A 230,686-nucleotide genomic window follows, 5' to 3' on the forward strand; every position below is an offset into this window, starting at 1 on the left:
GCCGGCCGCTTCGCGGCCGTCCCGGCGGGGAGCTCCGCTTCGCTGCGCACCCCGCTGCTGACGTTCCCGCACCGCTACTGCCTGGGGGTGGTACTGGCCGGTGGCGTCGGCCCTCCGCTTCGCTCCGGGCCGTGGGCTGGCTGGGAGGGGGTGACCCGCTGCGTGCCGGGGGCGCCTGGAGTGGTGACGGGCTGTCAGGTTGTCTTGTGCGATCCTGCCTCACTCGGGACCCGTCAGGCCGCAGTGCCGGTGTATCATTTTAAGGCGTCACCAAATCCCGCCTCACCGCTCCCCTGCCCCCGGGCTTCATGCCCTATCTTCGACAGATGCCCGCCTCTTCTCCCGTCGACTCCTGACGGCTTCTTCGGTGCCGAAGGATTAGCCGGTTTCACCCGCCTGCCCGGTGTATCAGAAATGCCTGCCGACGAAACCCGGGAAACGTGCTGTGCGGTCCCGGATGGACGAGGGGAAAAGCTGGTGACCATCATGCTCGACGGCCTCGGTGATCCTGCGCCGTACCACCGGGTGCGGCTGCGCGGCCACCAGGAGGAGGCGGTGGCCGCGATCGTGCGGGCGCTGACCCCGGCCCCGGGCACGGGGGTGCCGGCAGGCGGGCTGCGAGCCACCGTCCAGATGGCCACGGGGTCCGGGAAGAGCTTTGTGGGGGCGGTGGCCGCAGCCCGGCTGGCGCCGCGGGGGCCGGTGCTGGTGGTGGTGCCCACCCTGGACCTGCTGACCCAGATGATCGGGGCGTGGCGGGCGGCCGGGCGCCAGGGTGAGGCGTATGCGGTGTGCTCGCTGGGGCGGGGCGAGGTGCCGGCCGGGGTGGGGGTGAGTACGGCGCCGCTGATGGTGGCGTACTGGCTGCGGGCCCGCAGGCGGTCGGTGCCGGTCACCCTGTACGCCACCTACGCGAGCGTGGGGGCGGTGGCGGACGCCTACGCGGCGGCCGCGGGGCGCGGGGAGGCGCTGGCGCCGTTGGAGCTGATGGTGTGTGACGAGGCCCACCGCACCTCGGGGTCGCTGGCGAAGCGGTGGGCGGTGGTGCACGACCAGACCGCGATCCCCGCGGTGCGCCGGCTGTACATGACGGCCACCCCCCGGGTGTGGGAGCCGCCCCGCTTCCGGGGCCGGGAGGGCGCAGCCCAGCCGCTGGGCGAGGGGATGGTGTGCTCCATGGACGATGCGGCCCTTTACGGCCGCACCGTCTACTGCCTGGGCTTGGCGGAGGCGATCGACCGGAGGTTGCTGGCGCCGTTCGAGGTGGTGGTGCTGGAGTTGCGGGCGCCCGAGCAGCACGCGGACCTGGCGGCGCGGCAGCCGGTGCCGTGGGGTCCGGGGGTGGGTGAGGACGAGGGCGGTGAGGAGGACGAGGTGCGGCCGGCGCGGGTGGCGGCCATCCAGGCCGGCCTGCTGCGGGCCGCCGCCGAGCGTGGGCTGCGGAAGACGATCACTTTTCACAATCGCACGATCGAGGCCCGGTACTTCTCGGAGACGCTGAACCAGACCGCGGAGCGACTGTGGCTGGAAGACCCCGGCACATACCATGAGGAAGTGTGGGCGCAGTGGCTCGCCGGCGAGCACGACCCCGATTTCCGGGCGGCCATTATCCGCGAATTCGCGCATGCCGGCGAAGGTGACGGAATCCCGTACGCCGTGATGTCGAATTGCCGGGTCCTGGGGGAAGGGGTCGACATCCCGGCGGCGGACAGTGTCCTCCTCCAGGGGCGCGGGTCGATGGTGGACATCGTGCAGGCCATCGGCCGGGCCCTGCGGATGCAGCCCGGGGAGGGCAAAACGGCGTCGTTGATCGTGCCGGTGTTCCTGGCCGACGGCGAGGAGCCCGGTGACCTTCTCGGCTCCCGCAGCTACGAGCCGCTGGTGAGGATCCTGACGGCGATCCGGGCGCACGACGCGAAGGTCGTGGAGATGCTCGCCGTGCCCCAGCGGTCCGGGAGGCGCACCACCGGGCGCAGCGCCGAGTCGGCTGTGGCTCCTGGTCAGGGTGCTCAGGGGGAGGTTGGGGGTGTGGTGTCGTTCACGCTGCCGGTGCGGTTCCAGACCCCGCCGGACCCGGATGTCCTGGCGCTGTTCGTGAACCTGCGGGTGCTGACCGGGGAGAGTCAGTACTGGCGTGAGGGGATCGCCGCCGCCCGCGCCTGGCACGCCGAGCACGGGGGTCTGGACGTGCCCTACTCCGGTGTGGTCGGGGAGTTTCCGCTGGGCCGGTGGCTGTCGGAGAAGCGGGCGGAGCATGCTGTGGGGACCCTCGCCGGGCATCGCGTGCTCATGCTCGAGCAGCTGGGGATGATGTGGGATGTGGGCGATGTGCGGTGGGCGGCCGGGCTGGACTGGGCGCGGGAGTGGGCCGCCGCCCATCACGGCAGCCTCGCGGCTCCCGCGCGGGCCTGGTTGGGCGGGTATGCGGTCGGGGCGTGGCTGGCCGCCGCCCGGGCCGCCGCCGCCCGGCCGGTAGGGGCGCCTGGGACGCTGCCGGCCGGGCGGCGCCGGCAGCTGGAGGCGATCGACCCGTGGTGGTGCCCCGTCTGGGGCGTTGCGTGGCAGCGCGCCTACACCGCGGCGCGGGCGTGGTGGCTCGCCTGCCGGGGCCGGGTCGACTGGGCCGCCCTGCCGGCCGAGGCGGCCGTCGACGGGGAAGCGATCGGGCGGTGGGTGGCGGCGCAGCGCGCCGCCTGGTCCGACCTGGACCCTGGGCAGCGGGAGCTGCTGGCCGCCCTCGGCATCGAGGAGGACCCGCAGGCGGCGCGGGAGCGGGCACGGCGGGTGGCGAAGGCCGCCGCCCGGCCGGGCCTGAGCCGCGAGCAGCGCTTCGCCCAGGGCTTGGAGGCTGCCCGCGCGTTCCACGCGCGCGAAGGGCACCTGCGGGTCCCCCGCGCCCACCAGGAGCCCGTGACGGGCCCGGACGGCGGCGTGACGACGGTGGCGCTGGGGGTGTGGGTCAACAACACCCGCGCCCGCCGCGACAAGCTCAGCCCCGAGCAGACGGCCGCCCTGGACGCCCTCGGCATCCGCTGGTAGACGCGGGTCAGGAGTGAGGCGGGAGCGGGCGCCGGCAGGGCGGCCCGCCCCTTGTCCGTCGTCACGCCGCCGGACGGGAGCCGAGCGGGTTGGGACCACCCCCCGCAGGCGCGGAGAGCGGTGCACACGGCCCGCCCCCGGGCCCGTGTGGGTGAGACCATCCCCGCGGGCGCGGAGATCCGCCGCATCGTCTGCACCACGAACGCGATCGAGTCCGTCAACGCGCGGATCCGCAAGGCGGTGCGGGCCCGGGGGCACTTCCCCAACGAGCAGGCGGTGCTCACGTGCGTCTACCTGGCCGTGATGAGCCCGGACCCGACCGGCCAGGGACGCAAACGCTGGACGATGCGCTGGAAGCCCGCCCTGCAGGCCTTCGACATCGCCTTCGACGGCCGACTCTCCATCGGCCGCCGGCAACTCGCACAACCCGAGTTACACCGCTGGCTGCAGACCCCCTTCGCGGCGCAGTTCGTCGATTTCGTCGCCGAGGAGACCGGCGGAGGTCCGCGGACCCAACCGGACGACTCCGCCGCCTTCGTGGACGCGGCCCTGCACGTGACGGACGGGAATCCGCTGCTGCTCGACGCTCTCCTGCGACTTGGGTCGGGTGCTCCCGGGGTCCTCGGTTCGTGGGCGGGCAGGGACGGGTCGGTAGCCGCGGCGCCGGATGCGGGACTACGTGCGTGGGCTGCTGGGCCAGGTGGGCCGCAGGAACAGCCGGCAACCGGCCGAGCGTGCCGGCCATTGGTCGCCGCACAGGTGGCAGCATCTGCTGTGCTGGGCCGGTGGGACGCCGACGGTGTCCGCGATGACCTGCAGGAGTATGTTGCCGGGCGACTCGGCGAGCCGGACGGCGTTTTGATCATCGACGATACCGGCTTCATCAAGAGGGGCACCATCTCCGCCGGCGTGCAGCGTCAGTGCTCCGGAACCGCAGGACGCACGGAGAACTGCCGGATCGGCGTCTTCGCGGCCTGCGCCAGTCGCAAGGGCCATGCGGCGCCGCCGTCCGTCGCCGTCTTGCGCTCCAACTCAGCGGCGGGTTCGGCACCGGACAGGCAGGAGAAGGCGACGCGGGTCCCGTCGGCGAGGAGGCGTTCGACCATCGACCGGCCGATTCCGCGGGGCCCACCGGTGACGATGGCGCCCATGCCGTGCAGCTTGGGCACGACGTCCGCGCTCCGGCGGTGAGTGCTGGTGTTCATGGTTCCTCTCTGAGCAAGGTCGTCATCGACGTGTTCCCCCGGCGGCGATGTCAGGAGGGTGTGTCCAGGGCCTCGGGCGACGATGTGCTGCTCGCGTTGCCGACGGGCCGGGCCGGGCCGAGGACCGCGGAGGGACGGGAGCCCGGCGGTTTGCACGCCCTGCTGCGGGCGGCACCTACGACGGTGAACCCGGTGCCCGTGAACGGTCGTTCCAGCTGTGGCGCGGGACCTTCGACGCGGGGTGCCATCCGGCGCATTCCCCTCCCCAGGACGGCGGGGAAGGCCGGAAGGGACCCGGGCAGCCGCCTCGGCCGCCGGCGGCAGGCGAAGCCGCAAGGAGCGGGGGCGGCGTCCGGAGCGCCGCGGCCGGAGCCGGGCCGTCGAGCATCGGTGGCCCGTCGCGACGATCAGCGGGCGAGGGAGGCCGCGTCACCCATGACGGCCACGGGGTGATCCGCGGGATCAAGCGTGCGCAGCAACTCCCGCATGTGGGCCTTCGAGAGGCTGATGCAGGCGTGTGTGGGGCCGCCGTGGTCGACGTGGATCCATATGCCCCCGCCGCGGCTCGCCCCCATGGGCTTCGTGCCGTCCATCGGTGAAGTTCCCGGCTGCCGGTTGTAGTTGAGGGCGATGACGTAGTCGAGGGCCCCGGCCAGCGGCTCGCCTTCGAAGCCGGTGCCGCTGGCCGAGAAGGCACCGGACTGGTGGTAGGGCAGCTTGGCGCCCGGATCGGCCAGTCGTCCGCCGGCGTCGGTGAGGCCGAACACCCCTATGGGACTGTGCAGATCGCCTTCGTAGTGTTTGTCCATCCAGCCCTTGTAGCCGTTGTGGGCCGCCCACACCTCTCCGCGGCGCCAGCCGCCGTCGGCACGCTGCCAGAGCACCACCCGCGAGGACGACGAGTTCTTGCCGGTTCCCGTGACGACGACGACCTGCCGGGTGTTGGCCGGGATGCGTGCCAGCGTCTTCGGGCCGAGCCCCGGCAACTGGGCGGGCAGTTGGGGCCGTGACTGAGCCGTCGCCGGCGGAGCGGCGGACGCGGGCGCCGACTCTCCGGTCGCCGCTCCGTGGGCCCGGACGGCGTTCGTGCCCTGGAAGTGGGTCCCAGAGGCGTCGCTGTCGGCCAGCTGGTGGTACGTGGTGAGCCCCAGCGCGGAGACGACGAGTGCTGCCGTCGCTGAGAGATGGACGATGTTCGGGCGCACGAGTATCGGCTTTCTCGGGAGGTGCGGGGAGGTTCGAGGAGGTGTGGGGAGGTTCGAGGAGGTGTGGGGAGGCACAGGGAGGTGCGAAGAGCCCCGGGCGGGGGCGTGCGGTGCCGGACGGCCGGTTGCGGCCGCTTGTTGCGCGGCAGGGGAGCAGGCTCCGGCCGTGCCTCCGGAGCCGCGCCCCTGGCGGGGGGCGCGGCCCGGCGGTGTGGTTCTCGTGACTGCCCGACGGTGCGCGGGCGCCCGGATCAGCCGTGGGCGTTCTTCGGCACGATGATCTGGTGTTCGCTCCAGCCCATCCGGCTGGTCGCCTGGTAGGTGACCACGGTGCCCGCCGTGAGGCCCGTCGCCTCGGCCTTGGCCGAGGGGTCGACGAGCAGGAGTTCGTCGCTGAGCATGTCACCGGTGGCGGCGTCGATGACCAGCTGCTGCTGCGTGGTCCCGAGCGCCGTGCGGTAGGTGCCGGGGAACTCCACTCCCACGCCCTCGCGTCCCAGCGGGTCGGTGACGTGACCGATCACCCGGACTCCGGGCAGACCGGCCATCACCCGGTACGCCGCCGCCCGGACGGCGGGCTTCACGGGCATCGTGACGAGGTTGCCCGCCTGGCGCAGTATCCAGGCGCTGCGCCCCCGCGCGCCGGCGTCTGCACCGTTGTCCTGGGCGTACAACTCCTCCAGGTGGCGGCGCAGTCCAGCGCTGGTGGAGGGCAGCGCCTGCAGGTCCTTGTAGGAGACGTTGTCCGGGCCGACGGCGTAGATCTTGCCGCCGGTGTTCGTCCGCAGGACCGTCGGCCGTCCGGTCCCCATCTTGAAGACGATCGAATGGGAACCGGTCGGCTTCCAGACCTTGAGCTGCACCGTGCGGGGCGAACCCGCCGCCTGCCACGCCGCCTTGTCCGCCGGCGTCCGCGGCTCGGTCTCGGAGTCCAGCCCGGAGACGATCAGACTCTTCGTCCCGGGGCGCACACCCACCGACCAGTTCTCGGTGGACGAGGTGCGCACGGCGAAGAGCCGTCCGTTCGCCTCGGCGACGTCCACGTACTGCGCGTGCGTGGTGGTCTGCCAGTACGTCCCCTTTGCGGGCGAGGCTTCGGCCTTCATGGCCGCGCTGAGCAGTTCGACACGGCCGTCGACCCGCATGTCCGTGGCCCCGCCCGGTGCCTGGGCCTCGGCGGAGGTCCGGGGCCGCGCCGCGGACCCGTCGGCCGGTGCCTGCCGGTCGAAGGTGGCCACGGACACCACCACGGAGGCCGCCACCGCTGCGAGGGCGGCCGTTCTCACCGGACGGAAACGCAGGGATCGGCGCGGCACACGCCCGTCCACGGGCCAGGCGACGATGCGTGCGAGGTCCCGCTGTTGCCGCGCAGCGTTGGTCAGCCGTGCCGGGTCCAGCTCATCGGGCCGTGCGTCCGCGAGCACTTGCATGATGTCGGGTCGCTTCGACCGGTGCTGTGCGTTCTTCATGCGGCTGCTCCTTCGCAATGCGGTCGGGGGGTGCCGACGGCGTGTGCCGACGCTGCCTCGGACGGCTCGGACGCCTGCGCCGCCTCCAGGGCCTTCTCCAGGCGCCGGCGCGCACGGTAGAGGCGCACGGCCAGTGCTGCGCTGGTGCATGTGAGGACCTGGGCGGCTTCCTTCGTGCTCAGGCCGTGCCAGGCGATCAGGGTCAGCAACTCCCGGTCGCTCTCCGGTAGACCCGCCAGGGCCTGCAGCGCGATTTGCCGATCGGCGACCACCGTCGCCACGTCACCGGCCTGGTCCTCGGCGCTGCCGGCGATGCGCCGTGCTTCCTCAGCAGCGAGGAGGTACCGCAGGGTGTCACGGCGGCGCATCTCCCGCACCAGGTTGCGGGTCACCCCCAGCAGCCACGGCAGGGTCGGGAGGGGGACGTCGCCGTGGATCCGCCGCCAGGCGATGGTGAACGTCTCGCTGGTGATGTCCTCGCCCACCTGGCGTCCCACCAGGCTCGTGGCATAGGCGAGGACACGCGGGTAGCACTCCTCGTAGATCTCGTGGAAGCGCTCGGCAGGTGTCACGAGCACCCCCTCATCTCGGCTTTCATACCTGGAAATGCGAGCAGCGGCCCTCTTCTTACGGGCAGGGCACGAAAGTCTCGTGTGATCAACGTCGCATTCCGGCGGGTGTCGCACGTACGCACACGTCCGGTTGGACCCCGGGGTGACCCGTCTCGTTGGGGTCGATGCAGACGCGTCCCCGTGGAGCCATCGGGCTTGATGGGGCGGTGCTCCGGGCGCCGCCCCGGCTGATGCGTCCTCGTCGGAGACCCGCAGCCGTGGTCAGGATGCGCCGGCTCGGGTGGCGGACGCGGTGGCGAGCGCCTTCAGCGCGGGCCAGTCCACCTGCGGCCGGTCCAGGTTGCGCTTGCGGAGGCAGCTGTTCGCCCCCCGACGGCTCGATGGCGCGGTGGGGCACCGGCAGCCAGCCGTCGTCGCCGGACCGCCGCAACTGGCCCCGCACCAGTGCGTTGTGCAGGCCGGCGAGCCGGTCGTCGTGGTGGTGCACGAGCAAGGAGGCCGGACCGGCCGCCACGTCGACATCGTCGGCGGTTTCCGCCGGGAATCCCTCGGGCGGGGCCGGGCGCCGGCGGCCCCGGGCGCGGCGAGCCGTCCTGGTCCTGGGGTGGTGGTGCGGCCCGCACTCCACGGGGCGTCCGCAGGCCCGGTATGCGGGCGCGAGCTGCGGTGTGGCGCCGTTGCGACATGTCGCAGCTGTGCCACCGGAGGCCGGTGACATGCCCGGCGCGGCGGCGGATTCTGTCGGACGGCACGTGAACACCCGTTGTACGAGAGGTGCTTGGACGATGGCATGGATCCGCCTGACGGCGGCGATATCGACAGGGCTGCTGCTGGCCGCGGGAGGCGTGCCGTCCGCGTTCGCCTCCGCGTCCCCGGCCGGTGCGGCGGCGCCGGTGGGCGGTGGCGGGGAGCCGGCCGCGAGCGTGCGGCTGGTGACCGGTGACCGGGTGACGGTGACGTCCGGGCCCGACGGGCGGCGTACCGCGTCGGTGGAGCCGGGGCCGGGGCGGCGGGGGATCGTCTTCCGCACCTTCGAGCAGGACGGCGGCGCCCTGACCGTGCTGCCGTCGGACGCCGCCGGCCTGGTCGCCGCCGGGACGCTGGACCGCCGTCTGTTCGACGTCACCGGTCTGATCGCGCAAGGGTACGACGAGGCCGGCGCCTCCGCGCTGCCGCTCATCGTCTCGGCCGCGCCGGTCCGCGACGTGGCCAGGACGACCGCGCAGAGCAGGAGGGCCGCGGCGGCCGTCGCGGACCGGGTCGCCGCGTTCAACGAGCCCTCGGCTCCCGAGCGGCGTCTGGACAGCATCGGGGCGCGCTCGCTGCGCGTCGCCGACGACGACCTCGGCGCCTTCTGGAAGACGCTGCGGCCGGGTGGTGCCGAGGGCGCCGCCCGTGTCGCGGCGACCCCGCGCATCTGGCTGGACGGCCGGGTGGCGCCGGTCCTGGACCGCAGCACGGCGCAGATCGGCGCGCCGACGGCGTGGAAGGCCGGGTACGAGGGCCAGGGCGTGAAGGTGGCCGTCCTGGACACCGGTGTGGACACCGGCCACCCGGACCTGGTCGGCCGGATCGCCGGGTCCAAGGATTTCTCCGGCAGTACCGGCATCGAAGACCACTTCGGTCACGGCACGCATGTCGCCTCGATCGTGGGTGGCAGCGGTGCGGCGTCCTCCGGTGCGCGGCGTGGCGTCGCCCCCCGGTGCGAGCTGTTGATCGGCAAGGTGCTGGGCGACGACGGCTACGGCTCGGAGTCGCAGGTCATCGACGGTATGGAGTGGGCGGCCGCCGAGCACGCCGAGGTCGTCAACATGAGCCTGGGCTCGGACGCCTCGACGGACGGCACCGATCCGATGAGCCAGGCCGTCAACACGCTCTCCGCGTCGGGTCAGACCCTGTTCGTCGTCGCCGCCGGCAACAACGGTGAGCAGGGCGACTCCACGATCGGCTCCCCCGGTGCGGCCGACGCCGCGCTGACCGTCGGCGCCGTCGACCGCGACGACTCCCTCGCCGGCTTCTCCAGCCGCGGCCCCCGCCTCGGCGACAAGGCCGTCAAGCCCGACGTGACCGCGCCCGGTGTCGACATCGTCGCCGCGCGCGCCTCCGGCACGACGATGGGCGAGCCGGTCGATGCCGACTACACCGCCGCCTCGGGCACATCGATGGCGACCCCGCACGTGGCGGGCGCCGCCGCGCTCCTGGCCCAGCAGCACCCGGAGTGGAACGGGCGGCAGCTCAAGGACGCCCTCATCAGCACCGCGCGCACGGTGCCCGGCACCAAGGTGAACGGGCAGGGCGGCGGCCGCATCGACATCCCCGCGGCCATGGGCCCCCTCACGGCCACCGGCACCGTCACCCTGCCCGCCCTGCACACCGACGGCGCCGGCGGACAGGCACAGGCGGCGACCCTGCACTACACCAACACCGGTGACCACGCACTGGACCTGAAACTCTCCGTCACCCTGGCCGACGCCGACGGCGACGCCCTGGCGGCCGACGCGGTCACACCCGCCGCCGACACCGTGCACCTGGCCCCCGGCGCCGTCGCGGACGTGCCGCTGCGCACGGACCCCGCCCACGCGGCCCGCGGCTACTACTACGGCTACGCCACCGCGACCGGCGCCGACGGCGCCGTGCTGGCCCACACCACCCTCTTCCTCGCGGTGCACGCGCCCGAGCACCGGATCACCGTGGTGGCCCGCGACCGCGACGGCAAGGTGATCCCCTACGCCGCGCCGACGATCTGGGGCGCCGACGGCTTCGCGCCCTACACCAGCGTCGAACCGGCCGTCGCCGTCGTGGAGGAGGGCACCTACCAGCTCAGCTTCGGCACGCTGGACGACGCCGCCGACGGCCAGGAACTGCGCGAGGTGGTCGATCCGCAGGTCGAGGTCACCAAGGACATGACGGTGACGCTGGACGCCTCCAAGGTCACCGAGGTGAAGATCCGCACCCCCCGCCCCGCCGAGCAGCGCGGCATCCTCAGCTACCAGACCTACCGCCGCATCTCGGGCAAGGGCCTGATCCAGGGCGTGATGTTCTTCGACGTCGGCAAGCGGCTCTACGTCAGCCCGACCGCCCAGGTCACCGACGGCACCTTCGAGTACGCCTCCCGCTGGCAGCTGACGGCCCCTCAGCTCAGGGCGGAGGTCTCCGGCAGCTCCCGGTTCACCCCGTACTACCTGGCCGCCTCCCCGGTCTTCGACGACAAGGGCGTACGGCTGACCGCGGTGGACGCAGGCGCCGGCACCGCCGCCGACCTCGAGGCCGCCAAGGTGCGCGGCAAGCTCGCCGTCATCCGCTACGACTTCGGGGACGACACCGCCCTCGCCCAGGCCGCCGCCCACGCCGGCGCCAAGGCGCTGATGCTCGTCATGCCCGAGGGCTTCTACCCGTGGACGCGGTGGGCCCCGGACGGGGACCGGCTGGCCCTGCCGGTCATGCGCGCCGGCACGGTGGAGGGCACCGCCCTGCTCGAGCAGGCCGCACAGCGCACCACGCGGGTGCACTTCACCGGCACGGTGCGCAGCCCCTACCTCTACGACGTGATGCAGGTGTCCAGGGGACGCATACCCCAGCACCTGGTGCACACCGTCTCCGCCCGCGAGAGCGCCGTCGTCACCAGCACCTACACCCGCACCGGTGCGTCGGCCTGGGGCAGCGAGCAGCGTTTCGGGTGGCGGCCGTACCAGGCCATCGCGTGGAACCAGTACACCCGCGACGTGCCCGTCGGCTTCAAGCGCGTGGAGTACGTGAGCGCCGGGGACACGCTGTGGAGCCACACCGTGCACCACGACACCGTCACCAGCCGCGACTTCCCCCTTCTGGCCGGCATGCGTGACGCCGCGCACACCTACCGGCCCGAGCAGGCGGCCGCCGAGCGCTGGTTCGCGGCGGCGGTGCGCCCCGCCCTCCCGCAGGGCGTGGCCGGCTGGCCGTCCTCGGCACGCCACGGCGACACCCTCTCCTTCCACGTCCCGGACTTCACCGACGGCGACGGCCACTGGTCGTTCGCCGAGAGCTCCGACTTCGGCGGCATCGGCTTCAGGGAGCCCGACGCGGGGGACACGGCCGTGGCCGAGCTCTACCGCAACGGCGAGAAGGTGGCGCGGTCCACCGCCGGCGCCTGGGGCGACTTCGAAGTGGCGGCGGGCATGGCCGACTACCGGCTGGACCTGCGGACCGCTCGCACCTCCGGCAACTGGCGCTTCGCCACGAACACCACGACGTCCTGGGCGTTCCGTTCGGACACCGCGGCCGACGTGGCCCTGCTCCCGCTGCTCGACGTCGACTACGCCGTGCCGGTGGACGCGAACAACGCGGTCGGCCCGCAGCGGGCGCACACCTTCGGGCTCGACGTCCGGCTGCCCGACGGACTGCCCGCCCCGCGCGGGGTGAAGCTCACGCTCGAGGCCTCCTACGACGACGGACGGACCTGGGCAACGGCCGCCACCGCCGGGCAGGGCGGCGGCGGGCACTTCACCGCCACGGTCGAACGGCCCTCCCGGTCCCACGGCGATGCCTTCGTGACGCTGCGGGTGACCGCGACCGACGCCGCCGGCGACAGCGTCCGGCAGACGATCGACCGCGCCTACCTGCACCGCGGCAGCGACTCGAGGCGGTGACGGCGGGCACACCACGCTGCTGAGACCGGCGGGCGTCGGGGTGAAGGAGCCCCGGCGCCCGTCGGCGTTTGTGCACACACCCATGCCTGATACAAACTTCAACGACCCTGGTCCGAACGTCGAGGACCGGACGACGGCGAGAGGAGTTCCGGGGATGCTCGAGGCGGCAGGCCTGACGGCGATCGAGGAAACCGTCTACCGCCTCCTCGTCGGCACCGCCACCGCCTCGGCCCACGAGATCGCCGACCAGACGGGCCTGCCCTACGAGAGCGTCGAGTTCGCCCTGACGTCCCTGCGCGGCAAACAACTCGCCAGTCCCACCGACCACGACCCCCTCCACTACGCCGCCGTGCCGCCCGACGTGGCGCTGCTGCCCCGCCTGCAGCAGCACGCAGACGCGCTCGACAAGGCCCGCACCGCCGTCACCGACCTGCTGGACAGCTACCGCAGCGCACGCCGCCGCGAGGACGCCGACCAGCTCATCGAGGTGATCACGGGCTCCGAGGCGCTGCGGCAGCACCTGCGGCAGATGCAGGACAACGCCCGCCACGAGATGCTCTGGTTCTGCAAGGCCCAGTACGTGGCCATGCCCTCGGGCACCAACCGGGCCGAGTACGACGCGCTCGCCCGCGGCGTGCGCTACCGCGTCCTGTACGAGCGGGCGTTCTTCGACGACGAGGGCGCCATCGACAACGTCGTCGCAGGCGTCCGCGCCGGCGAGAGCGCCCGCAGCGTGCCCCATCTCCCGCTGCGCCTGGCCGTCGCCGACCGCGCCATCGCCATCTGCCCGCTCGTCCCCGGCGGGCCCCAGGGCGCCCCGAGCCAGCCGACTGCGGCCCTCGTCCGCGGCAGCAGCCTCCTGGAGGCACTCACGTCCCTGTTCGAACGCTACTGGGAAACCGCCGTCCCGCTCGCCGTCAGCAGCTCCGGCGACGTCCACGGCATCAACGACTCCACGGACGGCGGTCTCCTCTCCGAGAGCGACCGTCGACTCCTGTCACTCCTCGTCGCGGGCATCGCCGACAAGGCCATCGCCAGTCAGACAGGTATGAGCAGACGCACCGTGCAACGCCGCATCCACCACATGATGACCCTCGCCGGAGCCGCCACCCGCATGCAACTGGCCTGGCAGGCCGCCCGCCGCGGCTGGCTGTGACGACAAGAGCCCGTGGCCTGACATCCGACACCTGTCAACCGCTGGTGCGGGGACACCACCGCCGGTCACACGCCGGAGGGCCGGCGCCCCGTCAAGCGTCCCGGGCCTCGCGTGGAGGAACCCGCGACCACCTGGCCCCAGAGCTCGCCGGAACTCGCCGTCCCACGCGGGCCTGCCGGCCCACAGGTGGCCACCCCGACGGGTCACCCGGTGAGCGGGCCATCGTGAACCGGCCTTCGGCTGCCGCCGGAAGGCGGTGGCAGCCCGGCGCTCACCGCGCCGTGACGTCGTGGGCCGTGCCGTTCGTGACAGCCTGCAGTTTGTCGGGGTTCGCGACGTTGTGGATGGCGGTGATACGGCCGTCGGCGGCGAAGTCGAAGGTGACGGTGGCGATCACCCGGCCTGGGGCGCTGAACACCATGCCCGGACCGCCGTTGATCTCGACGAGCTCGGCGCTCATGCCGGCGGGCTGGACGCCCTCGTAGGTGAGCGTGCCGATGGCGGCGAACCACGAGGCCACCGTCTGCGCCCCCACGACCGGCTTGAGCGCCTGACGCACCTTGCCGCCGCCGTCGGTCCACAGAGTGACGTCCGGGGACAACAGCTCCATCAGGGCATTGATGTCACCGCCGGTCGCCGCGGCGAAGAACCGCTCGGTGACCTCACGCCGCCGGCCGCGGTCGGCGGCGAACCGGGGCCGCCGGGCCCGTACGTGCCCATGCGCACGGTGTGCGGCCTGCCGGACCGCCACCTCGGAACGTTCCACCGCCTGCGCGATCTCGGCGTGGCTGAAGCCGAACACCTCCTTCAGCACGAAGACCGCGCGCTCCAGCGGGCTCAGCGTCTCGAGCACCACCAGCATCGCCATCGACACCGACTCGGCGTCCGTGACGGCGTCGGCGGTGTCACCGCTGGTGAGGATGGGCTCGGGAAGCCATGGGCCGACGTAGTCCTCGCGCTTGTGCCGGGTGGAACGCAGGCGCTCCAGGGCCAGGTTGGACACGATCCGCGTCAAGTACGCCTTGGGATCGGCGACGTGGGAACGGTCGGCGAATGACCACTTGATCCAGGTGTCCTGCACCGCGTCCTCGGCGTCAGCGGCGGAGCCGAGGAGGCGGTAGGCCACGGAGAACAGCAACCTGCGGTACTCATGGAAGACCTGCTCGTCGGCGCTCACTCGGCACCTGCTGCGCGGCGGGTGAAGCGACCGCCGTGCGGCCAGAACGCGCCCGAGGCGGGCATCTTCTTCATACGGCCGAAGGTCGGCCAGGGCGAGGCGCTCACCGTCTCCTTGTACCGGGCGGCCGGCCGACCGGTCAGATGAACGCGTCGCGGACTGTCGTCGGGGCGGGTGAACTGCACCACGGCGTCATGGCGGCCCAGGCTCACCGGTGTGTGGTAGTAGCCGAAGCGGAACCGCTTGGGCCGCTTGCCCCCGAGCATGCGGACGATGGACACCGCGGCGTGCACCCCGGTCGGCATGCCGCTCTGGCAGGTGCCGTGCATGACGCCGTACCCCTGACGGATCGCCGCGGCGTCACCGACGGCGAACACATCGGGGTGCGACACCGAACGCAGCGCGTGGTCCGTGACGACGCGGCCGCGTTCGTCGACGGCCAGTCCGGCGGCGGCAGCCAGGGGCGACATCCGCGTACCGCTCGTCCACAGGACGACATCGGCGGCAATGCTCTCGGCCCCCGCCAGTTCGACCGACCCGGGCAGCACCTTCACCACCTCGACTCCGTGGCGCACCGTGACGCCGAGGCAGCCGAGCGCCGACTGCAGATACGTCCTGGCCCTCGCGTTCATGGCCGCACCGGGTTCGTCCCGGCCCAGCAGGACGACGTTCAGCTCGGGGTGCCGCTCGGCGATCTCGGCGGCCGACTCGACGCCGGTCAGACCGCTGCCGGCGACCACCACGGTGCCGCCGCCGAGCCGCTCCAGCCGGTCCGCCAGCGCCTGGGCGTCCTGGACACTGCTGAGGGTGTACGCGTGCTCATCGACGCCCGGCACCGAGGCGGTGTCGGCCACGCTGCCCAACGCGTACACGAGCGTGTCGTACCGAAGGATTCGGTCGTCGTCGATCCGCACCGTCCGCGCGTCCGCGTCCACCGCCGTCACCCAGCCGCACACGAACCGCGCACCCGTCCCCTCCAGCAGGCGCGGAACGCTCAACTCGGCGAGCTGCTGACCGGTCGCCGTCATGTGCAGCCGCAGCCGCTCGACGAACCGCTCCTGCGCGTTCACCAGGTCACCTGCACGTCCTCGTGCCGCTTGACCCGGGACGGGAGCTGTACGGCCGCGGACATGCCCGCATACCCCGCGCCCACAATCACCACGCGGTGCGCGGTGGCCGCCGCGCCCATTCCGTGCCGTGCTCTCATCATTTCGTTCTCCTCCACCGGGCTCTTGGCTCTTGGTCTGGCTCTTGGCTCTTGGCTCTTGGCTCTTGATGGCCAGTGGATGGAGGCTGCGGATCAGTCCGTGACATCCCATCGATGTGGCGTGCGCCACAGCGGTCCTGATGGCTTGAGCACCCCGTGCCGAGCCCGCCGGCACGCGAAAAGCGTCGGCCCCAGCTCCTCCCCGCGACTACGGTGCTGCTGGTGGAGGGTCGCCGGCGAGGCCCTGCTCTGGGGCATCGACACACACAACCGGACGGCTCACATCGGGGTCGCCCTGCGCCCCGCGTTCCGCGGCCACGGGCTCGGCGTCGATGTGCTGCACACACTGTGCGAGTACGGATTCGCCGTACGCGGACTGCAGCGCCTGCAGATCGACACCCTCACGGACAACACCCCGATGCTCGCGGCGGCAACCAGGGTCGGGTTCACGCGGGAGGGAACGCTGCGACGTTCCTCCTGGGTGTACGGCACATACGTGGACGAAGCCATCTTCGGCCTCCTCGCCGACGAATGGACGCCCCGGAGATGAGCAGCTCGAGCCCGACCCCGCGGTAGAGATGTGGACAGGTAAGGGTGAGAGACGACTTCGGCGAAGCCCAGCCGTCCCGGAGCGTCGGCGACCGCACCTGCCGGCCACTGCAGCGTGCGGGCCTTGGGCGGCGGACAGGAAGTAGATCTGCTCGTCCGACTGGCGCGTCGAGGCCGGCGAGGACGGCTTGTCCCGGGTCGACGCCTGAGTCCCGGGCCGGACAAACCGCGCGCAGGGGGGCGAGGGGCGGAGAGGGGTAGCGCTTCCCGCCCCTCCCCCAAGCCCCCGACCTCCCGCGGACGCCGGCCGGCGGTTGTCGCTGTGGGCTGCGTCCGAGGAGGGTCAGACGGTGATGGTCTTGTACTCGGTGTAGGTGCCGAGGCCGACCGCGCCGTACTCGCGGCCGATGCCGCTGGCCTTGAAGCCTCCGAAGGGGCCGTCGAAGGCGATCGATGCGCCGTTGACGGTGACGGTGCCGGTGCGTACGCGGCGGGCGACCGCGAGGGCGTGCGCCTCGTCGGAGGACCAGACGCCGCCGGACAGGCCGTACTCGGAGTCGTTGGCGATGCGGACGGCGTCGTCCTCGTCGTCGTAGGCGATGACGACCAGCACCGGGCCGAAGATCTCCTCCTGGGCGATCCGCATGGAGTTGTCGACGTCGGCGAAGACGGTGGGGGTGACGTAGTTGCCCTTCTCCAGGCCCTCGGGGATCTGCGGGCCGCCGGTGACCAGGCGGGCGCCTTCCTCGATGCCGAGCCGGATGTAATCGCGCACGCGCTCCTGCTGGTCAGGGCGGATCATCGGACCGATGAACGTGTCGGGCTCGTTCGGGTCACCGACCTTCAGCGACTCCACCAGCTCCTTCAGCGCCGTCACCACCTCCTCGTACTTCTCCCGCGGGGCGAGGATCCGGGTCTGCGCGATGCAGGACTCGCCGTTGTTGAGCAGGGAACCGAACTTCAGGCCCGCGACGGCCTTCTCGATGTCGGCGTCCGGCAGGATGATGGCGGCGGACTTGCCGCCCAGCTCGAGGCTGAACCGCTTGAGCTGCTCGCCGGCAATCGAGGCGATGCGGCGGCCCGCACGCGTCGAACCCGTGAAGGCGATCTTGTCGACGTCCTTGTGCGAGATCAGGTACTCGCTGGTCTCCCGGTCGGCGGGCAGGACGCTGACGACCCCCTCGGGCAGGCCGACCTGCGCCAGCAGCTCGGCCAGGAAGCCCATGCTGAGCGAGTTCTCCGGAGACACCTTGAGAACCACGGAGTTCCCTGTCACCAGGGCAGGGATGATCTTCGACGTGGCCGAGGAGAACGGCGAGTTCCAGGGAATCACCGCGGCCACCACGCCGACCGCTTCGCGGCGTACCACGCTGCGGGTCGGGGAGGACGGGTCGGAGGGAACAAGGGTCTCCTCCCAGTCGAACTCCTCGGCGGCCTTGAGGTAGGCGTTCGCCTGCCGGGTCAGGCCGGCCTGGCCGGCGCGGGTGAACCAACCGGCGGAGCCGTTCTCCAGCGAGATCAGGTGGGCGATCTTCTCCGCGTTCTCCTCCCGCAGGGCGTTGAACCGGCGAAGAGCCGCGATCCGCTCGGCGGGCGGGGTCAGCCGCCACTCACCGGAATCGAAGGACGCCCGGGCCGCAGCGACCGCGCGGTCGATGTCGGCCGGCTGCGCCTGGGCCGCGCGGGCGACCACGGACCGGTCGTGGGGTGAGGTGATGTCGAGCAGCTCGCCACTGCTCGGCTCGACCCAGGAACCTCCGATGAAAACCCGGTCGTAGGTGATCATGTGCTGCCTCTCTCTTCCGCTTGCTCCGTACAGTTCGACGACTGCAATCAAATGCTACTTCACTGTAGCACTTATTAGCAGTATGAGCACATTGATGTGGTACTCAAGCGACGTAATATTCGCATCCGCGACACTCTGGGTCATGAGGGCCGAGGCAACCCGCAGACTCGAAGCCGTCCCGCCCACCGGGGCACGCATGCCGGCCGCCGACCCCGGCGCGAGCATCGCGGCGGAGGCGGGCGTGGACCGGCGTACCGTCCACCGGCGCTTCGCCGGCCGCGAGGACCTGCTCGCGGCCATCCACGAGTCCCGCGTCTTTGCCGTCGAAGAGGCCGACGGGCCCGGCCCGGCCGGGCGAGGCGCCCGTCGCCGTCGCCCTGCACCGCTACGTCGAGGGCGTCATCGCCGTGAACCGGACCTGGCCCGTCGGCCTTGCCCGCTTGCTCGCCGACGGCACCATCCGCCGACGCCGTGACGCCTGCATCGCCGAGGTGGCCGCCTTTGCGGAGCAGGCCACGAGCGAGGGCCTCCTCAGCCGGGACCAGCGGGAGCGACGGGCGGGACCACTGCTCCCCGAACCGGTGCACCTGGCGGCACACCAGCAGACCCACCCCACCCCCGGCCCGAACGCCCGACGTGGTGGTCGACACGTTTCCACGCGGGATCGGCACGCCCCGCCGGCGGATCCAGGAACAGGCGCAGCAGGCACGACTTCCCGGCGGCCGGGGCAGCGCAGTCGCGCAAGGCGCATGCAAGGGCCGAACCCCTTGCGGGGGGCCGGCGGCAAACCTGAACGCACTCCGGAACTGTGGCCCCTGGGCCCGCCACGGCGCGATCCGCACCCGGCACCTGGTCGCGGCGCACGGGTGAGCCCGGCAGCACGCCGAGCACGAGCGCGGGCGCCCGGCCATGCGCCGCCGGCCGGCGCCCGGTGAGTGCGGCGGCCGGTCGAGGACTGGTGAGCGAGGCCGGAGGGGTCAGGCGGCCGAGACGGGATCCTTGGCGGGCGCGGGGTCGGAGGCGGGTGTCGGTTCGGCGGTCCTCCGGGCCGGCTTGAGGAAGAGGGCCAGGCCGATGCCGACGGCGAGGGCCGGGGCGATCCGCAGGTATCCCATGGCGGTGGCGTGGGCGAAGGCGTCCAGCGCGGTGTCGCGCACGGCGGCGGGCAGCAGGCCGATGGTGTCGGGGCGGGTGGCGTCGAAGCCGCCGGTGGTCGGCAGGTCGTGCGTGCGATCGGCGAAGCCGGTGTTCAGCAAGGTACCGAAGACGGCGACTCCGAAGGCCGCGCCGATGGAGCGGGCGAAGGTGACGACGGCGCTGGCGGCGCCGAGGTCGGCGGTCGGGACGCTGTTCTGAACGGTGGTCAGCACGACCATGGGGATCATGCCGATGCCGACACCGGTGATCAGGAAATAGACGCTCAGCAGCAGGGTGCCGGTGGCGGCGCCGATGGTGCCCAGCAGGAGCAGTCCGGCGAGGTTGGCGACCAGCCCGGCCAGCAGGATCGTCCGGAGCCGGTCGACGTGCGCCGCCCAGCGCCCGGCCAGGGACTGGCTGATGACCAGGCCGGCGACCAGAGGCAGCATGTGGATGCCGGAGAGGGTGGCCGAGACTCCGTGAACGATCTGGAGGTAGGTCGGCAGGTAGACCAGGGCGGCGAACATCGCGGCGTTGGCGAGAAAGCCGATCAGCGAGGAGAAGACCACGGTCCGGGAGCCGAGCACGGCCGGCGGCAGGACAGGGGCGGTGGCCCGGCGCTCGACAGGGACCAGTGCGGCGGCCAGCGCGACGGTGGCGACGATCAGGGCGATGCCGGCCGGCGATCCCCAGCCCCAGCGCTCGCCGAACGACGTGAGCAGAACCAGGCCGGTCGCGATGGCGGCGAGGACGGTCGCGCCGAAGTAGTCGATGCGAGCCTTGACGCCACGCCGGGCCGTGGGCAGCGCGCGGGAGGCGACGGCCAGGGCGACGATGCCGACGGGCAGGTTGATCAGGAAGGCCCACCGCCAGGACAGCTGGTCGGTGAAGACCCCGCCCAGCAGGGGGCCGACGATGCTGGCCACGCCGTAGACGGAACCGAACATGGCCTGGTACCGGCCGCGCTCGGCCGGGGCGGCGATGTCACCGACCAGGGCGAAGGTCAGCACGATCATGCCGCCGCCGCCCACGCCCTGCAGGACCCGCGCGCCGATCAGTTCGGGCAGGTCTTGTGCCAGGCCGCAGGCGATCGAGGCGATCAGGAAGACGGAGGTCGACGCGAGGTAGAGCCGCTTGCGGCCGAACATGTCGCCGAGCTTGCCCCACAGCGGCGTCACGGCGGTGGAGGCGAGCAGATACGCGGCGCTGACCCACGCGATGTCGTCGAACCCGTTCAGGTCCTGCGCCATCCGGGGCAGTGCGGTCGAGACGATCGTCTGGTCCAGGGCCGCCAGGAGGACCGCGAGGATCAACGCGCTCATGGCGGCGGCCACACCACCTGCCTCGGGTACTGCCGACTCGTGTGCCTTCGGCATCGCAACGCGCCTTTCGGAGAGCAATCTTTAAATGACACTTTAATGTAGCACTTAAGTTCGCAAACTGCACACAGAGGTGGCAATAGTTGTGTCAGGGTGCACAGTCGCCCACTAGACTCGGCGTCGTGAGAGCCGACGCAGCACGCAACCTCGAAGCCGTCCTGACCACCGGAGCGCGCATGCTCGCCGCCGACCCCGGCGCGAGCATCGCGAGCATCGCGGCGGAAGCGGGAGTGGACCGGCGCACGGTCTACCGACGCTTCGACTCCCGCGAGGCCCTCCTCGCCGCCATCTACGAAGCCCGCCTCACCGCCATCGAGGACGCCATCGAGGACGCCCGGCTGCGCGAGGCACCCGTCGCAGTGGCTCTGCACCGCTACGTCGAGAACGTCATCGCCCTGAACCGCACCTGGCCCGTCGACCTCGCCGACATGCTCGCCGACGACAGCGTCCGCGTCCGCCGTGACGCCGCCGTCCGCGAGGTCGACGCGTTCCTGGCCCGGGCCACCGACGAGGGCCTGCTGCGTGCCGGCCTCCCCGAAGGCTGGGCGAGCGCGCTGCTTCCCCAGGTGGTGCACCTCATCTCACGGCAGCAGCCCGAGCTGAGCCCCGGGCAGGCAGCGGACGTCGTCGTCGACACTCTCCTGCACGGCCTGGGGACACGCTGACGCACGGGTGCCCGGGACCACCTGTCCAGGTGGTCCCGGGCACCCGTGCGTCAGCGTGTCAGGGCGTCAGGGTGTCACCTTGAGAAGTGACCCCATACGGGTCGCCGTCCGTCAGCGGAATGCCGAGCAGGTCTTCCAGCACCGCCACCGTCCGGGCCGGCTCCTTGGCATGGACGGTGGCGCATCCCAGTCCCGCCGCGGGCAGCAGGTACTGCTCGGTGTCGTCCACGAACACGCACTCCTCGGCCCGCAGGCCGAGACCGTCCAGCACGATCTGGAAGATCTCCGGTTCGGGCTTGCGCGTACCGTGCTCCTCCGACAGCACCAGGGCGTCGAAGCGCTCCTCCAGTCAGAATGAGGCCAAGGCGGTCACTCGTCGTCGAGGCGTTGGAGGATCTGGTGGAAGTCGCCGTCGTCGAGCAGGCCGGTGATCACTTGGGTCATGTTGTCGATGCCGGGGTCGCGGACGGTCAAGCCGTCCGAGCACCAGAAGCAGCGGCCGCCCAGGGCCTCGCCGCTCCGGGACCACTTCTCCATCAGGCGCTGGACCTCGGCAACGGTGAAGACCGTCGCGCTCCAGCGCGATCCGTCGACCAAGCGGACTTCGACATCGACGTTGCATACCGCGTGCAGGTCCTCTCCGGCGCCGGGCAGGAAAGAGGCCTCGAAGCGGTCCGTACGGATCCGGTACCAGGGCCCGTCCCACCGCTGTTCGACGCTCCTGGGAGGCACACCGTTGGTCATCGCGTGAGTATCCCGAGCCGGTCCCTGGGATCTCAACCGGCTTCTCGTGACAAGCTCCTGCGCCGTGAACACCGACCTCGTCTCCGATCTGCTGTGGGAGCGCACAGCTCCGCTGCCACCGGAGCCGCCTCCTCGCCGCCGTCGCCACCCAGGGCGGCTGCCGGTGCCGGACCGGATCGCACCGGCAGGCATCGAGGCTTTCCCCACCTCACGCCGAGGTGGCGAGCTCCAGGGCGAGGACGGCCTTGACCAGGTCGGTGATGCGGGTGGTGCTGCAGCGGAGCCCGCGCAGCAGCCGCCAGCTCTTGAGGGTGGCCATGGCCTGCCCGCCGACGGCGCGGATCTTCGCATGAGCGCGGTTGACGGCCTTCTGGCCTGCGGAGAGCTTCTCCCGGCGGCCGCGGCAGGGCACCCGGACGGCCGGGCCGGCATCGCCGCCGCAGCCGGCCGCTGCCGGTCGCGCCCCCGGCGCGGCACCGCTCTCCTCGAGGTCAGCTGAGCTCTCCTCGAGGTCGCCTGCTGAGAACGCATCGTCCCTGCACGTGGCTGTCCTTGCCTGCGTGGAGCGGCCTCGTGCCGCACCTGGTCGATTCGGGGTGCGCCGCCGGTGCGGCCGTGTCCTTCCGCCGTCCGAGGACGCCGCCCCCTTCGGCCGGTCTCAGAAGTCGTCCGCGCCGTTGCGGAGTTCAGGCGTCCAGTAGCCGGTGAGGGTCTTCGCCGGATCGACGGCGACGCCGTCGCTGCCGGGCGCGGTGACGGCGATGACCGTGGAGTCGCCGTCCAGCATGACGGAGAACGCCGACACGGGTTCGTTGTCCTCGTCGACCCCGCCGTCCGACAGCTTCACCAGGGCGTAGGCCGGGGCGCCCGCGGTGAGGACGACCGGCGCGGCGGGCCTGCTCTCGGCGACGGCCGGGACGTCCTGCTTGTGGCTCTCCAGGAACTGGATGTGGGGGAAGCCCGTCAGCCGGCAGGCGTGGCCGGTGGTGTTCTTCGCCGTGAGGACGAGGTGGGTGTAGGGCGGGCCGTCCTGCCTGGCGGCGGTGACCCGGAGGTCGTGCGCGGTGCAGGCCGGGGTGGAGGCGCTGCCCTGCTGGCCGGTCGTACCGGCCGGGCCCGCGGAGGCGCCGCTGGGGCCGGAGCCCGTCGGCTCCGCCGGACCGGCCGGGGCTGTCGCGTCGGATGTCCCGGTGCCCGTGCCGGCCGTCGGCGCGGCGGCCGCCGGGGACGATGCCGCCGGGGCCGAGGCGGTCGGCGCGGACGACGTCGTGCCGTCCCCGCCGCTCTGGCAGGCGGTGAGCGCCAGGGCGAGGACCGTGCCCGCGGCGGCGAGCAGCGTGGAGCGGTGACGCGCAGTGTTCATGGAGGCTTCCCGGTGAGTGGTGCGGGCCGCGGCGCGGTGCCGTCGGCCGATGTGTGCGTGTGCGGGTCGAGGTGGTCGGTCGGTGCCGCCGGTCCGGTGGCCGGACGGCGGGGCGTGCGCGACCGCACGCGGCGTGCGCACCCTGCGGCGGTGCCGGCGGGTGCGTTCGGTGTCTGACCTCAGTCGACCATGTCCGGTCTGCGCCGCCCAGGCGGTTCTTCCGGCAGAAGTACCGTCGGCGATACTTCTGCCGGGGGCTCTCGATCGGGCGGGCCGGACGGATCGGGGACATCGACGGTGCGGGACGGCACGCCTTTCACGGGGGGCTTCGGACAGCGGTTGCGGCAGCTGCGGGTCGGTTCCGGGCTGAGCCGGGAGGCGCTGGCGCATGCGTCCGGAGTGAGCGTCAGGGCGCTGGCCGACATGGAACGCGGACGCACCCGCGGACCGCAGCGCCGTACGGTGCAGGCGCTGGCCGAGGCTCTGGGACTGGCCGGTGACGAGGCGGCGGGCCTGGAGGAGTCCGCCGCCGGGGGCCGTCCGCGCCCCCGGACGGCCCCCGGGCCGGCCGGCTCCGGCCCCTTGGCGCTGCCGCGCGACATCCTGGACTTCACCGCCCGCGGCCCGGCGCTCGCCCGGTTGCTGGAGCTGGCGCAGGCGGCCGGCCGGGGGCTGCCGGTGGTCGCCGTGGTCAGCGGGCAGCCGGGGCTCGGCAAGACCGCGTTCGCGGTGCACGCCGCGCACCGCCTCGCGCCGTACTTCCCGGATGGGCAGTTCGCCCTGGACCTGCACGGCATGGATGCCGAGCCGACGACCCCCGGGGACTCGCTGGCCCGGCTGCTCGGTGCGGTGGGGGTCGCGGATGCGGCCATCCCGGCCGGTACCGAGGACCGTGCCGGGCTGTGGCGGTCCCTGGCCGGTGAGCGGCGCCTGCTGCTGCTCCTGGACAACGCCGCCGCCGAGTCCCAGGTCGCCCCCTTGCTGCCCGGGTCGGGCCCGTCCGTGACGCTGGTGACCAGTCGCCACGCCTTGGCGGGTCTGGAGTCCGTGCACCGTGTCGACCTGGCGCTGCTGCGGCGCGAGGAGGCGGTTGAACTGCTGGCCCGCATCATCGGCCCGGAACGGGTGGCGGCGGAGGCGCAGGCCGCACGCGATCTCGCCGACCTGTGCGGGCACCTGCCGCTGGCCGTCCGGATCGCCGGCCAGCGTTTGATGAGCCGGCCGCACGAACGCCTCGGCAAGCTGGTCGCCCGTCTGGCTGCCGAGGGCCGGCGGCTGGACGGACTGCAGGCCGGAAGCCTACGGGTGCGGGCCGCCTTCGCGCTCTCCTACCGGCAGCTGCCGCCGCGCTCCCGGACGGTGCTGCGGCGCGCGGCGCTGTCGGCGGGGGCGGACTTCAGCCCCGAGACCGCCGCGGTCCTGGCCGGCCTGTCCTACGACGACGCCGTCGCCTGCGCCGAGGAGCTGACCGATGCCGGGTTGCTGCACAGCGATGCGGCCGTCGAGCGGTACCGCTTCCACGACCTGCTCAGGCTCTACGCGGCCGAGCAGGTGGACACCGAGGACGGTCCCGAGGTCCGCGGCGCCGCGCTCGACCGGGCCGCCTCCTGGATGCTGCGCCGCGCCACCGCCGCCGCGCTGCACTTCGACGCCGATCACCAACGGGCCGTGCCGCAGGGCGACCCGGATCCGGAGACGGCGCCCGCCGGCCGGGACGAGGCGCGGGCCTGGCTCGAGGCCGAGCGGGCCCAGTGGCTCGCCGCGCTGCGCCGGGCCCATGGCACCGGCCGTCACCGGCAGGTCGTGGACGCGGCGGAGGCGATGCACTGGTTCTCCGATCTCAACCAGCACTGGGAGCAGTGGGTGGAGGTGTTCCGGCTCTCCGCCGCCTCCGCCCGCCTGCTGGGCAGCAGGCGGGACGAGGCGGTTCACCTCAACTATCTCTCCTGGGCGCACAACTGCTGCACGCACGACGCAGGGGCCGCCCTGAGGAGCGCCGACGCCGCCCTCGCGGCGGCCCGCGAGTGCCGGGACGGGCTCCAGGAGGGCTGGGCACTGGGGTACGGTGCGGGCGCGCTCCAGCGGCAGGGCCGCATTCGGGAGGCCGAGGAGCGGCTGCGCGAGGGGGCACGCTGCCTCTCCAGCGAGAGCTCGCCGCAGGGCCGGCTGGCCGAGCTGACGCTCCTCAACACCCTGGGCACCCTGCTGCGCGAGACCGGCCGGGCGGCCGAGGCACTGGAGCTGCACCACCGCAGCGAACGCATCTGCCGCGCGGGCGTCCCCGGCCGGACGGACGGCGTGATCGGGCTGTACCTCGCCGTCACGCGGCTGCACATCGGCAACGACCTCGCAGCCCTGGGACGCTGGCACGAGGCCGAGGTGACGCTGCGGCAGGCCCTCAGCGCCCTGGAGGCCGCCCAGGTGTCGTCGTGGGCCGAACGGACGCGCCTGCACCTGGGCCGGACCCTCGCCGCCCTGGGGCACCCGCAGGCCCGCGCGACCCTGCGCAGCGCCCGCGACGCGCTGGCCGCCCTGGGCAGCCCGCTGCACGCCGAGGCCGCCGAGGCGCTCGCCTCCCTCGAGGACGCCGGTCCGGCCACCACCTGAGGGTCTGCACGGCCGGCGGCGCAACTCAGGTGGGGGGACGTGCCCGCGGGCCCGGACGCACCTCGCGGATCCGCGCGTGCACGGGCGCGATGGCGTCCGTGGTGCAGTCGATGCGGCGGATCTCCGCGCCGAGCCGCAGGAGGGGCACGAACTCGGCCCGGGCGTTCTCCCGGAGCCGCACGACCGCCGGGTACGTGGCGCCCCAGGCCTCGGAGAACTCCAGGAACCGCTCCTCGGCGGCGTCCTGGGTCGGGGGCGGGTGGGCGGTGCGGGCCGGGCGGCTCGGCAGGGGGCGGGCCGGCATCGTCCGGGTTGTGCCGTCCTCGGACGTTGGCGCCTGCCGGTGCTCGGATGGTGCGTTGCCTCGTGCTGGTCTGCGGGCGGCTGGATACGGTGGCGTGGTGTTCACCGTGGAGGGACGGGACGGCGTCCGCACGCGTCTTTTGGGAAGCCGCGGAAGCCGACTCCTTGATCACGGGGGCGGCCGTCGTCGGGTCTGTGCGGTGGGAGGCGGTGACCGGTGGTCGGACATCGACCTCGCCTTCGCGGTCGGCGGTGACCTCGGTACGGCTCTGGAGTGCTGGATGCAGCGTCTGTATCGCGACTTCGCGGCGCTGCATCATGGGGGCCGCCGTCGGGGGCGGCGGTCTGGCGGGTGTTCCTGCTGCCGGGCCGGCTCGCGGTCGACCTGGCGTTCACGCCGGCCGGGCGGTTCGGCCCGCTCGGCCCGGCCTGGCGCACCGTCTTCGGCGCGGTCGTGGACCTGCGGCCGCCGGAGCGGCCGGCCGGGGGACCCTGGTGGGTCTGGCCTGGCACCATGCCCTGCACGCCCGGGTGTCGATCGGGAGAGGGCGGTGGTGGGAGGCGGGGCACTGGATCAGCGCCGTTCGCGGTCAGGTCCTGGCGCCGGCCTGCCGCCGCCTGGGGTACCGCGCCGCCTGTGCCAAGGGGGCGCACCTGCTGCCGCCGGAGGCGGCCGCGCGCCTTAAAGGAGGCGCTGGTGGGAAGCGGTTGTCCTTCCGAAGGTGATCACTGGGTTTCCGCTGGTCAGGCATAGTCCGGGTTGCCCTGCGGCAGAGACGGTGTGCGGTCGGTTCCGGGTCCCGTCCCTCCACCGTGCGGAGGCGGTCGCGCAGCCGGTCGTGCAGTTCACCGATCAGGCCCATGTCGCGCCACCGCCGTCAGAAGGCGTAGACGCGGTCCCAGGAGGGGAGGTCGGCGGGCGTCGCCCGCCAGGTGATGCCGCCGGCGACGAGGGAGCGGCCCGCGTCGACGGTCTGCCGGTGGCAGTAGCCCTCCGGCCGGCCCGGCCCTCCGGCCGCCCCGGCACCGGCAGCAGCCGGCGCACCTCGGCCCACTCCGCGTCCGTCATGTCGGACGGATGCCTCGGTCGCCTGTGCGGCCGGTCCCCGGCGTTACCGAACCGGTGAGCGAGGCCATCACGCTCACGAGCGGCCGAGGTGGAGCGGGCGGACGCGAAGACGTACAACTACGGCAACAGGTGCTCCTGGCGCGTTTGTGGTCTTCGACAACCCCGAGCTGCACCAGAGGCGCTGCCTTCATGCACGGCAGGCCGCGAGATCACCTCACTGAGCCGCCGCAGTCGAACCCACGCTCACCATGGTCGATAGAACAACGGCTCCTCACGGCAGGCACCCTGGCCTGCCGCCTGCCGGACGGGACCCGCTGCTTTGCGGCTGGTGTCCGCATCAGGGCTCCGGGGCCGTCGCTGCCGGGAGACGACGAGTCAGGGCCGCCGGGGCGGCCCGTTCCTTGGCGGGGGGACGGGTGGGCCGCGGGTGCTGTCTATGCTCAGGCCCATGGCACTGGAATGGGAGCAGGTCATCGTCGACTCCGCCGACCCCGTCGCCCTGGGGCGCTGGTGGGCCGAGGCCCTCGGCTGGGTGGTGGTCGACGAATCCGAGGAGATCATCGAGATCCGGCCCGAGCCGGACCGGATGCCGGGGCTGCTCTTCGTGCCTGTCCCCGAGGGCAAGGCGTCGAAGAACCGGCTCCACCCCGACTTCCGCCCCGACGACCAGGAGGCCGAGGTCGCCCGGCTGCTCGCCCTCGGTGCGCGGCGCGCCGACACCGTGCAGGACGAGCAGCACTGGGTGACCCTCCTCGACCCGGAGGGCAACGAGTTCTGCGTCCTGGGTGAGCGGAGGAGCTGAGCGCAAGCGCCGGCGGAGGTGCGGCCCGGCAGGGCTTGCCGGCGGCGCGCGGCTCCGGGGCGTGGAAGGGGCCGGTCTGTCGGGCGATGGGTTCCGGCCTGCTTGACCGTGATCCCCTGCCGCCTGCGCGGTGCGGTGCGGCCCCGACCGGGAGGGGACGGTCGGTGCAGCACCCGTTCAGGGGTGATGGGCCGTCGGATGGGGGGCTGTCGTTGGGAAGCCTTGCCGTCTCGGTCCTCCTCCTGGGCAACGGCATGTCGGACCACCGCAACGGATCATCGCGTGGCCGGCCGCCGGCCGGAGGGGTTCTCGTCCTGCCTGCGGTCCGTGGGATCTGCCGGCAGGTCACCCGCCGCCGTCGACGGGTTCGGGCCGTTGCCGGGCCGTCCGGGGCGGATCAACGCTGACCTGCAGCGGTCAGGTCGACGGATGCCACCGCACACCTCCCACCGCCGGAACGGCGCACCCGGCCGGTCTTCCCGCTCAGCGCCCTCATGAGGGGTGCCGCGGGGGGGGGTCCGGCCCTCCGCGGGGGGTAGGGCCGGTTGACCGGGCGGGCCCGGCGGCGGTGGACTCCTGCCCATCCCCTCCCCCGCTGCTGCGTACGGGGGCGGGGGCGGGACCCGTGGGCGAGAAGGGAGCAGCCGGTGGCGGCAGCACAGGCGGGCGCGCGGCCCTGCGGTGGCGCTGTGGGAGCTGCTCGGCGGCTGGCGTGCCCGTACCCGCCCCGAGGATGTGGGGCTGGTGCGGGGGCCTGGGCAGCGGCCGGGTGCGGGGGTGACGCAGGAGCAGATGGCCCGCGCGCCGGGGATCAGCCTGCGGCACTACGGCGCGCTGGAGGCCGGTGCCGGGCAGCCGTCGTTCGCCCTCCTGGCCGGCCTGGTGCGCCTGCTGCGGCTGGACGACGCCGAGCGACTGGCCCTCCTCGACGCCCTGCTGGACGCCCAGGGGCCGGGCGGGCGGTGGGAGCTGCCCCACGCCTGCTGACCGCCCGGCACCGTCCTGGGGTGTTGGAGGCGGCTCGTGGCGGGGGCGGGTCGGGCCAGGGCGAGGACGGTGGCGTGCGTCCGGTGCGGCGGGCGGCCGTCCATGCCTGCTCGAAGGCGGCGGCGGTCATCGGGCGGGCGGTGAAGTCCTCCAGGGCGTCGATGGTTTCCAGCGGTGGGAAGGGCACCTCGCCCAGGCCGGTGGCGGCAGCCTCGTGGGAGGCGTCGGCCCACGCCAGGCGGCCGTCACGGAAGACCTCCACCTTGCGCACCTCCCGGTCCTCCTCGTCGAGTTCGCTGAGGATCTCCACCGGCTCGTCCGCGAAGTCGTGGGTCCAGGTGACCCTCACGTGCCGCACGGCACGCTCCTCCTCCGCCGGCCGGGCCTGCTCCCGGGGACGTGCGGGTCGGCCGTCGCGGCGCAGCACGGTGGGCAGCAGGCGGTTCAGGGCGCCGGCGGCCCGCTGCAGCAGAGGGGTGCCGAACAGGCACAGGGAGGGTTCCCCGGGGTGGCCGAAGGTGCCGTAGCCGAGGTCCTCGGCGAGGAAGAGGTAGTAGTCGTGGTCGGGGTAGGGGCTCAGGGGCCGGCCCGGACGGGCGCGGCCGTCCAGGACGCGGGGCAGGAAGATGTCGGTGGAGGGCAGGTCCGTGCGTAGCGTCCAGCAGGTGTGCTGCCAGTTGAGGAGCAGCAGGGAGGCGCCGGGCGGGGTGCAGGCCGTCAGGGCGTCCTGGACGGTGTCGATGAGCCGGTTGCGGCGGTGTCCGCGCGGGTCGTCCTCGCGCGGCTCCCGCAGGCTCCAGGTGACCGAGGGGGCGGGTTCGCGGATGCCGGGGAAGTGGGTCAGGCTCGGGCGGAAGCCCAGCGACGCGTCCACCCGGTCCCACACCTGGTCGTCCTCCGCACGGCTCAGGCGGCGCAGGGCGGCATCGGTCACCCCCCGACCCTGGACCCACGCACCGCACCGTGGTCGGCGCCGGACAGCCGGGACCCGGCAGGCGGACACGACGCGGCCCGGCCCGGCCCGGCCCGGGGCGGATGGTCTATCGGCCCCGCCCCGGGACCTCCCCCGCCCCGGGCGCGGACCGACCCGATACGGCGGGGGTGGCCTGGTGTCACAGGGTGCCGGGATCGCCGGTGCGGGTGAAGCGCAGGACGGTGTGGCGTACCAGGTCGAGGAAGGCGGGGAAGGTGTCGGCGACCTGGTCGAGGTCTGCGGTGTCGGTGGAGGCGGTGCGGGTGCGGTGGACCGCGCCCCGGTGGTCGACGATGTACTGCTGTCCGCCGCCGTTGGAGGCGATGACCAGGCCGGGGAGCTCACCGGTGGGTGAGAGGTGGACGGGGCCGTCCTCGGAGAGCCGGTGCAGGACGTCGCCCGCGCGGTGGAGGAAGAAGCCGTTTGCGACGTCGGGCAGGCAGACCTCGCCGACCGTGTCGTAGAAGACGGCCAGGTCCTCAAAGCCCAGCAGGCCGCCGGAGAACTGCTGCGCCGCCCGCCGTCCCGCCTCGTCCGGCGGCCGCACCTCGTTGACGCCCGGCGGGTAGCCGTGCGTGCTCTCGAAGCCTGCCGGCAGGGTCTGCACCGCACCGCTGAGATCCGCACGCCACCGCGCCAACCACGCGGCCGAGAAGGAGGACCGGTCCACAGCCCAGGATCCTGCCACCCCCGGCCGGACAGGACCGCGCCACCCGGGGTTGCCTCCTCAAGCGCTGCCCTGCCACGGTCCGCAGGGCCGCAGGGGGGCGAACCGGGAGCGGCTACCGGCCCCGCCCCGGGACCTCCCCCGGCCCCGGCCCCGGGCGCGGGCCGTCCGGGCGCGACCGGGCGGCGGTGCGGGCGCGGCGTTCGGTGGTCTCGCGGTCGGCGGCGGTGCGGGCGGTCTGCTGCAGGCGGGCGCGGTCGGTGGCGGCGCGGGCGCGGATGCGCTCCAGCCGGTCGGTGATCCGCGCCTGCCGGTAGAGGTCCGGCGCGTGGGCGAGGTGCTCCCGTTCGGCGCGGGCGGCGCCGGTGCCGGACGCGGGGCCGAGGGGGTCGGTGCCGGTGAGGTGGCGGCGGGAGCGCCCGTGGGCGAGCGCGGCCACCAGGTGGGTGCAGAGGTCCTGCTCGCCCTTGTCGCACGGGTCCGGGGCCGGGATCTGCCCCGGCCACTCCTGCGGCGGGCCCTGCTCGCTCAGCGCCCGGCGGAGGGCGCTGCGGGCGAGGGCCTCGGCCTCCAGGAGGTGACCGGGAGGCGGCGGTGCCGCTGCGCCTGCGTACCCGCGGCTGGTTCCGGGTCCGGGCGCAGGACCGGGGCCGGGGCGGTGGTGCCGGTGCGGGTGCCGGCTCGGCGGCAGCTCATACGCCGGTGGTGGAGCCGGGCCGGATGATCATGAGGATGAGGACGGCGGTCCACAGCAGGGAGAACAGGCCGGTGGCTGCGGACAGGCTGCGCAGGGCCGTGGTGGTGGCGGGGTGCGGCGGGGTGCGGTCCAGGGCGGCGACGGCGTCGTGCTGGGCGGGCAGGATCCGCGCGATCAGGACGGCCGCGGCCACGGCGGTCAGGACGAGGGAGGCGGTCACCCAGGCGTCGCCGATGGCGCCCATGGACTGGGCGGTGGCGATGCCGAGCACGGGGACGGCCGCGCCCACGAGGGCGTAGACGCGGGTGATGCGGTGCAGCAGCCGCACCGCGGGCGCCTGGTCCGGGGCGCCGTCCAGGGCGGCGCGGGCGCGGGCGGGGAAGAGGCTGGCGGCGACGGTGACCGGGCCGACGGCGAGGACGGCGGCCAGGACGTGGAGGCTGAGCAGGAACGCGGACATGCGGGGGCCCTTCGGGGACGGCCATGTATTAGGCAGGCTAAAACTACACCCGGCCCGGCACCCGGTACGGCACCCGGTACGGTCGGGTACCGAGGAGGCACCCGTTGAGCGACGACCCCGTGCAGGGCGCAGCCCCCGGCGACGGCCGCACGCCCGACCCGGCGTCCGCGCCGGTCGCGATGCTGCTGGCCGGCCTGGGGCGGCTGGCGCGCTCCGCCCTGGACGGGGCGCTGGCCCGAGACGGCCTGTCCCTGCGCCACATCGGCGCCATCGGCCACCTGGCGGCCCGCCCGGGGCTGTCCCTGACCGAGCTGGCCCGCCGCGCCGACGTCAGCGCGCCCAGCATGCTCGCCACCGTCCGCCGCCTGGAGGAGGCCGGACTGGTGCACCGCGTCACCCCGCCCGGACGGGGCCGCACCGCCCGCCTGGAGGCCACCGACGCCGGCCGCAGCGCCCTGGCGGCCGCCCGCCGGCACGCCGCCGCCCTCGACGACCGCCTCCTGGCCGGCCTGGGCCAGGACGACCGGAGCACCCTGACCGCCCTGCTGCTGCGGGCCGCCGCGAACGCCCGCGACGAGATGCGCCCCTGACCGGACCGGCGCGCCGCCCCGGGGGCCGCCCGCACGGGGCGGAGCCGCGGCGGCCGGCCGGGCGCCCGGAGCGGGTCCGCGCGGGTCCGCGGGTCCGCCGGCCCGGCGACAGGCGGCGGGCGGGCGGCGGGCGGCCGGGGCGACAGGAGGAGCGGCGGTTCCGGCGGCGCAGCCGTGCGCGGTTCGCCGCCCGCCCGGCCGATCCCTGCGACGCAGGCCCCGCGGTGCACGACCGGTGCACGACCGCGGGGTGGGGCCCGGGGCGGGGGCCTGGTTGCCGTCCGCGGCGAGGGTGTTCATCGCACGGACCGCCGGCTGCCCAAAGATCCCGGCCGCGCACGGGATCGGCTGCCGGACGGCGTGCTCACCGCGCCCCGGACGGGATTGCGGAACCGGCGCCTGCGCGGACGGCCGCCGCCCCGGTCACTCCGGCCTGCCGAGCGGCGGCCGGGGGGCGGCGCCCGCCGCGGCGGGTGGGGTGCTACGGGCGCCAGGGCCTGAGCATGTCCTTGACCGCGTCCGTCACCGCGAGCTGCAGCAGCGGGCCGTTGGTGACGCGGCCGACGCCGAGGCGGCGGAAGCGGTCGAGGTCGCGCCGGGCGGGGTGGGCGGTGGAGTTCACGGGAACGGCGACGGCGCCGGTCACCGCCGCGAGCAGCTCGTCGTCGTCCTGGATGGCCACCGGGTAGACGCTGTCGGCGCCGGCCCGCTCCAGGGCCCGCAGCCGCTCGATCACCTCGTCGAGGACGGCGGAGGCGTCCTGGGCGTGCTTGAAGAGGTCGGTGCGCGCGTTGACCCACACCGGGACCCCCGCGTCGTCGGCCGCCGCCCGCAGACCGGCGACGTAGTCCGCGTGCTCCTGCGTGCTGCGGACCCGTCCGCCCTGCGAGTGGACGGTGTCCTCGACGTTGAGGCCGGCGCCGCCGACCTCGGTGAGCCCGGCGATCAGGTCCGCGGGCTTCTGCCCGTACCCGGACTCCAGGTCCACGGAGACCGGGACGTCGACCGCGGCGATGATCGGCCGGACGGCGGCGAGCACCTCCTCGAAGGTCTGCCCCTCCTGGTCGGCGGCGCCCCGGGAGTCGGCGAGCGGGTGACTGCCGATCGTCAGCGCGGGGAATCCGGCGGCGGCCGCCGTCCGCGCGGACCAGACGTCCCAGACGGTCGGAAGCACGAGCGGCTTGTACTCGGCGTGCAGCTGCCCGAGGCGCCGGGCGCGCTCGACGGCGGTGCGGAAGTCCATGGGGTGTCTCCTTGTACATGGGTGGGTGCCGGACCGGCGGCCGCCGGCGTACTGCGGTGCCGGCGTGCGGGGCGGCGGGATGGGGATCGGGCGCCGGTCGGGGACCGCCCAGCGGGCCGGGGAGCCGGGCCGGGATGGTGGAGCTGCCGCCCGGTGCTCGTGCGGAGAGTGCTCCTGCGGACGGGGGCCCGGCCGGACCCGTCCCCGGTGTCCGGCGGGACGCCGGTCCCGCCCCGGCGCCGGACCCGCACGTCCACCGCTGCCACCGGCGGCGCAGGCGTGCCCCGGGGGGCGCCGTCTCTGCGGCCGCGGGGGGCCGGGCGGGGCACGGCCCGCGCCGCGGCCGCAGAGACGGCGGGGAGGTTCCCGCTCCGGCGCCCCCGGGCGGGACGGCCGGGCCGGGCGCCTGCGGGTACGGGGGTGCCGGGTCAGACCGGGAGCTTGGCGGCGAGGAGCGGGACGGGGGTGATCACGGGCGGGGCGGCGAGGAGTTCCCCGGCGTGGGCCTGGATGGCCTGGGGCACCTTGCCGTCCAGGTGGGCCTGGCGGGCCTCCTCGGTCTCGAAGGTGTCGAAGATGCGGAACGAGGTCTGCGAGACGCGGATGGCGTACCAGGTGAGGGTGCCGGGCTCGTCGTCGACCACGGCCTTCGCGCCGGCGAGGAACCGGGCGAGGTCCTCCTCCTTCCCGGGGCGGGCTTCGAACTCGGCGAGGATCGCGTAGGACGGCATGACGTGCTCCTTGAGTGCGTTGACGGGTGGCGGGCCGGCGGCCGCCGGCGTGCTGCGATACCGGTTTGCCGGCTCTGCGGACGCGCCGTGCACCGGGACGACGGCGGGCCCGGCACCAGCGGGCAGCGGCGGACGGCGGGGCACGGTCGGCTCGCCCATGATCAGCCCCTCGTCAGGTCCCGGTGTCTGCGGTCCCGGTCGGACCGACACCCAGAAACCTAGACCACCATTAACTCGCACGCAAGCTAATAGTACGTGATGAAATGATGGAGAAGTTCACCGGCCATCCGCACGAAGGGCGCTCCCCGGCGCCAGGACCGGCCCGGCCCGGCGCCCGACACCCGGCCGGACGCCGGGCCGGCGGATCGGCCGGCCACCGCGGGCGGGCCGCCGCGGAGCCGGACGGTCCCCGGCCCCGGCCCCGGTGCGCCGTCGGACCTCCGCGACCGGCCGGGCGAGGACGGCCCCGCGGACCAGCCCCTCCCCCGTTGTCTTTTTCGCGGTCCTGCGACAGGGCCGCCGGCCTCCGGGCCCGGCATGACCGTTGCCCCCTGTCGATCGGATGACCTGGGGGGTGGTGTCACCGGGCCCGAGGGGTGCCGTCAAAGACGCTGATGAGAGGTCCGACCACCGCCCGGCCGGGCGCAACGCCCGGCCGCCTGCGGGCGGCAGGTCTGCATAACGTGGATGCGCGCGCACGACACCGCCGCCGGGGCCGGCACGGCAAGCGACCCGCCGGGGAGAGGGAAGCGATGACGTTCGACACCACCGACGTGGGCGTCTGCCTGGGCCTGGACGTCGGCAGGAGCACCCACCACGGCCACGGCCTGACCCCGGCCGGGAAAAAGGTCTCCGACAAGCCGCCGCCCGACAGCGAGCCCAAACTGCGGGCCGCCTTCGCCGAACCCGCCGCGAAGTTCGGCACCGTCCTGGCCGTCGTGGACCAGCCCGCCTCCATCGGCGCCCTGCCGCTGACCGTCGCCCGCGACACCGGCTGCCAGGCCGCCTACCTGCCCGGGCCCGCCATGCGGCGGATCGCCGACCTCCACCCCGGCGAGGCCAAGACCGACGCGAAGGACGCGGCCGTGACCGCGGACGCCGCCCGCACCCTGCGCGCACCGCAGCCGGCCGACGAGACCACCGCCGAGCCGACCGTCCTGGTCGGCTTCGACCAGGACCTCGCCGCCGAGGCCACCCGCACCTCCAACCGGATCCGCGGCCTGCCCACCCGGTTCCACCCCAGCCGGAGCGCGCCCTGGGCCCCCGCCTGGACCACCCCGCCGCCACCTGGCCCCTGGAGCGCCACGGCTCCCCGACATCCCTGCGCAAAGCCGGCCGCCGCAAGCCCCTCGAGCCGGTCCGGCCCAGGGCCCCGCGCATGGCCGCCCGGCTGATCGACGAGGTCTTCGCCGCACTCGACGAGCAGACCGTCACCGTCCCCGGCACCGCCACCCCGGATGGGGTGATCCCCTCCCCGGCCCGCTCCCTGGCCGCCGTCCACGACCAGCGCCGGGCCCTGGAGGCCCGGATCGAGGCCCTGCCGGAGGCCCACCCTCCTTCCCCGGTCCTGACGTCGCTGCCCGGCATCAGCGTCAGGACCGCCGCCGTCCCGCCGGCCACCGTCGGCGACGCCACCGGCCTCCCCGCCGCCGCCCACCTCGCCTCCTACGCCGGCCCCGCCCCGACGACCAAGTCCTCGGGGACCTCGATCCACGGCGAACACGCACCCCGAGACGGCACCCGGCAGCTCAAACGCGCGATGTCCCTCTCCGCGTTCGCCGACCTGCACGACCCCGCCTCCCGCACCTACTACGAGCAGTGCCGGGCCCGCGGCAAGACCCACACCCAGGCCCTCCTCCGCCTGGCCCGCCACCGCATCAGCGTCCTGTTCGCCATGCTCCGCGACGGCACCTTCGACCAACCCAGAACCCCACACCCCGCTCGACGAAAGACATAGAGGCACCCCCCGACGCAGCCACGGCAGTCCCGGCGGGTGCCGCGGCGGACGTCCCGGCCGAGGCCGTGGCCGGCAGGGGCCCGGAGACTGCCGTGGCCGCGCAGGCACGGATGCCGGAAGGCACAGCGGTGGCCGCCGGCGTCCCCCGGGGCCCGGTCGTCCAGGCCGAACGGCGCGCAGGCCCTCGCCGGCGGCCCGCACCCGCTCGGCGTTCCGCAGCCGGCAGCAGCGCCGCCGACGCGGCCCGGGACGTCGCACCGCACGGCGCAGGTCCACCCGCGGACCCCGGTCACGGCCAGGCCCCGCATCAACGGCGGCAGAGGCCGCGAGGGCCGGGACTGCGGGGGTGCCGGGCAGGAACCGGGGGCGGACATCGGGTCGCGACCCGCGCAGCCGAACGACGGCACGGGGAACCGGAGCGCCACGGGCCGCCCCCGGCAGCGGCGGTGGACGCCGCCGCAGACGGCGCGCACGAACCGACCGCCGGCGAGGGCGGCGCAGCTCCGCGGCGCACTTCCCGTACGCCTGGGCCCGCTCATCAGTCAAAGACTCCACCGGCGCGAGCGGCGCAGCTCCGCGGCGCACTTCCCGTACGCCTGGGCCCGCTCATCAGTCGGAGGCTCCACCGGCGCGAGCGGACCGTGGCCGGCCCCGCACCGGCCCGGCGATCCTTCCGCGAACCCCGGCGGGGCCCTTGGCCGGCGCGCCGGCCGACCATGATCGTCCTCAACCCCCCGCGGCCGCACCGACGTCCCCCGAGGCCGACGAGACAACCCTTTCCTATAGGGTGTAGGTTAATCCATGCTTCCCATAGGCAAAGCGAGAGCAGGTGATGGTTGTGGTTCGGGCGGGACTGAGCCCGGAGCGGCTGACGCTCGCCGGTGCGGAACTCGCCGACGAGGCCGGCTTCGGCCAGGTGACCCTGTCCGCGCTCGCCCGGCGTTTCGGCGTGAGGCCGGCAAGCCTGTACGCGCATGTCGAGAGCTCCCACGAGCTGAGGACCCGGATCGCGCTGCTCGCACTGGCGGAACTCGCCGACCGGGTCGCCGAAGCCGTCGCCGGGCGTGCCGGCAAGGACGCCCTGACGGCCTTCGCGAACGCCTACCGGGACTACGCCCGGGCGCACCCGGGCCGGTACGAAGCGGCCCGGTACCGGCTCGACCCGCAGACCGCCGCGGCCAGCGCGGGTGTCCGGCACGCGCAGATGACGCGGGCGATCCTGCGTGGTTACGACCTGGACGAGCCGGACCAGACGCACGCGGTCCGCATGCTGGGCAGCGTCTTCCACGGCTACGCCTCCCTGGAGGCGGCCGGCGCGTTCGACCACACGGACATCGCCGCGCAGCAGTCCTGGGCCTGGACCCTGGACTGCCTCGACACCGCCCTGCGGAACCGGTCCACCCCCTGACCGGGCCGCGCCACCCGCACCGGCCCCCGTGCGGACCCGGCACCTCCCCCCTGCGGATCACCAGAGGCCCGACGCCATGAGCAACGGACAGAACCTGATCACCACCCCCCTCACCGCGGACTTCCTGCGCGGACACCTCGACGTGGAGGAGACCGCCCACGGCCTGCTGCCGCACCGGCTGCCCGCCCGGGCGCGCCGGCAGATCCCCGACGACCGGCTGGCCACGGCCGAGGCCCAGCCCTCCGGGGTGCGGCTGGCCTTCCGCACCCGGGCCACCGCCGTCGAACTGGACACCCTGCCCACCAAGCGCGTCTACCGGGGCTTCCCGCCCCCGCCGGACGGCATCTACGACCTGCTGGTCGACGGCCGCCTCACCGCCCAGGCCACCGTGGCCGGCGGGAACCTGCGCACCATCACCGACATGCAGACCCAGGCCGCGGAATTCACCCCGGGCCCCGTCGGCACCGCCCGCTTCACCGGCCTGCCCGCCGGCGAGAAGGACATCGAGATCTGGCTCCCGCACGCGGAGGCCACCGAGGTCGTCGCCCTGCGCACCGACGCCCCCGTCGAGCCCGCCCCGGACCGGGGGCGCCGGGTGTGGCTGCACCACGGCAGCTCCATCAGCCACGGGTCCAACGCCGCCTCCCCCAGCACCATCTGGCCCGCCCTGGCCGCCTCCGCAGGCGATGCGGAGCTGGTCAACCTCGGATTCGGCGGCAGCGCGCTGGTCGACCCGTTCACCGCCCGCGCGATGCGCGACACCCCCGCGGACCTGATCAGCGTCAAGCTCGGCATCAACGTCGTCAACAGCGACGCCATGCGCCTGCGCGCCTTCGCCCCCGCCGTCCACGGCTTCCTCGACACCATCCGCGAGGGCCACCCCACCACCCCCCTGCTCCTGGTCTCCCCCCTGCTGTGCCCGACCCACGAGCACACCCCCGGACCCCTCATGCCAGACCTCTCCGGTGGAACCCTGAGGTTCAGGGCCACCGGCGATCCGGCCGAGACCGCCGCCGGACGGCTGACGCTCACGGTCGTCCGCGACGTCCTGGCCGACATCGCCGAGCAGCGGTCCGCCGAAGACCCCCACCTCCACTACCTCGACGGACTCGACCTCTACGGCGCGAGCGACCACGACGAGTTCCCCCTGCCGGACGCGATCCACCCCAGCCCCGAGGGACACCGCCGCATCGGCGAGAACTTCGCCAGGCTCGTCTTCGCGAACGACGGGCCCTTCGCCACGTGAACGCGGAGACGACCGCCCCGGACCGCCCCGGACCGCCCCGGACCGGCCCGGCCCGGCCCGCCTGCCCGCCTGCCCGCCGCGGGCGACGCGGGCGACGCGGGCGACGCGGGCGACGCGGGCGACGCGACCATCGGCCGGGCGGCGGCCGTCCGGTCCCCCGCCGCGCGCGGGGAAAGGCTGCCGCCGTGCGGCACCGGGCAGGGCACGCACGAGCCGGCCGGTCCCGGACCCCGGGAAGACCGCGGCAGGGGCGGCCGGCCGCGCCCCCGCCCGCACACCGCGGGACCCCGCCCCCTCCCGGCAGACCGCCGCCGGCGGGCGCGCCTTCGCCGCGCAGTGCCACCAGGCCACCGGCCGCCCCTGACCCCCGGGCGCCCGCCCCCCGGGACGCACGCCACCGGACACGGCCCGGCAGGCGGGCCGCCCGCAACGCTGCGCCCGGCCCCACCACCCCCACCCCCGCCCCCGCCCGAGGCCGAGGCCGAGCCGCCCCCCTGTGCGAGGGCACCGCAGCAAGCGCCCACCGGCCGCCACGCGGGCAGGCCGGACGGGCAGGGCGGGCAGGCCGGGCAGGCCGGGCGGGCGGGCAGGCGGGGCCGCCCGCCGGACCGGGGCGGCGGCCCCACCACCCGCCGGGCCGCCCGGCCCGGCACGGGGGACGGGACCGCCCGGACCGGAAAACAGGAGGAACCGGCCCCGGACCACGCGCCGGCGCGAGGGGCCCCGGGGCCGGCGCCCGGACCCGGTCCGGCGGCAGCGCGCCGCCGACCGCGGGCGGGGACGTAGGGTCGGCCCATGCTCCTGTGGATCAACGGGCCGTTCGGCGGCGGCAAGACCCAGACCGCGCACGAGATCCAGCGGCGGCTCCCCGGCAGCGTCATCTGCGACCCCGAGCACGTCGGGTTCGGACTGCACCGGATGACACCGCCGTCCCTGCGCGGGGACTTCCAGGACCTCCCCGCCTGGCGGCAGGGCGTCTACGAGGTCCTGGACCGCGCCCTGAACGGACACGACGGCGTGGTGGTCGTGCCGATGACGGTCGTGGAACCGTCGTACCTCGACGAGACCGCCGGCCGGCTGCGCGAACGCGGCCACGACGTGCGGCACTTCGCGCTGCTCGCCGACCGCGAGACGGTCCTGCGACGGCTGCGCGAACGGGGCCTGGGACACCTCCTGCGGTCCGCCGCCGGGAAGGACGCCCCCCTGCGCCGGGAGAGCTTCGCCCTGTCCAGGCTCGACCTGTGCCTGGAACGCCTGCACGGGCCGGAGTTCGCCGAACACCTCGCCACCGACCACCTCACCGTCCCCCAGGTCGCCGACCGCATCGCCGCCCGCTGCGGACTGACGCTCACCGCGAACACCGACAGCGCCCTGCGCGGACGCCTGCGCCGCACCTGGACCAGCGCCCGGCACATCCGCTTCGACTGAACCGCAACCCGGCCACCCCCGCGCGCAGACGCCGTGACGGAGGACCGGGGCCCGGCGGGGTCCCGGCGCCACCGGCCGGCCGGCCCGGCCCCCGCGGCGCACCGGGACGAAGGGGCCCGTCCCGGTCCCGGTCCCGGCCAGGTCCCGGCCGGGCCGGGCGGCAGGCGGGCCGGCGCGCGACGGCCGCGCGGCGTGCGGACCGTCAAGGCCCCACCCCCCGCTCCGGGGCCGTCCCGGGGCCCGTCCGCAGGCGGCCCGAGGCCCGGTCGGAGGCGGTCCGGAGGCGGCCCCGGGGCCCGGTCGGTGCGACCGGGCCGGTGAGGGCGGGCCGGTGAGGGCGGGCCGGTGAGGGCGGGCCGGTGAGGGCGGGCCGGTGAGGGCGGGCCGGTGGGGGCCGCCACGGGGCCGCGCGGACGGCGCCCCCGGTCCGGGCGAACACCGGGCCCTCGGGCGCCCCGCCCCCGCCCCGGCGGCGCGGGCGCCGGGGCGGGGCGGGCGCCGGGGCGGGGCGGGCGCCGGGGCGGGGCGGCACGCCGACGCGGGGATCCGCCCGCCCCCGGGCATCCCCGGCACCCCGCCCACACCCGCTGGGCCGCACGCCACGGCGCCGCCGCCGATCCCGCCCCACGGGCGCCGACAGCCCCGGGGGGGGGCGACCTTCCGGCCGCGCGACCGCGGGGAAGGCGCTCCCTCCCCCGCGGTCCCGCCCGGCCCCCGGCTGCCGGCCCGGCCCTGCCCACCCTCCCCCGGGCCGGTCCGGCAGCCGGCGGACGGGGGCGGCCGGTACGGGCGTCCGCGGTGCGCCACCGGCCCGGGCCACCCGTCCGCCGCGCCCGCCCGGGACCGCCGGCAGGCCGGTGTGCCGGTACTCGGTGCCGCCCAGGGCGCGGATGTTGACCAGGAGCGCGGCCCCGGCCAGGGCGAACAGCGGCACGGACGGGCCCGGCCCGGCGGCCAGGAGGCCGGCGGCGGCGCCCGGGGCGGCACCGGCCAGGGCGGGCGCGGCCGCGCGCCGCAGCCAGGACGCGGGCTGCGGGGGCGGCGCGCCGGCCGGGGCGGTGAAGGAGTCGCGCAGGGCGGCCCGCACGGCCGACCGCTCCTGGAGCAGGAACCGCCCCGGGGGACGGCGGCGCAGCCGCCCGACGGGGACCAGGAGGGTGCCGTCGGGCAGGTGCGGCACGACGCGCCGGCGGGCGGCCGGGTCGCCGTGGACCACGGCGTCGAAGGCATCGGGCAGCTCGTCCGGGGCGGGGTGCCCCATGACGCGCCGCCGGCGCGCTCCGGCGCGCGGCACGCCGGCGCCCCGGCCGGCCGGGTCGACATCCCCGCCACAACTGTTTATCCTTCAACCAGTTGGCACGGCGGCGCCCCCGCGCCCCACCGCGCCCACCCGCCCCACCGGCCCGCACACAGAGAAGCCACCCCCATGGGCCTGTTCCGCCGCACCCGCACCACCACCGCCCCGCACACCCCCCAGGAGGGAACCGCCATGACCACCCCCGTCAAGCTCGCCGTCGTCTACTACTCCTCGACCGGCACCATCACCGAGATCGCCAAGGAGATCGCCCAGGCCGCCGAGAAGGCCGGCGCCGAGGTCCGCCTGGTCAAGGCCGCCGAGCTGGCCCCCCAGGCCGCCATCGAGTCCAACCCCGCCTGGGCCGCCAACCACGCCGCCACCGCCGACGTCGCCGAGGCCACCGCCGCCGACATCGAGTGGGCCGACGCCGTGATCTTCGGCTCCCCCACCCGCTTCGGCAACATCGCCTCCCAGCTCAAGCAGTTCATCGACACCCTCGGCGGCCTGTGGGCCCAGGGCAAGCTCGCCGACAAGGTCTACAGCGGCTTCGCCTCCTCCGCCACCACCCACGGCGGCCAGGAGTCCACCCTCCTCGCGCTCTACAACTCCTTCCACCACTTCGGCGGCATCATCGTCGCCCCCGGCTACACCGACCCCGCCAAGTTCGTCGACGGCAACCCCTACGGCACCTCCCACGTCGACGCCCAGGGCAACAACCCCGTCGGCGACGCCACCCGCACCGCCGCCCGCATCCAGGCCGAACGCGTCATCAAGATCACCACCGCCCTCAAGCACGGCCGCACCGCCTGACACCCCCCCACCCCCACCCCCGCACCCCCGCACCCGCCACCCCCGGCAGGACGGGACAGGACGGGACGGTGCGGAGCGGTGACCGGCCCCCCGGCCCCCGGACCCTCGGGCTCCCGGCCCGCCCCACGGCCCCCGGCCGGACGACGCCCGGGGGCCGGACGACGCCCGGGGGCCGGACGACGCCCCGCGGGACCGGGACGCCGCCCTCCGGCGCAGCCCGCCGAACGGCGACGAGCAGGTGACCGGCGGCGGCCGGACCCGGGGCGACGGGCCCCCGCGCACCGGCCCCGGCCCCGGCCGGCCCGCGGGGCCGGGGCCCGCAGCTCTCGGCGCGCTTCCAGGACCGCCACCGGGGCGGCCCTCGGACCGGGTGCAGGCAGACCACGGCGGCCATGACCGCCCGCCGCCCCCAGGGCCAAGGCCCTGCGCCCGACTCGGGCGGCGCAGCGCCGCGCGCCGGTGAGGCCCCCCACCGTGCCGACGGCGACCGCGCCGAGCACGGCGCCCGCCCCGTCCTCGACGACCCGGCCCGACCACGGCCGGTCCTCAAGGACGAGGCCCAGCGACGCCCCCTGCGCCGTCCGGACCGACAGCCCCCCGGACCGCCGGACCGCGTGCCCCGGCCTCGCCTCCCCCCGCAGCGGCCCCCACCGTCCGTGAAGCGCAACCACGGCCGCCCGACCCCGCACCGCCCGGGAACCGCCTCCGCGCGCAGCAACGGGACACCGCACGCACCCCGCACCGGGAACACACGCCCCGCCCCCGCCCGCAGCCGCCCGGACAGCGCGCCCGGCGGCACCTCCTCCCCCACGGCGCCCCACACCGTGCCGCCGGCCGCGGACCCGAGGACCACCCGCGAACAGCAGACCCGGAAGGCCGACCACTTGGGCTGGGAAAGAAGGACACAGGGGGCGGCGAACAGCTCGGCAATCGCCCCGTGCTCCGCTCCGGAATGCGTCATAGCCGCTCCATCCGTGTCGTGAGCCATCCGACGCACGGCGCCGCTCAAGGGTTGCATCCCACAAGAAGCGGCCCGCCTGTCGTCGCGCCCGGGCCCTGCCCGAGGCTGCCGGCCCGCCGTCCCGGATGCGGCGGCCGGACAGGCGGCGCGGCGGGCCGGCCGCGGCGACCGGCCGGCGCCGGGGATCCGGCAGTGCAGGTCCTCCGGCCGGACGACGGCCGACGGCCCACCGCCCCCCGACGCAGCCACGCCCCGACACGCAGGCGCCGCCGGCGGTGCGGCCAGGGGGGAGATGGGTCACGGGGTCATCGAGAAGCAGCGGCAGACGTGGACGCGGTCGAACTCGCCGCGCAGCTGCCCTTCGCGGTCGAGTGGTGCGTGCAGGAAGGCGGTGACGGGCCGCAGCCCGGGGCGGCGGCTGCCGACGGCCCGGTCCGGCTCTGCCGGGTCGGCGTAGTAGTTCGCGTAGACGTGCAGGTAGTGGCCGCTCTCGGCGAAACCCATGGCGCGGTACCAGCCCACGGTGTCCGGATCCTCACGCGTCCAGGCGTCCAGCGTGGTGGCGCCCCGGGCCCGCGCGCGGGCCCGCGCCTCGGCAAGAAGGGCCCGGCCGAGCCCTCGGCGCTGGTGGTCGGGGTGGACGGCCACGGTGTCGATGGTGGCGAGGCCGCCCTCCACGGTGACGTCCATGACCGCGGCGATGCCGCCGCCGGGCCGGGCGGCGACCAGTTCGAAGCCCGGCCGGGGAATCGGCGGCTTGGCGCGGCGCACGTCGTCGTAGTAGGCCGTGGCCAGGAAGGAGAGGACCCGGCAACGGAGCCAGGAGGACTCGTCGGCCGGCGTGTAGTCACGGATGGCGTAGCTCACGATGATGACCCTCGAAGGTTGCGGTGGTGTGCGGGCGAACGCGGTCACAACGCCGAGAGATCACACCCGCAGATCCTGGACCGGACAGCGCACCGGGGCAAACCCTTTTCCGGCGCGGAGCCCGGCACCGACCCGCCGCAGCACTCCCGCCCGACCAGCGCGGCGGGACCCGGGACGGCGGGCCGCCCGGCACGCAGGCAGGGAGGTGCGTGCCGGGCCGCCGGGCCCGGCCGGCAGCAGCAGCCGCCCCGGGACCGACGCCGACGAGGCCGGGCGGACCGAGGCGGAGACGGACGGCACCGCGATCCACCCAGCCCCCGCAAGGCGGCGGCCTCCTCACCCCCGTCCCGCCGCGTCCGGTGCCGCGGACGGGCCGGCTTGCGGCCCACCCGCGGCCGCCGCGCAGCCTGCGGCGGCTCGGCCTTCCGGGGAACGGTCTCACCGCCTGCATCCGCACGGCGTCCCGGCGCCGGCGCGCCTCCGGCGCTGATCCACCCCCGCCCGCACGCCTCGTGCACCGCGGACCACAGCCGACGCCCCATCAGCACGGGCCGCCTCCGCGGACGCCTCCCTGACGGGCCGAAGCCGGCACCGCCGTGACGTGGTCACCGCGCGGCCCGGGCCGGGGCCCGGTCGGGGAGGAGGGCGAGGAGCTGCCTCGTGTGGCCGGGCAGCTCCGCCTGCGCCAGCCCGGTGACGATGTCGCGCAGCGGCATGGGCTGGTCGACCAGGAGGGTGGCGTGGGACAGGAGCCGGGTGGGCACCAGGGTGCCGAGTTCGGGGTCGCTGAGCGCCGCACCGCGGACGAGCGCGCACAGGGCGGCCGCCTGGCTGCTGATGCGGTCCCGGAGCCCGGCATTGCCGCCGGCGTGGGCGACGGCCTGCTCGATGGTCCAGGCGTCGAGGGCGATCCGGTTGTCGTACGTCGTGTTGGCCCCCGCTGTGATCCCTGCGACGGCGGCGATGGTGGCGGCGCCGACGAGGGAGACGTGCGCGAGGATCCGGTCGGCGTCCCATTCGCCGTCCGGCGGGGCGGGGCCGGGGTCGCCGGCGTCGGCCACGGTGGCGGCGGCGTCGAGCAGCGCCCGGTAGGCGTCCTGGAGCGGGGCGGTGTCCAGCATGCGGTGCACCTCTCTGTGCAGGCGTGCGCGGAACGGAGCAGAGGCGGCGGGGCGCGGCTCAGGTGTGGGCGCGGGACATCTCCCAGGGCGCCTGGGGCAGGACCTCACCGGTCTCCAGCATCGACTTGAGGTTCGCCAGTACGGCCGGCCAGCCGGCCGAGATGCCGCCCAGCATCTCCTGGTTGGGGAGGTTCTCGTGGGTCACGGTGAGGCGGACGATGTCCTGATGCGGTTCGACGAGGAAGGTGACGACCGACGGCTCCCTCCGCGGTTCGGCGTCGGGGGAGTCCTCGAAGGTGACGACCAGCCGGGTCGGGGGCTCGGCCTCCAGGACGCGGCCCACGACGTCGACCCTGCCCGAGCCGTCGGCCCGCCGGTGCTCCCAGGCCGAGCCGGGCTGCCAGTCGGAGACGTTGAGGTGTCCCCAGTAGCGCGCCGTCAGGTCGGCGTCGGTCAGGGCCTGCCACACCTGCTCGGCACCCGCGCGGATGTAGGTGACGTAGACGTAGTCCGGCACCGGCGCGGGCGCGGGTGCGGGTGTGCTGGTCATGGCGTACTCCTCTGTCTGGTTCCTGATGGCGCTGATCGCCTGCAGGCGGGGCCTGTCGAAGCCGGAGATCCAGCGTTCCTCGATCTCGTGGATCGGGGCCGGGTTGAGGTAGTGCAGCCGCTCCCGGCCGCGCCGCACGACGGTGACGAGGTTGGCCTGCACGAGGACGTCGAGGTGCTGCGTCGCGGACTGGCGCGCCATGTCGAGGCGTTGGCACAGTTCGCGCAGCGTCTGCCCGTTGTGCTCGCGCAGCCGGTCGAGCAGGAGTCGCCGGGTGGGATCCGCCAGCGCCTTGAACACCGGGTCCATCGCTGTTGCTTCGAGGCTCACGCCCGCCATTATGCAGGCATTCACCTGCCTATCGTCAAGGGTGACGGCCGGCCTCGGGCGCCGAGCACAGCGACGGGCGCCCACGTCCGGGGCGGGGCGGGACGCCGGGGCCTCCCCGCCCCCGGGAGGACGCAGGGTCGCCGGACCCGCCCCCGCAGACGACGCGCGACCGCCGCGGCCGTGGTCGTGGCCGCCGCGGCCCTCCCGGGCGCCCTCGGACGCGGCACCGGCCGCCCGAACCCGGCAGGCCCGAGGACCGGGGCGCACCCCCACGGCGGCCGCCGCGTCCCCGGGCGGCGCGACCGCCCGCCCGGGGACGCGGCCCTGCACACCGCACGGCGCTACCGGACGCGGCGCCCCGCCACGCGCAGGCGGACCGGGACGGCCGGCACCCAGTAGGGGGTGTCGCTGCACAGGACCAGGGAGGCCGACCAGTCACCGGGCCCGCCGGCCGCCCGCGCGCTCAGCCTCACCGTGAACGAGGCGCTCCGCCCCGGCCGCAGCGTGAGCCGGCGCGGACTCTCCGACAGCCAGCGCACGTCCGACTCGGTCCCGTCGTACCCCGGGAGCAGGTCCGCCGAGGCCACCGGGACGGGGAAGCGGCTCTGGGCGCTGCCGCCCACCCGGTACAGGCCGGGGGCGCCCCCGCCGCGGTAGACCGCGGTGGGCGCGTCCGGCAGCGCGCTCCAGGCGTCCGTGCCCGGGTCGTAGGCGTACCCCTGCGCGGTGAGGACCCGGTTCGCCCCGACCCGCTTGAAGCCCCCGGACACCAGGAGCTGCCCGTCCGCGGCCGCGTAGGCGCCGGCGGCCAGACCCACCGGCATGTCCGCGATGGGCCGCCAGCTGTCGGACCCCGGGTCGAGGACGTACCCGGCACCGGTCTCGACGTAGTCGTGGATGCCGCCGGCGCAGTACAGCCGGCCGCTGACCGCGCCGCACGAGGCCCAGCTGACCGACTGCGGATAGTCCGCGGCCCTGGACCACCTGCGCGAACCCGGGTCGAAGACGTACACCGTCCTCGAGCACTGGGCGTTGGTGCATCCGCCGACCACGTAGAGCCGCCCGTCGAGCACCGCGCCCGCCGCCCCGAAGCGCCCCTCGGGGATGTCGGGGCCCCGGGTCCAGGTGCCGCCGGCGACGTCGTACACCTGCATGGTGCGGCTCACGACCTCCCCGGCGGCCCAGCCGCCCACCGTGTAGAGACGGCCGCCGATGAGGCCGTGCGCGGCGGCCTGCCGGGGCTCGGGGGCGTCGGCACCCCGTGTCCAGGCCCCCGCCGACGGGTCGTAGACGTAGAGACCCGCGGTGGGAGTGCGGCCGTCCGACGACCCGAGAGCGGAGTAGACCCTGCCCCGGTAGCTCTCCACCGCGTTGTCCATCACCGGGACGGGCAGGTCGGGCAACCCCCGCCAGGCGGCGTCCGGAGCCGCGGCGCCGGGCCCGGCCCCGGTGCGCTCGCCGATCCGCAGCGTCGCGGGAGCGGTGCCGCTGTTGCGCACCGTGACCCTGCGCACCACCACGCCGTGCGCGCTGGTGGCCGCCTCGATGCGGGCGGCCCCGACCGACAGTCGGCCCGCTGCGAGGACGAAGGAGGCCGCGGCGGCCCGGTCGTCGGCCACGGCCACCGTGCGGGAGGCCGGACGGTAGGCGGGCGCGGACGCCGTGAAGGTACGGCGGCCGCCGCCGGGGACGAACAGCCGGTACAGGCCGTCGCCGACCCGCGGATCACCGGCGGTCGCCGCCGTCACCGCCGAGGGCCCGTCCGGGGAACCGGTGCGCACGACCGCGCCGACCAGTCCCCGTCCGGTGTTCGCGTCGGTGACGGTGCCCGTGAGCACCCCGCCGCGGACGGGCGTGAGGACCCGCTCGGCGACCGTCACGTCGTCGACGGCCCACAGCATGCCCGGCCCGGTGTAGTGGAAGCGCACCCGCACCGCGCTCTTCCCGGCGTAGGCCGTCAGCGGGATCTCCACCCGGCCGCCCGTCCACAGCTGGTCCTGGTGCCACACCGCGGTCCAGGTCCTGCCGCCGTCGGCGGTGACCTCCACGTCGCCGGACTGGTCGGCGGCCCCCTCGTAGTCGGTGCTGAACGCCAGCTCGGGGTCGCCCGCGCGGCGGAAGTCGTACACCGGGCTCACCAGCAGGGTGTCCAGGGGCGTGTCCCAGCCGGCGTGGTCGTTGTCGGCGACGGCGAACCCGCCGGAGCCCCCGGTGGTGTTGCCCCGGCCGCCCGGGTCGTCGAAGGCCCAGCCGTGCCCGGTGCCCGCGGCGTCGACCACCTCCCAGCCCCGCGGGGCCCCGGCGGGCGAGTCGAAGGACTGGGTGTCCAGGGTGTCCACCCTCAGGGTGTACGCCGGGTTCCCGTCCGCCCAGGTGTCGGCGGGCAGCGCCAGCCCGAGGGTCCGGTCCGCGTCCCGCACCGCCACCTGCCGGACGAGGGAGCGGTAGTGGATGTCGTCGCTGACGACCCGCAGGGTGTAGGTGTGGTCCTCGGGCAGGTCCAGGCGGTACGCCCCGGTCAGGGCGTCGGACCACACGGGGGCGCCCGGCACCCCGTCCACGGTGATCCTCGCGTGGAGCGGCCAGCCGTGGCCCGACCCGTCGGTGACGGTGCCCGAGACACGGTGGGTGGCGAGCCTGCGCAGCGCGAAGTCCCGGGTCGTGGCGCCGCCGTCGGCGACGGGGACGTCCGGCGCCCCGCCCGGCGCGTAGCCGTAGGCGGTCACCCGGACCCCGGGGCTGCCGGCCGGCAGCGGCAGGGTGTAGCGGCCCCGGCCGTCGGTGGTGGCGGTGTGGATGCCCGCTGTCACCAGGGCCGCGGCGACCGGCGCGCCGGTGGCGCCGTCGGTGACCGTTCCGGAGAGCGTGCCGTGCGGTCCCATCCGGAAGGCCGCCGTCCCGTCCGGGGTGCCCAGGCCCGTGGGGCCGTCGTAGCCGGCGCCCGCGGTGCACAGGTACGCCGGCGCGCACCTCCCGTTCGACCCCGTCGTCACGTCGTGGAGTCCGGAGCCGCCGGCGGCGTACGGGTAGACGGCGGGGTAGGTCCCGGCGACCGGGGTTCCCGCGTCCGCGTACACACCCGCGATGATCGGCGCCGAGGCGCTGGTGCCGCCGGCGACGCCCCAGCCGCCGGACGCGCCGTAGGTGTCGTAGACGGCGACACCCGTGGCCGGGTCGGCCACCGCGGAGACGTCGGCGACGGTGCGTCCGGGGCAGCCGGTGTCCCGCTGGAAGGCCGGCTTGGGCTCGTACCGGGAGCAGCCGGAACCGGTGCCGCCGCCGTCGTGGCTCCACACCGACTCGGACCAGCCGCGCGAGGCGGACGGGTCCCTGGCGAGCGTGGTGCCGCCGACCGCCGTGACGTGCGGGGAGGCCGCGGGGTAGGCGACGCCGTAGCGGTTGTCGCCGGAGGAGGCGACCACCGCGACACCGGGGTGGTCGTAGTGCGCGTCCGCCGCGGACTCCGCGGGGTCCTCGGGGTAGTAGAGGTAGTTGGAGCCGTAGGAGTTGGAGACGTACCGGGCGCCGAGGGCCACCGCCCGGTCCACGGCGCTCCCCAGCGCGTCGATGCCGGCCGTGTCGGCCTCGACCAGCAGGATCCGCGCACGGGGGGCCGCGGCGGAGACCATGTCCAGGTCGAGCGAGATCTCGCCGGCCCAGCCCGGGTCCGGGGCGGGGTAGCCGGTTCCGCCGCGCTGGTCGACCTTGGTGAAGCAGCCGTTCGCGGTGGTGCAGGCGGGCAGCCCGTACTGCGCGCGGTAGACGGCCAGGTCGGCCTCGGCGTTCGGGTTGTCGAAGGCGTCGACGATCGCGATGGTCGCACCCGCCCCTCCGTCGGCGGGCAGGCCGTAGGCGCTGCGCAGGTCGGCCGGGCCGAATCCCTGGGGGGCGTCCTGGGCGGACCGAAGGCCCTTGCGCGGGGTGAGGCCGGTACGGCGCAGGCCGAAGCAGGTGAACTCGTGCGGCCTGGGCGGACCGCACAGCCGCTCGACACCACCGGACGGCCCACCGGCGGCCACCGGCGGCTCCGCGCTCCCCCCGGTGCCGACCGGGTCGGGGGCCGGGGCGCCGAACGCGGTCAGGACAGCGGTGCTCAGCAGCGCCGCACAGGCGGCCGGCCAGCCCCGCCGACGCGACACGGATCTCCGAAATATCGACAAATCACCACTCCTGTCGGCAACGTGACGGCGGCCGCACACGGCGGCCCCGCACCAGGGAGTTGCAGACCCGACCGGAAAAGTTCACGCGCGGCCCGCCGCGGCCACCCCCGCCGAACCGGAATCCCGGAACCCCCGGCGCACGACACCCGGGACCCCCACCCTGCCTGTGGCCCACCGGGCCACCCGCCGGCCCGGAACACGCCCAGCCCACCGGACCGCCCACCGGCCCGGAACACCCCAGGCCCCAGCAGCGCGGCAGCGGCCTCCCGGCCCCTCTGCCCGCCCTCGACACGCTCCACGGCCTGAGGCCGGACCCGCTCCCGCACGCCCCTCCCGGCGTCGGCCGACCCGCCGACCCACGCCTGTCCCACCGCACCAGGACCAGGACCACCGAGGACGCCCCTCGGCCGCCAGGTGAACAGCCCCGACCCCACGCGATCACGTCCAGTCCCGCGCGGGCGCGCGGAACCGGACGGCCGTGCCCGGGATCACCGGCCGAGTCGCTCCGTATCTGCGCCCGCGAGGTGAGAGTTCCACCGACCACGCGGTGAGAGTTTTTGCCGCGACGGACGAAAGGGAATTTCGTGGCGCGCACGGCCCGTCCCGGCGTGCTACCGTCGATCTCGGTTGCAGTTGTGGTTCCCAAAACTTCAAGTGCCCCCTCCCGGCTCCTGCCGGCGGGAGCGCTCCTGTATTTCCGGTCGTTTTCCGGGCGGGGTAATCATCGCGGCGACACGGTGTCCTCACAGTGTGGATTCCGATGTATTTCCCCAAAGGAGAAATGACATGGCCACTGGTACCGTGAAGTGGTTCAACGCGGAAAAGGGCTTCGGCTTCATCGAGCAGGACGGCGGCGGCGCCGACGTCTTCGCCCACTACTCGAACATCGCCGCCCAGGGCTTCCGTGAGCTTCAGGAGGGCCAGAAGGTGAACTTCGACATCGCGCAGGGCCAGAAGGGCCCGACGGCCGAGAACATCGTTCCGGCCTGACGCCCGCGCACCATCTGCAGCTGGGGCCCGCATCCTCCGGGGTGCGGGCCCCAGCCGCACGCGCCTCCCGCAGCGGCCTCTCCCGCGGGACGATCCGGAGGAATCCGCGGCCCCACCGCGCGCGGCGCCCCTTCGGGAATGCAGGCGCACCCTGAGGGGCTGCGCCGCAGCCGGCGCCCGGATCCCGAATCCCCCGTCGCGTCACCCGTGCCGGCACCTGCGCCCCCGGAGGTCCCCGCCGGCCGGATCCGCATTCTTTTGCCACCGGTCCATACTTGTCGTTCTCCATGCCGTTCATCGCAGCGGGAATTCCTTGATATGTGCCGCATCGAGGAAGGCTCCGCATGAACCGCACACGCACGAACGACCGCTCCGCCCGCACCCGCAACGGCAGTGACGACGCCGGGAAGGGCGGCAGCCGCTTCGGCTCGCAGGCGCCGCGCCGTTCCGGCGGTCCGGCCCGCTCCGGCGGTCACGGCCGCCGGCCCGCCGCGGTGCAGGGTGAGTTCGCGCCGCCCGGGACCATCACCCCCGCGCTGCCCGCCGCCGAGGGCTTCGCCGAACTCGACATGCCCGCGCAGCTGCTGGCCGAACTCGGCAGGCAGGGCGTGACCGCACCGTTCCCGATCCAGGGCGCGACGCTCCCGAACTCCCTGGCGGGCCGGGACGTCCTGGGCCGCGGGCGCACCGGTTCCGGCAAGACCCTCGCCTTCGGCCTCGCCCTGCTCGCCCGCACCGCCGGACAGCGCGCCGAGCCGCGGCAGCCGCTGGGCCTGATCCTCGTACCGACGCGTGAGCTGGCGCAGCAGGTGACCGACGCGCTCACTCCGTACGCCCGCTGCGTCAGGCTGCGGATGGCCACGGTGGTGGGCGGGATGCCGATCGGCAGGCAGGCCGGCGCGCTGCGAGGCGGAGCCGAGGTCGTCGTCGCGACCCCGGGCCGGCTCAAGGACCTCATCGACCGTGGCGACTGCCGTCTGGACCATGTGGGCACCACGGTGCTGGACGAGGCCGACCAGATGGCCGACATGGGATTCATGCCCCAGGTCACCGCGCTGCTCGACCAGGTGCGCCCGGAGGGGCAGCGGATGCTGTTCTCCGCCACCCTCGACCGCAACGTCGACCTCCTGATGCGCCGCTACCTGACCGACCCCGTCGTGCACTCGGTCGACCCCTCGGCCGGTGCGGTCACGACCATGGAGCACCACGTCCTGCACGTCGACGGCGCCGACAAGCACGCCACCACGACCGAGATCGCCGCCCGCGACGGTCGGGTGATCATGTTCCTGGACACCAAGCACGCCGTCGACCGGCTGACCCAGGACCTCCTGAACAGCGGGGTGCGCGCCGCCGCCCTGCACGGCGGCAGGACCCAGCCCCAGCGCACCCGGACCCTCGACCAGTTCAGGACCGGCCACGTCAGCGTGCTGGTGGCGACCAACGTCGCGGCACGCGGCATCCACGTCGACAACCTCGACCTCGTCGTCAACGTCGACCCGCCGACCGACCACAAGGACTACCTGCACCGCGGCGGACGCACCGCCCGCGCCGGCGAGTCCGGCACCGTCGTCACCCTCGTCACGCCGAACCAGCGCCGCGGCATGGTCCGCCTCATGGCGGACGCCGGGATCCGGCCGCAGACCACGCAGATCCGCTCGGGCGACGAGGCCCTGAGCCGGATCACCGGCGCCCAGGCCCCGTCCGGCATCCCGGTCGTCATCACCGCACCGGCGGTCGAGCGCCCCAGGCGCAGCTCCTCCTCCCGAGGCCGACGCCGCCCCGCTCCGGCCGCCCGGCGGGCGCCCGGACGCCCGCCCGTTTTTGATACTGCGGCCTAGATCCTCCGTGACCCGGACGATCAGGGCACCGGCCTCGCCGCCGTCCGCGACGGCCCCGCGTCCACGGCTCGCGCCCGCCCGCGCGGCCTCCTCGGCGGTCCCGGGTCGTCCACCTCACCCGTGGCCACGACGGGCGAAGCCGAGCACGCGATGCTCCCCCGCCGTCCCGGCGCCCTGTCCGCAGCCGACGCGGAGGGCGGCACCCGGGGCGTCCTCGCCCTCCCCCGCCGACCCCACCCCGGTCGGACGGTTCCCCTCCTCTCGCTGTGAGGTCACATGCGCTGCGTCATCGCCCGCTTCCCCTTCGAACTCACCAGGAGCGGCGTGCTGGAATCGATGAAGGGCGTCAAGCCCGAACCGGGTACCGGCGCGTCGGTGATCATCGGCCGCCGCCACTACCCCGTCAAGCAGGTCGGCCAGGTCATCACCCGCCAGGACCGCCGTGATTTCAGCGCCGCCGAAGTGATCCGGGCCATGACCCGGCTCGGCTTCACCTGCCGCACCCTCCCCGAGGCCGCCCCCGCGCGCGTCCTCAGTCCGCTCCAGCAAGCCTCCGTGACGCTCGGCGCCCCTGTGCCCGTCTGACCGGCGGGACAGGCGACGAGCCGGCACCCGAACCGCACTGGGGGCCCGACCGGCGTGTGCCGGCCGGGCCCCCGCTGCGGCTTTTCCGCCCTCGGGCCGACGCCGCCGGGTGCAGGGCGAGGGCGGCTCTGCCCAGGCCCGGTCACGCAGGTGAACGCCGGTGGCGCTCCAGCGGGGGCTGCACGGCAGCCGCCAGGGCCTCGGGGCGGCCACCTCCTGCCCGCCGACCGCGCGGATACCGGCGCGGAGGACGCCGCCGTGCCCCGGGGCGGGGCGGGGCGGGGCGCGGCGGGCGGGAAGGCGCTCCGGACGGCCGGTGGTCCGCGCGTGCCGGGACCGCCCGCCGGCGCCGCCGGGAATGCGGGACCGGTGGATGCCGTTGTGCAGCGTGACTGACATGCTCGAGTCAGCAGACTCGGGTGCACGTGAAAGGGGCACCTCATGGCACGCAGCACCACGCGGCCCGTCGTCACGCTGAGGTCGACGGCCGGCACCGGCGTCACCTACACGACCCGCAAGAACCGCCTCAACGATCCCGACCGGCTGGTCCTGCGCAAGTACGACCCGGTGGCCGGCGCGCACGTCGTCTTCCGTGAGGAACGCTGACCTTCTGCCTCTGCCCCCACCCCTGCCCCTGTCGCCCGGCGACGGAGGCATCCGGGAAGGGCACCGCCACACGGCACGGCACTCACCCTGCCTCCCGCACCGCCGCTCTCCGCGGCCGTGCGGCAGGCTTCGCACGGCCCGTACCCCCACCGTCGCAGCGCAGCGCACGGCCGAGGGGAAGGGCCACGGCACGCATCCGGTCGTCGACGTCGAGGTCTCGTCGGCGAGCCACCCGCTCCCCCACGGCAGCTGCCGTGTCGCGGACACCGCGACACCGCGGGACGGGTGCAGCGGCTCGGGCGGCGCTGCGGAGGCACCGCCCAGGTCCGCCGTTGACGGCGGTCCTGGTTCGATCGCACGGAAGGAGACCGCAGTGAAGGTACGCAAGTCGTTGCGTTCGCTGAAGAACAGGCCCGGCGCCCAGGTGGTGCGGCGGCGCGGAGTGACGTTCGTGATCAACAAGAAGGACCCGCGGTTCAAGGCCCGCCAGGGCTGACAGCCGGCGCTCCGCACACGAGCGGCCCGGCACACGAGCGGCCCGGCACCGGCGACCCGGTGCCGGGCCGCTCGGCGTCCCGGTGGGCGAAGGGCGTCACCGAGGCGTCGGCGGCCCGGCAGGCCCGGCCGACAGCCCGGCCGAGAGGCCGGCCGCCCGGTGGAGCTGCGGTCCGCGGTTCCGGACGCGGCCCGGCCTCAGCGCCCTCACCCCGACCCGGTCACGATCGTCCTCGGCACGAACGGCTGCCCCGATGTTCCCCCGGGCCGGTCCTCGGAAGCTGCGGACAGGGCTCGTCGGTGGGGTCGGTCAGGGCAGGATCTCGACGTAGCCGTCGGTTCCGTGCACGCGGATCCGCTGCCCGTCCCGGATCAGCCGGGTGGCACCCTCCACGCCCACGACGGCCGGCAGGCCGTACTCCCGGGCGATCACCGCGCCGTGGGTCATCGGACCGCCCACCTCCGTCACCAGGCCCGCGACCGCGACGAACAGCGGCGACCAGCTGGGGTCCGTGAAGGCCGTGACCAGGATGTCGCCCGCTTCGAGGTCGGCCTCCGCCATGTCCAGGATGACGCGGGCCCTCCCCTCGACGGTCCCGGCGGAGACCGGCAGGCCGGCCAGGGCGCCGGCCGGCACGTCGTCGCGCCGGTGCGCCCCGGTGACGGCCTCACCCTCCGATGTGAGCACCCGGGGCGGTGTGAGCGCGTGGTACGCCCGGAACGCGTCCTTGCGCTGCCGGATGAGCCGCTCGTCCGCCTCGTTCGAACGCACGACGTCGCGGAGTTCCTGGAACGTGAGGTAGAAGATGTCCTCCTTCTCCGCGAGCACGCCGTCCTGCACGAGGCGCTCGGCCTCCCTCAGCAGGGCCTGCTTGTAGACGAAGAAGCGGCTGACGATGCCGTACTTCGGGTACTCCCGGTACCCGATGAAGGTGCGGACCCGGTCGATCATCCGCTTGGCCTCGTCGGCCTTCCGCTCCCCGTCCGGCAGCGCCCGCAGGCGGGACAGCACGTCCTGTTCCTTCTTCTGCGCCTTCCGCAGCCCTTCCTCGAAGCGCCGCCGGGCGGCGCCGGGCTCGAAGTTCCTGACGTTGTCGAGGATCACGGGCACGAGCGTGGTGGGGCGCTCGCGCCAGCGCGGCCTCGTGATGTCGATCTCGCCGACGCAGCGCATGCCGTACCGGTCGAGGTAGGCCTCGATGGCGTCGCGGGCCTCGGTCCCGCCCGCGAGCTTCGCCAGCCCGTCCAGGAAGCCCTCGTCCTCGACGTCCTGCAGGAACGCCACCACCTCCGGGTGCGGGCGGATCACGTCCGCGACGTCGAGCAGCGCCAGTCCCATCTCCGAGGTGACGTTGCCGGGGGCGGACAGCGTGAGGGTGTCGGCCGCGTTCTTCTCGCCCAGCCACTCCTGCAGCTTGTCGTTGAGCCACCACGTGGCCTCCATCCCCGCCATGATCGCCTGCAGGTTCCGTGGATCACCGAGGACCCGCTTGTGCTCCTCGAAGGCCTCCGGCAGGAAGTCGAACAGCGCCGGTCCGGACTTCGTCCGGATGTCGCGCTCCAGGGCGGCGACGGACGCCCGGCTGCGCTCGATCAGTTCGGTGACGACGGCCGGATCGGTCTCGACCGGGGCGGACGCGCCGAGGAGCGGGGGCCCGCCGGGAGCGGCGTCCGGGAGCGACGGGACGAAGGCGTCGCGGTCGAGGACGGTCTCCAGGGCGTCCCTCGTCAGCGGATCGCCCCTCCCCATGAGGTCCAGGAGGGCGGCGCGGCCCGTGGCCGAGCCCAGACGCCGGGTGACGTCGACGAACAGCCTCCCGCCGGCCGTGTGCATGGGCACCATGGCGGTCAGCTGCCACACGGAGAGCCCCAGGGGCCTCATGGGGTCGGTCATCATCTGCCCGTGGCCGACGGAGACGTAGACGTGGTTCTCCTGGTCGTCGGCCTCGGGGACGGGGAACAGCGTCGTGATCGGCCGGCTCTGCACGATCTGGAAGCCGTCGTCCACCAGGCACCACTCGATGTCCTGCGGGCGGCCGAAGTGCGCCTCGATCCGCCGCCCGAGCTCCACGAGCCGCACGACCTGGGCATCCGTCAGGGCCGGCTGCCCCTGCAGCTGCGCGTCGATCGCCACCTCCTGCGTGCCGCCGGCCGGCAGGGCGCGAACGGCACGCTGTTTGGCGGCGACCGTCCTGGCGACGACTTGGCCGTCGCGGACCTTGAAGACGTCCGGGTTCACCAGGCCGGAGACCAGGGCCTCGCCGAGGCCGAAGCCGGCGTCCACGGTGGCGACCTTCCGGTTGCCCGTGACGGGGTCGGCCGTGAACAGGACGCCGGCCGCCTGCGGGAAGACCATCCGCTGCACGACCACGGCCATGCGGACCGCACGGTGGTCGACGCCGCTGCGCCGGCGGTAGGCCACGGCCCGCTCGGTGAACAGCGAGGCCCAGCACCGGCTGACGTGCCGGAGGACGGCCGCCGGACCCACGACGTTGAGGTACGTGTCCTGCTGGCCGGCGAAGGAGGCCGTCGGGAGGTCCTCCGCCGTCGCGCTGGACCGGACGGCGTAGGCGGCCCGCTCACCGTGCCGGGCGAGTGCGCGGGTGATCGCCGCCGCGAGGTCGTCCGGGACGGCGGTCTCCTCGATGGTCCGGCGAATCTGCGCGCTGAGGGTGCGGACCGCCTCCCGGTCGTCCGGGTCCAGGCGCGACAACCGGTCGAGCAGATCGTCGATCGACGGCGCTTCCGCCGTGATCCGCCGGAAGGCGTCCGTCGTCACGCAGAAGCCGTCCGGCACGCGGATGCCTTCGATCCGCGCCAGCCCGCCCAGGTGCGCGCCCTTGCCGCCGACGACCGCGGCCTGGGTCTCGTCGACCTCGTGGAGGTCCAGCACGTACTGCTCAGTCATTGCGGTTCCCCCGAGGAGCAGCCGTGTTCCGTTGCCCTGCGGTGGCCGGCCGGACCGCCGGTGCCCCCACCTCTGCCGAACCTCTCATCGCGCATGTCCTCATCCCTGGCAGCCCTCCCTCTGACGAGTCGGCCGGTCGCTGCGCCTAGGCGGGCGACGCGCACCCCGTACCCCGCACCTCCGCGCCGAGCATCCGCAGCCGCGTCCGCACCCGCACCCGCACCGGGAGTCCCGCCGACGGTCTCACATCCTGCAGAACCCGGAGTCGGCAAAGGTGCATGTACTTCGCGAATCTCCGATTTCCCCAGGTTACGGCCTCGGCCGACGATTCTGCGTCACGACCGGGGCCTTGCCGCAAGGCCCCCCTCGCGCTGTACGTTAAGAGTGGCAAGGAGTGCGTGCTGTCCTCCGTTGCCACGCTCGACACCCCGCGCCACGTCGTGGACCACCCCTCCCGTCTGTCGGCCGTGCATCGGCGACGGCTCGGCAACCCTTCCGACGGCCGGACGGCCGTCCGCCAGCCCTCACGCCTGCTTCCTGTCGCGGGAGGGGTGGAGCACCGCCTCGGCGATCTCCCGTACACGGTTCCGGGTGATTCCCGTGCGCTGTTCGACGGCGAGGGGGTGGTCGGTGGGTTCGAGCTCGACGAAGGGGCGTTCGCCGACCGGCCGGGTGTGGACACGGGTCCTCAGGTGAAGAGTCGTGGGCGAGTAGGCCGCGAGGTCAGTGGTGAGCCAGCCGAAGTACGGCTTCTCCGCTTCCCGGCCGGCGGTGTCCCACAAGTCCGCCGCACGGAAGAAGTTCTCGCGGCTGAGCGAGACCCAGACAGCCCAGGAGAACACCTCGCCGCTGCCGATGACCGGTATCTCGATCAGACCCTTGACGAAGTAGTGCTGTGCCCGGATCACGCACTGGTCCGACGAGAGCAGGCAGTCATCCGCGTCTGCGAAGGCCGGATCCCATACGGCCGGGGCCTCGGCCGTGTAGTCCATGGGCAGCTCAGTGTGGTGCGACCCGCAGCACGAGCAGAGGAATCCAAGATCACTGGTCATGGCGTGAAGCCTACTGATCACCGGGTTTCCGGCAGGCGGTGAAGGCCCCCTGCGCAGCGCGAGCCCGGCCGCGGTGTCGCCGCCGCTGCCGACGCCGGGCGGACCCTGATCGGGTGGGTCACGAACCCTCGCCATCCTGGCGGTCCGTCAGCCGAACAGACTCCAGGGCCGCACGATACGACAGGCGCGCGGTCCGTTTCCTGGCCACTGCGCTGGTCGCAGCGATCAACGAATGGCTGTGACCAGGACAGTCCCGACACGCTCTGATCTCAGCCCTCCTGCAGCACCGTCCGGATCACATGCCGGGCGTTGCGCGCCATCGCCGGGTTCGTCTTCCGGTAGTACGGCAGCGCGATCAGTGCCTGCGAGAGTGTCCGTCCCCGGCCGCGGATCCAGGTCGCGTCGTCCACGCTCAGCGCCTCGCGGAAGACTCCCCTCGCCTCGGCCGGCAGCAGATTCCACGCTGGGAACAGATCGCAGGCCGGATCGCCCACCCCCAGGCACCCGAAGTCGATCACCGAGGTGAGCCTGCCACCGTCCACCAGCAGGTTGCCCGGCATGAGATCGGCGTGCAGCCACACCGGCGGCCTGTCCCAGCCGGGGGCCCGCAGCGCCTCCTCCCACACGGCTGTGGCGGCATCGCAGTCGACGCCCTCCTGTGGGATCCCGCGCAGCTCCTCGATCGCCGCCCGGGTCTCCGCGTCGAGCGAGGCGGCCGGCCCCCCGCGGTGGGCCTGCGGCGCACCCGGCAGGGTGATGCTCCGCATCGCCGCCACGAACCCGGCCAGATCCTCAGCCAGCAGTGTCGGCTCGCCCAGGGCTCCCGCCTCGGGATTCTCCCCCGCCAGCCACCGGTACACCGACCACGGCCACGGGTACCCCTCCGCGGGCTCCCCCTCCCCGAGTGCCTCGGGAATGGTCGTGGGCAGGTGAGGCGCGAGCCGGGGCAGCCACGTCCGCTCCACCGAGACGTCGCTGGCCCCGCCCTGCACGAGCGGCAGCCGTACGACCATGTCATCGCCCAGCCGGTACAGGGCGTTGACTGTCCCGCCGGACGGGAACCGCTCGACCGCCAGCGCCGCCCACTGCGGGAACTGCCCGGCGATCAGCCGCCGTACAAGGTCGACGTCGATGGCGTGCATACCGGGATGCATCTGCCCTGTGTCCATGGCACGTCATCCGACCGCCGGACACCGGTGAGCGTCAATCGCTTTTCCCGTCCGCGCCTCGGCCGGATGGAGGAACGACGGCGCCGCCGGCGCCTTCGCGGTGCTTCCGGCCGTGCCCTCGGCTCCGAGCCCGACGGCGGGGTCGGGCAGCACCAGCCGGCGTGCCCGTTCGGGTGCCTGCCGGGCCAGGTGCAACGACACCGCAGCGCCGAAGGAGAATCCGGGCACGTCGACCTGCTGGAGACCGGGCACGTCCGTCGTGGCCACGACGTCGGCGACGTGCTGCTCCAGCGTCCACGGCGGAGACCACGGCGACCGGCCCTGCCCGCGGAGGCCGGGCGCGTACACGCAGAAGTCGGCCAGGTGCCCCGCAGTCAGCTCCCGCCGGCGGCCCCGTGCCCGTACACACCGTGCACGGCGACCACCGGCGGGCCCGTGGGGTCGCCGAAGGTCCGCACGTGAAGCGTCTCCCCCGCCATGGGAGCGCAGTCCGGGTCCAGCCCACCGGCTGCTCAGCCTCCAGGGTCAAGGCTGAGCGTGCGGGGCCTTTCTGAGACCCGGTCACCGCATCGCGGCCATGCCTCCTGAACACCGGGGGTCCTTCGGACCGCAGACCGCTGCTGCACCTCATCGGCACACGCTGCCGCTGGAGGTGAACGAGGGCCGGGCGGCCCTGCGGGTCGAGGGCGACGACCAGGACGTTGCGGCCGGCCGCGACGGGTACCCCGGCGACGTGGATCGTCGTCGGGGTCCTCCCGTCGCCGCCCTTCCGGTGCGTCACCGCGGCGGCACGAGGGCTCAGGTGGACGGTGCGGGCCGGGCCGGTGCTCCTGACCGTCCTCGGCTGAGCCGTGGCGGCGCGCGGCGGCGGTGGGCGTACGGCGTTCCGGTGGTCAGCAGGCGGCATTCAACCGCTGTACACGCCGTTTCAAGGTTGCGCCACCAGAGTTCGACCCCGTGCCTATCTCACACTCGCGTGCCGGCATCGCCTCCGTGTGCGCCTCGGCCTTGACGTTTTCAGGACTGGTCGTCACCGGGATGGTTGCGGCGCAGCCCGCGGCCGCCGCGGACCCGGCCGGCTACCAGAATGTTCGGATCAACGAGGTCACCTCGTCGAACAACGACACGGTGGAGCTGTACAACACCGGGTCGACCGCGGTGAGCATCAGCGGCTGGAGGATGTCCGACGACGGCTTCTCACCTCAGGCGTTCAGCCCGTCCGCCGGCACCATCCCGGCAGGCGGCTTCGTCACCTTCAACTCGCCCAAGGGGCTCGGCGACTCCGACAAGCTGGTGGTCTACACCTCCGACGGCACGGTGGTCGACCGTGTCGAGTGGGCCACCGGCCAGGCGAAGCCGGCCATGGCGCGGTGCGGCGGCGACGGCACCGGCGCATGGGTGACCACCACCGCGGCGACCACGTTCGGCGCCGCGAACGCCTCGGGCTGCCCGTCCTCGGTCCCGGCGGCGAGCCGGGTGCGGATCAACGAGGTCACCTCGGACGGCGCGGACACCGTGGAGCTGTACAACGGCGGGACGAGCACGGTCAGCATCGGGTCGTGGAAGTACGTCGACAACGACACCAGCCACTCCCCGGCCTCCATCTCGTCCTCCTCGCCGAGCACGACCAGCATCCCCGCGGGCGGCTACGCCACGTTCGGCTCCACCCTCGGTCTCGGTGACAACGACTCGCTCTTCCTCATCGACAGCAACGGCACCACCGTCGACTCGGTGACCTGGGCCGTCGGCGGCGCCAAGCCGTCGGACGAGCGCTGCGGCACCGGCAGCGGCTGGTTCCAGACCGCCACGACCGCCACCCTCGGCAGCGCCAACTCCTGCTCGGGCACCGGTGGCACCGGCGGCGGCACCGGGCATCTGCTGGGTGGCGGCGGCTCGCTCACCAGCGGCTGCACCCCCGAGGCGCCCACGGGCACGGGTTCCACCCCGGCGGGCACCTCGGCGTGGCCGGGCGGCCTGGACGTCACGATCGCCGACAACGTCTGCGCGTTCACCACGTCCACCGGCCCTGAAGGCCGTGACCTGAGCGGGCTGGCGTTCGACCCGGCGAACCCGTCGGTGCTGTGGGCCGCGAAGAACAAGAACTGGCTGTACAGGCTGGTCAAGAGCAACGGCAGGTGGATCCCGGACCCGTCGTGGAGCGCGACCGGCAAGCAGATCCGCTTCGCGGGCGGCACCGGCCAGCCGGACTCCGAGGGCCTGACGGTCGGCGGCAACGGCCACCTCTACGTGACCTCCGAGCGCGACAACACCGACAACACGGTCCCCAAGGACACGATCATGGAGTTCGACCCGGCCGCGGCCGGCTCGACCCTCACCCCGGTGCGCCAGTGGGACATGACCGCGCAGTTCCCGCAGCTCGACACCGGCAGCAAGGACGACGCCAACCTGGGCTTCGAGGGCGTCGGCTACGTGCCGGACAGCTGGCTGACAGCGAACGGCTGGGTCGACCCGCTGACCCACGCCGCGTACAACCCGGCGGACTACCCGCTGCACGGGTCGGGCCTGTTCTTCGCCGGTCTGGAGTGGGACGGCACGCTGCACGTCTACGGCCTGAACTCCGACGGCACGTTCACGACGTTCGGCACGGTCCCGACCGGCAAGGGCGCCGTGATGGACGTGACGTTCGACGCCGGAACGCAGCGCATCGTCGCGACCTGCGACAACACCTGCGGCGAGACGCACACCTTCATGAAGGTCGACGCCAACGGCACGATCGTTCCGGACGTGACCTACACGAACCCCGCCGTCATGCCGGTCGACAACCTGGAGGGCTTCGCGATCGCACCGGCCTCGACCTGCGTCAACGGCCTGCGCGAAGCGGTCTGGAGCGACGACGGCGTCTACGGCTTCGGCTCGGGGAGCTCCTCCTACGGACACGCGCTGTACAGCGGCACCCTCCCCTGCTGATCCGCCCGACCGCTGGACACCGCTCACGCAGGGGGCGGCCGCCGGGGCGAGGCGGAACGGGGACTGCCGGCGCCCCGGACGGAACGCCGCGACGAAGCTCCCGCCAGTCGGGGTCACGACCACCCCCTGACTGCCGGGAGCTTCGTCGCACTCGTCCCCGGCCTGCTCCCCGGCCGTCTCCGCCAGGTGCGCTCCCGCCTGCCGGCGGACAACCGTCCGCCGGCAGGCGGGGATACCGGGGAGGTGAGGGGGCCCGAAGCCCGCGCCGGAGTTGCGGCGCAGGGCGGACCCGCCGATGCGCAGGGGGCCGGGCGGTCCCTCCTGGCGGGGAGGACCGCTCCGCCGCGCTCTGCGGCCCGGTCGTCCTCCAGCACCGGGCCGGTGGTGCGTACGCTGCAGCGGTTCCCGTCGGTGTGCACGGCGCCACCGCTGCCGCCGCCGGGAGCCCCAGGGCGCGCGGGGATGGCGCTGTGCCCGACGGCCGCGTTGCGGGTCAGGGGCGAGGGCGCCGCAGGAGACCCCGACGCTGCCGGGCGCCCCAGCGCCACAGGAAGATTTTGCGATGTCATGGAAGCGCCTTGACTGCCTTACGACCTGCGCGTTGTCCTCTTTGTCCACGTGCAGGGCCAACCGGTCACGCCACGTTCACCGCACCGACCTTCCTCGGCGTTCTACGCGCGTGGTGTCATGTGCGCGCCCACTCACCCCCGTGGGAGTCCACCTGACCGGGAGTCACGCATGCCGTCGAAGGTCCTCAGCCGTGCCGGTGCCGTCCTGGCGGCCGGCGCCGCCGTCCTCACCACCGCCGCCCCCGCGAACGCGGCCACCTACTCCGCGTTCGCCTTCTCGCAGAGCGGCAGCCAGCCCACCATCTACGACTTCATCAACTCTGCCACCACCTCCCTCGACATGACCATGTACGAGCTGGAGGACACCACGGCGGTCAACGACCTGATAGCGCTCAAGAACAAGGGCGTCACCGTGCGGGTCGTCCTGGACCGTGCACACCAGAGCGCCAACAGCTCGGCGTACAACTCCCTGACGAGCGCGGGCGTGGGAGTGGTGTGGTCGCCCTCGGCCTTCGTCTACACCCACCAGAAAACCATCACGGTGGACGCCGTCAAGTCGCTGATCCTCACCGGCAACCTCACCGCCCAGTACTACACGACCAGCCGTGACTACGGCGTCTTCGACGACGACAGCCGTGACGTCGCGTCGATCGAGAAGGTCTTCAACGCCGACTACACCGGCACCTCGATCACGCCGACCGACGGCGACCACCTGCTCTGGTCCCCCACCGACTCCCGCAACCGCCTGCTGTCCCTGGTCGACGGCGCCACCGCGAAGCTCGACGTCGAGGAGCTGGAGCTCGGCGACAGCACGGTGGTCAACGCCATCGTGGCGCGGGCGAAGGCCGGGGTGAAGGTGCGGGTGGTCCTCGAGACGCCGTCGAACTACTCCAGCCAGGTGTCCGCGATCAAGGCGGCGGGCGGCACCGTCGTCGGGTACTCCGACCCCAACGGCTTCTACATCCACGCCAAGGCGATGGTCGCCGACTACGGTCTCAGCACCCAGAAGGTGGAGGCCGGCTCCATGAACATCAGCAGCAACTCGCTGGACAACAACCGGGAGCTGGGCCTTGTCCTCACGGGGACCGGAGTGGCCGAGGCCGTGGCCAGCACCGTCGAGACCACCTTCAACAGCGACTACGCAGGCGGCACTCCCGCCTGAACCCCGGCCGGCAGCCCCGAACCGGAGACCGGCGCCGCACGTGCCGGACCACCGGGCGCTCCCCCGGTCGCACGACCACGGACGGCCTGCGGACAGGCGGTCCTCGACGGTGGTCCCGAGGGCGTCGAGGGCCGCCCTCCACCGGTCCGTCAGCCGCCCGGGACGTACCACCGCCCGGGGAGTGCCGCCGCCCGGGACGTGACCGGTACAGGGACGTGACCAGTACAGGGACGTGGTCGGCGCCGGGGAGCACCCGGCGCCGGCCGCCCGGCGGGCGGCACGCTCCGCTGTCCGCGTGCCGCCCGCCCTCCCCCGTGTCCGCCGTGCGGCGGCCGGTGTCGCCGGCGTCCCCCGCCGAGGCCGTCCGGTTCCCGCGCAGGCGAGGCACCGGCGCCGGAGCACCGGCTGGTCCGTACCGGCTCAGCGCACCGGGCGGTAGGTCGCGATGACCACCCCGCTGCTGGTCGGCCGGGCGCTCACCAGCTCCAGCCTCTTCAGCGCGGCGTCGTCGGCGAACAGCTTCCTGCGGCCCCCGCCGGCCACCACCGGGTGGATCAGCAGCACCAGCTCGTCCAGCAGGTCCAGCTCCAGCAGCGAACGCACCAGCGTCGGGCTGCCCGCGACCGTGATGTCCTTGCCCTCGCCGGCCCTGAGCTCGTCGACCGCGGCCGCCAGGTCGCCCTTGACCAGCGTGCTGTTCTCCCAGTCATCGACGCTGTCCAGCGTCGAGGAGACCACGTACTTGGGCGACTCGTTGATCCACTTGGCGAAACCGGCGTCCTCGCCGCTGGTCACGGTCGGCCAGTACCCGGCCCACTCGGTGAACGTCACCCGGCCCAGCAGGATCGTGTCGGCCGTCTCCAGCGTGTCGTTCAGCGCGGCGCCCATCTCCTCGTCGAACGCGAACTGCCATTCGTTGGGCGCCTGGACGACACCGTCGAGCGAGACGAACAGACCCGAGACGACCCTGCGCATGATTCCTCCATGATGAGTGCGGAAGCCCTGCCCTGGCGCCGGTCCTGACGGTGCTCCGGCCTCGACGGGCCGGCCCCGCCGGCCGTGCCACGCATGTTAGGCAGGCGCCGGGGGTCAGGTCTTGTACAGAAGCGACAGCGGCTCCGCCGCGTCCGGCGCGCCCAGCTGGGTGGCGGTCCGCCCCACGTACCGCTTCAGGGACCGCGCCAGGTGCGGCTGGTCGAAGTACCCCAGCCGGTGCACGACCTCCTGGGCCGCCGCCCCCTCCTGGAGCAGCACCGCCGCCCGGCGGGCGCGGTGGATCTGCCGGACGGCGCCCCGGGTCAGGCCGGTCGCCGCGACGAAGCGCCGCTGCAGGGTGCGGTCGGACACGTCCGGGCGGGCGCCGTCGAGCACGGCGGGCACGAGCGGGTCCAGGTCCACGACGCCCTCCCGGACCATCCGCCGCACGAACGCCTCGGCGTTGCCGTAGTCGGGAACGTGCCAGGCCGACCCCTTCAGCCACAGCGAACGCCGTGTCACGTCGGGGATCGCCGCGTTGCTGCCCACCAGCCGGCTGACCGGGATGTGCGGCATCGACGTGCCCAGCGCGAAGCTGATCCCGAAGAAGGCGGCGTCCTCGGGGACCGGGGCAGGGGACGCCTTCGCCTCCGGGCCGAGCACGGCCGCCTGCACCCGGCCGCGGTGCTCCCAGAACACCAGCTCCCAGTGGGGCGTCGCGACGGACATCATCCGGCCGACGTCGTCGCTGCGGCTACGCCACACCCGCTCGATGTACGGCAGCTCCGACGGCCGGCTCTCGATCACCAGACCCAACCCGGTTCCCCTCCCCTGGCCGCACGTCCCCCTCCGGGTCCGGTCCCGGAGGGGGACGTGCGGGACGTGCGGCTGCTGCCGATCCTGCACCAGGCGTCGGACATCCTCCGGGCGCGCCGGGCGAGGTCGGCCAGGGCGATCATGACGGCGTGCCCGGGGCGCCGGGTGGTGCAGCGGGGCTCCTCGACGACGGCGGCGGCGACGGCCTGCGGCCGGGTGCGTCGAAGGCGTCGACCGCTGTGCGGGCGCACTCCCGGGGCAGACCGGAGGCGGCGGCGTGCGGCACCCGCGGGGCGGAGGCGGAGGAACGCCCGACGCGCCGGCCGCTCCGCACCCGCGCGCTCGCACGGGCCGGCCCGAGCCGCTCCCGCAACGGGCTCCGGAACGGGCCGGTGGCGCAGGTGCTCGTGGTGACCTCCTCGGTGCGGCGTGCAGATCCGTCCGGAGGAGGGACGGCGCCCGCCTGCGCCGCCGGAGGCGGTCGGCGTCCGCCCGGAGCGGGTGCGCCCACGCGCCCGGGCAGCAGCGGCCCGCCCGCGGCTGCGGCCGCGGGAGGCGGCCGCAGCCGCGGGCGGGCCGGTCCGGCGTCCGGGGTCAGCGGTAGGCGGCGAGGAACGCCCGCACGCCGGCGTCGGCACAGCGGTCGAGCTCGGACCGGGTGTGCTGCGGTCCTCCGTGGAACATCGCCCTGTTCACCGGGATCCACAGCAGCAGGCCGGAGAAGTGGTGGGCGGCCAGGAGCGCGTCGTCGACCCGGAGCAGCCCCTGGTCGGCCAGGCGCCGGAAGGTGTCGGCCAGGGTGGCCAGGACGCGCTCGAAGCCCCGTTCGTACCAGGAGGCGCCCAGGTCCGGGAAGGCGTCGGCGTTGGCGATGACGAGGCGCCGCAGTCGGAGCACCCGGGGCTCGGTGAGGGCGGTCAGGAACTGGCGGGCCAGTCGGACCAGGTTCTCCTCCAGTGCGTCGGCGTCGGCGGGGATGTCGGCCACCAGGTCGACCATGCCCTCGACCCCGTCGGTGGTGGCCAGGATGATCGCGGCGAACAGCTTCTCCTTGTCGGCGAAGTGCTTGTACACCGTCTGCTTGGACACGGCGGCCAGCCTGGCGATGTCGTCCATGCTCGTGCCGGCGTAGCCGTTGGCCAGGAACGCCGCCGTCGCGGCCTCCATGATCGCCTGGTGTTTGCGTGCGGACCGGCCGCCGGGTTCGTTCGGTTCCATCGCTTCCATGTCCCCTCCTCGACGCTCCTACAGTACTGGACAGTCCAGTTCTCTTCTGAGTACTGTACCGTCCAGTTCCCCGGTACTGGACAGTCCAGTTCTGGGATTCGACCTCGACACAGGGGGATCCTCATGACCCAGGTGGTCGGCACGCCGCTCACGAGCCGCTCCGTCCCGACTCCGCTCTCCACCCGCGCCCTGCTGGCCGGGGGCGCCCTGGCGGGCCCGTTGTTCCTGGGGGTGGGAGTCGTCGAAGGACTCACCCGCGACGGCTTCGACTTCACCAGGAACGCCATCAGCCAGCTCAGCCTCGGCCCCTGGGGCTGGATCCAGGTGGCGGGCTTCCTGGTCACCGGCGTGCTGGTCACGGCCGGGGCGGTGGGGGTGCGACGGGCGATCGGCCGCACCCCCGGCGGCACCTGGGCACCGCGGCTGATCGGCGTCTTCGGCGCGTCGTTCCTGCTGGCCGGGGTGTTCACCGCCGACCCGGGCGGGGGCTTCCCGCCCGGCACGCCGGACGGCCCGGCCACGATGAGCACCCACGGCGCGGTCCACATGTTCGGCGGCATGGCGGGCTACCTCGCCCTGTGCGCCGCACTCCTCGTCCTGGCCCGGCACTTCGCCGCCCGCGGCCGACGCGGCTGGGCACTGGCCTGCCGGCTCGTGCCGGTCGGGGTCCTCGCCGGTTTCGCCGGCTCCGGTGCCACCGTGGCGGCCTTCACCGCCGGAGCGGGCCTCGGCCTGCTCACGCTCACCGCGGTCGTCGTCCGGCTCGCCGACCGCGCACCGGCCTCACCGCGGTAGCGGACCCGGCTCCCGCCCCGCACGCCGGCACGCCGGCACGCCGCCCGGAACCATCCCGCCCCGGACCACCCCACCCAGACGGACAGGACGCAGCGACATGACCTCACCGGTGAAGGGCCCCGCCAGCTACTTCCCCTCGATCGAGAAGACGTACGGCCGCCCGGTCGAGGAGTGGAAGGACCTGATCCGCACCTCTCCCCTGACCGGACACATGGAGCTGGTCACCTGGCTCAAGACCGAGCACGGACTCGGCCACGGGCACGCCAACGCCCTGGTCGCCCACACCCTCGCCGAACGCGGCAAGGGCCGGCCCTGACGCGGGTCACGGGCGACCGGACGCGCCGTCGGCACGCCGCCACCATCACCCTGCCGGACCGAAGCCGGTTAAGCGGTTGCACGCCACCGAGGCGGGGTGTGGGATCCCGGCCATGACGATTGTGCTGAACGGGCCGACGGCCGACGGAGTGCGCGAGGCCATGGCGGCGCTGCGGGAGTGGCAGCACGACGAGGCGCCGATGCAGCTGCACCCCGGGGACATCGGCTGGAACCACCGGTTCGGAACGGCCGAGACGGCCGCGGTGGTCCGGACCTGGAGCCGGGACGGACGGATCCTCGCCGTCGGGATGCTGGACTCGCCGACGCTGGTGCGGATGACGGTCGCTCCCGACGCCTTCCACGACGAGAGCTTGGCGTGGCGGCTCGTCGAGGACTTCTCGCTGCCTGAGCGCGGCGTGCTGCCGGGGGGAGCGGTGTCCGTCGAGGCGCCGCGGGGCCTGCTGCTCCACGACCTGCTGACCGAGGAGGGCTGGGGCCTCGGCGAGCCGTGGACGCCGCTCTTCCGCGACCTCGCCGAGACGGTGGAGGACCCCGGCGTGCGGATCGAGGAGATCGGCCTGGAGCAGGCACAGGACTTCGCCGACGTCCTGCGGTCCGCGTTCAACACCACGAGACCCACGCGCGCGTACCGGTACGGGATGTCCGCGGCACCGTTCCACGCCGACGCCCGCTGCCTGGGCGCCTACGACGACCGGGGCAACCCCGCGGCGGTGGTGACGGTCTGGTCGGCCGGCCCGGGGAAGCCGGGACTGGTCGAGCCGATGGGCGTCCACGAGGACCACCGCGGCCGCGGCTACGGCCGGGCGATCACCGTCGCCGGGGCGGCCGCACTGCGGGAGATGGGCTCGTCGAGCGTGCGCGTGTGCACACCGAGCTCCAACACCGGCGGCGTCGCCACGTACAAGGCGGCCGGGTTCGGGGCGAGACCGGAGATCGCCGACCGGATCCGGACGGTCTGACCCCGGGGTCCCCGGACCTCCTCGACCTGCGGCAGCACCTCGTACGGCGGCGGTACGAGGTGCTGCCGCGCACGGCCGCCGTACGAGGCTCTCTGCTCACGGCTCGGGAGGACATTTCCTGCTCCGGCTCCGAGGACGTCCGGAGGAAGGGACCATGGGCGGCCGGACGGCCCATGAGCTTCCGGTACCGCCCGCTGCACGCGATGGCGGCCCCTTCACCCCGGCGGCGTTCCGGGTCTCCGGATCAGCGGGCCGCATCCCGTACCGGCCGTCCGCGAGCTGCTGCCCGGCGCGTACCGCTCCCTCACCGTCCCGGCGAGTACCGCTCCCTCACCGCCGCCCCCGCTTCATGTTCCTCGCCCTGCACGCCGACCGAGGCGGGCCGGCCTCCGGGGGCGGCGCGCCGGCCCTCCCGGCCGTGTCGGCGGACATGCGGCCCGGGGGCCGGGACCGGGTCGGGCCGGGAGGGACCCGGCGGGAGGCCGTGCGGGCGGCGGGCCCGGGATCAGTGGCGGCCGGTGTCGCCGTGGCTGCGCACGACCTCCTTCACCTTGGCCACCGCGAAGCCCCAGCCCTGCTCGACGGTCGGCTTGGCCGGGACGGCGATCTCGTCCGGGTTGGTGAGGACGTCCAGCAGGACCGGCCCGGGGGTGGCGAAGGCGCGGCGCACGGACTCCTCCAGCTCGGCCGGGTCCGTCACGCGGATGCCGGTGATGCCCAGGGCGGTGGCGACGGCGGCGAAGTCGGGGTTGTCCAGCACGGTGCCGAACTCCGGCAGGCCGGCCTGTTCCTGTTCCAGCTTCACCATGCCCAGGCGGCGGTTGTCGAAGACGACGAGTTTGACGGGGAGCCGCTGGGTCCTCAGCGTCATGAGGTCGCCGAGGAGCATGCTCAGCCCGCCGTCGCCGCAGAAGGCCACGACCTGGCGCTGCCGGTCGAGGCACTGGGCGCCGAGCGCCTGCGGCATCGCGTTGGCCATGGAGCCGAGGTTGTACGAGCCGAGGAGCCGCCGGTCGCCGCGCATCTCGACGAACCGGGAGAGCCACACCGTGGCCATGCCGGTGTCGGAGGTGAAGACGGCGTCGTCGTCGGCGAGGCGGTCCACCACGGCGGCCAGCGCCTCCGGGCGGATGTCGTGGTCGCGGTTGTCCAGCGCGGAGCGGACCCGTCCGACCAGGCCCCTGTCATGGGCCGGGTCGGCGAGCCGGGCCTGGCCCGCGCGCCACTCCGCGAAGCGCTTGCGCGCCTCCTCCAGGTGCGAGCGGTCGCGTGCCCCCTCCGTCCCGGGAGGGGCCGCGGCCAGGTGGCCGAGCAGGTCCCGCACGGTGGCGCCCGTGTCGCCGACGAGGCCGACCTCAACCGGCACCCGGCGTCCGATGTGGGCCGCCTCGGTGTCCACCTGGATGACGGTCCGGCCCTCCGGGTACCAGTCCCGGTAGGGGAAGTCGGTGCCCAGCAGCAGGAGCGTGTCCGCGTCCTGGAGGGCGGAGGCCGCCGCGGGGTTGCCGATCAGGCCGGTCTGGCCGACCTGGAAGGGGTTGGCCCCGCCCTCGAAGCCCTCCTTGGCCTTCAGGGTGAGCACCATCGGCGCGGCCAGGCGGTCGGCCAGGGCCACGACGTCCTCGCGTGCGGCACGGGCGCCCCGTCCCACGAGCAGCGTGACCCGCTCGGCGCGGTCGAGCAGTTCCGCGGCGCGGCGCACGGCGGACTCCTCCGGGCGGCTCACAGGGGCGCTCAGGGAGAAGCGGGCGGGCCGGTCGGCGGTCAGTTCGCGGTCGCCGAGGTCGCCCGGCACGGTGAGGACGGCGACGCCCTTGCGGCCCAGCGCGTTGCGCACGGCCGCCTCCAGCATCTGCGGGAGCTGGTCGGGGGAGGTGATCGTCGCGCGGAAGACGGCCACGTCGCTGAAGAGCGCGTCGTTGTCGACCTCCTGGAAGTAGTCGCTGCCGAGTTCGGCGAGCGGCACCTGGCCGGCGATCGCCAGGACCGGCGTGCGGCTCTTGGCCGCGTCGTACAGGCCGTTGAGCAGGTGGACGGAGCCGGGTCCGACGGTGCCCATGCACACGCCGAGGGTGCCGCCGAGCTGCGACTGGGCGCCCGCGGCGAACGCGGCCGCCTCCTCGTGGCGGCAGCCCACCCACTCGATGCCGTCGGTGGTGCGGATGGCGTCGGTCAGCGGGTTGAGCGCGTCGCCGACCACGCCGAAGACCTGGCGCACGCCAAGTTCGCTCAGCGCGTCCACGATGACGCGGGCAACGGTTCGTGCCACGGGATCCTCCAGATCACACGGTGAAGCGGTCGGGGTCGGCGGCGTGCCAGTCGGCCGCCCAGGACTCGGGCGGCTCGGCGAGCAGCTGCCCGGGGGCCAGCCAGGTGTAGAGCTCCTCGTAGGAGCGTTCGGTGGACGGGTCGATGCGCCGGTGGAGCATGCGGGGGCGCAGCTGGGAGGGGTCGGTGACCCCCATGGACGCCATGATCTGCAGGGCGCTGGCCACGGTCGCCTCCTGGAGGCGCCGGACGCGCTCCGTCTTGTCGCCGACGTCGAGGGCGCGGGCGCGCCGGGGGTCCTGGGTGGTGACGCCGGTGGGGCAGGTGTTCGTGTGGCACCGCTGGGCCTGGATACAGCCGACGGCGAACATCATCGCCCGTGCGGCGTTGGCGTAGTCGGCGCCCTGCACCAGGCGTTTGACCAGGTCGGCGCCGGTGGCGACCTTGCCGCTCGCCCCGATCCTGACGCGGTCGCGCAGGCCCGCGCCGACGAGGGCGTTGTGCACGGTGAGCAGCCCCTCGGTGAGCGGGGTGCCGACGTGGTCGGCGAACTCCAGCGGGGCGGCGCCGGTGCCGCCCTCGGCTCCGTCGACGATGACGAAGTCCGGGGCCGTGCCCTCCTCCAGCATCGCCTTGCAGACGGCGAGGAACTGCCGGCGGGAGCCGGGGCAGAGTTTGAAGCCGGTCGGCTTGCCGCCGGACAGCTCCCGCATCCTGGCGATGAAGCGGACGAGTTCGCGCGGGGTGGAGAACACCCGGTGGTAGGGGGGCGAGACGACCGTCCGGCCCTCGGGGACGTCCCGGACCCGCGCGATCTCGGCGTTGACCTTCGCCCCGGGCAGGACCCCGCCGATACCGGGCTTGGCGCCCTGGGAGAGTTTGAGGGAGACGCACTTGACGTGGTCGTGGGCGGCCTTGTCGGCGAACTCGGCGGGGTCGAAGTCGCCGTCCCGGGTCCGGCAGCCGAAGTAGCCGGTGCCGATCTCCCAGACGAGGTCGCCGCCCGGCCGCAGGTGGTACTCCGACAGGCCGCCCTCACCGGTGTCGTGGGCGAAGCCCCCGGCTGCGGCGCCCCCGTTGAGGGCGAGGATCGCGTTGGACGACAGGGAGCCGAAGCTCATGGCCGACACGTTCAGCAGCGCCATGTCGTACGGGCGGCTGCAGTCGGGTCCGCCGATCCGCACCCTCGGCGGCGTCCGCGGCACCGGCCGGGGCGCCATCGACGGGATCAGGAACTCGTAGCCGGGTTCGTTGACGTCCCGTTCGGTGCCGTACGGCTGCTCGGCGTCGGTGCCCTTCGCCCGCTCGTAGACGATGCTGCGCACGTCCCGGTCGAAGGGGCGGCCGTCGAAGTTCCGCTCGACGAAGTACTGCTGGATCTCGGGACGGATCCGCTCCAGGAGGAAGCGGGCATGCCCGATGACGGGGTAGTTGCGCAGCACCGCATGCCGGCGCTGCACCAGGTCCCGCACACCCAGCAGGCCCAGCAGGGCCAGCGGGACGGCGGCGAACCACCACCACGGGGAGATCCACCAGGCGGCGGCGGCCGCGGCGAGGGCTGCGGCCAGGGTGAGGACGACCGATCCGATGCGTATCACCCCCCGCTCGTATCCCGGTGACGGGCCTCCATGTCCTGCGGTGTCGTCAAGAGACCTTCAAGAATCCGCGCAGGCCCGTGGGTGGGAACGGAGAGGGAAGGGCCGGGGGTCCGGGGACGGGTATTCGGGGACAGCGGAGGACTCCGGTCCTACGATGGGCCGATGGCGCCGATCAGACAGGTCCAGATCACCTTCGACTGCGCGGAACCCGAGCGCGTCGCCCGCTTCTGGTGCGAGGTGCTGGGGTACGCCGTCCCGCCGCCACCGGCGGGGTTCGCCTCGTGGGACGACTTCGACCGCTCGCTGCCGCCCGAGCGCCAGGGGTCGGCGTTCGCCTGCAGCGACCCCTCGGGCGCGGGCCCGCGCCTGTTCTTCCAGCGCGTTCCCGAAGGCAAGGTCGTCAAGAACCGGCTGCACCTCGACGTGAGGGTCGGCACCGGGCTCGTGGGCGAGGAGCGCGTCGCCGCACTCGAGGCCGAGTGCACGCGGCTGGTCGCGCTCGGCGCGGTGCGCGTGCGGCTCCTGCGCGCCGACGGCTATAACGAGTCGTGCCTCGTGATGCAGGACGTCGAGGGCAACGAGTTCTGTCTCGACTGAGCGGCCGCGGGCACGGCGGCTGCGCGAGCCGGCCGGTGCCGTCCGCCGTCACGCGGGTCACCGTCCTGCGGTGGGCCGGCGGTCCCGTTCCGGAACCGGCGCCGGTCGCCGTGCCGGTGCTCCTCCACTCCCCGTCCGCCGCCCGTCCCTGCCGGTCGGCAGGGACGGGCAGGACCGGACGGAGAGGTCGGGGAGCACGCGGGGCGCCGACGACGGCGCACCCGGTCGCACCGGCCGCCCGCGGGCTCACCCGCCGCCGAGGCGGAGCCGGACCGCCGCGGCCTGCGGATCCCCGCAGTACGCCGCGGCCTCGACGCGGTACAGGCCGGAGGGGGCCGTCCAGGCGCGGGCGGCGGGGTCGCGCCGGGCGAGGGGGCGCAGCGAGGCGGCGATCCGGACCCGTCGGGACTGGCCTGCCTCCAGGTCCACCCGGGCGAACCCGAGCAGGGCGCGGACGGCGTCGTCGGCGGTGCCGTCCTCCCGGGCCCCGTAGACCTGCACGACGTGGCTGCCGGCCCGGTCGCCGGTGTTGGTGACGAGGACGGAGACGGTGAGCCCGTCGGGGCCGCCCTCCTCGGCCTGCGGCCGCGCCAGCGCGAAGGAGGTGTAGGAGAGTCCGGAGCCGAGCGGGTGGGCGGGCCGCAGGCCGCGCCGGTCGAGCAGGCGCTGCCCGTGCCACGGGCCGTAGCGGACCGTGGCGGCGTCGCGGTCGAAGGCGGGCAGGTGGTCGGCGCTCACGGGCACCGCGAAGGGCAGCCGTCCGGAGGCGTCGCACCGGCCGAGCAGGACGTCCGCGAGGGCGTTGCCGCCCTCCATGCCGGCGTACCAGAGCACGAGGACGGCCGGGACGCGGTGCCGCCAGCGCTCCGTCAGGACGGCGCCGGCGGCGACGACGCCGACGACCGTGCGGGGGTTGGCGGCGGCGACCGCGAGGACGAGGGCCTCGTCCTCGGGCCGCAGGGTGAGCAGGGCCCGGTCGCCGCCCGTGGTGAAGCCGCCCACGAGGGAGGCGTCGGGGTCCGGGGCCCCGCCGTCGTCCCCTCCGGCCCCGGGGCGCGGCCCGGGGGGCAGGAGACGGGAGAGCTCGGGGTCGGTGAACAGCGCGCTGCTGACGTACTCCCCTTCGTCCTCGGCGGTGTAGCCGGCGACGACGAGCACGGCGTCGGCGTCCGCGGCCAGGCGCGCGGCGGCATGGAGGTCCTCGCCGGGGTCGTGCACGACCCGGGTGTCCGGCAGGGCCGCGCGCAGACCCGCGAGGAAGGTGACGACCTGCGGTGCCCGCACGTCGGAGGAACCGTGGTCGCCGGTGTTGGGGAGGTCGGCGAGACGTCCGACCACGGCGAGTCTGCGCAGCCGCGCCGGGTCGAGCGGCAGGACGGGGGCGCCCTCCACGGGCTCGTTCCGCAGCAGCACCATCGACCGGGCCGCCACGGTGCGGGCGAGGGCCCGGTGCTCGGCGCAGGCGACGACGGAGGGGTCGGGCGGCGGGGTGCCGTGCAGGCGGGCGGCGAAGCGCAGTTGGGTGGCGAGGACGCGCAGGGCGGAGCGGTCGACGTCCTCCCACCGGGCCCGGCCGGACTCCAGGTCGGCGGGCAGGTGGCGGGCGCGCTGCTGGCGGAAGGGCATCTCCACGTCCAGGCCGGCCGCGAGGGAGGCGGCGGCGTCCCGGAACCCGAAGACGAAGTCGGAGACGGTGACCCCCTCGAAGCCCCATTCCTCGCGCAGGACGCCGGTGAGCAGGTCCGGGTTCTGCCCGCACCACGCGCCGTTGACGGAGTTGTAGGCGCTCATGACGCCCGCGGCACCCGCCTCGACGACCGTGCGGAAGTGCGGCAGGTACACCTCGTGCAGGGTCCGTTCGTCGACCCGGACGTCGACGGTGAAGCGGGCGTTCTCCATGCTGTTGAGGGCGAAGTGCTTGACGCACGCCATGACGTGCCGCTGGACGCCGCGGACGGCGGCGGCGCCCAGGGCGCCGAGCAGGACGGGGTCCTCGGCGTAGGTCTCCTGGGCCCGTCCCCAGGCCGGGTGGCGGGGCAGGTTGACGCAGATCCCGGCGAAGAAGTTGCCGCCCTGGGCGCGGACCTCCCTCCCGATCGCGTCGCCCACCCGCTCCTCCAGTTCCACGTCCCAGGCCGCCCCCCGGGCCATGGGGACGGGGAAGGCGGTCGAGGAGCCCATGACCACGCCGCGCGGGCCGTCGCTGAAGCGCAGTCCGGGGATGCCGAGGCGGTCGTTCGCCCCCGCCACGTAGGGGGTGCGGTTGTACCCGGTGGCCGACATCGCCGTCTGGCCGGGCCAGAAGTCCTCGTCGCCGTCGAGGAGGTCGAGCCGCTCCTGCGGCGTGAGCCGGTCGAGCAGTCGCTGCGCGGCCTTCTCCGCCGGGAGGCCGGCCCGGACCTCCGCGGCGGCCTCGTCGAACGCGTCGGCCGGGGATCCGGTCACGGTCCCTCCTCGGGGTCAAGGGGTTCGGGGTGGGGCGGTTCGGGGTGGGGCGGTTCAGGGGCAGGGGGGTGCGCTCCGCCCGGGAGCGCGCTCGGTGCGGGTGGGGTGCCGGCCGCGGGGCGGCGGGCGACTGCGGCGGAGCGGCGCAGGGCCCAGTCCGCCGCACCGGTCAGGGCCGAGGTGTCCGGCCGCGCGGCCGGCCTCGGCTCCGGCGGGTGGGGGCAGACGGCTCCGAGGCCGCGGGCGAGGGCGGGACCGACCAGGTCCCACGAGCCCGCGATCGAACCGCCGACGACCACGGCGGCCGCCCCGAACCTGTCGCACCAGGGTCCCAGGGCGCGCCCGAGGTCCTCGCAGCCGGAGACGACGGCCCGCACCGCGTGGCGGTCGCCGCGGCGGGCACGCCCGGCGATCTCCCGGACGTCCGGGAGCGGGCCCTCCGCGGGCAGGGCGTCCGGGGTCCCGGGCGCGGCCGGGCGGACCAGGGCCGCGTAGCGCAGCCGGATCGCCCGGCGGGAGACCGACTCCTCCAGCGGCCTGCCGTGGAGGGTGAGGCGGCAGGCCTCGCCGCCCGGCGGCACGTCGGGTCCCTCGCGCACGGGGACGCCGTCGTCCAGGAAGCAGGAGCCGACACCGGTGCCCAGGGTGAGGACCAGGACCCGCCGGAGCCCGGCGGCGGCCCCGGAGCGGTGCTCACCGACGGCGAAGGCGTCCGCGTCGTTGAGAAAGTGCAGGTCGAGGGCGCGGTCCGCGAGGCGGCGGCGCAGTCCGGCACCGACGTCGACGCCGTGCAGGGCCTCGAACTTGCCCGTGCCGCGGTACCGGCCCACACCGGCGGCGTAGTCGAACGGGCCGGGCAGGGCGACGCCCCAGACGCGGCCGTGGCCGGGGCCGAGGGTCAGGGCCGCGTCGGCGAGGGCGTCGAGGACCGCCGCCGCCGGGGCGTCGGAGCGCAGGGGGAGGCGGACGGGCGGGCCGCCGGCCGGTTCACCCGTGCGGACGTCGACCACGGCGGCGCTGACGTGCGTGCCACCGACGTCGAGGACCGGCACGAGGTCCGCCGCCGTACGGTTCACCGGGGGCACGGCGGGAGGACCGGGACGGCGGAGCACGGGCGGGGGACGGTCGCGGCGGGACGGATGCGGCGCATGGCTCGCTCCTCGGACGGGTCGGGGTCGTCGGGAGGGGGGTCGGGGTCAGGGGCGTCGAGAGGGCGGTCGGGCGCTGCCGGGCCCCGGGGAGGGGTCCGGCAGGGATGCCGCGCGGGAGGGACGCCCTCCCGCGCGGCGGACCGTGGCGCCGTCCGCGGGGGCGGACGGGGTCAGAACCGGGAGAAGGGCGACTCGAAGAACCACGAGCCGCTGTTGTTCTCCAGGCCCGGGTCGTCGACGACGTTGCCGGAGCCGTTGTCGAGCGAGGCGTCGTCGAAGTACAGCGTGCCGCCGGAGGTGGAGTCGCTGACCCGCCAGGTCACCTGGCTGTTGCCGCCGGTGCCGACGGTGACGCTGCACTGCGACCAGCTGCTTCCGCCGCCGGTGCACCAGGCCTCGCCGAGGCGGGCGCCCCACTGGCCGGCGTCGACCTCCAGGTGGGCGGTGCCGCTGCCCTTGACCCAGATCGAGGCGGTGTAGGTGCTGTTCTGGCTGACGGAGGGGAACTGGCCGAAGTTGCGCCAGCCGCCGGCCGCGGCCAGCTGCACGCCGTGGCTGCCGTTGCGGGCGTTGCCGCCCCCGCCGGTGCTGCCGCCGCCGGAGAGGTTCAGGTCGATGTCGGCGGCGTGCGCGTCGTGGAACGCCTTGAGCCTGTCCTTGACGTCGTTCCAGGAGCCGTAGCCGTCGATGCCGGAGTAGCTCCAGGCGAAGGAGCCGAGGTAGCCCTCGTTCCAGCTCTCGTTGATCTTGTAGTCCTCGGTGAAGTAGGTGTCGTCCTTGGCCGGCATCTCGCCGATGATCACGGGCTTGTCGTCGTCGTTGTAGAAGGACGGGCCGCGGTTCTCCCAGGGGGAGAAGTCGTAGCCGTTGCCCTTCTCCCAGTCGTACCAGTGCACCTGGTAGAAGTCGCTGTAGGCGTAGGGCTTGTCCGCGTCCGGGACCTGGGCCTTCAGCGCGTCGTCGCTCCACCAGTTGCCGACCGTGACGTCGCCGTGCGCGGCGTTCCACTTGTAGGACGCCGAGCCGGTGGCGTTGACGTACTTGGTGGTGTTGCGGTGCAGCGCGACGACCTGCTGGGCGACGAAGCGCTGCATGGCGGACAGCTGGATGAGGTTGCGGTCGGTGGGGTAGCTGCTGCCCCACACGTCGGAGGAGCTGACGGCGAACTCGGGCTCGTTGATGACCTCGTATCCCAGCAGCGCGGGGTTGGAGTCGTAGCGCCTCGCCATCGGGACCAGGACGTTGTCGATGTACGTCTGGGTCTTGGAGGCGTCGTTGATGAACGGGTCGCGCACCGGGCGGATCTGCGTCCAGGCGGAGCCGTTGAAGGTCAGCTCCGGCGCCCACAGGGTGAGCAGCACGGCGACGTTGTGGTTCTTCGCCCGGTTCAGCAGGTCGTCGAGGTTGCTGTAGAAGGTGCTCGACGCGCCCGAGACGGTGTTGTCGGAGGTGAAGGTCGGCGAGCAGCGGCCGTCGACGTGCACCCAGAAGCGGACGGCGTTCACGCCGTACGTCTGGAGGTCCGAGAACATCGTCTCGAAGCGGTTGGCGTCGTAGTTGCAGCCGAGGTCGGTGCCGAAGGTGGAGGTCGAGCCCCACGGCGCGTTGACGCCGTTGAGGTAGATGTTCCTGCCGTTGAACCAGATCCGGTTCGGCGCGGCGGCGTGGGCGGTGCCGGCGCCCACGGCGGTCGAGGCCAGCGCCGTGCAGACGACGGCCAGGGTGAGGAGGATGCGGTGCAGTGCGGTGGACCATGCTCTGCGCATGGCTGCTCCTTCGCGTGCGGCTCGCGGGGGGGGTGGGACCGGGTGCGGGACCGGCGGGGAACAGGGCCCCGCACCCGGGTTCTGTGCGTGCGTGGTGGTGCGGTGGGAGCCGTGCCGGACGGGGGCCGGGGCGGAGGCCGTGCCGGACGGGGGCCGGGGACGCGGCGCGGTGCGGCTCCCGGGATGCGCCCGGTCGCGGGCGCCGACGTGCGACGCCCGGGGCGGGGACGCGGCGGGCGGCTCAGCCGCCGGCGGCGGCGTGGCCGTGGGGTCGGTTCAGGTCAAGGTCGACCTCGGCGGGATGGGCGTCGCGGAAGGCCTTGAGGTCGTCCTTGATGTCGTCCCAGCCGCCGAAGCCGTCGATGGCGTTGTAGCTCCAGAACAGCACGCCGGCGTAGCCGAGGGCGTAGCTGTCGTCGACCTTGGCCCGGCGGGTGTAGTAGGCGTCGTCGGCGGCCGGGAGCTCGCCGATGACGACGGGCTTGCCGTCGCTGTTGTAGGCGCCGGGGCCGCGGCCGTCCCACGGGGAGAAGCTGTAGCCGGTGCCCTTCTCCCAGTCGTACCAGTGGACCTCGTAGAAGTCGCTGTAGGCCCACCTGCGGTCGTGCGGGGGTGTGACGGCCCTGAGGGCGGCGTCGCTCCACCAGTTGCCCACGGTGGCGTCGATGCCCGAGGCGGCGAGCCACTTGTAGGCGGCGGAGCCGGCGGCGACGACGTCCTGCCGCGTGTGCCGGTGCAGGGCGACGACCTGCTGGGCGACGAAGCGCTGCAGGGTCTGCAGGGGGACGGTGTCGCGGTCGGCCGGGCCGTGGCTGCCGGCGCCCCACACGTCGGGCGAGTCGACGGCGAACTCCGGCTCGTTCATGACCTCGTAGCCGAGGAGGGCGGGTTCGTGCCGGTAGCGCTCCGCCATCGGGACGAGGACGCGGTCGATGTAGGTCCGCGTCTTCGAGGGATCGGTGATCAGCGAGGTGCGGTGGGGCCGGACCTGCTCCCAGGCGGCGCCGGTGTTGTCCATGTCGGGCGCCCAGAGGGTGAGCAGTACGGCCACGTCGTGTGCGCGGGCCCGCCGCAGGAAGTCGTCGAGGTCCTCCCAGAAGTGCGGCGGGACGCCGGTGACATCGCCGTCCGCGTCGAAGACCGGCGAGCAGCGGCCGTCGATGTGCAGCCAGAAGCGGACCGCGTTGACCCCGTACGCCTGCAGGTCGTCGAACATGTTCTCGAACCTCTGCGGGTCGTAGGCGCAGGCGATGTCGGTGCCGAAGGTGGAGGTCGACCCCCACGGCACGTTGACCCCGTTGAGGTAGACGTAACGGTCGCCGACCCGGACGCGGCCTGCGGGCGGTGCGGCGGGGCGGGCGGCCTGCGGCGCGCCGGTGTGCGCGGACCCGGGGGCGGGCGCGGGGGCCGGGGCGGCCAGGGCGCCGGTCGTGGCGGCCCCGAGGGCGAGGGCTGCGGCGAGGACGGTGCCGGCGCGGAGGGCGGGGCGGGTTCTTGACGGCTTCACGGGGCGTTCCTCCGGGAGGCGGGCGGGGTGGGGGCCGTGCGTCGTGGGTGGCGCTGTCCGCGGGAGTGGTGCCGTTCAGGGGGTGGTTCCGTTCCGGGAGTGGTGCTGTTCAAAGGCGTGGTGCCGCTCAGGGGGTGGTGCCGCTCAGGGGGTGGTGCCGCTCGGAGGCGTGGTGCCGCTCGGGGAGGCGGACCCGTCGCTGGGCGGGTCCGCCCGTCCGGTGCACGGGTGCGCCTCCCCTGCTCCGGCCAGGCGGCCGGGCGGCGGCCGGGCGCGGGGCTAGCCCAGGACGCGGGCGAGCCAGTCCAGGTGCTCGCCGGTCTGGTGTGCGGCCCCTCCGTCGTGCCCGTTGTAGGTCCACACGCAGATGTCCTTGTCGGTCCCCGCCCAGTGGTTGTAGGCGGCGAAGACCGTGGACGGCGGGCAGACCGCGTCCATCAGGCCCACCGAGAACATCGCGGGGGCGTCGGCGCGCGCGGCGAAGTTGATCCCGTCCAGGTAGGACAGGGTGTGGAAGGTCTCCTCGACCCGGTCGCGCCGGTAGCGCAGGTAGTCGGCGATCTCGCGGTAGGGGTACTCGTCGGTGATCTCGGTGGCGCGGCGGTAGCCGCACAGGAACGGCACGTCGACCAGGGCGCCGGCCAGGCCCTCGGACAGGCCTGCGGCGGCCAGCGCGATGCCGCCGCCCTGGCTGCCGCCCTTGACCACGATCCGCTCCGGGTCCACGGCGTCGAGCGTCCTGGCGGTGTCCACGGCCCGCACGGCGTCGGTGAAGAGCCGCCGGTAGTAGTGGGTGTGGGGGCTGCGGATGCCCCGGGTGGTGAAGCCGCCCACCTGGGGGCTGCCGTCGTGCCCGAGGTCGGGGGTGTCGGCGCTGCCGTAGTGGCTGCTCTGGCCGCGGCTGTCCATGATCAGGTGCGCGTATCCGGCGGCCGGCCAGAGCTTCATGTCGTACGCCGGACCGCGGCCGCCGCCGTAGCCGAGGTACTCCACGATGCACGGCAGCGGGCCGCCGTGCCCGCGGGGCAGCCACAGCCAGGCCTTGACGGACTGGCCGGCGAATCCGGTGAAGGTGACGTCGAAGACGTCGGCCATGGTGAGGCGGGTCGCGACGGGGTCGAGGACGGCGGGCCGCGCCGCGGCGCGGGCCTCGTCCAGGGTCGCCTTCCAGAAGGCGTCGAAGTCCTCGGGCTCGGTGCGCGCGGGGCGGTAGGCGCGCAGTTCGTCGAGGGGCATGTCCACGTACATGGGGGTTCCACTTCCGTACGGCGGGTGGGGCACCGGATGACCGGGAGCTCTGACACTGAACCAGTTACACGCATCACCGTCAACGGGTTCGGCAAGGGAGAAAGAGCCGACTCCCCGAACGGGAAAGGCTTCTGACTTGTTCTCATGCCGTTCTTCTGACGCAAGCCCGTCAACTTACGCGCTTAAGCGCAGGAGGACGCGGTGTCAGCCGCCGGCCGGGCCCCCTCCCCCGCCCGGGGCGGCGGCGCGGACGTGGGCACGGACCACCCGGACCGGCTCCGGGCCCACGGCGCGGAGCCGGTAGGGCCCGCACGCCGCGGGGACCACCAGGGTCTCGGCGTAGGCCAGCGTCGTCCGGGCCGCCGCCGTCTCGACCGCCGCCCCCCGGCCCCCGACGACGGTGAGGACGTGGAAGCGTCCCCCGGTGCCGGTCCCGGCGACGGCACCGGGGTCGAGCTCGAGGCGGTGCACGTCGAAGAACATGTCGGGGTGCTCCCCGAGCACGCTCTCGCTCCAGCCCGGCCCGCCGCCCACCGGGCGCGGCTCGGGGACGAGGGTGCGGCCCACCGCGTCCCCGTTGCGGCCGCGGTCCAGGTTGCGGAAGGCGTGCCCGACGTGGACCGGGCGCCGCCGGCCGGAGCCGTCGGCGCGCAGCCAGTCGTAGAAGCGCAGCGAGTACAGGTAGGGGGTGGCGCTGATCTCCAGCACGACGTTGCCCTCGCCGCTCCCGTGGGGCGTGCCCGCCGGGACGAGGTACAGCTGGTGCGGCACGGCGGGGAAGGTCTGCACGTGGCGGGTGACGTCGAAGGGCGTCCCGTGGTCGTGGGCGTCCGCCGCCTCCCGGTGGAAGCGTTCGACGTCCACGTCGCCGCGCAGCCCGAGGAAGACCCGGCTGCCGCCGCCGGCGGCCATCATGTAGTAGGTCTCGTGCTGGGTGTAGGGCCAGCCGAAGACCTTCCGCATGTAGTCGCTCTGCGGATGGCAGTGGACCGAGAGGTTGCCGCCGCCGACGGTGTCGAGGTAGTCGAAGCGGATCGGGAAGGACGTGCCGAACTCCCGGTGCACCTCGGCGCCGAGCACCGCCTCGGGGTGGCGGGCGACGAGGGCCTGGAAGGGGACCTCGACCGCGTCCCGCGCGTCCTCGCCGATCAGTACGCCGCTCTCGGGCGCGATGAGCTCGTAGCCCAGGGCGGTGTTCTCCTGGCCGGGCGCCATGCCGAGCCGGTCCCGGCCCCAGTGGCCGCCCCAAGGGGCGGTGCTGAAGGTCGGCCGGGTGCGGACGGGACGGCCCGACAGGGTGCGGAGGGTGGCCCGCAGCGCGGCGCCGTCGAGCACGGCGGGGCGTTCGGGGTCCTGGCCGTCGATCCACCAGTCGAGGCGGTCCAGCAGGCCGTCGCGGTGGGCGTCGAGCAGCGGCCAGTCGGTGTAGAGGAGCCGCCTGGCCGAGGCCGCCGGTCCGGCCCCGCGCCCGCCGACGTGCCGGACGCGGGGGGCGGCGGAGGCGGTGGAGGCGGCGGAGACACCGGCGGCCTCGGCGGCGACGGCGGCCTCGGCGTGGCGCTTGGGCAGGTCGAGGTACCAGAGCACGTCGTGCCGGGAGAGCGCGGCGCCGGGGCCCACGACGGCGGTGACGCCGCCGGAGGGGGCGGCCTCGACCGGCCGGTCGACGAGGTCGCGCAGCGCGAGGGCGGGCAGCGCCTCGAAGTGGGGGTCGTCCCGCAGCCCGGGCGAGGACGTCCGTTCGACGACCTCCTCCCAGGGGGCCATGCCGTCCACGGCGTGCAGCACCCGCAGCTCCAGGCCCCGCCGTCCCAGGACGGCGGCGAGTGCCGCGGCCAGCTCGTCCCAGGGGGCGACCGCCGTGCCGTCCACGGCGACGACGCTCCCCGCGGTGAGCCCGGCGGCCGGGACGTCCCAGCCGCGGCGGACGGCTCCGCCCGTCGGCGGGTGGAGGGGGTCGGGATCGTAGGGGCGCACGGCGGCGGTGCCCATCAGCTCCCCTCCCCGGGCCCGTCGGACGGCGCGGGCGTATGCCCGGGGGACGGCGCCGGCGTGTCCAGGTCGTTGACGCAGCGCAGGACCAGCGGGTGCCGCCAGCGGGGGTCGTCGGCGCGGGCGGCGGTGCGCACCGCGAAGACGTGCCGCTCGCCGGGGAGCAGGGTGACCATCTGCTCGTCCACCCGGGCGTCGGCGGACACCCGGTCGGCGCAGAGCACGAGGTCGCGCAGCAGGCTCCCGGCGGTGACCGCGACGTCGACGCCGGTGCCGTCGGCGCGGTCGGTGACGTCGGCGGCGAGCCGCGGGAACGGCAGGGCGGCGGCGATGTCCTCGCAGGTCAGGTCGCGGGCCAGGATGTCCCGCCCGGCGCGCACGGTGATCACGAGGGGTTCCGCGGCGCCGCCCGGCGCGGTGGCGGGCAGGTCGACCGGGAGGGTCAGCCGCCCGCCCGGGGCGAGGTCGAGGCGGTGCCGGGCGGTGGCGCGCTCCACGCCGTCCGGGGTGTGCAGCTGCACGTCCAGGACGGCCTCCCAGCGGTCCGTGCCGTGGTTGACCAGGTGGACGGCGGGCCGCCGTCCGTGGGCGCGGGCGATCGCCGCGAGCCGGGGCCGGTGGGCGCGCCGCACGGCGTACCAGAGCAGTTTGCGCCGGCCGTCGCCGTCGACCGCGGACCAGGAGCTGACGGGCCAGCAGTCGTTGAGCTGCCAGACGACGGTGCCGGTGCAGCGCGGCCACTCGGAGCGGAAGTGCTCGATGCCGAACCGGACGGCGCGGGCCTGGTTGAGCTGGGCGAGGTAGATCCAGTCGGCGAGTTCGACGGCGGGGTCGCCGCGGCGGGGCGCGGGCAGGTGGGGGCGCATGCCGTCCCGGAGCTTGCGGCTGCCGCCGTCGGCCTTCTGGTGGGCCTCGGCGACGGGGCCGTCCGGGCGCGGCGGGCCGTCGTCGATCGCGCGCTCGACGGTGGGCAGGCAGGCCGGGCCCTGGAAGCCGAACTCGGCGACGAAGCGGGGGTGGCGTTCGGCGTAGGCGCGGTAGTCGCGCTCGTTCCAGACGTCCCAGACGTGGATCGGCCCGTGCCGCTCGTCGTTGGGATGGATCGCGGGGTCGCCGGACCAGGGGCTGCCCGGCCAGTACGGGCGGGTGGGGTCGAGCTCGGCGACGACGGCCGGCAGCAGCCCGGTGTAGTAGCCGAGGCCCCAGGCCCGGTCGCCGAGGGCCTCCTGCCAGCCCCAGTCGGCGTGGCCCCAGATGTTCTCGTTGTTGCCGTTCCACAGCACGAGGCTCGGGTGGGGGGCGAGACGGGCGACGTTGTCCCGGGCCTCGGCGAGCACCTCGCCCCGCAGCGGCTCGTCCTCGCTGTAGGCCGCGCAGGCGAAGAGGAAGTCCTGCCAGACCAGCAGGCCGCGTTCGTCGCACAGGTCGTAGAAGTCGTCCTTCTCGTAGATGCCGCCGCCCCACACGCGCACCAGGTTGACGCCCGCCTCGACGGCGTCGTCGAGGCTGCGGGCGTAGCGGTCGCGGTCGACGCGGGAGACGAAGCAGTCGTCGGGGATCCAGTTGACGCCGCGGACGGGGACCAGGGTGCCGTTGACCCAGAACTCGAAGGGGGTGCCGTCGGCGTCCGGGACGGTGTTGAGCTCCGCGGTGCGGAAGCCGATCCGGCGCTGCCAGCGGCCGGCGTCCGCGCCGTCGGCGTCGGTGAGGGCGACCCGCAGGTCGTACAGCGGCTGGCCGCCCAGGCCGGTCGGCCACCACAGGTCGACGCCGGCGACGGGGAGGACGACCTCCGCGCGGTCGGTGCCGGCCGCGATCTCGTGCACGGCCTCGGCGCCGGCCGCCGCGACGGTCAGCCGCAGCGGGCCGGGCGGCCGCGCGGGGTCGCGGCGCACGTCGGCGACGACGGTGACGGTCGCCGGGTGGGCGGGGTCGGCGTGGTCGACCCGCACGAGCGGGCGGACGGCGTCGAGCCGGGCTCCGGTCCAGGTCAGCAGTTCGGCGGGCTTCCAGATGCCGGCGGTGACGAGGGTCGGCCCCCAGTCCCAGCCGAAGTTGGCGGCCATCTTGCGGACGTGGTTGAACGGCTCGTCGTAGGCGGCGGGGAACTCGCCGGTCTTCTCGCGGGCCGCGTCGGTGTGGTCGTAGACGCTGGAGAACACGACGGCGAGCTCGTTCGCGCCGGGCGCGACCAGGTCGGTGACGTCGACCGTGTACGTCCGGTGCATGTTCTCGGTGCGGGCCGCGCTGCGGCCGTTGACCAGGATCTCCGCGACGGTGTCCAGGCCCTCGAAGCGCAGCTCGTGCCGGGCCCCCGGGACATCGGGGAGCACGAAGGCGGTGCGGTAGCGCCAGGCCGAGCGGCCGATCCAGTGCTGGAGCTGCTCGTTGAGGCCGACGTACGGGTCGGCCAGCAGCCCGGCGGCCAGCAGGTCGGTGTGGACGCAGCCGGGGACCTCGGCGGGCACGCTGAGGCCGTGCAGCTCCTCGGGCGTGCTCTCGTGCGGGGTGAGCAGGGTGAGGGTCCAGCCGGTGTCGAGCGGGGTGCGCGTCAGCATGCGGGGCTCCTGTCGGGCCGGGTCGGCGGAGGGGCGGGTCGGGCCGTACCGCCCGGTCCGGGGGTCGGGGCGGGGGGCGATCCGGGGGTCGGGGCGGGGGCGGGGCGGGGCGGCAGGTGCAGCTCCGCGCGGGTGCGGGGGGCGTCGGGGTCGGCGAGCAGGACCGCGCCGCCGTCCCGCAGTCCCGCCGGGCGCAGCCCGGCGGGCAGGTCCAGGAGGAGGGCGGTGCCGCCGTCCGCGGCGCGGGCCGCGATCCGCAGCGGACCGCAGGGGGTGTGCACCGATCCGGCGGCGGACGGCAGGTCGCCCAGTTGCGGGGCGACCCGCAGCGCCGTGGCGCCGGGGCGGGTGACGGTGCAGCCGAGGACGCCCTCCAGGAAGGCGGCGAGCGGGCCGGCGGCGCAGTGGCTCCACTGGGCGTTGCTGTCCGGGCGGGCGTCCCACATCTCCTGGAGGGTGCGGTTGTGCACCACCGAGGGCAGCGTCGCCCAGCGGGTGCGCAGCTCGTCCAGCACCGGCTGGATCCGGCCTGCGGCGATCAGCGCCCGGAAGCGCCAGACGGCGTTGGCCGGGTAGGACAGGCCGAGCCGGGCGTCGGGGCGGGCCAGCAGCTCCACGGCCGGGCCCTCGCGGCCGTCCGGGGCGAGGCCGTAGCGCACCGAGGTGGCCAGCGACCGGTCGTCGCAGCGCAGTTCGGCCTCGGAACCGGCCCAGGGCAGGTTGTTGGCCCACAGACCGGAGGGCTCGTGCCAGAAGGCCCGGCGGGCCGCGGCGAGCAGGTCGTCGGCCAGCCCGCGGGCCGCGGCCGCGTCGCCGTCGCGGCCCGCCAGTTCGGCGAGGGGCGCGTAGGCGTGCCGCAGCATCACCGCCGCGTACAGGGTGAAGGCGCAGGTCTTGTGCCGCTGTTCGGCGAAGGCGTCGTGGTCGATCCAGACCGACGTGGGCTCCAGGCCGGTGACCGGCAGCAGGCCGTCGGCGCCGCGCAGCCCCTCCAGGTGCCCGACGAAGCGGCGCAGCGCCGGGAGGACCGCCAGGGGAGTCGCGGCGTCCCCGGTGTCCCACCAGTGGTGGTGGCAGTCCATGACGAAGCCCACGCCGTGGTCCAGCATGGAGCCCCAGGAAGTGAGGCCCAGCTCGTTCTGGCCGAGCCGGACCAGCCGGTCGTGGCCGGGCCAGCTGTCCAGGAAGTAGCCGTCGCGGGTGAGGCCGCGGGCGTAGGTCCGCAGGAAGCGGGCGGACTGCGCGTGGGCCCCCAGCAGCCGCCGGGTGACGGCGAGCTGGTGGCTGCCGTCGCCGCTGTACTGCTGGCGTTCGCGGCCCATGCCGTCGACGACGCCGTCCTGGGCGCTGTTGCCCAGCGTGTTGAGGTTGGCGTCCAGCACGGCGGCGAGCGCGGGGTCGGCGGTCTCGATCCGCGGCTCGTGCGGCCAGGGGTACCGGCGGTCGCGCAGTGACACGCCGGTGACGCGCACCGGGCCGTCGGGGTTGCGGACGTGCAGCTGGATCCAGGCGCAGCACTCGTACTCGAAGGCCTCCCAGCGCACCGGGGAGCCGTCCAGCACCAGCCGGGACCAGCTGTACTGGCCGTGGTCCAGCCAGCCGGTGGCGTCCGGGTCGTGGCCCTCGGCGGTGACGACCTCCACGACGGTGCCGGCCGGGCCGTCGAGCTCAACGACGGGCCAGCCGACCCGCTGGCGGTCCAGGCGCCAGGTGGCGTAGCGGGTGCGGCCGTTGCCGGAGGGCGGCAGCCGCAGGCCCTCGGGGGTGCGCCAGGAGGCGGGCCGGGCGGAGTCGGTGGCGGGCGGGGCGGGGGTGCGGAAGTCGAACCAGTCGTCGGGGTCGGCCCGTCCGGCCCCGCTCCCCCAGTCGGCGCTGCCCCAGTCGGTGAGCCCGGCGGTGAGCAGGTCGTGCTCGGCGAGCAGGGGGATGCCGCGCTCGACCAGGTGCACCGGGGTGCCGGCGGGCAGCCAGGTGTCGCCGACCACGTCGGTGAGGGTGCCGGCGATCGGCGGCCGGTCGGCGGGGACGTCGAGTGCGACGGCCGGGCGCCAGCCGGCGTCGTCGTGGCGCAGCGGGCAGCGGCGCAGGTCGGTGGTCTCCTGCCAGCCGCGCAGGAAGGAGCGGCGGGGGGCGCCGGGGGGCCGGCTGCGGTCGGTGCGGGCCCGCCAGGAGGCGTCGGTGCCCAGGACGAGGGGGGTGCCGTCGGCCTGCTCGGCCTCCAGCAGTGCGAGCAGGCCGGGGCGGCCGGCGACGTAGGTCCCCTCGCCGGTGCCGAGGTACAGCACCTCCACCAGGAGGGTGTTGACGCCCTCGTGCAGCGCCGCGGTGAGGTCGACGGTGTCGGCCTCCAGCACCCGGGGGTCGCAGGGCGCGGGCCCCCAGGCGGTGCGTTCGCCGTTGACGTGCAGCCGGTAGCGGCTGTCGGCGGTGATGCGCAGGCGGGCGCGGGCCGGGGCGGCGGGGAGCAGCAGTGCGCGACGGAACAGGGCGACGGTGTTGGGCAGGGCCCGTTCGCCGCCGATCCAGATCCAGCGGGCGGGGGCGAGGTCGACGGTGGTGTCCGCCCCCGGCCACAGGGGGTGCGTGTCAGCCACGGGCGTTCCCGGTGCGGTGGCCCGCGGCGGGGGCGTCGGCGGTGCGCAGCACGACCAGGCGGTGGCCCCAGGGGCCGAGGCCGAGGGTGTCGCCGTCCTTGCCGGGCGCGCGGTCGCCCGCCAGGTCGTACCAGCCGTGCGGGGCGTGCACGGTGACGGAGGCCGGCTCCCAGGACCAGTTGGCGTACAGCGCGACGCGCTCCCCCGCCGCGGTGCGGGCGGTGGCGCGGGTGACGCCGGCCGGCAGGTCGGGGAGCGCCTGCCCGAGCAGCCGGCGGGCGAGGGCCCGGCCGAGGGCCTGGTCGGGCAGGGTGGCGACGGTGGTGATCCGGCCGGCGCCGACCGGGCGGTCGGTGACGGCGGCGTAGGCGGAGAAGAAGGGGTGGCCGGTCCAGGAGGCGAGCACCTCGGTGTCGTCCGCGGTGGGCTCCAGCAGGTCGGCCCAGGCGGCGCCGGCGCCGCTGAGGGCGCCGGCGACGGCGAGCGGGGCGGCCAGGGCGCTGGACTCGTCGTAGTCCACACCGGCGGCGCGCAGCAGCTCCGGCCGCGTCGACCGGGCGCGGGCCAGCTCGTCGGCGTAGCCGGTGCGCGGGCCGAGGACGAGGCGGCCGCCGGCGCGGGCGTAGGCCAGCAGCAGGTCCAGCTGGGCGTCGGTCGCCGCGTACAGGGCCGGGGCGAGGACGACCGGCCAGCGCTTCGCCATCGCGGCGGCGTCGGGCAGGCCGCGCACGTCGTGGACGGCGAGCTGCGCGCCGGCGGTGTGGAAGGCCCGGTAGAAGGCGTCGACGATACGGCCGTGGGAGTTGCGGTCCGGTCCGGTGTTGCCGGGGGTGGTCAGCGGCGGCTGGAACTCCAGGGCGCGGCGGGAGGCGTGGCAGGTGACCAGCAGGACGTCCTCGTCGGGGCGCAGCCCGGCCAGGACGTCCTCGGCGGCCGAGGCGGCACGGGCGGTGCCGGCGATCTCCCGGTAGGCGCGGCCCAGCTCCAGACGGTGGTTGAGGATGCCGCCCCAGTGGGTCTCGGCGCCGAAGTGCAGGCTGTGCCAGTGCCAGTACTCCACCGTGGTCGCGCCGCGCAGCAGCATGGTCAGGGCGGCGAGGGTGCGCTGGCCCGGGTAGGGCGGGTTGTTGACCTCGGACAGGCCGATGGAGACGGCGTTGGTCTCGGTGACGAGGAACGGCTCGTCGCGCAGGCCGCGGGCGGTGTCGGCGGCCTGGTGCAGCCGCCACTCGCCGGCCTCGTCCTCCCACCAGGGCGAGCCCTGGGCGGTGGTGGGCGCCGGCTCGGTGCCCAGGGCGTCCTGGGTGGCGTAGTAGAGGTTGACGGCGGTGCGGTCCAGGGCCCGGGCGAGGCCCCACGCGTCGGCGGCCGGCTGGTGGCCGGCGATGCAGGTCGTGACGAACTGGTCGGGGCGGGCCAGCTCGTGGACGATGCCGGCCTGCCAGGCGATGAACCCGGTGACCAGCTCGTCCTGGTAGCGGCGCCAGGCCAGGTCGTAGGACGGGACGGTGTTGGAGTCGGGGCGCCACAGCTGGTCGAAGTCGGTGATCCGGTGCGACCAGAACACCAGGCCCCAGGCCTCGTTGAGCGCCTCGGGGGTGCCGTGGAGCCGCTTGAGGTGCTCCACGAAGCCGGCGAGGACGCCGGGGTTGTGCAGCAGGTGGGCGCCGGGCTCGTTGTCGACCTGCCAGCCGACGACGGCGGGGTGGTCGGCGTAGCGGGAGACCACGGCCCGGATGATCCGCTCGGCGTGGGCGCGGTAGCCGGGGTGGAGCAGGTCGGCGTTCTGCCGGCCGCCGTGGCCGACGACGCTCCCGGTGGCGTTCTGCGCGAGGGCGTCGGGCTCCTGCGCGGCGAGCCACGGCGGGATCGCGTAGGTGGGGGTGCCGACGACGGCGTCGATGCCCCGGGCGGCGGCGCCGTCGAGGACGGGCTGCAGCCAGTCCAGGCGCAGGTCGCCCTCGGCGGGCTCCCAGGTGGACCAGACGGACTCGCCGACGCGGATGATCCGCAGGCCGGCCTCGGCCATCAGGTCCAGGTCGGTGTCCAGGCGGCCGGGGGGCAGGTACTCGGGGTAGTAGGCGGCGCCGAGGCGGAGGCGGTCGGTCATGGACGGCTCGCAATCTCGTGGCGTGGGCGGCACGGTGTGACGGTTCGTCAGCAGATGCGGCGCAGGTCGAGGTCGGCCAGGCCGTACGGGGCCAGGGCGACCGGAACGGCGCCGTCCGGGGCGGCCGGGGTGTCCCCGGCGGTGTCCATGGCGGTGTCCTCGGCGACCCAGCCGGCGGGCAGCGGCACGGTGGTGCGCACCGGCTCAGGCAGCAGGTTGACGACCTGCACCCGCATCCGGTCCTCGGCGGTGCGGGCGAGGGAGACCCGGCAGTGCGGCGCGGCCCGCAGGTCCAGGACGGTGCCCTCGGCGTACCGGGGAGGGCGGCCCGCGGTGAAGCGGTCGAGCGGGGTGACCTCGCCGGTGAGCGCGCCCAGCCGGGCGAGGGCGCCGAACCGGGAGGCCGCCGCCGGGTCGTGGGCGGCCACGGGCGCGAAGACGAACCGGAACCGGGCCGGTCCGGGCTGCACCGGCGGGGTGTTGCAGGGCCAGAAGTTGTTGGTCACGCACGCGTACAGCCGGCCGTCGCGGTCGGTGAAGCGCTCCGGCCAGCCGCCCCGGACGAGGTCGCCGGCCGAGACCAGCGGGGTGTCCGGCGCGGCCCACACCACGCCGGGGCCGTCGGGGGCGGTGACGGTGACGGCGGAGACGGGCACCAGCCACTCGTTGCACGCGCCGGGGCCGTGGTCGCGCGCGGGCTCCACCCAGCCGAGCTGCCGGTCGTAGCGCAGCACGGGTCGTTCGACGAGGAAGGGGAAGGCGACGGACAGGGACTCCATGTCCAGCACCGCCTCCTTGACCAGGTCCACCGTCAGCTCGCAGCTGCCCGCGTCGCGCAGCAGCAGCTCCACCACCAGCTCGGACAGCCCCGCGCCGCGGCCGGCCCAGCGCAGCCGCAGGCCGTCGGGGACGGCCCGGGCGCCCAGCAGGCGCAGCTCGGCGGGGCGCTCGGCCAGGTCGGTGGCCCCGGGGTGGTAGCGGGAGTCGAGCTGGAGGATCCGCTCGCGGCCGTGGGGGCCGCCCCGGCCGGCACCGGCGGCGAGCAGTTGCACCGGCAGGCCGAGGGGGTGCGGGGCGGCCGGGTCCAGCAGCTGCCGGCCGGTGGGCAGGTGCCACAGTTCGGCGGGCAGGCCGGTGGACGGGTCGGTGCGCAGCCGCCACACGGCGGTGACCGCCTCGGCGCCGGGGGCGAGGGGGCGGACGGGGGTGTGTTCGTGCAGGAGGCCGGCGGCAGGGGTGTCGGGGGCGGGCGTGTCGGGGGCGGGGGTGTCGGGGCCGGGGGTGTCGGCAGTGCCACCGGGGCGGGATGCCTCCTCGCCGGCGGGGACGACGTCGGCGGTCTCGGTCAGCGGCAGGAAGCGCCAGCCGTGGGCGGGGAGTTCGCCGGGGACCAGGCGGACCCGGGTCATGCCGGCGCAGTCGGCGAGCACCTCGACGGGCACCTGCCCGCCGTAAGCGTCCAGCAACCGGCCGGCGGCGGGCAGGTCGAGTTCGGCGGCGGGTGCGGCCGGCCACGGGTGCGGGTTGTAGAGCAGCACGCCGGGGCCGTCGAGCCCGAGGGTGTCGGCCAGGGCGCTCAGGCAGCGGCGGGTCTCGTCCAGCGCGAGCCGGGCGGCGTCGTCGATGGCGCGGAGCTTCCAGTGCAGCTGGTCGCCGGTGTGCGGGGCGTGCGGGTGGGTGGTGGCGCGGGCCCAGGTCCAGGTGTGCTCGCCGCCGATCAGCAGGCCGTCCCAGGCGCGGTCCAGGGCGCGACGGTCGGGGCGGTGCCGGTCGTCGGCCAGGGCCAGCGCGGCGGCGAGCTCCTCGGCGGCGGGCAGCAGCGCCTGCGCACCGCGGTGGGCGGCGGCCGCGGCGGCGGAGGCGGCGACGCCGTCCTCCCAGTAGCTGCCGCCCTCGGCGGTGTGCACCGGGAGGCGCTCGCGCAGCGGTTCGACGGCCTGGAGGTACTCCAGGAAGGTGGAGACGCGGACGCGGGGCCAGGCGAAGGCGGCGTTCCACCGCCCGGCGAAGGAGGTGTCGCCGTCCGCGAGGTCCTCGTTGTCGGCGTGGGTGCCGATCAGGGCCAGGTCGCGCGGCAGGTAGTCGGGGCGCTCGTAGCGGCGCAGGTAGCGGTCCAGGCCGTCCACCGCGCCGGCCACCGCCTGCGGGTCGGCGGCGATGAAGCGCAGCTGCGAGTAGTGGTCGGCGAAGTGGGCCAGCACCTCGCTGCCGTCGGCGGCGCGCCAGCGCACCGGCGAGGCCAGGTGCAGTTCGTCGCTGCCGTCGGTGGCGGCGCGGTGGTGGTTGGCCATGCCGACGAAGGCGTCCACGCCGGCGGCGCGCAGCACCGCGGGCAGCACCCCGGTGAGCACCGGGACGTCGGTGATGTTGGCGTACCGGGCGAGCGGGCCGGGGGCGGCGGGCAGCGCGGTGCCGGACCGCAGGGCGCGGCGCAGGTCGTCCAGGCCGGTGACGCCGGTGAGCAGGTTGCTGTGGAAGGCGTTGACACCGATCCGCCCGGCGGCCACCGCGGCCAGGAACTCCTCGCCGCGGCGCGGGGAGCGGGTGCGCAGGTACTCCTCGGCGACGAAGGAGCCGTCCACGCAGAACCGGAAGCCGGGGTCGTGCGCGAGCCGGTCCAGGGCGCGGTCGATGTTGCGGCAGTGCAGCTCGACGGCCTTGGCCTGGGTGTCGGTGAACCCCAGGTCGAGGTGGACGTGCGGGACGAGGTGCAGGGTCCAGCGCCGGGCCGGGGCGAGGACGGCGCGGTGCAGTTCGGCGCCGGAGGCGGCGTGGACGGTGGCGTCGTGCAGGGTGAAGAGGGTTCCGGCGGTGAAGCCGGGGGCGGGCAGCCGGTGGCGGAGCATGCCGAAGTCGCGGCCTCTGCCTGCGGCAGGCACAGCGATCTCCCGGTCGCCGTGGCGCAGCACGAGCGGGCCGGGCGGCTCGGCACCGGCCGGGACGGTCGCGGTGAGCTCCACCAGCGGGACCGGTTCGGCGCCGGGGGTCTCGCCGTGCAGGTGGAAGGGGGTGGCCCGCAGCTCCCAGCGGACGGAGGGCTCCGGGGCGTCGGCGGGTCCGGGGGCATCGGCGGTCTCCAGGCGCGCGGCGCGCCAGGTGAGGTACGAGCCGAACCAGTGGCCGTAGTGGGAGCGGGCCGGGGGCAGCTCCTCGCCGGGGCGCAGGGCGGCGTCGGGGTCGTCGGTCGGCGCGGCTCCGGTGGCGGCGGCCTCGTCGCACACGGTGGTGACGGTCAGGTCGTGGCGGCCGGGGCCGAGCCAGGCGGCGGGCAGCGGGACGCGCAGCACGCCGTGGCCGGCGACCGGTCCGGGTTCGCCGGTGCGGCTGCGGTCGCGCCGCTCGACCGGGGGGTGGAACACGCCGCGGTGCCGGCCGTCGAGGACGATCTCGAGGTCGGGGCACGGGCCGCGGTCCGCCGCGTACTCCAGGTGCAGCACGGCGCTGCGGGCCTCGTGCAGGGGCTCGTGCAGGGCTTCGTCCAGGGTGAAGGAGACCCGGACGCGGTGGCCGCGGTGGCCGCCGTGGGCGTCGTGGATGCCGGGATGGCGGGCCGGCCACGTCCCGCCGCGGTCGAGGTCGACCACGGCGACGGGCAGGCCGTCCTCCTCGGACCAGGGAGCGGGCAGCGGGGCGACGGTCGCCGTCCACAGGGGTGCGGCCTGCGGGACGACGGTGCCGCGGGAGTCGCTGGGCATGGGGTTTCCTGGGAGTTCGGGGCGGGCCGGGCGGGGGCATGAGCAGCGCGGGCCGGGCGGGGGCATGAGCAGCGCGGGCCGGGCGGGGGCATGAGCAGCGCGGGCCGGGCGGGGGCACGAGCGGCGCGGGCCGGACGGGGAGCAGAAGGCGACACGCGGGCGGCGCGGGCCGGACGGGGAGCAGAAGGCGGCGCGCGGGCGGTGGGCCGGCCCCGGGCGGGTGCGCCCGGCCCGGGGCCGGCGGGCGTGCGGGGCGGTCAGGCCGCGCCGTCGGAGGGCAGCGGGGCGGCGGCTCCGTCGTGCAGCAGGGCGTCGGCGGGGCCGGCCGGGTCGTCGGCGTGCAGGTCGCGCCAGGTGACGTCGGCGCTGTCGCGGACCTCCAGGACCGGGCCGAACCCGTCGCGGTGCGCGGGGTCGACGGTGATCCGCACGTCCCGCAGCCGCACGTCGCGGGCGCCCTCGACGAGGACCGCGGGGGGCAGGGCGGGCCGCAGGCCGTTGATGTCCCACTCCCGGCCGGGGAAGGGCTCGGCGGAGGTGATGGGCCGCAGGTCCTGCCGGCGGCCGGGGTGGTCCGTCCAGCGGGTGAGCTCCAGGCGGACGTCGCCGATGACGACGTCCTCGATCGCGCCGGGGGCGGTGGCGTGGACGACGATGCCGTTCTCACTGCGGGCCAGGACGTTGCGGACGCGCACGTGGCGGATCGCGCCGGCCTCCCGGTGCCAGGGCGCGGAGCGCAGCAGGATCGGCTCGCCGCAGCCCCACCAGTCGTCCACGTCGTGGCGGGTCTCGATGACCAGGTCGCTGAACAGCACGTTCTCCACGTACCCGCCGGTGCCGGTGCCGACGGACACCGAGACGCCGCGGTGGCTGTCGCGGATGACGCAGCCGGTCACCACGACGTTGCGCAGCGGCTGTTCGGTGTCCGCGCCGACGGTGATCGCGGTGGAGCGGGAGGTGACGGTGCAGGCGGAGACAACGACGTCCTCGCAGGGCCCGTACCGGACGAACTCGTCGGAGGTCTTCAGCGAGATGCCGTCGTCGGGGCAGACGATGTCGCAGCCGGTGATCCGCACCCGGCGGCAGTGGTCGATGTCGATGCCGTCGGCGTTGGGCACCCGCATGTCGTTGGCGATGCGCACCCCGTCGATGCGCACGTCGGTGCAGCCCGACAGCCGCATCGTCCACAGCGCGGCGTCGGTGAAGCGCACGTCGCGGATCACCACACCGGTGCAGCCGATGAGGAACAGCGGGAAGGGGCGGTCGCGGCGCATCCGGTGGATCTGCTCGCCCTCCTCCACGACGTAGGCGGCGGCGGAGCCGTCGACGGTGCCCGCGCCGGTGATGGCGATGTCGGTGGCGTCCTCGGCCCACAGCAGCATGCCGTTGGCGACGGCGCTGTGGGTGGACAGGCCGCCGCTGAGGGCGCCGACGACGTGGCTGCGGGAGAAGTCGGCCGGGTCGGTTGCGGCGGCGAGGCGGGCGCCGGCGGGGAGGTGCAGCTCGATGCGGTCGCGCAGTCGTACCGATCCGCAGCGGTAGACGCCGCCGGCGGGCAGCACGACCCGGCCGCCGCCGCGGGCGGCGAGGGTGTCGATGGCGGCCTGGACGGCGGCGGTGTCGTCGGTGGTGCCGTCGCCGACGGCGCCGAGGTCGAGGACGGAGAGCTCGTGGGGCGGGAGCGCGTGGGACGGGAGCGCGTGGGGCGGGAGCGCGTGGGGCGGGACGGCGGGGGCCGGTTCGATGCGCACGGGACGGTCCTTCGTTCGGGCGGGGAACGGCAAGGGGGTGCCGCGCCGGTGGCGCGGCGGGCGGTCCGATGGTGCGGGAGCGGGGCTCGGTGGCGGCCGGCGTCGGGGCCGCGGATCAGCAGGTCAGCAGGTCAGCAGCTCAGCGGGCCTCGTACGGCGGGCGCGGGCGGACCGGGCGGGTGGACTCGCGGATGTTGAGGGTGCCCGGCGGCAGCACGGCGTGTTCGACGGTGCCGTCGGCGATGGTCCGCAGCAGGGCGCGGGCGGCCAGTTCCGCCTGCCGGGCAGGGGTCTGCTCGACGGCCGTGATGGCGGGGACGACGATCTGGCACAGGTCGGAGTCGTCCCAGGCGACCACCGAGACGTCGTCCGGGACCCGCAGGCCCATCTCGGCGGCGACCCGCAGGGCGGCCGCGGCCATGACGTCGTTGTCGAAGACCACGGCGGTGGGCGGTTCGGCCGACGCCATCAGCCGGCGCATGGCCCGCATGCCGGAGGCGGGGCTGTAGTCGGTGTAGACCACCTGGTAGCCGGCCGGGTCGAGGCCGGCGGCGACGACGGCCCGCTCGTAGGCCAGGTCGCGGCGCCAGGTGTGGTACAGGTCGGCGTTGCCGGCGATACGGGCGATCGACCGGTGTCCCAGGGCGCGCAGGTAGGTGACGATGGCGGAGGTCATCTCCGGCATGTCGGCCTCGACCGTGCTGAAGCCCGCCACCTCGGGGTCGCCGCCGATGAGCGCTGCGGGCAGGCCGATCTCCGTGAGGGCCGCCAGCCGGGGGTCCCCGCGCCGCAGGTCGGTGACGATGACCCCGTCGACGTGGCGCCCGGCCCACCAGGCGCGGTAGACCTCCAGGGTGTCCTCGATGGCGTCGACCAGGTGCAGCACCAGGGCGATGCCGTTGCGGTTGAGTTCGGCCTCGACGCCGCTGAGCATCTGGGTGAAGTAGGAGTCGACGGTCATCACCCGCGGCGGGCGGACGAGCACCATGCCCACGGCGTTGGCGCGCGAGGCGACCAGGGCGCGGGCTGCGGTGTTGGGTGCCCAGCCGAGCTCCCGCGCCGCCTGGAGCACGCGGGCCCGGGTCTCCTCCGACACCCCGGGGCGCTGGTTGAGGGCGTAGGAGGCGGCCGCGTGGGAGACACCGGCATGGAGTGCCACCTGACGGATCGTCACCCTGTGGGACCGCGACGCCGGCGCGCCGCTCTCCGGTTCGGCAACCACGGCCACTCCCTTCCGGTGCTGCGAGCATACGAGGTCGGCGCCGGACGAGTGGCCGGCCCTCCCTACGGAGCACGTAACTTACACGCATCCGTTGCGACGCGGGATGCCTGGCGCACTTCGTTTCGGCCATCCCGTCGGCAACGGCAGCGCAGCGGCTCCTGCAGATCCCACTGGAGAGCCCCTTCCACCTGCGGTTACCTGGAACGGGGCATCCGGCGGGCCACGCACCGAAGAGCCGGCCACGGGAACCGGACAGGCCGGGGATGCGCTGCCGACGCGTAACGGATTGATGACGGGCACGTTGCCGAGTGTTCTCACTGAAACGAGTAAGCGCTACGCTCGCCGCCAATCGAGCACGGGAGCCCGAGCGCCTTCCAGGTCTCCCCGCATGCCCGTCATCGACGATGGGAGCATTCCGTGAGAAAGCAGAGCCTCACCGTTCTCGCCGGGGCCTGTGCGGCCGCGCTGGCCCTGGCCGCCTGCAGCAGCGGGGGGAGCAGCACCGAGGGGAAGGGCGGCGGCAAGGCCGGCCGGGAACTGACGATCCTGAGCATCGCCACCCCCTCGAGCCCGGACTTCAAGGACTTCAAGGCCGCCATCGCGCAGTTCGAGCAGGAGACGGGCGCGAAGGTCAAGCTGACCACCGGCACCGGCGACACCGTCACCAGCCAGTTCGAGTCCACCTCGCTGGCCGGCAAGGAGCCCGACCTGGTCAACATCAACCCGGTCGGCGCCGTGCGCAACTGGCTCGCCAGCGGCGCGGTCCACCCGGTGGACGACTACCTGGACTCCTGGGGCATCCGCGGCACCGTCAACCCCGACGCGATCAAGGAGTGGACCATCGACGGGAAGGTCATCGGCTTCCCTTACCAGACCTTCACCTGGCCGCTGTGGTTCAACACCGAGCTGCTGAAGAAGGCCGGGATCGCCCGGCCGCCGGCCACCATGGCGGACCTGGAGTCGGACGTCGACAAGCTCAAGGCCGCGGGGATCACCCCGTGGGCCATCGGCGGCAGCGACTGGACCGGCCAGGACTTCGTCCAGAAGTTCATCGAGCTGTACCTGCCCGTGTCCGACTACGACAGCGTGTTCAAGCAGGGCAAGTACTGCTCGAACGGCCATGTGATGGACGCGCTGAACGAGCTGGTCAAGCTGCGCGACAAGGGCCTGTTCGCCAAGGACGTCCAGGGCCTGACCTCCAACGACATGACGGCCGCGTTCAACACCGGCAAGGCCGCCATGATGCTCTCGGGCTCCTGGGGGTTCGGCGGTACGCCCAAGGACCTGCTCCCGAAGATCACCGTCGGTGGCATCCCCGCCCCGCAGGGCGGCGCGGTGACCCGGCCCGCCTTCGCGGTGGGCTACTCCTCCGCGGGCTGGATCGTGAGCAGGAACGGGGCGGCGAAGGCCGACCTGATCAGGAAGTTCATGGAGATCCAGTACAGCGATCCGGTCGTCACCAAGGCCATGGTCGACTCCGGCTTCGTGCCGGCCGTGGCCAAGGTCCCGGCCATGCCGACGGACGCCAACCCGCTGCTGGGCCCGGCCACCAAGGCGGTCGGCGAGACCGACCGGCTCCACTCCACCGACTCCTACATCCCGCCGGCGGTGACCTCCACCTACATCAAGGCCTCGGCGGTCGCCTTCACCCCGGGCAAGTCGGCGCAGGACACCTGCTCGGCGCTGGAGCACCTCTACACCTCCGCGGGCTGACCGCGCGGCGGCGCAGCCGCAGCCGCCTCCACGAGCCCGCCGCGGGGCCGGTCCGACCCGGCCCTGCGGCGGCCCGGCGCCCGAGAGGAAGGATCGCGACGCCATGACGCAGACCATCACCGCGGGAAGCGAGGCGGTCGCCGCCCCGCGGCCCGCTCCGCACCGCGGCGGCAGCCGCAACGCCCGCAGGGCGGACCGGGCGCTGACGATCTTCGCCGCCCCCTCCCTGCTGTTCTACCTGCTGTTCACCATCGGCCCGCTCGTCGCGGTGTTCTACCTCGCGTTCCTGAGGTGGCCCGGCCTGCTCGCCCCGCACTCCTGGGTCGGGCTGGGCAACTTCCGTCGGGTGCTGGACGATCCGGAGTTCTGGCAGGCCTGCCGGACCACCGTCGTGCACCTGATCGCGACCGTGCCGGTGCTGGTCGCGCTGTCCTTCATGCTCGGCTACTACGTGTCGCTGAACCCCCCGGGCGCGCGGGTGCTGCGGGTGCTGCTGTTCATACCCGGCCTGCTGTCCCTGGCCGCACAGGCGACGGTGTTCTTCGCGACCTTCGCCCCCTACGGTCTGATCAACAGCGTGCTGGACGGCATCGGCCTCGGCTCGCTCACCAAGCCGTGGCTGGCCGACCCGTCCACCGCCCTGCCCTCCGTCATCGCGGTCACCCTGTGGGGCGGCATCGGCTACACCTCGATCCTGTTCGCCGCGCACCTCGGCGGCATCGACGCCTCGGTGTACGAGGCGGCCCAGCTCGACGGCGCCGGCCGTTTCCGCACCATGTGGCAGATCGCCTTCCCGATGGCGCGCGGCTACGTCGGCGTGATCACCATGCTCCAGTTCCTGTGGAACCTCTTCGGCTCCGCCGGCGTGGTGCTGCTGCTGACCAAGGGCGGCCCCGAGTCGCGCACCACGACCCTGTCCTACCTGGTCTACGAGAAGGCGTTCCTGGGATACGACGTCGGCTACAGCCAGGCCGTGGGCGTGCTGCTGTTCGCCGTCGGCCTGATCGGCATCGTCGTCATCCGGCGGGTCTTCCGCTCCCGTTACTGAACCGGCCCCCGCCACCTGACCGGAAAGGGCGTCCCGATGACCTCCCGCACACGTTCCACGCGGTCGATGTGGCCGGCGCACCTCGCCGTCTGGCTCTACGCGGCCGTGCTGTGCATCCCGCTGTACTTCGTGCTGGTGTCCTCGGTGAAGGACGACACCGCCATCTTCGCCAACGGCTTCTCCCTGCCCGGCAGTTGGCACTGGGACAACTTCTCCAAGGCCTGGGACCAGGCCCAGCTCGGCCCGGCGATGCTCAACTCGCTGTTCATCACCCTGGGCGCCGAGGTGGGCGGCCTGGCACTGGCGATCCCCGCCGCCTACGCGCTGGCCAGGTCCGGCAGCCGGTTGGCGGCGTGGGCCGAGAAGGCCTTCTCGCTGGGCTTCCTCATCCCCGGCCTCGCGGCCCTCGTCCCCACGGTGCTGCTCGCCATCGAGCTCCAGCTGTTCCAGACCCGGCTCTTCCTCATCCTGCTGTTCACCGCGAACGCGCAGCCGCTCGCGGTGATCCTGCTGACCCAGTTCATGCGGGGCATTCCCCGCGAGCTGGACGAGGCGGCGGTGGTGGACGGCGCGAGCAGGCTGCGCGTCCTGTTCCACATCTACCTGCCGCTGGCGATGCCGGGCGTCGCGACCGTCTTCATCCTCAACTTCCTCGGCATCTGGAATGAGTACCTGTTCTCCGCGACCCTGCTCAGCTCGGACGTCTCGGTGCGGACCCTCCAGGTGGCGCTGCCGACCCTGCAGTCCCAGACCAACCCGCAGTACGGGGTGCTGCTGGCCGGCACGCTGCTCTGCTCCGTCCCGATGTTCGCCCTGTTCGCAGGTCTCCAGCGGCGGATGATGACCGCGCTGACCCAGGGCAGCCTCAAGGCGTGACCCCGTCCACCGCACCGACCGGGGCATCCGCACCGGCCGGAGTGCCCGCACCGACCGCACCGCGCCGCAGCGACCGCGAGGGGAACCGCACCATGCACCGCAGCACCGACCCGTACGAGAACACCCCGTCCGGGAACAGTCCCGCCGGGGGCGCCCCCGCCGGTGGCGCCGCGACGGGCGAGGCCGTGCGCGCGGCCCTGGCCGTGGTCAACGTCCAGCACTCCCCGATCGGCGCCTTCGCGTCCTTCACCCTGGGCCACCCCGGGGCGCACGGCGGCCTGGGCCTGGGACTGGGCGGCCCGGCCGGGCAGGACGTCCTGGTGGGCCTGGAGCGCGCCCCGGGCAGCGGCGACTTCGACGCGCTGCCGTTCTTCGCCGGGGCGGAGCGGGGCGGCGACGCCGGGGGTGTGAGCGACGCCGCCCGGTTCCAGGTGGGGGACGCCCCGGTGCGGGAGGAGGGTGTGCTCAACGCCTTCCCGGCGCACGCGGTCTCCCGGACGTTCACCGTCACCACCGACACCTGGACCGCGGGGGACCTGACCTTCACCGTCCGCTCCCCCGTCGGCCCGGTGCCCGATCCGGCCGACCCGGCGGCCGGGCCGGCGCTGCGCGACGCGCTGCTGCCCGCGGTGCTCGTCGAGCTCACGGTGGACAACACCGCGGGCGCCGGGCCGCGGCGGGCGTTCTTCGGGTACCGCGGCAGCGACCCGTACCTGGGCATGCGGCACCTGGCCGGCGACGGCCTGACCGGTGTGGCGCAGGGCACCCGGACCGCGATCGTCACCGACTCGCCTGACGCGCGCTCGGCGATCGGCTTCGACGTGCCGTACGTGCTGCGCCCGGGCGAGGAGGACAACTGGGGCTTCGGCCTGGGCGACACCGCGCTGCTGGTGCTGGACATCCCGGCCGGGCAGCGGCGCAGCCACCGGTTCGCGGTGTGCTTCCACACCGCGGAGTACCTCACCTCCCCCAGGCGTTGCCGCTTCCTGTACAACCGCTGGTACCCCGGCGTCGAGGCGGTCGCCGCCGCCGCGCTGGAGCGCTTCGACGCGCTCACCGCCGCCTGGGAGCGGGCCGAGGCGGATCTCGGCGCGGCCGGGCTGCCCCCGGAGCGGGCCTTCCAGCTGGCGCACGCGGTGCGCAGCTACTACGGCAGCACCCAGGCGCTGGAGGACGAGGACGGCGAGGTGGTGTGGGTCGTCAACGAGGGCGAGTTCCGGATGATCAACACCCTCGACCTCACCGTCGACCAGGCGTACTTCGAGGCCCGGCAGCATCCCTGGACGCTGCGCAACGTCCTGGAGCACCACCTGCGCGACTACAGCTACCGCGACCGCTACGGGCTGAGCTTCACCCACGACATGGGCGTGGCCAACGTCTTCGCGCCCCGAGGCCGCTCCGCCTACGAGCGCAGGGGGCTGACCGACTGCTTCTCGTACATGACGGCCGAGGAACTGGCCAACTGGGTGCTCGCCGCAGGCGTGTACGCCCACACCACCGGGGACACCGGCTGGCTCGCCGGGCACCGTGCCACCTGGCTGGACTGCCTGGAGAGCCTGCTGGCCCGCGACCCCGACGGCACCGGCACCCACGCCCGGGACTCCGACCTGGTCGGCGCGGGCGCGGAGATCACCACCTACGACAGCCTGGACACCTCGCTCGGCCAGGCCCGCTCCAGCACCTACCTGACCGTGAAGAACTGGGCCGCGTACCGCTGGCTGGAACGCACCCTGCGCCAGGTGGGCGAGGAGGAGGCCGCCGACCGGGCCGCGCGCCACGCCGGCCTCGCCGTGCGGGCGGTGCTCGGCGCGGTGACCGCCGACGGCACGCTCCCGGCGCTGCTGGAGGACCCGGCCGGCGCGCGGATCGTCCCCGTGGTCGAGGGCCTGGCACTGGCGCACCTGACCGGCACCGACACCGCGGCGGAGCACGACCTGGTCGCGGCCCTGGCCGGGCATCTGCGGGCGGTGCTGGTACCGGGGCGCTGCCTGTTCGACGACGGCGGCTGGAAGCTCTCCTCCACCAGTGCCAACTCCTGGCTGTGCAAGATCTACCTGGGCCAGTTCACCGCGCGCCGGCTGCTGGGCCTGCCCGACGACGAGGCGGCGGCCCGCGCCGACCGCGCGCACGTGGGCTGGCTGGCCCACCCCACCGAGTCACGCTGGGCCTGGAGCGACCAGATCCTCGCCGGGGTGCCGATGGGCAGCCGCTACTACCCGCGCGGCGTCACCTCGGCGGTGTGGCTGCTGGAACGCGACGCCGCCTGAACGACGGCGCCCGGCCACGGCGACCGGGCGCCCACCGCCCCCTGCCCGCCCCTCGGTCCGCTCCTCGGCCGGCACCCCCCGTCCGCGGGGCCCTTAAGCTGGGCCGGTGACGGACCTGAGCCACGCCCCCCGCTACGTGCAGATCGAGCATGCCCTGCGCCGCCGGATCGCCCGGGCCTCGGCCGGCGACGCGCTGCCGTCGGAGAGCGAGCTGTGCCGGGAGTTCGGCGCCAGCCGGATGACCGTGCGGGCGGCGATGGCCCGGCTGGTCGACGAGGGCCTGGTGCACCGGCAGGCCGGGCGCGGTTCCTTCGTCGCCGAGGCGCCGCCGGCGCGCCGCGCCGACCTGCTGGTGGGTTTCGGAGCCGAGATGCGGCGTCAGGGCCGGGTGCCGGGATCGCGCGAGGTGGCGGTCCGGCTGCGGCGGGCCGCGGAGGAGGAGGCCCACCGGCTCCGGCTGGGACGCGAGGCGTCCGTGGTGTCGGTGCGGCGGGTGCGGGTGGCGGACGGCGTGCCGATCGCCTGGGAGCACGCCGTCTTCCCCGGTGCCCTCTCCGGGCTGGCCGAGACCGACCTGGTGCACGGCTCGCTGCACGAGGCCCTGGTGAAGCTGGGTTTCGTACCGACGGCGGGCCGCTCGTGGATCACCGCCGCGGTCGCGGACGAGGAGCGGGCACGGGTGCTCGAGGTGCCGCCCGGCTCGGCGCTGCTGGTGGAGGAGCGGGTGATCGACGACCAGGACGGGACCCCGCTGGAGTTCACCCGCTCCGCCTACGCCGCCGACCGCTACCGGCTGTCGGTGGGCTTCCACGTCGACCGGCCCGGCAGCGGGCGGGCACCGGCCTGAACGCCGCGACCGGCGCCCCGGGCCGCGGGCCGGGGCGCCGTCGGGTGCCCGGTCAGTGCGGCCGGGAGGCCGCGATGGTGTCGCGGTAGTACCCGAAGCTGGCCTTCGGGGTCCGCCGGAGGGTGTCGTAGTCCACGTGGACCAGGCCGAAGCGCTTGGCGTAGCCGAAGGTCCACTCGAAGTTGTCCAGCAGCGACCAGACGAAGTAGCCGCGCAGGTCGACGCCGTCGCGCAGAGCGCGGGCGAGCACGGTGACGTGCCGGCGCAGGAAGTCGATCCGGTCGGCGTCGTGGACGGCGCCGTCGGGGCCGGCCTCGTCGGGGAAGGCGGCGCCGTTCTCGGTGACCACGAGGGGTGTGCCGGGGTGATCGCGGTGCAGGCGCAGCAGCAGCTCGTGCAGGCCGTCCTCGTCGGTGGGCCAGCCCATGTCGGTGGTGGCGCCGTCGGGCTGGACGAACTCCACGTCGCCGCAGCCGACGAAGGGGGTGGGCTCGAAGGGGTTCCGGGGCCTGCCGGAGGCCCGTACCGCCAGCGGGTGGTAGTAGTTGACGCCGAGGTAGGTGGGGCGGGCGGCGGCGATGAGGGCCTCGTCGCCGTCGCGGACGAAGGACCAGTCGGTCAGGTCGGCGGTGTCGGCGAGCAGGTCGGCGGGGTAGCCGCCGTCCAGCAGCGGGCCGAGGAAGATCCGGTTGGCCACCGCGTCCACCCGGCGGGCCGCCTCGAGGTCGGCGGGGTCGCCGGTGAGCGGGCGGGCGTGCTGGAGGTTGAGGCTGACCGAGCGGTGGGCGCCGGCCGGCAGGTGCGGCGCCATGGCGGCGCAGGCCAGGCCGTGGGCCAGGTTGAGGTGGTGGGCGGCGGCGAGCGCGGCCGCGGGCTCGGAGCGGCCGGGGGCGTGGAAGCCGTTGGCGTAGCCGAGGTAGGCGGTGCACCAGGGCTCGTTGAGGGTGCTCCAGGAGTGCACCCGGTCGCCCAGGCGTCCGGCGACGACGGCGGCGTACTCGGCGAAGCGCTCGGCGGTGCCGCGGTGCGGCCAGCCGCCGGCGTCCTCGAGTTCCTGCGGCAGGTCCCAGTGGTAGAGGGTGACGCAGGGTTTGATCCCGGCGGTGAGGAGCTCGTCGACGAGCCGGTCGTAGAAGTCCAGGCCGGCGGGGTTGGCGGGACCGCGGCCGGTGGGCCGGATGCGGGGCCAGGCGACGGAGAGCCGGTAGGCGTCCAGGCCGAGCTCGGCCATCAGCGCCACGTCCTCGGTGTACCGGTGGTAGTGGTCGGTGGCCCGCTCGCCGGTGTCGCCGCCGGCGATCCGGCCGGGGACGCGGCAGAAGGTGTCCCAGATGCTGTCGCCGCGGCCGTCCTCGCGGGAGGCGCCCTCGATCTGGAAGGCGGCGGTGGAGGCCCCCCACAGGAAGCCCTCGGGGAAACGGAGTTCGGTGGTGGCGTCGGTCTTGTCCGCAGGCATGGCGGCACCCTATCCTCGCACCTGTCCAAATGTATAGACAGGTGTGCGCCGACCGGTGCGCCCAGGAAGGCGGCCCCCGTGGGCACGGATTTCGTCCCGCCCGTCTCGCTCGGAGCGGCCGACGTCGCCGCGATGATCGACCACTCGCTGCTGCGGCCCGAGCTCACCTCCGCCGAGGTGGCGGCCGGGTGCGAGCTGGCCGCCTCCTACGCGGTGGCGAGCGTGTGCGTCAGGCCCGCCGACGTCGCCGCCGCGGCCGCCCTGCTGGCCGGCACCCCGGTCGAGGTCGGGACCGTGGTGGGCTTCCCGCACGGCTCCAACGCGACCGCGACCAAGGCGGCCGAGGCCCGGCAGGCCCTCGCGGACGGCGCGCGGGAGCTCGACATGGTGCTCAACATCGGCCGGCTGCGCTCGGGCGAGCACGCCGCGGTCGGCGCCGACGTCGCCGCCGTGGTGGCGGCGGCCCGGGGCGAGGGCGCGCTGGTGAAGGTGATCCTGGAGAACGCCTACCTCACCGACGAGGAGATCGTCACCGGCTGCCGGCTGGTCGAGGAGGCGGGCGCGGACTTCGTCAAGACCAGCACCGGCTTCGCGCCCGGCGGCGCGGTCCTGGAGCAGGTGGCGCTGATGCGGCGCTCGGTCGGCGAGCAGGTCGGGGTCAAGGCGGCGGGCGGCGTGCGGACGCTGGACGCACTGCTGCGGCTGGTCGCCGTGGGCGCCACCCGGTTCGGCGCGACGGCCACCGCAGCGATGCTGGACGACGCGCGGGCCCGGACCGCCGGGCACGGGGCGATCGCCGTCCCGCAGGCGGTCATCGCCCGGTAGCCCCCGGATGCCGTCCGGCCCCCTCGGACAGGAAGCGCCGCGAACCCCACCGCCAGGCCTCCACCAGGTCGAACCCTTCCCCCGCGGACAACCACTGCAGCTGCAGCCCGTCCATGGCGGCGATCACCTGCCGGGCCGTCGGGACGGGTTCGGCCACCCGTCCTCGGAGCAGCCCGGCGACGAACCGGACGGCTCGGCGATAACGGCGCCGGAAGTACGGGTGGGCGGGGTGCGCCGGGTCGCTCGCCTCCGCCCCGAGCACCGCGTACAGCCGAACGACCTCCGGTTGGCCCGCGCTGCGTTCCACCACCGCTTCCAACAGCCGGACCGGATCGTGCCGGTGGTCGGCGTGCAGGGCGCCGACGGACTCCATGTCCCGGCGGTCGCGGTCCTCCAGGACCGCCACGAGCAGTGCGGTCTTGTGGGGGAAGTGGTGCAGCAGCCCCGGCACGGTCAGACCGCACGCTTCAGCCACGTCCTGGCTCGCCAGCCCGTTGAAGCCACGGGTGGCGATCAGCGAACCGGCCGCGACGAGGATCTCCTGACGCCGTTCCGCGGCCGGCTTGCGGATCCGCGGCCGCCCACGTCCGGGCGGCCGCGGCGCGCGGGGCGCCCCGGTCCCGCCGCCCTCGGCCCCTGCCGTCGCCACGTCACCCCTCCCGGGCCCGTGCCGGCCGGTCCGTCCCGGACGGGCGCACTCTATCCGCGGGGCGCGCCCCGCGGCGTGGTCATGGGCTCCTCCACCGCCTTCCCCGTCCCCATGGCCCGCGGCGCCACCTGGGACACCGGGTTGGAGGAGCGGATCGGCGACGCGATCGGCCTGGAGGTCCGCGCCCAGGGCGGCAACCTCTTCGCCGGCGTGTGCATCAACCTGCCCCGGCCCCCGCCTGGGGACGCATCCAGGAGACCTGTGCCGAGGACCCCCGGTGCTGCTCGGCGCCATGGGCGCGGCCCTGGTCCGCGGTGTGCAGCGCCACGTCATGGCGTGCGCCAAGCACTTCGCCCTCAACAGCATGGAGAACGCCCGCTTCACCGTCGACGTCGCGGTGGACGAGCGCGCGCTGCACGAGGTCTACCTCCCGCACTTCCGCCAGGTGGTCGAGGAGGGCGCCGCGGGCATCATGAGCGCCTACAACGCGGTCAACGGCGAGTGGTGCGGCCAGCACCCCGTGCTGCTCACCGAGGTGCTGCGCGAGGAGTGGGGCTTCGAGGGAATCATGATCTCGGACTTCGTCTTCGGCCTGCGCGACGCCGCCGCCTCGCTCGCCGCGGGACCGGACGTCGAAGCGTCCTTCCGCCCGCAACGCGCCCTGCACCTGCCGGACGACCTGGCCGCCGGCCGGGCCCGCTGGGAGGACGTCGACCGCTCGGCCCTGCGCATCCTCACCACCCAGCTGCGCTTCGCCGCCCGCCACCACGACGTCCCCGCGCCAGGCCCCGAGGTCGTCGCCTGCGCCGCCCACCGCGCCCTCGCCCGCACCGCCGACCCGGACGGTGCTGACTCCGCCGCCCCTGACGGACCGCTCGCGGACACCGGCGCCAACCTGATCGGCAGCTTCAGCACCGGCGGCGACCGCGACCGGCCGACCCTGCACCCGGAGGACGAGGAACTCGTCCTGGCCGTCGCGGATGCCCACCCGCGCACCGTCGTCGGTGTCGTGACCGCCGGCGCCGTACTCACCGGGCGCCGGCGCCACCGGGTCCCGGCGCTGCTGATGCTCTGGTACGCCGGCATGGAGGGCGGCAACGCCCTCGCCGACGTCCTGCTCGGCCGGTGCGACGCCGCCGGGCGGCTGCCCTTCTCCGTCCCCGAGCACACCGACCACCTGCCCCCCTTCGACCGGGACGCCCGCATCGCGCACTACGACCTGTGGCACGGGCAGCGCCTGCTGGACCGCCGCGGCCGGCACCTACCGGGTCGAGGCCGCGGCCCACCGCGGTGACCCCGGAGCGGCTGCGGTCCGCCTCGTCCTGGATCGCGCCTAGCGGGGCCGGCCGGCGGCCGGCCCGGTCGTGCTCGGCGCCCGCCGGGCCGGCTGCCGCCGGGTCAGCCCCCGCCGAGCAGCGGCGCGCCGGCGGCCAGCACGGCGGCGATCCGCTCCGTCGCGGCGGTGTCGCGTTCGACCGGTTCCAGGACGGGGCCGGCCGCGGTGCCCCAGCGGCGGGCGACGGCCGCCGGGTGCTCACCGGTGAGCAGTCCGGCGGCCTGGGCGGCGGCGCCGAGGGCGACGAGCTCTGACGCGACGGGCACCTGGACGGCGCGGCCGGAGAGCCGCCGCACGGTGTCCTGCCAGGCGTGGCCCCGGGCGCCGCCGCCGATGAGCAGCAGGGGGGCGTCGCCCGCGCTCTCGCCGCCGGCGCCGAGCACCCGGTCGAGGGCGGCGAGCAGGGTGTGGGCAGCGCCGTCGTAGGCGGCCTGGAGCAGCTGGCCGGCGGTCGTGTCGTGGCGCAGGCCGTGGACCAGGCCGGCGGCGTGCGGCAGGGCGGGGGTGCGCTCGCCGTCCAGGAAGGGCAGCACGACGGCCCGGCCGCCGGGCTCGACCGCCTCCCGGTCGCGCCCGAGGAGGGCGGCGACGCGGTCGACGGCGAGGGTGCAGTTGAGGGTGCAGGCGAGCGGCAGCCAGTCGCCGTGGGCGTCGGCGAAGCCGGCGACGGTGCCGCTCGGGTCGGCGGGCCGGCCGCGGGTGGCGGCGTACACGGTGCCGGAGGTGCCCAGGGAGAGGACGGGCCGGCCGTGCACTGCGCCGGGGCCGCCGCCGAGGCCGAGCCCCAGCGCGGCGGCGGCGTTGTCGCCGGCGCCCAGGGCGACGGGGGTGCCGGGGCGCAGCCCGCCGAAGGCGCCGCGGGTCTCACCGGCGGGGGTGCCGGGCTCCTGGAGCGGCGGGAGGAGGGCGGGGTCGAGGCCGACGAGGCCGAGGATCCCCTCGTCCCAGCCGTGCCCGTCCCACCAGCCGGTGCCGGAGGCGTCGCTGCGCTCGGCGACGGGGCGGCCGGTGAGCCGCTCGGTGAGGTACTCGTGCGGGAGGCGGACGGCGGCGACCCGGCCGGTGAGCCGCCGGTCGCGCAGCCAGGCCCACTTGCTGACGGTGAACGAGGCGTTGGGCACGCTGCCGGTGCGGCGGGCCCAGGCGGCGGGGCCCAGTTCCTCGACGAGGGCGGCGGCCTGCCCGGCGGAGCGGGTGTCGTTCCAGAGCAGGGCCGGGTGGACGGGCCGGCCGTCGGCGTCGAGGGTGACGAGGCCGTGCTGCTGGCCGCCGACGGCGACGGCCTCGGCGCGCCCGGCGTGGCCGGTGGCGGCGACGGCGTCCTGGAGGGCCTGCCACCACTGGAGGGGGTCGCTCTCGCGGGCGCCGCCGGTGCCGGTGACGGTGTGGGGGGCCCGGCCCCCGCCCAGGACCCGGCCGGTGTCGGCGTCGACGGCGAGGGCCTTGGCGGCCTGGGTGGAGCTGTCCACCCCGATGACGATCCGTGCCATGTCCAACTCCCTGTCCGGTGCCGGGACTTCCCATCCGCGTGCCGGCACCCTAGTTTGTTTTCCGCCCTGACGAACAGGCCCCGGCAGATCTGGAGCACCCCGCCATGCCCACCCCCACCCCCGCGGACAAGTTCACCTTCGGCCTGTGGACCGTCGGCTGGCAGGGCCGCGACCCGTTCGGCGACGCCACCCGCCCCGCCCTCGACCCGGCCGAGACCGTGCACCGCCTGGCGGGACTCGGCGCGTACGGCGTGACCTTCCACGACGACGACCTGGTCCCGGCCGGCTCCTCGGAGGCGGACCGCGACGCCGCGGTCAAGCGCTTCCGCGCCGCCCTGGACGCCGCCGGCCTCCGGGTGCCGATGGCCACCACCAACCTCTTCACCCACCCGGTCTTCAAGGACGGCGCGTTCACCGCCAACGACCGCGACGTGCGCCGCCACGCCCTGCGCAAGACCGTCCGCGCCATCGACCTGGCGGTCGGGCTCGGCGCCACCACGTACGTCGCCTGGGGCGGCCGCGAGGGCGCGGAGCACGGCGCGTCCAAGGACGTCCGGGTCGCGCTGGACCGCCTGAAGGAGGCCTTCGACCTGCTCGGCGAGTACGTCCACCGGCAGGGCTACGACCTGCGCTTCGCCATCGAGCCGAAGCCGAACGAGCCGCGCGGCGACATCCTGCTGCCGACCGTCGGCCACGCGCTGGCGTTCATCAACAGCCTGGAGCGCCCGGAGGGGGTCGGCCTCAACCCGGAGGTCGGACACGAGCAGATGGCGGGCCTGAACGTCGCGCACGGCGTCGCCCAGGCGCTGTGGCACGGCAAGCTCTTCCACATCGACCTCAACGGCCAGTCCGGCCTCAAGTACGACCAGGACCTGCGCTTCGGCGCCGGCGACCTGCGCCAGGCGTTCTGGCTGGTCGACCTCCTGGAGTCGTCCGGCTACGACGGTCCCCGGCACTTCGACTTCAAGCCGTCGCGCACCGAGGACGCCGACGGCGTCTGGGCGTCCGCCGCCGGGTGCATGCGGAACTACCTCCTCCTCAAGGAGCGGGCCGCCGCCTTCCGCGCCGACCCGGCCGTCCGGGAGGCGCTGCGCGCCGCCCGCCTGGACGAGCTGGCCGCACCGACCGCCGCGGACGGCCTCGACGCGCTGCTCGCGGACCGCTCGGCGTCCGAGGAGTTCGACGTGGACGCGGCCGCCGTCCGCGGCATGGCCTTCGAGCAGCTCGACCAGCTCGCCCTGGAGCACCTGCTCGGCGCCCGCTGACGCCTCCCGGGCCGGGCCGTCCGCCGCACGGCCCGGCCGTGCCGTCGGGGCGGGGACGGGCGGAGACGGGGGCGAGTGAAGGCGGGGTGAGTGGAGGCGGGGGCACGAGGGGGGCGGGGACGGGCGAGGCAGGGGACGAGCCGGGCCGGGGGGCGCACGCCGGTGCCGGGTGCGGGTCAGGGGACGAGGTCGGCGTCGCGGGCCAGGAGGGCGGCCTGGACGCGGTTGGAGACCTCCAGGGCGGTCAGGATGCGGCTGACGTGGGACTTGACCGTGCTCTCCCGCATGCCGAGGCGGTCGGCGATGTCGGCGTTGGTGTCGCCGCGGGCGAGGAGGGCCAGGACGTCGCGTTCACGGGGTGTGAGGCGTTCGATCCGGGCGCGGGCGGCGGCGGCCCGGGGCCGTCCGGCCCGGTGGTAGCGGTCGATGAGGCGGCGGGCGGCGGCGGGGTGGAGCATGGCGGACCCGGTGGCCACGAGGTGGACGGCGCGCAGGATCTCGGCGGGGTCGGTGTCCTTGAGGAGGAAGCCGTCGGCACCGGCGGCGAGGGCGTTGTAGACGTACTCGTCGAGGTCGAAGGTGGTCAGGGTGACGACCCTCGGCGGGTGCGGCAGTGCGCGCAGGCGGGCGGTGGCGGTGATGCCGTCCATGCGGGGCATGCGGACGTCGACCAGGGCGACGTCGATGCGGTGGGCGGCGGCCAGTTCGACCGCCTGCACACCGTCCGCCGCCTGGGCGACGACCTCGATGCCGTCGTCGGCGTCGAGGAGGTCGGCCAGGCCGAGGCGGACCAGGGCGTCGTCGTCGACGATCATGGCGCGGATCATGTGCGGGTGCCGTTCTGCTCGGTGGGTGCGGGGTGGGGGATGCGGGCGGCCAGCCGCCACCTGCCGGGGCCGTGGGGCCCGGCGTCCAGGTGCCCGCCCAGGGCGCGGACGCGCTCGCCCAGGCCGACCAGTCCGAAGCCGGAGGGGGCGGCGTCCCCGGCCGCCGCGCCCGGACCGTTGATGACCTCCACGAGGGTGGCGGGCGGCCCGTGGTCCAGGCGGACGTGCACCGGCGCGCCCGGGGCGTGCTTGCGGGCGTTCGTCAGCCCTTCCTGGACCAGCCGGTACAGGGCCAGGCGGTGGGCGGCGGGAGCGTGTTCGGGCACGCCCTCGACCTGCAGGTCGATCTGCTGCCCGGCCTCGCGCGCCTGCTCGACCAGGTCGCGCACGTCGCGCAGGACGGGGGCGGGCGCCTCGCCGTCCCCGGCGGAGCCGGTGTGCAGGGCCCCGAGGATGTCGCGCAGGTCGGCCAGGGCCTCGGTGGAGGCGGTGCGCAGCAGGGCCAGGCGCTCGGCGACCGGGGCGGGCAGGGTGTCGGCCCTGGTGGACAGGACCCCGGTGTGCAGGGCGATCAGGCTGAGGCGGTGGGCGAGGACGTCGTGCATCTCGGCGGCGATGCGGGACCGCTCCGCGGTCCGGGCGGCCTCCTCCCGCAGCTCGCGCTCGACGCGCAGGTGGTCGACCCGGGCGTGCAGGGCCTCGACGAGACGGCGGCGGTTCCCCGCCCACAGCCCGCCCACGACGGCCAGCAGCAGGAACAGGACGGCGCCGTACGGCTGCGGCCGCCACAGCGAGACCGCGGCCGGCGCCACCCCGCCGACGGCCAGGGCGACGGCGCAGCAGCCGACGGCCGCCGCGACACGGCGGCGGGCGGCCAGGTCGAACAGCGCGACGAGCAGCAGCGGCAGCATCGGCCACCCGCACAGCCCCGTCGCCGCGGTGGCGAGCAGCGGGGCGGCGGCCCAGGGGAGCCGGCGCACCAGCAGTGCCGTCCCGCACAGCACCGCGGCCGCGGTGCACGGTGTCAGGTACCGGCCGCCGGCGGTCGCGGCGCCGTTCTGGACGGCGGCCGCCGTCAGCACCAGGACCGCCCCGCAGCGTCCGGGGACGGCCCACCGGGAATTCCGTTTGCGGTTCACCTGGAAATCCTAGGCAGGGGCCGCCGGGCACGCCTCCGCCGATCTTCGACGGCCCTCCCCCACTTTCGTAGGGGGAGGCCGTCGCACAGCGACGGATCCGCCGGCGCGAACCCGTTCCTAGGGTCGGATCCATGGACACATGGACCACCTCGCACGACCGTGCCGTCGCGCAGCGCCATGCCGAGGGCTGGATGTTCCTCATCGAGGCAGCCCGCGACATCCGCACCACGGGCGCGGTCGCGCCCAGCAGCACGGCGCTCGCCCACGCGCTGACCGAACCGGTGCGCGCCCGGGCGGGGCGGCCGCTGAACGTCCTCGAGGCGGGCGCCGGGACGGGCGCGGTCACCCGCGCCCTCATCGACCGGCTGCCGTCCGGCAGCAGCCTGGACGTCGTCGAGGCCAATCCGCGCTTCGCCGCCCGCCTGGACCGGCTCGCCACCGCGCACCCGCGTCCGGCGGGGCACACGGGGCGGGACACGCGGCAGGTCCGCGTCCACGCCCGGCGGGTGGAGGACCTGGACCCCGGCCGGCGGTACGACGTGATCGTCTCCGGTCTGCCCTTCGCCAACTTCACCCCCCGCCAGGTCGAGACGATCATGGGCCGCTACCTGGAGCTGCTGCGCCCCGGCGGCACGCTGACGTACTTCTCCTACCTCGGCACCCGGCAGGCCCGCACCCTGCTCGCCTCCCGCGCCCGGACGCTCCGGCACCGGGCCGTCGAAGAGGTCCTGGCCGGCTACCGGCGCCGCTGCGCCACCGGCTGCCGGACGGTGTGGGCCAACCTCCCCCCGGCCAGGGTCTGGCAGCTCGAGCGGCCCACGACGGCCGCGTCCGGCCCCGCCCGGCCTGTGGCCGGGGGCGCGGTGAGGTCCGAGGCCGGGGCCGAGGCCGGGTCCGGGGCTGACCGTTGAGCGCCCTGGCGGACGCTCTCGGACACGTGCCCCCTGCGGCGGCCTACGTGATCGTGGCCACGGCCGTCCTGGCCGAGTCGGTGCTGCTCGTCGGGGCCTTCGTCCCCACGTTCACGCTGCTGCTGACGGGCGGGGCACTGGCACGAGCGGGACAGCTGGACCTCCCCCTCCTGGTCGCGGCGGCCGCGGGCGCGGCGGCGGCGGGCGACTTCCTCGCCCACCGCACCGGACGCGCGCTCGGCGGCCGCCTGCGCACCGGCCGGCTCGGCCGCCGACTCCCCTCCGCCGCGTGGCGGCGGGCCGAGGCGCTGACGGCCCGCCACGGCGGGCGGGCCGTCTTCCTGGCCCGCTTCCTCCCGGTGGTCCGCACCCTCGTCCCCCATCTCGCGGGCGCCGCCCGTCTGCCCTACCGCGGCATCGCCGGCCACAGCCTCGCCGCGGCCCCGCTGTGGGCCGCCGCCGAGGCGGGCACCGGGTACGCGGCCACCGCCTCCCTCCAGCACGCCCTCGACCTCGGCGGCCCCGTCCTCGCCGCGAGCGCGGCGGCCGTAGCCGTCGCGGGGTCGGCCCGGGCGGCGATCCGGCACCGCCGCAGGCCGGCGGCCGGTGCCCGCGGCCCCGCCGTCGCACCGGCCGCCCTGCCACCGGCGCACGGCCGTTGAGCGGACCTGCCGGGGATCCCGGGCACCGGCCGCCCGGTTCCGGAGCGGCGGAGCGGCGGAGCGGCGGAGCGGCGGAGCGGCGGAGCGGCGGAGCGGCGGAGCGGCGGAGCGGCGGAGCGGCGGGTCAGGGGTCCCCGGCAGGGCCGGGATCCAGGACGACCGCCGGTTCCGGCGCCCCGGCCCCGGACGGTCACGGGAGAGGGCCCTCGGGGTGAACGGGCGGCGGCCGGGGGGCGCCCTCGACGCGGAGCGGAGGCACGAGTCGCGCCCTGACACCTGCCAACGCACCCCCGAGTCGCTACCGTGGAACCCGAAGCCCGGATGTCGTACCGCACCCGGGCCTCCGACCACGGCAGCCACCCGCGAGATGCGGAGACCACGATGAGCGCCCACCCCTACGAGCCCGCACCACGCCCGCGAGCCCGGGTCGAGCCCACCATCCGCAGCATCCGCAACGCGCTCCCCGAGGACCACCGCGCCGCGTTCCAGGCCGAGATCGAGCAGACCCCCCTGCACCGGATCACCCGGATCCTCGCCGCCTGGGACGTCCGTGCGCGGGCCCTCGCCACCCCCGAGCTGATGGACGCCGCAGGCCGTGCCGAGGAGCGACGCCTCTCCGGCGCCCCCGCACCCGAGGTGCTCACCGATGCCGAGGTTCGGGCCCTCTTCCCCCGCCTGCGGCCCTAACCTGGACCGGTGGCCTATGTGATCGACTTCCCCCGCGACTTCCGCGCCCAGGTCGAACGGCTGCCCCACCCCGTCCGGCAGGACCTCGAGACGGCCCTCGTCGAGGCGTCACTCGACCCCTACCTGCTGCCGGCCCTCATCGACTCCGCCCCGCACCTGCGGATCCTGGAGTTCTCCGATCGCGGCACCTGCCTGCTGGTGGTCGACGACATCGCCGAGCGGGTCCTCGTCGACCAGTTCGTCTGGCGCGGCTGACCGTCGGACGCACCCTGGGTGGACCGGGCGGCCGGATCGTGCGGGGCACGCCTGGGAGGTACCAGGCGGAGAGGCCCGGTCCGCGTCGGCGCCCGGTCGGGGCGGCCGCCGGGCGGGGCGGAGGAGGCTGTTCGCAGCCGAGGGCCCGCCGCCCCGTCGCCCGGCGTCAGGCGGGCGGGAGCGTCTGGGCGCGGTACTGGCGCACGGTGCGGCGCCAGACGGCGGCCGGGCCGAGCGGGGGCTCCTGCTGGGCGGGGGCGAGAAGGCGCAAGCGGGCTTCGAGGACGGCCAGGCGTCGCTGCAGGTCGGGGTTGCGGCGGGGTGCGAGGGCGGCGTCCAGGCGCAGCAGGGCGGCCTGCTGGCTGAGTTCCTGGTACTCGGTGAGGGGGCCGTGCGGGGCGGGCAGGGCGTAGGCCAGGCGGCGCAGCAGGTGGAGCAGGCGGTGCATGGGGATGATGGTAGTTTCCGCCGTTTTGAGGGCTGCGGGCGGGGTGGCGGGGAGCGCAGGGGCGGGGCGGGCGAGCGGGTATGAGGCGGGCGGGGGCGGGAGGCACGCACATGCGGACAGCGGGCGTGAGCTGCGCCGGTCCGGGTTCCTCTGCGCCGTGACGGGGAGGGACGCGGACCGGAGGCACGGGGAGGGTGTTGGCCGGGCGCCGTTCGGGGCAGGCGCCTTTCACCACAGCGGTCCTGCCGGACCGTCAGGACACCGGACCATGAGGGATGTGACCATGACGAAGGGCACGCGTCAGACCGGGCAGAAGGCCGCGACCGCCGCAGGGAAGTCGCTCGGCAGCGCCAGGACCACCGGGAAGCAGAAGACCGCGGCGGCCAGCGCCGTCTCCCAGGCGCCCGACAGCACCGGCCGGACCGGCAAGAAGGCCGCCTCCGCCGCGGCCGCGACGCTGGCGGACAAGAAGGCGACCAAGGCCGAGAAGTCCGCCGCCGCGAGCGCCCTGTCCCAGGCCCGGTCCACGGGCAGGAAGAAGTAGGGGCGGACATGTGCGGCGGCCGCGCGGGTGCGTGCGGCCGCCGCAGTGCGTCCGCACGCCGGGGCGCGGCGGGACATCCGATTCCCCAGGGGGCGTCCGGCACGCGTACCGGCGGCCGGCCCGCGTGCCCGGACACGCCTGCTGCGCCCGTGCACGTCGCCCGGCGGGCGGGGCGTCGGCGGGGACAGCCGTCACGCGGACCGTCCGGGACGGGTGTCGGCGCCGGTCCGCACGGTGGCCCCACCCGTACGCTGAGCGGGATCCGACCCTCCTCGAAGAACGGACCGGTTCCATGGACATCGCTTTCACCGGGCAGGTCGTCGAATGGCGGGGTCCTTCCCCGTTCTTCTTCGTGCCGGTGCCGGAGGAGCAGTGCGCCGACATCCGCGACGTGGCGGCAGCGGCAACGTACGGGTGGGGCGTCGTCCCCGTCGAGGCCCGGATCGGCGGGAGCACCTTCACCACGTCCCTCTTCCCGAGGGACGGCGGCTACCTGCTGCCGGTCAAGGATGCGGTGCGCAGACCGCAGGGCCTCGCGACGGGGGACACGGTGACCGTGGAGATGACCGTTCGCCTGTAGCGCCCGGTGCGGACCGGTGCGGGCGCCGGTTCCGGGAGCACCCGGGCGGCGCCGCCGCGGAGGGTCAGATGCCGAAGTCGACGAAGTCGATGCCGGTGAACTCCACCTCCAGCCCGGTGGCCCGGCGGCCGCCGTCGCGGAAGTAGGCGTGGGCGAGCCCCTGGGCGAGGATCCGGGCCTGGTGGTCCTCGGAGGCGCCGGCGTCGCGGGCGGCGAAGAGCGCGGCCGCGGTCTCGGCGGGGACGTGCTGGGTGATCATCCGCAGCCGCGGGTCGTCGGTGGAGCCGGGAGCCGCGGTGAAGCCGAACCGGGCCCGGGTGTGGATCACCATGCCCCCGGCCTCCGCCTGCCGGCGGATGCGGCGGCGCACCCGTGGCTGCCAGTCGGCACGCACCTGCTCCTCGATCCGGGCCGCCGCCTCGGGCCTGGGGTGGCGGTCGCCCTTGAGCCAGTGCTGCACAGCGCGCTGGGACACCCCGAGCCGGAGCGCCAGCGCCCTGGTGGAGCCCTTCTCCCGGCGGAGCAGGAACCGCAGGCGGGCCGCGGTGGACTGCGGGAGGGGCCGGGTGTGCAGGGCGCGTTCCAGGCCGTCCTCGATCTCGCCCACGGCGGCTCACTCCCCTTCGGCGACGGCGTCGGTGCCGGTCTTGATGTGGCGGGCGGGGTTGGCGCCGTCGGCGAGGAGCTCCAGCGCCCACTCCAGGGTCCGGGTGCCCTCGTGCTTGACGTGGCCCGGGGAGACGCCCAGGCGCAGGGCGCCGGGGACGGGGGTGCCGTCGGTCCGGTAGGGCAGCACGTCCAGCGGCGAGGGCCCGGGGGCCGGGTAGACGGCGCAGTCGGAGAGGACCCCGATCGGGTGGCGGCCGGTGGCCTGGGCGGTCCTGAGCAGTTTGCGGTGCATGTTGACCCGGGCGGTGGCGATGACCGCGGCGCGGATGTCGGGACGCCAGGTGGGGCGCTCCAGAGCGGGCCAGGGCAGGCCGGGGCGGTAGCCGGCGCCCTGGGGGCGTTCGCGGAGCTTGCCGATGCCGCCCTTGGCGGTGGCCTTGACCGCGGCCAGGACCGCCGCCTCCACGGGGTCGCCGGCCTCCCTGAGGGCGGCCATCGCGGCCAGGAAGGCGTGCGGGTCGCGGTCGGCGAGGTCGCGGGGGACCCCGAGGCGGTCCATGCCGGCGATGTAGGCGTCGCGCAGCCGGGCGTGCCAGTGGTCGAGGTAGGGGCCGGCGCGGTGGCGCAGCCAGCCCTCCAGCGGCCGGACGTCCGCGCCGAGCTCGACGGCGTAGGCGACGGTGGGGGTGGCGTACCAGGCCGGGCCCGCGGGGGGACGGCCGTCGGGGGTGAAGGGGTTCGGCAGGCGGGGGTCCGAGGCGACCCCGGACAGGTCGACCAGCCAGCAGCCGGGGACCTTCCTGTCGAAGGCCGGGCGCAGCTCGTGGACCGGTTCCGACAGGCCGACCGTCAGCCGGTTGGTGGCGGCGAGGAACGCGGTGTTGATGTCGACGCCCACCGCGTACGGCAGCCCGACCTCCCCGGGGTCCAGGAGGTCGACCGGCCGGTGCCAGTCCCACGCCTCCTCCTCCAGGACGTCGTGCTCGGCGCGGCCGGCGGCCAGGGGGTGCTCGGGCGGCGCCTCCGGCGGCGCGGGGTCCAGCGGGTGGGTGAGGGAGCCCTCCACCGGGCCGGAGGTCCAGCCGGACTGCGTGCGCACCGGGCGGGTGGGCGGCCGCAGCGCGGTCATCAGCTCCAGGCCCGTCACCGCCGTCGAGCCGCGCGGGGTGAGCACGCGGGAGGCGTAGGTGCCCAGCAGGCGCGCCAGCTCGGGCGCGGCGAGGCCGTCGGGGACGGACCAGCCGCCGGAGGAGAGGGCGCCCCAGGCCGGGACGCAGTACTGCACGCACGCGCGGCGGCCGCCCTCGGGGGTGCGGTAGACGCGCGCCCACGGCCCGAAGCCGCGGCGGGTCAGCAGCCATCCGGCCCGCAGCAGGGCCCTGACCGCCCTGTGGGTCTCCGGCAGGCGGCCGGTACGGGGGTCGAACCCGCCCTTCCCGCCGCCCGCCGCCGGCAGGCCCAGGTACTCGGCGGCCGCGTCGGTGAGCACCACCAGCGGGTCGCCGTCCTTGCCGAACCGGTGGAGCCGGCCCGAGCCCAGACCGGCCTCCGACGCCCACTCCGTGACCTCCGCGAGCGACGCGGCGGCCACCGGCACCGGCAGCGTGCGGCCGTCGGCGAGGTGCGCGACCAGCCGGCGGCCGTCGGCGTCGAGGACCGCCAGCGGTCCGGCGGGGAAGCGTCCCTCTTCCTCCCGGGGCCGGTCCTGGTCCTGGCCCTGTTCCTGGGGTCGGGTGCGGGTCCGGCCCTGGTCCCGGGCCGGGGTCAGGCCTTGGGTCCGGCCCTGGGCCCGGGGCTGGGGCCGGGTCGGCGCCGGTGCTGCCGCAGTGTCCCGTCCGTCCGGCACCCCGCCGCCGGCCGGGCGGGCGGCGGGCGCCGGGGCGGCCGGGCTCGCCACGGGGGTGGGCGGAGCGGTGGCGGCGTCGACTCCGGCGGTGACGGCTTCGGCCCCGGCGTCCCGTGGCGTCACGGGGGTCCGGGCCCCGGCGGGCGCCGGAGCAGGGGCGGGGGCAGGCGCGGGGGCAGGCGCGGGCGCGGGCGCCGCCGGGGCGGCACCGGGCGGGGTCCAGGACGAACCGTGGCGGGCGGCCAGCTGGCGCAGCAGGTGCGCGTACGCCTCCCGCTGCGGGGAGCGCGGCTCGCTGCGCCCGCCCTCCCAGCCCGCGACCGTCTGCGGCCGCACCCCGAGCGCGTCGGCCACCTGCCTCCGGGTCAGCTGCGCCGCCGTGCGGAGCCTGGCACGCTCGTCCGCCGGCGGCAGGTCCTCTCCCCCGGCGCGGGCCAGCAGCGCGTCGACCGCGTCGAACAGCGCATCCGACATGGCCACCTCCTACGAGTCGTTCCGAGAGCGGTCGGGCGGGCGGGGGACCGTCCCGCGCCGGAGAGGCCCGCGCCGGTCCGCCGCACGGGCGGCGCCGAGGCGCGCCCGGGCGCCGTCCGCCTCGGGAAGCGGCCGTCGGGCGGCGAGGGCCGCGACCGGGACGGGCAGGTCCGGAGGAAGCGCCCGGGACCGGGCCCGCGCCCGTGGCGTCGGGGGAATCGGGGCGTCAGTTCCGGGCAAGGCCTGCTTCCCGGCTCGCGGGGAGGGGCGCGGGAACGGGGCGCGGACGGGTGCGGGCCCCCGCGGCGGGCCGGCGGCCGAGCGGGTCGGCACCCGGAGACGCACGGACGGGAGCGGCACCGGCGGGCACGGCGGCCGCACGGGCGCGGGTGCGCCCGGAGCCGGGACCGCCGGGCGGGCGGCGGGCTCCGCCGAGGGCGGCCTGTCCGGAGCCCCGGCGTCCGGCCCGGATCGGGGATGCCTCTGCCACGGCGCTCACTCTACAGCCGTTGACCAGGCATACCGGCCCGGGCTGCACGCTCCCGGCGGCAGGCCCACGGCGGGCGCAGCCGGCTGCCCCCGTGCCCGGCGCCCCTCCCCTCCGGTCGCACCGGAGGACGGCACCCGGCCGCACCCGACGGGCGGCCGCGGGCGGGGCCCACCGGTCGGCCCACCGGTCGGTGCACCGGGCGGCCGCGCCGGGGACGGGGCCTTCGGCGGCGGGATCAGGGGTCGCCGGCAGCGGCGTCGGCAGGGCCGTCGGCGGGTGCGGCCGGTGCCGGCGGAGGCACCGGGTTGGGCTCGTCGGGGTAGGCGACGCAGCCGCCGTCGATGGTCAGCTGCAAGGGCCGCGCGGCCCGGCGTTCGAGCCACGCCACGAGGTCGAGCTGTTCCCGGCCGCTCACACCGCACGCTCCGGCCCGCCCTCGCCTGCCGGTCGGCGTTTCACGGAACGCGCCAGGCTGCGGGCACCGAGCTCCAGCAGGCCGGTGGTGAGGACCACCGACCCGGCGCAGGCGGCCCAGCAGATGCCCGCCGCCGTCTCGTACGCGCCCGCGTAGCGGTCGACGAGACGGACCAGCTCGGAGAGCGCGCCGCCCTCGCCACCGCACCGCCCGCCGCCCGCACCGGCCCCGCCCCCCGCACCGCCCGCCGGATGCTCCCCGGTGCGGGCGGTCCGAGCGGCTGCCGGATCACCCCGGTTCTCCTGACACACCGTCCCCTGATGCACGCAGACCTCCTGCCCCCGTGGCGGCGTCCCACGCAGCTCCCCCACCACCCGTGCCGTCCGTACCGCACGGCCGGGGCGGGGGGAGTCCGCCCCGGGCGGGCTCCCCCTCGCCGTCGGCGCGCGGACGCGCCGCCCCTGACGCCGGGCCCCGCACCGGGCATCCCGGTGCGACGCGGAGCGGGCTTCCGGGCGGCTCCGCCGGGACGCCGTCGGGACACCGTCGGGACAGGGCGGTGCAGACGGGACGGAGCAGGCCGGGCAGGCCTGCCCCCCCCGGGCCGTGCTCGAAGGACCGGCACGGCCGCCGTCCCGTCGCGGCCCCTGGGCCGCAGGCGCGGGGCAGGTCGCAATTGCGTGGACAGCCCCCGCCGCGCCCGGCAGAGTGGGCGCCCGTGACGAGCAGCGAGCTGTGGACCCGTGCGAACGCCGAACGCTATGACGCCGAGGAGAGCGAGATGTCCTCGGCCGCCGTTCTCGGACCGACTCTCGGCTTCCTCGCCGGGCTCGCCGGAGGCGGCCGCGCGCTGGAGTTCGCCATCGGAACCGGACGGGTGGGCGTCCCCCTCCGGGAGCGGGGGGTGCCCGTGGTGGGCATCGAGCTGTCCGAGCACATGGCAGCGGTCCTGCGGCGCAAGATCGACGAGGACGCGCTCCCGGTCGTCGTCGGGGACATGGCCACGACCGTCGTCCCCGGCAAGTTCACCCTGGTCTATCTCGTCTACAACACGATCACGAACCTGCTCACGCAGGACGAGCAGGTCGAGTGCTTCCGCAATGCCGCACGCCACCTGGCGCCCGGCGGGCGGTTCGTCATCGAGCTGGGTGTCCCTCCCCTGCGGTTCCTGCCGCCCGGGCAGGTCGCGGTGCCGTTCGACGTCTCCGACCGGCATCTCGGCTTCGACACCTTCGACCTGGTCGAGCAGGTCCTCGTCCCGCACCACCTCACCCGCGACGGCGAGGACGGCCGCTACCGCCGCGGCGAATCCCGGCACCGGTACGCATGGCCGGCGGAGCTCGACCTGATGGCGCGGATTGCAGGGCTCGAGCTGGAGCGGCGCGTGGCGGACTGGGACGGGGCGCCGTTCACCCAGGACTCCGCGAAGCACATCTCCGTGTGGCGCAAGCCGGCCTGAGGCCGCCCCTCCCGGTCCCGCCCCCCGGCCCCGTCCCCCGGTCGGGCGCAGCACGGCGAGGAGGCCGACGACGGCGGGAGGCACCCCGCCGTCCCGGGTGCGTGGCCGTCCGGCACACCGGCTGCCGTGTCCCGCGCCCAGGCCGGCCGGCGGCGGCCGGCGGGATCGCGCCGCCTGCAGCTGCGGACGGGGTCGTTACAGTCGGTGCGGGCACCGGGCCGGTCGCGCCGGTGCGGCGGCCGAAGGTGCCGAGCGGCAGGAGGAGACCTGGTGGTCCGTGTGCTCATGACCGGATTCGAGCCCTTCGACGGGGCGTCCGCCAACCCTTCGTGGGAGGCGGCCCGCCTGGTCGCCGAGGAGCCGCCGCCCGGGACCGAGGTCTCACCCCTCCTGCTGCCCTGCGTCTTCGGCGACTGCCTGCGCGTCCTGTACGACGCGGTGGAGCGGACCGCTCCCGACCTGGTGCTCTGCACCGGCCAGGCGGCCGGCCGCAGTGGCCTGACGGTGGAGCGGATCGCGGTCAACGTCGACGACGCGCGCCTGCCCGACAACGCCGGCCGGCAGCCGGTGGACCGTCCGGTCGTGCCCGGCGGACCCGCCGCGTACTTCGCCACCCTCCCGGTCAAGGCCTGCACGGCCGCGGCCCGGGCGGCGGGCGTGCCGTGCTCGGTCTCCCAGACCGCGGGAACCTTCGTGTGCAACCACCTCTTCTACGGACTGATGCACCTGCTCTCCACCCGGTACCCGGACGTCCGGGGCGGCTTCGTGCACGTGCCCTCCCTCCCGGAGCAGGTCCTGGACGGCGCAGGTCCCGCGATGCCGGCGGAGACGGCCGCGCGCGGGCTGCGGGCGGTCCTCACCGCCGCGGCCACCGTGCGCGAGGACATCCGCCTGGCCGCCGGGGCCGTGCACTGACCGGCTGACCGTCGGGGCCGTGGACCGCCCGGCCGCCCGACCGGCCGACCCGCCGACCGGCCGACCCGCCGACCGGCCGACCGGGCGGCGCAGGGCACGGCGGCGGCCTCGGGGCACCGCCCGTCGGGCGCCGTCCGGCGCCCGCCGTCAACGCGTCAGCGCGTCAGCGGGAGAGGATCCGGCCGTCGCCCAGCTCGACGACCCGGTCGGCGAGCTCCATGAGCTGGGGGTCGTGCGTGGCGACCAGGGCGGTCACCCCCTCGCTGTGCACCACGGCCCGCAGCAGCTGCATGACGGCCCGCCCGGTGGCCGAGTCCAGCTGGCCGGTGGGCTCGTCGGCGATGACGAGCGAGGGCTCGTTGGCCAGGGCGCGGGCGATGGCGACGCGCTGCTGCTGGCCGCCGGAGAGTTCGCCCGGGCGCTGGGCGGCGTGGTCGGACAGGCCGACCAGCGCGAGGAGGTCCCGCACCCGTTCCTCGCGTTCGCGGGCCGGGAGGCGGCGCAGCCGCATGGGCACACCGACGTTCTCGGCGGCGGTGAGGACCGGTATCAGGCCGAAGGACTGGAAGACGAAGCCGATCCGGTCCCGGCGCAGGTCGAGCAGGCCGTCCTCGCCGAGGGCGGAGAGGTCCTGCCCGCCCACCAGGATCCGCCCGGAGTCGGGCCGGTCCAGACCCCCGACCAGGTTGAGCAGGGTGGTCTTGCCGGAGCCGGACCGGCCGCGGAGGGCGGTCAGCTCGCCGCGCCGCGCGGTGAGGGAGACCCCGCGCAGGGCGTGGACGGCGGTGGGGCCGCTGCCGAAGGACCGGTGGACGTCCTCCACGGCGACCATGGGCGCGGCCGGTGCGCCGGTCGCGGCCGTGCCCTCCGGTGCGGTGCTGCTGCTCACCCGGATCCCCCCCTGTCCGTGGCCTGCCGTCCATGGCCCGCCGTCCGCGGCCGGCTGCCGGGCCGCGCGGTTGCAGCAGCCTACGGCCCGGCACGGACAGGACGCACACGCCGCCCGTGCCCGCAGGGTTCGGACCTGCCGTCGGGAGGTCCGGATGTCGGCGGGGTGTGGCAGGATCCGTGCCCGACGCCGTGTGCGAACGGTCGAACGGGGGGTTCGGTGGGTGGTTTCGTGGTGCGCAGGCTGCGGGCGCACCGGCTGCTGGTGGCCGCCGCGGCGCTGTCGGTGCTGCTCACCACGTGCGTGCTGGCGGCGCTCACCGCGTTCGCCGCCTCGGTGGGCGACGCGGGGCTGCGCCGTGCCCTTCAGGGGGCCGACGCGGCGGCCACCCCCCTGGTGGTCACCGGGAGCGTCGGGTATCCGGAACGGGCCGCCGCCGACCGGACCGTGCGCGAGCAGGCACGGCGTGCCTTCGCCGGCCTGCCCGTGACCGTCCGCTCGGTCGCCTCCAGCGGTCCCTACGGCCTGCCCGCGCCGCCCGGCACGTCCGCCGACGACACCCCGGACACCACCTTCGCCGCCCTCGACCGGGGCAGGCTGCGGCTGCTGCGCGGCGCGTGGCCCGGTCCCCCGCGCGCCGGCGCCCCGGTCCCGGTGGCCGTGCCGGCTGCGGCCGAGCGCGTTCTCGGCACCGGGGGCGCCGCGGTGGCCCCGGGCGCCGTGATCACCCTCACCGACCGCCTCGGCCGCATGCCGCTGCGGATCCTGGTCACCGGCGTGTACCGGGCGCGGGACGTCGGCGACCCCTACTGGCAGCTGGACGCGCTCGGCGGCAAGGGCACCCGGACTCTCGTCTCGCGCAGTTACGGGCCGCTCCTCGTGCAGGACGCCGCCTTCCGCAGCGGTGTGCTGCCCCAGTACGCCGTGGCCTGGCAGGCCGCCGCCGACTTCGGCGAACTCACCACGGGCCGGACCGGCGCGGTGACGGCAGGCGTGCAGCGGTCCGTCGCTGTGCTGGGCGCCCACCCCGGGTTCGCGGCCCGCTGCGACCTGCCCGCCGTCCTGCGGCAGGTGCAACGGTCGGTGCTGGTGGCCCGTTCGACCCTGCTGGTGGGGCTGCTGCAGCTCGCCGCACTCGCCGCCGCGACCCTGCTGGTGGCGGCCGGGGTGCTGGCCGAGCGCCGGGAGGGGGAGAACGCCCTGCTCCGTGCCCGGGGGGCGTCGACGGGGCGGATCGCCGCCCTGGCCGCCGCCGAGGCCGTCCTGCTCGCGCTGCCCGCGGCCCTGACGGCTCCGCTGCTGGCCGGGCCGCTGGCCGGGCTGCTCGCCGCCCACGGGGGGACGGCCGACGCCGGCCTGCGGCTCGCCGGGCCGCTGCCGCCGCAGGTCGGGTGGGTGGCGGCGGCCGCCGCCGGGGGCTGCGCCCTGCTCGTCCTGGCGCCGGCGCTGCGGCGGGCCGCGGGCGGGGGGACGGGCCGCAGGCCGCGCCGGGCCGTGTCCCCCGGCCTGCTGCGCGGCGGAGCCGACCTGGCCCTGGTCGCCCTGGCGGCGGCCGCCTCCTGGCAGCTCGACCGGTACGCGTCGGGCGCAGGCGGCAGCGGGGTGCTCACCACCGGGGCGGGCGGCGGGCTCGGCGTCGATCCGGTCCTGGTCGCCGCCCCCACGCTGGCACTGTGCGCGGGCACGGTGGTCGCGCTGCGCCTGGTCCCCCCGGCCGCCCGGCTCGCCGAGCGGGCCGCAGCCCGCAGCCGCGGCCTGCCCGCCGCGCTGGCCGGGTGGCGGCTGTCCCGGCGCTCGCTGCAGGGGCCCGGTCCCGTCCTGCTGCTCGCCCTGGCGACCGCGGCGGGCACCCTGGCGATCGGTCAGGGTGCCGGCTGGAGGAGGTCCCAGGCCGAGCAGGCCGCCTTCGACACGGGGGGCGACGTCCGGGTGGTCGCGGCGGGCGGCCCCGCGTTCGGCCAGGGCGGCGAGCTGGCGGCGGTGCGCGGGGTGGCGGCGGCGGTGCCGGTGGCCAGGCAGTCGGCCGTCCGCGGCGACGACAGCGCGGAGCTGCTGGCTCTGGACAGCCGGGCCGAGCGGCCGTCCCTGCCGATGCGCCCCGACCTGGCCGACCGGCCCGCGCCGCAGCTGCTCGCGCTGCTCGCGGGGGGCAGCGGCCCCGCGGTCCGGTCCGGCATCCCCCTCCCGGGGCGGCCGCGCACCCTGTCCCTGGACGTCGTCGCCGCCTTCCGCCCCTCCGGCGGCGGTCGCGCCGGGCGTGCGGCACCGGTGCCCTCGGCCGCGAGGGAGTCCCTGGCCGTGACCCTGACCGACCGTCACGGCGTGGGCTACGCGATGCCGCTGCGGACGGTGCCGGTGGACGGGCGCAGGCACGGCATCACCGTCGACCTGCGCTCCGCGGCGGGCGGCACCGCCGGGATGCCCGCGTACCCGCTGACGCTCACCGGCCTCACCCTCGACCCGCCGTACGCGGTGCACGGCCCGGCGGAGCAGACCTTCGAGGTGCGGGCGGTCCGGGCCGACGGCGTGTCCGCGCCCGTCCCGGCAGGGCTGGGCTGGACCGCGTCCTTCACGGGGAACACCGACCAGGCCGGGCCCGGCACCGGGTTCACCACCGGGTCGGTGCGCTCGGTCTCCGCCGCTCCGGGCGCCCCGCTGGCACTCCGCTACGACGGCGGCCTGCTCCGGCCCGAGTCGCTGCCCTTCCCCGGCGCCGCTCCCCCGCTCGGCCCCACCATCAGGCTGCTGCCCGCCGGATTCGCCACCCCGCTGCCGCTCCCCGCGGTGGCCACCCGGGAGTACCTCGGCTCCACCCGGTCGCGGGTCGGCTCGGTCTTCGACGTCCCACTGGGCGGCGGGACCGTGAAGGTCCGGATCGCCGCCGCCGTGGAGGCGCTGCCGGGCACCGGGGCGGCGGGGAGGGCCGGGCGGGGAGGGCCGGGCGCCGGCCCGGACGGGGACGGCGGGCCCGGCGACGCCGCGGAGAGGCCGGGCGGCGCGCTGCTGGTCGACCTCGGCGAGCTGGACCGACGCCTGGTCGCGGCCGGCTCCGACGCGGTGTACCCGTCCGAGTGGTGGCTGAATCTGGACCCCGCGGCCGACCCGGCCCGGGTGGCCGCCGACCTGCGCGGCCGACCGGACGTGCAGACCGTGCAGGTGCGCTCCGAGGTGTCCGCGGCACTGCTGCACGACCCCCTGGGCCTGGGCCCGCAGACGGCGCTGACCGCGATCACGGCGGCGGCCGCGCTGCTGGCCGCGGTGGGCTTCGCGGTCGGCGCGTCGGGCACGGTGCGGCGCCGGGCGGACGAGGACGCCGTGCTGTCGGCGCTGGGCGTCCGGCGCCGCGACCTGGCCCGCGCGGCCGCCGTGGAGCTGGCGCTGCCCGCGGTGGTCGGCATCGGCGTGGGCCTCGTGCTGGGCGGTGTGCTCACCAGGGCGGTGGTCCCGCTGCTGGTCCTCACCGCGCAGGCCACCCGGCCGCTGCCGCCGGTGCTGGTCGACCTGCCCGCCGGGCGGCTGGCCGTGCTCACCGCCGCCGTCGCCGCGGTCCCGCTGCTGGTCGCGGCGGTCGCCGGGCGGCGCGTCGGCGACCTCGCCCGCCGCCTTCGCCGACCGGAGGAACCGTGACCGACGCACCCGGCCCCGCGGACACCCGGCCGGCGGGCCCCGGACCGGCGCCCGGGGACGCCGCAGCGCTCCCGCCCGCGGGCGGCCGCCGGCCGCCGGTGTGCGCCCCGTGGGTCCGCACCCGGCTGCGCAGCGCCCCCGCCGCGGCGGGGGCGCTGGCCCTGCTGGTCCTGGCGCTCTCCTTCCTGGCCGCGGCGGCGCCGCGCGCCCTGGACCGGTACGCGGACACCGCGCTCCACCGCGACCTGGCCTCCAGGAGTCCGGTCGTGCGGAGCATCGACGCCGAGGCGGTCCTCGGCCCGGCGCAGGACCTGAGCCCGGAGGCGGTCGCCGCGGCCGTCTCCCCGGCGCGGCTGGCCGCCGTGGAGCGCCGACTGCGCGACACGGTCCGTCCGCCGCTGCGGATCGACCCGGCCGCGGTCTCCTACGGGGTGTCCACCTCCTCGGGGCACCTGGCCCTGACCGACCCCGGGCTGCCGGAGGTGGACGGCCTGCAGCCGACCGCCACCCTCGCCTGGCGGCAGGGCGCGGACGCCCACGTGCGGATGGCCGCCGGCCGGCCGCCGCGGGCGGCCCCTGCGGCCGGCGGGGCCGGCGGGGCCGGCGGGGACGGCGGGGACGGCGGGCAGGGCGGGTTCACCGTGGAGGTCATGGTCAGCCGGGCCACGGCGGACCTGCTGCGGGTGCGTCCCGGCTCGCTGCTGCACCTGCGGCCGGACACGGGCCCGCCCTTCGTGCTGCGGGTCAGCGGGGTGTACACCGCGCTGTCGGCGGCGGACCCCTACTGGGGTTTCGGGCAGACGCTGCTGCGGCCCGCCCTGGCCTCCGCGCCGCCCCCGGGAAGCGCCCAGTACTGGCACGTGGGGATGCTGGTGGGCGACGCCTCGGTCCGGGTGCTGCCCCGCGCGGGCACGGTCGACGCCGCCTGGCACCACCCGGTGGCCGCGGACGGCCTGGCCGCCCGCGAGGTGGCGGCGGCCGAGGACCGGCTCGACGACCTCGTCTCCGGCACGGCGGCCTCCCGTCTCCGGTCGGGGACCGGCGTGCCCGGCGGCCTGTCGGTCACCAGTCCGCTCCCGGCGGCCCTCGCCGCGTTCGACCGGGGCCGTGCCGCGGCCGCGCCGCTGCTCGCCGTGGCCGGCGCCGGACTCGCCGGCGTGGCGGGGGCCGTGCTGCTGATGGCCGGGGGACTGGCCGCCGACCGCCGCACCGGCGAACTCGCCCTGCTGCGGGCCCGCGGCGCGGGCCTGCCCGCGCTCGCCGGGCGGCTGGCGGCGGAGACGGCCGCAGTGGCGCTGCCGGCGGCCGCCGCCGGGCTGTCGGCCGCCCTGCTCCTGCTGCCCACGGCCCGCTGGGGCGCGTCCGCGGCGGCGGCCGCAGCCGTGGCCGGGCTGGTCGTCCTCGTCGTCCCGCTGCGGGCGGTCCTCCCTCACCGGGGGCGCGGGACCGGCCCGGCGCGGGCGGACGTCGCGCGGACCCGCCCCTCCCGGCGGCGCACGGTCCTCGACCTGGCGGTCCTGGCCGCCGCCGCAGGCGCGGTGGCCGCCGTCCGGCAGCGCGGCATCGCCGCGGGCGGCGTGGACCCGCTGGTCAGCGGCACCCCGCTGCTGCTGGGGCTGGCCGGTGCGCTGGTGCTGCTGCGCGTCTACCCGTGGCCGCTGCGGCTGCTCGCCCGCGTCGCCGCGGGCCGCCGCGGCGCGGTGCCCTTCCTCGGGCTGGCGCGGGCCGCCCGCTCCCCCGCCTCGGGCACCCTGCTGCCGCTGCTGGCCCTGCTCCTGGCCCTGACCGTCGCGGTCTTCGGCGGCACCGTGCTGTACGGGATCTCCGACGGCCGGACCCGGGCCGCACTGGCGCAGGTGGGCGCGGACGCCAGGATCGAGTCGGGGACCGAGCTGCCCCCGGGGCTGCCGAGGACGGTCGCGGAGCTGCCCGGAGTCCGCTCGGCCGTGCCCCTGCGGGTGCAGGGCGGGCTCGGCCTGCTGCTGCACCAGGGCGGTATGGCGAACGGCTTCACTCTGGTCGTCGCCGACACGGCCGCGTACGCGCGGCTCTCCGCGGCGACCGGGATCGGCCGGTTCGGCACCGGGCTGCTGCGCGGGGGCGGGGCCGTACCCGCCCTCGCCTCGCCCGCGCTCGCCGCGCGCATCGGCGGCGGGGCCCAGGGCCCGCTGGTGACGACGTACGGCTCGTTCGACGTGCGGGTCGCGGGCACGCTCGCGCAGACCCCGGCGGCCCGCGACGGCGGGGACTTCCTGGTGGTGCCGCTGGAGCAGGTGCGGGCGCGGTGGGCGCGCGCCTCCTCCGCCCCCCTCCCGGCCCCGGACCTGCTGCTGCTGACCGGTCCGGTCGACCCCTCTGCGCTGCACCGCACCGTGGAGCGGGCCCGGGGGGCGGAGGCGGCCACCGTCTCGGTGCGCACCGAGGTGCTGTCCGCCCTGGACCGGGCTCCGCTGCCGCAGGGCGCCACGGCGCTCTACGCGGCGGCGGTGGCCTCCGTGGCGGTGCTGAGCGTGCTGGCCGTCCTGCTGTCGCTGGCCCGGTCGGCGCCGGGGCGGGCGGCCCTGCTCGCGCGGCTGCGGACGATGGGGATGACCGGCGGCCGACGCTACCGGCTGGTGCTCCTGGAGGTGCTGCCGCCGCTGGTGGCGGCCGCCGTCGCCGGTACGCTCCTCGGCCTGGCCGCCGTACCCGTCCTGGGGGCGGCCGTGGACCTGGCGGGGCTGGCGGGGACGGACGTGCCGACAGGGCTGGGGGTCCGCCTCGGGCCGCTGCTGGCCCCGGGCGCCGGGCTGCTGGCCCTGGCGGTAGGGGCGGCCGCGGCCGAGACGGCGGTGACGGGGCGGCGTCGGATCGCCGCGGAACTGAGAGCAGGTGAGCAGTGAGCGCAGAGCCGGAGGACGGTCCGCGGCAGCCCGGCCACGGCCCGGGGGCCGTACGGGCCGGGGCTCCCGATCCGGAGGCGGGACGGGCCGGGGCTCCGACCCTGGCGGAGCTCCGCCGCCGGATCGCCGAGGAGCGCGACCACCCGGAGTACGGCAGGGGGGCCGTGATCGCCTGCGACCGCCTCGTACGGATCTTCACCGCGGACGGGGTGGAGGTGCAGGCCCTCCAGGGCCTAGACCTGCTGGTGGAGCCGGGGGAGCTGATGGCTCTGGTGGGCGCCTCGGGCAGCGGGAAGTCCACGCTGCTGCAGATCCTCGCCGGGCTGGACGTCCCGACCGCCGGCTCGGCCTCGGTGGCCGGTCACGACCTGCTCTCCATGGGCGCCGCCGAGCGGCTGCGGTACCGGCGCGAGGCCGTGGGGTTCGTCTGGCAGCAGACGTCCCGCAACCTGCTGCCGTTCCTGACGGCAGGCCAGAACGTCGCCCTGCCGATGCAGCTGGGCGGCGGGGGCCGAGGCCGGCGGCGGGCCCGCGAGGCGCGGGTGGCGGAGCTGCTGGACCTGCTCGGCGTCGGCCACTGCCGCGACCGGGGGCCGGAGCAGCTGTCCGGGGGCGAGCAGCAGCGCACGGCCATCGCGGTGGCGCTGGCCAACCGGCCGGCGGTCCTGCTCGCCGACGAGCCCACCGGCGAGCTGGACTCGGAGAGCGCGGCCGACGTCTTCGGCGCCTTCCGGACGGTCAACGCCGAGCTGGGGACGACGGTGGTGGTCGTCACCCACGACCCCATGGTGGCGGGCGAGGTGCGCCGCACGGTGGCGATCCGGGACGGGCGCACCAGCTCCGAGGTGCTGCGGCGGATCGCCCGGGACGCGGACGGCCGGGAGTCGGTGGTCGAACGGGAGTACGCGACCATGGACCGCTCCGGCCGGGTGCAGCTGCCCCGCGAGTTCGTGGAGGCGCTGGGGCTGGAGCACCGGGTCGGCCTCGAACTGGAACCGGACCACATCCAGGTGTGGCCCGACAGCTGACGTTCCTGCAGGCGGTGCGGTGCGGGGCAGGGCGGCGGTGCCGGGCGGCCCGGCCGCCCCGTCCCGTGCCGGCGGGAGACCCGGGTGCGGGGGATCCGGGGCCGCCGCCCGGGACGGGGCGGGCGTGCCGCCGCCCGGGACGGGGCGGGCGTGCCGCCGCAGGGCGCGGCCCCGGTCCGCGGGACGCGGCGCACGGCGTCGGACGCCTGCGGACCGTCGGCCGGGCGTGCCGGGGCGCCGTGCCGGGGCCGCGCCGCCGGCAGGCCGTCCGGCGTCCCCTCAGCCGGGCAGCTGCTGGCGGTAAGGGTCCAGCGAGGGTGCCGTCTTCGTGGCGAGGAACTCGGTGATCCGGTACTCGCACACCCCTGCCGCGACGAACGGGTCGGTGGCCGCGAGCGCCTCGATCTGCGCGCGGTCCGTCCCGGCCGCGAGGATCACCCCGCCGTCGCGCGGGACCTTGCGCCCCGAGGCGAGGAACGTCCCGGACGTGTAGTGCTCGTCCAACCAGGCCACGTGGTCGGCCAGGACGGCGTCCACCCGGTCGGTCGGCGCGGTGTAGGTCAGCTCCAGAACGAACATGATCGCGAGCATACGCCCCACGGCTCCCCCGAGTCCCGGGGCCGCCGCTCCCCGGACGGGCGCGGGTCGCGGCCGGCAGGACCGGCGCGTCAGACGCGTCCGTGCCCGCCGGACCGGGGTCCGGGTCCGGGTCCGTCCGGCACCCTGCCGGGTGTACGCCGCGGACGTACCCGTCGGGCTCCGGCCGTGTCCTGCGGTTCCGGCGCAGGTCCTGTGACCGGACGGCGGCGACGTGGCGAGCCGGCCTCTCCGGCGGGGACGCCCGGTGGCTGTCCGGGCCGATCCGCACGGGGGCGGCGACCGGACGGAAGGGGGCCGGGCGGAGCCCGGTCCGGCGGGGCCGGGTGGCCCTCCGGCGGCCCGGGGCGGTGCACCGGCGGCAAGCGGACGCGCCGGCCGTCCCCGCTCCCGGGGACGTTGGCACGGGCGGCAGAAGGGTGGGCGGGGGCAACGCAGGCGGCAGCGGGACGGGTCGCGGTCGGTCCGCTCGTGCGGCGGCCCCCGGTCGGCGGGAGCAGGGCCGCCGCGCTCCTGCTGGACGGTCGACGGCGCCTGCGGCACGCGGACGGGGGCTACAGCCGGTCGGCGTGGTCGGCGACGGCCTTGACCAGGTCGCAGGCGGCCAGGCCGTCGGCGGCCGTGAACGCGACCGTCCCGTCGCCCAGACGCCATGACCTGGCCCGGGACAGCAGGGCGGCGTACCGGGGAAGGAGGCGCGCGGTGTGGTCGGCGGCCGCCGTCTTGGAGATGACGCCGCCGGTGGCCACGGTGTGGTGCAGGCGGCCGGGGCCGAGGACCAGCCATGCGACGGCGTCGGCGGGGATCGGCGCGTGCGGGTCGCGGGAGGCGAGGCGGGGGCGCGCGTCGGCCGCCAGCGGCCGCCAGTACGAGGCGAGGTTGGCCAGGTTCCACTCCCTCAGCCAGTGCGGGTCCGGTGCCGCGCCGAGGTCCTGGGCGGCGCGGCCCCGCAGGGTCCGGCCGTACCGGTCGAGCGTGGCCCACAGCACCGGGTCGGGGTGGTGGCCGGAGCGGTGGAGGACCCCGTCGACGACGTGGGGGAAGCCGGGGGATCCGGGTGCCGGCCTCCGGCCGACGGCGTCGAGGGGGAGGTACACCGCGTCGAGGTGGGGCGGTCCGGCCGCGGCGGCGTGCAGGGCGGCCAGGGCGTCGAGCTCGTCCTCGGCGAGGGGGCGGTCGGTGACGGTCAGGATGTCCAGGTCGCTGCGGTCCGGGATCCAGTCGCCCAGCGCGGCCGATCCGGTCAGGTGGACGCCCCGGGCGAGGCCGGGGCACGCCCGGTCCAGCCCGGACAGGTAGGCGTCCAGGGCGGACCGTGCGGCGTCGTCCACCTGCGATTCCACGGGCCGATGGTAGTCGTGGCGCCGCCCGCCGCCGGGCCCTCCGCCGCGATCGTCCGACTCCCGCGCCCGACTCCCGCGCCCGACCCCCGCGGACAGGCCTCGTGGGGAGCTGGCGGACGGGACCGCGACGGGCGCGGCCGTCGCAGGCCTCCTGGCCGGGAGGGCCGCGCCCTCGATCCGGTACGGCGGCTCTGGCGGCACCGCCCGTCACCTGGTGGCCGACGCCTGCGCGGCTCCGTTTCGGCCACGCCGGCCGGCTTGCCGGCCGTGGTCCCGGGCCGCCGGAGAAGGCCGTCGCGTTCGCCGGTCTCCTCACCGTCGGCGTGGTGTTCTCCCCCGCCGTCGACATGACGGGCCTCCCGCGTCGGACGGCCCACGCAGGGGACCCCGGACACGGGCGACCTGGCGGTGTCCAGCCCCCACCAGCGCGAGAACGTGCTCCGCTTCGGCGGCCCCACCGCCGACGGTCTCCGCACACTCCCGCCCGCCCACGACCCCGCCCTTCGGGTGCCCGGAGACCGCAGACACCCGTATGGCCTTCTGGGACGACACGGCCACCTGCGAGTATCAGGTCGTACTCCGCCCGCCGCGAAGAGATGCAGGGTCCCGAAGGAGCTGGGTGCCGATGGCGCTGATCGATGTCGAGCGGGTCCGTCGGGAGACGGCGGGGGTCGCACGGGTGGTCCATCTCAACAACGCCGGGGCGTCGCTGCCGCCCCGGCCGGTGGTCGACGCCGTGATCGGGCATCTGCGCCTGGAGGAGCAGATCGGCGGGTACGAGGCGGCGGCAGCGCAGGCCGGGCGGATCGAGCACACCTACGACGCGCTGGCCCGCCTGGTCGGCGCCGGGCGGGACGACATCGCGGTGGTGGAGAACGCCACCCGCGCCTGGGACATGGCGTTCCACTCCCTGCCCTGGGCCGAGGGCGACCGCATCCTGACCGCCCGTGCCGAGTACGCGAGCAACGCCATCGCCTTCCTGCAGACCGCCCGCCGGCACGGTGTGCGCGTCGACGTCGTACCCGACGACGCGCACGGACAGCTCGACGTCGACGCGCTGCGCGCCATGGTCGACGAACGGGTCAGGCTCATCGCGATCACGCACGTGCCGACCCAGGGCGGCCTGGTCAATCCGGCCGCCGAGATCGGTGAGGTGGCCCGGCAGGCCGGCGTCGTCTACCTGCTGGACGCCTGCCAGTCCATCGGCCAGATGCCCGTCGATGTCGGCGAGATCGGCTGCGACCTGCTCACCGCGACCGGCCGCAAGTTCCTGCGCGCCCCGCGCGGCACCGGCTTCCTGTACTGCTCGCCGCGGATCCGCGAACAGCTGGAGCCGCCGTTCCTGGACCTGCACGCGGCCACCTGGACGTCGGCGGACGGCTACCAGGTCCGGGGCGACGCCCGCCGGTTCGAGAACTGGGAGACCTACTGCGCCGGCAAGATCGGCCTCGGGACCGCCGTGGACTACGCCCTCGACCTCGGCCTGGACGCGATCGGGGAACGGGTGACCCGGCTGGCCGCGACCCTGCGCGCACGCCTCCGGACGCTGCCCGGAGTGCGGGTCCACGACCGGGGGGTGCGGCAGTGCGGCATCGTGACCTTCACCGTTGAGGGCCACGACAGCCAGGACGTCGCACGGGCCCTCCGAGCCGGCGGGATCAACGTCTCGGTCTCCGTCGCCGACCATGCGCGCTGGGACTTCGAACCCCGGTCCCTGACATCGGTCGTCCGCGCCTCCGTGCACTACTACAACACGGACGACGAGATCGACCGGCTGGTCGACGCCCTGCCGGCGCCGGCCTGATCGTCGTCCGACCGAAGCCCCGCGCGGTGCTGAGAAGCCGCGAGCGACGCGTGTCCGAGGGGCCGGCAGCGGGCACGTCGACCGGCCGACCGACGCCCCCGCCGCCGATGCCCCGAGCGCCGGACGGCTGAGCCGAGACACCCTCAGGACGTCTTCGGGGACTCGGGAGGGGGGCGCGCGGCGCGGCCGGGGTGGGACTGGCCTGCACCCGGTGGGTCGGCCGTGTCCTCGGGCTGTCCGTCCGCGGCGGATGCGGCGGGACCGTCGCGCGCGGGCGCGGCGGCGGAATTCCGTGGCCGGTCCCGTGCACGGCTGGCAGGATCGGACGATGTCGACGGATCCCTTGCCGGTCAGGGCCCGCGCGCTGTGGGAGGGCCTGGCGTCGGTGCCGTTCCCGGGGAGGGGCGGTGTGCGTGTGGCCGTCTCGCCCCGGTCGCAGCTGTGCCCAGCGGGCTGGGTGGGCGTGGTGTCCCTGAGCGGGGCGGCGATCGTGACCGTGCCCGACGAGGACACCGCAGCGAGAGCCCGTGCCCTGGCGGACCTGCCGCCGGACGCGGTCGCCGACGTCGACGCGGTCCGCGGGGTGCTGCCGGTGGCACGCGTCCTGGGCCCGGCGACGCTGGCGTACACGTCCCGGGAGGAGTTCCGCCCGGTTCCGCCGGGTTCTCCGACGGTGCATCAGCTGCCCTCCGGTCACACGGACCTCCGGGGACTGGAGGAGGAGGCGGGCGAGGCGGACGCCGGGGAGGCCGGTCTGGAGGAGGCCACCTCGCCGCTGTTCGCGGTCCGCGCGGCGGGCGGGGTCGTCGCCGCGGCCGGGTACGAGGTGTGGCAGGGCCGGGCGGCCCACATCGGCGTCCTGACCGCCCCCGCCTGGCGGGGGCGGGGTCTGGCCCGGGCCACGGGTTCGGCCGCGGCGGCGCACGCCCTCGCCGCCGGGCTCCTGCCGCAGTGGCGGGCCCGGATCCCGGCGTCCAGACGTGCCGCCGCGGCCCTGGGTTTCCGGGAGCTGGGCGTCCAGTTGAGCGTCGAGCCGGGCACGGGGCGGCGGTAGGCGGCCTCGTACGCTCCGCGCCCTCGGGCGGCCCCACACGTTCCGGACCGCCGGGAGCCGGGGCGCTTCCGAGGTGCTGCCCGTGCGGCCGCCGTCCGGCAGCCGGACCGGGCGGCGCGGCGGGTGGTGCGGCGGGCGGCGCGGGGCGGCACGCCGGGGCGTGCCGGAGCGTCCGCCGCGCAGCGGCGGTACCGGGCCCCGCGGCCCCGCCAGGGCGGCGGGGCGGCCGGGCGGCCGGGCGGCCGGGCGGCCGGGCGGCGGACGCGGTGGTCAGCAGCCGTTGAGGACGCCGGCCAGGGCGCTCTTCTCGGCGGTGTCGACGGACAGGCCGTAGTAGTACTTCACCTGGACCCAGGCGCGGACGTAGGTGCAGCGGTAGGAGGTCAGCGGGGGCAGCCAGGTGGCGGGGTCCTGGTCGCCCTTGGACTGGTTCACGTTGTCGGTGACGGCCAGGAGCTGCGGGCGGGTGATGTCGTTCGCGAACTGCTCGCGCCTGGTGCTGGTCCAGGCGGACGCGCCGGAGTCCCACGCCTCGGCCAGCGGCACCAGGTGGTCGATGTCGAGGTCGGAGGCGGCGGTCCAGGTGGCGCCGTCGTAGGGCGAGTACCAGGTGCCGGAGACGGCGGCGCAGGAGGAGTCGGTGACGACGCCCGCGCCGTCGCGCATGAGGATCCACTCCCGGGTGTTGCAGGTGCCGGAGATGGTGTCCCAGGTGGAGAAGAGGCTGCGGCTGTAGCCGGTGCGGTTCTCGGTGGCGACCTTCAGGGAGGACAGGTAGGTGCGGGCGGTGGACGCCGATATCGGGGTGGGCAGCGCCGCGTCGGCGGTGCCGGTGGCGGCGGTGAGCAGGCCGGCGGCGAGCACGGCGGTGGTGAGGGCGGCGGCGAGGCGGCGGACGGTTCCGGGCATGGCGGGGCACTCCTGCTGCGGAGGAGGGGCAAGGGAGGGGGTGCCGCACCAGGATTGCGCCGGGGTGTCTATGCGGGTAGACACCCGCTTGTGAATTGTTCATGACCAGTTCGTGTCCGGCCCGCCACTCCGACGGACGCGAGGGCGCCGGAGGCCCGCACCTCGAGGTGACGGTCCGTCATGAGAGCGCGGACGGTCCTCGGGGACCGCTGCGGACGGGTCGTGGGCTGCGCCGCACCCGGCCGGACCGCCGCGGCTCGGGACCGTCCACGGAACGGGTCGGGGCGGGATGCAGGAGCGCGAGGGCACGGACCCAGGGGCGCGGGAACGCGGGGGCGCGGTCGCACGGGGGCAGGGAGTGCTGGGGCGCGGCCCGTTGGGGATCCCGGCGTCCGCGGCGGGGGGCGGAACAGGTCGGGCGCCTCCGGCCGTGCGCCCCGGCCGGGTACGGCCCGGCCGCGGCCGGGGAGGGAGAGGGACCGGCAGCGGGCAGCGGCGAGGCGTCCGTCCCAGCAGCGTCGGCGCGCCGGTGTCAGCGGCGGCGCGGATCCCGGCGTCGGTTCCGGCCCCGGCTGCGGCGCCGGTCGGCCCGGACATACTGCGGCCCCAGGGGGGACCGCCGCCGCGGCGCCCGGCGACGCACAGCGGGCCGCCCGACCGAAGCAGAGCGGCGGGGGCAGGGAAGCAGAGGTCCGGTGCCTGGGCACGAGCCGGCAGGACGGTCACCAGAGGGCCGGGGAGGCCGCGCTCCGCCGCCACACCGGGCGGGTCGGCCGGCGGACCGGGGAGGCCGGGCCTCCCGCCTTCGGCAGGAAGGCGGTCCGCCGCCCCGCCGGGGTCGGCGGGGCGGCGGACGGAGGGGGTGAGGGAGGGTCAGTGGCGGTCCCACCAGCAGAACCGCCAGTGGCCCTGGGTGTAGCCCGCGTCGTAGCCGTCGGCGTACCCCCGGGCCCACCGGCGGTCGCCTCCGTTGTCGTGCGGCCTGAACTCCCGGCGGGCGTGCCGCAGGCGGCAGTCCTCGCGGGCGTCGCGGTACCCGTCGCGGTACCCCTGCCGGAAGCCCTGCCGGTACGGGTTGCCGTACGAGGGCGCCGACGTCGACGCCGCGACGGAGGCCCGGTGTGCCGTGCCCGGTGCGGCCGACGCCTGGGGGACGGTCGCCGTGGTGAGGGCGAGGGTGGCGGCGAAGAGCAGCGACCCGAGAGTCGCTGCCCGCTTCTGCTTTCCTGTGCGCATGGTTCCGGCCTCCTCGGAGTGCGGTGACATGCATGCCCTTCTCACCATGAACCCGGCCTCGGGGGACGGCAAATCGATCTCCCGCCCCCTCCGCCGCCACCTCCCGCACGTCCCTCCCCCTCCCGACCCCGGGCACCCGGGAGGGGGCGCATCGAGGTGACGGGACACTCCGCGTCCGAGACGCCGTCAGGAACGCCGGGCGGCGGTCGCGGCCGCGCTCCGGCGCCCCGCGGCCGCGGGGACCCACGGGCGGACCGCGGGGGACGGGCGGTGCCCGGAGCGGCGCGTTCAGCGGGACGCGCGCCTCCGGTGCGCCGCGGACACGGCAGTGCGCACCCCGGTGGGCGGGACCCCCGGAGGGGGGCGTACGGTGCGGTCCCGGCACAGTGCCCATCTGCTCCGCACGGGGGGACGAGAAGTGACACGCAGGAAGCTGGCGTACGGCGCGGCCGGGGTGGCCGTCCTGATCGTGGTGATCAACGTGTTGTCGGCGCTGTTCGGCGGGTTCGACCGCACCGACGGCGGCGAGGTCGCGGTGGTCCGCAACGGCGGCATGTTCGACGACCGCAACATCCGGCAGATCATCCCGCCGGCCTCGGGTCTGACCTGGACGGGCCTCTACTCGACCAGCCACAAGTACCCGAGCCAGCAGCGGTTCTACACCATCACCGCCCGGGCCGGCGCCGGCGACCGGCCGGGCGTCGACGTGGTCCGCACCCCCTCCTCGGACGGGGTGGACATGGGCATCGAGGGGACGCTGTACTTCACGCTCAACCTCGACCAGAAGACGCTCCGGGACTTCGACAACAAGTTCGGCACCCGCGGCTTCACGGGCGCGGACGGCAGGCTGTACCACGCCTACGACGGCGACCTGGGCTGGTCGGCCTTCCTCGACCAGATCATCCGCCCGGTCATCGACAACGACCTGCGCGAGCAGATCTCGAGGTTCCGCTGCGCGGAGCTGGTCTCCTCCTGCGCCCTGGTGCAGAACAGCGGGTCGCCCGGGGTCCCGCCCGCCGGGGCCGGGAAGACCAACAACGGCAACATCGCCGCGGTCCAGAACGCCGTCAACAGCTCCCTCGCCGAGGACCTGAAGGTCACGCTGGGCGACGAGTTCCTGCAGGGCCTGCGGTTCAACCTGGTGCGCGTCAGCCTGCCGGACAACGTGCAGGCGGCCGTGGACAAGGCCCAGGCGGCCTTCGCCGCCGTCTCCGAGGCGCAGGCCCGGGTGGCCCAGGCCAAGGCGGACGCGGCGGCCAACAGCGCCCGCCAGCAGGGCTACCAGAAGTGTCCGGCCTGCGCGGTCATCGACGAGATGAAGGCGATCCCGCCGAGCGTCACCACCTTCGCCCCCGGGCAGAACTTCGCCGTGACCGCACCCGGCAAGTGAGGCGCCGGCCGCCCCGCACCACCGCCGCGCCGGGCGGGGTGCGGGGCGGCCGCCGTACGGAGGGGTGCAGGAAATCCGGCTGACCGGCGGCCGCGGCACGGGGACACTGGGCGCATGCGCATCAGGGAGGTCCGGGCCGCGGACCACGGACGCCTGCAGGAGATCGAGCGGGCCGCCGGGCAGTGCTTCCGCGAGGTGGGGCTGCCGGAGATCGCCGACGACGAGCCGTTCACGGACGCCGAACTGGACCGGTACCGGCGGGCGGGCCTGGCCTGGGCCGCGGTGGACGGGGCGGACGTGCCGGTGGCGTACCTCCTCGCGGAGCCCGTCGACGACGCCCTCCACGTCGAGCAGGTCTCGGTCCACCCCGACCACGCGCACCGCCGGATCGGGCGGGCGCTGCTGGACCACGCCGCCGGGCACGCCGCCGCCCGCGGGATGCCGGCCCTGACCCTGACCACGTTCGCCGAGGTGCCGTGGAACGCGCCCTACTACGGGCGCTGCGGCTTCCGGACCATGGCCGAGGAGCAGCTCGGGCCGGAGCTGCGGGCGCTCGTGCGGCGGGAGGCCGACCTCGGCCTCGACCTGCGGCCGCGGGTGTGCATGCGCCGACCCGTGTGACCGGGCCGCCCTGGCAGGGCTGCGGCCCGGCGGGGGGCCCGGCGGGGGGCGGTCCGGCGGCGGGCGGGGACGGGCGGCGGGCGGCCGCTCCGTGAGGACGCGGTGGACGGCCCTCGGACCGCGGGCCCCCTCGGCGGGCGGGGCCCGTACGGGCGCCCGCGGCGGGCGCGGACTCCCCGCGGCAGGGACGGACAAACCCACGGGAGAAAACCGCACCTGCCTACCGCGGACCCCTTGGTGATGTGCAGGTGCGAGGGAGAAGTTTCCCCCAGGGCCGCTCATGCGGCACTATCATCGGCGGGGGCAGGAGACAGAGCCCGCGCCGGGCACCCCTGCCGCCGTACGACCGGAGCGGCCGCACGGACCGGCACGGCCGCCGGAAGGCCGCGGTCGGCCCGGTGGACGAGGGCCCGGGACGGAAGAGGGAGAGACCTGTGACCATCCGCTCCGTGCGCCGCAGGACCGTGCGGCTGGCCGGTGGGGGCGCCGCGGCGCTGCTGGCGCTGACCGCCTGCGGCTCCTCCGGCCCCTCCGCCTCGTCGGCGGCCTCGGCGGGGAAGCCGTCCGGCACGGTGACCGTGTTCGCCGCCGCCTCCCTCAAGGAGGGCTTCACCGCCCTGGGCAGGACGTTCGAGGCGGCCCACCCGGGCACCCGGGTCGTCTTCGACTTCGGCGGCAGCGACACCCTCGCCGCCTCCATCACCTCCGGGGCCCCGGCCGACGTCTTCGCCGCCGCCAGCCCGAGGACCATGCAGACCGTCACCGACGCGAAGGACGCCGCCGGCACCCCGGTGACGTTCGTCCGCAACCGGCTGGAGATCGCGACGCCGCCCGGCAACCCCAGGGGGATCCGCGGACTCGCGGACCTCGCCGCCCCCGGCCTGAAGGTCGCCCTGTGCGCGGCGGAGGTGCCCTGCGGCGCCGCCGCGCGGAAGGCGCTGGACGCCGCCGGGGTGAGGCTGACCCCCGTCTCCTACGAGCAGGACGTCAGGAGCGCCCTGACCAAGGTGGAGCTGAAGGAGGTCGACGCCTCCGTCGTGTACCGGACCGATGTGAGGGCGGCGTCGGGCAGGGTGGACGGTGTGGAGTTCCCCGAGTCGTCCCGGGCCGTCAACGACTACCCGGTCGTCCTGCTCAAGAACGCGCCCAACGCGGGAGCCGCGCGGGAGTTCGTCGCCCTCGTGACCTCGCCCGAGGGCGCGAAGGTGCTGACCGGGGCGGGGTTCCTCGCCCCGTGACCTCCCGCACCCCGTCCGACGCCGCAGCCCGCCCCGGGAGGGGCGGGCCGCGCCGTCCGGACGCCCGCCGCCTCCGCCGCGGGGTCCCGCCGGCGCTGCTGCTGCCCGCGCTGCTCGGCCTGGCGTTCCTCGTCCTGCCGCTGGTCGGGCTGCTGGTCCGCGCCCCCTGGTCCGACCTGCCGCGGCAGCTCGCCGACCCGCAGGTGTGGCAGGCGCTGCGGCTGTCACTGACCACCGCCACCGCCGCCACCGCCGTGGTGCTGGTACTGGGGGTGCCGCTGGCGTGGCTCCTCGCGCGCACCGAGTTCCCCGGCCGCCGCCTGCTGCGGGCCCTGGTCACCCTGCCGCTGGTCCTGCCGCCGGTGGTCGGCGGCGTCGCGCTGCTGCTCGCCCTGGGCCGGAACGGCATCGCGGGGCGCTGGCTGGACTCCGCCTTCGGCATCACCCTGCCCTTCACCACCGCGGGAGTGGTCGTCGCGGAGGCGTTCGTGGCGATGCCGTTCCTCGTCATCAGCGTGGAGGGCACCCTGCGGGCCGCCGACCCGCGCTTCGAGGAGGCCGCCGCCACCCTCGGCGCCTCCCGCCTCACCGCCTTCCGCCGGGTCACGCTGCCGCTGATCGCCCCCGGCGTCGCCGCCGGGGCCGTCCTGGCCTGGGCCCGCGCCCTGGGGGAGTTCGGCGCCACCATCACCTTCGCCGGCAACTTCCCCGGCCGCACGCAGACGATGCCGCTGGCCGTCTACCTGGCCCTGCAGGACGACCCGGAGGCCGCCGTCACGCTCAGCCTGGTGCTGCTCGCCGTCTCGGTCACCGTGCTGGCCGCCCTGCGCGACCGCTGGACGGCCGCCGCATGACGGCCCCCTCCCCCGGCACGGGATCCCCCGCCGCGGGCCCCGCAGGCCCGGACTCGCCCGGACTGGACGCCCACCTCGTCGTCGAGCGGGGCGCCTTCCGCCTCGACGTCCGGCTCACCGCCGCCCCCGGCGAGGTCCTCGCGCTGCTCGGCCCCAACGGCTCCGGCAAGACCACCGCCCTGCGCGCCCTGGCCGGGCTCACCCCCCTCACCGGGGGCCGCGTCCGGCTGGACGGCGCCTCCCTGGAGGACGCGCCGCCGGAGGAGCGCCCCGTCGGCGTCGTCTTCCAGGACTACCTGCTCTTCCCCCACCTCACCGCCCTCGACAACGTCGCCTTCGGCCCGCGGTGCCAGGGGGTGCCCAGGGCCCGGGCCCGGGCGCTGGCCGCCGGCTGGCTGGACCGCATGGGCCTGGCGGACCGGGCGGGCGCGAAGCCGCGGCGCCTCTCGGGCGGCCAGGCGCAGCGCGTCGCGCTCGCCCGCGCCCTGGCCACCGAGCCCCGGCTGCTCCTCCTCGACGAGCCGCTCGCCGCCCTCGACGCCCGGACCCGGCTGGAGGTGCGCGCCGCGCTGCGCCGGCACCTCGCCGACTTCGACGCCGTGGCCGTCCTGGTCACCCACGACCCGCTCGACGCCATGGTGCTGGCCGACCGGGTCGTCGTGGTCGAGGGCGGGCGTGCCGTCCAGGACGGCACACCCGCCGACATCGCCCGCCACCCGCGGACCGACTACGTCGCCCGGCTCGTCGGGCTGAACCTCTACCAGGGCCGCGCCGAGGGCCGCACCGTCCGCCTCGACGGGGGCGCGGCCGTCACCGCGGACGGCGACCTCACCGGGCCGGCGTTCGTCGCCTTCCCGCCCGCCGCCGTCACCGTCCACCGGGAGCGGCCCACCGCCTCCAGCGCCCGCAACCTGTGGCGCTGCGAGGTCGCCGGGCTGGAGGCCCAGGGCGACCGGATCCGTCTCGACCTGACCGGCGAGCTGCCGCTGGCGGCCGACCTCACCGCCGAGGCCGCCGCCGAGCTGCGGCTGCACCCGGGGGCGGCGGTGTGGGCGACCGTCAAGGCGGCCCAGGTCCGGGCCTACCCCGCCTGACCGGAGGGGCGGGGCGACGGGCCGGCGAGGACGGACGCCGTGCCCTCCTGGGCCCCGGGGCCGTCGACGGGCACCGGGTCGAGGGTGTCGAAGCAGACGGTGTCCGTCACGGGGTCGAGGTGGAAGCGGCCGGGGTAGCGGGAGCGGGTGACGAGGTCGTCGTACCGGGCGCTGGCCGTCCACCGGGCGTCCGCAGGCAGGTATCGCGCGAGCTGCTGCGGTACCCGGGGCTGCTCGGCGGGGGCGAAGGCACGTCCCGGTACGGCCGTGATCGCGCGCACCGTGCCGGCGGGCAGCCGGGCCACCCCGACGACCCGGATCCGCGCGTCCGGGTTCGGAATCGCCCCACGGCCGGACCCGTCCGGGTCGTAGCCGAGCCAGTGGGCGTCGGACAGGCGGCCGACCACCGAGAACCTGCGCTGCAGCGGCGCCGTGTCGGTGCGCACCCTGCCGCGGCCCGGGACGGCGTCGCGGTCGTCCGCCTCCAGGAGGAGGGCCGCACCGCCGGCCACGGCGGCCAGGCCGCCGAGCCCGCCCAGGAGGAGCCATCTGCGGCGGCCCACCACGATCGGCTGGTCCACGCAAGGCCCCCGCCCTCTTCGGATGCACGCTCTCGGGGCGTCACCCTACCCGGCGGGCCGGTGCCTCGGGCAGCAGGCGGTCCGCGGGCGCGGCCCGGCCGGCGGGTGCCGGCGGGTGCCGACGGGCCCCGCCGCGGCCGGCGTCAGTCGCGCCCGCCCTTCGGGGACGCGCTGCGCGCTCCCCGGCGCCACCGCGGCCGCCGCACGCGCCGTCCGGCCCGGGGCGTGATCGTCAGTGGCCCGTCGTGCTGGGCCGTCGCAGTGTCGTACCGGGTTCCCCACCGACGTCCTCGCAGAGCGCGAGCAGCGCGCGGGCGGCGGAGGAGCCGGGCAGCCCTGCGGGGTCGGGGAGGGCCCGGAGGGCGCCGTGGCGGGCGGACGCGCCGGCGGCGTCGCGCGACGCGAAGGAGCCGCGGCCGCCCCTCCGTCCCGGGGCGGGGCGGGGGCTGCCGGCGGGCGGCGTGACCGCCGGAGCGGCACCCGGCCTCAACCGTTGATCATCGACAGCAGCTGTCCGTGCGTCGCGGCGTCCGCGGCCGCGACGAGCCCGCGGCCGGTCCGCCCGACCGGAGCGCCGTCGATCCCGGTGACGACGCAGCCGGCGGCCCGGCACAGGGCGATGCCGGCGGCGAAGTGCACGCTCGCGGTGAGGTCGCCGCCGTCGGTGACGTACGCGGCGCGCCTGCCGGCCGCGACCCAGGCCAGGGCCAGCGTCGTGGAGACGACCCGGGGCCGGAACCGCGCGGCGAAGCCGGGGTGGGCGAGCAGGTCGACGGCCCGGAAGCCGGGCGCGTTCGGGAAGGGCGGGTCCAGGTTCACGTCCACCAGCCGGGTGGCGGCCGTCGGCGCCAGCCGTGTGTCGCCCCCGTCACGCCGGACCCAGGCGGCGCTGCCGTCGGTGAGGAAGACCTCGCCGCCGAACGGGTCGGCCACCGCGGCCGGGCCGTCGCGCAGGGCCACGTTGACGGCGACCAGCATGCTGCCGGCGGCGTAGTTGAGGGTGCCGCACAGGGGGTCCACCAGCCACTGGCGCGCCGCGTCGGCCGCGCCCCGCCGCCCGCCCTCCTCGCCGTGCACCGCGTCCTCGGGCCGTGCGGCACGGATGACGCCGAGGACGGCCTCCTCGGCCGCCACGTCGGCGTCGGTGGCGAAGTCCCCGGCGCCCTTGTCGATACGGGTGAGCCGCTGCCCGTACCTGGCGCGCACGGCCTCCGCGCCGGCGCGCGCCGCAGCCGCCGCCACATCGGCATCGCCGCGGTCGGGGCACGCGTCCGGGTCGGTCACGGTGTGCAGGGTACCGGGCCGGCGCACCGCCGCCGCCGTGCGGGGAGCCGGCCGTCGGCCGCCGCGCCCCCGCACCCGTCGGCCCGGTGGGCCCCTGCGGACACGGCGCTAACCGCGCGCGGCCGGGTCCGGCACGATCCCGTCGGCGACCAGGGCAGCGGTGACCGCCTCCCCCAGGGCGTGCACCGCCGACTGCGGGCGGACCATGACGGTGAACTCCTCGATCCGGCCCGCGCCGTCGAACTGGAGCAGGTCGACGCCGTGGATCTCCCGCCCGTTCACGGCGGCCCGGAAGAAGAGCGCCGCCGACGGCACCCGGCCGCCGCCCGCGCCGGTCTCGGCCGTCCCGTCCAGGCGCCCGACGTAGCGGAAGTCCTCGAAGGTGCGCAGCAGCACGCCGAAGAGCCCCTTGACGGCAGGCAGGCCGTCGAAGGGGGCGTACTTCACCGGGCTGTGGAAGCGGACGTCCTCGGTGAACAGCTCGTCCAGGGCGGTCAGGTCGTGCTCCTCGACTGCGGCCTGGAAGCGCTCTGCGGTGTCCATGGGTCCTCCTGGGACCGGAAAGGGTGACGGGTCGTACTGCCGAGGAGGACGATGCCCGATCCGGAGGATCCGCGGAAGGGACACCGCGGCCCTGCGGCACGCGGTCCCGGCCGCTACCCGGACGGGAGGCGCGGCGGCCGGACCGCCGTCCCCTCCCGGGCGGCGGTTAGTCGGTGCGGCATCCCGGGGTAGGGGGTCCCCGTGGAAACGGCCCGGTCAGGGCCCGGAGCGGGTCGGGGTCGGCGCGCCCGGCGACCGGCAGGAGCGGAGGCGGCGTGGACGACAGGTGGGCGGAGGACCTCCACCGGCTGTGGCAGGCCGCCGACGAGGCCGTCGACGTCATGGTCCTGGCGGACGACCTGTACGACGTGCTGCTGAGGCTGCCGGGCGTCCGCGTCGTGGTGGGGACCCGGTGGGACGGGGCTTCCCGGGGGCGCTACCTGCGCGCCCTGACCGCCGGGGACGCGGCCCCGACGCTGGAGCTGCTCGCGCACGGCCCGTACGACGGGACCCCGCGGCGGCCGGCGGCCTCGGCGGAGGTCCGGGAGCACGCGGTGGCGGAGCTCCGGGGCTCGGCGTGGCCGGAGGCGGGCGCCCTGGGGGCGGCCGGCGTGTCCCAGGCCCTGACGTGCACCTTCCGGCTGGGGGACGGGGAGTGGTCGGCCCTCACCCTGGGGACGGGGGACTTCCCGGAGCGGAAGCTGCTGGAGGCCCGCCTGCGGCAGGTCTCCGAGATCGTCGCCGCCTGCGGCAGGCGCATCGCCGAACGCGGCCTGGCCGAGCGGCTCCGGGCGGCCGACGCGCTGCTCGCCGAGGCGTCCCTGCAGATGGACGCCTCGCTGGACGTCGAGGAGACCGTGCAGCGGGTCGCCCGGATCGCGGTGCCCGCCGTGGCCGTCGGCTGCCTGGTGCACCTGTACCGGGACCGGGAGCTGCAGTGCGTCGCGGCGGTCCACGTCGCGGCCCGCAGCCAGCGGGGGACGGCCGAGCTGGGCCGCTCGGACCCGTGGCTGGCCCGGCTGATCGCCCGGGCGGTGCGGAGCCCGCAGGGGCTGCGGCTGAACGCCGGCGAGCTCGGCGGGGGGCCCTTCTCCGCGGCGGGCGACGCGGGCGAGGTGGGCGACGTGGGCGACGTGGGCGCGGTGACGGTGGACGCCCTGCGGGCACGCGGCCGGGTGCTGGGCACCATCACCTTCCTGTACGGCCGGCCGGAGCCCCGGATGCCGGAGGCGCTCTTCCTGGGGGACCTGGCCAAACGGGCCGCGCTGGCCCTCGACAACGCGATGCTCTACGAGCAGCGCCGCCAGCACGTGCTCTCGCTGCAGCGCCACCTGCTCCCCGCGGAACTCCCCCACGTGCAGGGCCTCGACCTCGGGGCCTCGTACGAGGTGGGCGACCCCATGCTGGACGTCGGCGGGGACTTCTACGACGTGGTCCCCCGCGACGGCGGGGCGGCCCTGGTGATCGGGGACGTGTGCGGGCGCGGGGCGGAGGCGGCGGCCCTCACCGGGCTGGCCCGCCACACCCTCCGCACCCTGCTGGAGGACGGCGCGCCGCCCGGCACCGCACTGAGCCGGCTCAACGCCGCCCTGCGCCGGGAGCGGACCTCCCGCTTCGTCACGGGGGCGATCGCGTGCCTCGACCCCGACGGCGGGGAGGGCATGCTGCTGCGGACCGCGAGCGCCGGGCACCCGCCGCCGCTGCTGCTCCGGGCGGACGGCGCGGTCGAGCAGGTGCGGGCGGGGGGACTGCTGCTGGGCGTGGTGGACGAGCCGCGGTACACGGTGGCGGAGGACCGGCTGCGGCCGGGGGACACGGCGGTGTTCTTCACCGACGGCCTGACCGAGTCGCGGGCCCGGGACGGGTCCTTCTTCGAGGGGCTGCTGCCGGGGCGGCTCGCCGGGCTGCGGGGGCTGGGGGCGGCGCGGGTGGCCGAGGAGCTGGCGCACCAGGCGGTGGACTTCCGGGCCTCCGGTGCGGACGACATCGCCCTGCTGGTGGCGCGGGTCCGCGGCGCGGACGAGGGCGCGGACCGGGGCGCGGCCGAGGGAACGGACGGCTCCGGGGGCGGCGGAGAGGGGTGCGGATGACGGGCGAACGGCAGGGGACAGCGGTGGCAGGCGGCCTGATCCTGGTGGTGGAGGACTCCGAGGAGGACACGGAGGCGATCGAGCGCGCGCTGTCGCGGTCCCACCCCGAGGTCGCCCTGGAGTTCGCGTCGGGCACGGAGGGCGTGCTGGCGCGGCTGCTGGACCCCGCGGCGCCGCGTCCGGGCCTGGTCCTGCTGGACCTCAACATGCCGGGCCGCGACGGGCACTCGCTGCTCGCCGACATCCGCGCGCGCGGCGAGCTGGCGGACGTGACCGTGGTGGTCTTCACCTCGTCCACCGCGCCCGCCGAGGTCGAGGCGTGCTACGCGGCCGGCGCCGACAGCTACGTGTACAAGCCGGTGAACTTCGACCTGTTCCGGACGGTGCTGAAGGGCGCCGTCGACTACTGGCAGCAGCAGGGCGGCCACTGAGGCCGGGCCGTACCGGACGGGCGGCCCTCAGCCCTCCGCGCCCCCGTCCAGGGTGAACCAGACGGCGGTGCCCTCGCCCGGCGCGCTCTCCAGCCAGAGCACCCCTCCGTGGCGCTCCACGATGCGCCGGACGACGGCCAGGCCCACACCCGACCCGCCGCCCCGCTCGGTGCGCCGGTGCAGCCTGCGGAAGAGCTGGAAGACCTCCTCGTGCTGGTCGGCGGGGATGCCGATGCCGTTGTCGCGGACGACGACGGCGGGCACGGGGCCGTCGCCGCCGGGCGGCACGGCGCTCCCGGCGGCGACCTCGACGGTGCGCGGTCCGGTGTCGGACGCGTACTTGGCGGCGTTGACGAGGAGGTTGACCAGGACCTCCCGCAGGCGGGCGGGGTCCGCGGAGACGACGGGCAGCGGGCCCGGCCGCAGCACCGCGACCTCCCGCTCCGCCAGGCGGCCCCCGGCGACCTCCAGGGCCTCGTCGAGCAGGGTGTCCAGGGCGGTCCGCTCGCGCTGGAGGCCGACGCGGCCCAGGCGGGAGAAGTGGAGGAGCGAGTCGAGCAGGCCGTCCATGCGGGCGGCGAGCCGCTGCACGGTGTCCAGCCGGCGGCGGGTGGCCGCGTCCAGGTCGGGGCCCGCGTCCTCCACGATGAAGGCGGAGGCGTTGGAGATGCCGCGCAGCGGCTCCTTCAGGTCGTGGGCGGCGGCGTGCGCGAAGGAGTTGAGGTCCTCGTTGATGCGGCGCAGCTCCTCGTTGAGCTGGGAGAGCTCGGAGGCGCGGCGCAGCAGCAGGTCCGAGAGGGTGCGCCACAGCTGGTGGGCCGCGGCCCGGTCCTCGGCGGTCCAGGGCAGGCTGCGGCCGCGGACGGTGGCGCGGAAGACCGCGGTGGAGCCGCGCGGGGTGAGGCGCTCGCCGCGGGGGCCGAGGCGGACCGGGCGGGCCGGGTCGGCGGCCCAGTCCCGGGAGGTGGGCCACTCGCGGCGCCACCAGGCGAGGACGTCGCCCTCGCCGGTGAGGGGGACGAGGAGCAGACCCGCCGGCAGGCCGCCGTCCTGCGCGGCCGGGCGGGACGGGGGCACGGGCGCGGATGCGGCGGGAGCGGTGGTCGTGCCGTGCGCGGCGGCGTCCTGCGTGGCGGCCGGGGCGGCTGCGTCCTGCGTGGCGCCCGGCGCGGCGGCGCCCGGGGCGGCCGGCCGGTCCGGGGCCGGGGCCGGGGTGCCCGCGGCCGCCCGGTCCTGCTCCGCGAGGGTCTCCGGGAGGCGGTCGGTGCACCAGACCGTCCCGGCGGGCAGTCCCGCGGCGAGCCGGGGCAGCAGGGGGGCCAGGGCCGGGGGCGGCTCGGCTCCCCCGGCCGCCGCGGTGCCGCCGCGCAGCAGGAGCACGCCGTCGGCCGCGGCCAGCTCCGGCAGGCCGGGCGTCTCCATGAGGCTGCCCGCGAGGTCGTCGGTGATCCGGCCGGCCAGGCCGGCGAGGACGGACCGGCTGCGCGCCAACGTCTCGGACTGGCTGCGCTCGTCGAGGGCGGCCAGTTGGAGCGAGAGGGCGGTGCCGAAGAACTCGCAGGCGGCCCGCAGCTCCGGGGAGAGCCGGTTCGGGGTGTCGCCGTGGCAGGCGATCAGCCCCCACAGGCGCCCCTCGCGCAGCAGGGAGACGGACATCGAGGAGGTGACACCGATGTTCCGGAGGTACTCCAGGTGGTAGCCCGAGACCGTGCGCAGGACGGATCCCGACAGGTCCAGCGGCTGCCCCGTGGCCGGCCGCACCGGCGGGTGGAGGCCGACGGTGGGGTCGTCGACGTCGGCGATGACCCGGATCCAGTTGCGCGTGTACAGGCGGCGGGCCTGCGGCGGGATGTCGCTGGCGGGGAACCACAGGCCGAGCCACGGCTCGCGGCCCTCCGCGATCTCCTCGGCGACCACCTCGCCGGGGCCGTCCTCGCCGTCGAAGCGGTACGCGACCACCCGGTCGTACCCGGTCAGGGCCCGCACCTCGCGCACCGCGGCCCGGCAGCACTCGGCCGCGGTGGCGGCGCCCTGGAGGCGGCGCAGCGCCCGGCGGACGCCCGGGTAGAAGTCCTGGAAGGCGAAGGGCGCGCCCGCGGTCCGCGGTTCGAACTCCAGGACCAGCAGGTCGTCGGTGCGGTGGACCGTCACGTCGAAGAGGCGGGGGCGGCCGTCGACGGTCACGGTCATGGGCAGCAGCCCTCCCCCGGCGGGGTCGGTCTCCGCGGCCTCCCGTGCCTGCGCCCACTGCTCCGCCCCGAGCAGGCGGGCGGCCCCGGTGCCGACCAGGTCCTGCGCCTCGGCCCCGAGCAGGTCGCCGGTGTTGAGGGCGGCGGTGTCCACCACGCCGTCGGCGGCGCGGACGGCGAGCAGGGTGCCGTAGGACTGGACGCCCCCCAGGAGGTGGATGGGCTCGCGGACGCACGCGCCGAGGTCGAACGCGTCGGACACCTGGCGCTCGGCCTCCACCGCGCGCTCCGACAGCCAGTCGTACCGCGGGCGGCGGTCCTGCGCCTCCGGCCGGCCGCCCGGGGCCGGGGGCCCGTCCTGTCCCGTCGACGGGACCCGCTCGGCCATGCCCGGCTCCTCCCGGTGGGGCCGGCCGCGGTGGGGCGGGCCGGTCCTTCTGTCGCTGTGCGTCGCCCCCCTTGCATCGTCCCACCTGCGGGGACGCTGCGCCGACCGGTCCCCGGGGGCGGGGGGAACCGGCGGTGCCGTCAGACGCGCGCCGGGAAGAGCGCGGCGAGGCCGGCGAGGACGGCGCCGTTGAACGCGAAGGCGTCGCAGCACTCCGCCGCGACCCGGCGCCGCTCCGCCTCCCCGAGGGGGAGGCCGTCGAGCAGCCCGCGGTACTCCCGCCGGAAGGCGGGCGTGCTGCCGATCCGCTCGAAGACGTAGAAGCGGACCCCGTCGCCCCCGGCGTCGAGGCCCCAGGTCCGCTCGGCGGTGCGGCGGACCACCTGCCCGCCGGCGAGGTCGCCCAGGTAGCGGGTGTAGTGGTGGGCGACGTACCCGGCGGGCCAGTGCGCGGCGACCTCCGCGATCCGCGCGGCGTAGCGCCGGGTGGCCGGCAGGGCCGAGGCGCGGGCGCGCCAGTCCTCCCCCGCCAGGTGCCGCAGGTCCCGCTCGAGCTCCGGGACCCGCTCCAGCTCCGGCCGTACGAACGGTCCCGCCACGGGGTCGTCCGCGAGGCGGGCGGCCCCGTCCTCCAGGGCGCGGTACACGAACCACAGCTGCTCGGTGTAGCGGGCGTAGGCGTCGAGGCCGAGCCGCCCGCCCAGCAGGTCGCCCATGAACGGCGACTCCTCGGCCTCGGTGTGGGCGGCGCGGGTGGCGGTGCGCAGGGCTTCGGAGAAGGGGCCGGGCGGGAGGTCGGGTACGGGACCGGGTGCGGGGCCGGGCGGGAGGTCGGGTATGAGGTCGGACGGCAAGGGGGCTCCTGGGTCGGGGGCGCGGGAGGCATGTCCGCAGGTGGTCGCGCGCCTCAGCCTGCCCGTTCCCGCCCCCGGCACACGTGGCGCACGGCACGTCGCGGCCCGGAGCGCGGGCTCCGGCGGACGCGGACGGCCCGCGGCCCCGACCGGCAAGGCTCCGGTCGGGGCCGCGGGAGTCCGCAGCGGTGGCCGCGTCAGCGGTGGCCGCCGTAGTACTGGCCGTACTGCTGGTGGTAGCCGGAGTCCACGGCGTGCTTGTCCTTGTCGTACTCCGGCGCGTTCTTGATCTCGTCCTTGGTGCGCGAGACGTAGACGGTGCGCTCGTTGGCGTCGATGCTGGAGACGGTGCCGGCGGGCAGCAGGACGTGCTTGCCGAAGATCCACGGGCCGGTGTCGACGACGAGGTACTGGCCGTCGACCTCCTCGCTCGCCTTGTCGACCTTGCCGATGTGGCCGTCGGTGGCCTCGACGCGGTAGCCGACGAGGTCCACGCCCGCCGTGTAGCCGCTGTCCGCGCCGTAGCCCCACATGGTCTCGCTCATGTCCGCAGTCCTTCCGCAGTGTCGGAGTGCCGGGACGGGATCGCCGTCCGCACTTCTCTCCGGGGCAGCCGCTACCCCGGGATCCCGCGGGCAGTCATCCCGTCCTGCGCGGGAATCGGGCGGCACCGCTCCCGAGCAGGGCGTTGCCGGGGAAAGGTTTCTGACGCCCCGCCACCTCCCCCGCCGGCGGGCCGGGTCACCGGCGCGCGTACAACCTTTCGGGACGGGGCGTGTCTTCTCCGGTGACGGAGGGGGACGCCATGGGGCGCAGGACCACGGCCGGCGGGACCGCCGGAGCCGCGCTCGCCGCCGGGATGCTCGTCCTGGCCGCCTGCGCCGCGGGCGGGGGCGGCGGGCCGGGCGGCGGTGGTGCGGCGGGCGGCGGCGGTGCGGCGGGCCCGGCCCGCGGGGGCGGGCGGCCGGTGCCGTCGGCCGCGGCCCGGCCCGCCGCGCGCCCGGCGGTGGACTTCGACGGCGACGGGTACGGCGACGTGGCGGTGGGCGCGGGCGACGGCACGGTGCGCGGGCGGGAGCGGGCCGGGGGCGTGGTGGTGCTCCGGGGCTCCGCACGCGGCCTGGCGCGTCCCGTCGTCGTCACCCGCGACAGCCCCGGCGTGCCCGGTCCGGTGCGGGCCGACGAGGGCTTCGGCGGCACCGTGGGCGCGGGCGACCTGGACGGCGACGGGCGGACCGACCTGGTGGTCTCGGCCGGCCGGGGAGGGCCCGTGGTGCTCTGGGGCGGCCCGCGGGGGCTGTCCGGCGGCACGGCGCTGCGGATGCCCGCGGGCGGCTCGGCCGCCGCCCTGGCGGTCGCGGACACCGACGGGGACGGGCACCGCGACGTCGTCCTGCTGGGCACCTCCGCCGTCACGACGGCCCCGGGTCCGGACACGGTGTCGGTACTCCACGGGCCGGTCCGCCGCTCAGGCGCGTCCGGCCGGGTGCGGACGCTGGCGCTGCGGGCCGACCGGCGCGACGGGATCACGGGCGGCGCGCTCGCCGCCGGGGACCTGGTGGGCGACCGGCGTGCGGAGGTGGTGGTGGCCGGCTTCACGCGCGAGGACTCGGGCGACCTGTCCGCCCCCGGCGCCTGGGTGCTGGCCGAGGACGCCCGCAGCCTGCACCGTGTGCTGCGCCTGTCCGGGGGCAGCACGGCGGCGGTCGGCGACGTCGACGGGGACGGCCGTGCCGACCTGGCGCTCGGCGACCCGGACGCCGGGGAGGGGGCGGGCCGTCTGGTGGTCCGGTACGGGGGCGCCCGCGGCCTGCGGCCCGGGGGGACCGGGGTCACGCAGCGGACACCGGGCGTCCCCGGGCCGGTGCCGGGCGCCGACGCCGCGCACTTCGGGCACGCCGTGGCCGTGCGCGACACCGACGGGGACGGCCGGGCCGAGGTCGCCGTGGGCGTGCCCGACGACGGCGGCCCCGGACCGGCGCGCACCGGCGTCGTGCTCCTCCTCCGCGGGGGGCCGCACGGACTGTCCGTGCGGGGCGTGCGGGAGGTCGTGTCCGGCCGGCCGGCGCCCGAGGGCGTCCAGGAGGTGTTCGGCGGCACCGTGCTCCTCGCGGACGTGACGGGGGACGGCCGGGCCGAACTGCTCACCGCCGCGACCGGCGCCGACGACGGCCACGGGGTGCTGCACGTCTCCTGCGCGGCCCGGCCGGGTCCGTGCCCGGCGGCGGCCGCCGTCGGGCGCGCCGGCCTGCGGGGACTGCCCGCCGCCGACGCCTTCGGTTTCGGCGGCGCCCTGGCGGGCTAGGACCTGTCCGTCGGTCCGGCCGGGCCCTCCCCGGGCGCAGCGGGTGCCGGGGCACGCGACGGTGCTTCCGCTCGGCCGGGTCGGCACCCGCACCGGGCCGGGGGAGGCTCCTCACGATGCCGCAACGAACCGACACGCCTCCCACGTGGGACGAGCGTGCACGGCTGGTCACCTTCCTGGACCACGCCCGTGACACCGCGCGGGCCACGTGTGAGGGCGTGCCCCCGAGGACGCCCGCAAGGCCCCGCTCCCGGGTTCGCCGCTGATGACGCTGTGCGGGTTGGTCAGCCGTCTGCGCCGGGCCGAGTCCTACCGGTGGCAGGTGGTGTTCCTGGGCGAGGAGTTCGCGGGGCCGCTCGCCGGGCCGACTGCCGGGCGGCCCCCGGCGCGGCGCGATGGGGGCCCACGGCACCCCGCGGGCGCGGAGCCGGTCGCCCCGGGTCTGCAGGCCCGCGTCGACCTGGGCGCTCACCGAGGAGGCGATGCGGGGCAGGAGCACCTCGGGCGCGTCCGGCGCCGGCGGCCGGGAGGCGGGTCCGGGCCCGGCCCCCGGCCGCACGGGGAAGGGCCCCCGCCGACGGCGGGGACCCTTCCTGTTCGTCGCTGCCGGCTGGCGCCGTCAGGACCTGCTCACTGCTCGGCCCTCGTCAGGTACGCGTCGATGATCGTCTCGGTGACGGTGTTGCCCTGCCGGTCGGCCGCCTCGGCCTTGAACGAGACGCTGCCGCCCGCCCTGGGGTTGGTGACCTCGACGGCGCCGTCGTGCACGGCGGCCTTCTGCCAGCCGGCACCCCTGTCGTACGAGACCCACACCTCGAGGGACTTCAGGTTCCGCCCCTCGGCGGATCCCTCGACGGTGACCGGGACCCGCAGCCTCGTCCGCTCCCGGGCCGTGCTGTCCAGGGAGAGCTCGGGCGTGAAGCGCACGACGGAGGCGGGGATCCGGGTGATGCCCGGCGCGTAGGCGGAGGAGAACGTCCAGGACGCGGTCATGGTCGTGGAGACGTGCGCCACCGCTCCGCGGGTGACGGTGGCGGTCAGCCGGTAGTCGGCCCGCTCGTCGGGCGCCACGTAGAAGTAGTCGAAGGGGTAGATGCTCCGGTAGACGAGCTGTCCGTTGCGGTAGAAGGTCGTCAGCGCGCTGTCGTACGGCGCGTTGTTGTCGCCGAAGTCCCCGCTGCCGTCCGAGAACAGCGGGATCGCGCCGAGCAGCGCCTCACCGTTGCGGAGCAGCCCGGAGCCGTCCGGGAGGGAGGGCCCGAAGACACCCACGTTGAACGTGTGCCGGTAGGAGTGCCCCGGCTGGAACGCCTGGTCGGACCAGACGTAGCTGCTCTCGTAGGAGTCGTGGGCGTCCACCTGGTCGAAGACCAGCGTCCAGGGGGTGTCGGCCGACAGCAGGTGCAGGGTGGTCGCGTGAGGGAGGGGGCGGGCCTCACCGAGACCGCTGCCGCCCTCCGTGACCGGGGTGACGAAGCCGGTCCTGCCCTCGGCCGGCGCACCCATCCTCAGCCTGACGTCGGAGAAGTCCCGGGGAGCGGGGTGGTCGGCGAAACCGGTCAGGTACGTGTCGCCCTTCGGCCGGTACACCAGGGCGTAGTCGTCGTGCCCCTCGGCGCCGGTGGAGAAGGCGAGCGAGAGCTGCTGGTTCAGGGTGTCCCCGGGGTACGCCTTCGGGCCGACGTGAGCGGTGTGGAACTTGCCGAGGTTCGCGGTGAAGAGTCCGAAGCGGGTGAAGGTCCCGTCGGGCAGGTCGACGCCCGCGCTGATGTACCCGAAGGTCGGCTGCGCGGTCCGGTCCGGCACGGTGACGTCGATCGCCTTGGCGGTGCGCGCGTCCAGCGTCACCGTGGTGTCCTCGGTGACGTCCAGGTTGGGCCGGTTGAACCAGTCGGCGCCCTGGCTGTACGAACCCTCCGGGTCCACACGGACCATGCTGTTCAGGAAGTAGCGCCCCTTGGGGACGCGCACCGAGTGCGTCTCCCCTCCCAGGGCGATGTCGTTGCCCCGAAGCGGACCGGTCAGCGCCTGCAGGTACGCGTCCCAGGAGGCGGCGGGGCTGCCGCCGCGGTCCAGGGGTTCCACGGTGACGGTGTAGTGCTCCGACTCACGGTCCACGGCGAACACGGTGCCGACGGTCTGGCCGTCGCCGGTGGCGGTGACCCGTCCGGTGAAGGTACCGACCGCGTCGCCCCCGAGCCGGGTGTCGGCGGTGACCTTCACGGTGGCCTCGCCCTGCGCCGGGACGGTGACCCGGGCGTCGGTGGTGAACATCCCGGCGGGCGCGGGGCCGCCGTCGGGCCCGGTGGCGTCCACGGCCAGGTCGAGGGTGACCGGCGTGCTGCCCAGGTTGCGGTAGGTGAGGTCCCGGACGAGCGGCTGGTCGTCGGTGTGCGGCCACTGGGCGAGGCCGAAGGGGATCGAGGTCTGGCGGGCGACGACGGTCTGCTTGATCGCCTTCCGCAGGTCGACCCGGCCGGATCCCTGCTGGAACGGCCCGTACGCACCCGGCGTGGTCGACGCGACGAGTGCCTGCTTGATGTCGTCGCCGGTCCAGTCGGGGTGCTGCTGGGCGAGGATGGCGGCCGCGCCCGCGACGTGCGGGGTGGCCATGGAGGTGCCGCTCAGCGCCACGTACCCGTCCGCGACCGGCGTACCGGCGCCGGCCATCAGGCTGTCGTGCGCGGCCGCGGCTCCGATGGCCACACCGGGCGCCGTGATGTCCGGCTTGATCGCGCCGCCGGCGGCCCGGGGGCCGGTGCTGGAGAAGGGTGCCAGCACGTCCTGCTTGTCGACGGCGCCGACGGTGAGGGCGGCGTCGGCGCTGCCGGGCGTGTTGATCGTGCCGGGCCCGCCTTCACCGGTGTTGCCGGCCGCCACGACGAAGAGCGTCCCGCTCTCGGCCGACAGCCTGTCGACGGCCTCCTCCATCGGGTCGGTCTCGGGAGTGTCGTAGCTGCCGAGGCTGAGGTTGGCGACGTCCGCCTTCTCCGCCGCCGCCCACTCCATGCCCGCGATGATCTGGGACATGCTGCCGCTGCCGTTGTCGTCGAGGACCTTGCCGGCGAGGATCCGGGCTCCCGGCGCCACGCCCCGGTACTTGCCGCCGGACTTCGCCCCGGTACCGGCCGCGATGGACGCGACGTGCGTCCCGTGGCCGTACCGGTCCACGGTGTCGGGCGACTGGGAGAAGTTGCGCTCGGCCACGACCTGGCCGGCCAGGTCGGGGTGGGTGGTGTCCACCCCGGTGTCGAGGACGGCGATGCGCGTACCGGTGCCGTCGAAGCCGGCCGCCCACGCCTCGGGGCCGCCGATCTGCGGCACGCTCTTGTCCAGGGAGGCGTGGACGACGGCGTCGAGCCACACCGAGGCGATGCCGGGCGCCGCCGTGCGGCCGGCGTCGCCGGCCGTCCCCCTGGTGACGGCGGACCACAGGTCCGCGGTCCCGTTCGCGGGTGCGGCGACGGCGTCGGCGTCGATGCTGCTCAACGTCCGCTCGACCTCGGCGCCGGCGGTGGCGCGCAGCGCCGTCCTGGCCGCCGGGCGTGCCGCGTCGTACATCACGATGAGCCGCAGGTCCCTGCGTTGCGCATAGGCGGGGGAGCTCAACGTGGTGACGTCGAACAGGCGGCGGTCCAGGCGGCCGCTCGCGATCAGGCCCCGCGCGTCGTCGGGCACGGCGTAGGTGTGCCCGCCGGCGGTCTCGACACGGATGGGTATGTCCGCGCGGCCCCGGGCGGGCCGCGCGGAGACGATTTCGCCCTTGCCGTCCACCCCGATCCGGTCACCGGTGATCAGGGGGATCCAGCGGTGTGCCGTGCGGGTGCCGGCGTCACCGCCGTCGCGAGCGGGCCCGAGGTCCGGGGACGGGGCCACCGTCGGATGCGCCGCCGTGGTGGAGCCTGCGGGCACGGGGGGCGACGGCGGGGCGGCGGCGACCGACAGCAGGCCGAGCCCCACGGCCATGCCGAACACGGGTCTCATGAAGATGGATCTCACGGTTTCCTCTCGCTCTGCCGCTCCGCACCGGCCTGTGCTTCCACAGCCGGGGCCGAGCGGCGACACAACGGACGCAGTGTCCGACGCCGGACACATGCACGGTCGAACAGAAGCCCCGTGCCCGGACGGACCGTCAGCCGACGGCTTGCCGGACCCTCGTGGGGAGGCTCCTGCGCGGGGTGGCTCTTCGCGGGGTGGCTCCTCGCGGGGTGCCGGGCTTCGGCCACCGCCGGGCACAGGGGGGTCCGTCCCGGAGGCGGGGCCCTCCGCCGCGGGCCGCCCTGCGACGGGCGCCCGCGGAGGGCCGCTCCCCCGGCGCCTGCGCACACGGGCAGGCCGGGCCGCGCCGGGGGCCGGGGCGGACCGCACGGTCCTGTGCGGGCCGCCCCGGGCCGGTCGTGCGCGGTCGCCGGGCGACCGCGCCGGTCAACCGGTCAACCGGTCAGCCGGTCAGTCGGTCAGCCGGTCAGCCGGTCATTACGGGTTCACCGGATCCCGAAGGCCCGGATCACCGTCTGGGTGACGGTGTTGCCGGCCGTGTCCCGGGCGCTCGCCCGGAGGGAGACGAACCGGGCCCCCTTCGGTGCGGACAGGCCGAACCGGCCGCCGTGGCCGGGCACGGCCCTCCGCCAGGTCCGTCCGTCGTCGTAGGACAGCTCCACCGCGACCGGTGCGAGCGCGCCCGCGCCGACGGCACCGGGGAGGTGGCGGGCGGACACCGACAGGTCCGCACCGTTCCCCGCCCGGCCCGCCGCGTCGGTGGCGACCGCGTAGTCCAGCTGCAGCAGGGGCAGGACCTCGGACTCGTCCGACGACGGCGCCTTCGAGGTGAAGGCCCATTCGGTGTGCGTCGTGGCGGAGTAGGGGCTGACCGAGGCGTCCCGGCCGGTGTCCAGCACCAGGCGGTACGGGAGCCTGTCCGGGCCGGGCGCGTCGGCTCCGACGACGGTGGCCGACCCCTGCGCCAGGAGGGTGCCTCCCTGGTAGAGGGTGAGGGCCTGGCGCGTGCGCTGGTAGTCCATGGTCATGCCGACGTGGTCGGAGCCGCCCCAGCCGGGGACGTCGAAGCTCAGCCAGCTCCCGCTGCGCCGGGGCAGCTTGTAGTTGTTGTTGAGGTACGGGCGCTCGATCGGCTTGAACCACTCCTCCGCCTGCGTGCTCCCGGGGCGGTAGGCGGTCCTGGGCTCGATCTCGTAGAGGAGGCCGTCGACGTAGGCCTCCTGGCCCCAGGTGAACGCGCCGCCGGTGGAGATCCAGTCGACCCGCTTCCCGTTCACGGGCTCGCGCATCGTGGTGCCGATGCCCCAGTCGGAGTAGGCGGGCCAGTCGAACCGGAACTCCCCGCCGCCCCGCGACGGGTCCGGGCTGTCGAAGGTGACGTCGACCCGGGCCAGGTTCTTCGCACTGCCCTGCTGGACCAGGTCGTCCGGGATCTCGTTGTGCCAGGTCCGCATCAGGTCGTAGACGTAGGGGCTGACCGGCTGGGAGTCGACGCGGAGCACGGCGTCGCCGCCCTGCGTCAGCCGGATGAGCTTCTCGCCCTCGTCCGTGCTGAGCAGTGCCACGTCGATCCGGGCGGACGTCAGCGGTCGGGGGCTGTAGTCGCGGACCCAGCGTCCGGGCTGGTCGTTCACGACCAGCAGGAGCGCCGCCCCGGCCCGGACGGCGGCGGCGGCCTGGTCCGCGTCGCTGACCGAGGCAGTGCGGCGCACCACCACCGCCTTGCCGCGGGCGTCGACCCCGGCGTAGTCCGCGGCCGCGCCGTCGCCGGCGACGACCGCCTTCAGGTTCCGGCGCCCCTTCGGCAGGGGGGTCATGCCCGTCTGCTGCAGGACGTCGGAGAAGTCGGTGGCGCCGAGGGCGACGCTCAGCGCGGGCTGCTCCTTGCGCCAGCGCGCGGCGAGGTAGAAGTCGCCGTGGGTCACCTTGGTGCGCAGGGGCTGCGCCCAGAGGCTGTCGTAGCTGGTCTGGGTCTCCATGTAGTCGCGCCAGGAGCCGCCGCCCATGGAGCGGTGGTACTCGAGGCGCTGGTAGGTCGCCTCCGTGCGCTGGGGCGTGGTGACGTCGACCCGGCGGATCCTCGAGGCGTCCAGCACGACGGTGGTGTCGCGGTCCATGGTGACGTCGGGGTCGCCGAGCAGCGCCATGCCCATCGAGTGCGGGCCGTGGAGGCCCTGGACGGTCTTGAAGGACAGGACCGAGTACGTGTCGTCGGGCAGGAACGTCGTCAGCGTGCCGGTGGCGTCGACCAGGTAGAAGGCGGGCGAGAAGTCGCCCGACCTGAGCACCTCCACGACGCCGGACATGGGCCGGCCCTCGCCGTCCTTGAGGGTCATCGTCAGCCTGTGGGCGACGTCGCCGAGCGCCACGGCCGTGTGGGCGACCCGGTGCCCCGCGGGGTCGGCGGCGGTGACCTGGCCGCTGTAGTGCCTGCCGGCGGAGGCCTGGGAGCCGTCGATCGTGAGGGTGACGGACGCGGACCCGTGCGCGGGCACGGCCACCCGGGTCGCGGACAGCCGGAACATGCCCGCGGGGGCGCCGGGGGCGTCGACGGACAGGTCGAGGGTGACGGGCGTGTCCGCGAGGTTGGTGTAGGTCACGGGGCGCAGGACCGTACTGGAGCCGCCCGCGGGCGCCTGCCCCGCGAAGGCGGTGGCGGAGGCGAGGACGGTGGCCCGGACCGCCGCCGCCGCGTCCACGCGGCCGCTGCCGCCCTGGAAGGCGTCGTACTGCGGGGTGGGCCGGGAGCTGCTGACGAGCAGGTCCTTGAGCCGGCTCCCCGTCAGGTCCGGGTGGGCGGCGGCCAGCAGTGCGGCGGCGCCCGCGACGTGGGGCGTGGCCATCGAGGTGCCGCTCAGCGTCTGGTAGCTGCCCTCGCCCTCCGGGGCGTACTGGGAGCGGGCCGCGAGCACGTCGACACCGGGGGCGGTGATCTCCGGCTTGAGGCCGCCGTCACCGACGCGGGGCCCCTGGCTGGAGAAGGAGGCGACGTCGTCGGCGGAGTCGACCGCGCCGACGGTCAGTGCGGAGTCCGCCGCGCCGGGCGCGCCGATGCTGCCGGGCGCGCCCTGGTTGCCGGCGGCGACCACGAACAGCGCCCCCGTCTCGGCGCTGAGGCGGTCGACCGCCTCGCTCATCGGGTCGGTGCCGTCGGACGGCGCGTCGGAGCCGAGGCTCATGTTGACGATCCTGGCGTGCTGGTCGCGCGCCGCCCACTCCATGCCCGCCAGGACCCACGAGTCCTGCCCGGAGCCGTCGTCGGCGAGCACCTTGCCGATGCGGAGGTCCGCGCCGGGCGCGACGCCCCTCTCCCGTCCGCCGGACGCGGCGCCGGTCCCGGCGATCGTGGAGGCCACATGGGTGCCGTGCCCGTTGCGGTCCACGACCTCCTCGCCGGGGACGAAGCTCCGCGAGGAGGCGATGCGGTCCGCGACGTCGGGGTGCCCGGGGTCGACCCCCGTGTCGAGCACCGCGACGTCCACGCCCTGCCCGGTGTCACCGCCCGCCCAGACGTCGGGCGCACCGATCTGGGCCGTGGTGTCGGCGAGGTCGGCCTTCACGAGGCCGTCCAGCCAGATCCGCGCGACGCCGGAGCCGAAGCCCGGGGCGCCGGACCGCGTCCCCGCCCTCGCGGCGCCCGCGGGCGCGGCGGTGACGGCGGCCCAGAACTCGGCCGAGTGCCTGCGGTCCTCGGTGAGCGCGGCGCCCTGCACGCTGTCCAGGGTCCTGACCCGGGTGGAGCCCTGCGGGGACGCGCCGGAACGCAGCTGCGCCGCCCCGTCCGTGTAGGAGACGATGAGCGGCAGCCGGTCGCGGTGCGCGTCGTCGTAGCCGTCGGCGACGAGGGCCGTGATGTCGAACAGCCGCCGGTCCAGGGTGCCCGCCGCGACGTACGGGAGGGCCGCGTCGGGATAGACGTACAGGTGGCCCCCCGACTCCATGACGCGCGCCTCCGCGGGGGACCCGTCGCCGCTGCGCACGTCGACGGTGCCGCCCCTCCCACCGGACCCGCGGACGGTGGCGACGTCGCCGGTGACCAGGGTGACCGTGTGGACACCCGGCGGCACGGCCGCCCGGGCCGGTGCGGTGGACGCGGGCGGCGCGGCCGCCGGGACCGGCCCGGGGCGTGCCGGGGAGGCGGCGACGGGGGCGGCCGTGGCCAGGAGGGCCGCGCCGGCTGCGGCCAGGACCGTCCAGCGTGCGGGTGGTGGCTTCAACGGGTTCCTCGTGGGCGTCGGGACAGGCGGGGATCACTGCGCCTGCAGCCGCTCGGCACATCGGGGTGGGACGGCGCCGCGGACTCGTGGGGGAAGATACGGGCCAGCGCCTTCGGGCCGCCGAGTGACGTGGATCACGCGTCGGCGGTCTGGACAGGGGCCCGCGGATGCGCAGGGCCCCCGACAGCGGAAGGCCTTCCCGCCGGCAACCGCACCCGCGCGGCATCGCGGGGAGGAGGCCGCCCGCCGCACGGGCCCGGTCCCCTCGCCCGGACCGGGCGCACCGCGGCCGGGGAACCGTATTCCTGCCTCGACAGGCATGCGGTCCCTTCCCTTTGAGGCAGTGTCGGATCCGGATGCGCCGCCGCTCGGGCGCTGACCTCGTCCGGGCGGTCCCGGGAGCGCGGGCGGGGGCGGCTCCGGCCGGACGCGCCCGGCAGCGGGGGCGCACGCCACGCCCCGGGGGCGACCGGGGCCCCGCCCCTGCGGCACGGGGCGGGAGGGGCCGTCAGGGCTGGCCGGAGAACTTCTGCCAGGCCGACTGCCGGGCGACCCCCAGCGCGGCGCCGATGCGGGCCCACGGCACCCCGCGGGCGCGGAGCCGGTCGACCCAGGTCTGCAGGCTCGCGTCGACCTGGGCGCTCACCGAGGCGATGCGGGGCAGGAGTTCGAGGATCTCGTCGTCGGTCATCGTCTCCGAGACGGGGACCTCGGGCGTCTCCCCGGGGGCGGCGGGACGGGCCAGGATGTCGCCGCAGAGGCGGACGCAGCCGTCGCAGATGTAGACGCCCGGGCCCGCGACGACCTTGCTCACCTCGGTCTCCGGCCTGCCGCAGAAGGAGCAGTGGAGGGTGCGGTCGGCGAAGAGCTGCGCGGGCATGGATCCTCCGTCATCGACTCCGCGTCAGGACGGTCCTGACGCCCTGTCGTGACGAACGTAGCGCGTCAGGAGGGGACTGACAACGGCCCGGCGGACACCCCGCGCCGCCCGTGCGGCCCGTCCCCGCCCACCCGCGTCCGCCCCTCCGCCGCTCCGCCCCTCCCGAGGCGGAGGGGCGGAGGGACGGAGGGGCGGATGCGGGTGCGCGGCCGCCGTCAGCGGGGCCCGGACGCGGCGGTGGCGCCGTGCCGGTCCGGGGCGGCGGGGCCGTCGGACGGCCGCCGCGCGGCCTCCTCGGGCCTGCCGGGCCACCAGAAGCGCCGCCCGGTGAGCAGGACGAGGGCGGGCACGAGGACGGTCCGCACCAGGAGGGTGTCCAGCAGGACGCCGACGCCGACGATGACGCCGATCTGGGTGAGGGTGATGAGCGGCAGCACCCCGAGGACGGCGAAGACGGCGGCGAGCAGGATTCCCGCACTGGTGATGACGCCGCCGGTGGAGGCGAGGGCGCGGAGGACCGCGGCGCGGGTGCCGTGGCCAGCGAGGGTGTCCTCGCGGGTGCGGGCGATGAGGAAGATGTTGTAGTCGACGCCGAGGGCGGCCAGGAAGAGGAACGACAGCAGGGGGACGCCGGCGTCCAGGGCCGGGAAGTCGTACACCGTGCGGAAGAGCGCCCAGGAGGCGCCCAGGGCGGCGAAGTACGACGCGATGACGGTCAGGACCAGCAGGAGCGGCGCGACCAGGGCCCGCAGCAGCACCACCAGGACGACCAGGACGATGGCGAGGACGAGGGGCACGACGACGCGGGTGTCCCGGGCGGTCGCCCGGGCGACGTCGTAGGTCTCGGCGGTGGTGCCGCCGACGAGCGCGTCCGCGCGCGGCACCTCGGCCAGGCGGCCGCGCAGCCGGGCGATCGCGGCGTCGGAGGCGCGGGTGCCCGCCGCGTCCTCCAGGACGACCTCGGCGGTGGCGTGGCGGGCGGTGCGCTCGCCGGGGGTGACCTGGGCGACGCCGGGCACGCCGCGGGCGGCGCGGACGACCTCGTCCGCGGCGGCGGCGGAGGAGACGACGGTGAGGGGGTCGCCGGCGCCGGCGGGGAGGACGGACTGGAGGGTCTCCTGGCCGAGGACGGCCTCCGGCCTGCTGCGGAAGGAGTCGTTCTGCGAGAGGCCGGTGTGCAGTCCGAGCGCCCCGGAGGCCAGGAGGACCAGGACGGCCGTGCCGGCGGCCGTGACGGCGGCGGGCCTGCGGGCGACGGCGCGGCCGAGCCGGGCCCAGCCCCCGCGCCGGTCGGCCGTGACGGGGTCGCCGACCCTGGGCACGAAGGGCCAGAAGATGCCGCGTCCGGGCAGGACGAGGGCGGCGGGCAGGACGACGAGGCCGCAGAGCATCGCGGTGAGGATGCCGACCGCCCCGGCGAAGCCGAGGCCACGGTTGCCGGTGAGTTCGGCGGCGAGGAGGGTGAGGAGGCTGAGGACGACGGTGGTGCCGCTGGCCAGCACGGCGGGCGCGGTGCCGCGCCAGGCGCGGGCCATGGCCCGGAAGCGGTCGTCCTCCAGGTGGAGCTCGTCGCGGTAGCGGGAGACCAGGAGCAGGGCGTAGTCGGTCCCGGCGCCGAAGACGAGGACGGAGAGGATGCCGGCGGAGGCGGCGTCGACGTCGACGCCCGCGATCGGGGCGAGGACCCCGACGAGCACGGAGGCGAGGCGGTCGCCCGCGCCGACGACGAGCAGCGGGACGACCCACAGCAGGGGGCTGCGGTAGGTGACGAGGAGGAGCAGCGCGACGACGGAGGCGGTCACCAGCAGCAGGGTGGTGTCGGCGCCGTCGAAGACCTTGCCGAGGTCGGCGGAGAAGGCGGGGCCGCCGGTGACCTGGGCCCGCAGGGGCGCCTGGAGGCCCTGGGAGGCGGTGCGGCGGATCGTGTCGATCCGGGCGGCGTTCTCGTCGTCCCCGACGCCGCTGCGGAGCGGGACGGCGACGGTGGCGACGCGGTCCTTCGCGTACGCGGCGCGGGCGGGCGCCCCGCCGAGGCCGAGCCGGCCCAGGGGGGCCGTCCGCTGCTCGATCTGTGCCCGCTGCGCGGCGGTGAGGGGGGTGCCGTCGGCGTTGCTGTAGACGACAAGGGCGGGGGCGACCGCTCCGGAGGGGAGCGTTCCGACGATGCGGGAGACCTGGGCGGACTGGGAGCTCGCCGGGAGGCCGGATCCGGTGGTCGCGGTGGTGGTGGCGTCGGCGGGCCCGAGGGTGAAGGCCGCGCCGAGGCCGAGGGCGGTGAGCAGGAGGACGAGCCACGCAGCGCCGCGCAGGCGGCGGGAGGAGGGGCGCAGGGCCCGGTGCGGGCCGTCGTCGGGAGCGGCGGACCCCTGGCGGCCGGAGCCGGGCATGGTTCGAGACACGATGACCTCATATGTCGTTAAGCAGCTTAGCGATTATTACCGTGTCAGACTGTGGACCATGGCGCAACCCGACACACCCCACCCTCCGGGCGGCGGCCCCGGGGACGAGCTGTCCGAGGCGCTGCGCGAGGTGCTCACCCTGACCCAGCTCGCCCGCGGCGCCCTCGCCCACCGGCTCGGGATGCCGCTGACCGACGTCGAGGCCGTGGAGCACGTGATCATGGCCGAGGCCGCGGGCGAGCAGCTCGGACCGGTGGAGCTCTCCCGGCGGCTCGGGGTGACCTCGGCCGCGGCCACCCAGTCCGTGCACCGCCTGGCGGGCGAGGGGCACGTGGAGCGCACGCCCCACCCGGCGGACCGGCGGCGCCAGGTCCTGCAGGTCACCGACACCGGCATGCGCCACGTCATGGGCGAACTGGCACCCCTGCTGGGCCTGCTGGGCGGGGCCTCGGCCGGGATGTCCGAGGAGGAGCGCGGGGCGGCGCTCCGGTATTTGGCGAACGTCGCCGCCGCCTACCGCGCGTTCCTCGACCGGCCGCAGGACCGGGCCGCGGCCGGCCCGGGGCCGGAGCGGCCGAGCCGCTAGCACACCCGCCGGACACGCCCAGGGGCCCCGCGCGGGGGAGGCGCGGCCGGGCCCGCCGGGGGTCCCGGAGCCTCCGCACGGCACTGCGGCGGGGGGCGGGAATGCCTGCGGCCGAAAATTTGTATAAGATTCAACAACATCCGCGGAGCGGCCCCGCTCCCCGAGCGCCAAGGAGACGCCTTGTCCTCCCTCGTCGACATCCGCCGCGCAGGCGAGCGCTTCCACACCCGCGCCGGCTGGCTCGACTCCCGCCATTCGTTCTCGTTCTCCCGGCACTGGGACCCCGGGAACACCCACTTCGGGCTGCTCCTCGTCTCCAACGACGACGTCGTGGCACCCGGCACCGGCTTCGACACCCACCCCCACCGCGACATGGAGATCATCACCTGGGTGCTGGAGGGCAGCCTGGTGCACCAGGACTCCGAGGGGCACAACGGTGTGATCCACCCCGGGCTCGCCCAGCGGATGAGCGCCGGCACCGGCATCCTGCACAGCGAGAAGAACGACTCCTGGACCCTCACCGGGGACCCCGAGCACCAGACCCCGGTGCGGTTCATCCAGATGTGGACCGTCCCCGACGAGGCCGGCATCGCCCCCGGCTACGAGCAGCTCGACATCGGCGGCGAGCTCGCCCGCGGCGGCTGGACCACCCTGGCCTCGGGCATGCCGAAGCACCTCCAGCAGCGGGCGATCGGCATCCGCCAGAAGCACGCCGCCCTGCACGTGGCGCAGATCCGGCCCGGGGAGACCCTGGAGGCCGCCACCGCGCCCTTCGTCCACCTCTTCGTCGCCCGCGGCGAGGTGGCGCTGGAGGGCTCCGGCCCCCTCGCGCAGGGCGACGCCGCGCGGATCACCCGCTCCGACGGCCGCCGCATCACCGGTGGGCCGGAGGGCGCGGAGGTGCTGATGTGGGAGATGGACGCCGCCCTCTCGGTCGGCTGACACGGCGGCCGGCGGACAGGCCCGCCGACGGCCGGGCCCGCGCCCCGCGGCGCCGCCCTCAGCGGGCGGGCCGCGGGGCGCCCGCGGTGAGGCCCTCGGCCCAGGCCTCGAAGGAGGTCCAGGCGATGTCCGGGTAGGCGCGGTGCAGGGCGCCGATGTCGACGGCGTAGCCCTCGCGGGACAGGAAGTCCCACATCGCCCCCATGTCGGCGCTCCCCTGCCGGACGAGGGAGAGCGGGACCTGCACCGGTTCGACCGGACGGCCCAGCGCACGCTCCAGGACCGCGGCCATCCGCGCCGGGGTCGGCGCGTCCGAGGCCACCTCGACACGGCGGCCCAGGTGCCGGTCGCGGTCGGCGACGACGGCCGCCACCAGCGCGCCGAGGTCCCGGCGGGCCACCTGCTGCAGCGGCCGGTCCGGCGGGATCGGGAACTCCAGCCAGCCCGAGCGCAGGGCCTGCGGGTCGCCGAGGAGGTTCTCGAAGAAGTACGTGGGGGCGACCACCGTCCACGGCGGCCCCTCCTGGGCGAGGACCTCCTCGATCCGCTGCTTGCTCTCGAAGTGCGGCACGCCCGTCCGCCGGTCGGCGGAGGCCACGGAGGAGAACACCAGGTGCGGCAGGCCGGTCCGTGCGGCGGCCCGCACGACGGCGAGCCCCTGCTCGACCTCCGCCTCGGGGCCGAACTCGAAGGGCGTGGTGACCGCGAACGCCGCGTCCACCCCCTCCAGCGCGCCCCCCAGGGAGGAGGGCTCGCCGAGGTCGCCGCGGACGACCTCCACCCCGCGCTCCCGCAGGGTCCGCGCCCGCAGGCTGCCAGGGTCGCGGGCCACCGCCCGCACCGCGTGCCCGCCCTCCAGCAGGGCGTCCACGACGGCACCCCCCTGACCACCCGTCGCCCCCAGTACCGCCACGTGCAAGGACATCCGTCCCGACTCCCTCGGCCGCCGTTCCCGTCCCTCCGATGGTCGCCGGGGGCCCCCTCCCCCGCCATCGGTGGGGGCGTCCCGGGTGACGGCCGGTCGCGGTCCGGGGCCGGTGTGCGCACGATGGTGGTGTCCGCAGAGGGGCCCGGCACATCGCAGGGAGGCACCGTGGAGCTGTTCCCACCGCTGCCGTACGAGGAGTGGCGCGCGACGAAGGAGACCCTGCACCGGTTCGCACAGGTGGTGGGCAAGGTGCGCCTGGCGGCCTCGCCGCGCCGCAACCACTGGTGGAACGTGCCGTTCCACCTGACCGGCCGGGGCATGACCACCCGCCCCATGGGGCTCGGCGACGACGGCGGGTTCTTCTGCGTCGACTTCGACTTCACCGCGCACCGCCTGGAGGTCACGGCGGGCGACGGCTCCGCGGCGTCCTTCGCCCTGCCGGGGCTGTCCGTCGCCGCCTTCCACGACCGGCTGCGCGCCGCCCTGGCGGGGGTGGGCGCCCGCGCGGTGATCGCCCTCCCCCGGCCCTTCGACCTGCCGGACTCCGGCCGCCCCTTCGCCGAGGACGAGGAGCACTGCACCTACGACCCGGCGCAGGCGAACCGGTACTGGCGGATCCTCTCCCAGGTCAACCTGGTCCTGGAGGAGTACGCCGCGCAGTGGTCGGGGAAGACGTCGCCGGTCCACCACTTCTGGCACACCTTCGACATCGCGGTCACCCGCTTCTCGGGGCGCGTCGTCCACCACCCGGCCACCGTCGACCCCGTCACCCGGGAGGCGTACTCCCGGGAGGTGGTCAGCGCCGGCTTCTGGTTCGGCGACCCCGCCTTCCCGCGGCCGGCCTTCTACTCCTACACCGCGCCGGAGCCCGAGGGCCTGGCCGGGCAGCCGCTGGAACCCGCAGCCGCCCGGTGGGTCGAACGCAACGGCAGCCACCTCGCGGTGCTGGACTACGAGGACGCCCGCAGCGCGCCCGACCCGAAGGGCGCCGTCCTCGCCTTCCTCGACAGCGCCTACCGGGGCGGGGCGGTGCTCGCCGGCTGGGACACCGCCCGCGACGCCTGCCCCGACGGCACCACCGACCCGGTGGTCGCCGCCGGGCCGGGGTGAGGACTCCGGTGCAGGGCTCCCGCGCCCGGGCCGGGCCCGGTGCCGCCGGACGTCCGGCGGGCACGGGGCGTCCGGCGGGCACGGGGCGTCCGCCCGGCCGTCCGGCCCGACCCGTCCGAGAGGACCCCAGAAAGGACCCACCGTGGACACTCCCCGACCCACCACCGCACTGGTCGTCGGCGCGGGCCCCGGCATCGGCGCCTCCCTCGCCCGCGCCCTGGCCGCCGAGGGCCACCGGATCGGGCTCGTCGCCCGCGACGCGGGCCGGCTGGAACGGCTGGCCGCCGACCTGTCCGGCCAGGGGGCGGACGTCGCCGTCCGGACCGCCGACGCGGGGCGCGCCGAGGAGGTCGCCGAGGCGGTGCGCGCGCTCGGGGCCGACGGGCCGGTGGAGGTGCTGGCCTACAACGCCGCCTACCGGGCGGGACGCCTCACGGACTGCGGTCTCGACGAGCTGCGGCACGCCCACGAGGTGAACGTGCTCTCCGCGCTGGCGGCCGTGCGGGCGGCCCGGGACGACCTGGTCCGCACCCGGGGCTCGGTGCTGCTGACCGGGGGCGGGCTGGCGCTGCGCCCCAGTGCGGAGGAGGGGGTGCTCTCCCTGGGCAAGGCGGGGCTGCGCGCGGCCGCCCACATTCTCGCCGCGGACCTCGGCGAACGGGGCGTGCGGGTGCGCACGCTGACCGTGGCGGGGCCGGTCGCACCGGGCACGGCGTTCGACCCCGACCTCATCGCCCGGGCGTTCCTGGCGCTGCGCGACGGCGACGAGGTGGAGCGCGTCTGGACCGGCACCGACGCGGGCGGTGGCTGAGGGCCTCACCCGGCCGGACGGGCGGCCTCCGCCCGGCTCCCGCCCCGCCGGCACCGCGCCGCACCCCTGTCCGCACCGGTGCCTCCGCCCGCACCGGTATCTCCCCCGGCACCGGGGCACCGGACCCCGCAGGGCCCCGGCGGGCGCACCGGAGACCCCCGCAGCACCACAGAGGAGACGACCATGGACGCACAGACCGCACGCGGCACGATCCGCTCCGTGTTCGGCGACGCCCTGCAGCGTGTCGACGTCATCGAGTTCCCGGCCGGAAACCTGTCGATCACCCTCGGCGCAGGTACGCACACGGCGACCATCGACGGCCACCCCGACTCCGGATGGGGCCTGTCGGTCGACCCGGGCGAGGACGAGGGTTTCAGCGGCCACGAGGAGACCGCGGCGACGCTGGAGGAGGCGCTCCGCAGGGTCCGCGCGGCGTTCGCGGTCGGCGCCTGAGGGGCGGCGTCCGAGGGAGGGGCGGCGGAGTGCCCGGCCGCGGCGGCCCGTCAGCGGGCCGCCGGACGGTAGGTGCACACCTGGGCGCCACCGGGGCTGGTGACGGCGGAGACGAGCTCCAGGGTGCGCAGCACGCCGTCGTCGGGGAAGATCCGCTTCCCGCCGCCGAGGAGCACCGGCATGACCACGAGCCGCAGTTCGTCGACCAGGCCCTCGCCGAGCAGGGTGCGCACGAGTGTGGGGCTGCCCATGACCAGCAGGTCGCCGCCGCCCGTCCCGCGCAGCTCCCGGATGCGGGCAACGGCCTCGCCGCCGGGGATGCGCGTGGTGTTCTGCCAGGTCAGCTTGTCGTCGCCGAGCGTGCCGGAGACGACGTACTTGGGGATGGCGTTCATCCGGTCGGCGAACGGGTCGCCGGCCCGTCCGGGCCAGGCCGCGGCCATCGTCTCCCAGGTGCGGCGCCCGAACAGCAGCGCCTCGGCCCCGGAGAGCGCCTCGGCGAAGGAGCCGCCCACCGTCTCCGGGTCGAAGAACGGGTGCGACCAGCCGCCGTGGGCGAAGCCGCCGTCGGTGTCCTCCTCCGGCCCGCCCGGCGCCTGCACCACGCCGTCCAGGCTCATGAACTCACTGACCACGATGCGCATACGACTCGCTCCTCGTCCTCGTCCGGGGTGGGGCAGGGCAGACCACCGCACCGCGCCGGCCGGACTCGTCGCACCCGGGCGGCACCGCGGAGGGCGGCACGGACACAGCGTTGCACGCACCTACGACAACGGCCGGGAGCCGGGAAGCCGGACCGCCCGGGGCGGCCGCAGCGGCGCCCGGCCGTCCGGGACGTCCGGAGGCGGCCGGGACGGCGGGACGGGCCTGCCTGCCGCGCCGCCCGGCCGTGCCCGCGCGGCGCTCGGCGGTGCCCGCGCGGCGCTCGGCGGTGCGGAGGAGCGCGGGGTACGCGCGCCGGGCACGGGCCTGTTCAGGGGTCAGACGGCGCGAAGAGGGCCGGGAACGGGCCCGACAGAAGTGACGCGACGTCAGCATGGTCGACCGAGGGGCATGTCGTCGACCGGACGGGGGGAGGACGGCGTTTCATCGGGCGCCCGCCCCCGTCCCGGGGCGGGCACGCGGCGGTGGCACCCCCGGCGCCGTAGGCTGCACGCCCATGACGACAACGCACACCTACGACGTGACGGTCGCGTGGACCGGGAACCTGGGGGCCGGGACCGACGGCTACCGCTCCTACAGCCGCGACCACGAGGTGCGGGCGGACGGCCCGCCGCCGCTGCCCGGCTCGTCCGACCCCGCCTTCCGCGGCGACGCGGCCCGCTGGAACCCCGAGCAGCTGCTCGTGGCCTCGCTGTCCCAGTGCCACATGCTCTGGTACCTGCACCTGTGCGCGGCCGGCGGGGTCGTGGTGACCGCGTACGAGGACCGTGCCCACGGCGTGCTGGCGATGGACGGGAGCGGCGGCGGGGGCCGGTTCGCCCGGGTGGTCCTGCGGCCGGAGGTGGAGGTGGCCGAGGCGTCGATGGTGGAGCGGGCGCGGGCCCTGCACGGGGAGGTCGGGGCGGTCTGCTTCATCGCCCGGTCGGTGGACTTTCCCGTCGAGCACGAGCCGGTGGTCCGCACCGCGCGGGGGTGAGCGGAACCGGCCCGGGCGCCGTGCGGCGCTCCGCCGCACGGCGGGGACCGTCCCGCGTCCGGGTGGCGCTGGATGCGCCGCGTCCGCCGCGCCCCCGGCTGCGGGACGGGCGACGGCGGCGCGGTCGACGGCGGGGCGGTGGACGGCGGCGGGACGGGCGGGGCGGTGGACGGCGGGCGCGGACAGCGGTGGTCCGCGGGACGGGCCCCCGCGCCGACGGGCGGTCCTCAGCGGTGCAGGAGGAGGAAGCCGTCCTCGTCGGCCACGGTGCGGTAGCCGTGCGCGCGGGCCTCCGCGACGAGCTGCGCCTGCTGCTCCCCCGAGACGGGCCAGCCCTGCGGGTCGGCGGTGTCGACGACGATCCACTGCGGATCGGGGCGGCTGCCGGGGTAGCCGAAGTCGGTGACCGAGGCGCGTGCGGTGAGCTGCGGGACGAGACGGTTGGACGCGGCGACGGTGGCGCCGTCGGGGATGCGGTCCAGGACGCGGTGGGCGGCCGCGACGCGGGGCGGGGTGCGCCACGTCGCGGGCTGCAGGAGCTGCCACAGGGGGAACTGGGGCAGCAGGAGCGCGGTGACCGCGCCCCCGGCGGCCAGGTGGTGGCGGACGGCGGCCGTGCCGCCGGGACAGCGGCGCAGGCCGTCGACGAAGGCGGTGGAGACGACCGGCATCAGAACGGCGCTGTAGTGGTAGCCGGTGCCCCAGTAGGCGGGGTTGTCGGAGAGGAAGCGCCAGGCCAGCGTCGGCGCGGCCGCCCAGAGCAGCGGGGAGCGCAGGGCGAGGAACGCGGTGGGCGCGAGGAGCAGGACGAGGGTGACGGCCTTGGTGTCCGGGGTGACCAGGCCGAGGGTGAGGGCGCGCAGGAGGTCCGTCGGTCCCGCGCCGGTGCCCGGGGAGCCGGATCCGGCTCCGGCCCCCGGGAGCTTGTCCCAGTAGGCGAAGGAGCCGGCCGGGTTGGCGGCGGGTATGAGGACGAGGACCTCGGCCAGGGTCCCGGCCAGCCCCGCGGCGGCGGCCGCCAGGCCGAGCCGGCGCCCGCCGCGCAGCGCGACGAGGACGCCGACGACGGCCGCGGTCAGCCCCAGGTCCTCCTTGACCGCGAGCAGCGGCAGGCTCCAGGCGACGGCGGCCCGCAGGCGGCCCTCCCCCAGCGCGGTCAGGGAGAACGCGAGGAGCGGGACGGCGAGGCAGACCTCGTGGAAGTCGAAGCCGGCCGTCTGGGCGACGCCCCAGGAGAGCCCGTACCCGGCGGCGACCGCCGCGGCGGCCGGGCGCCCCAGGGCGCGCTGCGCCCAGCGGGCGAGCGGCACGACGGGGACGGCGAGGAGGGCCGCCTGGGCGAGCAGCAGGACCAGGGGTGAGGGCCACAGCCGGTAGAGCGGCGCGAGGAGGGCCAGGGCCGGGGAGAAGTGGTCGCCGAGGAGGGGGAATCCGGGTCCCTTGAGCTCGGAGACGGGCAGGTGCCCGTGGGCGTAGGAGCGGACGGCCTGCTCGAAGATGCCGAGGTCGTAACCGGTGGTCAGGAGGCGCTGGTGCAGGCGCAGCGACAGCGCGGCGTAGGCCGCGAAGCACAGCGCGGCCGCGACGGGGATCCACGCCGTGCCGGGGGGACCGGCCGGGCGGCCCGGCACCGGCGGCCGTCCCGGGGCGGGGACGGTGGCGCGGGCGGGGACGGCGGCGCGGGCGGGGACGGCGGGCGCGGCAGGAGGGCGGGCGGCAGCGGTACGGGGGGCAGCGGTACGGGTGGCGGTCGGTTCGCTCATGCGGCGGCCTCCGGTCGGCGGGACGGGTGCCGCCACCCTGGCCGCCGGCCGCTGACCGGACGCTGACCGGACCTGACCGCGCGGTCAGGGAGCCGGCCGGCCGCTGTGCCACGCTGACGGGGTGAGAATCCTGGTGGTCGAGGACGAGCGCGGCCTGGCGGAGACCCTCCGGCGCGGCCTGTCCGCGGAGGGCTTCGCGGTCGACCTGGCGCACGACGGGCGCGAGGGCCTGTGGAAGGCCCGCACCGGCGACTACGCCCTGATCGTGCTGGACCTGATGCTCCCCCTCCTCAACGGCTACCGGGTCTGCGCGCAGCTGCGGCGCGAGGGGGTGCACACCCCGATCCTGGTGCTGACCGCGAAGGACGGCGACTGGGACCAGGCGGAGGCGCTGGACACCGGCGCGGACGACTACCTGGCGAAGCCGTTCTCGTACGTGGTCCTGGTGGCACGCCTGCGGGCGCTGCTGCGCCGACCCCGGACCGCGGTGTCCCCGCTGGCCGTCGTCGGGGACCTCACGGTGGACACGGCCGCCCGTACCTGCCGCCGGGCGGGCGTGCCGATCGCCCTGACGCCCCGTGAGTTCGCGGTGGCCGAGGTCCTCGCCCGCCGCTCCGGCGAGGTGGTGTCCAAGGGCGAGATCCTGGCGGAGGCCTGGCCGGACGAGGCGGAGGACCCCAACCTGGTCGAGGTGCGGATCAGCGGCCTGCGCCGGAAGATCGACGCGCCGTTCGGACGCCGGTCGCTGGAGACGGTGCGCGGCGCCGGCTACCGACTGGTCGACGACCGCCGCGGCGACGACGACGGCAGCCGTGGAGACGGCGACGGCGGGAGCCTCGATGGCTAGCCGCCGACGGGTGGGGCCGCGCTCGGTCCGGGCCCGGTCCGCGCTGGCCGCCGGGGCGGCGTCCGCCGTCCTCTTCACCGGCGGCGCGCTGTGGACGCACCACCAGGTCCGCGACCAGGCCATGGCCACCACCCGGGCGCAGGCGCAGGACGAACTCGCACGCCTCCTGGAGGTCGTCGGCGGGGGCGCACTCCCGTCCGAGGCGTGGGGGGACTTCCCCTACGAGGTCACCGCGGGCGGCAGCCGCGTCCCCCTCGCCTCCAGCCCGGACATGGAGCCCTTCGAGCGGGCGGCCGGCACGGTGCTGCCCCCTCCCGGAAAGGGGGGCGCTGGACTGGTCGGCGACCGGCACGAGGTCCGGTTCGGCAGGCCCCCGGGCACCGCGGGCAGCCCGCTCGCGGGCCGGACGTTCACCGCCGTCAGCGGCGACCTGTCGGTCGCCGCCTCCCGCCCGCGGCCACCGGCGGTCCTCGCCGGGGACCTCGCCGACGACGACGCCGTCCGGGTGTACGTCGTCGTCACCCCGTTCGGGGCCGACCGTGCGGCGGGTGCCGTCGACCGGCTCCTGGCGCCGGCGGTCCCGGCAGCCGTGCTGGTCGTCGCCGGCACCGCCTACCTCGCCACCCGGCGCGCACTGCGGCCGGTCGAGGCGATCCGTGCCCGCACGGCGGCGGTCACCGCGTCCGACCCGCGCGAACGCGTGGACGTCCCCGACACCGGCGACGAGATCGCCGCGCTCGCGGTGACGATCAACGCCACCCTGGAGCGGCTGGACCGGGCGGCGTCCGAGCAGCGGCGCTTCGTCGCCGACGCCGCCCACGAGCTGCGCAGCCCGGTGGCGGGACTGCTGGCCGCGCTGGAGGTGTCCCTGGCCTACCCGGAGCGGACGGACTGGCCCGCGGCCACGGAGGAGGCCGCGGGCCAGGCCCGGCGCCTGCAGACGCTGGCGGAGGACCTGCTCCTCCTGGCCCGCCTGGACGCCGGTTCCGCGGCCGGTACGGCCGCGGGCCGGGCGGTGGACCTGAGGGCGCTGGCCTCCGGTGTGGTGGCGGACCACGCCGCCGGCCGCGCGGCGGGGACGTCCGGACCGCAGGTCGTCGTCACGGCCGCGGCGGACCCGGCGGCCACGGAGTCGGCGGCCACGGAGCCGGCGGCCACGGGCGCGGTAGAAGCAGACCCAACGGCCACGGACCCGGCGGCCACGGACGCGGTGGCCACGGACGCGGTGGCAGCGGACCCGGCCGTGGTGCGGGGAAGTCCCGTGCTGCTGGAGCGGGTCCTGCGCAACCTGCTGGACAACGCGGTCCGGCACGCCCGCACCCGCGTCGAGGTCGCGGTCGCCCGCGTCCCCGGCGGCGGCGCGGGCGGGAGCACGGGCGGCGCGGAGGTGGTGGTGCGGGTCTCCGACGACGGCGACGGCGTGCCGCCGGCCGACCGGGAGCGGGTCTTCGACCGCTTCACGCGGCTGGACGCGGCCCGCGACCGGGGCAGCGGCGGCGCGGGCCTCGGTCTCGCCATCGCCCGCGACCTCGCCGCCCGCCACGGCGGCACGCTCGCGGTGGACCCCGCGGCGCGGTCCGGAGCGTGCTTCGTCCTGCGCCTCCCCGCGGCGGAGGGGCCGGGAGCGGCCGGGACGGCTCCGGTGGGGGTACGGCCGCTCCTAGAAGGAGCGCCACCAGTCCCGGCACGGTGAACGATGCATGAGCCGATCGTACGGTCCGGCCCTCCTGCGTGCACGCGCCTTTCCCGCAGGCGCCGCTCCGCGAGGGCGCCGTACGGGCACGGGACGGGCGTTCACCGCTTCCGCGCATCCCGGGGCCGGCGGAGGCGGTGAACGCCGCGCGCCCGGTGCACGTCATGTCCTCGCCCCCGCAGGGCCCCGGGGGCGGGGGAATCCGCTCCGCGGTTTCCTGTTATGCCGGTCCCGTGCAGGCGTCTGCTGAGGTGGGGCCGCCCGGAACGGAAGGGCGGTGCGAGACGACAGGTGGTCGACGATGAGGGTGAGCGGTACGGACGTGCGTGGGGACGCCGACCTGGTGCGGGCGGCGCAGGCCGGGGACGCGCAGGCGCTGGAGGCGCTGGTGCGGCGGTCGGTGCCGCTGGTCTACAACCTGGTGGGCCGGGCGCTGGGCGGCGGCCAGGACGTGGACGACCTGGTGCAGGAGACGATGCTCCGCGTGCTGGGGGCGCTCGGCGGCCTGCGGGAGCCCGAGCGGTACCGGTCCTGGCTGGTGACGATCGCGCTGCGGCAGGTCAGGGACCGGTGGCGGTCGGGGTCGGCCGCCCCCGAGGCGGCGGCCGACCTGGCGGAGCTGGAGGAGCGGCGGCCGCAGGCGGGGGTCCGGTTCGAGGAGTGGGCGATCTGGCGGCTGCGGCTCGGCGGCCAGCGCCGGGAGACCGCCGCCGCGGCGGCGTGGCTGGACGAGCAGCACCGGCACACCGCCGCCCTGTGGTGGCTGGAGGTCGCCGGGGAGCTGACCCGGGGTGAGGTGGCCGGAGCGCTCGGGGTGGGCGCGGCGCACGCGGCGGTGCGCGTCCAGCGGATGCGCGGGCAGCTGGACGTGTGCCGGGCGGTGGTCCGCGCCCTGGAGGCGCACGGCGCCGCCGCGCCCGGGGACGGGTGCGACCTGCTGGGCTCCCTGGTCGACGGCTGGGACGGGGTGCCGTCGGCCCTGATGCGCAAGCGGCTGGCCAGGCACCTGCGGGCCTGCCCGTCCTGCCGGCGGTTCGGCGAGGGCCTGGTGCCGGCGGAGGGGCTGCTGACCGGCCTGGGCCTGGTGCCGCTGCCGCCCGGCCTGGACGCGCACCTCTCCGGTGCCCTGGCGGGGCTCCCGGCCGGACCCGGGACGACCGCCGCCACCGGGCCCGGGGGACACACGGCCGGAACCGGGGGGCACGCGGCCAAGTCCGGGGGGCACGCGCCCGGAACCGGGGGGCACGCGGCCGACGCGGCGGTGCGCGGCGCCCGGGCGGCCCGGCGGGCGGGCCGGGCGCGTCCGGGCCTGCAGGCCCTGGCGGTGAAGTCCACCGTCGGCGCGGCGGCCGTCGCCGCGGCGGCCGCGGCGGTCGCGGTCGCCCTGCCGCCGCGGCAGGACCTCGCCTCCGCGCACCCGTCCGCCCCCTCCCCGTCGGCCGCGGTGCGGTCGGCGACGGCCGCACCGGTCCCGCAGCCGCGTCCGCAGTCCTCGGCGGTGCCGACCCGCACCAGCCGCTCGCAGCGGTCCGCACCCGCGATGGCCGACACCGGCTACCCGGTCCCGGCCCGGCCGGCCCGTCCCACGGGCAGGACCTACTACGTGAGCCCCGGCGGCTCGGACAGCAACCCGGGGACCTCGCCCCGGGCGCCCCTGCGCACCATCCAGCGGGCCGCGGACCTGACCGCGCCCGGCGACACCGTGTCGGTCATGAACGGCACGTACACGGAGGCACGCGAGGGCCTGGACGTCGTCCGCATCACCCGCTCGGGCGGGCCCGGACGGCCCATCACCTACCAGGCCTACCCGGGCCACCACCCCGTGATCCACCCCGTCACCGGCTGGAACGGGATCTCCGTCTCCGGCGCCTCCTACATCACCGTCCGCGGCCTGGACATCCGGGGCACCCGCGCCTCGCTGTCCCTGGCGGACGCGGAACGGCACTCCGTCCCCGGCAGGCCGGCCTTCAACACGAACTGCCTGTCGGCGGCGAAGGGCTATCGGAGCTTCCCGCACCACCTCACGATCACCGGCAACCTCGTCCACGACTGCCCCGGGGCGGGCATCTCGGTGGCCGACGCCGACCACGTCACGATCGACCGGAACCGCGTCCACTCGACCTCCTGGTACACCGCGTACGGCACCAGCGGCATCTCCGTCCTGCGGGCCCGGGACGTGGACCGCGGCGACCCCTCCCGCTACAAGATCCGCGTCACCCGCAACGTGTCCTACGACAACGAGACCAAGGTCAAGTGGGAGGGCTGCCACTGCTACTCGGACGGCAACGGCATCATCATCGACACCCTCAAGGACAAGGGGGGCGACGGGCCGGACTACCGGGGCCGCGTCCTGGTCGCCGGCAACGTGTCCTTCGACAACGGCGGGTCCGGGATCCACTCCTTCAAGGGCATCCACGTCGACATCGTCAACAACACCGCGTTCATGAACGGCCGCAGCCCCCGGATGAAGTACTACGGCGACATCTTCGCCGCGAACAGCACCGACGTGCGCCTGCTCGACAACATCGCCTACGCCCGGCCGGGCGGGTACGTGAACTCGAAGTCCCGCAACGTCCGTGTCACCTACGACTACAACGTCTACTTCAACGGGCGGCGGCCCGAGGTGAAGGGCCCCCACGACATCGTCGCCGACCCGCTGTTCGCCAGGCCCGGCACCGTCTTCGGGGAGGCCGACTTCCGGCTGCGCCCCCACTCGCCGGCCGCCGGCACCGGACTCCCCTTCCCGGCGGCCCAGGGGTCCGGCCCCGCCCGTGGCGGCCGCCGCGCCCCCGACCGCGGCGCACTCCTGAGCGGCGTCCCGCTGGGCGGCGCGGCGGACGGCCTCCCGGCGTCGGCGGTGTCCGGCCCCGGGGGCGCGGACGGTCCCGCGCCGGGGGCGGACGGCCCTGCAGCGGGGATGGAGGGCTCCGCTGCGGGAGCGGCCGGCCCGGGGGACGGGACCGGGGCCGGGACCACCGCACGTCCCGGCAAGGGAGCCGTGGCCGCCCCGTCCGGGAGGGGCGGTGCCACGGAGCACGCCGCGGAGGCGGGCGCCCTGCCCGCCGGGCAGGCCCCCGCGGACAGCCCGGCGGACGGAGGCCGGACCCTGGCGCACACCGGGGCCGACCTGGCACCGCTGGGCGCCGGGGCGGCCGCCCTCGTCGCCGGGGGCGCGCTGTTCCTGGAGGCGCGCCGCCGTCGGCGGCGTTCCTGACCGGACGGCGGGGCGCCTCCCCGAGCCGGCCCTCCGCCCGGACCGTCGCCGTGCACGGGGCGGCGGTCCGGGCGGCGCGGCGGGGGCGGCCCGGGCTGGGGAGAGGACGGCCGTGTCCGGGCCCACGCAGTCCGCAGAGGACCGCTCCTCACCGCCGGCCGGGCCGCCCCCGCCGACCGGGCCGCGGGGAGCGGCCGGCCGGCGGGTGAGCGGCGCTCAGCGCGGGCCGGCGGGCGGCAGGACGCCGCGGCAGCCCGGGAGCGGGGCGGGGTGGCCGGGGGCGGGGCCGGCGGCCCGGCGCTCGCGGTCGCGTTCGGCGCCCTCCCGCACCGCCCGGTGCACGGCGCGGGCCAGCCGGGCGCCCCAGAGGGAGCGGGGTCCGCCGAAGGGTTCGGCGGGGCGGCCGGGCCCAGGGGTCCGCACCGCCACGCAGACCGCGTCGGAGGGGGTGCCGGAGCAGTCGTAGCCGGCGTCGAGCAGGGCCTGCACCTTGGCCTCGGCCGCCGTGGTGGCGAGGTTGACCAGGCCCGCGTCGGTGACCGCCGCCGGGACGACCGCGAGGATGTTGACCGTGCCGGGGACATAGGGCGCGGCCGACCCGGCACGGGCTGAGGCACCGGCAGGGGCCGTTCCGGTCGGGTCCGGGGCCGCCGCCCAGACGGGCACCCCGATGCCGGAGGTCACCACTGCGGTCACCCCGCCGTCGACCGCCCGGGTGACGTCGTCCACCTCCGCGGCGGTCATCAGGCCCACGCCCTCACCGGCGAGGCCGTGCGCCGCGGCGAGCCGGGCGAGGTGCCGGTCGGGGTCCATGCGCGCGTACCCGGCGCGGACCTGGGCGTTCACCACCCAGTGCCGCTCGCCGAGGCCGCCGCCGAGGACGGCGCTGCTGACCATCCGCCAGCCCGGACCGGCCCGCCAGACGAGCAGGTGGCGGCAGGCGCCGTCCTCCGTGCGGCAGGAGCGCTCGACCACGACGCCCGGCGGCGGGCAGCCCTCCTCCGGCCCGCGGGCCTCCTCCCGCAGCAGCGTCACCGTCGCCCCTCCCTGTCGCGGCCGTGCGGCCGTCACGGCCGGTCCGTCCGGCAGCCGTCCGTCCGACAGCTGTCCGTCAGGCAGCCGTCCGTCCGGCAGCCGTCCGCCGGGCAGTCTCCCAGACCGGCCCGGACGGCCCGGCGGGCGGGACCGCCCCGCCCGGCACCGGGACCGCCGGCGCCGCCCGGTGCCGCCGCCGCGGCAGCGGGGGGCCGCCTCCTGTGACGCGGCGTCAGACCGGCTGCACGTCACGGGAGGCGGCCCCCGGCACCCTCCCGGGGTCCCGGCTCAGGGCTTGAAGAGCACCTTGACGGCGCCGTCCTCCTTCTTCTGGAACATCGCGTACGCCTCGGGCGCCTTCTCCAGCGGGACCCGGTGGGTGGCGAAGTCGTCGACGCCGAGGGGGTCGGCGTCGGTGAGCAGCGGCAGGATGTCGCCGACCCAGCGGTGGACGTTGGCCTGGCCCATCCGCAGCTGGATCTGCTTGTCGAACATGGTGAGCAGCGGCATCGGGTCGGCCATGCCGCCGTAGACGCCGGAGACGGAGACGGTGCCGCCGCGGCGGACGAGGCCGATGGCGAGGTGGAGGGCGCTGAGGCGGTCCAGGCCGGCGTTCTCCATGAGCTTCGCGGCGAGGGCGTCGGGCAGCAGTCCGGTCAGCTGCTGGGCGAGCTTGCCGACGGGGGCGCCGTGGGCCTCCATGCCGACGGCGTCGATGACGGCGTCGGGGCCCCGGCCGCCGGTGAGGTCGCGGACGGCGTCGACCAGGTGCTTCCCGTGCTCGCGCAGGTCCAGGGCGTGGACGCCGCGGGCGCGGGCCCGCTCCAGGCGCTCCGGGACGAGGTCCACCCCGATGACGGTGCCCGCGCCGCGGTGGGCCGCGATGCGGGCGGCCATGTCGCCGATCGGTCCGAGGCCGAGGACGGCGACGCTGCCCCCGGGCGGCACGGCCGCGTACTCGACGGCCTGCCAGGCGGTGGGCAGCACGTCGGAGAGGTAGACGAAGCGCTCGTCGGGCGGCCCGTCGGGCACGGCGATCGGGAGGGTGTTCCCGAAGGGCACCCGCAGATACTCGGCCTGGCCGCCGGGGACCTGGCCGTAGAGCTTGGTGTAGCCGAACAGGGACGCGCCGGTGCCGTACTCGTGGACCTGCGTGGTCTCGCACTGCGAGTGCAGCCCCTGCCCGCACATGAAGCAGGTGCCGCAGGAGACGTTGAAGGGCACGACCACGCGGTCGCCGGGGCGCACCGCGGTGACCTCGGGCCCGACCTCCTGGACGACGCCCATCGGCTCGTGGCCGAGGATGTCGCCCTCGTCGATGAACGGCCCGAAGAGCTCGTAGAGGTGGAGGTCGGACCCGCACAGGCCGGTGGTGGTGATCCTGACGATCACGTCGGCCGGGTCCTTGATCGCCGGGTCGGGCACGGTGTCCACGCGGACGTCGCGCTTGCCGTGCCAGGTCAGGGCTCTCATGGTTTCTCCTCCGGTGGTGCGGTGTCCGGGTGCTCCCGTCCCGCTTCGGCCCCCCTGCCGGTTCCCCCTGCCGGTTCCCCCGCCTCGGTCGCCTCTCCCGGCGCGGTGCGCCGAAACCCCGCCGCCCGCGCGGCCGGGGCGTTGTCGGCGGGCCGCGCGATACTGCCCGTGGGGCGCGGGGCCCGGAGGGCCCGGCCGCCCGGGGCACCCGCTGACCCGGCGGCCGACGGCGGCCCCGGGGCGGACGTGAGGAGGGACGCCGTGACGGAGTGGCCGACCGGGCGGGGCACCTCCCTGAGCGCCGCGCAGCGGCGGGTGCTGCTGGAGGCGGACCCGGTCACGGGCGAGGCGGACGGGAGTGCGGCGGCGCTGCGGGCGCTGGCGGCCAAGGGACTTGTCGCGGCGTACGGCAGGCGGGGCGCCCGGTACCTGACGGCGTTCGGGCGGCAGGTGCGCGCCGGGCTGGAGGCGGACCGGCGTCCGGAACAGGAGCAGGACCGGGAGCAGGGCGGCGGGCGGCCCTCGGGGTTCGCGGCGGCGACGGGCGGGGAGACGGGCACGGGCGCGCCCGTCCCGGGGCGGGCGGCCGCGGCGGCGGCCGCGTGGGAGGCCCTGCTGGAGATCCGCCGGGTGACCGGCTCCGGGGGCGGACCGGGGTCCGGGGGCGCGGCGCGGCGGACGCCCGCCGCGTGGGAGCGCGGGCGGCCGGTGCCCGCGGTCGCGCTGGCGCTGGAGGCGGCGGGCGTGCCGTCCGCCGTCGCCGACGCCTCGGGGCGGCGGGTGCGCGCCGGCTACCGCGTCACGGCGGGGGGCGGGACCGGGTCGGCCAGGGTGGAGTGGCTGGTCCTGCCCGGCACGCCCGCGGCGGCGGACGAGGCGGAGCGGCGGCTGCGGGAGTGCGCGTCGCTGCTGGGCCGGTGGGGGTGGGAGGCCCTGCCGTACCGGGCGTCGGGCGGGGTGCGGTTCCTGGAGGTGGCGCCCGCGCGGGCCTGAGCGGCGCGGTCCCGGACCTCGGCCGCCCGACTGCGCGGCGCACGCAGCCCCGCGGGAGGGGACGGCGCGGCGGACGCGGCCCTCAGGAGCCGAGCATCGCCCGCACCTCGGTGAGCCACGCCAGGTCCGCCTGGGCGCGGCGGAGGCCGAACAGGGCGGTCATGCCGCGGGCGTCGAGCCGGGGCGGACCGCCGTCCGGGGCCTGCGGGCTCCGGGGGGCGGGTCGGAGTTCCAGCCGCGGCAGGGCGGCGGTGTCGACGCCCTTGCGGCGGAGGATGTCCGCGCAGTGCTCCTCGGTCGAGGCGGCGCGGCGGTGCCAGGCGGCGAGGAGCTCCTCCAGGCGGGCGGGGTCGTCGTGGGCGGCGAAGAAGAGCCGGAGCTGGAGGGGCTGGCGCCCCCGTTCCTCGGTGAGGTCGACGGTGGCGAGCCACGAGCGGAAGGCGGCCTCGCCCTCGGCGGTGGCGCGGTAGACCCGCTTGTCCGGCGCGCCGCTCTGCGGGACGTCGCGGGCGGTGGCCCAGCCGCGATCGGCGAGCTTGGGCAGCTCGGCGTAGATGTGGGCACGGGTCACCGGCCAGAAGTGGCCGATCGACCGGTCCGCGAGACGCGCGAGCTCCCATCCGCTGGCCGGTCCGTCCAGGAGCAGGCCGAGGACGACGTAGCCGCCCACCGACGGCGGCCGCGGCATGGGCCCGGTGTCGTCGCTGCGGCGTTTCGGCTGGGGCATGGGGCCAGTATCCCAGTCCGCCTTGCGGGCGTCGGCCCTCTCCTGCATAGTCAACAGTGCACTAGTCAACACTTGACTAAGGAGGTCCGTGGTGCGGATGCCGCAGCCGAGGACCGCCACCCTGGTGATCACCGGGGCCGGATCCTTCATGGTCCTGCTGGACGTCACGGTCGTGTCGGTCGCCCTGCCGTCGATCGGCCGCGACCTGCACGCCTCCCTGTCAGGGCTGGCGTGGGTGGTCGACGCCTGCACGCTGCCCTTCGCCGCGACGCTGCTCACCTGCGGCACCCTGGGCGACCGCGTCGGGCACAGGAGGCTCTTCACGGCGGGCCTCGCCCTCTTCACCGTCGGCTCGGCGCTCTGCGCGGCCGCCCCCTCCGCCGGGTGGCTGCTCGCCGGACGGGCGGTCCAGGGCGTGGCCGGCGCCGCGGTGTCCCCCAGCGGCCTGGCGCTGATCACCGCCGCGTTCCCCCGGGAGAAGGAGCGCGCCCGCGCGCTCGGCACCTGGTCGGCCGTCGGCGGCCTCGCCCTGGCGGCCGGACCTCTCCTCGGCGGCCTGCTGATCGAGGCCTCCGGGGACTGGCGGTGGGTGTTCCGGGTGAACCTGCCGATCGGGGCTGCGGCCGTGCTGGCCGGTACGCGCCTGCTCCCGGCGCACGCGGGACGGCGCCGCGGATCCGTCGACCTCCCCGGCCAGGTGCTGTCGACCGCGGGTCTCGTCTCGGTGGTGTACGCGCTCGCCGAGGGCGGCGTGCGCGGGTGGACCGACGGCCGGGTGGCGGCCTGCCTGGGCGCCGGCGCCGTCCTGCTGGCGGCGTTCACCGCCCGGCAGGCGGCAGCCGCCGAACCGATGCTGCCGCTCGGCCTCTTCCGGCGGCGCCTGTTCGGCGCGGGAGGCGCCGCGACGTTCGCCGTGGGCTTCGCCCTGACCTCGCACGCCTTCTTCATGAGCCAGTACTTCCAGGACGTGCAGCGGACCGGTGCGCTCGGCAGCGGGCTGCGGAGCCTGCCGACCACCGTCGGCATCTTCGCCGCGGCGCCCCTCGCCGGACGGCTGGCCGCGCGGTACGGCTACCGGGTCCCGGTCACCGCGGGCACCCTGGCCGCGGGCACCGGCGCCCTGTCCCTGACCGGGATCCGGGACGACACCGGCTACGCCTCACTGTGGTGGCCGCTCGCCCTCGTCGGCGTCGGCTTCGGCCTCGCGCTGAGCCCGCTGGTGGGGGCCGTCCTCGCCGCGGTCCCCCCGCAGGCGGCGGGTGCGGCGGCCGGGGCGGCCAACGCCGCCCGCCAGCTCGGCGGCACCGTCGGCGTCGCCGTCCTCTCCGCACTCGCCGCCGGGCGGATCGCGGACGGCAGCGGCCTCACCGCCGCCGTCCGCACGGCCTTCCTCGTCAACGGCGCCGTCCTGGCCGCCACGGCCGCACTCTCCTGGCCCCTGCTGCAGCACCCGCGAACCGCGCCGGCCGAGACGGCCCACCCCGCCCCGAAGGAGAACGAACCCGCATGAACAGGCTCACCGACGACGACGTCACCCGTGCCCTGGCCGCCGCCCGCGAGGCCGCGGACGGCCTGCCCCACTCCTTCGCCACCTGCGTCGTCGACGCCGGCGGCCACGTCCTGGGGCTGCTCCGGGACACGGCTGCGGCCGTCGCCGCCGCCCACAGCGCCGAGAGCAAGGCCCGCACCGCGGTCCACCTGCTCGCCGACACCGGCGCACTCCCGCCCACCAGCCCGCTGGTCCCCGCCCTCGTCTCCGGACTGCCCCACCCGGTCAACGTCTTCCCCGGCGGACTGCTGCTGCGCCGCGGCGGGGAGGTCGTCGGCGCGGTCGGCGTCGGGGGCAGCCCCGACGCCGGGGACGACCTCGCGGTCGCCCGGGCCGCCCGCCGGGCCGTGGAGGACCCGGCCGAACGCCGGGAACGCAGGGCCGGCCATGAGCAGGGGGCCTGCTGACCGCGGCCGACGGGACCGGTCGCGGCCGCCCCGCCGGCGCCTGGGGGGCCGCGGTCGGGGCCCTGCCCGTCGGATGCGCGGCCCTGCGGGGCCGTGACCGCCCGGCCGGTCAGCCGGGGAGGGCTGCGAGGGCGGAGGTTCCGGCGTGTCGGACGATCGCGCGGAGGGCATCCGCAGGGAGTGCCGGCGGCGGGAACCGGAGGCAGGTCCGGCCCCTTTTCGGTAGGGCCCGGGAAGGAGCCCTGCACGGTGCCGTCGGCTCGGGACCGCGCCCTCGGAGGGGGGAGACGGGACGACCGGGCGGCTCCGGAGGCGACGCGGGAAGCCGGCGCAGTCCTTTCACCGGCTCTCGACGCATGGCAGGATGCCTGCCGCACTGACCGTGCACGGGAACCGCCGACCGGGATCGGCGCAGCCGCCGCAGAGGACGGCTGCCTGCCGAGGAGGTCGCGCGTGGACCGGAGCTTCCGCACGAGGGACGATGCCATGGACCTGCTGGACCGCCACCTCGTGCCCGACGGGCATCCCCGTCTGGCCGCACCGTCCCGCCGCCCGGCGGAGGACGGCCCCGAGGACGGCAGGGGCGACGGGGGCGCAGGCAGAGGCGGGCGGACCGGCGCGCCCACGGGACGCGGGACCGGGGAGGCCGGGGCGTGAGCAGGGTCGGGCCCGAGGAGATCCGCACCGGGCGGCTGGTGCTCGTACCGCTGCGCGCCGAGCATGCGGACGAGATGGCGGGCGTCCTGTCCGACCCCGCCCTGTACGCCTTCACCGGGGGCGCTCCGGCGGCCGTGCCGGAGCTGCGCTCCCGCTACGCGCGCATGATCGCCGGACCGTCCGACCCGGCGGTCTCCTGGTGCAACTGGGTGCTCCTGCTCCGGGAGGAGGGGTGCCTCACCGGCACGGTCCAGGCGACCGTCACCGAGGACGGCGGCGACGGCGCGGGCCGCACGGCCGAGGTCGCCTGGGTGGTGGGCACCCCGTGGCAGGGACGGGGCATCGCCACCGAGGCGGCCCGCGCCCTCGTCGCCCGGCTCGGGGAGCTGGGGGTCCGGACCGTCGTCGCCCACATCCACCCGGACCACGGGGCGTCGGCCGCCGTCGCCGCGGCGGCGGGCCTCTCCCCCACCGGGCACCTGCACGACGGCGAGGTCCGGTGGCGGCTGACGCTGCCGGAGGGGTGACCGTCGGGGGGTGACCGTCCGGGAGCGGCCGGGTCGGGCGGCGGTCCGGGGCGGGCACGGGCCGGGCGGCGGAGCCGCGATGCCGGATCCGGGGATCGCACGCGTCCGGGAGGAGGCGCCGGGACGGGCTCGACGGACGAGGACGCCGCGGGCCGCCGGCTCCTGCGCGGCGGCGGGGAGAGGATCCTGCGCGACGGCGGGGAGGGGACGGCGGGGTCCGCGGCGGGAGCAGCGTCCCGCGCCACGGCTCCCGGGCGGCACAGCAGGGGCGGGCCGCAGGGCGGGACCTGCGGCGGACCGGGGAACGCCTCCGGTCCGCCGCAGGTCCCGGGACGGGCGTCTCAGGGGGAGAGCGCGTCGGCCATGCGCAGCCAGGGCCCGGCCTCCCCGGCGCGGCCCTGGCGCTCCAGGGTCCTGCCGAGCATCAGGTGGGCGTAGGACTCCACGGGGTCGCGGGAGAGGACCTCGCGCAGCTGCTCCTCGGCGCGGCGCAGCTGGGCCGAGTGGTAGTACGCGCGGGCCAGCAGGAGGCGGGGGCCGACCTGCTCGGGGAACTCCTCCACGACGGCGGCCAGCAGGTGCGCGGCCTCGGTGTAGGCCTTCTCCCCGAAGAGTCCGACGGCGCGCTCCCAGCGCTCCGCCGCGCCCTCCTCGCGGGCCGGGCCGCCGATGGGGCGGTCCGTGACGGGGGTACGGGTCATGGCACTTCCTTCCGACGTCCGGCCTGCGGAGCGGGCCGGAGCCCGCCCCCACAGATACTTGAGCACTCAAGTACCTTCCCGAACGCGCCGCCCTGCCGGTCTGTTCCCGCATCCGGCCGCCGCCCGGAGGCCTGGGCGAGGCGCCCCGGTGCCCCGGTGGCCCGGCAGGACGGGCCGGACAGGCCGGACAGGCCGGACGGGGCCGACGGGCCGGTCCGTCAGGCGAGCCAGCCGGAGGTCATCCCCAGGACCCGGCTGCCGTCGAGGTCCGCGAGCTTCGCGCCCACGAAGGCACGGGCCTGGTCCGAGGTCTGCAGGCGCAGCGGCGGAGCGGGGTCGGTCAGGGCGCCGACCACCGTGGCGGCGGCGTCCTGGGGGGTCTGGGCGGCGGCGAAGGCCGAGGATGCCCGCTCCAGGTAGGAGGCCAGGGCGGAGGCGTAGGGGCCGGCCGCCGCGACGGCGGCGTCCCGGTCCAGGCCGGCGTTGTCGACGAAGTCGCTGGCGACGGCCCCGGGCTCGACCACGACGACCCGCACGCCGGTGGTCGCGGCGACGGGCGCGAGCGCCTCCATGAACCCCTCGACGGCGAACTTCGCCGCGCAGTAGGCCTCGTTGAAGGGCTGTCCGACCACGCCGCCGACGCTCGTCACGCTGACCACCCGGCCGCCGGACTCCCGCAGGTGGGGCAGGGCGGCGCGGGTGAGGTGGAGCACGCCGAAGAAGTTGACCTCCATCACCGCGCGGACGTCGTCGACCGTCTCCTGCTCCAGCGTGGCGACATGGCCGGCGCCCGCGTTGTTGACGACCGCGTCCAGCCGGCCGTGGTCGGCCACGACCTCGGCGACGCACCGCTCGACGGAGGACGGGTCGGTGACGTCCATACGGCGGACCTCGACCAGGTCCTCCACCTGCGCTCGGCGCACCGCCGTGCGCAGCGCCTCCTCGCGGGAGGAGCCGCGCAGGGTGGCGACGGTCCGCCATCCGGCGCGGGCGGCGGCCACGGCGGTCTCCAGGCCGATGCCGGAGGACGTGCCGGAGATGATGACGACCTTGTCGCCTGCGGTCATGGGGTGCTCCTCACTGCTGGGTGCTGCTGCCGGGTGCCGCTGCCGGATGTCCGCGGCACGTCCGGACGCGCGGTCGGCCGTGCGGGCGGACGGGCGGTCCGGACGGGCGGTCCGGACGGAAGCGGCCGGGGCGTCGTGCCCGATGTCCGGAATCCTCCGGCCTGGAGTGCACTCCAGGTCAAGCGGCTCCCCCGCGGCGCGTCCGCCGGGTGCGGCGGTTCCAGTCAAGCGGCGCGCGGGGTCGTGCGCACGTCCGGGCGGCCGTCGGGGCGGGCCCCCGGCCCGGTCTCAGTCCGGCCCTGTCCGATCTGGTCCGGGTCGGCACGGCGGGCCGGGACCGAGCCCGGCCCGGCACGGCGTGGCGCCGGGCGGCACGGCACCGCCGCACCGGCCGCGCCCCGGTTCAGACCAGGGGCAGGCGCACGCGGACGCGCTTGCCGCCCGCGGCGAGGTCGGCCTCGACGGACCGGCACAGGGCCGCGACGATCTCCAGGCCGTGCCCGCCGACACGGGCGGCGTCGGGCACCCGGGGCACGGGCAGGGAGACCTCGGTGTCCCACACGGTCACCTCCAGCGCCCCGCCGGTCAGTTCCAGGTCCAGCAGGCAGGGACCGGGGGCGTACCTGACGACGTTGGCGACCAGTTCCCCGACGACGAGCTGCAGCGCGTCGCGGGTGCGGTCGGCGAAGGTCCGGCCGGTCGCGGCGGCGGCGCGCGCGAGGAAGTCGGCCGCGAACGCGCGGGCCGCGAGGGCGGTGCCGGGGGCGCCGTCGAACGTCGCCTCCCGGCGCAGCGCCGCAGGTCCGCCGGATGCCCGCCCGGGAGCGGCCCCGGGGGCGGCCCCGTCGTGGGGCAGGGTCTGCGCCATCGCACGGTCCCCCTTCTGCCGGCTGTCCGCCGACCGGAGAGCAGGACGCCTCCCGGACGCGGTTGGTTCGCTCCCGACCGGTACGGGCGGCGGCAGCGGGCCTCGGCGACGCGCACCGGAGCCGCCGGGGGACGGCGCGCACGCGGGCGCGCAGGTCCCGTACCGGCGCGCCGGACGCCGCCCCGCGCGGGCGTGCGGCCCCTGCGCCACGGATGCCCCCGACCCGGGTCGGGCGTAGGTTGGCGGCGTGGCGTCGCGCCTGCGGCCCCGGCGCGGTCCGACACGGTCCGGCGCGGGCGCGGGTCCGGGCGCGGGCACGGGTGCGGGCACGGGTGCGGGCGCGGCTGGAGGCCGGGCCCGGACGGCGGAGCGGGGACGGCGGAGCGGGAGCGGCGAGGACGGAGGCGGGCACATGGACGGTTCCGGGGCGGTGCGGACGGACGGCGGTACCGCGGCGGACGCACCCGGACGCGGAGGCCGGGCGTGAGGCCCGGCGAGGGCAGCATCGCCCTGGTCACCGGGGGCGCCCGGGGCCTGGGCGTGGAGGTCTGCCGGCAGCTGGCCCGCGCCGGCCTCACCGTGTGGCTGACCGCCCGGGACGGGGAGCGGGCGGCGGACGCCGCAGCGGCGCTGTCCGGCGACGGGGACGTGCGCCCGGCGCTGCTGGACGTGGCCGACCCCGGCGGGGCCGCCCGGCTCGCGGACCGGATGCCCCGGCTGGACGTCCTGGTCAACAACGCCGCGATCGACTACGACACCGACCAGCAGGCGCTGACGGCCGACCTCGACCGGGTGGAGCGCGCCCTCGGGACGAACCTCTTCGGCGCGTGGCGCACGGCCCAGGCGTTCGCCCCGCACCTGCGGAGCAGCCCCCACGGCCGACTGGTCAACGTCTCCAGCGAGGGCGGCTCGGTCGCCTCGTCGGCCGGCGGCCTGCCCGCCTACCACCTCTCCAAGCTGGCACTCAACGGCCTGACCCGGATGCTCGCCGCGGAGCTGCGCGCGGACGACGTGCTGGTCAACGCCGTCTGCCCCGGCTGGACCGCCACCGACATGGGCGGCGGCGGCCGCCCCGTCCCCGAGGGCGCCCGCAGCGTCACCTGGGCGTGCCTGCTCGACGACGGCGGGCCCACCGGCGGCTTCTTCCGGGACGGCAGGCCGCTGCCCTGGTGACCGCGGCCCCGTCCGCACACCGGCCGCGGCCTCCGCCCGGGAGGACCGGCGCGGGCACGGCCGGGTCCCCCGCACGCACGGCCGGGTCCCCACGCACGCACCTCCGCACCGTGCGCGGCGCCTCCCGTGCCGCCGGCGGCGGGCGGCGGGCGGCAGGCGGCCGCCCTCCCCGGCCGGTACCGGACCTCGTCCGGCGCCTCCCCGGAGGCGGCCCGGTCGGCGGCGGCCCGCTGCGGGCCCGACCCGCGGGCCCCGGATAGGTTGGCCGCCGTGGAACCCCCCTTCGCGCTGCCGTCCGCCCCGCTCACCGTGGCTGCGGGCCAGGCGTCCTGCACGCCGCTGGACCTCCCCGCCAACGTCGCCGCCGCGGCGGACCTGGTGCGCCGGGCCGCCGACCGGGGCGCGTCCCTGCTGGTGCTGCCGGAGCTCTTCCTCACGGGCTACGAGCCGCGCCTGATCGCGGCCGGCCCGGCCGCCTGCACCACGGACCCCGCCGACCCCCGGCTCGACCCGCTGGCCGCCGTCTGCGCGGGGACGGGCACCGCGGTGGCGGTCGGCGCCCCCGTGCGGGACCCGGGGACCGGAGCACTGCGGATCGCGGTCCTCGTGGCCGGGCGGGACGGGCGGTTCACGGTGGGGTACTGCAAGCAGCACGTCACACCGGCGGAGCGCGCCGCCGGGTTCGGCGCGGGCGGCGGGGGCGGCACGGTCGAGCTCCACGGCTGGCGGATCGGGCTCGGCGTCTGCTGGGACTCCGCCTTCCCGGAGCACGCCCGGGCCGCCGCCCTCGACGGCTGCCACGCCTATGCGGTGGGCGCGATGTTCGGCCGGGGCGGGGGCGTGCACCAGCGCGCCACGGTCATGCCCGCACGGGCGCTCGACAACACCTGCTACGCGGTGCTCGCCAACCACAGCGGGCCGGGCGGGGGCTACCACGGCTGCGGCGGCAGCGCCGTGTGGGACCCGCGCGGCGCACTCCTCGCCGACGCCGGCACGGACGGCCCCGGGCTGGCCGTCGCCGTCCTGGAGCCGGAGGTCCTGGCCCGGGTCCGCGCGGAGGAGCCGGTCCTGGCTGACCCCTCGCTGCGGGCGCCGCAGCACCCGCGCGGGAGCGTCCGGCTGCGCTGACGGCCCCGCTGCGATGCCGGAATGACCGGTTGTCAGTGGCGGCGCCTAGCGTGGAGGGCGTCATCGACCACCCGCAGCGAGGACCGCACCGTGCACCTGCCCCCGCCCGACGTCACCGCGATGTTCACCCCCGGACACTCCTTCGGCTTCGCCGAGGGGCGGCGGGGGACGGTCGCGGTGACCGACCCCGTCGACCTGGGACTGCCGACCGGACAGGTCGTCGCCTGCGACCCGTTCACCGGCTTCGGACCGTACGGCCCCGGCCCGTTCACCGTCTCCGTGCCACCGGGCCGGTACCCCGTGGTCCTCTCCGTGGTCACCGTCACCGGCCCCGGCGAGGCCGCGCCGGAGCGGCCGCACCGGCGGGTGGCCGGTGCCAGGCTCACCGTCCTCGACGCGCCCGTGGCCCGCTGGGAGCTCGCCCTGACGGAAGGTCAGGACCTCGCCGGACTCGGGGAGGACGAGTTCTTCGGCTACGGGGTGGACGCGGGCACGGGGTGCTTCGTGGACGCCTCCGCCGTGGAGGCGCTGGGGGACCACGAGGAGGAGACCGAGGCCCTGATGGGCGGATTTGAGGCGGTGGACTTCGACGCGGTGCCGGTGAGGACCGTCGCCCCGGCGGGCGCGGAGGCCGTCGCGTTCGGCTCCGGCTGGGGCGACGGCGCCTACCCCACCTGGGTCGGGCGGACGGCGGACGGCGACGCCGCCTGCTTCGTCACCGACTTCTTCGTCATACCCGACGGCCGTGACGACGCACCGGGCCCGGAGGCTCCGGAGGCGGGCGTCACGGAGACGGCCGGGGAGGGGCCGGAACAGCCGGGGCCCGGCGAAGGCTCCTGACGGCCCGTCCGGGGCGGACACCGGACACCGGGCGGGGCCGGGGCCGGGACGGCGGCCGCGGGAGCGGGGCGGTCGGCCGCGTACCGGGCCTGCCCCCGCCCGGGGCGGCTGCCGGACTCGCCCACCGGCGCCCGAGGGCCGTCGTGGCCGCCCGCGAAGGGCTGGGACGGAAGCCGGGGACGGCCGACCGCCTCGCTCGGGGCCGCACTCCCCCGCCGCACCGGGCCCCGCCACGGGTCGCCGGCCGCCACCGCCCGGACCGGCTGCGGGGCCGGCAGGAGGGCGCGGCCACCGGCATCGTCCCGGCCGGGGCCTCGGCGGGCGCCCCGGCCGGGACACCGGTGGCGGGGTGCGGATCGGCGGGGTGCGCGACGGCTGCGGCCGCCCCGGGCGCGCCGCACCCGGGCGGCGGGGCGACCGGTCGCACCGGGAGCGGCGCGGCGCCCGCCGGGCGGGCCGCACGGAGGCGGAGGAGCCGGGGCTGAGTGCGGAAGGAGCGCGCGGGTCAGTCGCAGCCGGGCTGCTGCTGACAGGACGGGCACAGCTCGTCGCGGCCGTTGCGCACGATGGTTCCCCAGCCGCTGCAGTCGTCGCAGGAGCGTGCACGGGCGACGTCGACGCGGGGGGAGGAGGCGGGAGCGTCGGGGCGGGCTCCGAAGGCCATGCGAAGGGGCTCCTTGGTCGTTTCATCCCTTTCGTCCATATTGTCACATCTTTGCACGGCGACGGTGCGAGGCGGGCCGCTCCGCTCCCGCGGTGGGCGGGGTCGCGGCCCGGGCCCGCAGGCACCCGCCGGTTGGCCCCGCCGCGGCCGGGTACCCGCAGCGGGAGCACGGACAGCACAGACGACGCACCCGACACGGGAGGAGACCGCCGTGGCACGCCACCACGACCCCGCAACGGCCCCGGAGGCGGAGGGCATCCCCGACCTCCAGGACGGCACACCGGAGCAGCAGCGCGCCGAGGACCCGCAGGTGATGTCCGTACCGGGGGACGCGCCCACCGCGGTCGAGTCCTTCGGGACGACCGCCGCCGAGCAGCAGGAGGGCGAGTCCCTCGACGACCGGCTCGCGCAGGAGGAGCCCGACGTGGGCCAGGAGCCGCCCGGGAACGGCTACGGCGACGAGGACACCGGCCTGGCCCTCCCGCCGGAGGGCGGCCCGACGCCGGGCCTGGCGGAGCCGGCCGGCGGCAGCGCGGCGGGCGACCCGGCGCCGGTCGGCAGCGGCGGGACCCCGAACACCACCGGGTCGGACGAGCAGCAGCCCGAGATCGCCGAGGGGCCGGTCCCCGGCCTCCAGCCCGGCGAGGAGGTGGCACGCACCGGCCACCGGCCGCCGCTGGAGGTCGACCCGCCCGGGGGTTCCGCACTCCCCCGCGCCGCGTCCGGCGACCCGGAGGCGGTCCGTCGTCAGAAGGAGCAGGGAGGGCCCTGAACCGGGCGGGGTGGCGGTCCCGGCGCGGGGTGCGGACGGCAGCGCCGCACCCCCGGCCGCCGGACCCCGCGGGGCGGTGGGGCGCGGACGCCCCGCCGCCTCACCGCCTCGCGGCGTCCGGCGGAAAGGACTTCGTGCGGGCGGCAGCGGAAACGGGACTGCAGGGCGTCCGCCTGGACGGCCCGCCGGACCCGGGAAGGGCCGCGGATCCGGGAGCCGCTCGCACGGACCGTGCGCGTGCCGCCCCGGGCGCCTCCGGGGCGGCGGGGAAGCCGTGCAGGGGCGTTCCGGCCGCTCAGCCGGCCCCGCCGGGGTCCCCCTGACGCCGTCGCCTGCCGAGGGCGCGTGAGAGCAGGACCCCGAGGAGGACGAGGGCGGCGCCCAGCCAGGCGGGCCCCGAGCCGAGGGCGAGGACGACCACCCCCACCGGGACGAGGTAGCCCGTCAGCGGCAGCAGCAGGTCGGCCAGGGGCGGCGCGGGCGGCGCGAGGACACCCGCCTCCCGGCGCGCCCGTGCGCGCACCACGTCCGGGTACCACGTGGTGAAGCGGAGGGCGGCGAGGATGGCGCCGATCTGGATGATCCAGCCCGTCCACAGCTCGTTCGGGTCGTGCAGCACCAGGTCGCCGTACGCGCCCGCGGCGGCCGCGACGAGGAAGGCCGCGGCCCAGGCCCCGGTGACCACGTAGTTGGTCCGCACGAAGACCGGGTCGTCCCAGAGCTCCCGCGGGGTCTCCTCGCGTGCGTACGGGAGGGTGAACGGCCGGCGGACGGCGATGGAGCCGCAGGCGATGGCGGCGAGGGCCAGGTTGGAGAGCTCGCCCGCGTACGTCTCCAGCCAGCGGTGGGTGCCGGCGGAGGCGAGAAGCCCGATCACGGCGAGGGCTGCGAAGAAGGCGACGTCGCAGAGCTCCAGCAGCTTCCACGTCCGGCCGGAGTGCCCGAGGTGGCCGCCCACGACGATCACGAGCGCCAGCACCAGGGACAGGACGACCGCGGTCTCGAACCGCCCCGGGCCCACCAGGACCGAGAAGACGATCCACGGCGCCATCCCGACGACGGGACTGTCGAGCAAGGCCGGGAGGCGTCCCCCGGGCCTGCCGGCGGGGGCCCGGTCGGCGCCCGACCGGTCGGCGGCGGCAGGCCCGGCTGCGGGCCCGGTGTCCTGGCGGGCCTTCCTCATCACGCCACTCCCTCATCCGTCCCCTGGAGCGGCCCCGCGGCAGGTGCACCCGGCCGCACGGACCCGGTGCCGGGCGGGCCGGGCGACGGACGGGCCCGCCTCCCCCCAGCCTAGGAGCCCTCCCGCGGACCGGCGACCCGTCCCCGCTCGGTGCGCGGTAGGGCGGCCCCGTGCCGCGCCGCCGTGGCGGAGCCGCTGCGGCAGGGGCGTGCCGCCGGTGGCGTTGACGACCTCGCCGATGGTGCAGTCCGCCTCCTGCGAGGCGGGGAAGACGTGGGCGGGGGCCGTCTCGGCGGGCTGCGCAGGCCGTCCGATCGGCGCCTGCCCCCCGAACTCCGTGACCTTGCCGGCGGGCATGGTCACGGGGCCCTGCGGGGTGGACCGGTCACGGGCCGTCGTGGGGCTCCTCAGGGGCGGACTGCGGTACGGGACCGGCAGGGCGCGGTCCGGTCGTGCGCGTGTCCGGCCGTTCCCGCCGCCAACGGCCCGGGACGGCCCGACGCCCGGACGGCACCGCGGCCGGGCCGGGACGGTCCCGGGCCGGTCCCGGCCGGGGCGCGCCGCCCGGCCGGGGACGGACTCCCCGTGTGGGCCGCCCGCGGGTGGGCAGCCGTCCCCTGGAGCGGGGCCGGGCGCCCCGGGCGCCGCCCCGCCCGCCACCGGCCGGGACCGGCCCGGCCGCAGAGACCCCGGAGCGGCTCATGACAGCACCCCGCCGGAAGGGCCGCCTCCGCGGCCGCACCGCCCTGGTCACCGGCTCGTCGCGCGGCCTGGGACTGCAGCTGGCCCGCGAACTCGCCGGGCGCGGCTGCCGCGTCGTGCTCTGCGCCCGCGGTGCCGAGGAGCTCGCCGCGGCCGAGGCGGAGCTGCGGGCGTCGGGCGCCGAGGCGGCCTCGGTCGCCTGCGACCTGACCGACCCCGAGGCGCCGAAGCTCCTGCTGGACACCGTCCACCGGTACTTCGGCCGCCTCGACGTGCTGGTCAACAACGCCGGCGTGATCCAGGTGGGCCCCCTCGGCGCCCTGCGCGAGGAGGACTTCCGGGAGGCGATGGAGACCATGCTCTTCGCGCCGCTGCGGCTGACTTTGGCTGCCCTGCCGGACCTGCGGGCGGGTCAGGGGACCCTGGTGAACGTCTCGTCGGTGGGCGGCCGCATCGCGGCGCCGCACCTGCTGCCGTACGTGGCGGCGAAGTTCGCCTCGGCCGGGCTGTCGGAGGGGCTGCACGCGGAGCTGGCGCAGGACGGCGTGCGGGTGACGACCGTGCTGCCGGGCCTCATGCGCACCGGCTCCCACACCGCCGCCCGCTTCCACGGGCGGCCGGGGGCCGAGTACTCGTGGTTCGCCGCGGCCGCCTCGATGCCGCTGCTGTCGATGGACGCCGGGCGGGCCGCGCGGGCGATCCTGCGGGCCGCCGAGCGGGGGCGCGCCGAACTCGTCCTGACCCCGGCCGCGAAGGCCGCCGTGCGGCTGCACGGCGTGGCGCCCGCGACCACCACCCGCCTGCTCGGCCTGGCGGCGCGGACGCTGCCGCGCGCCGGGGACCGCCCGGACCACGCCGTGCCGGGCGCCGCGGCCGCGGGCCGCTCGCGGCTGCCGGGCTGGGCCACCGCCCTCGGCGACCGGGCCGGGCGGCGCCTGCACCAAGAGCCTCCCGCGGCTGGGTGACGCGGCGCCGACCCCAGTGGGTGGGGTCCGCGGCCCGTCCGCCCGGCCGGCTACCGGCCGGCACCGGTCCGCGCGGCCTGGCGGGCGGGGGCCGTCCCGGAGGAGGCGTCCGCGGCGGAGCGTCCGCGGCGGGGGCACGGGACGCGCGGAAGCGGGTGGCGCCGTGGGCAGCGGGTCCCGGGACGGAGCGGACCCGCCGCCGGGTCCGCTCCCGGGGTCCGGCGGACCGGCCCTCAAGCCCTCAGCCCCTCAGCACCTCAGGCCCCGACGGTCCCGTCGACGGCCTCGCGCAGCAGGTCGGCGTGGCCGGAGTGCCGGGCGTACTCGTGGACGAGGTGCATCATGACCAGGCGCAGGGAGACGTCCTCGCCCCAGCGCGGCTGGTGGAAGGTGACGTCCAGCGACTCGGCCTCGCGCTCGATGCGGCGGGAGTGCGCGACCTCGGCCTGCCAGGCGTCGAACGCCTCCTTGCCGGTCGCCGCGGCCACGTCGAACGCCACCTGGAAGTCGCCCTGGTCGGACCAGACGAGGGGCAGGTCCTCACCTGCGGCCGTGCGGCGGAACCAGAACCGCTCCACCTCGGCCATGTGCCGCACCAGGCCGAGCAGGGTGAGGTCCGAGGTGGGCACGGCCCGCCGCCGCAGGTCCTCGTCGGAGAGGCCGTCGCACTTCATGGCGAGGGTCGCCCGGTGGAAGTCGAGGAAGGCGCGGAGCATCTCGCGCTCCCCCGCGATCACGGGCGGTCCGATGCGTTCGGTGGTCACGGGCGGTCCTCCGGGTGCGAAGAGCGGGACGGGTGTGACAGGAGCAGCTCATTGTGCTCCATCGCGCCCGTGTGGCCGAACCCTTTACGGACGGGAGGACCTGACGGCAGATCGGCGGAGACCGGCCGGTCCCGGAGGGACGGCACCGGCCACCCGGACGACCGGTCGCCGGGGCTTCAGGGCGGCGGGGCTCCAGAGCGGCGGGGCTGCGGGCGCCGTTCGCCGCCGCCGGTCCGCACGACCGGGCGTCACGGGCTCAGGGCTCGGCCGCGCCCGGGGCGGGGGCGTGGTGGGAGAGCAGGACCCGGGCGCCGGCGTCCGCGAGGGAGGCGAGCAGGCGCTGGGTCCGGAGGTTCGCCGGCCGGTCGGCGGCGATGCCCGGCGGGCGGCCGCGGCGCAGCTGCCCGGGGCTGAACGCCGCGTCGCCCGCGACGACGACCGGGGCGTCCCCGCCGAGGACGACGAGGCCCTGGTGGCCCGGGGTGTGGCCGGGCAGGGGCACGGCGCGCACCGTCCCGTCCGGGGTGAGCGCGTGGGAGCGGTCAAAGCCCGCCACCGGGCCGTCGGTCCACCGCGTCGCCGTCGTCCGGCCGTCGCCGGGGAGCCTGCACCGGGTGGACCCCGGGAACGGGTCGGCCTCGCCGTCCCCCACCAGCACCTGCGCGCCGGTGAAGGCCGGCAGGTTGCCGGTGTGGTCGGAGTGGAGGTGGGTGAGGACGACCGTGTCGACGTCGCGGGGGTCGGTCCCCTCGGCCGCGAGGCGGCGGGGCAGGGCGGCCTCCGGCGGCACCTCGATGCGCAGGAAGGCACGGTGGAAGCGCTCCTGCCGTGCCGACCCGCACCCGTAGTGCCCCCGGGGGCGGTGCTCGGCGTCCCCGGTGTCGACCAGGACCGTGCGTTCGGGGTGGCGGACGAGGAAGGCGTGGATCGGCAGCCAGGGCGTCCAGCCGCGTCCGGCGAGGATCGCGGGGAAGGCGAGCGCGTCCGGCCCGCCGAACTCCCGGTGGGCGGGGCGGACGGCCACCCACCCGACGGTGAACACGGTCACCGTCACGTCCGGGCCGGCCCGGAGGACGGCCGGCGCGGGGATCGGGGGAAGGGCCTGACGCATCGTGCTCCTCCCGTGCGGGCGGTCCGCGGCGCAGCCGGACCGTGTCCACCCACCCTGCCGGACTTCCGGCGCCCGTGCACGCCGGGTCCTGCCGGAGGTCTGCGGCGCCCCCGGCGTGCACGGGGTCACCCGTGGCGGTGGACGGCCCGGTCGGCGGGGTCCGGACGGGCGGGGTCCGGAGGCGTCCGGTCGGACTCGGCAGGCCCGGCAGGCCCGGCCGACTCGGCGGGCCCGGCGGCGAGCGACCAGCCGATCGAGGCGGCGAGCACGGCGACGATGACGCCGAGCGTGACCGGCACGGGGAGCTTGCCGACCGGCGTCTCGGAGAGGATGAGCTTGACGCCGGCGAAGGCGAGCAGCACGGCCAGCCCGTAGTGCAGGTACCGGAAGCGGCGCAGGAGCCCGGCGAGGCAGAAGTAGAGGCTGCGCAGGCCGAGGACGGCGAAGGCGTTGGCGGCCCAGACCAGGAAGGTGTTCGTCGTGACAGCGAGCACCGCGGCCACGGAGTCGACGGCGAAGACGAGGTCGGTGGCCTCGACCGCCACGAGGACGACGAGCAGCAGGGTGGCGGTGCGCCGGCCGTTCAGGCGGACGAAGAAGCGGTCGCCGTGGTACCGGGGGTCCGTGGGGACGACGCGGCGGACGAGGCGGACGAGCGGGTTGCGGTCCGGGTGGACCTCCTGGTCGTGGCCGAAGGCCATCCTCCAGCCGGTCCAGATGAGGAAGGCGCCGAACAGGTAGGCGGTCCAGAAGAAGACGTGCAGCAGTTCCGCGCCGACGAAGATGAAGACGAGCCGGGCCGCCAGTGCGCCCAGGACGCCCCAGAACAGCACCTTGTGGTGGTAGGCGTCGGGGACGGCGAAGAAGGAGAGCACGAGGGCGAAGACGAAGACGTTGTCGATCGACAGCGCCTTCTCGATGAGGTAGCCGGCGTAGTAGGTGCCGGCGGCCTCGCCGCCCTGCCAGGCCCACAGGACGAGGCCGAAGGCGAGGCCGGCGGCGATCCAGGCGGCGCTCCAGAGGGCGGCCTCGCGGAAGCCGATGACGTGGCTGTCGCGGTGGGCCAGGAGGTCGACCGCCAGCATCGCGGCGATGCCGGCGGTGAGGGCGGCCCAGGCCCACAGGGGGACGGCGAAGGCGAGGTCGTTCATGGCGGGGCCTTTCCGTGGGGCCGTGTCGTCCGGGCGCGTCCGGTCCGTGCCGGCCGCCCGGAGCGGTCAGGCGGCGGACGGGGCCGGTGCCCGGACCGGGGCGCCGGCACGGCGGACCGGCCCGGGCGTGCCGCCCCCGCCGGGGGCTCCCAGGACAGGCCGCCACGGGGGCGGTACGACGGTGCGGACCTGAGGGCCGCCCCGGAGGGCGGCCGCCTCGACGAGGGCGGGGGCGTCGACGCCGGCCGGTCCGGTGCGGTGGGCGACGACCACGGAGGCGCCGAGGCGTCCGGCGGGCTCCAGCACCCGGGAGGCGGCGGCCAGGCGGCTCCCGCCGGACGGCAGCGGCACGGTGACGGGGACGCACTCCTCGGCCGCCCGGCCGAGCCGGGTCAGCACGCGGGCGAGGACGCCGTGCGCGGTGCCGGGGCCGGGGCGGCGGGGCCGGAAGCCCGGCGGGACGACCGCGATCAGGAGCAGGGGGGCGCGGGAGGCGGCGGCCAGGGCGGCGGCGGCGTCGGCCACCCGGAGGTCCGCGGAGCCCCCCGTGAGCACGGCGGCCACCGGGGGGCGGGGCCTCGCGCCGCACGGTGCGGGATGGCCGGTCGGGGGATGCGGGGACGTGGCGGCCATGGCGGTCCTGCCTTCCCGGGGTGACGAACGAAGGGAGGAATGTCCCTATTGTCCACCTTCGGGACAAAAGGCGTCGATATTCACACGAATAATACTTCGCATGTTTGCGAGCGTGCGCCGCGGCGGACACCCGAAACAGGACTCGTACGATGGAGCGGTGAGCGCGTCGCACCCCGGAGGAGACGGGGAGGGCGGTCACTGGACCTTCCTCACCAACCACGCCCGGGTCCTCCTCCACATCGCCCGGGACCCCGAGGTCAGACTGCGGGACGTCTCCGCGGCCGCGGGCATCACCGAGCGCTCGGCGCAGGCCATCGTCGCGGACCTGGAGTCCGCGGGCTACCTGACCCGCACCCGCGTGGGGCGCCGCAACCGGTACACCGTGGACCCGACCGTGCGCCTGCGCCACCCCGCCGAGGCCGGGCACCCCGTCGGGGACCTGCTCGGCGCCTTCCTCCACCGGGAGGGCGCCGCCGCCCCGGAGGACCCGCAGGACGGCGGGGGCGCCTCGGACGGGACGGACGCCGCAGGGCCGCAGCGGTAGCAGGCCGCGCCCCGGGGGCGTGCGGCCCGGCCCGCGCCCCGGGGACGCGGGCCGGGCCGCCGGGGTCACCGCCCGGTGTCGACCGTGAGGCCGACCAGCTCCTCCGTCCGGCGCCAGAGGCCCCGGCGCAGTTCGAGGTCGCGGGCGCGGGCGGGCACCCGGACCGGCCCCTTCATGCCGATCAGGACGTCGCCGGAGTGGCGCTCGGCGGTGTCGAGCAGGATCCGGGCGGCCTCGGCGGGGCCGCGCACCGTGGCCAGGGCGCCGTAGGCGGCCACCATCGTCCTGCCGAACAGGCCCGTGGCCACCTCGTCGCGGATGCCCGTCTCCACGGCACCGGGGTTGGCCACCTGGACGACGACGCCGGAGCCGGCCAGGCGCGCGGCGAGTTCGACGCCGAAGACGTCGTTCGCCCCCTGGCCGACGCCATGGGCGCGGAAGGCGCCGACGCGGGGTCCGGGCGGGACGGAGCCGAGGGAGAAGCGGCCGGCCGCGCCCGCGGCGGCGACGTGCAGGATGCGGGCGGAACCCGCCCGCAACCGGTCGAGCAGCAGCCCGGCGAGCAGGAACCGGGACAGGTAGTTGGTGGCGAAGCCGACCTCGAAGCCCTCCGGGGTGTCCACGCGCTCCTTCTTGATGACGTCGGCGCTCTGCACGAGGTGGTGCAGGCGGTCGTGGCGGGAGGCGACCTCCGCGGCGACGCGGCGGACCTCGGGGAGCCGGGAGACGTCGGCGGGGAGGAAGGCGGCGCCGATCTCGGCCGCCGCCTCCGCCCCGGCGCCGCCGGGCCGGCCGACGACCGTCACGTCGTTCCCGGCGGCGGCCAGCAGGCGGGCGATCTCCCTGCCGATGCCGCGGGTTCCGCCGACGACCAGCGCCGCGGGGCGGGAACCGTGGGTGGGGTGTGCCATGGGTCTCTCCTGGGGTGTTCGTGCGGGGTCTCAGCGAGCCGCGGCACCGGCGGCACGCCTGCGCGCGGTACCGGCGGCACGTCTGCGCGCCCGCAGGAGCGCGGGGACGAGGAGGGCGGCGGGGAGGAGGTGGAGCGGGACGAGGGCGAGGGCGGCGGCCGGAGACACGCCGGGGAAGGCGCCGGGGTCCGCCCGGAGGAGCGCTGCGGGGGACGCGAGCGACAGCACGGCGACCGCGGCGGCGAGGACGGCGAGGACCCGGTCGGCCCGCGCCGGCCGGATTCTCACCAGGACCAGATGGAGCACCGTGCCGGCGGCGCAGGCCGCCAGGGTGGCGGCGACCACCGGAGGCACCTGGAGCGGGCGGAAGGCGGGGGCGATGCCGAGGGCCGACCGCAGGAGCACGGCCGCCGCGGCGTTGGCGGCGGCCGCGGCCAGGGTGGCCGCCGCGCCGGCGAGGACCAGGGGGCGCAGGCGGTCCGCGGGCGTGGGACGAGGGGGTTCCGAAGCTGTCACGGCGGACTCCATAGTTGTCTTTCAATAACTATGAAAGAACAACTATCACGGCACAACCGTCTTGTACAGTCGACGGGTGAACGCCGCAGACGACGCATGGCTGCTGATGACCTCGCTGGTCTTCGCCGAACGGCAGTCCCTGACCCAGGCGGCGGCCGAGCTGGGCCTCACAGGCCTGCAGGCCCAGGCACTGGTGCTGCTGGACCCCGCAGCCCCGGCCCCCGCCATGCAGGACCTCGCCGAGTGGCTGGCGTGCGAGCCGTCCAACCTCACCCACCTGGTGAACCGGCTCCAGAGCCTCGGCTACGTCGAACGGGTCCCCCACCCCACCAACCGGCGCATGAAGACGCTGCGCCTCACCACCGAGGGGGTGAAGGCCCGGAGCAGGGCCCTCCTGCCCCTCCTCACCGCCCCGGCGGCGCTTCGGGCGCTGCCGCGGGAGGACCAGGAGGCCCTGCGCGGGATCCTCAGCCGCATCCACACCGTCCCCCGCGGCCTGCGGCCGCCTGCGGACACCGGCTGACCACGGGGGCGGCCGACGCCCCCGGGCCGCCCGTCAGACCGCGGCGAGGAGGTCGTTGCGGAGCACCAGGGGCAGCGAGAGGGTGCGGTAGCCGACGGTCTCGAAGAGCACCGTGAGCCGCCCCTCCTCCTCGCTGAGCACCGCGCCGTCGCCCCACTGCCCGTGGCGGACGCGCGCGCCCGGGACGAAGGGGTGGCCGGTGGGCGCGGCGGACTCCGCGGCGCCCGAGGCGGCGGGGGCGGTCCCGGCCAGGACGCCCTCGGCGGCAGCCGCGTCCCCGTCCTCCCGCAGCTCCTCCCGCTCGCAGACGTCGCAGCTGCCGCAGGGGCCGTCCAGGGCCTCGCCGAAGTACCCGAGGAGGAAGCGGCGCCGGCAGCCGGTGGTCTCGGCGAAGCCGCGCATCATGTCGACCCGGGAGCGCTCCAGCTGCTGGCGGGCGTCGCCGAGCCGGACCGCCTCCTCGGCCGCGCGGGCGGCTCCGAAGCCCTCGACCGCGGCCAGTTCCCCCTCGTCGGTGGTGCGCACGGCGCCGACCTGCTCCAGGAGGTTGACGACGGCGGTGAGGCGGCTCGCGGACAGCCCGGTGGCGGACCGCAGGTCGGTCGGCGGCACCGGGCCGCGGTGGGACTGGATGCGGCGGGCCACCCGGGCGACGGTGTCCGGGTCGGGGCGCCCCGCGGAGAAGAAGCGCTGCATGCCGAGGTCCTCGGGCCGGTAGGCGAGGACGGCGCGGGCGGGCTCGCCGTCGCGGCCGGCCCGGCCGATCTCCTGGTAGTAGGCGTCCAGCGAGCCGGGCACCGAGGCGTGCAGGACGAACCGGACGTCGGCCTTGTCGATGCCCATGCCGAAGGCGGAGGTCGCCACGACGACGTCGAGGGAGCCGTCGCGGAACCGGTCGTGGACGCCGTGCCGCTCGGCCGCCCGCATCCCGGCGTGGTAGGGGGCGGCGTCCAGCCCGAGGGCGGCCAGCTCCTCCGCGTAGGCCTCGGCGTCCTTGCGGGTGGCGGCGTAGACGATGCCGGGCTTGGGCTCGGCGGCGGCGCGTTCGACGACGGCGCGGCGCTTGACCTCGTCGTCCCGGAAGGGGACGACCTCCAGGTGGATGTTGGGCCGGTCGAAGCCCGCCACGACCTCGTGCACGTCGCGCATGCCGAGCTGCTCGACGATGTCGGCCCGCACGGGCGCGGCGGCGCTCGCCGTGAGCGCCAGCACCGGCGGACGGCCGACGCGCTCGAGCGCGTGGCGGAGCCTCAGGTAGTCGGGGCGGAAGTCGTGGCCCCAGGAGGAGACGCACTGGGCCTCGTCGACGACGAACAGCGCGGGCCGGGCGGCGGCGAGCTGCTCCAGCACGTCGTCCTTGGCCAGCTGCTCGGGGGCGAGGAAGAGGAAGTCGACGTCCCCGGCGCTGATGCGGTCCCAGGCCTCGTCGTTCTCGGCCCGTCCCTGGGAGGAGTTGACCGCGACGGCCTCGGGGCCGTCCAGGCGCAGCAGGCCCGCCACCTGGTCGCGCTGGAGGGCGACCAGGGGCGAGACGACGAGCGTGGGGCCCTCCAGGAGCAGCCCCGGCACCTGGTACACGGCGGACTTCCCGGCGCCGGTGGGCATGACGACCACGGTGTCGCGGCGTTCCATCACGGCCTGCATGGCGGCGAGTTGGGCGGGGCGCAGCCGGTCCCAGCCGAAGACCTCCTTGGCGCGTCGGCGCAGGCGGGTGGAGGTGGAGGCGGATGCGGCCATGTCGCTCCTCGCGGACGTGCCCCGACGGGCGGGGCGGGGTGGGGCAGGTGAGCGGCAGTTACCCGGGGCGGGGGAAGTTATGGGCGCGTTCGTCCGGCGTGCGGGGCGGACGGCCGGGGGCCGGGGGCGCGGGCCGGCGACGGGGACGTGCGGACCGGCGACGGGGATCCGGTCGCACGCCCGCGCGGGCGGTCCGGCGCGGGCGGCCCGGCGCGGGCGGCCCGGCGCGGGCGGTCCGGCGCAGGCGGCCCGGCGCAGGCGGCCCGGCGCAGGCGGCCCGGCGCGGGCGGTCCGGCGCAGGCGGCCCGGCGCGGGCAGACGGCACGGGCGGGAGGCCGGGGCGGGCGGGGGCTCCGCGCAGGGGCGGCCCTGCCGGCCGATGAGTCCGGGCCGCCGCAGTCGTCCACCCGGTACGGGGACACGCCCGCGAACGCCGAGGAGGACGCACCGTGCAGAAGATCACCACGTTCCTGTGGTTCGAGGACAGGGCCGAGGAGGCCGCCGAGCTCTACACGTCCGTCTTCCCCGACTCCCGGATCACGGAGGTGCGGCGGTACGGCGCGGCGGGCCCGCTGCCCGAGGGGACGGTCATGACCGTCGGGTTCGAACTGGCGGGGCAGCGGTTCACCGCACTGAACGGCGGCCCCCACCACCGGTTCAACGAGGCGGTCTCGCTGTTCGTGGACTGCGCGGACCAGGAGGAGGTGGACCGGCTCTGGGAGAGGCTCGGCGACGGCGGGGAGCACGGGCCGTGCGGTTGGCTCAAGGACCGGTTCGGCCTGTCCTGGCAGATCGTCCCGACGGTGCTGGGCCGGCTCCTGGACGACCCGGACCCGGCGGCCGCCGAACGGGTGGTGAAGGCGATGCTCGGGATGGGGAAGCTGGACGTGCGGGCACTGGAGGAGGCCCGCGGGGGTACGGGGTGACGGCGTCCGCGGGCCGTCGGCGGGGCCTCCACGATCGGCCCGCGCGGTGCGGTTCCACGATCGGCGGCGTTCCAGCAGATCGGGTGGCTTCGACGCGTGGCACCGTCTGAGCCGGTGTCCGGCGGGGGACGGTTGCGATGTCCGATTCCGTACAGGTGCCCCGCACCTGATGCGACAGGAGATCGCCATGCGCGTTTCCCGCTTCGCCGCCGCTCTCGGCGTGGCCGCCGCCGTCGTCCTGGGCGGCGCCGGCGCCGCCCAGGCAGCGGCCCCGGCCGCCCCCGCCCCCCACTCCGTACAGGACCGCGACGGCTGGCACCGCGGTGACGACGGCCGCTTCGGCCACGACGAGGGCCGGGACCACGACGGCCGCTTCGGCCACGACGAGGGCCGGGACCACGAGCGCTGGGGCTACCGCCACCACCGCCACCACGAGCGCTGGGGCCACCGGCACCACCGCCACCACGAGCGCTGGGGCCACCGGCACCACCGCCACCACGAGCGCTGGGGCCACCGGCACCACCGCCACCACCACCGTTTCGGCCACTTCGGCCGCTACGGCCACGACGGCGGGCGCCGCATCGGCTGACCCGGCCCCGGCCGGGACGTGAGCCGGGCCCGTGGCCCCCACCGCGAGGGCGGGGGCCACGGGCCCGTGCCGTGCTCCGTCCGGGACCGCCGGGGGACCGGTCGGGCCGGGCGGGGTGCGCGCACCGGGGCGGCGGGCCCCGGCCGGATCACTTCTCGTACGTCGACAGCGCCAGGCCGAGGGCGAAGAACGTGGGTGCCCACTCCCCGACGAAGATGCCCCAGCGGTCGGCGCGCTCCTCGCCCTTCTTCTCCACGCTCATGGAGGCGCGCCAGGAGATGACGGAGAGGACGATCGAGGCGAAGCCCGCGGTGTAGGCGTGCTCGGCGCGGATACCGGAGTCGTGCAGCTTCTTGACCAGCATCGGAGTCTCGCTTTCAGGCCCGGGCACGCGTCGCTGCCGGGCACCCGGGTCGGCGGTGGGGCGGCCGGATACGGCCGGTCGGGCCCGCGGGCCCGCTCCGTGGGGGGACGGGCCCGCGGTCGGACGCACCACGGGTCGGGCGCGCCGCGGACCGGTCAGCGCCGAGCGGTCCGCCCCTCCACTCCACCACCCCTGCACGGCATCGGCCCGGGTGGCGGGGCCGGACGGGTGATCGGCAGACCCGCGGGCCCGGCGCGGCGGCGGCCCGGCCGCCCGGGCCGGGCGCGCGGGGCGGGGACACGGCGTGCGGGGTGCCGGGGGCGCGCCGCGGGGGCGGGGCCCGCAAGGGGGTGCGGCGGCGGGGACGGCGACGGGCCGTCAGGTTGTCCGGGACGGGGTGCATCCAGGGGTGCGGAGGCGGCGGAAGCAGCGCGTGACGGTCACGGCGGCCGTCCTGTTGCGAGACCAGGGAGTCCTCATGAGCATCCGTACGGCGGTCCGCGTCCGGTCGGCGGCGGTGGTGGCGGCCGCAGCGGTGGTGGCGGCGGGCGCGGGCGCCGCCCCGGCGTCCGCGGACGGTCCGGCCTCGGTGAGGGTGACGTCCGGCACCACCCGGGTCGTCATCGCGCCCGCCGTGGCGCGGGCCCTGCTCAAGGCCGGGATCCTGCCGGTGGTGACCAGGCCGGGCCGGCCCGGCCTGGCCTTCCCATCGGGGCAGCCCACCCTCACCGCGTCCTTCCCCGTCACCGGCGGTCGGCTCACGCCGTCCCCCCTGGGCGGGACGATCGAGCACCGCGGCGGCCTGCGCTTCGTCAACCTGCGCAACGGCGCCTCGCTGGAGGTCCGCGACTTCGTCATCGACCTGGACAAGGGCGACCTGACCGGCCGGGTGGCGGGGACGCAGACCCGGGTGCCGGTCTTCGACCTGGACCTCTCCAAGGCGAAGGTGGACCTGGGGTCGTCCTCGGCCACCGCGTCGGACGTCGGCCTGAACCTCACCGAGGCCGCCGCCGGCGCGCTGGACGCGACGCTGAAGACCAAGGCGTTCGCGGGCGGCCTGGCGGTGGGCACCGCCACCACGAACCCGCGCTTCTGACCCGCCGGTCCGCGCCGTCCCGACGGACCGGGACCGCCGGGGGCCGCCGCCCGCCGCAATCCTTCCGGCGTCGCATGCCCGGCGTCACCCCGCGGCCGTCACGTCCCCGGCGGCGGGCCCGCCGGGGCCCCGTCGCCGCCGCCGCACCGCCGTCCGAGCTCGGCGAGGATGCGGACGCAGGCGCGGACCGCGGGGTGGGTGTCCGTACCGGTGCGCACGCACGCCTCGACGACCCGGGCCAGGCCGGGGTCGGCGAGCGGCCGGACGGCCGACCCGCCGGGCAGGGCGGCCACGGCTGCCACGGCGGAGCGGGGGACGAGCGCGGCGGCCCCGCCCGCGGCGGCGAGGGCGACCGCACCGGGGAAGTCCGCGGCCGTGTGCCGCACGTCGGGGGTGAACCCCGCGGAGCGGCAGGCGTGCAGGGCGGCCTCCCGGCAGGCGCTCCCCTCGGGGGCCAGCACCCACGGCAGGTCCGCGTACGCCGCCAGGTCCGCGACCGCCCCCTCCGCCTCGCGGGCGCGGTCCTCCGGCAGGACGAGGAGCAGGGGGTCGACGAGGAGCCGGGTGGTGAGGACGTCGGGGGGCGGCACGGTGCCCAGGTTGAGGTACCGGTAGACGACGGCCAGGTCGCGACGGCGGCGGCGCAGCAGCGGCAGGCTCGTCTCGGGCTCCTCCTCGGTGAGGTGGAGCCGGAGCTGCGGAGAGCGGGCGCGCGCCTCGGCGAGCAGGGGCGCCCCCAGGACGGGCAGGGCGCTGGTGAAGCAGGAGACGCGGAAGGGGCCCGCGACGGCGTCGCCCGTGCCGCGCAGGCGCGCCTCGGCCCGTTCGAGGGCGGCGAGGACGTCGCAGGTGTCCTCCACGAGGGCGGCACCGGCCGCGGTGAGGAGCACCCGCCCCCGGTCGCGGTCGACGAGCGCGGCGCCGGTCTCCCGTTCGAGCTGCCGGAGCTGCTGGGAGACGGCCGAGGGGGTGACGCCGTGCAGGTCGGCGACGGCCGTCACGGTCCCCAGGTCGGCGAGGTCGCGCAGGAGCAGCAGGCGGCGGACGTCGAGCACAAGTTCAGCTTAACGGTCCCGGTAGGCGATGTAGCTGGACAGGCGTGCCGTGGTGGGGGACGGTGGGGACGTTCCCGATGATCTCCCGAAGGACATGCATCATGCGCGCCACCGTGATCCACGGACCTCACGACATCCGGGTGGAGGAGGTCCCCGACGCCGCCGTCCGGCAGCCCACCGACGCCGTGGTCCGGGTCGTCCTCGCCTGCATCTGCGGCAGCGACCTGTGGGCCTACCGCGGGGTGGCGGCGCGCCGGCCGGGGCAGCGGATCGGCCACGAGTTCCTGGGCGTGGTGGAGGAGGTCGGCTCCGAGGTGACGGGCGTGCGGCCCGGCGACCTGGTGGTGGCCCCGTTCGTCTGGTCCGACGGCGTCTGCGACTTCTGCCGCGAGGGCCTGCAGACCTCCTGCCCGCACGGCGGCTTCTGGGGCGAGCCCGGCTCGGACGGCGGCCAGGGCGAGGCGGTCCGCGTGCCGTACGCCGACGGCACCCTGGTCGGGCTGCCCGCCGAGGCCCTGGGCGACGACCGCCTGCTGACCGCCATGCTCGCACTCTCCGACGTGATGAGCACCGGGCACCACGCGGCGCTGGCCGCCGGGGTCCGCCCGGGCTCCACGGTCGCCGTGGTCGGCGACGGCGCGGTCGGCCTGTGCGGCGTGCTGGCCGCCCGCCGCCTGGGCGCCGAGCGGATCATCGCCATGGGCCGGCACAAGACCCGTACCGACATCGCGCGCGACTTCGGCGCGACCGACGTCGTCGCCGAGCGCGGCGAGGAGGCGGTGGCCGCGGTGCGGGAGCTGACCGGCGGGCAGGGCGCCCACGCCGTGCTGGAGGCGGTCGGCACGGAGGACTCCATGCGCACCGCCGTGTCGATCACCCGCGACGGCGGGTTCGTCGGCTACGTCGGCGTGCCGCACGGCGGCAGCGCGGGCATCGACATCGGCCAGATGTTCAACCGCAACGTCGGGCTGCGCGGCGGCGTCGCCCCCGCCCGCGCCTACATCCCGGAGCTGCTGGAGGACGTGCTGTCCGGGAGGATCGACCCCTCCCCCGTCTTCGACCGGACCGTCGGACTCGACGGCGTCCCGGACGGCTACCGGGCCATGGACGACCGCAGCGCCCTCAAGGTGCGCGTGAAGTTCTGACCCGCGCCGCCCGCCCGGCCCGGCCCGCGCCGCCCCCCGGTCCGGGGGGCGGCGCGGCCGTGCGGGGGCGGGTCCCGCGGGCGGGCTCCGGGAGGGGCCGGAAGCGGAGCGCGGGGCTCAGGGGGCGCGGGGCTCAGGGGGCGCCGGGCTCAGGGGGCGCCGGGCTCAGGGGGCGGGTGCCGGGCGGACCGGCGGCAGGGGGCCGATGCGGGCACCCGAGGCGAGCAGGGCCGACAGCCGCTCCGGCCCCGCGGTCCCGCCCGGCAGCGCGAGGACCTGGTGCGGCACGGCCGCGCCGAAGCGCAGCGTGCCGCTCCCGGCGACGCGCCGCACGTGCCGGCTGCCCGCGACCAGCAGGTAGCCGCGCCCGCCGGGCGGGTGCCACCACACCGAGGCCAGGACGTCGGGCGCGAACCGGCTGCACGCCCGGCCGCCCGACTCCTGCCCGGTGCGGACGGCCCCCGGGCGCCCGGGGCCGGAGGCGGGCAGCAGGACCGCGGTCGCGGCCGCGCCGTCGCCGGTCCACCGGTCGGTGCGCAGGCAGACCCACGTCGCGGTGCCGCGCCTCTCCGGCAGGGGCTGGACGGCGAAGGCCCACAGGTTCACCGACCTCACCGACGCGGCCGCACCGACCCGGCCGGCGGAACCGTCCGGACCGCCCGGAACCGGCGCCAGGCAGGCCGCGCGGGCCCAGGCGGGCAGGGCCTGCGGCCCGGTGGCCTCGCGGGGGCCGGCGGGCGGCACCCGGCCGGGCGGCGGCATCCAGGTCAGGTGGGCGAGGACCGGTCCGCCGAGGTCCGCCAGGAGGAAGGCGTGCCTCTCGGCCACCACCGGCGACGAGCGCAGCTGGAGCACGGGCTCCCCGAGGCAGCCGCCGGCCGCCCGGAACGGCAGCGGCGCGGTGACACCGCCGCCGGCCGCCAGCGGGCGCGCCGGCCGGTCGGGGTACCGCAGGTCCCGGGTCGCCGCCTCCGCCACCCACGGCGCCAGCAGCAGCCGGGCCCCCCGGGGACCGCGGTGCAGCACCACGGCGGCCGTGGTGAGGTCGGCGCCGTCGACGCGCGCCAGGAGGAGCTCGGGGGAGCCGGAGCCCTCGGTCCAGCGGGCGATCCGCCCGCCGTCGTGGAGCAGGACGACCGCCGCACCGTCGACGTCGCCGGCGAACAGCAGGCGGGGGTCCTCCGCCGGCGGGCGGGTCGAGGTGCCGGGCATTGCGGAGACCCGCGTGCCCGGCAGCGGCCGCTCCCAGGTCCGCAGGGCGCGGTCCGTCAGCGCCCGGTCCGCGGTGCGGTCGCCGCGGGCGGGCCAGGCGGTGAGGTCGAGCCGCGCGGTGGTCCGCCACGCGTCGGGGGCGGCGCGGACCAGCCGTACGGCTGCGGACGGGTCCGCCGCGCCCGGTCCGCCCCCGGCGGCGGAGCCGGGCGGGGCCGGCCGGTCGGCGGAGGACGGGACCGCCCACCAGGCGGTGGGGAGTGCGGCCAGCAGGACGGCGGAGACGCCCAGCGCGGTGCGGCGGCGCCGTCGGCGGCGCAGCAGGTCCGAGGGCTGCGCCCGGACCGTGCAGGGGTCGAACTCGGGCGAGGACGCCATCCGGGGTCCGGCCTCCGGGTGGTCCGCGGCAAGCCGGTCGGCGAGGGCCAGGGCCCGGCCCGGGTCGTCGCAGCCCGCCCGGGCGAGCAGCGACCGCACGGCGGTGTCGGGCATGCCCTCCAGGGCCCGCAGGGCGCAGGCGGCCCGGGCCGCGGGCTCGGCCGCCGCCAGGGCGCGGTCGAGGGCGAGCTCCTCGGCGGCGCCCGCGGCGGTGAACAGGCGCAGGCCCCAGACCCGGGGCAGGGTCCACGCACGGAGCGGCAGGGGCCTCCCCGCCCCGGGACCGGCCGCGGCCAGGGCCCCGGCGAGGACCCGCAGCCGGACCTGCCCGTAGGCGGCGCCGGCCGCCTGCCGGGCGGCCCCGCCGCCACCGTTGCCGCCACTGCCGCCGCCGCCGTCGGGCGGCGGGTCGGCCGGGGCGCCCCCACCGGCCGGGGCACGGCGGGGGCCGGGCAGGAGGGCCGCCAGGGGTGCGGCGGGAGGCCGCCGGAAGCCGCGGCCGGACAGGGAGCGCTGCACGAGGGCGTGGGCGGCGACCACACGGCGGTGGCGGTCCTGCCCGGCGGGCAGGACGGCGTAGGCGAGGCGGGCCAGCCGCGCGTAGTTGCCGACCAGGGCGGCCTCCGCGGCCTCGGCGGAGACCGCCGTGCCGGGTGCGGGCCCGGTGTGCTCCGCCGCGCCGGGCTGCGGCCCGGCCGGTTGAGGCCCGGCCGGTTCCCTCACGGCCGGTTCCGGCGTGCACGGCGGCGGGCCCGGCACCGGCGCCGCCGGGACGACGGCGGCCGGGACCGTCCCCTCTCCGCCCCCACCCGCCCGGTCCGTGCCCGCCCCGGCCGCGGCGGGCCCCGCAGCGCCCACCCCGGCTCCGTACCCAAGCCCCCCGTGCCCGCTCGTCCCCATGGCTCCGCACACCCCGCCTCGTCGCTGGACCTTGGCCGGCGGCCCCTCCCCCGCCGACGGCAGCACCTCGGTGCACTGCGTGCAACGAGCGGACGCCCCGCCGGTCACCCAGGGACGGGACCCGGGCCGGGGACAGGACCGGGAACAGGGCCGGGAACCGCCCCGGCGCCCGGTCCGGCGCCCGGCCCTGTGGCCTGTCCTGGTGCCCGCGCCCCGCGGCGCGGGCCCGCCCGTCGGGTGGGGGCGGAGGCGCGGTCGGCGGGGATGGGCCGGGAGCGTGCCGGGCCGGGCGCCCCTGCCCTCCCGGCCCGGCAGCGGCCCGAGGACCGGCAGGACCGCGGCGGCGGCGGCCCGGGCGGCGGCAGCGGCGGCCGGGGCGGGGCGGAACCGGCTCGGGAACGGCGCGCGGGGGCCGGCAGGGCCGGGACCGACGCCGCATCGGGCGCCCTGCCTCCCCCGAACCGCCGCCTGCGCGGCAGCGCCGCACCGTTCGGTCACGTTCCATGCGGGTATCTGTCCCTGTGTGGTGATATGACCGAAAAACGCCTCCGGGCGTGAGGACGGACCACCGCATGTGTCGAATTCCACGACGGACATCGCACGGGTGTCCGCACACCGACCGATCGAGGCGACTGCCATGACGGACACCAGCGCCCAGCGCCCTGCCTCCACGGCTGGGCAGACGGGGGGCGGCGGCAAGACCCTGCAGGGCCGTGCCGGCGTCGGAGCCCCCGCCGAGACCCGGGGGAGGACCACCATCGCCGACAACGTGGTGGCGAAGATCGCCGGGATGGCGACCCGCGAGGTCCCCGGCATCCACAGCCTCGGTGCCGGGATGGCCCGCACCTTCGGCTCGATGCGCGACCGGGTGCCGGGGGCGGGGAGCAGCGTCACCCGCGGCGTGAAGGTGGAGGTCGGCGAGCGTCAGGCCGCCGTGGACCTGGACGTCGTCGTGGAGTACGGCGTGTCCATCGTCGACGTGGCGGGGGACGTGCGCGTCAGCGTGATCTCCGCCGTCGAGCGGATGACCGGGCTGGAGGTCGTCGAGGTGAACATCGCCGTGGACGACGTGCACCTGCCCGACGAGGAGGAGTCCGAGCTCGAACCCGGCGAGAGCCGGGTGAAGTGACCCGCACGCACGCCGCCGCCCCTCCGGGGGTGCGGCGGCCCGCGGGGACGGGAGCGGCACGAGAGAGGTGCGCGAGATGAACACAGCGACTGTGGGCCTGGCGGCCGGCATGGCCCTGGGCTTCGCCGGGTTCTTCGGCGGCTTCTGGGCGTTCCTGCTGGTGGCCGTCCTGGGCGGCGTGGGCCTGGTCGTCGGCCTGGCCCTGCAGGGCAGCCTGGACACCGGGTCGTTCCTGCGGCGGCAGCGGTGAGCACGCCGCACCAGGGACGGACCGGGCAGCCGGGGTCGCCGGAGCGGGCGGAGCAGCCCCGGCTGCCGCCCCCGGCGGAGCGCGGCGCGACCGTCGTCCCCGACCGGGTGGTGGCGCGGATCGCCGCCCGGGTCGCCCGGGAGTCGCTCGCCCGCCTGACCGGACCGGGCGGCGGCGGCCTCGCGGCACCCCAGGCGTCCGCGGCCACCGGCGGCGGGGCGGCGCGGCTGGAGCTCTCGCTCGACCTGCCGTACCCCGTGGACATCGCACGGGCCTCCCGCGAGGTCCGGGACGACGTGGCGGCGCGGGTGTCGCGGATGACGGGCATGGAGGTGCGGGAGGTCGCGCTGGTCGTCGAGCACCTGGTCCCCCGGAAGGGCGGCGGACGGGTCCGCTGACCTCCCCTCCCCCGGCCGCGCCCCCGCCGTACCGGCCCGGGCCCGCGGTCCCCCGGCTCCGGCCGCCGCGCCGCCGACGGCGTCCCGACCGGAGCAACGTCCGAAGGGACGGCACCCCATGACGCACCGACAGGACCCCCTGAGGAAGCAGGATCCCCCCCGGGAGCAGGAGACGGCACGGCCGCCCGCGGCGCTGGACACCGCCCCCGCAGACCCCCTGCCGGCCGGCACCGGACCGGCCGGAGGCGAACCGGTCGGAGGCGAACCGGCCGGCACCGGACCGACCGGCACCGGAGGGGCCGGGGGCCGGGACGGCGGCGCGGCGGGCGTGGCCCCCTCGCCCCGCCTGTGGTCGCCGCGCCGCGTTCCCGCGGCGCTGGTCGCCCTGGTGGTGCTGGTGGCCGCCGGAGCGGCCCTGTACGACGTCGTCGCGGTGCGCGCCGGGCGGCCCGCCTCGGCGTGGCGCCGGACCCTGGCGGACGAGCTGGCCACCCGGACGACGGGGGACGTGTGGATGCTCACCGGGGCGGCGGTGGCCGCCGCCTTCGGGCTCTGGCTCCTCGTCCTGGCCCTCACCCCCGGCCTGCGGAGGCTGCTCCCCCTGCACGCGCCGACCGGCGACTCCCCCGTGCGGGCCGTGCTGGACCGGCACGGCGCCGAGGTGCTGCTGCGGGACGCCGCCCTGCGCGTCCCCGGTGTCGGCCGGGCCCGGGTCAGGGTGCGCCGCCGTATCAAGGCACGTGCCGACGTCCGCTTCCGCGACCCGCGGCAGGTGCGGGAGGAGGTCGCCGGCGCCCTGCGGGAGGAACGCGACCGGCTCGCCCTGGTCCGACCGGAACGGGTGTCGGTGCGGGTCCGGCGCGCCCGCTGAACCGCGCCGCCCCCGCCCGCGGACCACGCGTCCCCCACCCCCGCACCCCCGCATCTCCGCACCCCCCGCACCGGGCGATCCGCGCACCGGGCGGCCCGACCGCCGGGAGGCGACCCCATGAAGCCGCGGACCACGACCAACCGCATCCTGCTGGCCCTCGCCGGCCTGCTGCTGCTCGGCGGCGGGCTGCTGGTGCTGACGGCCGGACTGGACCTGTACCGCCGGTGGAGTCTCGGACCGCCGTCCGGGTGGCCGCTGACGGGGCCGCACGACGTCCTGCTCGGCGCGGGCGACCGGGAGCGGTGGAGCAGCCAGGGCTGGTGGTGGTGGCCGGCCGTGATCGCCGCCCTGGCCGTGGTCGCCCTGCTCGCCCTGGGGTGGCTCCTCGCCCAGCTGCGGCGGCCGCGGCCGGGCCGGCTGCCGGTCTGGGGCACGTCCCCGGCCGGGGAGCCCGAGGAGGGCGTCGAGGTGCGCGACGGGGCACTGGGCGACGCGATCGCCGCGGAGGCCGCCGGCCTGCCGGGCGTGGTGCAGGCCGGGGCCCGGATGTCCGGGCGGGCCGCACGGCCCGAGGCCCGGGTGGACCTCGCCCTCGGCACCGGGGCCTCCCCCCGTGAGACGCTCCGCGCCCTCGCCGACGGCCCCCTGGAGCGGGCCAGGCGGTCCGCCGGGTGGCGGCGACTGCCCGCGGACGTCCGGCTCCGCGTCGCCCGGCACGGCCCCCGGCGCGCGGAGTGACGGCGCCGGACGGAGGCCCGGGGACCCCGGGGCCCGGGGATGCGGGGATGCGGGGATGCGGGGATGCGGAGGCGCTGGGATGCGGGGACACGGGGCGCGCGGAGAGGGGCGGGCACCCGGCCGACCGGGGGACGCTGCCGTCCGGGGCGGTGAGCCGCCGCGTTCGGGGAAGGCACCGTGACGGACCGCAGGGCCCCGCACACGGTCCGGGGCCGCCGTCGCGAGGAGTTGTGAGGAGCTGCACGCCATGACCACGTACGTCATCACCATCCCCGGCACCTTCCTGGAGGAGCTGACCGGTGACGCGCGGACGACGCTGCTGGAGCGGCTGCGCCCGTCGGACCCGCAGCAGACCGAACTGGGCGAGGCCGAGGACCTGGACGTCCTCACCGTCAACGACAACGGCACGTTCAGCATCCGGCTGGAGGTGGAGGCGGAGGACACCCGCTCCGCGGAGGCAGACGCCGCGGCGGTGGCGGGCGCCGCCCTGCGCGACGCGGGGTTCACCGGGGACACCGCCCCGCTGGGGCATCCCGCGGTGACCGGCATCGACACGCACGGTTGAGAGGGCCGGAGCGGCATGTCCGCTGCCCTTCGGGGCAGGGGAAGGCCGGGGGCGGATCACGGACGACAGCGGACGACGGACAGGCTGCGGACACCGGACGGCGGAGGGATCGGAGATGACGGCACAGGACCGGTCCCCACTGGACCCCGTGGCGGCCGCGTGGAACACCGTGGGGAGCTACGGCACCTACGAGGAGGCGCAGGCCGCCGTCGACCGGCTCTCCGACGAGCACTTCCCCGTGGAGAACCTCGACATCGTGGGGTCGGGCCTGCGCCTCGTGGAGCACGTCACCGGGCGGCTGACCCGTGGACGGGCCGCGGCTGCCGGCGCGGCCAGCGGCGCCTGGTTCGGCCTGTTCATCGGGCTGCTGGTCGGCCTGTTCACCAGCGGCCCGGCCTGGTTCGGGCTGATCCTCGGCGGCCTCCTGATCGGCGCGCTGTGGGGCGCCGTCTTCGGTTTCGTCGGCCACGCCGCGACCGGCGGGCGGCGCGACTTCTCCTCCACCCGGTCGCTGGTCGCCTCGCGGTACGACGTGATCGCCCGCGGCGGTCGCGCGGAGGAGGCCCGGACCGTGCTCGAACGGGCCGGCCTCGACACGGGGGCAGGTACCGGCACCGGTACCGGCACGAGCACCGGCGGCCGGCCCCCCGCGGGGTGAGGTCCTCCGGGTCCCGCCCCGGGTGGAGGCGCCACCGGTCGTCCGGCACCGCGGGGACAGCAGAGTCGAAGTGGAAAGAAGGAGGGCGCGATGATCATCCTCGGAGTCATCCTGCTCGTCGTGGGCTTCTTGACCGGCATCTCCATCCTGTGGACGATCGGGATCATCCTGCTCGTCATCGGGGTGGTCCTGATGCTGCTGGGCGCGACCGGCCGCGCCGTCGGCGGCCGCAAGCACTACTGGTAGGCGTAGGAGCCGCCCGCGGCCCAGGCCCGCGCCCGTGAGGGGGACCCGGCAGTCCGCCGGGTCCCCCCGGCACGTCCGGGGCGGGGCGCACACCGGCACGGCGCGCACGGAGCGGCCCGCCGGCCCGCCGTCCGCCGGCCCGCCGCCCGCCGGTGCGTCACCCGCCGTCGCCCCCCACACCGGTGCGCCGCGCCGCCCCGGGACGCCGCCTCCCGGCGTGCGTTCAGGACTGGCGCCCCCGCCAGTCCAGGCAGAGCACCACCGCGTCGTCCTCGACCGGGAGCGTTCCGCGGTGCCCCGCCAGCTCGCGCAGGACGGCGCGCGGGACGTCGGCGGGCGGCAGCAGCCGGGTCGCGAGCACCGCGCGGGCGAGGGCCCGCTCGCCGTACTGCTCCCCCTGGGCCGAGGCCGCGGCGTGGACGCCGTCGCTGACGACGACGAGGCGGTCGCCGGGCTCGACCCGCGTCTCCTGGACCGCGTACAGGGTCTCCTCCAGCATGCCGAGCGGCAGCTGCGCGTCGAAGGAGAGCGGCGCCGCCTCCCCGTCCCGGACCAGGAACGCCCGGGGCGACCCGGCGTCCACGACCTCCACCCGGCCGGTGGCGAGCTCGAAGCGCATGAGCAGCACCGAGACGTAGCGCTCGCCCCGGTACTGGGCCCAGACCGCCTGGTCCGCCAGGGCCACCTGGTCCGCCAGGGGGATGCCGGCGCGCCGGGCGTTGCGGAGCGCGTTGACGGCGAGGCTGGTGAGCAGGGACGCCGCGATGCCGTCGCCCATGCCGTTGGTGACCGCGACGGTGAGGTGGTCGGCGTCCGCGGACCAGTCGAAGTTGTCGCCGCGGACGTGGTAGGCCGGCTCCAGCTGGGCGCCGACGGTGTACTCGGGACGGGCGCAGGACCGGCCGGGCAGGAGCTGCCACTGCATCTCGGCGGCCAGGGTCAGGCGGCTCCTGCGCCGGGCCTGGAGGTACAGGTCGGTGTCCCGTTCGGCGACGGCGACGTGGTGCGCGGCGATCTCGGCGATCTCGGCGACCTCCTCCACCGTCCGCGGGCCGGGCGCCTCCGGGAGGACGACGCTCAGCACCCCGATCCGGTCGCCGCGGACGCTGACCGGGACGTGGAGGGTACAGGTGCCGTCCCCGTGCTGCTCGGCGTGGGGCTGCTGGGACCCGAACGCGCGGCCGGCGGCGCTGGAGTGCACGGGCACGGCCTTGGCGGTGTGGGGCAGGAGCGTCACGGGCTGCAGCACGGTGAGGCCGTAGTCGGCCATCAGCAGGTCGGTGGCGAGGGCGGCGTAGTGGTCGGCGAGCGCGTCCCGCAGCACGTCCAGGAGTCTGTGCGGCGCTGCGGCGCGCAGTGCGCGTTCGATGGACAGGAGGGTGTTCACCGGTTCGGGAGGGCCTTCCGCGGGTGTCGACGGGGCGGCCCGGCGGACGGCGTGCCGCGCCGTCCGCGTGCGACCGGGCCGGGTGGCCCGGCGGGCTCTGACGACAGTGTGCAGGACGTGCGAAGGGAAGCGCACGCCGTCCCCCGAAACGGCCCCGACCTGGTCCGACGGCACCCGTTCGGCGGTCCTCTCAGCGCGGCGGGAGCACCTGGCGGCGGCGGACCGCGTCGGCGCCGCCCGTCTCCTCCAGGAGCCCGGCCAGCAGCTCCCGCACCTCCGCCAGGCGCCCGGCGCCCCAGCGCCGCGCGAGGCGGTCCTCCAGGTCCGCGCGCGCCCGTCGGGCCGCCTCGACGGCCGCCCTGCCGCGCGGGGTGAGGCGCACCCTCCGCACGCGGGCGTCGCGAGGGTCCGGGACGCGCTCGGTGTAACCGAGGCCCTCGAGTTCGGCCACCGCCTTGGAGGCCCCCTGCTGGGTCATGCCGAGTGCGGCGGCGAGGTCGCCGACGGTGGGGTCGGCGGCGACGAGCTGCTGGAAGACGTACCCGTGGGAGAAGCGCAGGTCGCCGAAGCCCTCGCGGGCGAGGGCCGCCTGCACGAGGTCGGCGGCGGCGAACCCGGCGAGGAGGGAGAGGGTGCCGGTGTCGAGGTCGGCGGGCCGGGGGGCGTCGGGGGCGGAGGGGGCTGCCATGGCACGACACTACATTTGACAACCAAGGTTGCACAACTACTGTTGTCCATATGGACACGCATCAGCACCCCCACATCGACCTGGCCGTCCGCTACCACGACGCCGTCGCCGCCGGCGCCTCGGGCGAGGAGCTCGCCCGCTTCTTCACCCCCGACGCGGTCCACCGCGAACTCCCCAACCTGCTGTTCCCCGACGGGGCGGTCCGCGACGTCGCCGGACTGTGCGAGGCGGCCGAGCGCGGCCTGCGGCGGCTGTCGGGGCAGCGCTTCGAGGTGCTGGACGCCGTCGCGTCGGACGACCGGGTCGCCCTGGAGGTCCGCTGGGAGGGCGTCCTCGCCGAGGCGATGGGGCCGCTGCCCGCAGGGCACGTCCTGCGGGCCCACATCGCCACGTTCCTGGAGATCCGCGACGGGAGGATCGCGGCCCAGCGCAACTACGACTGCTACGAGCCGCTGCGGGCCGCCGGGGAGTCCGCCGGCGGTGCCCCGGCGGTGTGACGCCGTCATGGCGCCGGCCCGCGCCGCCCCGGGCGGGGCGGCGCGGGCCGCGGGACGCCCGAGGGGGCGCCGTCGCCGGGCGGGCTACTTCTTCTCGTAGGTGGAGAGGGCGAGGCCGAGGCCGAAGAAGGTGGGCGCCCACTCGCCGATGAAGATGCCCCAGCGGTCGGCCCGCTCCTCGCCCTTCTTCTCCACGCTCATGGAGACGGCCCAGGAGATGAGGGACAGGCCGATGGAGGCGAAGCCGGCGGCGTAGGCGTGCTCGGCGCGGATGCCCGAGTCGTGGAGCTTCTTGACGATCATGCTGGGTCTCGCTTCCGGAGAGGGCCCCCGCGGGCCGGGCGGCCGGGGGCGCTGCTGCGCGCTGCCTGCCGGGTACGGGGGTCGCGGCAGCCGGCCCCAGCGCGCACGGGCCGACCGTTCCATCCCATCCCGCGGCGGCGGCGCCCGCCATCCGGCTCGTCCGACCGGGGCACGGGCGGGACGGGGCGGGGATGGACGGGGGCCGGACGGGGCGGGGCGGGGGCGGGGCCGGACGGGGCGCACGCGGGGCGCGGACCGCACGCACGAGGGGCCGGCCGCCGTGGGGGTGGAGGACCGGCCCCTCCGGTCCTTCTTCGGGCCGGGCCGCCCGGGCGGATGCCGTTCCCGGAGACCTGTTCCGGACTCCTCCGTTCCGCACCGCCCGCCCCACGGCCGCCGGCCGCCCGCTCGCGCGGCCGCCCGTCGCCCCGCCGCCCGCCAGCGGCCGTCCGAGCCCCGGGGGCCCGGCAGCTCAGCGGCCCGGCGGCCCGGCGGCCCGGGGGCTCAGCGGCCGACCGCGTAGCCCTGCATGCCCCGCGGGTTGGCCGCCGCCGACAGGACGCCCGTCCGCGGGTCCCGGGCGACGGCGCACACGCGCCCCTCGGACCAGGGGCCGGCGAGGGTGACCCGGTGGCCGCGGCGGCGCAGTCCGGCGACCGCCTCCTCACCGAGGCGGTCCTCCACGACCAGGCTTCCGGGCAGCGTGGTGCGCGGGTAGAAGGAGCTGGGGAAGGCGTCGGTGTGCCAGCCCGGCGCGTCGACGGCGCCCTGGAGGTCCAGGCCGCCCCGGACCGGCGGCAGGAGCGCGGCGCCGAGGAAGAAGTGCAGGCCCCACTGGTCCTGCTGGTCGCCGCCGGGCGTGCCGAAGGCCATGACGGGCTCCCCGTCGCGCAGCGCCAGCGAGGGGCTGAGCGTGGTGCGGGGGCGGCGGCCGGGGGTCAGGGTGTTGGGCAGGCCGGGCTCCAGCCACGCCATCTGCAGCCGGGTGCCCAGCGGGAAGCCGAGTTCGGGGACCACGGGACTGGACTGCAGCCAGCCGCCGCTGGGCGTGGCGGCGACCATGTTGCCCCAGCGGTCCACGACGTCGACGTGGCAGGTGTCGCCGCGGGTGGCGCCGTCGCGGGCGACGGTGGGCTCGCCCGCTCCCGACGGCAGGGCGCCGGGGCCGTCGGCGGGGTCGGCGGCGGCGCGCAGGACGTGGGCGGGCAGCCGGGGCGTCCGGCCGTCGGGCGATCCGGGCCGCAGGCCGAGGTCGGCGCGCTCCCCCACCAGGGCCCGCCGCGCCTCGGCGTAGGCCGGGGAGAGCAGGGCCTCGAGCGGGACCTCGGCGGCGTCGCCGTACCAGGCCTCGCGGTCGGCCATGGCGAGCTTGGTGCCCTCGGCGAGGGTGTGGACGTACGCGTCGGTGCCCGGCCGGGTGCCGTCGCGACCGAAGCCGTCGGGCAGCAGGGCGAGCTGCTGGAGCATGGCGGGGCCCTGGCTCCAGGGGCCCGCCTTGCACACCGTCCAGCCGTTCCAGTCGTACGTGGCCGGCTCCTCGTAGGAGGCGCGGTAGGACACCAGGTCGTCGCCGGTGAGGGTGCCGGCGTGGCGCTCCCCCGAGGTGTCCAGGGCGGGCCGGGCGGCGGCGCGGACGAGGGCCTCGGCGACGAAGCCCTCCCGCCAGACGCGGCGGGCGGCCTCGATCTGCTCCTCCCTGCCGGTGGCGGCGGCCTCCGCCTCGGCGGTGAGGCGCTGCCAGGTCGCCGCGAGGGCGGGGTTGCGCAGGAGGGCGCCGGGCCGGGGGGACCGGCCGCCGGGCAGCCAGAGGGCGGCGGAGTCGGTCCACTCCTCCTCGAAGAGCGTGCGGACGCTCTCCACGGTGGCGCCGATCCGCTCGACGGCGGGGTGGCCCGCCTCGGCGTAGTGGACGGCGTACCGCAGCACCTGGCGGAGCGTGCGGGTGCCGTGGTCGCGGAGCAGCAGCATCCACGCGTCGAACGCGCCGGGGACGGCGGCGGCCAGCGGGCCGGTGCCGGGCACCAGGTCGAGTCCGAGGCCCGTGCAGTGCTCCACGGTGGCCCCGGCCGGGGCGGGCCCCTGCCCGCACAGGACCCTCGGCGGGCCGCCGGCCGGGGCGAGGAGGATCGGCACCTCGCCCGCCGGGCCGTTGAGGTGGGGCTCGACGACGTGGAGGACGAAGCCCGCGGCGACGGCGGCGTCGAAGGCGTTGCCGCCCTCCTCCAGGACCGCCATGGCGCACTGCGAGGCGAGCCAGTGGGTGGACGACACCATGCCGAAGGTGCCCTGCAGGGTGGGTCGGGTCGTGAACACGCCGTCACCCTAGCGGCGGGGGCCGGGCGGAGGGCACCCGCGGGGGGCGGGCCCGGCGTGACGGCCGCACCGCCGCACCGGGCCCGCCGCGGCGTCAGACCTTGACGACGATCTTGCCGTGGACGTGGCCGCCGCGGCTCAGCTCGAAGGCGTCGGCCAGCTCCTCCAGGGGGAAGGTCCGCTCGACCGGGACGGTGAGCCTCCCCTCGTCGGCGAGCGCGCCCAGGGCCGCCAGGTCCTCGCCGCTCGGCCGCACCCACATCCACTGGCCGCCGGCGCCGATCACGGAGTCGTCCGCGATGGAGGCGTGCCGGCCGCCCTCGCGGAGCACCGCCAGGGTCGCGTCGAGGACGCCGCCGACGAAGTCCGCGACCACGTCGACGCCCTCCGGCGCCAGGGCGCGGACCCGGTCGGGCAGGCCCTCGCCGTACGCCACCGGCTCGGCGCCGAGGGCGCGCAGCCGGTCGTGGTTGCCGGGGGACGCGGTGCCGATGACGCGGGCGCCCAGGGCGCGGGCGATCTGCACGCCCAGGGAGCCGACGCCGCCCGCGGCGCCGTGGACGAGCACGGTGTCGCCGGAGCCGGTGCCGAGGCGGGTGAGGAGCTGGTAGGCGGTGAGGCCGGCGAGCGGCAGGCCCGCGGCCTGCTCCCAGCTCAGCGAGGCGGGCTTGGCCGCGAGGGCGCGCACGGGCACGGTCACCAGCTCGGCGAAGGTGCCGCCGTGGACGTAGTCCTTGCGGGCGTAGGCGACCACCTCGTCGCCGACGGAGAACTCGGGGGTGTCGATGCCGACCTGCTCGACGACACCGGCGACGTCCCAGCCGGGGACGACCGGGAAGACGGTGTCCATGAGCCCGTCGAGGCCGCCCGCCATGAGCTTCCAGTCCACGGGGTTCACGGCGGCGCAGCGCACCCGGACGAGGACCTCGCCGGGGCCGACCTTGGGGCGCGGGAGGCGGGCGGGCGCGAGGACCTCGCTGCCGCCGTAGGTCTCGTAGGCCATCGCCCGCATGGTGTTCTCGCCGGTTCCGCCCTGGGGGGCCGCGCTGTTCTGGGACATGGTTCGCCTTTCACGGGAACGGGCGGATCGGGCACCGCCCACCGGGGTCACGTCCCCCACCGTAGGCATCCCCGCACATCGGCGGCCAATAGGATGGGCCGCCCGGAGGCATAGGGGATCCGATGGCGGGCCGTCCGGGGGCGGCCGGGCCGCGGGAGGAGGGCGGCGGCGCGTGGACCTGATGCTGCTGCGGACGTTCCTGGAGGTCTACCGGGCGGGGTCGTTCACCTCGGCCGCGGCCCGGCTGGGCCTGTCCCAGCCCACCGTGACGGCGCAGGTGCGCGCACTGGAGCGCGACCTGGGGCACCCGCTGTTCGAGCGGCTGCCGCGCGGGGCCGCCCCGACCGGGGCGGCGGAGGAGCTGGCGGCGCGGGTGGCGCAGCCCCTGGACGCGCTGGCGGAGGTCGCCGCCTCCCGGGGCGGGGCGGACCCGGCGGCCGGCACGGTGCACCTGGGGGGACCGGCGGAGTTCCTGACCGCCCTGGTGCTGCCGGCGCTGGCGCCGCTGGTGGACCGGGGCCTGCGGCTGCGGGTCTCCGTCGGGCTGGCCGACGACCTGCTGGCGGGGCTGGTGGCGGGCCGCCACGACCTGGTGGTCTCCAGCGTGCGGCCGCGGGTGCGGGGGGTTGCGGCGGAGCCGCTGGCCGACGAGGAGTTCGTGCTGGTGGCGTCGCCCGGCACGGCGGCCCGGATCGGCGCGGACCGGGTGGCCTCGGAGGGCGCGGCGGCGCTGCGCGGGGTCCCGCTGGTGGCGTACGCCGAGGACCTGCCGATCGTGCGCCGGTACTGGCGGGGTGTCTTCGGCTCCCGGCCCGCCGGGGCCGCCGCCGTGGTCGTCCCGGACCTGCGGGGGGTGCTGGCGGCCGTCGCGGCGGGCGCCGGGGTGAGCGTGCTGCCCCGCTACCTGTGCGCGGAGGGCCTGGCCCGCGGCGAGGTGGTGGCCCTGCTCGACCCGCCGGAGCCGCCGATCAACACCCTGCACCTGGCCCGCCGGGCCGGGGGCGGGCACCCGCCCCTGCTGGCCGCCGTGGGCGACCGGCTGCGGGAGGCCGCCCGGGAGTGGTGAGCGCCGCCCGGCACGGGTGCCGCCCGGCGCGTCGGCGCCGCCTGCGGACCGGCGTCCTCCGGGCGGAGGGGTCAGTGAGCGTCGGGGCCGACGGCCCGGACGGCCTCCTCGACGCTCCCGTGGAAGGAGAGGATCTGGTCGAGGCCGACGACGTGGAAGACCCGGCTGATGTCGGGGTCGAGGCCGGCCAGGGCGAGGGCGGCCCCGGCGGCCCGGGCGCGCTGGTGCGCCCCCACCAGCACGGTGATGCCGATGGAGTCGCAGTAGGTGAGGCCGGAGAGGTCGAGGACCAGGCCCGCGCCGGGGGCGAGGACGACCTCCGCCAGGGCGGCCTGCAGGCGGGGGGCGGTGTGGTGGTCGAGATCGCCCGCGACGGTCACCAGGCTCGGCCCGCCGGGGGCGGCCCCCACGGTCACGGCGAGGCCGGAGTCGGCCGGGCCGAAGCCGTGGGAGCCCGGGCCGCCGAGGCCCGGGCCGGGGGCGCCGGGGCCGTGCGGACGGGGGTCGGGCTGGTCGGAGTCGGGCACCTGGGGATCTCCTAGACGGGGCGCGGGCGGGGGGACGGCCGGGGCGGAGGTGACGCGCGGAAGCGTATGCCCCGGAGGGGGCCGGTCACCCGGCCCGGCGGCGGGGCGGTCCGGCGGGGCGGCGGGCGGTCCCGCCGCGCGCTGCGCTGTCCGCGGTCGGCATGCGGGTGTGTCCTCCTCGCCCGGTCCGCCCCCCGGGACGGGGGAGGCGCCGGACACGGGGCCCGGCTGGCCTATCCTACGGAACCGGCCCCGCACCTGCGGCGCAGGCCGCCGGGAACCGGTTGGCCGGCGGCGCGAGGGGCAGGCGGTCCCGGGCACGGGCCCGGCACGGAGGCAGGAGACGGAGTGGACGAGGCATGAGCGCGGAGCACACCGAGTCACCCGGCAGGCTGTTCCCGGGCAAGGGCGAGATGGCGCGGCGGGTGCGCGACTACCCGTGGGCGGCGTCGCCGGTGGGTGATCCCGCGTCGTGGCCGGAGAGCATGCGCACCGCCCTCCGGATCTGCCTGACCTCCCGGTTCCCGATGATCGTGTGGTGGGCCCCGGACCTGCGCTTCGCCTACAACGACGCCTACCTGCCGCTGCTGGGGACGAAGCACCCCGCGCTGGCCAGGCCGGGGGCGGAGGTGTGGGGGGACATCTGGCACATCGTGGGCCCGATGCTGGAGTCGGTGCTGGAGACCGGCGAGGCCACCTGGTCGGAGGACCTCCTGCTGCCGATGGACCGGCACGGCTACTGGGAGGAGACCTACTGGACCTACTCCTACAGCCCGATCCACGACGACTGCGGCACCGTCCGCGGTGCGTTCACCGCCGTCAACGAGACCACCGAGCGCGTCGTGGGCGAGCGGCGGCTGGCGGCCCTGCAGGACCTGGGCGCCCAGGCGGGCACCGCCCGCACGGTCGGGGAGGCCTGCGGGCTGGTCGCCGCGGCGCTGGAGCGGGCCTCGGCCGACGTGCCGTACGCGGCGGTCCACCTGCGCAGCCCGGACACCGGCGGCCTGGTCCTGGCCGCGAGCAGCCCGGCCGGCGCGGACCCGGTCCCGCTGCCCGGCGGCCCCGGCGGGTGGCCGCTGGAGGAGGTGCTGCGGACCGGGCGGGCCGCGACCGTGGGCGACCTGGCCGCGCGCTTCGGCGAGCTGCCCGGCGGCAGCTGGGGCCGGCCCCCGGCCGAAGCCGTGGTGCTGCCGCTGCCCGGCGAGACCGGTGCGGAGCCGGTCGGGGTGATCGTCCTCGCGGCGAGCGCCGGGCGGGCCCTGGACGAGGCGTACCGGACCTTCCTGGACCTGGTCGCCCAGCACACGGCGGCGCTGGTCAACGGCGCGGTGGCCTACCAGGTGCAGCAGCACCGGGCGGAGGAGCTGGCCGAGCTGGACCGGGCCAAGACCGCGTTCTTCTCCAACATCAGCCACGAGTTCCGCACCCCTCTGACCCTGATCATGGGGCCGCTGGAGGAGCTGCGCGCGGAGCTGTCCGGGTTCGACGAGCACGTCCGCGAGCAGGTGGAGGTCATCCACCGCAACGGGCTGCGGATGGGCCGGCTGGTCACCACCCTGCTCGACTTCTCCCGCATCGAGGCGGGCCGGATGCAGGCCCGCTACGAGCCGGTGGACCTCTCGGTGTTCACCGCCGAGCTCGCCAGCGTCTTCCGCTCGGCGGTGGAGCGGGCCGGCCTGGCGTTCGAGGTGGACTGCCCCCCGCTGCCGCAGCCGGTGCACCTCGACCGCGGCATGTGGGAGAAAGTGGTCCTCAACCTGCTGAGCAACGCGCTGAAGTTCACCTTCGACGGTGCCATCCGGGTCGCGCTCGGCACGGAGGACGGGCAGGCGGTGCTGCGGGTCTCGGACACGGGCACCGGGATCGCGGCGGAGGAGATGCCGCGGCTGTTCGAGCGCTTCCACCGCATCCCGAACGTCCGCTCCCGGTCGGAGGAGGGCAGCGGCATCGGCCTCGCGCTGGTGCAGGAGCTGGTGGGGCTGCACGGCGGCACGATCACCGCCGACAGCGTCGAGGGGGCGGGGACGGTCTTCACCGTCCGGCTGCCCTTCGGCCACGCCCACCTCCCGGCGGACCGGCTGGCCGAGCCGGGCCCGGCCGCCGTCTCCGCCACCGCGGAGCCGTTCGTGCAGGAGGCGCTGCGGTGGCTGCCGCGGCCGTCCGCGGCGCAGGAGCCGCCGGAGGGGCCGCCGTGGGCGGGGCGGCACCCGCAGGAGGGCGACGGCGGGCCGGACGGCGCGGCGCAGGACGGCACGGCACGGGACGGCGGGGCGCGGCAGGGCGCGCGGGTGCTGGTCGCCGACGACAACGCCGACATGCGCGAGTACCTGGCGCGGCTGCTGGAGCCCCGCTACCGCGTCACCGCGGTCCCCGACGGCCTGGCCGCCCTGGCGGAGGCCCGCCTCGGCCGGACCGACCTCGTCGTGAGCGACGTGATGATGCCGGGCATGGGCGGCCTGGAGCTGGTGGCGGCGCTGCGCGCCGACCCGCGGACCGCCGGGATCCCGGTCCTGCTGCTCTCCGCCAGGGCCGGCGAAGAGGCCTCGATCGAGGGGCTGGAGGCGGGCGCGGACGACTACCTGGTCAAGCCGTTCTCCGCCCAGGACCTCCTCGCCCGGGTCCGGACCAACCTGGAGCTGGCCCGGGTGCGCAACCACCACGCCGGGTGGCGGGCGGCCATGGTGGCGTCGCTGCAGGAGGGGTTCTTCGTCTGCGACTCGGACGGCGCGGTCGTCGAGATCAACACCGCCTTCACCGACATCCTGGGCTACGGGCCGGAGGGCCTGCCCTACCCCCCGCAGTACCCGTGGTGGCCCGCGCCGTCGGTCGACCCCGAGGCCCACGAGCGGGCCGGCGAGGCGTACGCGCAGCTGATGGGCGACCGGCGCGGCAGCTTCACCGTCCCGGTGCTGCACCGCGACGGGCACCGGATCTGGGTGGCGGCCACCTTCAGCACGGTGGAGGACCCCGAGACCGGCGAGCAGATGCGCGTGGGGACCGTCCGCGACGTCACCGCGGAGCGGTTCGCCGCGCAGCGGGAGGCGGCGCTCACCGCGATGAGCGTGCGGCTGTCCCAGGCGTCCAGCGTGCCGGATGCCGTCCGGGCGGCGCTGGACGCGCTGGGCGGGCTGTGGCACACCCGGTCCGTGCTCGCCGTCACCTGGCGCGGCGGCGGCGGCGAGCCGGCCGTGACCGGCCCGGACGGCGGCCTGCGGTGGCAGGACCTGCCGGAGCAGAGGCGCCGGGCGGTCGAGGCCCTGCGCGGCCACCCGCCGCTGCACCCCGCCGCCTCGGAGGACCCCGCGGGCCTCGGGGTCACCCTGGACCACCCCGAGGGCCTGCTGTCCCTGTGGCTCGAACCCGATCCCGCCCGCCCCTTCGGCGACGAGGACCCGACGCTGCTGGGACTGCTGGCCGGGCACCTCGGCCAGGCGCTGCGCCGCGCCCACCAGACCGACCAGCAGCGCGAGGTCGCCCTCACCCTGCAGCGGGCCATCCTCGGCCCGGACCGGCTCCCCTCCGGGTTCGCGGTCCGCTACGAGCCGGCCACCCGCCCGCTGGAGGTCGGCGGCGACTGGTACGACACCGTGGAGCTGCCGGACGGCCGCATCGGGATCGTCGTCGGCGACTGCGTGGGGCGCGGCCTGTCCGCCGCCACGGTGATGGGGCAGCTGCGCAGCGCCTGCCGCGCGCTGCTGCTGCAGGCCTCCGGTCCGGCGGAGACCCTGACCTCACTGGACCGGTTCGCCGCGCTCGTGCCCGGCGCGCTGTGCACCACCGTCTTCTGCGGCATCCTCGACCCCGG

Annotated in this window: 184 protein-coding genes and 8 pseudogenes (1 of these 192 cut by a window edge); 94 read left to right on the top strand and 98 right to left on the bottom strand. The window is 76.3% G+C overall.

The features are described from left to right. The first annotated feature begins 486 nt into the window (after positions 1-486). The 3 genes and pseudogenes from LO771_RS14155 to LO771_RS31650 all read left to right on the top strand — a co-directional run. Positions 487-3,039, top strand: coding sequence for a DEAD/DEAH box helicase (locus LO771_RS14155; protein ID WP_230652593.1), 2,553 nt, complete (start codon positions 487-489; stop codon positions 3,037-3,039). Positions 3,040-3,213: 174 nt separating this feature from the next. Beyond that, a pseudogene (locus LO771_RS14160) lies at positions 3,214-3,435 on the top strand (transposase); the annotation flags it as partial. A gap of 48 nt (positions 3,436-3,483) precedes the next feature. Further along, positions 3,484-4,056: pseudogene (locus LO771_RS31650) on the top strand (transposase); the annotation flags it as partial. On the opposite strand, the gene LO771_RS31335 reads toward LO771_RS31650, so the two are convergent. From LO771_RS31335 to LO771_RS14185, 4 genes are all read right to left on the bottom strand, one after another. After that, positions 3,957-4,244 (bottom strand): SDR family NAD(P)-dependent oxidoreductase, encoded by a 288-nt coding sequence (locus tag LO771_RS31335; RefSeq protein WP_308188901.1) that lies wholly within the window; start codon positions 4,242-4,244, stop codon positions 3,957-3,959. The pseudogene LO771_RS31650 and the gene LO771_RS31335 sit on opposite strands and share 100 nt — an antisense overlap. Positions 4,245-4,651: 407 nt before the next feature. Beyond that, a complete protein-coding gene (locus LO771_RS14175; protein ID WP_230652248.1) occupies positions 4,652-5,449 on the bottom strand; it encodes a L,D-transpeptidase family protein in 798 nt (265 codons plus the stop codon). Positions 5,450-5,700: 251 nt separating this feature from the next. Next, the gene (locus LO771_RS14180) at positions 5,701-6,918 is read right to left on the bottom strand and encodes a CU044_5270 family protein (protein ID WP_230652250.1); all 1,218 of its coding nucleotides are present in this window, start codon (positions 6,916-6,918) and stop codon (positions 5,701-5,703) included. Continuing rightward, positions 6,915-7,490, bottom strand: coding sequence for an RNA polymerase sigma factor (locus LO771_RS14185; RefSeq protein WP_230652252.1), 576 nt, complete (start codon positions 7,488-7,490; stop codon positions 6,915-6,917). Before LO771_RS14185 ends, LO771_RS14180 begins: the two co-directional genes overlap by 4 nt. 785 nt (positions 7,491-8,275) lie before the next feature. On the opposite strand from LO771_RS14185, the gene LO771_RS14190 reads away from it, so the two are divergent. Beyond that, a complete protein-coding gene (locus LO771_RS14190) occupies positions 8,276-12,115 on the top strand; it encodes a S8 family serine peptidase (RefSeq protein WP_230652253.1) in 3,840 nt (1,279 codons plus the stop codon). A 154-nt stretch (positions 12,116-12,269) separates the two neighbouring features. After that, complete coding sequence (locus LO771_RS14195) at positions 12,270-13,271, top strand: helix-turn-helix domain-containing protein (RefSeq protein ID WP_230652254.1); 1,002 nt, start codon at positions 12,270-12,272, stop codon at positions 13,269-13,271. Between the two features lie 271 nt (positions 13,272-13,542). Here LO771_RS14195 and LO771_RS14200 read toward each other — a convergent pair whose 3' ends face one another. Together LO771_RS14200 and LO771_RS14205 are read right to left on the bottom strand one after the other, a co-directional pair. Continuing rightward, the gene (locus LO771_RS14200; RefSeq protein ID WP_230652255.1) at positions 13,543-14,448 is read right to left on the bottom strand and encodes an RNA polymerase sigma-70 factor; all 906 of its coding nucleotides are present in this window, start codon (positions 14,446-14,448) and stop codon (positions 13,543-13,545) included. Then, a pseudogene (locus LO771_RS14205) lies at positions 14,445-15,655 on the bottom strand (NAD(P)/FAD-dependent oxidoreductase). Before LO771_RS14205 ends, LO771_RS14200 begins: the two are co-directional and overlap by 4 nt. A 79-nt stretch (positions 15,656-15,734) precedes the next feature. On the opposite strand from LO771_RS14205, the gene LO771_RS14210 reads away from it, so the two are divergent. Beyond that, a complete protein-coding gene (locus LO771_RS14210; RefSeq protein ID WP_308188908.1) occupies positions 15,735-16,205 on the top strand; it encodes a GNAT family protein in 471 nt (156 codons plus the stop codon). A gap of 342 nt (positions 16,206-16,547) precedes the next feature. On the opposite strand, the gene LO771_RS14215 is transcribed toward LO771_RS14210, so the two are convergent. Beyond that, positions 16,548-17,990, bottom strand: a complete 1,443-nt coding sequence (locus tag LO771_RS14215; protein WP_230652256.1) for an aldehyde dehydrogenase — start codon at positions 17,988-17,990, stop codon at positions 16,548-16,550. A 196-nt stretch (positions 17,991-18,186) separates the two neighbouring features. Here LO771_RS14215 and LO771_RS14220 point away from each other — a divergent pair, with 196 nt between their 5' ends. Next, positions 18,187-18,465 (top strand): TetR family transcriptional regulator, encoded by a 279-nt coding sequence (locus LO771_RS14220; RefSeq protein ID WP_230652594.1) that lies wholly within the window; start codon positions 18,187-18,189, stop codon positions 18,463-18,465. A gap of 502 nt (positions 18,466-18,967) precedes the next feature. Here the strand turns inward: LO771_RS14220 and LO771_RS14225 are convergent. Further along, entirely contained in the window at positions 18,968-20,449 is a 1,482-nt protein-coding gene (locus tag LO771_RS14225) for an MDR family MFS transporter (RefSeq protein ID WP_230652257.1), read from the bottom strand. Positions 20,450-20,682: 233 nt separating this feature from the next. Here LO771_RS14225 and LO771_RS14230 point away from each other — a divergent pair, with 233 nt between their 5' ends. After that, positions 20,683-21,171: a TetR/AcrR family transcriptional regulator gene (locus LO771_RS14230; protein ID WP_230652595.1), complete on the top strand. Its 489-nt coding sequence runs from the start codon at positions 20,683-20,685 to the stop codon at positions 21,169-21,171. A 58-nt stretch (positions 21,172-21,229) separates the two neighbouring features. Here the strand turns inward: LO771_RS14230 and LO771_RS14235 are convergent, their stop codons facing one another. From LO771_RS14235 to LO771_RS14250, 4 genes and pseudogenes are all read right to left on the bottom strand, one after another. Next, positions 21,230-21,520 carry an HAD-IA family hydrolase gene (locus tag LO771_RS14235; protein WP_255744339.1) on the bottom strand — a complete coding sequence of 97 codons (291 nt, stop codon included), beginning with the start codon at positions 21,518-21,520 and terminating at the stop codon, positions 21,230-21,232. Positions 21,521-21,540: 20 nt separating this feature from the next. Next, positions 21,541-21,915, bottom strand: a complete 375-nt coding sequence (locus LO771_RS14240) for a hypothetical protein (RefSeq protein ID WP_230652261.1) — start codon at positions 21,913-21,915, stop codon at positions 21,541-21,543. Between the two features lie 208 nt (positions 21,916-22,123). Then, positions 22,124-22,345, bottom strand: a pseudogene (locus LO771_RS14245) (transposase family protein); the annotation flags it as partial. 228 nt (positions 22,346-22,573) lie between these two features. Next, a complete protein-coding gene (locus LO771_RS14250; RefSeq protein WP_230652263.1) occupies positions 22,574-23,278 on the bottom strand; it encodes a DUF4232 domain-containing protein in 705 nt (234 codons plus the stop codon). Between the two features lie 297 nt (positions 23,279-23,575). Between LO771_RS14250 and LO771_RS14255 the strand changes: the two genes are divergently transcribed. Beyond that, positions 23,576-25,885 carry a helix-turn-helix domain-containing protein gene (locus tag LO771_RS14255; protein WP_230652265.1) on the top strand — a complete coding sequence of 770 codons (2,310 nt, stop codon included), beginning with the start codon at positions 23,576-23,578 and terminating at the stop codon, positions 25,883-25,885. Between the two features lie 25 nt (positions 25,886-25,910). On the opposite strand, the gene LO771_RS14260 is transcribed toward LO771_RS14255, so the two are convergent. Together LO771_RS14260 and LO771_RS14265 are read right to left on the bottom strand one after the other, a co-directional pair. After that, a complete protein-coding gene (locus tag LO771_RS14260; protein WP_230652267.1) occupies positions 25,911-26,189 on the bottom strand; it encodes a transposase in 279 nt (92 codons plus the stop codon). A gap of 877 nt (positions 26,190-27,066) precedes the next feature. Beyond that, positions 27,067-27,243: a transposase gene (locus tag LO771_RS14265; RefSeq protein WP_230652269.1), complete on the bottom strand. Its 177-nt coding sequence runs from the start codon at positions 27,241-27,243 to the stop codon at positions 27,067-27,069. Positions 27,244-27,705: 462 nt separating this feature from the next. On the opposite strand from LO771_RS14265, the gene LO771_RS14270 reads away from it, so the two are divergent. Both LO771_RS14270 and LO771_RS31655 read left to right on the top strand, forming a co-directional pair. Next, the gene (locus LO771_RS14270; RefSeq protein ID WP_230652271.1) at positions 27,706-28,059 is read left to right on the top strand and encodes a VOC family protein; all 354 of its coding nucleotides are present in this window, start codon (positions 27,706-27,708) and stop codon (positions 28,057-28,059) included. Positions 28,060-28,803: 744 nt separating this feature from the next. After that, positions 28,804-29,046, top strand: coding sequence for a helix-turn-helix transcriptional regulator (locus tag LO771_RS31655; protein ID WP_374228176.1), 243 nt, complete (start codon positions 28,804-28,806; stop codon positions 29,044-29,046). A gap of 100 nt (positions 29,047-29,146) precedes the next feature. On the opposite strand, the pseudogene LO771_RS14275 reads toward LO771_RS31655, so the two are convergent. The 4 genes and pseudogenes from LO771_RS14275 to LO771_RS14290 all read right to left on the bottom strand — a co-directional run. After that, positions 29,147-30,049: pseudogene (locus LO771_RS14275) on the bottom strand (DUF2716 domain-containing protein); the annotation flags it as partial. 109 nt (positions 30,050-30,158) lie between these two features. Next, positions 30,159-30,689: an SMI1/KNR4 family protein gene (locus LO771_RS31340; protein ID WP_230652275.1), complete on the bottom strand. Its 531-nt coding sequence runs from the start codon at positions 30,687-30,689 to the stop codon at positions 30,159-30,161. 112 nt (positions 30,690-30,801) lie between these two features. Further along, complete coding sequence (locus LO771_RS31040; protein ID WP_304944809.1) at positions 30,802-31,125, bottom strand: hypothetical protein; 324 nt, start codon at positions 31,123-31,125, stop codon at positions 30,802-30,804. A gap of 253 nt (positions 31,126-31,378) precedes the next feature. Continuing rightward, a complete protein-coding gene (locus LO771_RS14290; protein ID WP_230652277.1) occupies positions 31,379-31,843 on the bottom strand; it encodes a hypothetical protein in 465 nt (154 codons plus the stop codon). A 104-nt stretch (positions 31,844-31,947) separates the two neighbouring features. Between LO771_RS14290 and LO771_RS14295 the strand changes: the two genes are divergently transcribed. Next, positions 31,948-32,433: a MarR family winged helix-turn-helix transcriptional regulator gene (locus LO771_RS14295; RefSeq protein ID WP_230652279.1), complete on the top strand. Its 486-nt coding sequence runs from the start codon at positions 31,948-31,950 to the stop codon at positions 32,431-32,433. A 481-nt stretch (positions 32,434-32,914) separates the two neighbouring features. Here LO771_RS14295 and LO771_RS14300 read toward each other — a convergent pair whose 3' ends face one another. Beyond that, a complete protein-coding gene (locus LO771_RS14300) occupies positions 32,915-33,676 on the bottom strand; it encodes an isocitrate lyase/phosphoenolpyruvate mutase family protein (protein ID WP_230652282.1) in 762 nt (253 codons plus the stop codon). A 428-nt stretch (positions 33,677-34,104) separates the two neighbouring features. After that, positions 34,105-34,407, bottom strand: coding sequence for a putative quinol monooxygenase (locus tag LO771_RS14305; RefSeq protein ID WP_230652284.1), 303 nt, complete (start codon positions 34,405-34,407; stop codon positions 34,105-34,107). Positions 34,408-35,159: 752 nt separating this feature from the next. Between LO771_RS14305 and LO771_RS14310 the strand changes: the two are divergent. From LO771_RS14310 to wrbA, 5 genes and pseudogenes are all read left to right on the top strand, one after another. Beyond that, positions 35,160-36,364: pseudogene (locus LO771_RS14310) on the top strand (IS110 family transposase). Positions 36,365-37,202: 838 nt separating this feature from the next. Next, on the top strand, positions 37,203-37,772 hold the full coding sequence (locus tag LO771_RS14315) for a TetR/AcrR family transcriptional regulator (protein WP_230652597.1): 570 nt from the start codon (positions 37,203-37,205) through the stop codon (positions 37,770-37,772). A gap of 76 nt (positions 37,773-37,848) precedes the next feature. After that, positions 37,849-39,018 (top strand): GDSL-type esterase/lipase family protein, encoded by a 1,170-nt coding sequence (locus LO771_RS14320; protein ID WP_230652286.1) that lies wholly within the window; start codon positions 37,849-37,851, stop codon positions 39,016-39,018. A gap of 795 nt (positions 39,019-39,813) precedes the next feature. Then, positions 39,814-40,446, top strand: coding sequence for an AAA family ATPase (locus LO771_RS14325; RefSeq protein ID WP_230652288.1), 633 nt, complete (start codon positions 39,814-39,816; stop codon positions 40,444-40,446). Positions 40,447-41,935: 1,489 nt separating this feature from the next. Further along, entirely contained in the window at positions 41,936-42,553 is a 618-nt protein-coding gene (wrbA, locus tag LO771_RS14330) for an NAD(P)H:quinone oxidoreductase (protein ID WP_230652599.1), read from the top strand. A 1,258-nt stretch (positions 42,554-43,811) separates the two neighbouring features. Here the strand turns inward: wrbA and LO771_RS14335 are convergent. The 4 genes from LO771_RS14335 to LO771_RS14350 form a co-directional block, all read right to left on the bottom strand. Further along, on the bottom strand, positions 43,812-44,381 hold the full coding sequence (locus LO771_RS14335) for a GNAT family N-acetyltransferase (RefSeq protein WP_230652290.1): 570 nt from the start codon (positions 44,379-44,381) through the stop codon (positions 43,812-43,814). 605 nt (positions 44,382-44,986) lie between these two features. Next, the gene (locus LO771_RS14340) at positions 44,987-45,502 is read right to left on the bottom strand and encodes a hypothetical protein (RefSeq protein WP_230652292.1); all 516 of its coding nucleotides are present in this window, start codon (positions 45,500-45,502) and stop codon (positions 44,987-44,989) included. Between the two features lie 58 nt (positions 45,503-45,560). Next, a complete protein-coding gene (locus LO771_RS14345; protein WP_230652601.1) occupies positions 45,561-46,361 on the bottom strand; it encodes a metalloregulator ArsR/SmtB family transcription factor in 801 nt (266 codons plus the stop codon). A gap of 362 nt (positions 46,362-46,723) precedes the next feature. Beyond that, on the bottom strand, positions 46,724-50,521 hold the full coding sequence (locus LO771_RS14350) for a carboxypeptidase regulatory-like domain-containing protein (RefSeq protein WP_230652294.1): 3,798 nt from the start codon (positions 50,519-50,521) through the stop codon (positions 46,724-46,726). Positions 50,522-51,328: 807 nt separating this feature from the next. Between LO771_RS14350 and LO771_RS14355 the strand changes: the two genes are divergently transcribed. From LO771_RS14355 to ykgO, 6 genes are all read left to right on the top strand, one after another. Beyond that, entirely contained in the window at positions 51,329-51,532 is a 204-nt protein-coding gene (locus LO771_RS14355; protein WP_119101634.1) for a cold-shock protein, read from the top strand. Positions 51,533-51,876: 344 nt separating this feature from the next. Then, entirely contained in the window at positions 51,877-53,370 is a 1,494-nt protein-coding gene (locus tag LO771_RS14360; protein ID WP_230652296.1) for a DEAD/DEAH box helicase, read from the top strand. A gap of 120 nt (positions 53,371-53,490) precedes the next feature. Continuing rightward, positions 53,491-53,640, top strand: coding sequence for a hypothetical protein (locus LO771_RS14365; protein ID WP_230652298.1), 150 nt, complete (start codon positions 53,491-53,493; stop codon positions 53,638-53,640). A gap of 6 nt (positions 53,641-53,646) precedes the next feature. Continuing rightward, complete coding sequence (locus LO771_RS14370; RefSeq protein ID WP_230652300.1) at positions 53,647-53,955, top strand: SCO5918 family protein; 309 nt, start codon at positions 53,647-53,649, stop codon at positions 53,953-53,955. Positions 53,956-54,396: 441 nt separating this feature from the next. After that, positions 54,397-54,561, top strand: coding sequence for a 50S ribosomal protein L33 (gene rpmG, locus LO771_RS14375; RefSeq protein WP_230652302.1), 165 nt, complete (start codon positions 54,397-54,399; stop codon positions 54,559-54,561). 373 nt (positions 54,562-54,934) lie between these two features. After that, positions 54,935-55,057 carry a type B 50S ribosomal protein L36 gene (gene ykgO / locus LO771_RS14385; RefSeq protein WP_230652304.1) on the top strand — a complete coding sequence of 41 codons (123 nt, stop codon included), beginning with the start codon at positions 54,935-54,937 and terminating at the stop codon, positions 55,055-55,057. A 309-nt stretch (positions 55,058-55,366) separates the two neighbouring features. Here the strand turns inward: ykgO and rph are convergent, their stop codons facing one another. The 4 genes from rph to LO771_RS14405 all read right to left on the bottom strand — a co-directional run bounded on the left by rph (position 55,367) and on the right by LO771_RS14405 (position 60,701). Continuing rightward, the gene (gene rph, locus LO771_RS14390; protein WP_230652306.1) at positions 55,367-57,964 is read right to left on the bottom strand and encodes a rifamycin-inactivating phosphotransferase; all 2,598 of its coding nucleotides are present in this window, start codon (positions 57,962-57,964) and stop codon (positions 55,367-55,369) included. A 524-nt stretch (positions 57,965-58,488) separates the two neighbouring features. After that, positions 58,489-58,956, bottom strand: a complete 468-nt coding sequence (locus LO771_RS14395; RefSeq protein WP_230652603.1) for a DUF2199 domain-containing protein — start codon at positions 58,954-58,956, stop codon at positions 58,489-58,491. Positions 58,957-59,285: 329 nt separating this feature from the next. Next, a complete protein-coding gene (locus LO771_RS14400) occupies positions 59,286-60,185 on the bottom strand; it encodes an aminoglycoside phosphotransferase family protein (RefSeq protein WP_374228173.1) in 900 nt (299 codons plus the stop codon). Between the two features lie 6 nt (positions 60,186-60,191). Next, positions 60,192-60,701, bottom strand: a complete 510-nt coding sequence (locus LO771_RS14405) for an alpha/beta fold hydrolase (protein ID WP_308188909.1) — start codon at positions 60,699-60,701, stop codon at positions 60,192-60,194. Positions 60,702-61,193: 492 nt separating this feature from the next. On the opposite strand from LO771_RS14405, the gene LO771_RS14410 reads away from it, so the two are divergent. Both LO771_RS14410 and LO771_RS14415 read left to right on the top strand, forming a co-directional pair. Continuing rightward, positions 61,194-63,113, top strand: a complete 1,920-nt coding sequence (locus LO771_RS14410) for a lamin tail domain-containing protein (protein WP_230652310.1) — start codon at positions 61,194-61,196, stop codon at positions 63,111-63,113. Between the two features lie 738 nt (positions 63,114-63,851). Then, entirely contained in the window at positions 63,852-64,844 is a 993-nt protein-coding gene (locus tag LO771_RS14415) for a phospholipase D-like domain-containing protein (protein ID WP_230652312.1), read from the top strand. A 420-nt stretch (positions 64,845-65,264) separates the two neighbouring features. Here the strand turns inward: LO771_RS14415 and LO771_RS14420 are convergent, their stop codons facing one another. From LO771_RS14420 to LO771_RS14430, 3 genes are all read right to left on the bottom strand, one after another. Continuing rightward, on the bottom strand, positions 65,265-65,819 hold the full coding sequence (locus LO771_RS14420; protein ID WP_230652314.1) for a dihydrofolate reductase family protein: 555 nt from the start codon (positions 65,817-65,819) through the stop codon (positions 65,265-65,267). A 114-nt stretch (positions 65,820-65,933) separates the two neighbouring features. Continuing rightward, entirely contained in the window at positions 65,934-66,626 is a 693-nt protein-coding gene (locus LO771_RS14425; protein ID WP_230652607.1) for a helix-turn-helix domain-containing protein, read from the bottom strand. A 603-nt stretch (positions 66,627-67,229) separates the two neighbouring features. Then, the gene (locus tag LO771_RS14430; protein ID WP_230652316.1) at positions 67,230-67,862 is read right to left on the bottom strand and encodes a TetR/AcrR family transcriptional regulator; all 633 of its coding nucleotides are present in this window, start codon (positions 67,860-67,862) and stop codon (positions 67,230-67,232) included. Positions 67,863-67,985: 123 nt separating this feature from the next. On the opposite strand from LO771_RS14430, the gene LO771_RS14435 reads away from it, so the two are divergent. The 3 genes from LO771_RS14435 (at position 67,986) to LO771_RS14445 (ending at position 69,952) form a co-directional block, all read left to right on the top strand. Continuing rightward, positions 67,986-68,657: a DUF998 domain-containing protein gene (locus tag LO771_RS14435; RefSeq protein WP_230652318.1), complete on the top strand. Its 672-nt coding sequence runs from the start codon at positions 67,986-67,988 to the stop codon at positions 68,655-68,657. Positions 68,658-68,754: 97 nt separating this feature from the next. Beyond that, positions 68,755-68,973, top strand: a complete 219-nt coding sequence (locus LO771_RS14440; RefSeq protein ID WP_230652320.1) for a DUF4287 domain-containing protein — start codon at positions 68,755-68,757, stop codon at positions 68,971-68,973. A gap of 112 nt (positions 68,974-69,085) precedes the next feature. Further along, on the top strand, positions 69,086-69,952 hold the full coding sequence (locus tag LO771_RS14445) for a GNAT family N-acetyltransferase (protein WP_230652322.1): 867 nt from the start codon (positions 69,086-69,088) through the stop codon (positions 69,950-69,952). 505 nt (positions 69,953-70,457) lie between these two features. Here LO771_RS14445 and LO771_RS14450 read toward each other — a convergent pair. Both LO771_RS14450 and LO771_RS14455 read right to left on the bottom strand, forming a co-directional pair. After that, positions 70,458-72,221: a thiamine pyrophosphate-dependent enzyme gene (locus tag LO771_RS14450; RefSeq protein ID WP_230652324.1), complete on the bottom strand. Its 1,764-nt coding sequence runs from the start codon at positions 72,219-72,221 to the stop codon at positions 70,458-70,460. A gap of 13 nt (positions 72,222-72,234) precedes the next feature. Further along, the gene (locus LO771_RS14455) at positions 72,235-73,818 is read right to left on the bottom strand and encodes an FMN-binding glutamate synthase family protein (RefSeq protein WP_230652326.1); all 1,584 of its coding nucleotides are present in this window, start codon (positions 73,816-73,818) and stop codon (positions 72,235-72,237) included. A gap of 162 nt (positions 73,819-73,980) precedes the next feature. Between LO771_RS14455 and LO771_RS14460 the strand changes: the two genes are divergently transcribed. Next, on the top strand, positions 73,981-74,415 hold the full coding sequence (locus LO771_RS14460) for a VOC family protein (RefSeq protein ID WP_230652328.1): 435 nt from the start codon (positions 73,981-73,983) through the stop codon (positions 74,413-74,415). Positions 74,416-74,661: 246 nt separating this feature from the next. Here the strand turns inward: LO771_RS14460 and LO771_RS31045 are convergent, their stop codons facing one another. The 12 genes from LO771_RS31045 to LO771_RS14525 form a co-directional block, all read right to left on the bottom strand. Further along, positions 74,662-76,860, bottom strand: a complete 2,199-nt coding sequence (locus LO771_RS31045) for a glycoside hydrolase family 3 N-terminal domain-containing protein (protein WP_308188904.1) — start codon at positions 76,858-76,860, stop codon at positions 74,662-74,664. Continuing rightward, positions 76,857-77,936 (bottom strand): ROK family protein, encoded by a 1,080-nt coding sequence (locus LO771_RS14475; protein WP_230652330.1) that lies wholly within the window; start codon positions 77,934-77,936, stop codon positions 76,857-76,859. Before LO771_RS14475 ends, LO771_RS31045 begins: the two co-directional genes overlap by 4 nt. Before the next feature lie 245 nt (positions 77,937-78,181). Next, entirely contained in the window at positions 78,182-79,777 is a 1,596-nt protein-coding gene (locus LO771_RS14480; RefSeq protein ID WP_230652332.1) for a cellulase family glycosylhydrolase, read from the bottom strand. 241 nt (positions 79,778-80,018) lie between these two features. Continuing rightward, positions 80,019-81,284, bottom strand: a complete 1,266-nt coding sequence (locus LO771_RS14485) for a cellulase family glycosylhydrolase (protein WP_308188905.1) — start codon at positions 81,282-81,284, stop codon at positions 80,019-80,021. 279 nt (positions 81,285-81,563) lie between these two features. Then, the gene (locus tag LO771_RS14490; protein ID WP_230652334.1) at positions 81,564-82,532 is read right to left on the bottom strand and encodes an acetylxylan esterase; all 969 of its coding nucleotides are present in this window, start codon (positions 82,530-82,532) and stop codon (positions 81,564-81,566) included. Positions 82,533-82,736: 204 nt separating this feature from the next. Then, positions 82,737-84,524: a class I mannose-6-phosphate isomerase gene (locus LO771_RS14495; protein WP_230652336.1), complete on the bottom strand. Its 1,788-nt coding sequence runs from the start codon at positions 84,522-84,524 to the stop codon at positions 82,737-82,739. Then, the gene (locus tag LO771_RS14500) at positions 84,524-87,082 is read right to left on the bottom strand and encodes a glycoside hydrolase family 2 protein (RefSeq protein ID WP_230652338.1); all 2,559 of its coding nucleotides are present in this window, start codon (positions 87,080-87,082) and stop codon (positions 84,524-84,526) included. The genes LO771_RS14495 and LO771_RS14500 overlap by 1 nt, the downstream gene beginning before the upstream one ends. Then, positions 87,076-89,676, bottom strand: coding sequence for an alpha-L-rhamnosidase N-terminal domain-containing protein (locus tag LO771_RS31050; RefSeq protein WP_308188906.1), 2,601 nt, complete (start codon positions 89,674-89,676; stop codon positions 87,076-87,078). The genes LO771_RS14500 and LO771_RS31050 overlap by 7 nt, the downstream gene beginning before the upstream one ends. Further along, positions 89,669-91,786, bottom strand: a complete 2,118-nt coding sequence (locus LO771_RS14510) for a beta-galactosidase (RefSeq protein WP_230652340.1) — start codon at positions 91,784-91,786, stop codon at positions 89,669-89,671. Before LO771_RS14510 ends, LO771_RS31050 begins: the two co-directional genes overlap by 8 nt. A 47-nt stretch (positions 91,787-91,833) precedes the next feature. Then, the gene (locus LO771_RS14515) at positions 91,834-95,481 is read right to left on the bottom strand and encodes a hypothetical protein (RefSeq protein WP_230652342.1); all 3,648 of its coding nucleotides are present in this window, start codon (positions 95,479-95,481) and stop codon (positions 91,834-91,836) included. Positions 95,482-95,738: 257 nt separating this feature from the next. Continuing rightward, entirely contained in the window at positions 95,739-97,232 is a 1,494-nt protein-coding gene (locus LO771_RS14520) for a glycoside hydrolase family 28 protein (RefSeq protein ID WP_230652344.1), read from the bottom strand. Positions 97,233-97,371: 139 nt separating this feature from the next. Beyond that, on the bottom strand, positions 97,372-98,391 hold the full coding sequence (locus LO771_RS14525) for a LacI family DNA-binding transcriptional regulator (RefSeq protein ID WP_230652346.1): 1,020 nt from the start codon (positions 98,389-98,391) through the stop codon (positions 97,372-97,374). Positions 98,392-98,871: 480 nt separating this feature from the next. Here LO771_RS14525 and LO771_RS14530 point away from each other — a divergent pair, with 480 nt between their 5' ends. From LO771_RS14530 to LO771_RS14550, 5 genes are all read left to right on the top strand, one after another. Continuing rightward, positions 98,872-100,167, top strand: a complete 1,296-nt coding sequence (locus LO771_RS14530; RefSeq protein WP_230652348.1) for an ABC transporter substrate-binding protein — start codon at positions 98,872-98,874, stop codon at positions 100,165-100,167. Between the two features lie 103 nt (positions 100,168-100,270). Next, a complete protein-coding gene (locus tag LO771_RS14535) occupies positions 100,271-101,215 on the top strand; it encodes a carbohydrate ABC transporter permease (protein WP_230652350.1) in 945 nt (314 codons plus the stop codon). A 36-nt stretch (positions 101,216-101,251) separates the two neighbouring features. Then, positions 101,252-102,091: a carbohydrate ABC transporter permease gene (locus tag LO771_RS14540; protein WP_230652352.1), complete on the top strand. Its 840-nt coding sequence runs from the start codon at positions 101,252-101,254 to the stop codon at positions 102,089-102,091. A gap of 92 nt (positions 102,092-102,183) precedes the next feature. Beyond that, a complete protein-coding gene (locus tag LO771_RS14545; RefSeq protein ID WP_230652354.1) occupies positions 102,184-104,358 on the top strand; it encodes a glycoside hydrolase family 52 protein in 2,175 nt (724 codons plus the stop codon). Positions 104,359-104,464: 106 nt separating this feature from the next. Further along, the gene (locus LO771_RS14550) at positions 104,465-105,205 is read left to right on the top strand and encodes a GntR family transcriptional regulator (RefSeq protein ID WP_230652356.1); all 741 of its coding nucleotides are present in this window, start codon (positions 104,465-104,467) and stop codon (positions 105,203-105,205) included. A 52-nt stretch (positions 105,206-105,257) separates the two neighbouring features. Here the strand turns inward: LO771_RS14550 and LO771_RS14555 are convergent, their stop codons facing one another. Further along, positions 105,258-106,661 (bottom strand): GH1 family beta-glucosidase, encoded by a 1,404-nt coding sequence (locus tag LO771_RS14555; protein ID WP_230652358.1) that lies wholly within the window; start codon positions 106,659-106,661, stop codon positions 105,258-105,260. Between the two features lie 78 nt (positions 106,662-106,739). On the opposite strand from LO771_RS14555, the gene deoC reads away from it, so the two are divergent. Then, entirely contained in the window at positions 106,740-107,486 is a 747-nt protein-coding gene (deoC, locus tag LO771_RS14560) for a deoxyribose-phosphate aldolase (protein ID WP_230652360.1), read from the top strand. Here deoC and LO771_RS14565 read toward each other — a convergent pair. Beyond that, a complete protein-coding gene (locus tag LO771_RS14565; protein WP_230652362.1) occupies positions 107,473-108,135 on the bottom strand; it encodes a TetR/AcrR family transcriptional regulator in 663 nt (220 codons plus the stop codon). The genes deoC and LO771_RS14565 overlap by 14 nt on opposite strands. Before the next feature lie 277 nt (positions 108,136-108,412). Here LO771_RS14565 and LO771_RS14570 point away from each other — a divergent pair, with 277 nt between their 5' ends. After that, positions 108,413-109,429, top strand: a complete 1,017-nt coding sequence (locus tag LO771_RS14570) for a glycoside hydrolase family 3 N-terminal domain-containing protein (RefSeq protein WP_230652364.1) — start codon at positions 108,413-108,415, stop codon at positions 109,427-109,429. A 104-nt stretch (positions 109,430-109,533) separates the two neighbouring features. On the opposite strand, the gene xylB is transcribed toward LO771_RS14570, so the two are convergent. Beyond that, the gene (gene xylB, locus LO771_RS14575; protein WP_230652366.1) at positions 109,534-110,961 is read right to left on the bottom strand and encodes a xylulokinase; all 1,428 of its coding nucleotides are present in this window, start codon (positions 110,959-110,961) and stop codon (positions 109,534-109,536) included. Positions 110,962-111,065: 104 nt separating this feature from the next. Between xylB and xylA the strand changes: the two genes are divergently transcribed. After that, a complete protein-coding gene (gene xylA, locus LO771_RS14580; RefSeq protein ID WP_230652368.1) occupies positions 111,066-112,226 on the top strand; it encodes a xylose isomerase in 1,161 nt (386 codons plus the stop codon). Between the two features lie 176 nt (positions 112,227-112,402). Here the strand turns inward: xylA and LO771_RS14585 are convergent, their stop codons facing one another. Further along, positions 112,403-113,053, bottom strand: coding sequence for a response regulator transcription factor (locus LO771_RS14585; RefSeq protein WP_230652370.1), 651 nt, complete (start codon positions 113,051-113,053; stop codon positions 112,403-112,405). Then, positions 113,050-114,192, bottom strand: a complete 1,143-nt coding sequence (locus LO771_RS14590) for a sensor histidine kinase (RefSeq protein WP_230652372.1) — start codon at positions 114,190-114,192, stop codon at positions 113,050-113,052. Before LO771_RS14590 ends, LO771_RS14585 begins: the two co-directional genes overlap by 4 nt. A 131-nt stretch (positions 114,193-114,323) precedes the next feature. On the opposite strand from LO771_RS14590, the gene LO771_RS14595 reads away from it, so the two are divergent. The 4 genes from LO771_RS14595 (at position 114,324) to LO771_RS14610 (ending at position 116,707) form a co-directional block, all read left to right on the top strand. Then, a complete protein-coding gene (locus LO771_RS14595) occupies positions 114,324-115,103 on the top strand; it encodes a class I SAM-dependent methyltransferase (protein ID WP_230652374.1) in 780 nt (259 codons plus the stop codon). A 26-nt stretch (positions 115,104-115,129) separates the two neighbouring features. After that, entirely contained in the window at positions 115,130-115,765 is a 636-nt protein-coding gene (locus LO771_RS14600; RefSeq protein ID WP_230652376.1) for a DedA family protein, read from the top strand. Between the two features lie 303 nt (positions 115,766-116,068). Further along, positions 116,069-116,452 carry a hypothetical protein gene (locus LO771_RS14605; protein ID WP_230652378.1) on the top strand — a complete coding sequence of 128 codons (384 nt, stop codon included), beginning with the start codon at positions 116,069-116,071 and terminating at the stop codon, positions 116,450-116,452. 9 nt (positions 116,453-116,461) lie between these two features. Further along, positions 116,462-116,707, top strand: a complete 246-nt coding sequence (locus tag LO771_RS14610; RefSeq protein WP_230652380.1) for a hypothetical protein — start codon at positions 116,462-116,464, stop codon at positions 116,705-116,707. Positions 116,708-116,873: 166 nt separating this feature from the next. On the opposite strand, the gene LO771_RS14615 is transcribed toward LO771_RS14610, so the two are convergent. Continuing rightward, the gene (locus tag LO771_RS14615; protein ID WP_230652381.1) at positions 116,874-117,155 is read right to left on the bottom strand and encodes a hypothetical protein; all 282 of its coding nucleotides are present in this window, start codon (positions 117,153-117,155) and stop codon (positions 116,874-116,876) included. A 277-nt stretch (positions 117,156-117,432) separates the two neighbouring features. Here LO771_RS14615 and LO771_RS14620 point away from each other — a divergent pair, with 277 nt between their 5' ends. Together LO771_RS14620 and LO771_RS14625 are read left to right on the top strand one after the other, a co-directional pair. Continuing rightward, positions 117,433-117,699, top strand: a complete 267-nt coding sequence (locus tag LO771_RS14620) for a hypothetical protein (protein WP_230652383.1) — start codon at positions 117,433-117,435, stop codon at positions 117,697-117,699. A 292-nt stretch (positions 117,700-117,991) separates the two neighbouring features. Then, positions 117,992-118,279: a DUF1905 domain-containing protein gene (locus tag LO771_RS14625; RefSeq protein ID WP_230652385.1), complete on the top strand. Its 288-nt coding sequence runs from the start codon at positions 117,992-117,994 to the stop codon at positions 118,277-118,279. Between the two features lie 64 nt (positions 118,280-118,343). On the opposite strand, the gene LO771_RS14630 is transcribed toward LO771_RS14625, so the two are convergent. The 4 genes from LO771_RS14630 to LO771_RS14645 form a co-directional block, all read right to left on the bottom strand. Beyond that, positions 118,344-118,886 (bottom strand): helix-turn-helix transcriptional regulator, encoded by a 543-nt coding sequence (locus LO771_RS14630; RefSeq protein ID WP_230652387.1) that lies wholly within the window; start codon positions 118,884-118,886, stop codon positions 118,344-118,346. A gap of 6 nt (positions 118,887-118,892) precedes the next feature. Beyond that, positions 118,893-121,208 carry a helix-turn-helix transcriptional regulator gene (locus LO771_RS14635; protein ID WP_230652389.1) on the bottom strand — a complete coding sequence of 772 codons (2,316 nt, stop codon included), beginning with the start codon at positions 121,206-121,208 and terminating at the stop codon, positions 118,893-118,895. A gap of 725 nt (positions 121,209-121,933) precedes the next feature. Then, entirely contained in the window at positions 121,934-122,113 is a 180-nt protein-coding gene (locus tag LO771_RS14640) for a hypothetical protein (protein ID WP_230652391.1), read from the bottom strand. Continuing rightward, positions 122,110-122,439 (bottom strand): hypothetical protein, encoded by a 330-nt coding sequence (locus tag LO771_RS14645; protein WP_230652393.1) that lies wholly within the window; start codon positions 122,437-122,439, stop codon positions 122,110-122,112. The genes LO771_RS14640 and LO771_RS14645 overlap by 4 nt, the downstream gene beginning before the upstream one ends. Before the next feature lie 392 nt (positions 122,440-122,831). On the opposite strand from LO771_RS14645, the gene LO771_RS14650 reads away from it, so the two are divergent. Both LO771_RS14650 and pcp read left to right on the top strand, forming a co-directional pair. Next, a complete protein-coding gene (locus LO771_RS14650) occupies positions 122,832-123,572 on the top strand; it encodes a class I SAM-dependent methyltransferase (protein WP_230652395.1) in 741 nt (246 codons plus the stop codon). A gap of 270 nt (positions 123,573-123,842) precedes the next feature. Continuing rightward, the gene (gene pcp, locus LO771_RS14655; RefSeq protein ID WP_230652397.1) at positions 123,843-124,487 is read left to right on the top strand and encodes a pyroglutamyl-peptidase I; all 645 of its coding nucleotides are present in this window, start codon (positions 123,843-123,845) and stop codon (positions 124,485-124,487) included. Between the two features lie 163 nt (positions 124,488-124,650). Here pcp and LO771_RS14660 read toward each other — a convergent pair whose 3' ends face one another. Then, positions 124,651-125,319: an ABC transporter ATP-binding protein gene (locus LO771_RS14660; RefSeq protein ID WP_230652613.1), complete on the bottom strand. Its 669-nt coding sequence runs from the start codon at positions 125,317-125,319 to the stop codon at positions 124,651-124,653. Between the two features lie 276 nt (positions 125,320-125,595). Between LO771_RS14660 and LO771_RS14665 the strand changes: the two genes are divergently transcribed. From LO771_RS14665 to LO771_RS14675, 3 genes are all read left to right on the top strand, one after another. Next, entirely contained in the window at positions 125,596-129,003 is a 3,408-nt protein-coding gene (locus LO771_RS14665; RefSeq protein ID WP_230652399.1) for an FtsX-like permease family protein, read from the top strand. After that, positions 129,000-131,885, top strand: a complete 2,886-nt coding sequence (locus LO771_RS14670) for a hypothetical protein (protein ID WP_230652401.1) — start codon at positions 129,000-129,002, stop codon at positions 131,883-131,885. Before LO771_RS14665 ends, LO771_RS14670 begins: the two co-directional genes overlap by 4 nt. Before the next feature lie 101 nt (positions 131,886-131,986). Continuing rightward, positions 131,987-132,913, top strand: coding sequence for an ATP-binding cassette domain-containing protein (locus tag LO771_RS14675; protein WP_255744354.1), 927 nt, complete (start codon positions 131,987-131,989; stop codon positions 132,911-132,913). Positions 132,914-133,192: 279 nt separating this feature from the next. Here the strand turns inward: LO771_RS14675 and LO771_RS14680 are convergent, their stop codons facing one another. Both LO771_RS14680 and LO771_RS14685 read right to left on the bottom strand, forming a co-directional pair. Then, positions 133,193-133,492 (bottom strand): YciI family protein, encoded by a 300-nt coding sequence (locus tag LO771_RS14680; RefSeq protein WP_230652403.1) that lies wholly within the window; start codon positions 133,490-133,492, stop codon positions 133,193-133,195. Positions 133,493-134,064: 572 nt separating this feature from the next. Continuing rightward, positions 134,065-134,853, bottom strand: coding sequence for an aminoglycoside adenylyltransferase domain-containing protein (locus tag LO771_RS14685; protein WP_230652405.1), 789 nt, complete (start codon positions 134,851-134,853; stop codon positions 134,065-134,067). A gap of 625 nt (positions 134,854-135,478) precedes the next feature. Here LO771_RS14685 and LO771_RS14690 point away from each other — a divergent pair. Further along, positions 135,479-136,657, top strand: coding sequence for an aminotransferase class V-fold PLP-dependent enzyme (locus LO771_RS14690; RefSeq protein ID WP_230652407.1), 1,179 nt, complete (start codon positions 135,479-135,481; stop codon positions 136,655-136,657). A 328-nt stretch (positions 136,658-136,985) separates the two neighbouring features. Beyond that, positions 136,986-137,711 (top strand): GNAT family N-acetyltransferase, encoded by a 726-nt coding sequence (locus LO771_RS14695; RefSeq protein ID WP_230652409.1) that lies wholly within the window; start codon positions 136,986-136,988, stop codon positions 137,709-137,711. Between the two features lie 270 nt (positions 137,712-137,981). Here the strand turns inward: LO771_RS14695 and LO771_RS14700 are convergent, their stop codons facing one another. Together LO771_RS14700 and LO771_RS14705 are read right to left on the bottom strand one after the other, a co-directional pair. Continuing rightward, positions 137,982-138,620, bottom strand: coding sequence for an HNH endonuclease family protein (locus LO771_RS14700; RefSeq protein ID WP_230652411.1), 639 nt, complete (start codon positions 138,618-138,620; stop codon positions 137,982-137,984). Between the two features lie 873 nt (positions 138,621-139,493). After that, a complete protein-coding gene (locus LO771_RS14705; RefSeq protein ID WP_230652413.1) occupies positions 139,494-139,856 on the bottom strand; it encodes a hypothetical protein in 363 nt (120 codons plus the stop codon). Between the two features lie 418 nt (positions 139,857-140,274). Here LO771_RS14705 and LO771_RS14710 point away from each other — a divergent pair, with 418 nt between their 5' ends. The 5 genes from LO771_RS14710 (at position 140,275) to LO771_RS14730 (ending at position 145,053) form a co-directional block, all read left to right on the top strand. Further along, positions 140,275-141,246 (top strand): SPFH domain-containing protein, encoded by a 972-nt coding sequence (locus LO771_RS14710; protein WP_230652415.1) that lies wholly within the window; start codon positions 140,275-140,277, stop codon positions 141,244-141,246. A 114-nt stretch (positions 141,247-141,360) separates the two neighbouring features. Further along, the gene (locus tag LO771_RS14715; protein WP_230652416.1) at positions 141,361-141,867 is read left to right on the top strand and encodes a GNAT family N-acetyltransferase; all 507 of its coding nucleotides are present in this window, start codon (positions 141,361-141,363) and stop codon (positions 141,865-141,867) included. Between the two features lie 434 nt (positions 141,868-142,301). Further along, positions 142,302-143,105 carry a molybdate ABC transporter substrate-binding protein gene (modA, locus tag LO771_RS14720; protein ID WP_230652418.1) on the top strand — a complete coding sequence of 268 codons (804 nt, stop codon included), beginning with the start codon at positions 142,302-142,304 and terminating at the stop codon, positions 143,103-143,105. After that, positions 143,102-143,959 carry an ABC transporter permease gene (locus LO771_RS14725; RefSeq protein WP_230652420.1) on the top strand — a complete coding sequence of 286 codons (858 nt, stop codon included), beginning with the start codon at positions 143,102-143,104 and terminating at the stop codon, positions 143,957-143,959. The genes modA and LO771_RS14725 overlap by 4 nt, the downstream gene beginning before the upstream one ends. After that, positions 143,956-145,053 (top strand): ABC transporter ATP-binding protein, encoded by a 1,098-nt coding sequence (locus LO771_RS14730; protein WP_230652422.1) that lies wholly within the window; start codon positions 143,956-143,958, stop codon positions 145,051-145,053. The genes LO771_RS14725 and LO771_RS14730 overlap by 4 nt, the downstream gene beginning before the upstream one ends. Here LO771_RS14730 and LO771_RS14735 read toward each other — a convergent pair. The 3 genes from LO771_RS14735 to LO771_RS14745 form a co-directional block, all read right to left on the bottom strand. After that, a complete protein-coding gene (locus tag LO771_RS14735) occupies positions 145,041-145,634 on the bottom strand; it encodes a hypothetical protein (RefSeq protein WP_230652424.1) in 594 nt (197 codons plus the stop codon). The two genes, LO771_RS14730 and LO771_RS14735, sit on opposite strands and share 13 nt — an antisense overlap. A 486-nt stretch (positions 145,635-146,120) precedes the next feature. Further along, positions 146,121-146,918 carry an inositol monophosphatase family protein gene (locus LO771_RS14740; RefSeq protein ID WP_230652426.1) on the bottom strand — a complete coding sequence of 266 codons (798 nt, stop codon included), beginning with the start codon at positions 146,916-146,918 and terminating at the stop codon, positions 146,121-146,123. A 108-nt stretch (positions 146,919-147,026) separates the two neighbouring features. Continuing rightward, a complete protein-coding gene (locus LO771_RS14745; RefSeq protein ID WP_230652428.1) occupies positions 147,027-147,461 on the bottom strand; it encodes a nuclear transport factor 2 family protein in 435 nt (144 codons plus the stop codon). Positions 147,462-147,736: 275 nt separating this feature from the next. Here LO771_RS14745 and LO771_RS14750 point away from each other — a divergent pair, with 275 nt between their 5' ends. Together LO771_RS14750 and LO771_RS14755 are read left to right on the top strand one after the other, a co-directional pair. Further along, positions 147,737-149,551: a PP2C family protein-serine/threonine phosphatase gene (locus tag LO771_RS14750; RefSeq protein WP_230652430.1), complete on the top strand. Its 1,815-nt coding sequence runs from the start codon at positions 147,737-147,739 to the stop codon at positions 149,549-149,551. After that, positions 149,548-149,982: a response regulator gene (locus tag LO771_RS14755; RefSeq protein WP_230652432.1), complete on the top strand. Its 435-nt coding sequence runs from the start codon at positions 149,548-149,550 to the stop codon at positions 149,980-149,982. The genes LO771_RS14750 and LO771_RS14755 overlap by 4 nt, the downstream gene beginning before the upstream one ends. 27 nt (positions 149,983-150,009) lie before the next feature. Here LO771_RS14755 and LO771_RS14760 read toward each other — a convergent pair whose 3' ends face one another. The 3 genes from LO771_RS14760 to LO771_RS14770 form a co-directional block, all read right to left on the bottom strand. Then, a complete protein-coding gene (locus tag LO771_RS14760) occupies positions 150,010-152,559 on the bottom strand; it encodes an ATP-binding protein (RefSeq protein ID WP_230652434.1) in 2,550 nt (849 codons plus the stop codon). Positions 152,560-152,699: 140 nt separating this feature from the next. Continuing rightward, on the bottom strand, positions 152,700-153,398 hold the full coding sequence (locus tag LO771_RS14765) for a heme oxygenase (biliverdin-producing) (RefSeq protein WP_230652617.1): 699 nt from the start codon (positions 153,396-153,398) through the stop codon (positions 152,700-152,702). A gap of 212 nt (positions 153,399-153,610) precedes the next feature. After that, on the bottom strand, positions 153,611-153,958 hold the full coding sequence (locus tag LO771_RS14770; protein WP_230652436.1) for a PRC-barrel domain-containing protein: 348 nt from the start codon (positions 153,956-153,958) through the stop codon (positions 153,611-153,613). Between the two features lie 260 nt (positions 153,959-154,218). On the opposite strand from LO771_RS14770, the gene LO771_RS31055 reads away from it, so the two are divergent. Continuing rightward, positions 154,219-155,718: a VCBS repeat-containing protein gene (locus tag LO771_RS31055; protein ID WP_304944810.1), complete on the top strand. Its 1,500-nt coding sequence runs from the start codon at positions 154,219-154,221 to the stop codon at positions 155,716-155,718. Between the two features lie 116 nt (positions 155,719-155,834). Beyond that, positions 155,835-156,083, top strand: a pseudogene (locus LO771_RS14780) (DUF664 domain-containing protein); the annotation flags it as partial. Positions 156,084-156,348: 265 nt separating this feature from the next. On the opposite strand, the gene LO771_RS14785 reads toward LO771_RS14780, so the two are convergent. From LO771_RS14785 to LO771_RS14800, 4 genes are all read right to left on the bottom strand, one after another. Beyond that, entirely contained in the window at positions 156,349-159,702 is a 3,354-nt protein-coding gene (locus tag LO771_RS14785) for a S8 family peptidase (protein ID WP_230652438.1), read from the bottom strand. A 500-nt stretch (positions 159,703-160,202) separates the two neighbouring features. Beyond that, entirely contained in the window at positions 160,203-163,934 is a 3,732-nt protein-coding gene (locus LO771_RS14790) for a S8 family serine peptidase (RefSeq protein ID WP_230652440.1), read from the bottom strand. 508 nt (positions 163,935-164,442) lie between these two features. After that, positions 164,443-164,814: a ClpX C4-type zinc finger protein gene (locus LO771_RS31060; RefSeq protein ID WP_304944811.1), complete on the bottom strand. Its 372-nt coding sequence runs from the start codon at positions 164,812-164,814 to the stop codon at positions 164,443-164,445. A gap of 215 nt (positions 164,815-165,029) precedes the next feature. Continuing rightward, positions 165,030-167,213 (bottom strand): MMPL family transporter, encoded by a 2,184-nt coding sequence (locus tag LO771_RS14800; RefSeq protein ID WP_230652442.1) that lies wholly within the window; start codon positions 167,211-167,213, stop codon positions 165,030-165,032. Between the two features lie 58 nt (positions 167,214-167,271). On the opposite strand from LO771_RS14800, the gene LO771_RS14805 reads away from it, so the two are divergent. Both LO771_RS14805 and LO771_RS14810 read left to right on the top strand, forming a co-directional pair. Beyond that, positions 167,272-167,799 carry a MarR family winged helix-turn-helix transcriptional regulator gene (locus LO771_RS14805; protein WP_230652445.1) on the top strand — a complete coding sequence of 176 codons (528 nt, stop codon included), beginning with the start codon at positions 167,272-167,274 and terminating at the stop codon, positions 167,797-167,799. 180 nt (positions 167,800-167,979) lie between these two features. Beyond that, on the top strand, positions 167,980-168,741 hold the full coding sequence (locus LO771_RS14810) for a pirin-like bicupin family protein (protein WP_230652448.1): 762 nt from the start codon (positions 167,980-167,982) through the stop codon (positions 168,739-168,741). Between the two features lie 58 nt (positions 168,742-168,799). Here LO771_RS14810 and LO771_RS14815 read toward each other — a convergent pair whose 3' ends face one another. Further along, complete coding sequence (locus tag LO771_RS14815) at positions 168,800-169,666, bottom strand: NmrA/HSCARG family protein (RefSeq protein ID WP_230652451.1); 867 nt, start codon at positions 169,664-169,666, stop codon at positions 168,800-168,802. A gap of 168 nt (positions 169,667-169,834) precedes the next feature. On the opposite strand from LO771_RS14815, the gene LO771_RS14820 reads away from it, so the two are divergent. The 3 genes from LO771_RS14820 to LO771_RS14830 all read left to right on the top strand — a co-directional run bounded on the left by LO771_RS14820 (position 169,835) and on the right by LO771_RS14830 (position 172,043). Beyond that, on the top strand, positions 169,835-170,779 hold the full coding sequence (locus tag LO771_RS14820) for a DUF5996 family protein (protein ID WP_230652453.1): 945 nt from the start codon (positions 169,835-169,837) through the stop codon (positions 170,777-170,779). A gap of 142 nt (positions 170,780-170,921) precedes the next feature. Beyond that, positions 170,922-171,590, top strand: coding sequence for an SDR family oxidoreductase (locus LO771_RS14825; protein ID WP_230652455.1), 669 nt, complete (start codon positions 170,922-170,924; stop codon positions 171,588-171,590). A 183-nt stretch (positions 171,591-171,773) separates the two neighbouring features. After that, positions 171,774-172,043 carry a hypothetical protein gene (locus LO771_RS14830; RefSeq protein WP_230652457.1) on the top strand — a complete coding sequence of 90 codons (270 nt, stop codon included), beginning with the start codon at positions 171,774-171,776 and terminating at the stop codon, positions 172,041-172,043. 50 nt (positions 172,044-172,093) lie between these two features. On the opposite strand, the gene LO771_RS14835 is transcribed toward LO771_RS14830, so the two are convergent. Then, complete coding sequence (locus tag LO771_RS14835) at positions 172,094-172,687, bottom strand: dihydrofolate reductase family protein (protein WP_230652459.1); 594 nt, start codon at positions 172,685-172,687, stop codon at positions 172,094-172,096. A 515-nt stretch (positions 172,688-173,202) separates the two neighbouring features. Here LO771_RS14835 and LO771_RS14840 point away from each other — a divergent pair. After that, positions 173,203-173,682, top strand: a complete 480-nt coding sequence (locus LO771_RS14840) for an OsmC family protein (protein ID WP_230652461.1) — start codon at positions 173,203-173,205, stop codon at positions 173,680-173,682. A 227-nt stretch (positions 173,683-173,909) separates the two neighbouring features. On the opposite strand, the gene LO771_RS14845 is transcribed toward LO771_RS14840, so the two are convergent. Beyond that, positions 173,910-175,445 carry a DUF2079 domain-containing protein gene (locus tag LO771_RS14845; protein ID WP_230652463.1) on the bottom strand — a complete coding sequence of 512 codons (1,536 nt, stop codon included), beginning with the start codon at positions 175,443-175,445 and terminating at the stop codon, positions 173,910-173,912. 121 nt (positions 175,446-175,566) lie between these two features. Here LO771_RS14845 and LO771_RS14850 point away from each other — a divergent pair, with 121 nt between their 5' ends. The 3 genes from LO771_RS14850 (at position 175,567) to LO771_RS14860 (ending at position 181,199) form a co-directional block, all read left to right on the top strand. Continuing rightward, complete coding sequence (locus LO771_RS14850; protein WP_230652466.1) at positions 175,567-176,292, top strand: response regulator transcription factor; 726 nt, start codon at positions 175,567-175,569, stop codon at positions 176,290-176,292. Beyond that, positions 176,285-177,985 carry a HAMP domain-containing sensor histidine kinase gene (locus LO771_RS14855; protein ID WP_230652468.1) on the top strand — a complete coding sequence of 567 codons (1,701 nt, stop codon included), beginning with the start codon at positions 176,285-176,287 and terminating at the stop codon, positions 177,983-177,985. Before LO771_RS14850 ends, LO771_RS14855 begins: the two co-directional genes overlap by 8 nt. Before the next feature lie 301 nt (positions 177,986-178,286). Next, on the top strand, positions 178,287-181,199 hold the full coding sequence (locus LO771_RS14860; RefSeq protein WP_230652470.1) for a sigma-70 family RNA polymerase sigma factor: 2,913 nt from the start codon (positions 178,287-178,289) through the stop codon (positions 181,197-181,199). A 216-nt stretch (positions 181,200-181,415) separates the two neighbouring features. Here LO771_RS14860 and LO771_RS14865 read toward each other — a convergent pair whose 3' ends face one another. Both LO771_RS14865 and LO771_RS14870 read right to left on the bottom strand, forming a co-directional pair. Next, positions 181,416-182,234, bottom strand: coding sequence for an adenosylcobinamide amidohydrolase (locus tag LO771_RS14865; protein WP_374228174.1), 819 nt, complete (start codon positions 182,232-182,234; stop codon positions 181,416-181,418). A gap of 288 nt (positions 182,235-182,522) precedes the next feature. After that, positions 182,523-183,707: a zinc-dependent alcohol dehydrogenase gene (locus LO771_RS14870; protein ID WP_230652472.1), complete on the bottom strand. Its 1,185-nt coding sequence runs from the start codon at positions 183,705-183,707 to the stop codon at positions 182,523-182,525. Between the two features lie 261 nt (positions 183,708-183,968). Here LO771_RS14870 and LO771_RS14875 point away from each other — a divergent pair, with 261 nt between their 5' ends. After that, the gene (locus tag LO771_RS14875; RefSeq protein ID WP_230652474.1) at positions 183,969-184,700 is read left to right on the top strand and encodes a hypothetical protein; all 732 of its coding nucleotides are present in this window, start codon (positions 183,969-183,971) and stop codon (positions 184,698-184,700) included. 82 nt (positions 184,701-184,782) lie between these two features. Here LO771_RS14875 and LO771_RS14880 read toward each other — a convergent pair whose 3' ends face one another. Then, entirely contained in the window at positions 184,783-185,427 is a 645-nt protein-coding gene (locus LO771_RS14880) for a PadR family transcriptional regulator (protein ID WP_230652477.1), read from the bottom strand. Between the two features lie 97 nt (positions 185,428-185,524). On the opposite strand from LO771_RS14880, the gene LO771_RS14885 reads away from it, so the two are divergent. The 3 genes from LO771_RS14885 to LO771_RS14895 all read left to right on the top strand — a co-directional run bounded on the left by LO771_RS14885 (position 185,525) and on the right by LO771_RS14895 (position 188,567). Continuing rightward, positions 185,525-186,937: an MFS transporter gene (locus LO771_RS14885; protein WP_230652480.1), complete on the top strand. Its 1,413-nt coding sequence runs from the start codon at positions 185,525-185,527 to the stop codon at positions 186,935-186,937. Then, the gene (locus LO771_RS14890) at positions 186,934-187,383 is read left to right on the top strand and encodes a heme-binding protein (RefSeq protein ID WP_230652483.1); all 450 of its coding nucleotides are present in this window, start codon (positions 186,934-186,936) and stop codon (positions 187,381-187,383) included. Before LO771_RS14885 ends, LO771_RS14890 begins: the two co-directional genes overlap by 4 nt. Before the next feature lie 653 nt (positions 187,384-188,036). Further along, entirely contained in the window at positions 188,037-188,567 is a 531-nt protein-coding gene (locus tag LO771_RS14895; protein ID WP_230652485.1) for a GNAT family N-acetyltransferase, read from the top strand. A gap of 341 nt (positions 188,568-188,908) precedes the next feature. Here the strand turns inward: LO771_RS14895 and LO771_RS14900 are convergent, their stop codons facing one another. The 3 genes from LO771_RS14900 to LO771_RS14910 form a co-directional block, all read right to left on the bottom strand. Continuing rightward, positions 188,909-189,268 (bottom strand): M48 family metallopeptidase, encoded by a 360-nt coding sequence (locus tag LO771_RS14900; protein ID WP_230652488.1) that lies wholly within the window; start codon positions 189,266-189,268, stop codon positions 188,909-188,911. A gap of 218 nt (positions 189,269-189,486) precedes the next feature. Continuing rightward, positions 189,487-190,335, bottom strand: coding sequence for an SDR family NAD(P)-dependent oxidoreductase (locus LO771_RS14905; protein ID WP_230652491.1), 849 nt, complete (start codon positions 190,333-190,335; stop codon positions 189,487-189,489). Between the two features lie 403 nt (positions 190,336-190,738). Beyond that, positions 190,739-191,203 carry an ATP-binding protein gene (locus tag LO771_RS14910; RefSeq protein ID WP_230652494.1) on the bottom strand — a complete coding sequence of 155 codons (465 nt, stop codon included), beginning with the start codon at positions 191,201-191,203 and terminating at the stop codon, positions 190,739-190,741. Positions 191,204-191,686: 483 nt separating this feature from the next. On the opposite strand from LO771_RS14910, the gene LO771_RS14915 reads away from it, so the two are divergent. The 3 genes from LO771_RS14915 to LO771_RS14925 all read left to right on the top strand — a co-directional run bounded on the left by LO771_RS14915 (position 191,687) and on the right by LO771_RS14925 (position 194,344). Further along, complete coding sequence (locus LO771_RS14915; RefSeq protein ID WP_230652496.1) at positions 191,687-192,376, top strand: SDR family NAD(P)-dependent oxidoreductase; 690 nt, start codon at positions 191,687-191,689, stop codon at positions 192,374-192,376. Positions 192,377-192,646: 270 nt separating this feature from the next. Continuing rightward, on the top strand, positions 192,647-193,504 hold the full coding sequence (locus tag LO771_RS14920; protein ID WP_230652499.1) for a carbon-nitrogen hydrolase family protein: 858 nt from the start codon (positions 192,647-192,649) through the stop codon (positions 193,502-193,504). 21 nt (positions 193,505-193,525) lie between these two features. Then, the gene (locus LO771_RS14925; RefSeq protein ID WP_230652501.1) at positions 193,526-194,344 is read left to right on the top strand and encodes a DUF4241 domain-containing protein; all 819 of its coding nucleotides are present in this window, start codon (positions 193,526-193,528) and stop codon (positions 194,342-194,344) included. A 505-nt stretch (positions 194,345-194,849) separates the two neighbouring features. On the opposite strand, the gene LO771_RS14930 is transcribed toward LO771_RS14925, so the two are convergent. Continuing rightward, positions 194,850-195,008, bottom strand: a complete 159-nt coding sequence (locus LO771_RS14930; RefSeq protein WP_230652504.1) for a hypothetical protein — start codon at positions 195,006-195,008, stop codon at positions 194,850-194,852. Positions 195,009-195,219: 211 nt separating this feature from the next. On the opposite strand from LO771_RS14930, the gene LO771_RS14935 reads away from it, so the two are divergent. Continuing rightward, on the top strand, positions 195,220-195,780 hold the full coding sequence (locus LO771_RS14935; RefSeq protein ID WP_230652506.1) for a hypothetical protein: 561 nt from the start codon (positions 195,220-195,222) through the stop codon (positions 195,778-195,780). 295 nt (positions 195,781-196,075) lie between these two features. Here the strand turns inward: LO771_RS14935 and LO771_RS14940 are convergent, their stop codons facing one another. Beyond that, entirely contained in the window at positions 196,076-196,855 is a 780-nt protein-coding gene (locus LO771_RS14940; protein WP_230652508.1) for a hypothetical protein, read from the bottom strand. Positions 196,856-197,161: 306 nt separating this feature from the next. Continuing rightward, positions 197,162-197,341: pseudogene (locus LO771_RS14945) on the bottom strand (NAD(P)-dependent dehydrogenase); the annotation flags it as partial. Between the two features lie 323 nt (positions 197,342-197,664). Here LO771_RS14945 and LO771_RS14950 point away from each other — a divergent pair. Further along, the gene (locus LO771_RS14950) at positions 197,665-198,630 is read left to right on the top strand and encodes an SDR family oxidoreductase (RefSeq protein WP_230652511.1); all 966 of its coding nucleotides are present in this window, start codon (positions 197,665-197,667) and stop codon (positions 198,628-198,630) included. 257 nt (positions 198,631-198,887) lie between these two features. Here LO771_RS14950 and LO771_RS14955 read toward each other — a convergent pair whose 3' ends face one another. From LO771_RS14955 to LO771_RS14970, 4 genes are all read right to left on the bottom strand, one after another. After that, positions 198,888-199,394 (bottom strand): DinB family protein, encoded by a 507-nt coding sequence (locus LO771_RS14955; RefSeq protein ID WP_230652514.1) that lies wholly within the window; start codon positions 199,392-199,394, stop codon positions 198,888-198,890. Between the two features lie 256 nt (positions 199,395-199,650). Continuing rightward, positions 199,651-200,505, bottom strand: coding sequence for an N-acyl homoserine lactonase family protein (locus LO771_RS14960; RefSeq protein ID WP_230652516.1), 855 nt, complete (start codon positions 200,503-200,505; stop codon positions 199,651-199,653). Positions 200,506-200,630: 125 nt separating this feature from the next. After that, positions 200,631-201,656: a TerC family protein gene (locus LO771_RS14965; RefSeq protein ID WP_230652518.1), complete on the bottom strand. Its 1,026-nt coding sequence runs from the start codon at positions 201,654-201,656 to the stop codon at positions 200,631-200,633. Between the two features lie 66 nt (positions 201,657-201,722). Next, positions 201,723-202,181 carry a universal stress protein gene (locus LO771_RS14970; RefSeq protein WP_230652520.1) on the bottom strand — a complete coding sequence of 153 codons (459 nt, stop codon included), beginning with the start codon at positions 202,179-202,181 and terminating at the stop codon, positions 201,723-201,725. A 265-nt stretch (positions 202,182-202,446) separates the two neighbouring features. Between LO771_RS14970 and LO771_RS14975 the strand changes: the two genes are divergently transcribed. Continuing rightward, positions 202,447-202,833: a helix-turn-helix domain-containing protein gene (locus tag LO771_RS14975; RefSeq protein ID WP_230652523.1), complete on the top strand. Its 387-nt coding sequence runs from the start codon at positions 202,447-202,449 to the stop codon at positions 202,831-202,833. Positions 202,834-202,898: 65 nt separating this feature from the next. Here LO771_RS14975 and LO771_RS14980 read toward each other — a convergent pair whose 3' ends face one another. Together LO771_RS14980 and LO771_RS14985 are read right to left on the bottom strand one after the other, a co-directional pair. After that, positions 202,899-203,744: an SDR family NAD(P)-dependent oxidoreductase gene (locus LO771_RS14980; protein ID WP_230652525.1), complete on the bottom strand. Its 846-nt coding sequence runs from the start codon at positions 203,742-203,744 to the stop codon at positions 202,899-202,901. Positions 203,745-203,774: 30 nt separating this feature from the next. Then, positions 203,775-204,260 (bottom strand): DUF6069 family protein, encoded by a 486-nt coding sequence (locus LO771_RS14985; protein WP_230652528.1) that lies wholly within the window; start codon positions 204,258-204,260, stop codon positions 203,775-203,777. Between the two features lie 76 nt (positions 204,261-204,336). Here LO771_RS14985 and LO771_RS14990 point away from each other — a divergent pair, with 76 nt between their 5' ends. Continuing rightward, the gene (locus LO771_RS14990) at positions 204,337-204,783 is read left to right on the top strand and encodes a MarR family winged helix-turn-helix transcriptional regulator (protein WP_230652531.1); all 447 of its coding nucleotides are present in this window, start codon (positions 204,337-204,339) and stop codon (positions 204,781-204,783) included. Between the two features lie 33 nt (positions 204,784-204,816). On the opposite strand, the gene LO771_RS14995 is transcribed toward LO771_RS14990, so the two are convergent. After that, on the bottom strand, positions 204,817-206,520 hold the full coding sequence (locus LO771_RS14995; RefSeq protein ID WP_230652534.1) for a RecQ family ATP-dependent DNA helicase: 1,704 nt from the start codon (positions 206,518-206,520) through the stop codon (positions 204,817-204,819). Between the two features lie 449 nt (positions 206,521-206,969). Between LO771_RS14995 and LO771_RS15000 the strand changes: the two genes are divergently transcribed. Together LO771_RS15000 and LO771_RS15005 are read left to right on the top strand one after the other, a co-directional pair. Then, positions 206,970-207,446: a VOC family protein gene (locus LO771_RS15000; protein WP_230652536.1), complete on the top strand. Its 477-nt coding sequence runs from the start codon at positions 206,970-206,972 to the stop codon at positions 207,444-207,446. Between the two features lie 187 nt (positions 207,447-207,633). Then, entirely contained in the window at positions 207,634-208,035 is a 402-nt protein-coding gene (locus tag LO771_RS15005; RefSeq protein ID WP_230652538.1) for a hypothetical protein, read from the top strand. Between the two features lie 148 nt (positions 208,036-208,183). Here the strand turns inward: LO771_RS15005 and LO771_RS15010 are convergent, their stop codons facing one another. Next, positions 208,184-208,399 (bottom strand): hypothetical protein, encoded by a 216-nt coding sequence (locus LO771_RS15010; RefSeq protein WP_230652541.1) that lies wholly within the window; start codon positions 208,397-208,399, stop codon positions 208,184-208,186. A 478-nt stretch (positions 208,400-208,877) separates the two neighbouring features. On the opposite strand from LO771_RS15010, the gene LO771_RS15015 reads away from it, so the two are divergent. Further along, a complete protein-coding gene (locus LO771_RS15015; RefSeq protein WP_230652544.1) occupies positions 208,878-209,495 on the top strand; it encodes a hypothetical protein in 618 nt (205 codons plus the stop codon). 98 nt (positions 209,496-209,593) lie between these two features. Here the strand turns inward: LO771_RS15015 and LO771_RS15020 are convergent, their stop codons facing one another. Continuing rightward, positions 209,594-210,550, bottom strand: a complete 957-nt coding sequence (locus tag LO771_RS15020) for a LysR family transcriptional regulator (protein ID WP_230652547.1) — start codon at positions 210,548-210,550, stop codon at positions 209,594-209,596. 101 nt (positions 210,551-210,651) lie between these two features. Here LO771_RS15020 and LO771_RS15025 point away from each other — a divergent pair, with 101 nt between their 5' ends. Continuing rightward, positions 210,652-211,695, top strand: a complete 1,044-nt coding sequence (locus LO771_RS15025) for a zinc-dependent alcohol dehydrogenase family protein (RefSeq protein ID WP_230652549.1) — start codon at positions 210,652-210,654, stop codon at positions 211,693-211,695. A 165-nt stretch (positions 211,696-211,860) separates the two neighbouring features. Here LO771_RS15025 and LO771_RS15030 read toward each other — a convergent pair whose 3' ends face one another. After that, positions 211,861-214,008 carry a hypothetical protein gene (locus LO771_RS15030; RefSeq protein WP_230652552.1) on the bottom strand — a complete coding sequence of 716 codons (2,148 nt, stop codon included), beginning with the start codon at positions 214,006-214,008 and terminating at the stop codon, positions 211,861-211,863. An 814-nt stretch (positions 214,009-214,822) separates the two neighbouring features. Here LO771_RS15030 and LO771_RS15035 point away from each other — a divergent pair. The 8 genes from LO771_RS15035 (at position 214,823) to LO771_RS15070 (ending at position 219,040) form a co-directional block, all read left to right on the top strand. After that, positions 214,823-215,314, top strand: coding sequence for an Asp23/Gls24 family envelope stress response protein (locus LO771_RS15035; RefSeq protein ID WP_230652554.1), 492 nt, complete (start codon positions 214,823-214,825; stop codon positions 215,312-215,314). Positions 215,315-215,390: 76 nt separating this feature from the next. Beyond that, positions 215,391-215,564 (top strand): hypothetical protein, encoded by a 174-nt coding sequence (locus LO771_RS15040; protein ID WP_230652556.1) that lies wholly within the window; start codon positions 215,391-215,393, stop codon positions 215,562-215,564. Further along, on the top strand, positions 215,561-215,962 hold the full coding sequence (locus tag LO771_RS15045; RefSeq protein WP_230652558.1) for an Asp23/Gls24 family envelope stress response protein: 402 nt from the start codon (positions 215,561-215,563) through the stop codon (positions 215,960-215,962). The genes LO771_RS15040 and LO771_RS15045 overlap by 4 nt, the downstream gene beginning before the upstream one ends. Before the next feature lie 118 nt (positions 215,963-216,080). Beyond that, positions 216,081-216,833 (top strand): DUF6286 domain-containing protein, encoded by a 753-nt coding sequence (locus LO771_RS15050; RefSeq protein WP_230652560.1) that lies wholly within the window; start codon positions 216,081-216,083, stop codon positions 216,831-216,833. A 117-nt stretch (positions 216,834-216,950) separates the two neighbouring features. Further along, positions 216,951-217,571: an alkaline shock response membrane anchor protein AmaP gene (locus tag LO771_RS15055; protein WP_230652562.1), complete on the top strand. Its 621-nt coding sequence runs from the start codon at positions 216,951-216,953 to the stop codon at positions 217,569-217,571. A 247-nt stretch (positions 217,572-217,818) separates the two neighbouring features. Next, positions 217,819-218,136, top strand: a complete 318-nt coding sequence (locus LO771_RS15060) for a hypothetical protein (protein WP_230652564.1) — start codon at positions 217,819-217,821, stop codon at positions 218,134-218,136. Between the two features lie 115 nt (positions 218,137-218,251). Then, complete coding sequence (locus tag LO771_RS15065) at positions 218,252-218,794, top strand: general stress protein (RefSeq protein ID WP_230652565.1); 543 nt, start codon at positions 218,252-218,254, stop codon at positions 218,792-218,794. A 90-nt stretch (positions 218,795-218,884) separates the two neighbouring features. Further along, entirely contained in the window at positions 218,885-219,040 is a 156-nt protein-coding gene (locus LO771_RS15070) for a DUF6131 family protein (RefSeq protein ID WP_230652566.1), read from the top strand. 223 nt (positions 219,041-219,263) lie between these two features. Here LO771_RS15070 and LO771_RS15075 read toward each other — a convergent pair whose 3' ends face one another. Further along, positions 219,264-220,427 carry a PP2C family protein-serine/threonine phosphatase gene (locus tag LO771_RS15075; protein ID WP_230652567.1) on the bottom strand — a complete coding sequence of 388 codons (1,164 nt, stop codon included), beginning with the start codon at positions 220,425-220,427 and terminating at the stop codon, positions 219,264-219,266. 190 nt (positions 220,428-220,617) lie between these two features. Then, a complete protein-coding gene (locus tag LO771_RS15080; protein WP_230652568.1) occupies positions 220,618-221,115 on the bottom strand; it encodes a MarR family winged helix-turn-helix transcriptional regulator in 498 nt (165 codons plus the stop codon). Between the two features lie 50 nt (positions 221,116-221,165). Between LO771_RS15080 and LO771_RS15085 the strand changes: the two genes are divergently transcribed. Beyond that, the gene (locus LO771_RS15085) at positions 221,166-221,612 is read left to right on the top strand and encodes a nuclear transport factor 2 family protein (RefSeq protein WP_230652569.1); all 447 of its coding nucleotides are present in this window, start codon (positions 221,166-221,168) and stop codon (positions 221,610-221,612) included. 84 nt (positions 221,613-221,696) lie between these two features. Here the strand turns inward: LO771_RS15085 and LO771_RS15090 are convergent, their stop codons facing one another. The 3 genes from LO771_RS15090 to LO771_RS15100 form a co-directional block, all read right to left on the bottom strand. Then, on the bottom strand, positions 221,697-221,915 hold the full coding sequence (locus tag LO771_RS15090) for a hypothetical protein (protein WP_230652571.1): 219 nt from the start codon (positions 221,913-221,915) through the stop codon (positions 221,697-221,699). Positions 221,916-222,419: 504 nt separating this feature from the next. After that, positions 222,420-224,228 (bottom strand): gamma-glutamyltransferase family protein, encoded by a 1,809-nt coding sequence (locus LO771_RS15095; protein WP_230652573.1) that lies wholly within the window; start codon positions 224,226-224,228, stop codon positions 222,420-222,422. Between the two features lie 94 nt (positions 224,229-224,322). Continuing rightward, entirely contained in the window at positions 224,323-225,240 is a 918-nt protein-coding gene (locus LO771_RS15100; RefSeq protein ID WP_230652620.1) for an NADP-dependent oxidoreductase, read from the bottom strand. A gap of 229 nt (positions 225,241-225,469) precedes the next feature. Here LO771_RS15100 and LO771_RS15105 point away from each other — a divergent pair, with 229 nt between their 5' ends. Next, a complete protein-coding gene (locus tag LO771_RS15105; protein ID WP_230652622.1) occupies positions 225,470-226,354 on the top strand; it encodes a LysR family transcriptional regulator in 885 nt (294 codons plus the stop codon). Between the two features lie 71 nt (positions 226,355-226,425). On the opposite strand, the gene LO771_RS15110 is transcribed toward LO771_RS15105, so the two are convergent. Further along, positions 226,426-226,881, bottom strand: coding sequence for an STAS domain-containing protein (locus LO771_RS15110; RefSeq protein WP_230652575.1), 456 nt, complete (start codon positions 226,879-226,881; stop codon positions 226,426-226,428). Positions 226,882-227,240: 359 nt separating this feature from the next. Here LO771_RS15110 and LO771_RS15115 point away from each other — a divergent pair, with 359 nt between their 5' ends. Next, a protein-coding gene (locus LO771_RS15115; RefSeq protein ID WP_374228175.1) for a SpoIIE family protein phosphatase crosses the window boundary here: on the top strand, positions 227,241-230,686 show its 5' portion. It continues 739 nt past the right edge of the window; 3,446 of the gene's 4,185 nt are visible here — the first part of the coding sequence; the start codon lies at positions 227,241-227,243; the stop codon falls past the right edge of the window.

This window comes from Streptacidiphilus sp. ASG 303 (assembly GCF_020991365.1).
Lineage (GTDB): Bacteria > Actinomycetota > Actinomycetes > Streptomycetales > Streptomycetaceae > Peterkaempfera.

Excerpts from the sequence above, each read along its gene's own strand:
- rph (WP_230652306.1), bottom strand. The coding sequence starts at position 57,964 with ATGACTGAGCAGTACGTGCTGGACCTCCACGAGGTCGACGAGACCCAG.
- LO771_RS14815 (WP_230652451.1), bottom strand. The coding sequence starts at position 169,666 with ATGTCCTTGCACGTGGCGGTACTGGGGGCGACGGGTGGTCAGGGGGGT.
- LO771_RS14705 (WP_230652413.1), bottom strand. The coding sequence starts at position 139,856 with ATGCGCACAGGAAAGCAGAAGCGGGCAGCGACTCTCGGGTCGCTGCTC.
- LO771_RS31060 (WP_304944811.1), bottom strand. The coding sequence starts at position 164,814 with ATGCCCGCGCAGCTCTTCGCCGACCGCACCCTCCACTGCTCCTTCTGC.
- LO771_RS14180 (WP_230652250.1), bottom strand. The coding sequence starts at position 6,918 with ATGAAGAACGCACAGCACCGGTCGAAGCGACCCGACATCATGCAAGTG.
- LO771_RS14345 (WP_230652601.1), bottom strand. The coding sequence starts at position 46,361 with ATGGACCCGGTGTTCAAGGCGCTGGCGGATCCCACCCGGCGACTCCTG.
- LO771_RS14435 (WP_230652318.1), top strand. The coding sequence starts at position 67,986 with ATGACCCAGGTGGTCGGCACGCCGCTCACGAGCCGCTCCGTCCCGACT.
- LO771_RS15005 (WP_230652538.1), top strand. The coding sequence starts at position 207,634 with ATGCGCGTTTCCCGCTTCGCCGCCGCTCTCGGCGTGGCCGCCGCCGTC.
- LO771_RS15080 (WP_230652568.1), bottom strand. The coding sequence starts at position 221,115 with ATGGCAGCCCCCTCCGCCCCCGACGCCCCCCGGCCCGCCGACCTCGAC.
- LO771_RS14870 (WP_230652472.1), bottom strand. The coding sequence starts at position 183,707 with ATGAGAGCCCTGACCTGGCACGGCAAGCGCGACGTCCGCGTGGACACC.
- LO771_RS15100 (WP_230652620.1), bottom strand. The coding sequence starts at position 225,240 with ATGCGGGCGATGGCCTACGAGACCTACGGCGGCAGCGAGGTCCTCGCG.
- LO771_RS14545 (WP_230652354.1), top strand. The coding sequence starts at position 102,184 with ATGCACCGCAGCACCGACCCGTACGAGAACACCCCGTCCGGGAACAGT.
- LO771_RS14900 (WP_230652488.1), bottom strand. The coding sequence starts at position 189,268 with ATGACCCGTACCCCCGTCACGGACCGCCCCATCGGCGGCCCGGCCCGC.
- LO771_RS15025 (WP_230652549.1), top strand. The coding sequence starts at position 210,652 with ATGCGCGCCACCGTGATCCACGGACCTCACGACATCCGGGTGGAGGAG.
- LO771_RS14960 (WP_230652516.1), bottom strand. The coding sequence starts at position 200,505 with ATGCGTCAGGCCCTTCCCCCGATCCCCGCGCCGGCCGTCCTCCGGGCC.
- LO771_RS14930 (WP_230652504.1), bottom strand. The coding sequence starts at position 195,008 with ATGGCCTTCGGAGCCCGCCCCGACGCTCCCGCCTCCTCCCCCCGCGTC.
- LO771_RS14515 (WP_230652342.1), bottom strand. The coding sequence starts at position 95,481 with ATGCCCAGCGACTCCCGCGGCACCGTCGTCCCGCAGGCCGCACCCCTG.
- xylB (WP_230652366.1), bottom strand. The coding sequence starts at position 110,961 with ATGGCACGGATCGTCATCGGGGTGGACAGCTCCACCCAGGCCGCCAAG.
- wrbA (WP_230652599.1), top strand. The coding sequence starts at position 41,936 with ATGACCACCCCCGTCAAGCTCGCCGTCGTCTACTACTCCTCGACCGGC.
- LO771_RS14190 (WP_230652253.1), top strand. The coding sequence starts at position 8,276 with ATGGCATGGATCCGCCTGACGGCGGCGATATCGACAGGGCTGCTGCTG.
- LO771_RS15105 (WP_230652622.1), top strand. The coding sequence starts at position 225,470 with ATGCTGCTGCGGACGTTCCTGGAGGTCTACCGGGCGGGGTCGTTCACC.
- LO771_RS14510 (WP_230652340.1), bottom strand. The coding sequence starts at position 91,786 with ATGACCGACCGCCTCCGCCTCGGCGCCGCCTACTACCCCGAGTACCTG.
- LO771_RS15015 (WP_230652544.1), top strand. The coding sequence starts at position 208,878 with ATGAGCATCCGTACGGCGGTCCGCGTCCGGTCGGCGGCGGTGGTGGCG.
- LO771_RS14965 (WP_230652518.1), bottom strand. The coding sequence starts at position 201,656 with ATGAACGACCTCGCCTTCGCCGTCCCCCTGTGGGCCTGGGCCGCCCTC.
- LO771_RS14260 (WP_230652267.1), bottom strand. The coding sequence starts at position 26,189 with ATGCCGGCCCGCCCCCTGCCGAGCCGCCCGGCCCGCACCGCCCACCCG.
- LO771_RS14660 (WP_230652613.1), bottom strand. The coding sequence starts at position 125,319 with ATGGTCGCCGTGGAGGACGTCCACCGGTCCTTCGGCAGCGGCCCCACC.
- LO771_RS15050 (WP_230652560.1), top strand. The coding sequence starts at position 216,081 with ATGACGCACCGACAGGACCCCCTGAGGAAGCAGGATCCCCCCCGGGAG.
- LO771_RS14370 (WP_230652300.1), top strand. The coding sequence starts at position 53,647 with ATGCGCTGCGTCATCGCCCGCTTCCCCTTCGAACTCACCAGGAGCGGC.
- LO771_RS14305 (WP_230652284.1), bottom strand. The coding sequence starts at position 34,407 with ATGCCGTCCTACGCGATCCTCGCCGAGTTCGAAGCCCGCCCCGGGAAG.
- LO771_RS15060 (WP_230652564.1), top strand. The coding sequence starts at position 217,819 with ATGACCACGTACGTCATCACCATCCCCGGCACCTTCCTGGAGGAGCTG.
- LO771_RS14495 (WP_230652336.1), bottom strand. The coding sequence starts at position 84,524 with ATGGGCACCGCCGCCGTGCGCCCCTACGATCCCGACCCCCTCCACCCG.
- LO771_RS15085 (WP_230652569.1), top strand. The coding sequence starts at position 221,166 with ATGGACACGCATCAGCACCCCCACATCGACCTGGCCGTCCGCTACCAC.
- LO771_RS14320 (WP_230652286.1), top strand. The coding sequence starts at position 37,849 with ATGAGCAACGGACAGAACCTGATCACCACCCCCCTCACCGCGGACTTC.
- LO771_RS14480 (WP_230652332.1), bottom strand. The coding sequence starts at position 79,777 with ATGCGCAGAGCATGGTCCACCGCACTGCACCGCATCCTCCTCACCCTG.
- LO771_RS15035 (WP_230652554.1), top strand. The coding sequence starts at position 214,823 with ATGACGGACACCAGCGCCCAGCGCCCTGCCTCCACGGCTGGGCAGACG.
- LO771_RS14395 (WP_230652603.1), bottom strand. The coding sequence starts at position 58,956 with ATGGACTACACGGCCGAGGCCCCGGCCGTATGGGATCCGGCCTTCGCA.
- LO771_RS14925 (WP_230652501.1), top strand. The coding sequence starts at position 193,526 with ATGACCGGTTGTCAGTGGCGGCGCCTAGCGTGGAGGGCGTCATCGACC.
- LO771_RS14905 (WP_230652491.1), bottom strand. The coding sequence starts at position 190,335 with ATGACCGCAGGCGACAAGGTCGTCATCATCTCCGGCACGTCCTCCGGC.
- LO771_RS14195 (WP_230652254.1), top strand. The coding sequence starts at position 12,270 with ATGCTCGAGGCGGCAGGCCTGACGGCGATCGAGGAAACCGTCTACCGC.
- LO771_RS14950 (WP_230652511.1), top strand. The coding sequence starts at position 197,665 with ATGACAGCACCCCGCCGGAAGGGCCGCCTCCGCGGCCGCACCGCCCTG.
- LO771_RS14155 (WP_230652593.1), top strand. The coding sequence starts at position 487 with ATGCTCGACGGCCTCGGTGATCCTGCGCCGTACCACCGGGTGCGGCTG.
- LO771_RS14690 (WP_230652407.1), top strand. The coding sequence starts at position 135,479 with ATGGCGCTGATCGATGTCGAGCGGGTCCGTCGGGAGACGGCGGGGGTC.
- LO771_RS15010 (WP_230652541.1), bottom strand. The coding sequence starts at position 208,399 with ATGCTGGTCAAGAAGCTGCACGACTCCGGTATCCGCGCCGAGCACGCC.
- LO771_RS14215 (WP_230652256.1), bottom strand. The coding sequence starts at position 17,990 with ATGATCACCTACGACCGGGTTTTCATCGGAGGTTCCTGGGTCGAGCCG.
- LO771_RS14555 (WP_230652358.1), bottom strand. The coding sequence starts at position 106,661 with ATGCCTGCGGACAAGACCGACGCCACCACCGAACTCCGTTTCCCCGAG.
- LO771_RS14680 (WP_230652403.1), bottom strand. The coding sequence starts at position 133,492 with ATGTTCGTTCTGGAGCTGACCTACACCGCGCCGACCGACCGGGTGGAC.
- LO771_RS14835 (WP_230652459.1), bottom strand. The coding sequence starts at position 172,687 with ATGCGCATCGTGGTCAGTGAGTTCATGAGCCTGGACGGCGTGGTGCAG.
- LO771_RS15065 (WP_230652565.1), top strand. The coding sequence starts at position 218,252 with ATGACGGCACAGGACCGGTCCCCACTGGACCCCGTGGCGGCCGCGTGG.
- LO771_RS14430 (WP_230652316.1), bottom strand. The coding sequence starts at position 67,862 with ATGGAAGCGATGGAACCGAACGAACCCGGCGGCCGGTCCGCACGCAAA.
- LO771_RS14615 (WP_230652381.1), bottom strand. The coding sequence starts at position 117,155 with ATGCACCGCCTGCTCCACCTGCTGCGCCGCCTGGCCTACGCCCTGCCC.
- LO771_RS14760 (WP_230652434.1), bottom strand. The coding sequence starts at position 152,559 with ATGGCCGAGCGGGTCCCGTCGACGGGACAGGACGGGCCCCCGGCCCCG.
- LO771_RS14625 (WP_230652385.1), top strand. The coding sequence starts at position 117,992 with ATGGACATCGCTTTCACCGGGCAGGTCGTCGAATGGCGGGGTCCTTCC.
- LO771_RS14420 (WP_230652314.1), bottom strand. The coding sequence starts at position 65,819 with ATGCGCAGGGTCGTCTCGGGTCTGTTCGTCTCGCTCGACGGTGTCGTC.
- LO771_RS14715 (WP_230652416.1), top strand. The coding sequence starts at position 141,361 with ATGCGCATCAGGGAGGTCCGGGCCGCGGACCACGGACGCCTGCAGGAG.
- LO771_RS14340 (WP_230652292.1), bottom strand. The coding sequence starts at position 45,502 with ATGCTGGACACCGCCCCGCTCCAGGACGCCTACCGGGCGCTGCTCGAC.
- LO771_RS14240 (WP_230652261.1), bottom strand. The coding sequence starts at position 21,915 with ATGACCAACGGTGTGCCTCCCAGGAGCGTCGAACAGCGGTGGGACGGG.
- LO771_RS14805 (WP_230652445.1), top strand. The coding sequence starts at position 167,272 with ATGGCGCAACCCGACACACCCCACCCTCCGGGCGGCGGCCCCGGGGAC.
- LO771_RS14770 (WP_230652436.1), bottom strand. The coding sequence starts at position 153,958 with ATGAGCGAGACCATGTGGGGCTACGGCGCGGACAGCGGCTACACGGCG.
- LO771_RS14845 (WP_230652463.1), bottom strand. The coding sequence starts at position 175,445 with ATGAGCGAACCGACCGCCACCCGTACCGCTGCCCCCCGTACCGCTGCC.
- LO771_RS14415 (WP_230652312.1), top strand. The coding sequence starts at position 63,852 with ATGCCGTCGAAGGTCCTCAGCCGTGCCGGTGCCGTCCTGGCGGCCGGC.
- xylA (WP_230652368.1), top strand. The coding sequence starts at position 111,066 with ATGCCCACCCCCACCCCCGCGGACAAGTTCACCTTCGGCCTGTGGACC.
- LO771_RS14980 (WP_230652525.1), bottom strand. The coding sequence starts at position 203,744 with ATGGCACACCCCACCCACGGTTCCCGCCCCGCGGCGCTGGTCGTCGGC.
- LO771_RS14695 (WP_230652409.1), top strand. The coding sequence starts at position 136,986 with ATGTCGACGGATCCCTTGCCGGTCAGGGCCCGCGCGCTGTGGGAGGGC.
- LO771_RS14535 (WP_230652350.1), top strand. The coding sequence starts at position 100,271 with ATGACGCAGACCATCACCGCGGGAAGCGAGGCGGTCGCCGCCCCGCGG.
- LO771_RS14830 (WP_230652457.1), top strand. The coding sequence starts at position 171,774 with ATGGACGCACAGACCGCACGCGGCACGATCCGCTCCGTGTTCGGCGAC.
- LO771_RS14585 (WP_230652370.1), bottom strand. The coding sequence starts at position 113,053 with ATGATCCGCGCCATGATCGTCGACGACGACGCCCTGGTCCGCCTCGGC.
- LO771_RS14880 (WP_230652477.1), bottom strand. The coding sequence starts at position 185,427 with ATGCCCCAGCCGAAACGCCGCAGCGACGACACCGGGCCCATGCCGCGG.
- LO771_RS14290 (WP_230652277.1), bottom strand. The coding sequence starts at position 31,843 with ATGTCCGCGTTCCTGCTCAGCCTCCACGTCCTGGCCGCCGTCCTCGCC.
- LO771_RS14860 (WP_230652470.1), top strand. The coding sequence starts at position 178,287 with ATGAGGGTGAGCGGTACGGACGTGCGTGGGGACGCCGACCTGGTGCGG.
- LO771_RS14910 (WP_230652494.1), bottom strand. The coding sequence starts at position 191,203 with ATGGCGCAGACCCTGCCCCACGACGGGGCCGCCCCCGGGGCCGCTCCC.
- LO771_RS14995 (WP_230652534.1), bottom strand. The coding sequence starts at position 206,520 with ATGGCCGCATCCGCCTCCACCTCCACCCGCCTGCGCCGACGCGCCAAG.
- LO771_RS14445 (WP_230652322.1), top strand. The coding sequence starts at position 69,086 with ATGACGATTGTGCTGAACGGGCCGACGGCCGACGGAGTGCGCGAGGCC.
- LO771_RS14785 (WP_230652438.1), bottom strand. The coding sequence starts at position 159,702 with ATGAGACCCGTGTTCGGCATGGCCGTGGGGCTCGGCCTGCTGTCGGTC.
- LO771_RS15055 (WP_230652562.1), top strand. The coding sequence starts at position 216,951 with ATGAAGCCGCGGACCACGACCAACCGCATCCTGCTGGCCCTCGCCGGC.
- LO771_RS14400 (WP_374228173.1), bottom strand. The coding sequence starts at position 60,185 with ATGGACACAGGGCAGATGCATCCCGGTATGCACGCCATCGACGTCGAC.
- LO771_RS14730 (WP_230652422.1), top strand. The coding sequence starts at position 143,956 with ATGACGGCCCCCTCCCCCGGCACGGGATCCCCCGCCGCGGGCCCCGCA.
- LO771_RS14755 (WP_230652432.1), top strand. The coding sequence starts at position 149,548 with ATGACGGGCGAACGGCAGGGGACAGCGGTGGCAGGCGGCCTGATCCTG.
- LO771_RS14490 (WP_230652334.1), bottom strand. The coding sequence starts at position 82,532 with ATGTACGTGGACATGCCCCTCGACGAACTGCGCGCCTACCGCCCCGCG.
- LO771_RS14225 (WP_230652257.1), bottom strand. The coding sequence starts at position 20,449 with ATGAGCGCGTTGATCCTCGCGGTCCTCCTGGCGGCCCTGGACCAGACG.
- LO771_RS14595 (WP_230652374.1), top strand. The coding sequence starts at position 114,324 with ATGGACACATGGACCACCTCGCACGACCGTGCCGTCGCGCAGCGCCAT.
- LO771_RS14460 (WP_230652328.1), top strand. The coding sequence starts at position 73,981 with ATGGCGCCGATCAGACAGGTCCAGATCACCTTCGACTGCGCGGAACCC.
- LO771_RS14745 (WP_230652428.1), bottom strand. The coding sequence starts at position 147,461 with ATGGACACCGCAGAGCGCTTCCAGGCCGCAGTCGAGGAGCACGACCTG.
- LO771_RS14230 (WP_230652595.1), top strand. The coding sequence starts at position 20,683 with ATGCTCGCCGCCGACCCCGGCGCGAGCATCGCGAGCATCGCGGCGGAA.
- LO771_RS31055 (WP_304944810.1), top strand. The coding sequence starts at position 154,219 with ATGGGGCGCAGGACCACGGCCGGCGGGACCGCCGGAGCCGCGCTCGCC.
- LO771_RS14220 (WP_230652594.1), top strand. The coding sequence starts at position 18,187 with ATGCCGGCCGCCGACCCCGGCGCGAGCATCGCGGCGGAGGCGGGCGTG.
- LO771_RS14300 (WP_230652282.1), bottom strand. The coding sequence starts at position 33,676 with ATGGACTTCCGCACCGCCGTCGAGCGCGCCCGGCGCCTCGGGCAGCTG.
- LO771_RS14360 (WP_230652296.1), top strand. The coding sequence starts at position 51,877 with ATGAACCGCACACGCACGAACGACCGCTCCGCCCGCACCCGCAACGGC.
- LO771_RS14885 (WP_230652480.1), top strand. The coding sequence starts at position 185,525 with ATGCCGCAGCCGAGGACCGCCACCCTGGTGATCACCGGGGCCGGATCC.
- LO771_RS15090 (WP_230652571.1), bottom strand. The coding sequence starts at position 221,915 with ATGATCGTCAAGAAGCTCCACGACTCGGGCATCCGCGCCGAGCACGCC.
- LO771_RS14840 (WP_230652461.1), top strand. The coding sequence starts at position 173,203 with ATGACGACAACGCACACCTACGACGTGACGGTCGCGTGGACCGGGAAC.
- LO771_RS14250 (WP_230652263.1), bottom strand. The coding sequence starts at position 23,278 with ATGAACACTGCGCGTCACCGCTCCACGCTGCTCGCCGCCGCGGGCACG.
- LO771_RS14355 (WP_119101634.1), top strand. The coding sequence starts at position 51,329 with ATGGCCACTGGTACCGTGAAGTGGTTCAACGCGGAAAAGGGCTTCGGC.
- LO771_RS14700 (WP_230652411.1), bottom strand. The coding sequence starts at position 138,620 with ATGCCCGGAACCGTCCGCCGCCTCGCCGCCGCCCTCACCACCGCCGTG.
- LO771_RS14635 (WP_230652389.1), bottom strand. The coding sequence starts at position 121,208 with ATGTCGGATGCGCTGTTCGACGCGGTCGACGCGCTGCTGGCCCGCGCC.
- rpmG (WP_230652302.1), top strand. The coding sequence starts at position 54,397 with ATGGCACGCAGCACCACGCGGCCCGTCGTCACGCTGAGGTCGACGGCC.
- LO771_RS14855 (WP_230652468.1), top strand. The coding sequence starts at position 176,285 with ATGGCTAGCCGCCGACGGGTGGGGCCGCGCTCGGTCCGGGCCCGGTCC.
- LO771_RS14270 (WP_230652271.1), top strand. The coding sequence starts at position 27,706 with ATGGCACTGGAATGGGAGCAGGTCATCGTCGACTCCGCCGACCCCGTC.
- LO771_RS14890 (WP_230652483.1), top strand. The coding sequence starts at position 186,934 with ATGAACAGGCTCACCGACGACGACGTCACCCGTGCCCTGGCCGCCGCC.
- LO771_RS15070 (WP_230652566.1), top strand. The coding sequence starts at position 218,885 with ATGATCATCCTCGGAGTCATCCTGCTCGTCGTGGGCTTCTTGACCGGC.
- LO771_RS14440 (WP_230652320.1), top strand. The coding sequence starts at position 68,755 with ATGACCTCACCGGTGAAGGGCCCCGCCAGCTACTTCCCCTCGATCGAG.
- LO771_RS14210 (WP_308188908.1), top strand. The coding sequence starts at position 15,735 with ATGGAGGCTGCGGATCAGTCCGTGACATCCCATCGATGTGGCGTGCGC.
- LO771_RS15040 (WP_230652556.1), top strand. The coding sequence starts at position 215,391 with ATGAACACAGCGACTGTGGGCCTGGCGGCCGGCATGGCCCTGGGCTTC.
- LO771_RS14325 (WP_230652288.1), top strand. The coding sequence starts at position 39,814 with ATGCTCCTGTGGATCAACGGGCCGTTCGGCGGCGGCAAGACCCAGACC.
- LO771_RS14540 (WP_230652352.1), top strand. The coding sequence starts at position 101,252 with ATGACCTCCCGCACACGTTCCACGCGGTCGATGTGGCCGGCGCACCTC.
- LO771_RS14500 (WP_230652338.1), bottom strand. The coding sequence starts at position 87,082 with ATGCTGACGCGCACCCCGCTCGACACCGGCTGGACCCTCACCCTGCTC.
- LO771_RS31335 (WP_308188901.1), bottom strand. The coding sequence starts at position 4,244 with ATGAACACCAGCACTCACCGCCGGAGCGCGGACGTCGTGCCCAAGCTG.